Annotated in this window: 216 protein-coding genes, 1 other RNA gene and 1 pseudogene (1 of these 218 cut by a window edge); 151 read left to right on the top strand and 67 right to left on the bottom strand. The window is 52.5% G+C overall.

The window, feature by feature from the left end:
- From GQE98_RS16980 to GQE98_RS16935, 10 genes are all read left to right on the top strand, one after another.
- On the top strand, positions 1–1,561 hold the 3' end of the coding sequence (locus GQE98_RS16980) for an error-prone DNA polymerase (protein WP_161316973.1). The gene continues 1,646 nt to the left of window position 1, outside the view; only the last 1,561 of its 3,207 coding nucleotides appear in the window; the start codon falls outside the window, past its left edge; its stop codon occupies positions 1,559–1,561.
- Positions 1,562–1,995: 434 nt separating this feature from the next.
- The gene (locus GQE98_RS16975) at positions 1,996–2,619 is read left to right on the top strand and encodes an isochorismatase family protein (protein WP_161316972.1); all 624 of its coding nucleotides are present in this window, start codon (positions 1,996–1,998) and stop codon (positions 2,617–2,619) included.
- Entirely contained in the window at positions 2,612–3,556 is a 945-nt protein-coding gene (locus GQE98_RS16970) for an ABC transporter permease (RefSeq protein WP_161316970.1), read from the top strand. Before GQE98_RS16975 ends, GQE98_RS16970 begins: the two co-directional genes overlap by 8 nt.
- Entirely contained in the window at positions 3,553–4,530 is a 978-nt protein-coding gene (locus GQE98_RS16965) for an ABC transporter permease (RefSeq protein ID WP_161316968.1), read from the top strand. Before GQE98_RS16970 ends, GQE98_RS16965 begins: the two co-directional genes overlap by 4 nt.
- Positions 4,531–4,563: 33 nt before the next feature.
- Positions 4,564–5,616, top strand: a complete 1,053-nt coding sequence (locus GQE98_RS16960) for a substrate-binding domain-containing protein (RefSeq protein ID WP_161316965.1) — start codon at positions 4,564–4,566, stop codon at positions 5,614–5,616.
- A gap of 30 nt (positions 5,617–5,646) precedes the next feature.
- A complete protein-coding gene (locus GQE98_RS16955; protein ID WP_161316963.1) occupies positions 5,647–7,116 on the top strand; it encodes a sugar ABC transporter ATP-binding protein in 1,470 nt (489 codons plus the stop codon).
- 32 nt (positions 7,117–7,148) lie between these two features.
- Positions 7,149–7,973, top strand: coding sequence for a carbon-nitrogen hydrolase family protein (locus tag GQE98_RS16950; protein WP_161316961.1), 825 nt, complete (start codon positions 7,149–7,151; stop codon positions 7,971–7,973).
- 286 nt (positions 7,974–8,259) lie between these two features.
- A complete protein-coding gene (locus tag GQE98_RS16945; RefSeq protein ID WP_202526362.1) occupies positions 8,260–8,949 on the top strand; it encodes an RNA polymerase sigma factor in 690 nt (229 codons plus the stop codon).
- A 28-nt stretch (positions 8,950–8,977) separates the two neighbouring features.
- Entirely contained in the window at positions 8,978–9,550 is a 573-nt protein-coding gene (locus GQE98_RS16940) for a ferritin-like domain-containing protein (RefSeq protein ID WP_202526361.1), read from the top strand.
- Between the two features lie 35 nt (positions 9,551–9,585).
- On the top strand, positions 9,586–10,062 hold the full coding sequence (locus tag GQE98_RS16935) for a c-type cytochrome (RefSeq protein WP_161316959.1): 477 nt from the start codon (positions 9,586–9,588) through the stop codon (positions 10,060–10,062).
- Positions 10,063–10,084: 22 nt separating this feature from the next.
- On the opposite strand, the gene GQE98_RS16930 is transcribed toward GQE98_RS16935, so the two are convergent.
- The 6 genes from GQE98_RS16930 to GQE98_RS16905 all read right to left on the bottom strand — a co-directional run bounded on the left by GQE98_RS16930 (position 10,085) and on the right by GQE98_RS16905 (position 16,108).
- A complete protein-coding gene (locus tag GQE98_RS16930) occupies positions 10,085–10,975 on the bottom strand; it encodes an EamA family transporter (RefSeq protein WP_161316957.1) in 891 nt (296 codons plus the stop codon).
- 253 nt (positions 10,976–11,228) lie between these two features.
- Positions 11,229–12,035 (bottom strand): LysR family transcriptional regulator, encoded by an 807-nt coding sequence (locus tag GQE98_RS16925; RefSeq protein WP_161317403.1) that lies wholly within the window; start codon positions 12,033–12,035, stop codon positions 11,229–11,231.
- 194 nt (positions 12,036–12,229) lie between these two features.
- On the bottom strand, positions 12,230–12,883 hold the full coding sequence (gene otnC, locus GQE98_RS16920) for a 3-oxo-tetronate 4-phosphate decarboxylase (RefSeq protein WP_161316954.1): 654 nt from the start codon (positions 12,881–12,883) through the stop codon (positions 12,230–12,232).
- Positions 12,883–14,148 carry a 3-oxo-tetronate kinase gene (gene otnK / locus GQE98_RS16915; RefSeq protein ID WP_161316952.1) on the bottom strand — a complete coding sequence of 422 codons (1,266 nt, stop codon included), beginning with the start codon at positions 14,146–14,148 and terminating at the stop codon, positions 12,883–12,885. Before otnK ends, otnC begins: the two co-directional genes overlap by 1 nt.
- Before the next feature lie 332 nt (positions 14,149–14,480).
- Positions 14,481–14,927, bottom strand: a complete 447-nt coding sequence (locus GQE98_RS16910) for a PAS domain-containing protein (protein WP_161316950.1) — start codon at positions 14,925–14,927, stop codon at positions 14,481–14,483.
- 185 nt (positions 14,928–15,112) lie between these two features.
- Positions 15,113–16,108, bottom strand: coding sequence for an ABC transporter substrate-binding protein (locus GQE98_RS16905; protein WP_161316948.1), 996 nt, complete (start codon positions 16,106–16,108; stop codon positions 15,113–15,115).
- A gap of 176 nt (positions 16,109–16,284) precedes the next feature.
- On the opposite strand from GQE98_RS16905, the gene GQE98_RS16900 reads away from it, so the two are divergent.
- From GQE98_RS16900 to GQE98_RS16780, 25 genes are all read left to right on the top strand, one after another.
- Positions 16,285–16,956: a TetR/AcrR family transcriptional regulator gene (locus GQE98_RS16900; protein WP_161316946.1), complete on the top strand. Its 672-nt coding sequence runs from the start codon at positions 16,285–16,287 to the stop codon at positions 16,954–16,956.
- A 278-nt stretch (positions 16,957–17,234) separates the two neighbouring features.
- Positions 17,235–17,954 (top strand): ABC transporter permease, encoded by a 720-nt coding sequence (locus tag GQE98_RS16895; RefSeq protein ID WP_343044246.1) that lies wholly within the window; start codon positions 17,235–17,237, stop codon positions 17,952–17,954.
- Between the two features lie 95 nt (positions 17,955–18,049).
- Positions 18,050–19,450 (top strand): amidase, encoded by a 1,401-nt coding sequence (locus tag GQE98_RS16890; RefSeq protein ID WP_161316944.1) that lies wholly within the window; start codon positions 18,050–18,052, stop codon positions 19,448–19,450.
- A 36-nt stretch (positions 19,451–19,486) separates the two neighbouring features.
- Positions 19,487–20,323 carry a GNAT family N-acetyltransferase gene (locus tag GQE98_RS16885; protein ID WP_161316942.1) on the top strand — a complete coding sequence of 279 codons (837 nt, stop codon included), beginning with the start codon at positions 19,487–19,489 and terminating at the stop codon, positions 20,321–20,323.
- Between the two features lie 61 nt (positions 20,324–20,384).
- On the top strand, positions 20,385–21,152 hold the full coding sequence (locus GQE98_RS16880) for an ABC transporter ATP-binding protein (protein WP_161316940.1): 768 nt from the start codon (positions 20,385–20,387) through the stop codon (positions 21,150–21,152).
- Positions 21,153–21,612: 460 nt separating this feature from the next.
- On the top strand, positions 21,613–22,311 hold the full coding sequence (locus GQE98_RS16875) for a GntR family transcriptional regulator (RefSeq protein ID WP_161316938.1): 699 nt from the start codon (positions 21,613–21,615) through the stop codon (positions 22,309–22,311).
- A gap of 13 nt (positions 22,312–22,324) precedes the next feature.
- Complete coding sequence (locus tag GQE98_RS16870) at positions 22,325–23,602, top strand: CaiB/BaiF CoA transferase family protein (protein WP_161316936.1); 1,278 nt, start codon at positions 22,325–22,327, stop codon at positions 23,600–23,602.
- The gene (locus GQE98_RS16865) at positions 23,599–25,158 is read left to right on the top strand and encodes an acyl-CoA carboxylase subunit beta (protein WP_161316934.1); all 1,560 of its coding nucleotides are present in this window, start codon (positions 23,599–23,601) and stop codon (positions 25,156–25,158) included. The genes GQE98_RS16870 and GQE98_RS16865 overlap by 4 nt, the downstream gene beginning before the upstream one ends.
- Positions 25,159–25,181: 23 nt before the next feature.
- Positions 25,182–25,403 (top strand): acyl-CoA carboxylase biotin carboxyl carrier protein subunit, encoded by a 222-nt coding sequence (locus GQE98_RS16860; protein WP_161316931.1) that lies wholly within the window; start codon positions 25,182–25,184, stop codon positions 25,401–25,403.
- Positions 25,385–26,998 carry an acyl-CoA carboxylase subunit beta gene (locus GQE98_RS16855; protein ID WP_161316929.1) on the top strand — a complete coding sequence of 538 codons (1,614 nt, stop codon included), beginning with the start codon at positions 25,385–25,387 and terminating at the stop codon, positions 26,996–26,998. The genes GQE98_RS16860 and GQE98_RS16855 overlap by 19 nt, the downstream gene beginning before the upstream one ends.
- 75 nt (positions 26,999–27,073) lie before the next feature.
- A complete protein-coding gene (locus GQE98_RS16850; protein WP_161316927.1) occupies positions 27,074–28,054 on the top strand; it encodes a TAXI family TRAP transporter solute-binding subunit in 981 nt (326 codons plus the stop codon).
- Between the two features lie 183 nt (positions 28,055–28,237).
- Entirely contained in the window at positions 28,238–30,181 is a 1,944-nt protein-coding gene (locus GQE98_RS16845) for a TRAP transporter permease (RefSeq protein ID WP_161316925.1), read from the top strand.
- A gap of 81 nt (positions 30,182–30,262) precedes the next feature.
- Complete coding sequence (locus GQE98_RS16840; protein WP_161316923.1) at positions 30,263–31,618, top strand: acetyl-CoA carboxylase biotin carboxylase subunit; 1,356 nt, start codon at positions 30,263–30,265, stop codon at positions 31,616–31,618.
- 237 nt (positions 31,619–31,855) lie between these two features.
- The gene (locus GQE98_RS16835) at positions 31,856–32,857 is read left to right on the top strand and encodes a Bug family tripartite tricarboxylate transporter substrate binding protein (protein ID WP_161316921.1); all 1,002 of its coding nucleotides are present in this window, start codon (positions 31,856–31,858) and stop codon (positions 32,855–32,857) included.
- Positions 32,858–32,913: 56 nt separating this feature from the next.
- Positions 32,914–34,482, top strand: a complete 1,569-nt coding sequence (locus GQE98_RS16830) for a tripartite tricarboxylate transporter permease (protein ID WP_202526359.1) — start codon at positions 32,914–32,916, stop codon at positions 34,480–34,482.
- On the top strand, positions 34,479–34,997 hold the full coding sequence (locus GQE98_RS16825; RefSeq protein ID WP_161316919.1) for a tripartite tricarboxylate transporter TctB family protein: 519 nt from the start codon (positions 34,479–34,481) through the stop codon (positions 34,995–34,997). The genes GQE98_RS16830 and GQE98_RS16825 overlap by 4 nt, the downstream gene beginning before the upstream one ends.
- A gap of 6 nt (positions 34,998–35,003) precedes the next feature.
- A complete protein-coding gene (locus GQE98_RS16820) occupies positions 35,004–35,834 on the top strand; it encodes a sugar phosphate isomerase/epimerase family protein (RefSeq protein ID WP_161316917.1) in 831 nt (276 codons plus the stop codon).
- Positions 35,831–37,285 (top strand): enolase-like domain-containing protein, encoded by a 1,455-nt coding sequence (locus tag GQE98_RS16815; protein ID WP_161316915.1) that lies wholly within the window; start codon positions 35,831–35,833, stop codon positions 37,283–37,285. Before GQE98_RS16820 ends, GQE98_RS16815 begins: the two co-directional genes overlap by 4 nt.
- On the top strand, positions 37,282–38,307 hold the full coding sequence (locus tag GQE98_RS16810; protein WP_161316913.1) for an NAD-dependent epimerase/dehydratase family protein: 1,026 nt from the start codon (positions 37,282–37,284) through the stop codon (positions 38,305–38,307). The genes GQE98_RS16815 and GQE98_RS16810 overlap by 4 nt, the downstream gene beginning before the upstream one ends.
- Positions 38,308–38,313: 6 nt before the next feature.
- Positions 38,314–38,988 carry a TetR/AcrR family transcriptional regulator gene (locus tag GQE98_RS16805; RefSeq protein ID WP_161316911.1) on the top strand — a complete coding sequence of 225 codons (675 nt, stop codon included), beginning with the start codon at positions 38,314–38,316 and terminating at the stop codon, positions 38,986–38,988.
- A gap of 4 nt (positions 38,989–38,992) precedes the next feature.
- Positions 38,993–40,051: a dihydrodipicolinate synthase family protein gene (locus tag GQE98_RS16800; protein WP_161316908.1), complete on the top strand. Its 1,059-nt coding sequence runs from the start codon at positions 38,993–38,995 to the stop codon at positions 40,049–40,051.
- A gap of 56 nt (positions 40,052–40,107) precedes the next feature.
- Entirely contained in the window at positions 40,108–41,259 is a 1,152-nt protein-coding gene (locus GQE98_RS16795; RefSeq protein ID WP_161316906.1) for a Gfo/Idh/MocA family protein, read from the top strand.
- A 4-nt stretch (positions 41,260–41,263) separates the two neighbouring features.
- Positions 41,264–42,424 (top strand): dihydrodipicolinate synthase family protein, encoded by a 1,161-nt coding sequence (locus GQE98_RS16790; RefSeq protein WP_161316903.1) that lies wholly within the window; start codon positions 41,264–41,266, stop codon positions 42,422–42,424.
- The gene (locus tag GQE98_RS16785; RefSeq protein ID WP_161316901.1) at positions 42,421–43,263 is read left to right on the top strand and encodes a sugar phosphate isomerase/epimerase family protein; all 843 of its coding nucleotides are present in this window, start codon (positions 42,421–42,423) and stop codon (positions 43,261–43,263) included. Before GQE98_RS16790 ends, GQE98_RS16785 begins: the two co-directional genes overlap by 4 nt.
- A 261-nt stretch (positions 43,264–43,524) precedes the next feature.
- Positions 43,525–45,282, top strand: a complete 1,758-nt coding sequence (locus tag GQE98_RS16780; RefSeq protein ID WP_161316899.1) for a phosphoenolpyruvate hydrolase family protein — start codon at positions 43,525–43,527, stop codon at positions 45,280–45,282.
- Here GQE98_RS16780 and GQE98_RS16775 read toward each other — a convergent pair.
- Complete coding sequence (locus tag GQE98_RS16775; RefSeq protein WP_161316897.1) at positions 45,274–45,960, bottom strand: hypothetical protein; 687 nt, start codon at positions 45,958–45,960, stop codon at positions 45,274–45,276. The genes GQE98_RS16780 and GQE98_RS16775 overlap by 9 nt on opposite strands.
- 78 nt (positions 45,961–46,038) lie before the next feature.
- The gene (locus GQE98_RS16770; protein ID WP_161316895.1) at positions 46,039–46,701 is read right to left on the bottom strand and encodes a FadR/GntR family transcriptional regulator; all 663 of its coding nucleotides are present in this window, start codon (positions 46,699–46,701) and stop codon (positions 46,039–46,041) included.
- A 543-nt stretch (positions 46,702–47,244) separates the two neighbouring features.
- Between GQE98_RS16770 and GQE98_RS16765 the strand changes: the two genes are divergently transcribed.
- The 12 genes from GQE98_RS16765 to GQE98_RS16710 are packed head-to-tail and all read left to right on the top strand — an operon-like array spanning position 47,245 to position 61,474.
- Positions 47,245–48,255 carry a branched-chain amino acid ABC transporter permease gene (locus tag GQE98_RS16765; protein ID WP_161316893.1) on the top strand — a complete coding sequence of 337 codons (1,011 nt, stop codon included), beginning with the start codon at positions 47,245–47,247 and terminating at the stop codon, positions 48,253–48,255.
- A gap of 3 nt (positions 48,256–48,258) precedes the next feature.
- On the top strand, positions 48,259–49,329 hold the full coding sequence (locus GQE98_RS16760; protein WP_161316891.1) for a branched-chain amino acid ABC transporter permease: 1,071 nt from the start codon (positions 48,259–48,261) through the stop codon (positions 49,327–49,329).
- A gap of 22 nt (positions 49,330–49,351) precedes the next feature.
- A complete protein-coding gene (locus tag GQE98_RS16755; RefSeq protein WP_161316889.1) occupies positions 49,352–50,599 on the top strand; it encodes an ABC transporter substrate-binding protein in 1,248 nt (415 codons plus the stop codon).
- A gap of 15 nt (positions 50,600–50,614) precedes the next feature.
- Positions 50,615–51,406, top strand: coding sequence for an ABC transporter ATP-binding protein (locus GQE98_RS16750; protein WP_161316887.1), 792 nt, complete (start codon positions 50,615–50,617; stop codon positions 51,404–51,406).
- Positions 51,399–53,651: an ABC transporter permease gene (locus GQE98_RS16745; protein ID WP_161316885.1), complete on the top strand. Its 2,253-nt coding sequence runs from the start codon at positions 51,399–51,401 to the stop codon at positions 53,649–53,651. Before GQE98_RS16750 ends, GQE98_RS16745 begins: the two co-directional genes overlap by 8 nt.
- Entirely contained in the window at positions 53,638–54,471 is an 834-nt protein-coding gene (locus GQE98_RS16740) for a phosphoenolpyruvate hydrolase family protein (RefSeq protein WP_161316883.1), read from the top strand. Before GQE98_RS16745 ends, GQE98_RS16740 begins: the two co-directional genes overlap by 14 nt.
- Positions 54,472–54,485: 14 nt before the next feature.
- Positions 54,486–56,540, top strand: a complete 2,055-nt coding sequence (locus GQE98_RS16735) for a flotillin family protein (protein ID WP_161316881.1) — start codon at positions 54,486–54,488, stop codon at positions 56,538–56,540.
- 2 nt (positions 56,541–56,542) lie between these two features.
- The gene (locus GQE98_RS16730) at positions 56,543–56,980 is read left to right on the top strand and encodes an SRPBCC family protein (protein ID WP_161316879.1); all 438 of its coding nucleotides are present in this window, start codon (positions 56,543–56,545) and stop codon (positions 56,978–56,980) included.
- A gap of 1 nt (position 56,981) precedes the next feature.
- A complete protein-coding gene (locus GQE98_RS16725) occupies positions 56,982–58,487 on the top strand; it encodes a zinc-binding dehydrogenase (protein ID WP_161316877.1) in 1,506 nt (501 codons plus the stop codon).
- The gene (locus GQE98_RS16720) at positions 58,484–59,350 is read left to right on the top strand and encodes a fumarylacetoacetate hydrolase family protein (RefSeq protein WP_161316875.1); all 867 of its coding nucleotides are present in this window, start codon (positions 58,484–58,486) and stop codon (positions 59,348–59,350) included. The genes GQE98_RS16725 and GQE98_RS16720 overlap by 4 nt, the downstream gene beginning before the upstream one ends.
- A gap of 3 nt (positions 59,351–59,353) precedes the next feature.
- Positions 59,354–60,124: an alpha/beta fold hydrolase gene (locus GQE98_RS16715; protein ID WP_161316873.1), complete on the top strand. Its 771-nt coding sequence runs from the start codon at positions 59,354–59,356 to the stop codon at positions 60,122–60,124.
- A 12-nt stretch (positions 60,125–60,136) separates the two neighbouring features.
- On the top strand, positions 60,137–61,474 hold the full coding sequence (locus GQE98_RS16710; RefSeq protein ID WP_161316871.1) for a metal-dependent hydrolase family protein: 1,338 nt from the start codon (positions 60,137–60,139) through the stop codon (positions 61,472–61,474).
- Positions 61,475–61,546: 72 nt separating this feature from the next.
- On the opposite strand, the gene GQE98_RS16705 is transcribed toward GQE98_RS16710, so the two are convergent.
- Positions 61,547–62,794, bottom strand: coding sequence for an acetyl-CoA C-acetyltransferase (locus tag GQE98_RS16705; protein WP_161316870.1), 1,248 nt, complete (start codon positions 62,792–62,794; stop codon positions 61,547–61,549).
- 27 nt (positions 62,795–62,821) lie between these two features.
- Positions 62,822–63,598, bottom strand: a complete 777-nt coding sequence (locus GQE98_RS16700; RefSeq protein WP_161316868.1) for an SDR family NAD(P)-dependent oxidoreductase — start codon at positions 63,596–63,598, stop codon at positions 62,822–62,824.
- Between the two features lie 318 nt (positions 63,599–63,916).
- Between GQE98_RS16700 and hemP the strand changes: the two genes are divergently transcribed.
- The 13 genes from hemP to GQE98_RS16635 all read left to right on the top strand — a co-directional run bounded on the left by hemP (position 63,917) and on the right by GQE98_RS16635 (position 76,284).
- Positions 63,917–64,090, top strand: coding sequence for a hemin uptake protein HemP (gene hemP, locus GQE98_RS16695; RefSeq protein WP_246157363.1), 174 nt, complete (start codon positions 63,917–63,919; stop codon positions 64,088–64,090).
- A gap of 82 nt (positions 64,091–64,172) precedes the next feature.
- Positions 64,173–66,209 (top strand): TonB-dependent hemoglobin/transferrin/lactoferrin family receptor, encoded by a 2,037-nt coding sequence (locus tag GQE98_RS16690; RefSeq protein WP_161316866.1) that lies wholly within the window; start codon positions 64,173–64,175, stop codon positions 66,207–66,209.
- Positions 66,203–67,060 (top strand): energy transducer TonB, encoded by an 858-nt coding sequence (locus GQE98_RS16685; protein WP_161316864.1) that lies wholly within the window; start codon positions 66,203–66,205, stop codon positions 67,058–67,060. Before GQE98_RS16690 ends, GQE98_RS16685 begins: the two co-directional genes overlap by 7 nt.
- A gap of 15 nt (positions 67,061–67,075) precedes the next feature.
- Complete coding sequence (locus GQE98_RS16680) at positions 67,076–68,167, top strand: hemin-degrading factor (protein ID WP_161316863.1); 1,092 nt, start codon at positions 67,076–67,078, stop codon at positions 68,165–68,167.
- Positions 68,157–68,765 (top strand): MotA/TolQ/ExbB proton channel family protein, encoded by a 609-nt coding sequence (locus GQE98_RS16675; protein WP_161316861.1) that lies wholly within the window; start codon positions 68,157–68,159, stop codon positions 68,763–68,765. Before GQE98_RS16680 ends, GQE98_RS16675 begins: the two co-directional genes overlap by 11 nt.
- Positions 68,762–69,190: an ExbD/TolR family protein gene (locus tag GQE98_RS16670; protein WP_214646505.1), complete on the top strand. Its 429-nt coding sequence runs from the start codon at positions 68,762–68,764 to the stop codon at positions 69,188–69,190. Before GQE98_RS16675 ends, GQE98_RS16670 begins: the two co-directional genes overlap by 4 nt.
- Positions 69,190–70,023, top strand: coding sequence for a heme/hemin ABC transporter substrate-binding protein (locus GQE98_RS16665; RefSeq protein ID WP_161316857.1), 834 nt, complete (start codon positions 69,190–69,192; stop codon positions 70,021–70,023). The genes GQE98_RS16670 and GQE98_RS16665 overlap by 1 nt, the downstream gene beginning before the upstream one ends.
- Positions 70,020–71,063, top strand: a complete 1,044-nt coding sequence (locus GQE98_RS16660; RefSeq protein ID WP_202526358.1) for a FecCD family ABC transporter permease — start codon at positions 70,020–70,022, stop codon at positions 71,061–71,063. Before GQE98_RS16665 ends, GQE98_RS16660 begins: the two co-directional genes overlap by 4 nt.
- The gene (locus tag GQE98_RS16655; protein WP_161316855.1) at positions 71,060–71,824 is read left to right on the top strand and encodes a heme ABC transporter ATP-binding protein; all 765 of its coding nucleotides are present in this window, start codon (positions 71,060–71,062) and stop codon (positions 71,822–71,824) included. The genes GQE98_RS16660 and GQE98_RS16655 overlap by 4 nt, the downstream gene beginning before the upstream one ends.
- 89 nt (positions 71,825–71,913) lie before the next feature.
- A complete protein-coding gene (locus GQE98_RS16650; protein WP_161316853.1) occupies positions 71,914–73,173 on the top strand; it encodes an NAD(P)/FAD-dependent oxidoreductase in 1,260 nt (419 codons plus the stop codon).
- A 9-nt stretch (positions 73,174–73,182) separates the two neighbouring features.
- Positions 73,183–74,184, top strand: coding sequence for a 4-hydroxyproline epimerase (locus GQE98_RS16645; protein ID WP_161316850.1), 1,002 nt, complete (start codon positions 73,183–73,185; stop codon positions 74,182–74,184).
- Between the two features lie 10 nt (positions 74,185–74,194).
- Complete coding sequence (locus GQE98_RS16640) at positions 74,195–75,298, top strand: cis-3-hydroxy-L-proline dehydratase (protein ID WP_161316848.1); 1,104 nt, start codon at positions 74,195–74,197, stop codon at positions 75,296–75,298.
- A 92-nt stretch (positions 75,299–75,390) separates the two neighbouring features.
- On the top strand, positions 75,391–76,284 hold the full coding sequence (locus tag GQE98_RS16635; protein ID WP_161316846.1) for an alpha/beta fold hydrolase: 894 nt from the start codon (positions 75,391–75,393) through the stop codon (positions 76,282–76,284).
- A 113-nt stretch (positions 76,285–76,397) separates the two neighbouring features.
- On the opposite strand, the gene GQE98_RS16630 is transcribed toward GQE98_RS16635, so the two are convergent.
- The 3 genes from GQE98_RS16630 to GQE98_RS16620 all read right to left on the bottom strand — a co-directional run bounded on the left by GQE98_RS16630 (position 76,398) and on the right by GQE98_RS16620 (position 80,149).
- Positions 76,398–77,477: a saccharopine dehydrogenase gene (locus tag GQE98_RS16630; protein ID WP_161316844.1), complete on the bottom strand. Its 1,080-nt coding sequence runs from the start codon at positions 77,475–77,477 to the stop codon at positions 76,398–76,400.
- Between the two features lie 15 nt (positions 77,478–77,492).
- Entirely contained in the window at positions 77,493–79,001 is a 1,509-nt protein-coding gene (gene amaB / locus GQE98_RS16625; RefSeq protein ID WP_161316842.1) for an L-piperidine-6-carboxylate dehydrogenase, read from the bottom strand.
- Positions 79,002–79,138: 137 nt separating this feature from the next.
- Positions 79,139–80,149, bottom strand: a complete 1,011-nt coding sequence (locus tag GQE98_RS16620) for a lipid A deacylase LpxR family protein (RefSeq protein ID WP_161316840.1) — start codon at positions 80,147–80,149, stop codon at positions 79,139–79,141.
- 206 nt (positions 80,150–80,355) lie between these two features.
- On the opposite strand from GQE98_RS16620, the gene GQE98_RS16615 reads away from it, so the two are divergent.
- The gene (locus GQE98_RS16615) at positions 80,356–81,180 is read left to right on the top strand and encodes an enoyl-CoA hydratase/isomerase family protein (RefSeq protein WP_161316838.1); all 825 of its coding nucleotides are present in this window, start codon (positions 80,356–80,358) and stop codon (positions 81,178–81,180) included.
- 78 nt (positions 81,181–81,258) lie between these two features.
- Entirely contained in the window at positions 81,259–82,893 is a 1,635-nt protein-coding gene (locus GQE98_RS16610; protein ID WP_161316836.1) for an acetate--CoA ligase, read from the top strand.
- Positions 82,894–82,913: 20 nt separating this feature from the next.
- Here GQE98_RS16610 and GQE98_RS16605 read toward each other — a convergent pair whose 3' ends face one another.
- The 5 genes from GQE98_RS16605 to GQE98_RS16585 are packed head-to-tail and all read right to left on the bottom strand — an operon-like array spanning position 82,914 to position 89,586.
- Positions 82,914–85,151: an arylsulfatase gene (locus tag GQE98_RS16605; protein ID WP_161316834.1), complete on the bottom strand. Its 2,238-nt coding sequence runs from the start codon at positions 85,149–85,151 to the stop codon at positions 82,914–82,916.
- A gap of 60 nt (positions 85,152–85,211) precedes the next feature.
- Positions 85,212–86,387 (bottom strand): acyl-CoA dehydrogenase family protein, encoded by a 1,176-nt coding sequence (locus GQE98_RS16600; protein WP_161316832.1) that lies wholly within the window; start codon positions 86,385–86,387, stop codon positions 85,212–85,214.
- 39 nt (positions 86,388–86,426) lie between these two features.
- Positions 86,427–87,521 (bottom strand): NAD(P)H-dependent flavin oxidoreductase, encoded by a 1,095-nt coding sequence (locus GQE98_RS16595; protein ID WP_246157361.1) that lies wholly within the window; start codon positions 87,519–87,521, stop codon positions 86,427–86,429.
- Positions 87,522–87,544: 23 nt separating this feature from the next.
- Positions 87,545–88,378 (bottom strand): IclR family transcriptional regulator, encoded by an 834-nt coding sequence (locus GQE98_RS16590; protein ID WP_161316828.1) that lies wholly within the window; start codon positions 88,376–88,378, stop codon positions 87,545–87,547.
- Positions 88,375–89,586 (bottom strand): CaiB/BaiF CoA transferase family protein, encoded by a 1,212-nt coding sequence (locus GQE98_RS16585; RefSeq protein ID WP_161316826.1) that lies wholly within the window; start codon positions 89,584–89,586, stop codon positions 88,375–88,377. The genes GQE98_RS16590 and GQE98_RS16585 overlap by 4 nt, the downstream gene beginning before the upstream one ends.
- A gap of 104 nt (positions 89,587–89,690) precedes the next feature.
- Between GQE98_RS16585 and GQE98_RS16580 the strand changes: the two genes are divergently transcribed.
- The 4 genes from GQE98_RS16580 (at position 89,691) to GQE98_RS16565 (ending at position 94,992) form a co-directional block, all read left to right on the top strand.
- Complete coding sequence (locus tag GQE98_RS16580; protein ID WP_161316825.1) at positions 89,691–90,935, top strand: acyl-CoA dehydrogenase family protein; 1,245 nt, start codon at positions 89,691–89,693, stop codon at positions 90,933–90,935.
- A gap of 18 nt (positions 90,936–90,953) precedes the next feature.
- Positions 90,954–92,855 (top strand): TRAP transporter fused permease subunit, encoded by a 1,902-nt coding sequence (locus GQE98_RS16575; RefSeq protein ID WP_161316823.1) that lies wholly within the window; start codon positions 90,954–90,956, stop codon positions 92,853–92,855.
- A gap of 38 nt (positions 92,856–92,893) precedes the next feature.
- Positions 92,894–93,928, top strand: a complete 1,035-nt coding sequence (locus GQE98_RS16570) for a TAXI family TRAP transporter solute-binding subunit (protein ID WP_161316821.1) — start codon at positions 92,894–92,896, stop codon at positions 93,926–93,928.
- 89 nt (positions 93,929–94,017) lie between these two features.
- Complete coding sequence (locus tag GQE98_RS16565) at positions 94,018–94,992, top strand: NADPH:quinone oxidoreductase family protein (RefSeq protein ID WP_161316819.1); 975 nt, start codon at positions 94,018–94,020, stop codon at positions 94,990–94,992.
- A 12-nt stretch (positions 94,993–95,004) separates the two neighbouring features.
- Here GQE98_RS16565 and GQE98_RS16560 read toward each other — a convergent pair whose 3' ends face one another.
- On the bottom strand, positions 95,005–96,672 hold the full coding sequence (locus tag GQE98_RS16560) for a flavin-containing monooxygenase (RefSeq protein ID WP_161316818.1): 1,668 nt from the start codon (positions 96,670–96,672) through the stop codon (positions 95,005–95,007).
- Positions 96,673–96,878: 206 nt separating this feature from the next.
- Here GQE98_RS16560 and GQE98_RS16555 point away from each other — a divergent pair, with 206 nt between their 5' ends.
- Positions 96,879–97,580: a transglutaminase-like domain-containing protein gene (locus GQE98_RS16555; RefSeq protein ID WP_161316816.1), complete on the top strand. Its 702-nt coding sequence runs from the start codon at positions 96,879–96,881 to the stop codon at positions 97,578–97,580.
- 25 nt (positions 97,581–97,605) lie between these two features.
- Entirely contained in the window at positions 97,606–98,415 is an 810-nt protein-coding gene (locus GQE98_RS16550; protein ID WP_161316815.1) for an enoyl-CoA hydratase/isomerase family protein, read from the top strand.
- An 11-nt stretch (positions 98,416–98,426) separates the two neighbouring features.
- Here GQE98_RS16550 and GQE98_RS16545 read toward each other — a convergent pair whose 3' ends face one another.
- Positions 98,427–99,188 (bottom strand): glucose 1-dehydrogenase, encoded by a 762-nt coding sequence (locus GQE98_RS16545; RefSeq protein ID WP_161316814.1) that lies wholly within the window; start codon positions 99,186–99,188, stop codon positions 98,427–98,429.
- 131 nt (positions 99,189–99,319) lie between these two features.
- Between GQE98_RS16545 and GQE98_RS18505 the strand changes: the two genes are divergently transcribed.
- Positions 99,320–100,672 (top strand): TetR family transcriptional regulator, encoded by a 1,353-nt coding sequence (locus tag GQE98_RS18505; protein WP_161316813.1) that lies wholly within the window; start codon positions 99,320–99,322, stop codon positions 100,670–100,672.
- Between the two features lies 1 nt (position 100,673).
- Here the strand turns inward: GQE98_RS18505 and GQE98_RS16535 are convergent, their stop codons facing one another.
- The 10 genes from GQE98_RS16535 to GQE98_RS16490 form a co-directional block, all read right to left on the bottom strand.
- Positions 100,674–101,252, bottom strand: coding sequence for a methyltransferase domain-containing protein (locus tag GQE98_RS16535; RefSeq protein ID WP_161316812.1), 579 nt, complete (start codon positions 101,250–101,252; stop codon positions 100,674–100,676).
- Positions 101,253–101,396: 144 nt separating this feature from the next.
- On the bottom strand, positions 101,397–103,085 hold the full coding sequence (locus GQE98_RS16530) for an N-acyl-D-amino-acid deacylase family protein (protein WP_161316811.1): 1,689 nt from the start codon (positions 103,083–103,085) through the stop codon (positions 101,397–101,399).
- A 73-nt stretch (positions 103,086–103,158) separates the two neighbouring features.
- On the bottom strand, positions 103,159–104,214 hold the full coding sequence (locus tag GQE98_RS16525) for an acyl-CoA dehydrogenase family protein (protein WP_161316810.1): 1,056 nt from the start codon (positions 104,212–104,214) through the stop codon (positions 103,159–103,161).
- Complete coding sequence (locus GQE98_RS16520) at positions 104,211–105,362, bottom strand: acyl-CoA dehydrogenase family protein (RefSeq protein WP_161316809.1); 1,152 nt, start codon at positions 105,360–105,362, stop codon at positions 104,211–104,213. The genes GQE98_RS16525 and GQE98_RS16520 overlap by 4 nt, the downstream gene beginning before the upstream one ends.
- A 98-nt stretch (positions 105,363–105,460) precedes the next feature.
- Positions 105,461–106,999, bottom strand: a complete 1,539-nt coding sequence (locus tag GQE98_RS16515; RefSeq protein WP_161316808.1) for a DHA2 family efflux MFS transporter permease subunit — start codon at positions 106,997–106,999, stop codon at positions 105,461–105,463.
- The gene (locus GQE98_RS16510; protein WP_161316806.1) at positions 106,996–108,207 is read right to left on the bottom strand and encodes an HlyD family secretion protein; all 1,212 of its coding nucleotides are present in this window, start codon (positions 108,205–108,207) and stop codon (positions 106,996–106,998) included. The genes GQE98_RS16515 and GQE98_RS16510 overlap by 4 nt, the downstream gene beginning before the upstream one ends.
- Positions 108,200–108,682: a MarR family winged helix-turn-helix transcriptional regulator gene (locus GQE98_RS16505; RefSeq protein WP_161316804.1), complete on the bottom strand. Its 483-nt coding sequence runs from the start codon at positions 108,680–108,682 to the stop codon at positions 108,200–108,202. The genes GQE98_RS16510 and GQE98_RS16505 overlap by 8 nt, the downstream gene beginning before the upstream one ends.
- Before the next feature lie 151 nt (positions 108,683–108,833).
- Positions 108,834–109,820 (bottom strand): 2-dehydropantoate 2-reductase, encoded by a 987-nt coding sequence (locus GQE98_RS16500; RefSeq protein ID WP_161316802.1) that lies wholly within the window; start codon positions 109,818–109,820, stop codon positions 108,834–108,836.
- Positions 109,817–111,340 carry an acyl--CoA ligase gene (locus GQE98_RS16495; RefSeq protein ID WP_161316800.1) on the bottom strand — a complete coding sequence of 508 codons (1,524 nt, stop codon included), beginning with the start codon at positions 111,338–111,340 and terminating at the stop codon, positions 109,817–109,819. Before GQE98_RS16495 ends, GQE98_RS16500 begins: the two co-directional genes overlap by 4 nt.
- A 36-nt stretch (positions 111,341–111,376) precedes the next feature.
- A complete protein-coding gene (locus tag GQE98_RS16490; protein WP_161316799.1) occupies positions 111,377–112,966 on the bottom strand; it encodes an AMP-binding protein in 1,590 nt (529 codons plus the stop codon).
- 159 nt (positions 112,967–113,125) lie between these two features.
- On the opposite strand from GQE98_RS16490, the gene GQE98_RS16485 reads away from it, so the two are divergent.
- Genes GQE98_RS16485 through GQE98_RS16475 form a run of 3 tightly spaced genes read left to right on the top strand, consistent with a single transcriptional unit; the run spans position 113,126 to position 115,046 of the window.
- Positions 113,126–113,857: a DUF6134 family protein gene (locus GQE98_RS16485; RefSeq protein ID WP_161316798.1), complete on the top strand. Its 732-nt coding sequence runs from the start codon at positions 113,126–113,128 to the stop codon at positions 113,855–113,857.
- Positions 113,854–114,603 carry an SDR family NAD(P)-dependent oxidoreductase gene (locus GQE98_RS16480; RefSeq protein ID WP_161316797.1) on the top strand — a complete coding sequence of 250 codons (750 nt, stop codon included), beginning with the start codon at positions 113,854–113,856 and terminating at the stop codon, positions 114,601–114,603. The genes GQE98_RS16485 and GQE98_RS16480 overlap by 4 nt, the downstream gene beginning before the upstream one ends.
- Positions 114,600–115,046, top strand: a complete 447-nt coding sequence (locus GQE98_RS16475) for a nuclear transport factor 2 family protein (RefSeq protein WP_161316796.1) — start codon at positions 114,600–114,602, stop codon at positions 115,044–115,046. The genes GQE98_RS16480 and GQE98_RS16475 overlap by 4 nt, the downstream gene beginning before the upstream one ends.
- Here GQE98_RS16475 and GQE98_RS16470 read toward each other — a convergent pair.
- Genes GQE98_RS16470 through GQE98_RS16450 form a run of 5 tightly spaced genes read right to left on the bottom strand, consistent with a single transcriptional unit; the run spans position 115,021 to position 120,261 of the window.
- Positions 115,021–115,557 carry a DUF3833 domain-containing protein gene (locus GQE98_RS16470; RefSeq protein ID WP_161316795.1) on the bottom strand — a complete coding sequence of 179 codons (537 nt, stop codon included), beginning with the start codon at positions 115,555–115,557 and terminating at the stop codon, positions 115,021–115,023. The two genes, GQE98_RS16475 and GQE98_RS16470, sit on opposite strands and share 26 nt — an antisense overlap.
- Before the next feature lie 27 nt (positions 115,558–115,584).
- Positions 115,585–116,907: an MFS transporter gene (locus tag GQE98_RS16465; RefSeq protein WP_161316794.1), complete on the bottom strand. Its 1,323-nt coding sequence runs from the start codon at positions 116,905–116,907 to the stop codon at positions 115,585–115,587.
- Positions 116,882–118,126 (bottom strand): SAM-dependent methyltransferase, encoded by a 1,245-nt coding sequence (locus GQE98_RS16460; protein WP_161316793.1) that lies wholly within the window; start codon positions 118,124–118,126, stop codon positions 116,882–116,884. Before GQE98_RS16460 ends, GQE98_RS16465 begins: the two co-directional genes overlap by 26 nt.
- Positions 118,127–118,915, bottom strand: a complete 789-nt coding sequence (locus GQE98_RS16455; RefSeq protein ID WP_161316792.1) for a DUF1365 domain-containing protein — start codon at positions 118,913–118,915, stop codon at positions 118,127–118,129.
- Positions 118,916–118,932: 17 nt separating this feature from the next.
- Entirely contained in the window at positions 118,933–120,261 is a 1,329-nt protein-coding gene (locus GQE98_RS16450) for an NAD(P)/FAD-dependent oxidoreductase (RefSeq protein WP_202526357.1), read from the bottom strand.
- Between the two features lie 162 nt (positions 120,262–120,423).
- Here GQE98_RS16450 and GQE98_RS16445 point away from each other — a divergent pair, with 162 nt between their 5' ends.
- The 20 genes from GQE98_RS16445 to GQE98_RS16350 all read left to right on the top strand — a co-directional run bounded on the left by GQE98_RS16445 (position 120,424) and on the right by GQE98_RS16350 (position 137,157).
- Positions 120,424–121,014 (top strand): sigma-70 family RNA polymerase sigma factor, encoded by a 591-nt coding sequence (locus GQE98_RS16445; RefSeq protein ID WP_161316790.1) that lies wholly within the window; start codon positions 120,424–120,426, stop codon positions 121,012–121,014.
- Positions 121,014–121,688 (top strand): ChrR family anti-sigma-E factor, encoded by a 675-nt coding sequence (locus GQE98_RS16440; RefSeq protein ID WP_161316789.1) that lies wholly within the window; start codon positions 121,014–121,016, stop codon positions 121,686–121,688. Before GQE98_RS16445 ends, GQE98_RS16440 begins: the two co-directional genes overlap by 1 nt.
- Before the next feature lie 391 nt (positions 121,689–122,079).
- Positions 122,080–122,487, top strand: a complete 408-nt coding sequence (locus tag GQE98_RS16435) for a hypothetical protein (protein WP_161316788.1) — start codon at positions 122,080–122,082, stop codon at positions 122,485–122,487.
- Positions 122,488–122,496: 9 nt separating this feature from the next.
- Positions 122,497–123,231: a beta-ketoacyl synthase chain length factor gene (locus tag GQE98_RS16430; RefSeq protein ID WP_161316787.1), complete on the top strand. Its 735-nt coding sequence runs from the start codon at positions 122,497–122,499 to the stop codon at positions 123,229–123,231.
- Positions 123,203–123,997 (top strand): 1-acyl-sn-glycerol-3-phosphate acyltransferase, encoded by a 795-nt coding sequence (locus GQE98_RS16425; RefSeq protein ID WP_161316786.1) that lies wholly within the window; start codon positions 123,203–123,205, stop codon positions 123,995–123,997. The genes GQE98_RS16430 and GQE98_RS16425 overlap by 29 nt, the downstream gene beginning before the upstream one ends.
- Positions 123,990–124,259, top strand: coding sequence for a phosphopantetheine-binding protein (locus GQE98_RS16420; RefSeq protein ID WP_161316785.1), 270 nt, complete (start codon positions 123,990–123,992; stop codon positions 124,257–124,259). Before GQE98_RS16425 ends, GQE98_RS16420 begins: the two co-directional genes overlap by 8 nt.
- Positions 124,256–124,501 (top strand): acyl carrier protein, encoded by a 246-nt coding sequence (locus tag GQE98_RS16415; RefSeq protein ID WP_161316784.1) that lies wholly within the window; start codon positions 124,256–124,258, stop codon positions 124,499–124,501. The genes GQE98_RS16420 and GQE98_RS16415 overlap by 4 nt, the downstream gene beginning before the upstream one ends.
- The gene (locus GQE98_RS16410; RefSeq protein WP_161316783.1) at positions 124,482–125,060 is read left to right on the top strand and encodes a COG4648 family protein; all 579 of its coding nucleotides are present in this window, start codon (positions 124,482–124,484) and stop codon (positions 125,058–125,060) included. The genes GQE98_RS16415 and GQE98_RS16410 overlap by 20 nt, the downstream gene beginning before the upstream one ends.
- Before the next feature lie 3 nt (positions 125,061–125,063).
- Positions 125,064–126,428, top strand: a complete 1,365-nt coding sequence (locus GQE98_RS16405) for an AMP-binding protein (RefSeq protein WP_161316782.1) — start codon at positions 125,064–125,066, stop codon at positions 126,426–126,428.
- A 12-nt stretch (positions 126,429–126,440) separates the two neighbouring features.
- Complete coding sequence (locus tag GQE98_RS16400; protein ID WP_246157391.1) at positions 126,441–126,821, top strand: ApeI family dehydratase; 381 nt, start codon at positions 126,441–126,443, stop codon at positions 126,819–126,821.
- Positions 126,818–128,518 carry a glycosyltransferase family 2 protein gene (locus GQE98_RS16395; RefSeq protein WP_161316780.1) on the top strand — a complete coding sequence of 567 codons (1,701 nt, stop codon included), beginning with the start codon at positions 126,818–126,820 and terminating at the stop codon, positions 128,516–128,518. Before GQE98_RS16400 ends, GQE98_RS16395 begins: the two co-directional genes overlap by 4 nt.
- Positions 128,515–128,925 (top strand): acyl-CoA thioesterase, encoded by a 411-nt coding sequence (locus GQE98_RS16390; protein ID WP_161316779.1) that lies wholly within the window; start codon positions 128,515–128,517, stop codon positions 128,923–128,925. Before GQE98_RS16395 ends, GQE98_RS16390 begins: the two co-directional genes overlap by 4 nt.
- 35 nt (positions 128,926–128,960) lie before the next feature.
- Positions 128,961–129,527: a LolA family protein gene (locus GQE98_RS16385; RefSeq protein ID WP_161316778.1), complete on the top strand. Its 567-nt coding sequence runs from the start codon at positions 128,961–128,963 to the stop codon at positions 129,525–129,527.
- Positions 129,524–131,848, top strand: coding sequence for an MMPL family transporter (locus tag GQE98_RS16380; RefSeq protein WP_161316777.1), 2,325 nt, complete (start codon positions 129,524–129,526; stop codon positions 131,846–131,848). The genes GQE98_RS16385 and GQE98_RS16380 overlap by 4 nt, the downstream gene beginning before the upstream one ends.
- 7 nt (positions 131,849–131,855) lie before the next feature.
- The gene (locus GQE98_RS16375; RefSeq protein WP_161317392.1) at positions 131,856–133,082 is read left to right on the top strand and encodes a tryptophan 7-halogenase; all 1,227 of its coding nucleotides are present in this window, start codon (positions 131,856–131,858) and stop codon (positions 133,080–133,082) included.
- Complete coding sequence (locus GQE98_RS16370) at positions 133,073–133,576, top strand: DUF3261 domain-containing protein (RefSeq protein ID WP_161316776.1); 504 nt, start codon at positions 133,073–133,075, stop codon at positions 133,574–133,576. The genes GQE98_RS16375 and GQE98_RS16370 overlap by 10 nt, the downstream gene beginning before the upstream one ends.
- Positions 133,573–134,754, top strand: coding sequence for a beta-ketoacyl-[acyl-carrier-protein] synthase family protein (locus tag GQE98_RS16365; protein ID WP_161316775.1), 1,182 nt, complete (start codon positions 133,573–133,575; stop codon positions 134,752–134,754). Before GQE98_RS16370 ends, GQE98_RS16365 begins: the two co-directional genes overlap by 4 nt.
- Positions 134,754–135,173 carry a hotdog family protein gene (locus GQE98_RS16360; RefSeq protein WP_161316774.1) on the top strand — a complete coding sequence of 140 codons (420 nt, stop codon included), beginning with the start codon at positions 134,754–134,756 and terminating at the stop codon, positions 135,171–135,173. Before GQE98_RS16365 ends, GQE98_RS16360 begins: the two co-directional genes overlap by 1 nt.
- A 20-nt stretch (positions 135,174–135,193) precedes the next feature.
- On the top strand, positions 135,194–135,919 hold the full coding sequence (locus GQE98_RS16355) for a 3-ketoacyl-ACP reductase FabG2 (protein WP_161316773.1): 726 nt from the start codon (positions 135,194–135,196) through the stop codon (positions 135,917–135,919).
- Positions 135,919–137,157 (top strand): beta-ketoacyl-ACP synthase, encoded by a 1,239-nt coding sequence (locus GQE98_RS16350; RefSeq protein ID WP_343044235.1) that lies wholly within the window; start codon positions 135,919–135,921, stop codon positions 137,155–137,157. Before GQE98_RS16355 ends, GQE98_RS16350 begins: the two co-directional genes overlap by 1 nt.
- On the opposite strand, the gene GQE98_RS16345 is transcribed toward GQE98_RS16350, so the two are convergent.
- Positions 137,154–137,531: a PilZ domain-containing protein gene (locus GQE98_RS16345; protein ID WP_161316772.1), complete on the bottom strand. Its 378-nt coding sequence runs from the start codon at positions 137,529–137,531 to the stop codon at positions 137,154–137,156. The genes GQE98_RS16350 and GQE98_RS16345 overlap by 4 nt on opposite strands.
- A gap of 107 nt (positions 137,532–137,638) precedes the next feature.
- Positions 137,639–138,268, bottom strand: a complete 630-nt coding sequence (locus GQE98_RS16340) for a DUF6134 family protein (RefSeq protein ID WP_161316771.1) — start codon at positions 138,266–138,268, stop codon at positions 137,639–137,641.
- 278 nt (positions 138,269–138,546) lie between these two features.
- Here GQE98_RS16340 and GQE98_RS16335 point away from each other — a divergent pair, with 278 nt between their 5' ends.
- The 4 genes from GQE98_RS16335 (at position 138,547) to GQE98_RS16320 (ending at position 146,312) form a co-directional block, all read left to right on the top strand.
- Positions 138,547–140,367: an autotransporter assembly complex protein TamA gene (locus GQE98_RS16335; RefSeq protein ID WP_161316770.1), complete on the top strand. Its 1,821-nt coding sequence runs from the start codon at positions 138,547–138,549 to the stop codon at positions 140,365–140,367.
- The gene (locus tag GQE98_RS16330; RefSeq protein WP_161316769.1) at positions 140,367–144,722 is read left to right on the top strand and encodes a translocation/assembly module TamB domain-containing protein; all 4,356 of its coding nucleotides are present in this window, start codon (positions 140,367–140,369) and stop codon (positions 144,720–144,722) included. Before GQE98_RS16335 ends, GQE98_RS16330 begins: the two co-directional genes overlap by 1 nt.
- 112 nt (positions 144,723–144,834) lie before the next feature.
- Complete coding sequence (locus GQE98_RS16325) at positions 144,835–145,428, top strand: RT0821/Lpp0805 family surface protein (protein ID WP_161316768.1); 594 nt, start codon at positions 144,835–144,837, stop codon at positions 145,426–145,428.
- 92 nt (positions 145,429–145,520) lie between these two features.
- On the top strand, positions 145,521–146,312 hold the full coding sequence (locus GQE98_RS16320) for an enoyl-CoA hydratase-related protein (protein WP_161316767.1): 792 nt from the start codon (positions 145,521–145,523) through the stop codon (positions 146,310–146,312).
- Between the two features lie 15 nt (positions 146,313–146,327).
- Here GQE98_RS16320 and GQE98_RS16315 read toward each other — a convergent pair whose 3' ends face one another.
- Positions 146,328–146,738, bottom strand: coding sequence for a lipocalin-like domain-containing protein (locus GQE98_RS16315; RefSeq protein WP_161316766.1), 411 nt, complete (start codon positions 146,736–146,738; stop codon positions 146,328–146,330).
- A gap of 96 nt (positions 146,739–146,834) precedes the next feature.
- Here GQE98_RS16315 and GQE98_RS16310 point away from each other — a divergent pair, with 96 nt between their 5' ends.
- The 3 genes and pseudogenes from GQE98_RS16310 (at position 146,835) to GQE98_RS16305 (ending at position 148,704) form a co-directional block, all read left to right on the top strand.
- Positions 146,835–147,245 carry a VOC family protein gene (locus tag GQE98_RS16310; RefSeq protein ID WP_161316765.1) on the top strand — a complete coding sequence of 137 codons (411 nt, stop codon included), beginning with the start codon at positions 146,835–146,837 and terminating at the stop codon, positions 147,243–147,245.
- A 19-nt stretch (positions 147,246–147,264) separates the two neighbouring features.
- Positions 147,265–147,339, top strand: a pseudogene (locus GQE98_RS18585) (DUF2238 domain-containing protein); the annotation flags it as partial.
- Between the two features lie 150 nt (positions 147,340–147,489).
- Positions 147,490–148,704 carry a hypothetical protein gene (locus tag GQE98_RS16305; RefSeq protein ID WP_161316764.1) on the top strand — a complete coding sequence of 405 codons (1,215 nt, stop codon included), beginning with the start codon at positions 147,490–147,492 and terminating at the stop codon, positions 148,702–148,704.
- 71 nt (positions 148,705–148,775) lie between these two features.
- Here GQE98_RS16305 and GQE98_RS16300 read toward each other — a convergent pair whose 3' ends face one another.
- Positions 148,776–149,270, bottom strand: coding sequence for a GNAT family N-acetyltransferase (locus GQE98_RS16300; protein WP_161316763.1), 495 nt, complete (start codon positions 149,268–149,270; stop codon positions 148,776–148,778).
- Positions 149,271–149,279: 9 nt separating this feature from the next.
- Positions 149,280–150,140: an alpha/beta hydrolase gene (locus GQE98_RS16295; protein ID WP_161316762.1), complete on the bottom strand. Its 861-nt coding sequence runs from the start codon at positions 150,138–150,140 to the stop codon at positions 149,280–149,282.
- Positions 150,141–150,285: 145 nt separating this feature from the next.
- Here GQE98_RS16295 and GQE98_RS16290 point away from each other — a divergent pair, with 145 nt between their 5' ends.
- On the top strand, positions 150,286–151,305 hold the full coding sequence (locus GQE98_RS16290) for a TAXI family TRAP transporter solute-binding subunit (protein ID WP_161316761.1): 1,020 nt from the start codon (positions 150,286–150,288) through the stop codon (positions 151,303–151,305).
- A gap of 87 nt (positions 151,306–151,392) precedes the next feature.
- Positions 151,393–153,132, top strand: coding sequence for an ATP-binding protein (locus tag GQE98_RS16285; protein WP_161316760.1), 1,740 nt, complete (start codon positions 151,393–151,395; stop codon positions 153,130–153,132).
- Here GQE98_RS16285 and GQE98_RS16280 read toward each other — a convergent pair.
- Positions 153,129–153,761, bottom strand: coding sequence for a LysE family translocator (locus GQE98_RS16280; RefSeq protein ID WP_161316759.1), 633 nt, complete (start codon positions 153,759–153,761; stop codon positions 153,129–153,131). The two genes, GQE98_RS16285 and GQE98_RS16280, sit on opposite strands and share 4 nt — an antisense overlap.
- A 118-nt stretch (positions 153,762–153,879) precedes the next feature.
- On the opposite strand from GQE98_RS16280, the gene GQE98_RS16275 reads away from it, so the two are divergent.
- Positions 153,880–155,265, top strand: coding sequence for an aminotransferase class I/II-fold pyridoxal phosphate-dependent enzyme (locus GQE98_RS16275; protein ID WP_161316758.1), 1,386 nt, complete (start codon positions 153,880–153,882; stop codon positions 155,263–155,265).
- Between the two features lie 9 nt (positions 155,266–155,274).
- Here GQE98_RS16275 and GQE98_RS16270 read toward each other — a convergent pair whose 3' ends face one another.
- On the bottom strand, positions 155,275–155,667 hold the full coding sequence (locus GQE98_RS16270) for a YbaN family protein (protein WP_161316757.1): 393 nt from the start codon (positions 155,665–155,667) through the stop codon (positions 155,275–155,277).
- Between the two features lie 466 nt (positions 155,668–156,133).
- On the opposite strand from GQE98_RS16270, the gene GQE98_RS16265 reads away from it, so the two are divergent.
- The 8 genes from GQE98_RS16265 (at position 156,134) to ettA (ending at position 167,534) form a co-directional block, all read left to right on the top strand.
- On the top strand, positions 156,134–157,384 hold the full coding sequence (locus tag GQE98_RS16265) for a branched-chain amino acid ABC transporter substrate-binding protein (protein ID WP_161316756.1): 1,251 nt from the start codon (positions 156,134–156,136) through the stop codon (positions 157,382–157,384).
- 111 nt (positions 157,385–157,495) lie between these two features.
- Positions 157,496–158,446 (top strand): branched-chain amino acid ABC transporter permease, encoded by a 951-nt coding sequence (locus GQE98_RS16260; RefSeq protein WP_161316755.1) that lies wholly within the window; start codon positions 157,496–157,498, stop codon positions 158,444–158,446.
- On the top strand, positions 158,443–159,741 hold the full coding sequence (locus GQE98_RS16255; protein ID WP_161316754.1) for a branched-chain amino acid ABC transporter permease: 1,299 nt from the start codon (positions 158,443–158,445) through the stop codon (positions 159,739–159,741). Before GQE98_RS16260 ends, GQE98_RS16255 begins: the two co-directional genes overlap by 4 nt.
- On the top strand, positions 159,738–160,490 hold the full coding sequence (locus GQE98_RS16250; RefSeq protein ID WP_161316753.1) for an ABC transporter ATP-binding protein: 753 nt from the start codon (positions 159,738–159,740) through the stop codon (positions 160,488–160,490). The genes GQE98_RS16255 and GQE98_RS16250 overlap by 4 nt, the downstream gene beginning before the upstream one ends.
- Positions 160,490–161,185: an ABC transporter ATP-binding protein gene (locus GQE98_RS16245; protein ID WP_161316752.1), complete on the top strand. Its 696-nt coding sequence runs from the start codon at positions 160,490–160,492 to the stop codon at positions 161,183–161,185. The genes GQE98_RS16250 and GQE98_RS16245 overlap by 1 nt, the downstream gene beginning before the upstream one ends.
- A 48-nt stretch (positions 161,186–161,233) precedes the next feature.
- A complete protein-coding gene (locus GQE98_RS16240; RefSeq protein WP_161316751.1) occupies positions 161,234–164,722 on the top strand; it encodes an indolepyruvate ferredoxin oxidoreductase family protein in 3,489 nt (1,162 codons plus the stop codon).
- Between the two features lie 73 nt (positions 164,723–164,795).
- On the top strand, positions 164,796–165,761 hold the full coding sequence (locus GQE98_RS16235; RefSeq protein ID WP_161316750.1) for an AEC family transporter: 966 nt from the start codon (positions 164,796–164,798) through the stop codon (positions 165,759–165,761).
- 93 nt (positions 165,762–165,854) lie between these two features.
- On the top strand, positions 165,855–167,534 hold the full coding sequence (ettA, locus tag GQE98_RS16230) for an energy-dependent translational throttle protein EttA (RefSeq protein ID WP_161316749.1): 1,680 nt from the start codon (positions 165,855–165,857) through the stop codon (positions 167,532–167,534).
- 3 nt (positions 167,535–167,537) lie between these two features.
- On the opposite strand, the gene GQE98_RS16225 is transcribed toward ettA, so the two are convergent.
- Complete coding sequence (locus GQE98_RS16225) at positions 167,538–168,167, bottom strand: glutathione S-transferase family protein (protein ID WP_161316748.1); 630 nt, start codon at positions 168,165–168,167, stop codon at positions 167,538–167,540.
- Between the two features lie 530 nt (positions 168,168–168,697).
- Between GQE98_RS16225 and rfbC the strand changes: the two genes are divergently transcribed.
- Genes rfbC through GQE98_RS16205 form a run of 4 tightly spaced genes read left to right on the top strand, consistent with a single transcriptional unit; the run spans position 168,698 to position 171,623 of the window.
- Complete coding sequence (rfbC, locus tag GQE98_RS16220) at positions 168,698–169,267, top strand: dTDP-4-dehydrorhamnose 3,5-epimerase (protein WP_161316747.1); 570 nt, start codon at positions 168,698–168,700, stop codon at positions 169,265–169,267.
- Positions 169,264–170,319 carry a dTDP-glucose 4,6-dehydratase gene (gene rfbB / locus GQE98_RS16215; RefSeq protein ID WP_161316746.1) on the top strand — a complete coding sequence of 352 codons (1,056 nt, stop codon included), beginning with the start codon at positions 169,264–169,266 and terminating at the stop codon, positions 170,317–170,319. Before rfbC ends, rfbB begins: the two co-directional genes overlap by 4 nt.
- The gene (gene rfbD / locus GQE98_RS16210; protein WP_161316745.1) at positions 170,316–171,167 is read left to right on the top strand and encodes a dTDP-4-dehydrorhamnose reductase; all 852 of its coding nucleotides are present in this window, start codon (positions 170,316–170,318) and stop codon (positions 171,165–171,167) included. Before rfbB ends, rfbD begins: the two co-directional genes overlap by 4 nt.
- A gap of 21 nt (positions 171,168–171,188) precedes the next feature.
- Positions 171,189–171,623 carry an acyl-CoA thioesterase gene (locus tag GQE98_RS16205; RefSeq protein ID WP_161316744.1) on the top strand — a complete coding sequence of 145 codons (435 nt, stop codon included), beginning with the start codon at positions 171,189–171,191 and terminating at the stop codon, positions 171,621–171,623.
- Positions 171,624–171,652: 29 nt separating this feature from the next.
- Here the strand turns inward: GQE98_RS16205 and GQE98_RS18025 are convergent, their stop codons facing one another.
- From GQE98_RS18025 to GQE98_RS16185, 4 genes are all read right to left on the bottom strand, one after another.
- A complete protein-coding gene (locus tag GQE98_RS18025; protein ID WP_202526355.1) occupies positions 171,653–172,792 on the bottom strand; it encodes a hypothetical protein in 1,140 nt (379 codons plus the stop codon).
- 265 nt (positions 172,793–173,057) lie between these two features.
- A complete protein-coding gene (locus GQE98_RS16195) occupies positions 173,058–173,657 on the bottom strand; it encodes a cadmium resistance transporter (RefSeq protein WP_161316743.1) in 600 nt (199 codons plus the stop codon).
- 41 nt (positions 173,658–173,698) lie between these two features.
- The gene (locus GQE98_RS16190; RefSeq protein ID WP_161316742.1) at positions 173,699–174,685 is read right to left on the bottom strand and encodes a succinylglutamate desuccinylase/aspartoacylase family protein; all 987 of its coding nucleotides are present in this window, start codon (positions 174,683–174,685) and stop codon (positions 173,699–173,701) included.
- 145 nt (positions 174,686–174,830) lie between these two features.
- Positions 174,831–175,289, bottom strand: a complete 459-nt coding sequence (locus GQE98_RS16185; protein WP_161316741.1) for an Hsp20 family protein — start codon at positions 175,287–175,289, stop codon at positions 174,831–174,833.
- Positions 175,290–175,505: 216 nt separating this feature from the next.
- On the opposite strand from GQE98_RS16185, the gene GQE98_RS16180 reads away from it, so the two are divergent.
- The gene (locus GQE98_RS16180; protein WP_161316740.1) at positions 175,506–175,934 is read left to right on the top strand and encodes a DUF1465 family protein; all 429 of its coding nucleotides are present in this window, start codon (positions 175,506–175,508) and stop codon (positions 175,932–175,934) included.
- A 105-nt stretch (positions 175,935–176,039) separates the two neighbouring features.
- On the opposite strand, the gene rpmE is transcribed toward GQE98_RS16180, so the two are convergent.
- Complete coding sequence (gene rpmE / locus GQE98_RS16175; RefSeq protein ID WP_161316739.1) at positions 176,040–176,267, bottom strand: 50S ribosomal protein L31; 228 nt, start codon at positions 176,265–176,267, stop codon at positions 176,040–176,042.
- A 171-nt stretch (positions 176,268–176,438) separates the two neighbouring features.
- Here rpmE and GQE98_RS16170 point away from each other — a divergent pair, with 171 nt between their 5' ends.
- A complete protein-coding gene (locus GQE98_RS16170) occupies positions 176,439–178,247 on the top strand; it encodes an ABC transporter transmembrane domain-containing protein (RefSeq protein ID WP_202526354.1) in 1,809 nt (602 codons plus the stop codon).
- On the opposite strand, the gene GQE98_RS16165 is transcribed toward GQE98_RS16170, so the two are convergent.
- From GQE98_RS16165 to GQE98_RS16145, 5 genes are read right to left on the bottom strand one after another with little or no spacing between them, the layout of a single operon-like run.
- A complete protein-coding gene (locus GQE98_RS16165) occupies positions 178,236–179,297 on the bottom strand; it encodes a glycosyltransferase (RefSeq protein ID WP_161316738.1) in 1,062 nt (353 codons plus the stop codon). The two genes, GQE98_RS16170 and GQE98_RS16165, sit on opposite strands and share 12 nt — an antisense overlap.
- Positions 179,294–180,229, bottom strand: coding sequence for a glycosyltransferase family 9 protein (locus GQE98_RS16160; protein ID WP_161316737.1), 936 nt, complete (start codon positions 180,227–180,229; stop codon positions 179,294–179,296). The genes GQE98_RS16165 and GQE98_RS16160 overlap by 4 nt, the downstream gene beginning before the upstream one ends.
- Entirely contained in the window at positions 180,230–181,591 is a 1,362-nt protein-coding gene (locus GQE98_RS16155; RefSeq protein ID WP_161316736.1) for a peptidoglycan -binding protein, read from the bottom strand. It abuts the gene before it with no gap.
- A 32-nt stretch (positions 181,592–181,623) separates the two neighbouring features.
- Positions 181,624–182,823 (bottom strand): flagellar motor protein MotA, encoded by a 1,200-nt coding sequence (locus GQE98_RS16150; protein WP_161316735.1) that lies wholly within the window; start codon positions 182,821–182,823, stop codon positions 181,624–181,626.
- A gap of 2 nt (positions 182,824–182,825) precedes the next feature.
- Positions 182,826–183,824 carry an OmpA family protein gene (locus GQE98_RS16145; RefSeq protein WP_161316734.1) on the bottom strand — a complete coding sequence of 333 codons (999 nt, stop codon included), beginning with the start codon at positions 183,822–183,824 and terminating at the stop codon, positions 182,826–182,828.
- 292 nt (positions 183,825–184,116) lie between these two features.
- On the opposite strand from GQE98_RS16145, the gene GQE98_RS16140 reads away from it, so the two are divergent.
- The gene (locus tag GQE98_RS16140) at positions 184,117–184,329 is read left to right on the top strand and encodes a hypothetical protein (RefSeq protein WP_161316733.1); all 213 of its coding nucleotides are present in this window, start codon (positions 184,117–184,119) and stop codon (positions 184,327–184,329) included.
- An 8-nt stretch (positions 184,330–184,337) separates the two neighbouring features.
- Positions 184,338–184,661, top strand: coding sequence for a YbjQ family protein (locus GQE98_RS16135; protein WP_202526353.1), 324 nt, complete (start codon positions 184,338–184,340; stop codon positions 184,659–184,661).
- A 31-nt stretch (positions 184,662–184,692) separates the two neighbouring features.
- On the opposite strand, the gene GQE98_RS16130 is transcribed toward GQE98_RS16135, so the two are convergent.
- From GQE98_RS16130 to tkt, 8 genes are all read right to left on the bottom strand, one after another.
- On the bottom strand, positions 184,693–185,709 hold the full coding sequence (locus GQE98_RS16130; protein WP_161316731.1) for an NADPH:quinone oxidoreductase family protein: 1,017 nt from the start codon (positions 185,707–185,709) through the stop codon (positions 184,693–184,695).
- Positions 185,710–185,807: 98 nt separating this feature from the next.
- Positions 185,808–186,611: an inositol monophosphatase family protein gene (locus GQE98_RS16125; RefSeq protein WP_161316730.1), complete on the bottom strand. Its 804-nt coding sequence runs from the start codon at positions 186,609–186,611 to the stop codon at positions 185,808–185,810.
- A gap of 47 nt (positions 186,612–186,658) precedes the next feature.
- Positions 186,659–187,222: an elongation factor P gene (gene efp, locus GQE98_RS16120; RefSeq protein WP_161316729.1), complete on the bottom strand. Its 564-nt coding sequence runs from the start codon at positions 187,220–187,222 to the stop codon at positions 186,659–186,661.
- A 42-nt stretch (positions 187,223–187,264) separates the two neighbouring features.
- The gene (gene thiE / locus GQE98_RS16115) at positions 187,265–187,924 is read right to left on the bottom strand and encodes a thiamine phosphate synthase (protein ID WP_161316728.1); all 660 of its coding nucleotides are present in this window, start codon (positions 187,922–187,924) and stop codon (positions 187,265–187,267) included.
- 6 nt (positions 187,925–187,930) lie between these two features.
- Positions 187,931–188,941, bottom strand: a complete 1,011-nt coding sequence (locus GQE98_RS16110) for a class I fructose-bisphosphate aldolase (protein WP_161316727.1) — start codon at positions 188,939–188,941, stop codon at positions 187,931–187,933.
- A gap of 29 nt (positions 188,942–188,970) precedes the next feature.
- Positions 188,971–190,164: a phosphoglycerate kinase gene (locus GQE98_RS16105; protein WP_161317385.1), complete on the bottom strand. Its 1,194-nt coding sequence runs from the start codon at positions 190,162–190,164 to the stop codon at positions 188,971–188,973.
- Positions 190,165–190,190: 26 nt separating this feature from the next.
- On the bottom strand, positions 190,191–191,198 hold the full coding sequence (gene gap, locus GQE98_RS16100; protein WP_161316726.1) for a type I glyceraldehyde-3-phosphate dehydrogenase: 1,008 nt from the start codon (positions 191,196–191,198) through the stop codon (positions 190,191–190,193).
- Positions 191,199–191,254: 56 nt separating this feature from the next.
- Entirely contained in the window at positions 191,255–193,258 is a 2,004-nt protein-coding gene (gene tkt, locus GQE98_RS16095) for a transketolase (protein WP_161316725.1), read from the bottom strand.
- A gap of 402 nt (positions 193,259–193,660) precedes the next feature.
- On the opposite strand from tkt, the gene GQE98_RS16090 reads away from it, so the two are divergent.
- The 21 genes from GQE98_RS16090 (at position 193,661) to thiD (ending at position 211,361) form a co-directional block, all read left to right on the top strand.
- The gene (locus GQE98_RS16090) at positions 193,661–193,921 is read left to right on the top strand and encodes a hypothetical protein (RefSeq protein ID WP_161316724.1); all 261 of its coding nucleotides are present in this window, start codon (positions 193,661–193,663) and stop codon (positions 193,919–193,921) included.
- A gap of 1 nt (position 193,922) precedes the next feature.
- Positions 193,923–194,234, top strand: a complete 312-nt coding sequence (locus GQE98_RS16085; protein ID WP_161316723.1) for a cell division protein ZapA — start codon at positions 193,923–193,925, stop codon at positions 194,232–194,234.
- A gap of 9 nt (positions 194,235–194,243) precedes the next feature.
- Positions 194,244–194,402, top strand: a non-coding RNA gene (gene ssrS / locus GQE98_RS16080) — 6S RNA.
- 34 nt (positions 194,403–194,436) lie between these two features.
- Entirely contained in the window at positions 194,437–195,009 is a 573-nt protein-coding gene (locus GQE98_RS16075) for a 5-formyltetrahydrofolate cyclo-ligase (RefSeq protein ID WP_161316722.1), read from the top strand.
- Positions 195,006–195,824, top strand: a complete 819-nt coding sequence (locus tag GQE98_RS16070; RefSeq protein WP_161316721.1) for a TIGR00282 family metallophosphoesterase — start codon at positions 195,006–195,008, stop codon at positions 195,822–195,824. The genes GQE98_RS16075 and GQE98_RS16070 overlap by 4 nt, the downstream gene beginning before the upstream one ends.
- Before the next feature lie 98 nt (positions 195,825–195,922).
- Positions 195,923–196,675: a YebC/PmpR family DNA-binding transcriptional regulator gene (locus GQE98_RS16065; protein WP_161316720.1), complete on the top strand. Its 753-nt coding sequence runs from the start codon at positions 195,923–195,925 to the stop codon at positions 196,673–196,675.
- A gap of 26 nt (positions 196,676–196,701) precedes the next feature.
- Complete coding sequence (ruvC, locus tag GQE98_RS16060; protein WP_161316719.1) at positions 196,702–197,217, top strand: crossover junction endodeoxyribonuclease RuvC; 516 nt, start codon at positions 196,702–196,704, stop codon at positions 197,215–197,217.
- Entirely contained in the window at positions 197,214–197,831 is a 618-nt protein-coding gene (ruvA, locus tag GQE98_RS16055; RefSeq protein WP_161316718.1) for a Holliday junction branch migration protein RuvA, read from the top strand. The genes ruvC and ruvA overlap by 4 nt, the downstream gene beginning before the upstream one ends.
- Positions 197,828–198,874, top strand: a complete 1,047-nt coding sequence (gene ruvB / locus GQE98_RS16050; protein ID WP_161316717.1) for a Holliday junction branch migration DNA helicase RuvB — start codon at positions 197,828–197,830, stop codon at positions 198,872–198,874. The genes ruvA and ruvB overlap by 4 nt, the downstream gene beginning before the upstream one ends.
- Positions 198,867–199,355, top strand: coding sequence for a tol-pal system-associated acyl-CoA thioesterase (gene ybgC / locus GQE98_RS16045; RefSeq protein WP_202526351.1), 489 nt, complete (start codon positions 198,867–198,869; stop codon positions 199,353–199,355). Before ruvB ends, ybgC begins: the two co-directional genes overlap by 8 nt.
- Positions 199,356–200,075, top strand: a complete 720-nt coding sequence (tolQ, locus tag GQE98_RS16040) for a protein TolQ (RefSeq protein ID WP_246157360.1) — start codon at positions 199,356–199,358, stop codon at positions 200,073–200,075.
- Between the two features lie 2 nt (positions 200,076–200,077).
- On the top strand, positions 200,078–200,545 hold the full coding sequence (gene tolR, locus GQE98_RS16035) for a protein TolR (RefSeq protein ID WP_161316716.1): 468 nt from the start codon (positions 200,078–200,080) through the stop codon (positions 200,543–200,545).
- An 18-nt stretch (positions 200,546–200,563) separates the two neighbouring features.
- Positions 200,564–201,493, top strand: coding sequence for an energy transducer TonB (locus tag GQE98_RS16030; protein ID WP_161316715.1), 930 nt, complete (start codon positions 200,564–200,566; stop codon positions 201,491–201,493).
- A gap of 12 nt (positions 201,494–201,505) precedes the next feature.
- Positions 201,506–202,855, top strand: a complete 1,350-nt coding sequence (gene tolB / locus GQE98_RS16025) for a Tol-Pal system beta propeller repeat protein TolB (protein ID WP_161316714.1) — start codon at positions 201,506–201,508, stop codon at positions 202,853–202,855.
- A gap of 138 nt (positions 202,856–202,993) precedes the next feature.
- Positions 202,994–203,530: a peptidoglycan-associated lipoprotein Pal gene (pal, locus tag GQE98_RS16020; protein ID WP_161316713.1), complete on the top strand. Its 537-nt coding sequence runs from the start codon at positions 202,994–202,996 to the stop codon at positions 203,528–203,530.
- A gap of 243 nt (positions 203,531–203,773) precedes the next feature.
- Positions 203,774–204,832, top strand: coding sequence for a tol-pal system protein YbgF (gene ybgF / locus GQE98_RS16015; protein ID WP_161316712.1), 1,059 nt, complete (start codon positions 203,774–203,776; stop codon positions 204,830–204,832).
- Between the two features lie 9 nt (positions 204,833–204,841).
- Positions 204,842–206,182, top strand: a complete 1,341-nt coding sequence (tilS, locus tag GQE98_RS16010) for a tRNA lysidine(34) synthetase TilS (RefSeq protein ID WP_161316711.1) — start codon at positions 204,842–204,844, stop codon at positions 206,180–206,182.
- Between the two features lie 134 nt (positions 206,183–206,316).
- Complete coding sequence (gene ftsH, locus GQE98_RS16005) at positions 206,317–208,242, top strand: ATP-dependent zinc metalloprotease FtsH (protein WP_161316710.1); 1,926 nt, start codon at positions 206,317–206,319, stop codon at positions 208,240–208,242.
- Positions 208,243–208,251: 9 nt separating this feature from the next.
- A complete protein-coding gene (folP, locus tag GQE98_RS16000; RefSeq protein ID WP_161316709.1) occupies positions 208,252–209,127 on the top strand; it encodes a dihydropteroate synthase in 876 nt (291 codons plus the stop codon).
- 59 nt (positions 209,128–209,186) lie between these two features.
- Positions 209,187–210,536 carry a phosphoglucosamine mutase gene (gene glmM, locus GQE98_RS15995; RefSeq protein WP_161316708.1) on the top strand — a complete coding sequence of 450 codons (1,350 nt, stop codon included), beginning with the start codon at positions 209,187–209,189 and terminating at the stop codon, positions 210,534–210,536.
- Positions 210,537–210,557: 21 nt separating this feature from the next.
- Positions 210,558–211,361, top strand: coding sequence for a bifunctional hydroxymethylpyrimidine kinase/phosphomethylpyrimidine kinase (thiD, locus tag GQE98_RS15990; RefSeq protein WP_161316707.1), 804 nt, complete (start codon positions 210,558–210,560; stop codon positions 211,359–211,361).
- A gap of 5 nt (positions 211,362–211,366) precedes the next feature.
- Here the strand turns inward: thiD and GQE98_RS15985 are convergent, their stop codons facing one another.
- The 3 genes from GQE98_RS15985 to GQE98_RS15975 are packed head-to-tail and all read right to left on the bottom strand — an operon-like array spanning position 211,367 to position 214,678.
- Positions 211,367–212,581 carry an aminotransferase class V-fold PLP-dependent enzyme gene (locus tag GQE98_RS15985; RefSeq protein ID WP_202526350.1) on the bottom strand — a complete coding sequence of 405 codons (1,215 nt, stop codon included), beginning with the start codon at positions 212,579–212,581 and terminating at the stop codon, positions 211,367–211,369.
- Positions 212,550–213,533: an aldo/keto reductase gene (locus tag GQE98_RS15980; RefSeq protein ID WP_161316706.1), complete on the bottom strand. Its 984-nt coding sequence runs from the start codon at positions 213,531–213,533 to the stop codon at positions 212,550–212,552. The genes GQE98_RS15985 and GQE98_RS15980 overlap by 32 nt, the downstream gene beginning before the upstream one ends.
- Positions 213,534–213,544: 11 nt before the next feature.
- Complete coding sequence (locus GQE98_RS15975) at positions 213,545–214,678, bottom strand: aminotransferase class V-fold PLP-dependent enzyme (protein WP_161316705.1); 1,134 nt, start codon at positions 214,676–214,678, stop codon at positions 213,545–213,547.
- Between the two features lie 276 nt (positions 214,679–214,954).
- Between GQE98_RS15975 and GQE98_RS15970 the strand changes: the two genes are divergently transcribed.
- The 9 genes from GQE98_RS15970 (at position 214,955) to GQE98_RS15930 (ending at position 225,489) form a co-directional block, all read left to right on the top strand.
- The gene (locus GQE98_RS15970; protein ID WP_161316704.1) at positions 214,955–215,440 is read left to right on the top strand and encodes a hypothetical protein; all 486 of its coding nucleotides are present in this window, start codon (positions 214,955–214,957) and stop codon (positions 215,438–215,440) included.
- A gap of 363 nt (positions 215,441–215,803) precedes the next feature.
- Entirely contained in the window at positions 215,804–216,973 is a 1,170-nt protein-coding gene (locus GQE98_RS15965; RefSeq protein ID WP_161316703.1) for a phosphoserine transaminase, read from the top strand.
- 22 nt (positions 216,974–216,995) lie between these two features.
- Entirely contained in the window at positions 216,996–218,573 is a 1,578-nt protein-coding gene (serA, locus tag GQE98_RS15960) for a phosphoglycerate dehydrogenase (protein ID WP_161316702.1), read from the top strand.
- A gap of 120 nt (positions 218,574–218,693) precedes the next feature.
- On the top strand, positions 218,694–219,833 hold the full coding sequence (locus GQE98_RS15955) for an ATP phosphoribosyltransferase regulatory subunit (protein WP_161316701.1): 1,140 nt from the start codon (positions 218,694–218,696) through the stop codon (positions 219,831–219,833).
- 30 nt (positions 219,834–219,863) lie between these two features.
- Positions 219,864–221,156 (top strand): adenylosuccinate synthase, encoded by a 1,293-nt coding sequence (locus GQE98_RS15950; protein WP_161316700.1) that lies wholly within the window; start codon positions 219,864–219,866, stop codon positions 221,154–221,156.
- 58 nt (positions 221,157–221,214) lie between these two features.
- Positions 221,215–222,399 carry a YbfB/YjiJ family MFS transporter gene (locus GQE98_RS15945; RefSeq protein WP_202526349.1) on the top strand — a complete coding sequence of 395 codons (1,185 nt, stop codon included), beginning with the start codon at positions 221,215–221,217 and terminating at the stop codon, positions 222,397–222,399.
- 74 nt (positions 222,400–222,473) lie between these two features.
- Complete coding sequence (locus GQE98_RS15940; protein WP_161316699.1) at positions 222,474–224,519, top strand: protein kinase domain-containing protein; 2,046 nt, start codon at positions 222,474–222,476, stop codon at positions 224,517–224,519.
- A 4-nt stretch (positions 224,520–224,523) separates the two neighbouring features.
- Positions 224,524–225,021 carry a hypothetical protein gene (locus tag GQE98_RS15935; RefSeq protein ID WP_161316698.1) on the top strand — a complete coding sequence of 166 codons (498 nt, stop codon included), beginning with the start codon at positions 224,524–224,526 and terminating at the stop codon, positions 225,019–225,021.
- Positions 225,022–225,129: 108 nt separating this feature from the next.
- Positions 225,130–225,489, top strand: a complete 360-nt coding sequence (locus GQE98_RS15930) for a putative quinol monooxygenase (RefSeq protein WP_161316697.1) — start codon at positions 225,130–225,132, stop codon at positions 225,487–225,489.
- 59 nt (positions 225,490–225,548) lie between these two features.
- Here the strand turns inward: GQE98_RS15930 and rpoH are convergent, their stop codons facing one another.
- Positions 225,549–226,427, bottom strand: a complete 879-nt coding sequence (gene rpoH, locus GQE98_RS15925; protein ID WP_161316696.1) for an RNA polymerase sigma factor RpoH — start codon at positions 226,425–226,427, stop codon at positions 225,549–225,551.
- A gap of 101 nt (positions 226,428–226,528) precedes the next feature.
- Positions 226,529–227,515 (bottom strand): RluA family pseudouridine synthase, encoded by a 987-nt coding sequence (locus GQE98_RS15920; protein WP_161316695.1) that lies wholly within the window; start codon positions 227,513–227,515, stop codon positions 226,529–226,531.
- A 4-nt stretch (positions 227,516–227,519) separates the two neighbouring features.
- On the opposite strand from GQE98_RS15920, the gene GQE98_RS15915 reads away from it, so the two are divergent.
- From GQE98_RS15915 to GQE98_RS18495, 3 genes are all read left to right on the top strand, one after another.
- Complete coding sequence (locus tag GQE98_RS15915) at positions 227,520–227,939, top strand: hypothetical protein (protein ID WP_161316694.1); 420 nt, start codon at positions 227,520–227,522, stop codon at positions 227,937–227,939.
- Between the two features lie 57 nt (positions 227,940–227,996).
- Entirely contained in the window at positions 227,997–229,040 is a 1,044-nt protein-coding gene (locus GQE98_RS15910) for a threonine aldolase family protein (RefSeq protein WP_161316693.1), read from the top strand.
- Positions 229,041–229,147: 107 nt separating this feature from the next.
- The gene (locus GQE98_RS18495) at positions 229,148–230,329 is read left to right on the top strand and encodes a mechanosensitive ion channel domain-containing protein (protein ID WP_161316692.1); all 1,182 of its coding nucleotides are present in this window, start codon (positions 229,148–229,150) and stop codon (positions 230,327–230,329) included.
- 6 nt (positions 230,330–230,335) lie between these two features.
- Here the strand turns inward: GQE98_RS18495 and GQE98_RS15900 are convergent, their stop codons facing one another.
- Complete coding sequence (locus GQE98_RS15900) at positions 230,336–230,575, bottom strand: sulfurtransferase TusA family protein (protein ID WP_161316691.1); 240 nt, start codon at positions 230,573–230,575, stop codon at positions 230,336–230,338.
- Between the last annotated feature and the right edge of the window lie 111 nt (positions 230,576–230,686).

The raw sequence follows: 230,686 nt of genomic DNA, 5'->3' as shown, positions 1-230,686 counted from the left end.
AAGCCATTATGGCGTTGCCCATACGCTGGCCTCTCTGCCCGAGGGAGATACAGCGGTTTATGATATGCTGTGCAAGGCCGATAGCGTTGGGGTCTTTCAGGTGGAAAGCCGGGCCCAGATGTCCTTCCTGCCCCGCATGAAACCGCGCAATTTTTATGATCTGGTGATTGAGGTTGCCATTGTGCGTCCCGGTCCTATTCAGGGTGACATGGTTCATCCTTATATTCGCCGTCGAAATGGAGAGGAAAAGGCGGTTTACCCGTCGAAAGAACTTGAAGGTGTTTTGGGCAAGACTCTCGGCGTTCCCCTGTTTCAGGAACAAGCCATGCGTATTGCCATTGTCGGTGCCGGGTTCAGCCCCGGTGAGGCCGATCAGTTGCGTCGTGCCATGGCGACTTTCCGCAAGATGGGCACGATTAATTCATTCCGGGACAAGTTTATCCGGGGGATGGAAAGGAATGGCTATGATGCTGAGTTTGCAGAACGATGCTTCAAGCAGATTGAAGGCTTCGGTGAGTATGGTTTCCCCGAAAGCCATGCGGCGTCCTTCGCGTTACTTGTGTATGCCTCGGCCTGGCTGAAATGCCATCATCCGGATGTCTTTGCCTGCGCCTTGCTTAATTCCCAGCCGATGGGGTTTTATGCGCCCGCACAGATTATCCGTGATGCCCGAGAGCATGGCGTGACGGTGAAGCCAGCAGATGTCAATTATTCTGCGTGGGATAGCATTCTGGAGCCCGGAGAGAGCGGGTTGGTGCTGCGTCTGGGGCTGCGGCAGATCAAGGGAATGAAAAAGGACGATGCGGACTGGATCGTTGTGGCCAGGCAGAACGGTTACGTTACTGTGCGTGATCTATGGGTCAGGGCGGGCATAAAGCCGGGGTCTCTCAAGCGGCTGGCAAACGCAGATGCGTTTTCTTCTCTTCATTTGGGCCGACGAGAGGCGCTGTGGCAGGCCAGCGGGATCAAGGGCGAGAAACCGTTGCCATTGTTTTCATATGCGAGAGAAGATGAGCAGGGGATGGAACCAGATGTAATTTTGCCAGAAATGCATGTTGGTGAGAATGTGTTGCAGGACTATCGTTCTCTTCGACTGAGCCTGCGGGATCACCCGATCAAGCTCCTTCGTCCACAGTTTCCGGGCACCATGCACTCTAAATCCCTGTTGACAGTCCCCCATAAACAGCGACTGAGTGTTGCGGGACTCGTCCTCGCCCGCCAGCGTCCGGGCACATCCAAGGGGGTGGTCTTCATGACACTCGAAGATGAGGAAGGCAGCATTAATGTTGTCGTCTGGCGCAAGGTATTTGAACGCTATCGGCGGACGGTTATGACCGGGCGGCTGGTTAAAATATCAGGTGTGCTTGAACGAAAAGGTATCGTTACCCATCTGATTGCAGATCATATTATGGATTATTCATCCTGGCTGGAAAAAATGGGCGATGAGAATTTTCTCAAAAAAGCATCCAAGGCTGAGCCAGTGAAGAACCGTCCGGTGAACCTGCATAAGCATCCACGTGATATGATAAAGGCTCTGTTCCCCTCACGGGATTTTCATTGATGAATAACACGGGTTCTACGGTTCATATTCTCTGGGGCCATGTCAATTAACGGCGGCAATATTCCAACTTTCGCCCTATCTGAAAGAACAACTATTGATATAAATGGAATCAGAAAGTTATGGGGTGGAATCCAGCCAAGCGGACATTCATGACAAGGCCCCAACTTTCAAGGAGCCGCGTCACTTGACCCATTATCAACCAAACAGTTGGGTGATATTGACTTGATGCAAATTTCTAATTAATCTCGTAAATCAGGCGTAAAGGCTTTCTGAAAAACCAGAGTATTGATACGTTAGTGAGGAGGGTATTAATGCGAACCACGATAATATGTGCTGTCAGATCGGGTGAATCGCCAATCCTAAAATAAATACGAAACTGAAGATTACATCTTCAGAGTGAATAACAAAAAATAATTGCGGCAAGGAGGGAAAGGGTGGCACCATTGCTAGACATAGGCAATCCGGCTCTGTTGATCGTGGATATGCAAAATGATTTTGTGCGCTCCGGCGCCCCTTTGGAAGTGCCGGATGCCCGCGCGACTATCAAGCAGCATCAATCACTCATTTCTGCTTTTCGCACTGCCAGACGTCCTATTTTTTACACCAAGTTCCTCTCGACACCCTACAGGTCACTGCTCTGGAATTGGTCACCAGAATGCGAGGAGGATACGAAATGCTGCTGGAAAGGGCATTATCGGCGCTTTGAGGATCGAAATGAGCCGCTCGAATGCACGGATATCATCAGCGAAATCTATCCCGAAAGCGATGATTATATCATCGAAAAATTTGGCTATGGCGCCTTTCATGGAACAGCGTTGGCCGACATGCTTCATGCACTGGATGTAGAATCCGTAGTCGTTACGGGCACGGTCACACAGATATGCGTTGAGGAAACAGCACGAGAAGCTTTTCATCATGGTTTCAAAGCAACCATGATCTCTGATGCCGTTTCATCTTTTGCCCCCCATCTACATGCTGCCACATTGGAGAATTTTGCCATGAAATTTGGCTGGGTAGCTACCACTGAAGAAGTACTGGTGCAGATGAAAGATGCGTGACCCTATAACCTCCGCACTGAGCAGCAAATACGGAATTATCGTCCTTTTGGGTATGACAGTATTGTTCGCTTTCATTTTCGTACCGGAATTTGGAACGGTCAATAACCTTACTAATATTGCCATTCAGTCTGCTCCGCTGGCGATACTGGCAATAGGTCAAACGGTCGTTATCATTGCCGGTCTTATCGACCTCTCCGTTGGTATGCTGCTTGGGCTGATTGTCGTTATCATTGCCGATCTTATGCAGGGGCAGTCAAGCATGACGGCGTTTGCCATTCTTGTCGCACTTGGGCTAGGTGGCGGTGTCGGGATGATTAATGGCCTGCTTAATAATCTGCTGCGTATTCACCCCCTCATCCTGACCTTCGGGATGTTGAGTATCCTGCAAGGTTTGATTTTTGTTTATACGGATAGAAGTGTAGGACAGGTTTCGCCGGAATTTTCCTGGATGGCAAATGGGACGATTTTCGGTGTTCCTTTTTCCATTATTTTACTGATTTTCGTCGCAACATTCGTTTCATTCCTATTATACAGAACACGTCTTGGCGCCCATATCTTTGCCGTTGGAGGCGGGGAGGAACAGGCGCGTCGAGCAGGCATTCTGACCGGTCGTGTCAAGGTCTGGGCTTTCATTTTCTCCGGCCTGTCCGCTGGGGTGGCGGGCATGCTCGTTGCGGGTCGTCTTGGTACCGGATATCCAAACGCTGGTGTTGGATACGAGCTTGACGCCATTGTTGCCGTTGTCTTGGGAGGGACGTCACTCGCTGGTGGGCGAGGCAGTATTCTCGGAACTATAGCGGCTGTCTTTGTTCTTGGTGTTGCCAGCAACATATTGAATCTTATGGAAATATCGTCATTTGTTCAAATCCTTGTTAAGGGCCTGATCGTCGTCATTGCCATTCTTCTTAATCAGCCAAAAAGGATAGTCGCGTCATGAGTGACAGAACGGGGACAGTTGCTGATAACCTCCAAACGAGAATTTGGCGTTGGGCTAGTTCAAATGCAATCTGGATCGTCCTCGCCCTCCTGTTTTCAGTTGCTGCCCTGCTTTCCGATGCGTTTCTCCGCCCTGTCTATATTTTCAATATAGTCCGTCAGGCGGCACCTGTCGGGGTTGCCGCGATTGGGGTGACTTTGGTGATGATCCTGGGGGGTGTTGATCTGTCCGTGGGCGCGATCATTTCCTTGACGGCTGTTTTGACGGCGGTCTTGATGGATGGTCAGGTGGCGAATATCCCTCTTGCGGTGACGTTTGCGCTGGCTGTCGGAGCATTTATTGGCGGGATCAATGGGGTTCTGATTGCCTATAACCGCATTTCCCCCTTTATCCTGACACTTGGAATGGCAGTTGTGATTACTGGGATTACCCAGATCTATTCCGGCGGGACGGCGCGAGGGATAGTTTCTCCTGGTTTTCGCGAGTTCTTTAATTTCAGGATTGGCGGTGTTGTTCCCGTTCTTGCGCTCTTTTTCCTCGGGCTCGCACTTGTCGGAGTAAGGTTACAGCAAACAACGAAATTCTGCCGTAACCTCTACTTAATCGGTAGCAATCCTCAGGCTGCCGAGCTTTCGGGGCTTCACGTCAAAAGAATAACGATTATCGCCTATGCTTTATCTGGCCTGATGGGGGCTATGGCGGGAATTGCGTTGCTGGCCCGTTCCGGTGTTTCCAGTACATTTGCCGGCCGGGGTCTGGAGTTTGACGTGCTGGCGGCTGTTATCCTCGGCGGAACCACCTTTCAGGGAGGCCGCGGCGGGATAGGCGGTACAATTGCCGCTGTGTTCGTTTTGTTAATCGCATTCAATTTAGTCAACATCGTTGGGCTTGATTATAACGCCCAGCTTATCGTTAAGGGCGCCATAATCATTATTGCGTCTTCAGCATACATTTATTTCAAGAAAGTGCGCTAGGTATGCAGCGCACATAACAACAAGGGGAAGGCAATGAGAAAACTTATCGAATTTGTCGGAAGCACCGTAGTCGCGATCGGACTATTGACCGGTCTGGCATCGGCTGCTGATGAAGCTCGGGTTATGCAGGAAAAACAGGCGGCGGAAATTGTCGATACATCTGCCTATAAAAAAGAGGGGCCTTATAAAATCGGCGTTGCCGCGGGTTATATGGGAAACTCATGGGTGGTATTCACGCTTCAGCACATCAAGTATGAAGCCTCTCTTCATGATGATATTACCGAAGTGCTTGTCACCGATGCCGCCTTCAATCCAACCAAGCAGGTTGCAGATATTGAAGACCTGATCAGCAAAGGTGTGGACTTAATTCTATACTGGCCCGTTGACGACAAGGCGATTGAAGGCGCGTTGAAAAAAGCCACGGATAAAGGAATTCCGACCATTAACACCGGCGGAGGTTTCGTAAACAGCCCGTCCGTTACGGCCAGCGTTTTTATCGATCAGTGGAACCTCGGTGAGATGGTCGCACGCAGGTTATTCCAGGATATGGGCGGCAAAGGAAAGATTTTCGCCATGCTTCCGATCGCCGGTACAACAGCCGCTGTTGATCAGCTTGCAGCCCTTAAGGCTGTCATGGAGGAATATCCGGATATCGAATTGCTGAGCGCGGAATACGGTGACTGGAACCGCGCAAAAGCAAAGCAGATTACAGAAAACCTATTGCAGAAATATCCAGAAATTGATGGTGTATTCTCACCCGCAGGACAAATGTCAATTGGCGTTGCAGAAGCGTTTGACGAAGCCGGTCGGCTGAGTGAGGTTATTATGTCGCCGGGTGATGAATATAACGGTTGGCTGAAATGGGTGCGCACGAACAATCAGGGCGGTGCCGTCACCTTCCCGACACGGGTTGGACAGGAAGCACTCCGTCTTGGTATGCGCATCTTGCGCGGAGAAAATGTGCGTCGTGGCCAGAAAGTGCCATCAGAGTATATTTCTCCAGGGGCCGCAGGTGTCTATGCGGAAACGGATCGTCCGGACGACTGGTGGGCAAGTGAGCTGCCTGAAGCCTGGAAGCCTCAATAATTTTACCAAAAACCACACGAAGGGATAGAAATGCTGCTTGAAATCAAAGGATTGACGAAGCGATTTCCTGGAGTGTTGGCACTGGAGGGCGTGGATTTTACTGCGGAGGCAGGGGAAGTCCACGCTCTTGTCGGTGCGAATGGTGCTGGAAAAAGCACCCTGATGAACCTTTTGTCGGGTGTCTTTCGCCCGACCGAAGGTGAGATTCTAATCGATAATAGACCTGTACAGCTATCCTCGCCGGGTGTTGCCGTTAGTTGTGGTGTTAGTACGGTCTATCAGGAATTCAGCTCTATCCCACAGCTGACAGTCGCACAGAATATCTTTCTGGGGCGGGAACCGTGTGGGAAATCCGGCATACTCAGTCACAAGAAAATGCGTAGCGATGCCCGTGCAATTCTGGATAAGTATAATCTTGACCTGGATGAGACGAGTTTGGTCGAGACTTTATCCGTTGCCAATTTGCAATTAGTGGAGATTGCGCGCGCGCTCTCAGTTGACTCCCGCATTCTTATTCTTGATGAGCCAACGGCTGTTTTATCCTTGCCGGAGCAGGAGAACCTCTTCAGGATTATTGAGAGTTTGAAGCAGCAGGGAATGCTGATCCTGTATGTATCGCATCGCATGGAGGAAATTTTTTCGATTTCCGACCGGGTGACTGTGCTGCGTGATGGTAGGAAAATCGATACGGTTCAAACAGCGGATATTTCACCGCAAGATATAATTCGCATGATGATCGGTCACGATATAGACCAATCCAAAGGGCTGAAAGCCAACAGTGCGGGCGATACAATCCTGGAAGTTAGTTTCAAGGATCGCCGACGGGGTTTCAAGGTTTTAGAAGGTGAAATTCTGGGCGTCGCCGGCCTTGTCGGGGCGGGGCGGACCCGCCTGGCCCGCAAGCTTATCGGACTAGAAGCCGATGAGGATATGGACGTCATATTGCATGGGGATAAAATTGATCCCAAATCTCCAGGGCATGCCATTCAGCACGGTATTGTTTATCTGACCGAGAACAGAAAATATGATGGTCTTTTCGCTAATTTATCGGTTCTAAAGAATACGACGGCATCCGCGCTGGAGAGGTTTTCTTCATATGGGTTCCTGCAGCAAAAGAATGAAAGACAGGCCGGCACCGAGATACTTGATCGACTGCATCTTGTCGCAAGCTCTGTGGATGCCCCTATAAGCGACCTTAGCGGCGGAAACCAGCAAAAGGCTATCTTTGGACGGGCACTTTTGTGCAATCCAAGAGTTCTGATTTGTGATGAACCCACCCGAGGGGTTGATGTTGGCGCGAAGGAAGAAATCTATCAACTGCTCCTTGGTCTAGCTGAGCAGGGGGTAGCCATAATTTTCATATCGTCTGAAATGAAAGAGCTGTTCGCAGCCGCGCATCGTTTGCTGGTTTTACATGAAGGCGAGATCGTTGAAGATTTGCCAACCGATCAGCTTACTGAAGAAAAGGTGCTGCAGGCCGCGACCGGGACAGCCGCGTAACGGCGCATTATATATTTTCTAGAGGTACCGAAATGACCGAGGATATCAAACTGAAATTAGCCGTCGTGCAGATGGACTGCGCCGTTGGGAACGTAACGGCAAACTTGCAGAAAATAGATCATTTTGCGCAGACAGCGAGCGAGCAGAACGTCAATTTGGTCATATTTCCCGAATGCGCGACAACCGGGTATTTCATCTCTGACAATCTAGCGGATCTTGCGGAGCCTGTTGATGGACCCACAGATCAGAAACTGGCTGAAATTGCGGCAGGGGCCGGTATTCATCTTGCGGTGGGGACAGTCGTTGCGGACAAGGGCAAATATTACAATGCCCAAGTTATTTTTTCGCCAACCGGGAAGCGGCTGGCGACATATTATAAGGCGCATTTATTCTCCACCGAACGGCTCTCTTATGAGCTTGGAAATATGCCAACAATCGTCGATACAGACCTCGGGCGTATCGGTATGACGATATGCTATGACATGATTTTCCCGGACTATTTTCGAACTCTCGTTAATCGCGGCGCTGAAATTATTATCAATAGTACAAATTGGATTTCAGATGCCTATCAACGCGAAACCTGGGGCTGGAGCGGGGTAACGACACAAGGCATGGCTGCGACAAGAGCGCTGGAGAACGGCGTGATCGTCGCCATGGCTAACCGTACGGGAACAGAGATGGGCTTCGAGAGCCTTGGTCATTCCTGTATTATTGCGCCTTCTGGCCAGATTCTGGCATCAATACCAAATGGCGAGGATATTGCGATCGCGGATATCCATTTTAAGGGAGAGGACCTGGAGAAATGGCGTTCCGTTGCAACCTATCGTCAAGATCGGCGACCGGAGCTGTATGACTAAGGGGTATCGGTAAAGCCTTTGTTCTAAAAATGCCGACTATAATAAATATGTATTTAGCAAAATCACTATCTGATTACGGCTGACCTTTTACGTTATAGTCCTAAAAGGAAGTATCGATGCAGCCCGCATCGCGAGAACCGTCGTAAATACAGCAAACGCCTACCGTTTTCGACCAATGTCCCTTCCTGTCTCAATTTATAATTCAGCCCAAAAGGAAGAGAAAACGAAATAATATTTAAGACCGGGAACCTTTCTGTCGATCTGGCGTCTAATAGGGCAAAAAGGAATGACGAATATGCCCCAGAACCTTGCTGCTGTTGAAAAGATGGATGATGTCGAACTTGCCCGGCGTGCGGCTAATCGTGATCCGCTCGCGGTCAGAACGATAACCACCCGCAATAACCAGCGTTTGTTTCGGACGGCATGGAGCGTGTTGCGCAATCACGCGGACGCCGAAGAGGTTGTACAGGAGGCTTATTTGAAAGCGTTCAATTCTCTTGAAACATTCGATGGAAATTCCAGCTTGTCGACCTGGCTTACGCGTATTGTCTACAATGCGGCGATCGACCGGCGTCGCGCTATACAGCGTCGTCATACTGATTACCTCAAGCAGGACATCGCCATATTTGAGGAATACCAATCCCGGTATGAGACGCAATCAGATCTGCGATCTCCGGAATCGGAACTATTGCGCAAGCAATTCTCTGAACTGCTGAAAACGGCAATTGCGCGCCTACCCAATGAATATCGCTCCGTGTTTGTCCTGCGCGATATAGAGGGTATGTCTGTTTCCGAAACTGCTGAAGCGTTACAAATCAAGGAAGCGACAGTTAAATCGCGACTTTTCCGGGCCCGCCGCGAGTTGCGTAAACATCTGGAGCTAAATTTTGAAACAATCTTTGCCGATGCGATAGCCTTCGCCGGTGCGGACTGCGACGCCATGACCAACCGTGTTTTGTGCGCCCTTAATATTTAAGTTCAACCCCCTACCAAGGAGTACTTCGATGTCAAATAACAGCATGATTCTGTCTTCACGCCGCGCATTTCTCGGCGCAACCGGCAAAACATTGTCGGCGACGGCCCTCGCCATGGTTGTTGGAAGTAATATAAAAACGGCCGATGCCGCGGATGCATCACAGGATATTCAAATCCTGAATGCCGCCATAGCGCTTGAACATGAAGGCATTGCGGCGTATCAGATCGCGGCCACCAGCGGCTTACTGGATCCAGCTGTTGTCGATATCGGCGTGACGTTCCAGGGGCATCACAAAGGGCATCGGGATATCCTTGTGAAAGCCGTGGAAACGCTTGGCGGAAAGCCGGCTGAAGAAAAATCCCTAGGGGCATATGCCAAGGATCTGAAGGCCTCTACCCTTAAAAATCAGGCGGATGTGCTGCGTCTTGCTTTGGACTTGGAACGTGGCGCGGCAAATGCGTACCTTGGGCTTATTCCTTCTCTAGGTCCGGACTACCATCAGGTGGCCGCTCAAATGGCCGGAGATGAGGCTTTTCATGCGGCTATATTGGCGAATGCACTCGGCCAGCCGATCCCCAAAGCTGCGTTAATGTTCGGCTAAGTCAGCATTTCATTTCTTTTCGGTAAGACGTTTAAATGAAAAAACTATCATATGTCATCCTGTGTTTCTCAGCGGTCCTGTTATCCAGTAGCGTGTTTGCGAAAGATGCAGTCAACGCCTCCGACCCAGAGATAACCCAGGTGACATCACAAGGAGACAGCGTTCCCCCTTACGCTGTCTCCGAACAACTCGTTGTCGAAGGGGAAAAGCTTTACAAGCGTCGTTGTGGAGGGTGCCACTCCCTCGATAATAACCGGATCGGCCCTCGGCACCGCGGCGTATATGGGCGCAAGGCCGGCGCGGTTGTGGATTTTAGGTACAGTAAGGCCCTTAGAAATCTTGATGTAATCTGGACGGATCAAACACTGAATGAGTGGCTGGTAAATCCAACGGCCTTCGCAAGGGGCACTTCCATGGGATTCCGCCTGAAAAAGGCCGAGGAAAGAAACGCTATTATTGAATATCTGAAATCCCTGTCATCTGCGCCGGATTCTTCCGCTAACGCACAGTAGGCGAGAGTGTCTACAAGGGGTATCAGCTCCTTTTGGCCCGACCTTCCCGGATGGTTATATAGGTCGTCGCCGCGATAATCATGCCCCCGCCAATCCACAGGAAAACCCCCGGAACTTCACCGAAGGCAAAAAAGGCAATCAAGGAGATCCAGATCAATCGGGAAAACTCGACAGGAAGGACAACTTGCGCCTCTCCGTATTTGAGTGCGTTTGCCATTGCGAGCTGCCCGGCACCGCCCATGAGGCCAATCGCCAACAACCATGCGAAATCATAAAGAGAAGGCGTGGTCCAGAAAAATAGGGCCGGTATCAAGACTATCGGCGCCATCACCAGGGACATATAGGCCGTGATTGTTTCCGCGGATTCTGTGCGTCCCAAGTCCTTGATAATCATCATGCAGACGGCCCAGCCGAACGCGGCGCCAAGGGTTACGATACTCTCGATTCCGATTTCGGCGAATCCGGGACGGAGGATTACTATCGTCCCTAAAAAGCCAATAAAAATGGCTGTCCAGCGGTTCAGGCCTACCTTTTCCTTAAAAATAAAGACAGCCAAAATAATTCCAAAGAGGGTCGCCGAAAACCCGAGCGCTGTAACCTGTGCCAAGGGGCCAATCGAGAGAGCGTAAAAGAAGCCCAGCATACAGCCCGCATTGACCACACCGCGGAGGCATAGCATCGGTAATCGCTTTGTTTTCAGGACAGTAAAGCCGTGACGATAGAAAAAAGGAGTCAGCGCAATAAGACCAAAGACCAGGCGAAAAAAAGCGGTCTCGAATGGATGGACATTCTCCGAAACATGGCGGACACCGGCATGCATTCCTGACATCGCGATAGTGTAGATAAGCATCCACATTATACCGGTCAGGTTATTTTTATGTTTCTCTGCGGCGCTGAGGTTGGATGCTGTCACTGGACTCCCCGTTTACGGGTTAGAGTTCTTGCTTTTATTCTCGCCTTCCGAATGAAAGCGATCTTAAATGATGAATGAGAAAGTTATTAGTGTGGTTCGCTGTTTGGAAGACGAAGGTCTGAATACGGAACTGATAGTGTAGTTATCTTGTGCTAATTGCAATCCTGCATTTCAACCAGACAAGTAAAATACTCTTATTTGCTGAGAAGTATCGCACTGAAAATTGGTTAAACTCATGGATCGGGTTTGCTTCTCACCATACTTCCTGTGTTGAATATATGTTTTTTAGATGCTCAATAAATTTCCGAACTTTTGCAGGTATGAATCGACTTTGTGGGTAAACTGCCATGATATCGTAGTCTGGAAGTTCGTATTGTTCGAGGACAGCAACGAGTTCGCCACTTAATATATATTTCTCCACCTCCCAATAGGATCGCCATTGTAGCCCCATATGCTTCAAGGTCCATTGGTGCAATACATCTCCGTCATTACAGGATAGGTGGCCTTTTACTTTTACATTGACAGCTTTCCCTTTTTCCATGAATTGCCAGTGCCGTTGCTGAGAGCCGCGCAGATTAAAGGTAAGACAATTATGATCCACAAGGTCGTTTATCGATGTAGGTATTCCGTATTTTTCCAAGTACGGTTTCGTGCCACAAACTACCCGACGGTTTCGGGCTAATTTTACAGCCACGTAACTTGGGTCCACAACGTCGCCAAATCGAATTGCTAGATCGTATCCTTCCTTTGCAAAATCAATCATTTCGTCAGACAGATTGAATGACATTTCGACGTTCGGATGTTTCTGCATGAAAGACATCGCATGGGCTGCAACATGCAGGCGACCAAAAGAGGCCGGCGCTGAAACCAGTAAATGTCCGGACACGTTATACTTGCGTTCCGATATGGAGCTTTCCAAATGATCAAGGTCATCAATCAGGAAGCGACAGATCTTTGCGTAAGCGGAGCCTTCTTCTGTAACTGCCAATCGACGGGTGGACCGATGCAGCAATTTTATTCCCAGTCGCTGTTCCAATGCCTCAACGCGGCGTCCAATCATGGCCGGTGCAACTGTGCGTGCGGATCTCGCGGGTAAGGGTCTGCTTGTTGAAATCGCAGGGATTGCAGCTCGCGACTAAAAACCAGATTTACTAAATTTGTGGAAGAGCGTTCGATTGAAGTAGTGATACTTCCTTTCGAACGTTCTCTTTCTTTTTAATGAGAATGGCGGGAAATCGGGTTAAAACGAGTATCCTAATCGTCCCATTCAACATTAAACTTGGTCACCAGTTCCTGGATTTGCGCCGGGGCAAGTAAGGTCGGGTTTAAGCCGCGTGTGAGCAGGGTTAGCTTGGCTGTTTCCTCAAGCTCTTCCATCGCATAAACAGCCGCCTCCAAGTCTTTTCCTGCAACGACAGGGCCATGGTGAGCTAACAATACAGCACTGCGTTTTCCGGCCAATCCACGCACAGCATCTCCCATCGCAGGGTCTCCGGGCATGAAATAGGGGAGTAATTTCACCTTACCCAGTTTCATGATCCCATAGGCGGTAATGGGTGGCAGGACATTATCCGGATCCGTATCCGGTAAGACTGAAAGTGCAACAGAATGACTGGAGTGCAAATGCACGACTGCTCCCGTTGATGCGCTACGTGTTTCGTAGAACGCAGAATGTAAAGCCTCTTCCTTCGTTGGCGGATCGCCTGAAATAAAATTGAAGTTGGTATCCAGTAAGGTTAGCCGCGCAGGATCCAATCGACCGAAACTACTGCCCGTAGGGGTTACCAATATTCTTCCATCAGATAGCCGTGCTGAAATATTTCCTGATGCGCTTCCTGTTAGCCCCCGGTCATATATGGATTTTGCGAATAGGCAAATCTGTTCTCGTAGTTGAGTAATTTCCGACATCAGATTTCCAATTTAGTGAGGGCGTCCGAAAAAAAGCTTTCCGCACCAAAATTACCTGATTTTAAGGTGAGGGCGATATCTTCACCGCTCGACCGGGTAAATGTCCAAGGCACACCCGGAGCAATTTCATCGCCAATTGTAAGTTCAGTTACATTAAGCGCCTTCACAACCGCGCCCGATGTTTCACCCCCGGCAACAACAAACCGGCGCCGTCCATGATTTCGTGCGTCAATGGCTAATTGTGCCAGTGCGCTTTCGACAATTTCGCCGGCCTTTTCAACACCAAGCTTTTCCTGTGCCTGTCGTACGGCATCCGGTTCCGCGGTCGCATAAATCATTGGAATAGCGTCAGGCGATCGGGAAGCCAACCAGTTACGAGCCTGTTGCAGGCCATCGGCAGCAAGTGCCAACGGTGAGAGTTGGTAGCAATCCGCCGTTTCAGAAAAGGCAGCGACCTGTTTCCGTGTCATAGAGGAACAACTGCCGGAAAGCACTATCGCTCCTTTTCCAAGCGTAGGAGTGGATTTCGTTTCTGTGGTTGCGGATATCAATCCATCAATCGCGTAAAGGTCTGGAAGAGGCATGGCTACCGCGCTGCCCCCTGTCATAAGGGGCATGTTCCGGCAAGCCTTGGCAATTGTATAAAGATCATCATTTGTAACCGCATCGATGACTACATGCGCGATGCCTTCGCCCTTCAAATCGTTTAATCGTGATTGCAGTGCTTCATAACCCTGTGCAACGCAATGACGGTTTGCCAATCCGACCGGCAGCTTTGTTTGCGGTGCCAAAAGCCTCATGAGATTGCTGTCCCGCATGGGAGTCAATGGATGATCCTTCATTGGGCTCTCTGCCAATGGTAATTCACCGACAAACAGATTTCCCATAAAAATGGATCGCCCATTCTCGGGAAAAGCGGGGCAGTAAATGGTTTGATCCGTATTAAGGTCGGCCATCAATGCTTCTGCAACGGGGCCAATATTCCCATGTTCAGTGCTGTCAAATGTTGAACAGTATTTCCAGAAAAAACGAGATGCACCAGCTTCCCTTAGCCACGAAAGGGCCGCGCGGGTTTCGGCAACGGCCTGTTCAGCCGGTGCCGTTCGACATTTGAGGGCTATAACCTCGAATGCGGCAGTATCGGTTGGAGGTGAGTTGGGTGTTCCAATGCGGAGATTTACTTTGAAGCCTGATCGCCCCAGCAATCCGGCGAGATCTGAAGCGCCCGTGAAGTCATCGGCGATACACCCTAAAACAGTTGTCATTTTCCTCCCTTTCTACATATTAATTTCGCGCGTTATATTAGGGTTCGTATAACGATTTTCTATCGCTTTAGTCTCGCTCAAGGGAAATGAGGAATTATCGTCCTCGGGTCTTTGTACCAGCAAGAAATCTTTAAATACTACCTGGAAATACCGCGGTTAAGTCTTTGATCAGTATATTAGAATTTGCCGTCAAAGGGAAGGGAATGCTTGAGAAAATATAGATCTTATACAACTATGTGTGTTCATAACCAATAGGAGGCGAGCCTATAACCTGGTCATCGTCAAATATTCAAAAAATTCCGATGACATGATCGCTGGAAAGCGGATTTTGTTTATTTTTCGAGCTGCTCATTTAGGGCTTTTCTACATTCAGCGAGTGATTTTTTTAGTTCTTTTCGTTCTTCAAAATCATCAGTAACGTCTCGCATGACTGCCGCAACGCCTGTCAGTTTTCCGAAGCTATCAGATAGACCCAGAATTGAAAATTGGGTAGATATACGCTGTCCATCTTTTCGGACTGCCGGAACTGACAGAAGGTCGCCAGCCCCATATTTTGTTTTGCCGGATTTCATCGTTTCCGAATAGCCCGTCCAGTGCCTTTTGCGAAGGTTTGCCGGAATAATAATATCAAGAGATTCCCCAACAGCCTCTTCTGACGAGAAGCCAAATATCCGTTCTGCCCCTGAATTCCAGAATTGAATGATACCGCTTTCATCGGAAACGACGATTGCGTCTGAAGCTTCATTAACGAATGTTTCCGGGAACCTATTGAGATCCATTCTGTCTCCTTAGAAGTTCACTATGCTGACTTCTAAAAGGATAGATGTTCTCTGGTTGATTGAAAAGAAGCAACCTGTAATTTCAAGTTTCAATATGCTTCTCATTTTCCAATAAGCCGAAAAAATTTAAGGCCAGCCAATCATAAGGAAAGGCTGGCCTCATATCTTTTAGTATTTAGAAAAGCCTACTGAGCCGTCATTTTGATGTTCTTATCAAGATACTCATTTGTGTAGGAACTAGCTGGATCAAATGGCTTCTCAACGCCGAAATAGGTTTCAATCAGATCGTAGGTTTTCTGAATACGGTCGCCACTGAAAACGCCTAGACCCTCAGTGGTTGTTGTCTCGTCCGCCATAAGTTCTTTTACCCGCTTCCATTGATCGTCCATGGCAACTTTATCGAGGCCACTGGCCACATCCATAAGCGACTTGACGCAAGGGTCCGGATTTTCCACGCAGGCGTGAAAGGCACGTTGCGTGACGGCGACAAATTTTCCGACGATTTCGGGGTTTTCCTTCATAAAGGCCGTGTTGACGATGAAAGAGTTGCCATAGGGGTTAATGCCGAAATCGCTCCAGCGGAGAAAACCCAGATCATCCCCAAAGGCGTTTATTTTTGCATCATGACCATTGTAGAAATCACTAATAATATCAACGCGGTCTGCAGCGAGAGAAGGATTCTTTGCAGGTGGTGCCAGATTAACAAAGCTGACAGCTCCGTCTTCAAGGCCGACAGCTTTTGCAAAGGCTGGCCAAAGGACACGCGCTGCGTCACCGGGAGGGTTACCCAGCGTACGTCCTGCAAAATCCTTAGGGTCGTTAATGCCCGAAGACTTTTTCCAATAAAGAGTGAGAGGGGAGTTGGCGTATAGCACCATAATCGCCGTTAGATCAGCTCCCTTGGATTTAGCAACAAATGCTGTCCCTAATTCCGCTATCCCGAGTTCCGAGGAACCAATTCCAACTGTCTGTGCAGCGAGCCCGGAACCTTTGCCACTATTTACTTGCAGGTCGATTCCTTCGTCAGCATACCAGCCCTGATCAAGTGCATAATAAATGGGCGCATGGTCAGCGCCAGGTGTCCAGTTCAAAATAAGATTTACTTCTTCGGCAAAACTGGTTGCGGCGGAAAGGCCCAGCATCGCCACACCTGCAAGCATGGCTCCTACAAGCTTCTTCATAACACCCTCCTCTAAATAGAAATATATAACGGTTTTTACTAATAAACCTTTAGCGGCTAGTTGAGATCAATTATAATATTAGTGATCGATAACAGTTGTCAGATCGTCCAATAATGTTATCTATGATAAAATGTAAGTCAATATATATCCAACTGGTTGGTTGATTTTGAGGGAAGATGGCTAAAGTTTCGACTAAGCAAAATGAAAGACAGTTAGCAGATAAGGCGCCGCCCAAAAAACGTGTGCCGGGGGCAACTCGGAAGAAGCTGCTGGCCTCTGGTCGGAAAGAGTTTGCTAATCGCGGACTCGAAGGTGCGCGTGTTGATGAAATTGCGAAACGAGCAGGGGTAAACAAACAGCTTGTCTATCATCACTTTGGCAACAAGGACGAGCTATACCGTCATGTCCTGGAAAGTATCTATCAGGAAATCCGTGAACGCGAGCAAGCTCTGAAACTGGATACTCTCCCGCCACTGGAAGCGTTGCAGAAGCTGGTTGAATTTTCTTTTGATTATACGGCAAAGAATAGAGATTTTGCGCCCATTCTTATTGACGAAAATGTTCATAAAGGCCGGCATATGAAGGATATCCAGGATCTGGAATCCTTACATTCTCCGCTGATCTCTGCGATTGAGAAAATACTGGAGAGAGGGCGGAAGGACGGAACGTTTCGCAGTGGCCTGGAGCCGGAGCAACTTTATATCTCCATTGCCGCTCTTGGTTTTTTCTACTTCAGCAACATTTATACTCTCTCCGCTATTTTTGGGCATAAGCTTGACACTCGGGACACTATTGCAAAGAGAAAAGCGCATGTCGTTAAGTTGATAACGGATGCGGTCGTCAAGTAGGCAGTTGTGCAATAAACCTGCTGAAAATCGCGGATAACTGTAAATTTTCGATATTGACAGTGGCCATTTTTACATTCAATAATCAACCAACTGTTTGGATGATTTTATGGTTTGTATGGAACTAATTTATGAGTGGACAAATGGAGAGTGACGGCGCGAGACCAAGTCTGGAAGAGGGTGAATTTGATCGCCGCCCGCCTGTTTCCTGGGTCGGAAAACAATGGACATTATTCCTTTCAAGCCTGCCAAGGTATTCCGTTATTGCACTTGTCCATATCATGGTTGTCGTGGTTTGGTTCGCGGTTACTGCGACAGGTTTAGTCCATAAACTGATTTTGCCGTCACCGGGAGACACGCTTGCAACGCTTTCTCAGCCACAGTACCAATGGATGGAGAATACACTCGTCACAGCATGGGAAATTCTTGCCGGATACTGTCTGGCGGTAGTCGTCGGTGTCATGCTTGCCTTGATGTTTTCCTGGTTCAAGAGTTTGCAGACGACATTGTTTCCACTGTTCGTAACCTTTAGCATGATCCCGAAAATTGCTTTGGGGCCACTCCTGATCGTCTGGTTTGGCTACGGCATTGGGACGAACATATTTTTTGCATTCATCCTATCCTTTTTTCCGATCCTGATAACCTCTGGACGCGGCTTGAGAGAGGTCGAGCCTGACCTTTTGGACTTGGTCCGTGCGCTCAAGGGTACTCGTTGGCAGATCTTTCGAAAAATTCAGTTGCCTGGTGCGATGCCGTATATTTTCTCCTCCATGAAAGTTGGGGCAATTCTTGCCCTGGCAGGGGCAATCGTCGGTGAGTTTGTCGCCTCCAGTCAGGGTCTTGGTTATTTGATGATACAGGTTCAGTCCACGCTGGACACAGCCGCGATGTTCATGGCGGTCATTTTACTGAGCATATTGGGGATAGGTCTATTTGGTATGGTTTCACTGCTTGAGCATATTTTTGTACCGAATGATGCAAGGCTTGAAAGCGACTCCTGAGGGTAAGTCTGATCGTGACTTGGCCGCTGGAGAAAAGGGATGTTGGGCTAGCGCAAAATGGCGCGCAAGAAAAACGCCGGATTAAGGGTTTATAAATGACGGAAGAACTCGCCTTCAAGTCTGCACAAAGTCTCTCGAAGTCCTTTCGCTCCGGAGACCTTTCGCCAATAGACGTTGTCGAGAATCTGTTTTCCCGTATAGAGCAGCTGGAGCCCGTTCTCAACGCGTTTTGTGTTCTGGATCGGGAGGCAGCGATGGCAGCGGCCCAGGCATCTGAAAAAAGATGGCGGGCGGGCGGGCCTCTAAGCGCGCTGGATGGCGTTCCGGTTTCCATAAAGGATATTATCCTGACAAAGGGCTGGCCGACTTTGCGGGGGTCTCTGACAATTAACCGTGATCAGACCTGGGATGTTGATGGTCCCGCGGTGGCCCGTCTTCGTGAGGCGGGCGCAGTGATTTTTGGCAAAACAACAACGCCGGAGTTTGCCTCCAAGCCGGTTACGAATAGCGCCTTGACCGGCATCACCCGAAATCCCTGGAATCCGGCTCTTACACCGGGAGGGTCGAGTGGCGGCGCGGCCGCGGCTGTTGCCTCCGGCCTGGGGCCACTGGCGCTAGGCACGGATGCCGGGGGATCAATCAGGATACCGGCCAGTCTCTGCGGCGTATTCGGGCATAAACCAAGTGGAGGGCGGGTTCCCATGTATCCGCCAACGCCTTATGCAAGCCTTGCTGGATTTGGCCCCATTACCCGAAATGTTACCGATGCTGCGATGATGTTGAGCGTGATTTCCCGCCCGGATCCTCGCGATTTTAGCGCATCTCCTTATGACCCGGTTGCCTATGAAGACCTTCTTGAGAACGGCAGCCTATCGGCTTTGCGAATTGCCTATAGCCCGACTTTAGGGTACGCCGATGTTGATGCGGGAGTTGAGGGTGTCGTCAGGGCGGCTGTTGATAAACTGGTAGCGGCCGGGGCACGGATTGAGCAAGTTGACAAGGTGATGGACAGCCCCATCGATATGCTGGAGCGTCTAAAGCGTGGCTTTGCTGACTACGCGTTTCGCCATCTAAATTCAGAGGATATGGCCAAAGTTGATCCTCTGATTGCTGCCGAAATAGAGGCCGCGCGTGGCGCCAGCCTTGTCGATCATTTCGATGCGGAAATGGAGCGAGCTGAGCTACATAGGTTAATGGCCGAATTTCATGGAACCTACGATCTGTTGCTCACGCCTGTAATCTCCGCGCAAGCCTTTCCTGCAGAACAAGAGGCGCCAGAGGGGTGCGGCCGGTATGACTGGATACCATTTGCGTCGCCTTTCAACCTTACGCGCCAGCCTGCGGCCAGTATTCCATGTGGTTTTTCTTCCAGTGGAATGCCGATCGGGATGCAGGTGGTTGGTCCTCAGTTTGCAGATTTGGCCGTTTTGCGCGCGGCGCGACTAATCGAGAAAATTTTACCTTGGGAAGAATTCAGGCCGAGCTATGGAATTTAGTTTATGGGAAGGCGCAAGTTGCCATCTGGTGTTGATATGACGGATGTAGAAACATTGACGTTTGATACTCTGACATCTGATGATATTGAAGCCGTTCTCGCGCTCTCAGAAGAGGCTGGATGGACGCAAGTAGCAGATGATTGGGCCTTGATGATGACGCGCGGATATTGCATTGGTTTCCGGGATCCCTCCGGTATGCCTATCGCTTCCGGCGTTGCCTTGCCCATGGATGAGAGTATTGGCTGGGTCAGTATGGTCCTCGTCACCAAGGCTTGGCAGCGAAAGGGTTTGGCCACAAAAATTGTCGAGAAATGCTGCGGCTGGCTTGAATCTAAAGGAATTACTCCGTTACTGGATGCCACCCCCGACGGCAGGGCAGTTTATTCCCAAATGGGATTCTTTGATCAACTGGGTATTACTCGATGGCGTCGAACAGAGGGTAGCATCAATACGAACGCAAGTGCACAGCCGGCTCGCGCCGATGATCTTACTTGGATTGCGAAATATGACGCAGCGGTTTTTGGGGCGCATCGTCCGGCTATCCTCGGTAGCCTGATGGCGCGTGGGCCAGCATTCGTCGCGGAAAATCAGGCTGGAACGCTCCTCGGGCGTGAAGGACGAGGGGTGACACAGATTGGCCCGGTTTCTGCGGAAAATGTCGGGGTTGCGCTTGACCTTCTGGATGCGGGGCTTGCGACCCTGTCCGGTACAGTCACCATCGATGCATATGATGCTCAGGAAGAGTTTGCGCGGGAAATTTCTGTCCGTGGATTTGAGGCTCAGCGCGGTTTTACCAGAATGATACGTGGGCCTGCCAGGGTTATTGGGGATACGTCCCGTGCATTCGCAGCCGCCGGGCCGGAGCTAGGGTAATCAATGAATTTAAGCGTTCTTCATTTTGGGTTTATTTGTTTGTGAATTGAAGGTAGAAAATATGTCTGCGGATACGATAATAGATCTTTCCGGTATCAAGAAAATTTACCGCACCAAAGAAAAGGAAACGATTGCTGTTTCCAATGTCAGTATGCAAATCAATGCAGGTGATTTCATTTCTCTGGTAGGGCCATCCGGCTGTGGAAAATCAACGATCCTGAAGATCATTGCTGACCTGATCCCGGTCGATGGGGGATCGATAGAAATCGGCAATGCGGCGCGCCCGATAGATCGTAGTCGCGATATTGGCATGGTTTTTCAGCAGGCATTGCTTCTGAAGTGGCGGAAAATCATTGATAATGTTCTCTTGCCAGCGGAAATCCTGGGGCTACCGATGAAAGAGTCAAGAGAGCGGGCGAAGGATCTTCTTGAGATGGTCGGTTTGAGAGGGTTTGAGAATGTATTTCCCTATGAATTGTCAGGCGGCATGCAGCAGCGGGCGGCCATCGCGCGGTCCCTTGTCCATGACCCGGAAATCGTCTTGATGGATGAGCCGTTTGGCGCACTCGATGCGCTAACGCGTGAAAAAATGAATACAGAACTTCACCAAATTTGGCGAAAATCAGGGAAAACGGTGCTGTTTGTTACTCATAGTATCCAAGAGGCAGTGTTTCTGGGAACCCATTGTGCCGTTTTAACGTCCGGGCCGGCGCGGATGGCGTCCTATTTCCCGATTGAGCTTGAGGTGCCTCGCCAACTTTCGATAAAAACCGAACCGAAGTTCGGCGAATATACCCGCACAATATATGACTTGCTCGGTGTTGAATAAAGCCTTCCGGCGGCCATAAGCCACAAGATGAGGTAAAGCAAGGTCTCAAGTCGTTCGGGTGGCCATCCCATGGCCCCGACGAATGATTGGCCATGAGTGCTTGTCAGACGTAATAAGTGCCATAGTATAAACCTGTTCAAGTTAGTCAGGAGGCTATTCTGGCCTGCATTGAATACACTTTTAAGGAGTGTATGCGGTTTTCCTCACCCAATAATTCTGTGGTAGAAATTTATTGTTATTATAATAAATTATTGTTTAAAAACAATAAATAATATCAAACCTATAGCAATATTTCAAACTGTCGCCCCATTTCAATTTAACAATCTAAAGATGTAATTGTTTAGATATTTAGAAGCAAAATATCTGGCGACAAAATTGCAAAAAATATTGTTGACAATATTATCAGCAATGCATACCGTTTGATCAACAGGGAACATAATCAGCGAAAATTCAAATATTCATGACAAAAAGAAATGTCACCAAACTGACACCAGTTTCTTCTAATCCTAGGTCTTCCGGCTCCAATACGGACAAGCTGGTTGATGAGTTGCGTCGGCGTATTGTGACCAACCAAATGCCTCCCGGATCGCGCATTCGAGAAAATGAACTGGCTGAAGAATTTGGTGTGTCGCGATCCCGGGTTCGGGATGCCTTCGGGATATTGGAAGAGCGGGGGCTAATTGAACGTATTCCGAACAAGGGCGCGGTGGTCATGCGTCTTGAGGCGGACAGCTTCCTTGAATTATTTGACGTTCGTGAGGTGCTTGAAGGGCTGATGGTTCGGCTGGCAACTCAGAATACCGAGCCGGAATATTGGGACGACCTAATTGAACTGTTCGGGGATGATCTGGAAAAAGCCGTCGCAGAAAATGATTTCAACGCCTATATGGCGGCGATCGCAGTATTCCGCCAAACCTGCATAGAGGCGGCAGGCAGCGACACCTTGCGCGGGCTTCTGGATGATATTTACGACCGGGTTTTGAGCATGACGCGTCGTTTGATGCTTGTGCCTGGACGTGCCAGTGAAGGGTTCCGGCAACATCAGGGAATCCTGCAGGCCATGAAGGCGGGAGATGCGGAGCAGGCGGAGGTTCTGAAGCGCGATAATATTCGCAGCGCCCGCCAGTGGTTTCTTAAATACAATGATTTTCTCCTCTGATTATGGGCCGAAAATGACAACTAAGAACAAAAGTAGAGGTGATAGGGCCGGGCCTTTAACAGGGTTGCGTGTCATTGAACTCGGATCGACGGTTGCGGGGCCATTTTGCGCCCGTCTGATGGCGGATTTCGGGGCGGATGTCATTAAAGTCGAGCAGCCGGAAGGTGATGCAGTCCGGTCCATGGGAACGCGGCGCAATGGTCATTCACTTTATGGCGCGTCGATATTTCGGAACAAGCGGCTTGTCTCTATTAATATGCGTGAAGAAGAGGGGCGCCAACTTGTGCATCAGCTCTGTCTCGGCGCGGATATTGTTATTGAGAATTTCAGGCCCGGCACGCTGGAGCGTTGGGGCTTGGGATATGAAGAATTATCAAGGGAGAATCCAGGCCTGATCCTCGTTCGCATCAGTGGTTTTGGGCAAAGCGGCCCCTATAGCAGTCGGAGTGGATACGGGGTTGTCGGGGAGGCGGTGAGTGGCCTGCGGGAAATAACTGGTGATCCGGATCGGCCGCCACCCAGAGTTGCCACTTCTCTAACGGATTATATTACCGGTCTTTATGGCGCGTTCGGTGCGATGATGGCCGTCGTGGAGCGCAGCCGAACTGGCGTTGGGCAGGTTATTGATTCCGCACTTTATGAATCCGCTTTTAGTTTTATGGAGCCTCATGTTCCGGCCTTTCAACAGCTCGGCCTTGTCGCACAGCGCGCGGGTTCTCGCTTGCCCGGAAATACACCAAATTCGATTTATCCAACGGCTGACAAACGCTTCGTAGTTATTGCCGCGGCATCGGACCCGGTTTTTAGGCGGCTGGCTGGCGTTATCGGAAAGCCGGAATTGGGAGAGAATCCGCGTTTTGCGACGGCGGTGGCCCGCGCAGAAAATGAGGATGACTGCGATGCCCTCATCACCGATTGGACGCGATCGAGATCGGTAGAGGAAATCGAACGTGACTTGCTTTCGGCCAATGTTCCCGCCGCGCGGATCTACACAATGGAAGACATCTTTAATGATCCACATTTTGAGGATCGCGACATGCTGGTGAAGGTTGAGGATCCAGCCCTTGGAGATGTCACGCTGGCCGGTATTGTACCAAAGCTTTCCGGATCACCGGGCGAGATATGGCGGACCGGTGCGCAGTGCGGGGAGGATACCTTCGAGGTGCTTAGTGAGGACCTCGGCCTTAGCGGAGATGAAATCAGCCGGCTTGCAGGCAATTCAATTATCAAGGGACCGGAACAGGCCCCGACCGAAACTAAAAACAAAAAACCTGTCGGAGCAGCAAAATGAGTGACGTAAAAGTACCTGAAACCCTTGATGAACGGCTGGTTCAACTTCGTGAACTTGAAGAGAATGCCCGGCAAATGGGGGGTAAGGACAAGATCGCCCGCCGAACAGCCGCAGGTATTATGAATGCGCGCAGCCGTATCGATGGGTTGCTTGATCCAGGCACCTTTTCGGAAAATGGGTTGCTTGGTGTATCCACTGTCTTTGACGAAGACCGGGAAAGAACACCGGCGGATGGGAAGGTGACGGGTTTCGGTCTTGTGAATGACCGAATGGTTGGCGTGGTGTCAAACGACTTCACCGTTAAAGGCGCGTCGTCCAGTACGACCAATATGAAGAAGATTGGTCATGTGAAGCGGACGGCCACGGATCGCGGATTTCCACTGATATTCCTCGGCGAGTCATCAGGTGCGCGGATGCCGGACAATATGGGATCGGAAGGCATGGGCACCATGCTTGGCAATGATCCGCATCAATATGTGCGCGGACGGGAAACGCCATGGGTTTCCGCGGTTCTGGGGCAGTGTTTTGGCTCTTCCGCGTGGTATTCCTGCCTGGCTGATTTCACGGTGATGCGCAAAGGCGCTGTTCTGGCAGTGGCGAGCCCGGCGCTGGCCTCTCTTGCGATTGGTCAGAAAGTTGAACCGGAGAATCTTGGGGGCTGGAAGCTGCATAGTGAAGAAACAGGTCTGGTTGATCGCGTGGTCGACACAGATGAGGAGGCGCTTGCCGAAATACGCAAGTTCCTTTCCTATATGCCGTCCCATAATGGCGAAACGCCACCGGTTGCCGAGGTGCCTGCTGGCAGCGATGACGCCGCTGCGAATATTCCGCAAATCATGCCGGACAGCCGCAAGCGTGGCTATGACGTCCGTAAAATCATCAATTGCATTGTCGATCAGGAGAGCTTTTTTGAGTTCAAGCCACGGTTCGGCCGAACAGCCGTAACAGGGCTTGCCCGGCTTGATGGTGGCGTTGTGGGCGTGATTGCGAATAACCCGATGGCCAAGGCCGGTGCGCTGGATGTTGCCGGATGTGAGAAGGTGACCCGTTTCCTCGTGATGTGCGACAGTTTCAATATCCCGATTGTCATGCTGGTCGATACACCTGGCTTTGTCATTGGCATTGAAGGAGAAAAGAAGAAAGCGCCCGGTAAGATCATGAACTTCATGACGGCATTGCAGATGTGCACAGTGCCGAAACTTTCCGTCATCATGCGCAAAAGTTATGGTCAGGCGTACCTGAATATGGGGGGAGGCCGGAACTCGGATTCCGTTGCTGTCTGGCCGACCGCGGAAGTCAGCTTTATGGACCCACAATACGCAACGGATGTCGTTACTTGGGGGAAGGGCGCCAGCGATACGGAAAAGCAGGCTATCCGCGAGGATATGGAACGCAACAGCACTTATCTGGGGCTCGCACAGATTTTTGCGGCGCAGAGTGTCATCGCACCGCAGGATACCCGCAAATATCTCATCGAGGAGCTTAAAATTCAGCATTTGCGACGCAGTGGTGGCATCAGCCAGCACAAACTGGCCAATTGGCCGACAACTTTTTAAACGCCGTATTTGGAGACGCGTAAATGACAATAACAAATGTTACGTCCGAAGTAATTGGTTCAGTCTGGAAAGTGGAAATGAATGTGGGGGATGCCGTCAAGGCTGGCGATACTATCATGATCCTGGAATCCATGAAGATGGAAATCCCGGTTGAAGCGCCGGTTGATGGCAAATTGGCCGAATTCATGGTGCAGCCCGAGGATTCAATTGATGAGGATCAGGTGTTATGCACGATCGAGAGCTAAAATCGGAAAGTGACGAAGATAGTAAAAAGTCTGCAGAGACGCCGATTAATGAAGAGTTGTACTTCCGTCGGGTTTCTGCCCTGGAAATGGGCGGAAAGGAAGCCGTTGAACGTCAGCATTCGAATGGTCGATTGACGGTTCGAGAGCGCTTCAAGGAGTTAACGGACAGCGAGAGTTTTCGCGAAGTCGGTACGCTTGGCGGTTCCGGCGAGTATGATGAAAACAATAAACTGGTTAAGGTCACACCCGCACCCTATGTTGCGGGAATGGCCCGGATAAATGGGCGCACTGTTGCTATCGGCGGTGAGGATTTCACTGTTCGCGGTGGCACGACTTTTGGGGCCGCACGCCGCAAAGGCGGGCAGGGCGGGTTTATTGAAGACCTGGCCCATTATTATAAAATTCCTCTGGTCAACCTCATTGACGGGGCCGGAGGAACGGTAACTTCAGCCAAGCGACGCGGTTATGTCGCGTTTCCGGGTGTGCATGGATTTGAACGCTCGGTTCAGCTGTTGGGTGAAGTGCCTGTCGTCTCCGCTGTGTTGGGAACTGCTGCCGGGGGGCCAGCGGGACGCGCAATTCTGTCGCACTTTTCGGTTATGGTTCGGGGCACGAGCCAGATTTTTGCAGCCGGGCCACCGGTTGTGAAAAGATCGCTGGGGCGCGACATAGATAAGGAAGAACTTGGCGGGGCTGCGACTGCGGTCGACAAGGCAGGAACGATCCATAATGCGGCAGATACTGAGGAAGAGGCGCTCGATCAGATCCGTCGATTCCTTAGTTATATGCCGCAGAATGTTTGGGAATTGCCGCCGGTCATCCCCTGCGATGATCCGGTGGATCGATGCGAGACGGCGCTCCGCGATATCGTGCCAGAAAAGCGCACACAGCCCTACAGCATGCATGATCTGATCGAATTGGTTGTGGATAAAGACTCGAGCTTCGAGATTCAGCCGACAAACGGCAAGTCGGTCATAACCACTCTTGCGCGGCTTGACGGTCGCGTGGTTGGTATCGTTGCGAACAACCCGAAATTCTATTCGGGGGCCATGGATGCCTCTTCTGCCCATAAGCAGATCCGCTTTATGGAACTTTGCGACACTTTTCATATTCCGCTGGTGTTCCTTGTCGATGTGCCGGGGTTCATGGTCGGGTTGAAGGCGGAGCAAGAGGCGACATTGCGCGAAGGAATGCGCGCCGTCTATGTGGCGGGCCAGCTCACTGTTCCGACCCTCACGCTGGTTATCCGTAAATGCTATGGGATGGCTGGAATGGCGACCTGCAATAAGAATGATATCGATTTGAAACTAAGTTGGCCTAGTGGGGAGTGGGGTTCCCTGCCGGTGGAAGGCGGGGTTGCTGCCGCATTCCGTCGGGATATAGCGAATTCCGACGATCCGAAGGCGCGTGAAAAAGAACTTGAAGCGGAACTCAGGGCCTATGCCTCACCGTTCCGAACAGCAGAAGCGTTTGCGGTTGAAGAGATAATCGATCCAAGCGAAACCCGTCCAATCCTTTGTGAGTATATCGCACTCGCAGAAAGTCGGCTCAGAGCCAATCTTGGCCCAAAAAGGAAGGCGGGCGTTTCACCCTAGAGGGTGCCATATCGTTGCCGTTACTTGGAGGTGTTCGGCAGCGATTCTTGACGATTTTTGAGGGAGGTAACTAAAATGATAATTCGTAACAGTATCGCGGCCGCTTGCGCCGTATTCATGCTTGCAGGCGGGGCAAATGCCGCCGACCGGATAGCGTTTGGGACAACAGCGCTTAAATCAGTGCATTACACATATGCGGCTTCAGCTGCAAAAGCCATAAATGAAAAATCAGGTGATACAGTAGATATTACCGTCATTTCGACAGGTGGGGCCGTTGATAATCTGAAGCGTATCGGTCAGGGCCAAATCAATATGGGACTTGGCACCTACGCCACAATCTACCAGGCCTATAAAGGCATTGGTAAATTCGAAGGCAATGCCATGCCCACTCTGCGCGGCCTTTGGGTGCATGCCCCGGCTTTGCAGGCCTGGGTGGTTCGGGAGGATTCCGGAATAACGTCAATCTCCGAGCTGGCAGGTAAGGAATTCACCCCCGGCCAGCGTGGTTCCGCGACCGAACAACTCGCCATCCAGATGCTGGAAGCGGTCGATGTAAAGCCGGAACTGTATCGCGCCAGTCTGGCGGATGCCGTCGCGGCAGTGAAGGACAACCGCTCCAACGGCTATGTGAAGGCGGGCGGTACGGCTGTTCTGGACGGAACAACGCTTGAATTGATGGCGTTTACACCGATTAAGTTGCTTGGCTTTACCGATGATGAAGTGGGAAAGGTAAAAGAGAAATTCCCGTTCATCAACTTCCAGAAGTATAAAGACAATGAAGTTGAAGGCTTTCCCGCCTTTACTTCGCCTGTTCAGGTAATTGGCCAGTTCGCACTCGCCGATAGCTTAACGGATGAGCAGGTGATCGCCATTCTGGAAGGGGTAGTCGATAATCCGGGTCCTCAAGTGGCGGCATTCCCGTCGTTTGGCAAGCTAGATGTTATGCAGGATTCCTTGAACCTGATTACAATCCCACTTCATAGCGGTGCGGTAAAGTTCTATCGCTCCCGTGGTCTCGAAGTGCCAGAACGCCTTATCCCACCGGAAATGAAATAAGCGTTTAGGTATTGTTGCTATGTGTCCGGCGCATGAATAGCGCGTCGGACACCTCCGCATAACGGTACAAATATTGTCTTATGTAGCAAACTTTAAAAAGCCGAAGCTGACTTAGATTCTAAAATGTCAGTAATAAAAAATATCCAATTATCAGCTCAAAATTAACGGCAGGGATCCAGGTAAATGAGCTCGGGAGAAATATTGAAAACAGAAGGCGAGGATAGTGGCTTCGATACCATGCCCCGGCTTTATCAGCCCCTGATGTGGGTATTGTGTATGGCACTCGTCTTCTTCCAGATCTACACCGCTGGATTTGGACAATTTCCGCCTTTGTCCCAACGTGCCGTTCATGTCGGGTTGGGCCTTGCCATTGTATTTCTGGGATTCGTCAGATTTTACAGCCATGCCGACGGGCATCAAAAGCTTGCGCGTATTAGCGATGTCGTGTTCGCCGCTCTTGCCATCGCCGCGACCGTTTACATCCTGACCCAGGAAATAAGAATAACAGAATCTTTTAATCTCGCAGTGCAGCCACTGGATATGGCATTGGGAACTATTCTGACCATAATACTGCTTGTCGCTGCTTGGCGAACAACAGGGCCAGCACTTCCTGTTCTTGCCATTGTCATGCTGCTCTATACGCTGTTTGGTCAGTATATCCCCGGCACATGGGGGCATCCGGGTTTTGATTTTCAATATGTAATCGAACATCTGTATCTCGGTACAGAAGGTATCTGGGGGACTGTTACGGGCCTTTCCGCAAATCTTATCGCTATTTTTATCATTTTCGGCGCGTTTCTGATGGCTACGGGAGCTGCCCAGACCTTTATGGATATGGCCCTTATTGCCGCCGGTCGGTTTCCGGGCGGCGCGGCAAAGGTTGCAACGGTTTCCAGTGCCCTTTTTGGAATGTTGAACGGCGCGGCCGTTGCCAACGTCGCAAGCACTGGTGCCTTCACAATTCCGGCAATGAAACGCCTTGGCTATAAATCAAGTTTTGCCGGGGCTGTTGAGGCAACAGCTTCCTCCGGGGGCCAGATTACACCGCCCATTATGGGAGCGGGCGCTTTCGTCATGGCTGAACTTCTCTCAGTTCCTTATCTGGACATTGTGTATGCGGCCATTATACCGGCGTTCTTATTCTATGCCTGTGTCTGGATGTCAATCGACGTGGAAGCGCGCCGCGAAGATATGCGATCTTTCGATGAAACGGAACTTCCTACGCGAAAGGAAGTCCTCGCTCTTGGTCGTATCGGGCCGCTAGTGGTTACGCTTGCTGTTTTGCTGTTCAGCATGTTTTCGGGGAACACCCCCACACTTGCTGCCTTTTATGCAATTTGTACAAATGTCGGGCTTTACCTGCTGATTGGCATTTTCCATGGAAAAGACATAAAGCAGAGAATTCTAAACCTGCAAAAAGCGGTTATAGCTGCCGCGTTTGGCATTACCGGAATTCTTGCCTTGCTGGTAACAGCACAAGTAGCGTTGTCACTAATTGGGTTGACGGGTTCTGGTATCAAGCTTTCGGAAATGATCGTCAGTATTGGTGATGGACAATTATTCATCGGTGTTCTGCTGTCAATGGCCGTGGCGTTAATTCTGGGGATGGGAATGCCAACTACCGCGGCCTATCTTCTTGCAGCTGCGGTCGCTGCGCCGGCGCTGATCAGTCTTGATGTTGATCCTTTGGTTGCCCATTTCGTTGTGTTCTACTCGGCTTTGCTGTCGGCCTTAACACCGCCCGTTTGTACTGCTGTCTTCACGGCGGCGGTGATTGCCAAAACAGACTGGTGGTCTGTTTCACTTGTATCAATCCGCCTCGCTTTGATGAAGTATCTGATGCCATTGTTTTTCGTGTTTCGTCCGGCGGTATTGCTGGAAGCGAGTGCGATTGAAATTGTATGGTCGCTTGTTATGGGGCTTGTCGCATCGATGTTGCTCGCGATTGGTGGGGGGCGGTTCTACCGCCAGCGAATATCACTCCCGATTGCCCTGTTCCTTGGCGTTATCGGGGCCTTGGTTGCTGCAAATCAATGGTGGATGGACGTTATCGCCATCTTGGTGCTTACGTTGGTCGTAGTGACACAGCGCAGAGCTGTATGGCTTGGTAAAAAAGCGAAAATCTAATAGTCTATAAATGACGTTACTTTGCGTTGAACTGGAACATGAGCTTTCGATAATAAAAATAGAAATAAGTGAAAGAAAACAATGACACCCGTTGAGAAATTGCTGATTGCCAATCGAGGCGAAATTGCCTGCCGTATTATTCGTACCTGTAAAATTATGGGGATACCTACCGTTGCTGTGCATTCAGAGGCAGACCGCGATTCCCTCCATGTTAAAATGGCGGACGAGGCTTTTGAAATCGGTCCGCCTCCGGTAAATGAAAGTTACCTAGATATAAAGGCAATCCTCAATGTGATGAAGGAAAGCGGGGCAAATGCGGTTCATCCGGGTTATGGGTTGCTTGCTGAAAATGCGGGATTTGCACGCGAGGTCCAGCAGGCGGGTTACATCTGGATAGGGCCCGCTCCCGCAACGATTGATACCATGGGCGACAAGGAAAGGGCGCGCGAGCTCGCCATCAGCCTGGATGTGCCAGTGCTTCCCGGAAGTGGCCGTTTCCAGCCTGAAGATGGGAGCGACCCCTCAGGGATTGCGGAGAAAATTGGTTATCCATTGCTGGTGAAAGCAGCCGCCGGGGGCGGGGGGATCGGTATGCGCGCTGTTCCGTCAGCCGAGAAGCTGGCGGGCCAGATTGAGACGACGCAGAAGTTGGCCGCGCGAATTTTTGGGGATTCCTCCGTATTTCTTGAGCGATATGTTCCTAACGCCCGCCATGTAGAAGTACAGGTTTTTGGCTTTGGCAATGGGGAGGGCATTCATCTCTTCGACAGGGACTGCACGATTCAGCGCCGCTTTCAGAAGATTATTGAAGAAGCCCCGGCGCCGGCACTTTCGGGGGAACTTCGCGCACGTATGCAGAAAGCAGCGTTGACGCTTGTCCAGCATCAATCCTATCTCGGGGCAGGAACCGTCGAGTTTATCTATGATTGTGACCGGGACGATTTCTACTTCCTTGAAATGAATACGCGTATTCAGGTGGAACATGCGGTTACCGAAATGGTTTCCGGGATTGATTTGGTCCGTTGCCAGATTGAAGCAGCGAGTGGAAAATTTTCATCGGCCAAGCAGGAAGAAATAGTGATAAGCGGGCATGCTATTGAGTGCCGCATATATGCAGAGCGGCCTGAGAAAAAATTCATGCCGTCTCCGGGAACACTTACGACACTTGAATTTCCCGAACAAACTGAAGACTTGCGTATTGATACAGGGGTCGTACAGGGCGATAAAATTACACCATACTATGACCCCATGATTGCAAAAATTATTACTTCCGGCAGAGATAGGTCCGCCGCAATTGCCAGAATGCAAAAAGCACTCTCGGAAACAAGAATTGAGGGCCTCGGCAATAATCTCGCTTTCCTGCTTGAGGTATTGGCAGACCCTGACTTCGGGAATGTGAATATCACAACCAACTATATTGACAGGTTGCAGAAGTAGCGAAGCCTCACAAGTGAGCGATCGGTGGATAGCGGGCAATTGCAGCGGCTGTGATTCGGGGTATGCCGCCATTTTCCACGTATTTCTAGTGGGGGTCACGGGCTTTTCTGCGGTCTGCATCCTTTGTATTTCATCATGATAATGCCCTTAAAAATAGGAACTTGACAAATTTATCGAATTTTCAATATCTTCCCATAAGTATCCAGCAGGTTACTTATTCCTACAGGGAGATGAAAAATGAAAAAAATCATATCAATGGTTGCTGCCCTGGCTATGTTTGCCATGCCCGCAACAGCAGAAGAGTATTCTTGGAAGCCGGATAAGCCGGTTACAATCATTGTTCCATGGTCCGCTGGTGGATCGACGGACAGTGTTACACGTGTTCTCGCAGGTGAACTCGAAGAAGCCCTTGGCCAGACGGTTGTTATTGTCAATCAGCCGGGCGCTGCGGGCTCCGTTGGAACGTCGAACGCCTGGCAGGCAGATCATGATGGCCTGACCTGGGCTGCGGGCGCTGCAATTGACGTCGGTGCGTATCAGGTGCTTGGAATGCTGGATGTTCCAGCAACTGACTGGCAGATGTACTTGCACATTGCCAACGTCGCCGTGGTTGGTGCAAATCCTGATTCAGGATACAAGGATTTTGGCGATGTACTCGCGGCAATGAAATCAGACCCAAGTAGTGTTTCCGTTGCGACAGCCGGTGTGACTTCCGGTGGCCATAATGCCATGGAGTCGATCGCTCAGACCGCTGGCGGCGAATACAAGCATGTCAGCTATGATGGTGGTAAACCAGCCGTCCTGGCTGCGGTATCCGGTGAAACAAAGCTCACGACCCAGCTTGCATCAGAGCAGGCGGAAATGATTCGTGCCGGCCGGCTGGTACCGCTTGCCGTGCTTGCTGATAAACCGCTGGTTATCGAAGGCTATGGAGAAATTCCGTCCATCAAGCAATGGGTGCCGGATATCAAGACCGCGAATAACTATTTTGGTATTTGGACACCAGCAGATGTTCCTGCCAATGTAATCGAAACCATGGATAAGATTTGGGCAAATGCCATTGCCAATTCCAAGGCGATGGCGGAATACGCTGCTAACCGCGGTGCAATTCTTGATCCGTCTTCCGGCGAAGCAGCACAGGCGGCGATTAAGCCGGCTCTGACACAGAACGTCTTCCTGCTATTTGATGGCGGCAAGACAAAGAATGATCCGACGAAGTACGGTTTCACACGCGAGTAGCGTTTGACAATTTAGTAGCTCCCTTGACGTAAATTGCGTCAAGGGAGTGCTTAAACTTGTCTGTTAGCCTTGCCAGACGCAGGGCCCTGGATCAGGAAAGTGATTTCATGGACGGCCTCATTTCCTTTGCAAACTCTGTTGGCGCCATTCTTACGAGCTGGTCGGCCCTTGATGTTGTATGGGCAACCTTGCTCGGCATCATCGTTGGCATGTTACCTGGCCTGACTGCCACACTCGGGGTTGCCCTTCTAACGACTTTAACATTCAAGATGGAGGCGGATCAGGCGATCCTTATCTTGATCTGCATGTATGTCGGCGCGATCTATGGTGGAAGCCGGAGCGCGATCCTGCTGAACATTCCCGGCACGCCTGCAAATGCCGCAACCGCCCTAGATGGCTTTCCGCTGGCCAGAGCAGGCAAAGCGGGGTCGGCGATGGCTGTTGCGACAACCGGTTCCGTATTCGGCGGCATGATCGGAATGGTGGCACTTGCCGTTATCGCGCCGGTCCTCGCAGAATTTGCGCTTTCTTTTGGCGCTTTCGAATTTTTCTGGCTGGCCGTATTTGGCGTCCTTATTTCAGGTCAGCTCACGTCACTGGATGATCCGATCAAAGGCTGGATTGCAGGATTCCTTGGCCTCTTTGTTGCGACCATCGGACAGGAAGGCATATATGCTGTGCCACGTTTCTCTTATGGTTCCACCGACCTGGCTGGGGGGATAGGATTGCTCCCGGCTATGGTGGGGGCGTTTGGTCTTGCAGAAATTCTGACGGTTATGCGTCAGGAAGCGTTTGAGGCAGTCCGGTCAAAAGCAGATAGCGTCTGGGCTGGAATTCGAGAAGCCTATAAATATAAATTCACGGCAATACGCTCAGGTCTCATCGGTACCCTGATGGGACTGATCCCTGGCGTTGGCGAAGATATGGGATCATGGGCGTCTTACGCAGCGGCAAGGCAGTCGTCCAAAAACAAAGATGAATTCGGTAAAGGCTCTGTCGAAGGGTTGCTCGCCGCAGAGTCTGGTAATAACGCGGCTGTTCCAGGCGCACTCATTCCGGTTTTGACCTTGGCTGTTCCGGGATCGGCGCCGGCGGCTGTATTGCTGGCCGCAATGGTTATTCATGGTATTCGCCCCGGTCCGCTGATCATGATTGAATCGCCGGGGTTTGTGTATTCTGTTGTGGCGATGGTCTTTCTGGCAACTATTGCCATGGGCGTTCTGGGCTTGCTCCTGACACGGCCACTTGTTCTCGTGCTTAAGGTAACAAGGGAACGGCTGATGCCTATCATCTTTGTCCTTTGTACTGTGGGTGCCTTTGCGATTGCCAGCCGGACTTTCGATGTCTGGGTAATGCTGTTCTTTGGAATTTTTGGTTTTATACTCAGAGAGCTGAAATATCCGATGGCGCCGCTTATTTTGGGCATTGTGCTCGGCGACATACTTGATAAGAGCCTGAGGCGTGGCCTGGTCTTGTCTGATGGCGATCTTGTCCAATTCTTTAATCGCCCCATAAGCATGGTGCTCTGGATTTCTGCATTGTTGTTTATTCTGCTGACGATGCCATCTGTACGCCGGCTGCTAAACCGCATTTTCAAGCGATCAACAAAGGGAGAGGCCAAATGAGCCAATCTTCCATGAATAAGGCGGATTTTATATCCTCGATTGTTCTAACAGTCTTTGGCATCGGGGTGGTTGTGGAAAGTTTGCGCCTTCCAAGGCTCGAAAACCTTAATGTTAATTCATATACAGTACCAGGGATAGTGCCCGGCTTTCTTGGTCTGTTCCTGGCTCTGGCTGGCCTGGCTATTTTGATCCGCTCCATTAAACGTGGCGGTTGGAGAATAAGGCCGAGTATAGAAGGTTCACTTCGTTGGCTCGGTACCAGTATGGTCATGCGAACTGCCGTAACTATCGTCATCACGATGGTTTATGCGATCCTGTTGTTTCCAAATGTACCGTTCTGGATCGCGACGCCGATTTTCATATTTGCTTTTGTTGTTGCAACGGAATCAATGAAATACGGCGGGCTGCCGGACCGAAAAAAGCTACTAACCGCGCTGGTACTTGCCATTATCTCTGGCATCCTCATCAATTACGTTTTTCAGGACTTGTTTTTTGTCCGTCTGCCAGGAGGCTGATCCGATATGCTATTGAGTTTATGTAATGAAGTGCTGCGAGATTATCCATTTCCGGACCAATGCAGGATAGCTGCCGCGCTGGGTTATCAGGGACTGGAGGTCGCTCCCTTTACGCTGGGGGACGATCCTATGGCGTTGACGGATGCCGATGCCGCAGAGTGCAAACGCATTGCCGAGGACCATGGCCTAAAAATAACAGGACTTCATTGGTTATTGGTTGCGCCCGAGGGATTGTCAATCACGACAGATGATAAAGACCTGCAGGCTAAGACGTTGTCACTGATAGAGCATTTGATTTCGCTCTGTACCGTCATGGACGGATCGGTACTTGTCCATGGTTCGCCGGCACAGCGCCTGTTGTCACACGCTTCATCCCCCGAGGCGGCGCGTGAAAATGCGATGGATTGCTTTGGCAGGGTGGCAAGCTGGGCACAGGCAGCGGGAGTAACCTACTGCATTGAGCCGCTTAGCCCGAACCAGACGGATTTTATCAACACTGTTGAAGAGGGTGCAGAGATCGTCACCGCGGTTAATTCTCCTGCCTTCAAGACAATGATTGATACAGCCTCGGCTGGACTTGCGGAGAAGGAGACAGTTGACGCCCTCATTCGCAAATGGTGGCCGAGTGGGAAGATTGGCCATATTCAGGTCAATGATACGAACCAGCGGGCGCCAGGCCAGGGCGATAACGAATTCACCCCCATATTTCAGGCATTGAAAGACGTTGGGCACGATGGAATCGTTGCCGTTGAGCCATTTGTCTATGAACCAGATGGCGCCACGACTGCAGCCTTTGCGGCAGGTTATATCCGCGGCGTAATGGAGACATTAGTATGACTATTCCAAAACTCCGTCTTGTTGAAAGTCGTGTTGTTGTAAGGAATGCCTTCACCCGGCTTCCCTTCCGATTTGGTGTGGTGACCATGGAAGCGGCACCTGTCGGAATATTGCAGGTTGAAGTAGAGTTCGAAGGCGGTGCGCGTGCCTTGGGCGTCGCCAGTGATTTTCTTGCATATAAATGGTTTGATAAGTCACCGGAAAAGACACCCGCGGATAACGTCGCAGATTTGTTGCAAGCAATCCGTGATGCCCGCGCTGTATACTCGGAGGCAGGATTTGGAACCCCTTATGGGTTATGGCTTTCAACCCGTGCAGAAATAGAAGCCAAATCACTTGCACGTGGTTTCAATCGGCTGGGGGCATCCTTCGCAAGCTCAATGATGGAGCGGGCCATTATCGATGCTGTCGGTCGCCATAGCGGGCAGACTTTTGATCAGATGGTGCGTAACAATAGTTTGTCTATTGAGCCGGGAGCGCTGCTTGAAGAAGTGGGGTACGAGGATATCCTGGGCGCGTTGCCAAATCGCCCGCTTGATCATGTTGCGCTTCGGCATACCGTTGGTTTGGTTGATCCTATCTCTGCCGCAGATAAGGAAGATGATGCGCCAAATGACGGATTCCCTGTCACGTTGGAGGAATATCTCGCGATCGATAAGATCGGGTATCTGAAAGTCAAGGTTGGCGGCCAGATCGAGGAGGATATCGATCGCCTGACGCAAATTGCGGAAGTCGTGAAGGCCGCGAGCCAGCCAATCCAGATGACCTTCGATGGGAATGAGCAGTATAAAAACCTTGAGGATTTTGTCGCGCTTGTGGAACGGATCAAATCGACACCGGAGCTGAATTCCTTGTGGAAATCCGTCCTGTTCATAGAGCAGCCCTTGCATCGGGATGTCGCCATGGCCGCTCCGTTACCCTCAGCCGCAGTTTCGGCAATTGGCAAACCCTTGTTGATTGATGAGGCGGATGGGTGGGCGGAAGCTTTCTATGATGCCATCGAGCTTGGATATGAAGGTGTCAGCCATAAGAACTGTAAAGGTGTCTATCGTTCTTTGATTAATACCGGACTTGCGACTGTTCGTAACCGTACAACCGCTGACAAGCATTATTTCCTTTCGGCTGAAGACCTGACTAATCTGGCTGCTGTACCTTTACAGGCCGATCTTGCCGTTATTGCTACACTTGGCATTCCGCATGTTGAGCGCAACGGGCACCATTATTTCTGCGGCCTTGATCACCTGCCGGAAGCTGAATGGACCGCAGCCCTTTCCCATCATGCAGGGCTTTATGAACCACATGGAAAATCTGGTGCATTGCGTATCGACAAGGGAATGCTTGATTTGCGTTCGTTACAGGTGCCGGGTCTTGGCGTTGCGGACCACCCCGATCTGAACGATGGCGTGGCAGAGGAAGACTGGAAATTTGAGATGTTGGAGAAAAAGAAATGAGCGATCTGCCAGACCAATTTGAAGATGTAGCCGAGTTGGAAGAATTCATGACGCGGCCGCAAGAGGGGCTTGCTGAAGACTTGGCGAAAGCACCGGGGGCGATCACCATTCTTGGTATCGGCGGAAAAATGGGACCGACCCTTGCGCGCATGGCGAAACGCGTGGATCCCGACCGCAGAATTATCGGCGTTGCCAGGTTCTCGGACCCGGCCGTTCGCAAGGAACTGGAGGATTCTGGCATTGAGACGGTTGCCTGTGATCTTCTTGATGAGACGGCTGTGCGGAAACTTGAAGTCACCGAGAATGTGATTTTCATGGCCGGCATGAAATTTGGGGCATCCGGAAATGAGCCTCTCACCTGGGCCATGAATAGCCACGTGCCCGCAATCGTCGCTAGCCATTTTACGACAAGCCGGATCGTCGTGTTTTCTACGGCCTGTGTGTACCCTTTTGTTGATATACGTCATCAGGGGGCGACCGAAGATGTTTTGCCAACGCCGCAGGGGGAATATGCGAATTCCTGCGTCGGGCGGGAAAGAATTTTCCAGTATTTTTCGGGGAGACATAACACGCCGGGGCGTCTGTTCCGCCTGTCCTATGCAATCGATATGCGGTATGGCGTTTTACATGATGTTGCGCAGGCCGTGATGCGCGGTGAACCGGTTTCACTCGCGATGGGGCATGTGAACGTCATTTGGCAGGGAGATGCAAACGCCTATGCACTCCGTTGTCTTGCCCATGCTGATACGCCGATGACGCCAATCAACATCTCGGGTCCTGAGGTAACAAGTATTCGCTCAGTCGCACAGCTTTTCGCAAAGAGATTCAACAAGCCTGCTCTTTTTGAAGGTGAAGAAGGTGAGACAGCCTGGCTTGTCAATACCGATCAACAACAGCATTTATTCGGCTATCCGACGGTGCCATTAGCCAAGCTTATTGACTGGACGGCGGACTGGGTCGCACGCGGCCAGGAGAGTCTTGGTAAACCGACGCATTTCGAAGTAAATGACGGGAATTACTAATTAGCCATGGAAGCTTCCCAGCCACGCACCCGTAACCCTGAGCGTACCCGCAAGAGAATTCTTGATGCGGCGACGGTTGAGTTTACGAATAAGGGGATCGAAGGTGCAAGGACCGACGAGATCGCGCGGGCGGCGGGGGTTAGCAAACGCATGCTGTTTCACTATTTCAACAGTAAGGATGGTCTTTTCCAGGCTGTACTGGAAAAGATCTATCTCGATATCCGAAGTGCGGAGGAAAACCTGGACTTAACCGGGCGTGACCCGATTGCGGCCATGACAGAGTTATGCACGTTCAGTTTTGAATGGTTCGCCAAGCATCCAGAATTTATGGCCATCCTGAACGAAGAAAATCTTCATGGCGCCGTTCATGCGAAGACCAGTGACTCTGTTCTGACCCTTAATATGCCTTTGGTCGACATAATCTCGAAAGTGTTGAAAAAGGGAGAGCAGGAGGGATATTTTCGGCCGGATGTGGACCCCGTCGAGTTATATATCTCGATCGCAGGCGTTTCCTATCTCTACTTTTCGAACATGCATACCCTGTCAGAAATATTTGGTCGCGACCTGTCGTCACGTGAAGAGCTGGACAAGCGACGCAACCATGTTGTGGAGGTCATTCTCGGATATCTTTGCCATCCGGAAACACAACCGTCCGTACCCAACGTCAAATCAAGGAAATAAAGTGATGCGAATTGATGATATTCCGGAAAAAACCTTGGCTGCCTTCCGCCGCGGCGGTGTTATCCCGGCACAACCGCTTGCGCTAAATAGTAAAAGGGAACTTGACGTCCGGCGGCAGCGCGCCCTCAGCCGCTATTATCTGGATGCTGGGTCCGTTGGTATTGCAGTGGGAGTACATACAACACAGTTCTCCATCCGCGATGTTGGGCTTTATGAACCGGTCCTGCGTCTCGCTGCGGAAGAGGCGGAAAACTGGGTGGAGAGAACGCCCTTTATGGTTGCCGGGGTCGTTGGCAAGACGGAGCAAGCGGTTTCGGAAGCGAAAATAGCGAAATCGCTCGGCTATCAGGCCATTCTCTTGGGCTTGGCCGCACTCAATAACGCAAGTGTTGATGAATTGGTGGCGCATTGCCGAAAAGTGGCCGATGTCATGCCGGTCATCGGGTTCTATTTGCAGCCAGCTGTGGGCGGTCGCAATCTTCCATATGAATTCTGGAAAAGATTTGCTGAAATAGAGAATGTCGTTGGAATTAAGCTTGCCCCGTTCAACCGTTACAAAACTCTTGATGTCGTCCGTGGTGTTGCGGATGCCGGGGCAAAAGACCGCATCACCCTTTATACCGGCAATGACGATCATATCGTCGGTGATCTCATAACGCCGTTTCCCGTGCAGATTAACGGTAAGCCGGAAACCATTAACATCGTTGGTGGATTGCTCGGTCACTGGTCAGTCTGGACCCGAAAAGCCGTAGAGTTGATTGAGGAAATTTCCGCTGTGCGGGGCAATGAGAAACTAGCCGCAACATGGTGGACTCGCGACGCGGCAGTAACCGATAGCAACGGTGCCTTCTTTGATGCGGCGAACGACTATGTTGGGGTTATTGCAGGACTGCATGAAGTATTACGGCGACAAGGCCTACTGGAAGGAATTTGGTGTCTCGACCCGGAAGAGGATCTTGGGCCGGGACAGCTTGCAGAAATTGATCGTGTTTATAGATCATACCCTGAATTGAATGACGATGACTTTGTCCGGGAAAATCTCGAAAGATGGCTCGCGGACTAATGAATAAAACCGTATCGAAATCACGAAACCCAATTGAATAGACTGAAAGGAAAGTTTTGATGGAACGCAGAATTGGTATCATCATGCATGGTGTAACAGGCAGAATGGGGATGAACCAACATCTGATCCGTTCCATCCTGGAAATTCGCGCGGAAAAGGGCATGCCTCTGCCCAATGGTGACAGGCTAATGCCCGATCCCATTCTGGTCGGACGTAACGCAGCAAAGGTTGAACATCTGGCAAAAGAGCATGGTATTGAACGCTGGACAGATAACCTTGATGAAGCGCTTGCTAATCCTGATGACACGATCTTTTTTGACGCGGGCTCCACGCAAATGCGGGCAGAGCTTCTAAAAAAGGCGATTGCCGCCGGCAAGCATGTCTATTGCGAGAAACCGATTGCAGAAGATCTTGACATTGCCCTTGATCTTGCCCGCACGGCTGAGGCTGCTGGTGTGAAAAACGGAGCGGTCCAGGACAAGCTCTGGCTACCGGGCCTGCTGAAACTCAAGCAGGCGATTGATAATGGTGCCCTTGGCCGTATCCTGGATGTCCGTATTGATTTTGGTTACTGGGTCTTTGAAGGTGATTGGACGCCGGCACAGCGGCCATCCTGGAACTACCGCAAAGAAGACGGTGGCGGGGTAATCCTCGATATGATGTGCCATTGGCGCTACGTCATTGACAATCTTTTTGGCGATGTCAGCTCGGTTGTGTGCCGTGGGGCTATTCATATTCCAGAACGCTGGGATGAGAATGGCGAACGCTATGATGCCACGGCCGACGATGCGGCCTATGCGATTGTTGAGCTTAAAAATGGCGCGATAGTCCAGATTGCCAGCAGCTGGTGCACCCGTGTCCGCCGCGATGATCTGGTAACTTTCCATGTCAATGGGACGCTTGGTTCTGCCGTTGCAGGCCTGACCGACTGCCGTATTCAGACACGCGAAGCTACGCCAAAACCTATCTGGAACCCAGATGAGAAGCAGGCCATGGATTTCTTCGATGACTGGCAGATGATCCCGGATCGGGAAGCGTTCAACAACGCGTTCAAGGCGCAATGGGAGTTATTCCTGAAGCATGTCGTTCTCGATACACCCTTCCGCTGGACATTGCTTGAGGCTTGTAAAGGTGTGCAGTTCGCGGAACTTGCCCTAAAGAGCTGGGACGAGAAGCGGTTTGTTGACGTTCCAGCATTGGAGAAATAGGTCGATGCAAAGTTTGATCCTACCGACAAGTGATGGAAAGACCGAGCGCTACAGTTTAACTGGAGTTCCCGTGCGTCCAACGGGAAAATCCAGTGAACGAAGCCGTATTGCTTACGCAGCTGCACATGTTGTTGCAGATCCGTTCGTGGATAATGACCCTTGGCTAACACCTGCGATCGACTGGGATCGGACGATCGCCTATCGGCGTCACCTTTGGGATCTTGGGTTTGGTGTTGCCGAGGCAATGGATACGGCCCAACGCGGCGGTGGATTGCATTGGGCAGAAAGCCTCGACCTGATCCGCCATGCGATGGAGGCAGCCGGACCAGAAGACAAAATTGCCTGTGGTTGCGGAACTGACCACCTCGATCCTGCGGATGCGCGCACTCTTGATGATGTTATCGCCGCATATGAACAACAGATCGAGGCAATAGAAAAGCTCGGTGGCAAGCTGATCCTGATGGCAAGCCGGGCGTTGACGAAGGTTGCAAAAGGACCGGAGGACTACGCAAAAGTTTACGACCGGTTGCTCTCTCAGGTCCGAGAGCCTGTGATGATCCATTGGCTGGGGGATATGTTCGATCCGGCGCTCAAGGGCTATTGGGGGACTGAAGATCTCGACGCCGCGATGGAAACATGTCTTGGTATTCTTGAAAATAATGCTGCAAAGGTGGAAGGGATTAAAATCTCCCTCCTTGACGACCAGAAAGAGGTAAAGATGCGGCGGGTGCTGCCCGAAGGGGTTAGCATGTACACGGGGGATGATTTCAATTACCCATCGCTGATCAAGGGCGATGAGCAGGGGTTTAGTCATGCACTCCTTGGTATATTTGATGTCATCGCGCCTGTTGCGGCGGCGGCACTTGGTCATCTGGCGGCAGATGAGATTGCGGAATATGACCGCTTGTTTGCGCCGACAGTCCCGCTTTCCCGCCATATCTTCAAAGCGCCGACAAATTTTTACAAAACCGGCGTTGTCTTCATGGCCTATCTTAATGGACACCAGGATCATTTCACGATGATCGGCGGTCAGGAAAGTGCGCGTTCAACACAGCATTTGGCCGAACTTTTCCGGTTGGCCGACACGGCTGGATTGTTTGCCGATCCTGATATGGCTGCGGCGCGTTGTGCGGCCGTGATGAACGTTAGAGGGATTGCGCAATGAGTTATCCGCGGCCCATAACTGATCACTCACGCCTGTCGATTAATACGGCAACGACACGTGTGCAATGGAATCTATCACAGGCAATCGATGGTTATGCGCGGGCGGGCGTCGGCGGGATTTCCCCTTGGCGGGACCAAATCGCGGAAATGGGCCTCGCCAAGGCAGCAAAAGCGATTAAAGAGGCGGACCTGACCGTTAGCGGTGTCTGCCGCGGCGGCATGTTTCCTTGGTCAGATGCGCAAGGTCGGGTTGCTATGCTCGACGATAACCGCCAGGCAATAGAGGAAGCAGCAACGCTGAATGCGCAATGTCTTGTGTTAGTCGTGGGCGGGCTGCCCGCCGGATCGAAAGATCTGGCCGGCGCCCATGCAATGGTTGAGGAAGCCATATCGGTACTACTGCCCGAAGCGCGCGCGGCGGGGGTACCTCTCGCGATAGAGCCGTTGCATCCGATGTATGCGGCGGATCGCGCCTGTGTAAATACCATGCGGCATGCCCTCGATATTTGTGAGCGTGCAGGCGAGGGGATTGGGGTCGCGGTTGATGTTTATCATGTCTGGTGGGATACGGAACTACAAAGCCAGATAAAACGGGCGGGAAAGGAACGATTACTCGCCTTTCATATCTGCGACTGGCTTGTCCCAACCCGGGATCTGCTGACGGATCGCGGCATGATGGGCGATGGTGTGATTGATATCCCGCTATTGCGCGGATGGGTCGAGGAAGCAGGCTTCGATGGGTTGAACGAAGTCGAGATTTTTTCCGAGCTCGATTGGTGGAAGCGCGACCCGGAAGAGGTAGTGAAAATCTGTAAGGAACGTTCACTGACAGTCGTTTAAGAGAAACCGTAAAGCCGTATAAATTCTTGAATTTCTTGGATCCCTATATCGTATTAAGACCCAGCCCGTTTTATAACCTGCCAATAGGCCTATACCGGTGAGGTTATGGGAAGAATTTGTTGGTATGCGGGAGATAAATGGCGCGACAAATTCTGTTATGCGTGCATGATCATGTGTTCACGCATCCTTTTTTAGCTGTTTGGTTGCGACATAAAAAAACCATATGGTGTGGATTGAGTCGTCAATCTAGGAACATATTTTTTGCTGACAAGAGAACTGAATTCCGGATTTTTGATAGGTGCGGCCATCGGCTCAGGCAGCAATGCGCTCGCGGTTGAGCGTGGCGGCGCGGATTTCCTGCTTGCAATAAACGCCGGCCGTTTGCGGAATATGGGCGTACCATCGATTGCGAGCATGTTACCGGTTCTGGATGCCAATGCGCTGACGGAAGATTTCGCCCGGGAGGAGTTACTTGCATTATGTCGCAAGCCTGTTCTTATCGGCGTGAATGTCTGGGGACGTGAGTTTGAACCCGCGGCCCAGGCGGTGGCAATAGCTGAAGCTGGTTTCGCGGGTGCCGTCAACTTCCCGAGTTGTATGCATTATTCACGGCCAATGCAGCAGATTTTATCACGGGCCGGTCGGGGTATTGAACAGGAAGTTGCGTTGCTCAAAGCAGTTCAGGATGCGGGCATGATGTCGATGTTTTATTGTTCATCACGGACGCAGGCACGGCTGGCAGCGGATGCAGGGCTGGATCTTGTTTGCCTCAATATTGGCTGGAACGTTGGTGGCGCGGTGGGTCACCGCAGCCGCTCGACAATTGAAGAAGTTGCGATGGAGGCACGGGAGATTGGCCGCTTGATAAAGCGCATCAATCCAAATACACGTTTTCTGCTAGAAGGCGGCCCGATAGCAGCGCCCGAGGATTTATCCCGTGTGCTGAGCCTCGCACCTCTTGATGGGTATGTTGGTGGTTCCACAATTGATAGATTGCCCCTGGAATCCTCCGTTGCCAGTATGATCGATGGGTTTCGCCAGGCGAGCATGCGCCCGACAAGATTGGATAGAGAAAGCCACGATCTGGTTAATTGGTCCAAGCAGTATGGCTTTGTTGGTCAGTCCGAGAGCCACGTCGCCATGCTGCGAAGGCTGAGGGCGTTGTCGACAGCGCGCGATCCGATTTTGATTGTAGCAGAACCCGGCCAGGATTCATTGCCGGCCGTTCGCGCGTTAGGTGCTATCAAGGCCAGAAGCCGATCCCTCAACATGATTCAGATTGATGTTGCCGAGCAGGGCCTGCCGGCACGTGCGCGTAATGTATTGTTCGGGCATCGGGATTCTAGCGCCACACGGCCACCGGTTCTTGCAGATCCGGCTGTTGAGATCGTCGTCATTCATGCGCCGGAGCGGTTGACTCAGGCGCTTCAGCGGCGTCTCGCTCGCGCTTTGAAGGATGGAATATTTCGAATGGCGGGGTCTCGGCGTTCATTGAAAATCGAGCCTCGAATTGTGTTGTTATGTAATTTTTATGTTGGGGAAGAGACGTCGGGTGAAGACTTGCTTGGCGCGGGTTTGGACCCGGAACTCTCATCCTATATGGCAGGGTGGACGTTGCACTTACCACCTCTCAGAGACCGGGTTTCTGATCTAGCACTTCTGATAGAGGGAAAAAAGGCGAAGAATGAACCATTAATTCAGAACCAACTTGAGTTCTCGACGGCCGCATTGCAAAAGCTACAGGCCCATGACTGGCCGGGCAACGAAGCTGAGCTTTACACAATATTGGGACGTCTTGCCGGGCGTCCTTCGAGTCTACCGGTACAGCCTGATGAATTGGTGCCGTTATTACAATCAGCGACAACCGTTGGACAGCAGCAAAATGGGCGTTCGGAGAAGGATTTAATTATTGACGCGCTATGGCGGAACGGCTTTAGCAGGTCAAAAGCAGCTGGCGCTCTCGGGATATCGCGTAAAACACTTTATAATAAAATAAAAAAGTTTGGCCTGTCAGGCTGAGGCAAGCGATACCAGTTCCGGGCGGCATATAAGGCCATCCAAGGTATCCGGCCATTGGCGCTCGTGGCATAGTTCACTGGTTTCCCCCAAACCTAACAAAACTCCGGACCAGCCAGCGTCCCGTAAAGCGAGGGATACTTCCTGCGTCACTGTTCCGCGCTGGTGCAAGGACGGAAACCCGGCGGCAAAGTCAGCAACGCGTGGTATGACGATGACCACTTCTGGTTTGATTTCAGACATCTGGACTGCACCCGCTACATCTGAAACGACAGCAGCGATCCGGAATTCTTGTGACCGCAACCGCGCGAGTACATCCCGTTCCCGGCGAATGTCCAACCCGACATCCGACAATTGCTGTGAGAAATCGACGTCCTGCTGTTCTGTGCTGGGTAAATTTGTAATCCATTTAACCCCCGCTGCTGATAGGCGCTTTTCCTCGCGTGCGAGGTTTAGTAAAGGATCAGCAAGAAACAGCCCAAGCATAGACCCATTGCATATCTGAGGTGTGCCAACGATTGCATCGATTAATTGCCTTGGCCCATTGTTTGTTGGTAATAGTAAACCGACTTCGTTTGGTAGGTTTTCATGGCGAAGTTGTGGGGCAACGGTCAGGACAGCGGCGGGAATATCCACCATTTCTGTTTTTTTCTCCGATCTTGGAACAATACGCCAAGTCATTACTTCTATCATGCTCCAACCCCACTAATTTCAGGCAGACTAATGGTTATGCCATCGGATATTGCCAGATTGACCTGTTTAAATTAGCATATCGTCCCGCACGCCCGTAAGATGTTCACGCATTAATCGCTGACTATCGACGGCATCACGACGTTCAATAGCTCTTACCAGGTTCTTATGCTGGATAGAATATCGCCGCCGCCTCTGGTCGTTAAGGGTGGCTTCTTTCAGCCGGCCCCAGACGGCGTGTTCCCTTATCGCGTTGACCGCATTGAAGAGGGCCAGCAACAAAGTATTCCGTGCGGCTTCTGCAATGGCCCGATGTAAAGCTCCGTCCCACATTTCATAATCTGCAGTATCCTGAGCCATGTCTCCTTTCTCAAGGCACTGTTTCATAAAATCAATATCGTTAACCGTTGCGCGATGCGCTGCGAGGTCGGCAATTTGCGGTTCTATGATAAGACGGACTTCCATGACTTCTGCTGGATTTGTCAAATCGGCGGGGAGGGGGAATACCTCGGTATTCTCAGGTGGGCGTTTGCCGACAAAAGTACCCCTTCCGACATGACGCCAGATTTCTCCCTCGGCTTCAAGAGTCCCAAGAGCGGCCCGAAGGGTTGAACGGGAGACTTGCAACTCAGTCGCAAGATCCCTTTCGGATGGCAATTTTGCCTGAGGAGCGAAATAGGACGTGCGGATCAAATTTCGTAATTTAGTCACAGTTAAAATTTTAGAGGACATGTTGGATGATTCTCTAGTGTTGCGATAATTAGTTCATATTAACATACCAATTTTAAAAATGGTATGCACGGGATTAAAAGTCAATTAATTGAAATATAATCAAAAATTTAAATTTCTTAAAAAAATTTGACACCAATTTTCAAAATTGGATTGGTAGCGCGAGAGAATATTGGATGGAAATGGAAGTTTTTAGAAATAGAGAGTTGTAGGTGCAGTTTAGAGGGTTATCGTTCACTTATGCGAGATAATTGAAAGACCATAATCAACGATACATCGCACTGATTCACTTTTTTATTAAAAAAATTACCCATTTTTACACAATAACTGAAAAATAGCATATTGCCCGTCCAGACAGAACTAAGGCAGTGTTTAATAAACAAAGGCGATAACGCCACTCAGCGAAATGAGCAACATACCGCTGCTATTCGCAAAAGGGAAAACAGGGAGTGCGCTTTTTTTAAAAGCGTAGCGGGATTGAAAATTGATGCACCGGATTGACAGATCCTATAGCGATCTATGGACAAATTCTGGATGGCGAGGGTTATGAGAAACTTCGTCGAACGCCATACCTTCTGGGCGATTGTCCTGTTATTGGTCGTCGCGCTATTTCTTCTGATGATCTTCGCGGTCTGGCCGGATTGGCTGGTAGAGGCAATGGGCCGAAAGAAAACTTTCGTGAATACATTGCTGAACGGTATTACGCTTGGAGGCTTATACTTTCTGGTCGCGAGCGGGTTTACTTTGATTTTCGGTCTAATGCGAAATGTCAATCTGGCCCATGGGTCAATGTATCTTCTTGGTGCCTATATTGGCTATGAAGTTGCCGACAGAACAGGTAACTGGTTCCTGGGACTTGCCGTCGCTTTTGTTGCCGTGGCTTTAAGTGGCATCCTGCTTCAGGTTCTGATTTTCCGCCGGATGGCAGATGATGATCTGCGGCAGACTTTGGTCACTATCGGCATTTCGATTATTGCGGCAGATGCCATGCTGGCAATCTGGACCGGGACGACTTATCAGTTTTCACCACCTGATTGGTTGTTCGGCGCAACAACCCTTCCAGTCGTATCAGTGGTCAAATCATCTGGCGCGGCCGTTTACATAAAATATCCTGTCTTCCGGCTGGTTGTGCTGGCCATTGCTGTTGCTGTTGGTATCGGGCTCTGGGTTTTCCTGAACCGGACACGCATTGGCATGATGATCCGCGCCGGTGTTAATGACCGGGAAATGTTGTCGGCATCGGGTGTGAATGTGCAGCTGGTTTTTGTTTTAGTGTTCGCAATCGGCGCCGGGCTTGCCGGGTTCGCTGGTGTGATCGGCGGAACCGCACTCTCTGTAGCCCCGGGGGAGGATATCCGGTATCTGCTGGCATCACTGGTCGTGGTTATTGTTGGTGGCCTTGGGTCAATATCTGGCGCGGCAATCGGCGCTTTGATTATCGGTCTCGCCGAGCAATTCGGGCTTGCATACTTTCCAACCTATGGTGTGGTTTTGACATTCCTGATTATGGTTGTGGTGCTTGCCGTGCGGCCTCAGGGCCTGATGGGAGGGCGTTGATACATGGATTCCCGAGGTCTTTTTTCTGGCTCATTTTCTATCAAGGACGTTCATCCGGCCATCCTGATCACAGCTGTCTTCCTTGTTGCCTACCCAAGTTTCGCCACGGATTTCTTTATATTCCAGATTGGCGCCTATTCGCTCATCCTTGGAACGATTGCCTTGTCACTCATGATGCTTGCGGGCTATGGCGGAATGGTTAGTCTCGCGCAGCTTACCGTTGCTGGCCTCGCGGCCTATTTGATGGCGATCCTTGGGGATAACAGCATGGGCGTAATGGGGCTTGGCTGGCCCTGGTGGTTGACAGTTATCGTTTCGGTTCTGGGTGCTGCTCTTTTTAGCACATTCATTGGCGCTGTCTCTGTGCGGACAGAGGGGATCTATACCATTATGATCACGCTCGCCGTCGCCGTCGCCTTTTTCTATTTTGTCCGACAAAACTATGTGTTGTTTAATGGCTTCACTGGATTTGCCGGTGTCGAACCGCCGACGCTATTCGGGATTTACTGGCGTGATCCAGTGCCATTTTACTATTTGACTCTCACAGTTGCGGTAGGGTTTTTCGGCGCCGTTTACTATTGCGCACGATCGACGTTTGGCCTGGCGTTGCAGGCAATACGCGATAATCCGCGGCGCATGAGGGCGCTCGGGTTCAATGTTACACTTCATCGGATTGTAGCCTATTTCTTTGCCGGCGTTATCGCTGGCTTCGCGGGAGTCTTGCTCGTCTGGTTTAATGGCCGGGTGTCGCCCGGAACCATAGGTGTCGACGTCGCGATTGATATCCTGGTTATTGCGGTCGTTGGCGGGTTGCGTCATCCGGTTGGGCCGTTTCTTGGGGCAATTGCCTTTGTACTACTTGAAAATTTTGCCATCGACCTGATCGACAGGGAGCGCTTCAATATGGTGATAGGCACCGCATTTTTGCTCGTTGTTCTGTTCTCACCGGATGGCTTACTCGGACTTTGGAACCGTTTCCGTGACAAGTTTCGGTTCAGAGGGAACGCGCTGCTGGGAGATGAGCGCGTCAGTAAGAATGATCCAACCAGTACCGGATCGCTGGAGAAAAACTGAATAACAGGAGGAAGTATCGGTTATGGGAAAACTAAAACATTTATTGGCGGCAACCGTAGCGTTGTCACTTGCCGGCCCTGCGGTTGCCGCAGCGGAAGACATCAAAATGGGTGCGCTTGCAACGCTTGAAGGAGCGTTTACGGCCCTTGGTGAGGACGGACTCCGCGGCGTTAAATTGGCGTTGGAGGAATTCGACTATATGGCTGGCGGTAAGAAGATTGAACTGATTACTGGTTCATCCGATGCCTCGCCGGATAGTGCTATTCGTGCGGTGCGAAAATTGGTGGAACAGGATAAAGTGCAGCTCGTTATCGGTCCGCTTTCCGGCTCAGAAGGTTTGGCTGTGAAGGATTATGCCAAAACGCAGCCAAATGTAACCTTCCTGAACGGCTCGTCCGCCGCGCAGGACACGACCTTACGTAGCCCGGCTGAAAACTTCTTCCGTTTCAATACGGAGGGTGCGCAGTGGATGGCTGGTCTCGGTGAGTACGCCTACAATGAGAAAGGCTACCGTAATGTTGCGGTCTTGGCGGAAGACTATTCTTTCCCTTATACGCAAGTGTTCGGCTTTCTGGAGCCATTTTGTCGTTTGGGTGGAAAGTCGGCGATTGATGCCCGTTTCTGGGTCCCTATCGGGAATAAGGATTACTCTTCAGTAATTGCCGCGTTACCGGATGATGTGGACGCGATCTTCGTTGCTCTTGGCGGTGCAGATGCGGTTAATTTCCTGACGCAGTATGAACAGTCTGGCGGTGATCTTCCCCTTATTGGCGGATCTATCACGGTTGACCAGTCTGTACTTGGCTCAAAAGGCAAGGCACGGAGTTTCGTTGTCGGCACACCTTCTGCCGGGCCGGTTTCTGACACATGGGATGACCCGCGTTGGAAGGAGTTCGTTGGCGCCTATCAGAAGGCTTTCCCGGACGGCTTTCCGTCCCCATCGCTTTTCGCCCATGCCTATTATGTGAATACGAAGGCTGCGTTGTTGGCGCTTAACGAAGTCAACGGCGATCTTTCCGATGGTGAGAAAAAATTCCGTGAGGCGCTTTCCAAACTGTCCTTTGAAACACCCACGGGTATGGTCAGTGTCGATGAACGGCGGAATGCTATCGCTGACATTTTCCTGACGGAGGTATCAGAAGGGCCGGATGGCAACCTGCTGAATAAAACCATCAAGGTTATACCACAGGTCAATCAGACCCTCGGTGTCTCATACGACAAGTTCTTGGAGTATGGGCAGGTCGGTCGTGAAAATCCAACTTGTGGCTAAGGAAAGCTAACTAGAATGCCCGGAACCGACGCACTCACCCGTCTTCAAAGCACTGGCCAATTCGCGCTGGAACTAGAAGCTGTCAGCCGCCATTTTGGTGCGCTGGTAGCCCTGGCGGATGTCAATATGTCCGTTAAAGCGGGGGAGAGGCGTGCGGTTCTGGGATCTAATGGCGCGGGTAAAACAACACTATTCAATGCAATAACCGGGGATTTTCCGACAACGACCGGCAGGGTCAGGTTATTTGGCGAGGATGTGACGGATTTGCCAAGCCATGAACGAATACGCCGTGGTCTTCGTCGCACTTATCAGATTTCACTTTTGTTCAATGGCTTAACTGTTTTGGACAATACCTATTTGGCCTGTCGCGGAGTGACACGCGGGCGGTTCTCGCTAAGACGGCCAAAACGCGACGACAGTTCACTAGAACTGGCGGAAACTTTACTCCAAGCGGTTCACCTTGATGATGTGAAGGATAAGCAGGTTGCTGAATTAAGTTATGGACAACAGCGGCAACTTGAAATCGCTCTCGCTCTTTCCGGGGCTCCGAGATTAATCCTTTTCGACGAACCTGCGGCGGGGCTCTCGCCAACGGAACGGACGTTGCTTGTGGAGATACTGCAAAGCCTGCCGGCACATATCGGGTTTATCATTATCGAACATGACATGGACGTCGCCCTTAAAGTCTCCGAGAGGGTGACGATGATGCACAACGGGCGAATCTTCAAGGAAGGAACACCCGAAGAAATCGAGAATGACAGCGAAGTCCAGGAACTTTATCTAGGGCAGGGAGGCGATCATGGTTGATCGTAATAACAGGCGCCAGACGCCTGCGGCCATCCTGCAAATAAAGGACTTGCATGTTTATTATGGGCAATCCCATGCCCTGCAGGGGGTGAACCTCACTCTTGATCATGGCGTTCATGCCGTGGTCGGGCGTAATGGTATGGGAAAAACGACATTATGTAACGCGATCATGGGGCTGCTACCCGTTCGGCGCGGATCTGTCCGCTATCAGGGGGAGGATATTACCGGCCTGCCACCTTACAAGGTAGCCTCCAAAGGAATTGGCTATACACCGCAAGGTCGGCGATTGTGGCCAGCACTCAGCGTGCATGAACATCTCAAACTGTGTGAAAGTGGTGGATCCTGGACCATTGACCGAATATACGAAGTCTTTCCGCGGCTTTTTGAGCGTCGTCGTAACGGCGCAGGCCAGCTTTCCGGCGGCGAGCAGCAGATGCTGGCCATTTCGCGGGCGTTGTTACAGGACCCGCAACTCCTGATACTTGATGAGCCAACAGAGGGGTTGGCTCCGGTTATCGTGGACCAGGTCGAGAAATTGCTCGCTGAGCTTGCCGCGGAAGCAGACGTTGCAATCCTGCTGATTGAGCAGAATATATCGGTCGCCACTTCCATATCGGAAGATGTGGCGATTATGGCGAATGGCCGTATAAGTAGGGTTATGCCGGCCCGTGAACTGGCCGCGGACCGGGCGCTGCAGGAACGGCTTCTTGGTGTGGGACGGCATTCTCATGATGATATTGAGCTTCCTCAATTGTTGGAAATAGCGGCCCCCGAAGAGCCGTCGACAGAGGAACCGCTTGTTTCGGAGGAAGATAAAGCCCAGGCCCCGGAGGAAAAAGAACCTGCCCGCAAGACGGTTGTTTACAAGTCACCGACGCGCTGGTCCCGAACCGCGTGGGAGGAGAGGGTTTCGAAACCGGACGACAGCCCGCAAGCGGCGCGGCCGTTCGATGTTGTCCCGGAGCCTCTCTTCAAGGAACCGCCACTGTCTTTTGATGCTATGTCGGGTGACGATGTTCTGGTTGTCGGGACCTTTGACACTAAGGGTGTCGAGCTCTCCTATATCCGAGACCGGGTCGCCAGCCACGGCCTGCGGGTGAGGACGGTTGATCTTTCCACAACGCAAAAGCCTTCCTCCGCAGATGTTCCGCCGCATATGGTGGCGGCCTACCATCCAGGGGGGGCAAGTGCCGTCTTTACCGGCGACCGGGGAAAATCCGTGCGCGCGATGGCGGAGGCATTCGAGAACTGGATCCGACGGCAACGAGGACTGGGCGGGATTATCTCCGCTGGCGGGTCAGGCGGCACGGCACTTGTAACGCCGGCCATGCGCCAGCTTCCTGTTGGCATACCGAAAGTCATGATTTCCACTGTGGCTTCTGGTGAAGTTGGCCAGTATGTCGGCCCAACGGATATTATGATGATGTATTCGGTGACGGATGTGCAGGGGCTGAACAAGATATCCCGCCGTGTTCTTGCCAATGGTGCCAACGCGATATCTGGCATGGTTATGGACGCGAAGAAGCACCCTGAAGCGAAGCTATCCAAAAATGACAAGCCTGGGCTGGGGCTGACGATGTTTGGCGTGACCACCCAGGCGATACAACAGCTGACCGCGGAATTGGAGGATCATTTTGAATGTATGGTCTTTCACGCCACTGGTACAGGCGGCCGCTCCATGGAAAAGCTGGTTGACAGCGGCATGCTTGAAGCGGCGATTGATCTCACGACAACCGAAATCTGCGACATGATGATGGGCGGTTTCTTTGCCGCGACGGAAGATCGGTTTGATGCCTTTATCCGTACCCGTGTCCCATATGTCGGCTCTGTTGGGGCGTTGGACATGGTCAATTTTGGCGCAAGAAACACGGTACCGGAACGTTACCGTGACAGAAAATTTGTCGAGCATAACCCGCAAATCACACTGATGCGGACAACGGCCGCAGAAAATGCCCGGATGGGAGAGTGGATTGCGGACAAGCTGAACCAGATGACGGGACCGGTACGGTTTTTAATTCCGGAAGGCGGAGTCTCCGCGCTCGATGCCCCGGGGCAGCCGTTTTATGATCCGGAAGCTAATCGCGCTCTTTTCGATGCACTCTCCTCCCGGTTCCAAGAGACAGCACAACGCCGTCTGATCCGCACCCCTTACCATATTAACGATCCGGCCTTTACCCAGGCCGTTATTACCGCACTCGAAGAAATTTACCCAACCGCAAGGAGCAAGCGTAATGCCGCGTATTGAACGAATGGAGTTGGTCAAGAAATTCCAGGATATGAAACGACGGCGTGTCCCGATTATAGGTGGTGGCGCCGGCACCGGGCTTTCCGCGAAATGCGAGGAGGCGGGCGGAATAGACCTGATCGTCATCTATAATTCTGGCCGTTACCGTATGGCGGGGCGCGGGTCTCTCTCCGGCCTGTTGGCCTATGGCAACGCGAATGAAATTGTCATGGAAATGGCACAAGAGGTTTTGCCGGTCGTCAAGCATACCCCTGTGCTGGCCGGGGTCAATGGTACAGATCCTTTCTGCCAGTTTGATAATTACCTCGACCAAGTCAAGGCGATCGGGTTTTCAGGGATACAGAACTTCCCGACAGTTGGTCTGATCGACGGAACTTTCCGCGCCAATCTGGAAGAGACGGGTATGTCCTATTCTCAGGAAGTGGAGTTAATCCGCCTCGCCCACGAGAAGGATATGTTCACAACGCCATATGTCTTCTGCGAGGAAGAGGCGGCGGCCATGGCCGCAGCAGGGGCGGATATCATCGTATGCCATATGGGGCTCACAACCGGGGGATCCATCGGCGCGGATACGGCACTTAAGTTGGAGGATTGCCCGGCATTGGTGGATCGCTGGGCCGCGGCGGCCCTCGATGTAAACCCGGAAGTTATTATTCTTGTGCATGGCGGACCGGTCTCGATGCCGGAAGATGCACAATTTGTCCTCGATAAAACAAAAATATGTCACGGCTTCTATGGCGCCTCCTCAATGGAGCGTTTGCCGACGGAAGTGGCAATGACAAAACAAACAGAAGCCTTCAAGGCTTTGAGCTTAGGTTAAGGGAGGTTGAGAAAATGACAACCAGCGTGATTGGCTCGACAATTCTGTGGCTTATCATTGCGATCATAGTCATCGCAGTGATCGCCTATCTTCTTCATTGGCTATACCATCGCAGCACCAAGGAAGTGGCGTTCGTAAGGACCGGCTTCGGCGGGGAAACCGTTGTGATCAACGGCGGCGCGTTGGTTTTGCCGATTATTCACGAAGTAACCCCGGTCAACCTCAATGTGGTGCGGATCCCCGTCACCCGCACGAAGGAAGAGGCCGTCATTACGCGAGACCGCATGCGTGTCGATATCGAGGCGGAGTTTTTCGTTCGCGTTATCCAGGAGAAAAAGGCTGTCGCCGCTGCGGCCTCTACTTTGGGGCGAAAAACCATGTCGCCTGAAGGACTTGCCGATCTTCTTTCGGGAAAGTTCGTCGGTGCGCTGCGGTCTGTCGCGGCCGAAATGTCGCTCGATGAGATGCATGAAAAGCGCGGCGAGTTCGTTGACCGTGTGAATGAACGCGCGGCAGACGTGCTGGCGCGCAACGGGTTGGAGCTCGAAACAGTAGCGATCACAGATCTCGATCAGACCGAGCTGGAATTTTTCAATCCAGCCAATCGTTTCGATGCCGAGGGCCTTACCCAATTGATTGAGACGATCGAAACCCGCCGGAAACTTCGCAATGATATAGAGCAGTCTTCTGTGGTCGCCATACGCGCCCGTAATTTGGAGGCGGAAAAGGAAACCCTGAAGCTTGAGCAGGAAAGCGAAAGTTCCCGCCTTAACCAGGAGCGTGAACTGGAAGCCCTGCGGGCCATACAGAGGGCTGAGATCACTCATACGCGGTCTGAGAAAGAAGCAGAGGGGGAAAAATCCCGCATACTGAATGAGCAAAAAACCCGTGAAATAGAAATCGCCCGGCAACGCGCCTTGCAAGCGGCGGAGATTAAGGCTCAGGAAGAAATCGAGAAAATGCGGGTGGCGCAGGATCAGGAACTTGAAGCTGTTCGTATTGATCGCGACCGGATGATCCGGGAGAAGCAGATACAGCAGCGTCATGAAATCGACTCTGCCGAAATTTCTGCGAATGAAGATGTTGAGCGGGCTCGGATTGTCTCCGAACGGTTGCTGCAGGAAGCCCGGATCATGGCCGAAGAGGAAACGGAAAATCGCGATATCGCCCGAAACCAGCAAATAGAAACGGCGAAGATTGCTGCGCAGAAAGCCATCGAGTCATCGCGGATTGCGCAAGAGCAGATTCTCGACAAGGCGCGTATCGAGCGCGATCGTGTCCTGCGGTCGCAGCAGATTTCCTTCCGCCAGCAGATTGAAGAGAATGAAATCTCGGCACAAGAAGAATTGGAACGTGCCCGCATCGCCTCTGAGCGCGGTCTCGATGAGGCCCGCATCCTGAAGGAACGGGACCTTCGGAGGCTGGAGATCGAACGGGATCAGGCCCTTGAACTTGCGGATATCGAGCGTCAGATCCTGATCCTGAAAGAGCAGGCATCCGTCGCGGATACACGTGTTGCGACCGAGGCCGCAGAGGCCAAGGCCGTTGAGGCTGCCGAGAAAGTCTCGACCATTCGCGAGACAGTTATTGCCGAGCGAATTGCCTCTGTTGACCGACTGCTGGCGGCGAAAGACGCCGATACGGCGAAAATCGCAGCAGAAACCGACAAGATCACGGCGGCAGTTCAGGCCGAGGCACAGCGTCTTCAGAATGAAGCAGAAAACATTCTCAGCGAAGATGCACGGGCCGGTCGCCTGCGGTCCAAGATGCTGGATCGCCTGGAAGGCATCGTGCGCGAAAGCGTCAAACCGATGGAGAATATCGAAGGCATCAAGATCCTCCATGTCGATGGCATGAACGGCGGCGGCAACAGCCATCGCTCACCCACTGACGAGGTCATCGAAAGTGCCTTGAGATATCGGGCGCAGGCCCCGCTGATCGACGAGATGATGCGGGAGATTGGTGTGGAAAATCCGGGCGTAACGAAAATGGGCGATATTTTCCGTTCCGCCAAGGATGCGCAGTCTCTTGCCAAAGGCGCGAAGTCGGATAAAGGCGGGGACGATTAAACATGCCCAGCGTCTATACCTCGACCGTTATTGCCGCCCAGGCAGACCGCGTCTGGTCTGTCATCCGCGACTTTAATGCATTGCCCGACTGGACTGAGTTTGTCGTTGATAGCCGAATAGAGGAAGGGCTCCCGTCGGATAAAATTGGCTGCGTGCGGGCCTTCCGGCTTGAAAATGGCGGCTTTATCCGGGAGAAGCTTCTGGCGCTCTCGGATTATGACTACAGCTTTTCCTATTCCATTCTTGAAAGCCCGATGGGCGTGGAAAACTATGTGGCGACGGTCAAGCTCTTTCCGATCACCGATGGAGGGCATACCTTTGCAGAATGGTCAGCGGAGTTTGATTGCGCACCGGATCGGGAGCAGGAACTGATTGACCATATCAGCACGAATGTCTTCTTAGGTGGGCTTACCTCACTCAAGAGCCAGATGGGGGGCTGAATTGGTATCCGTCCGCCGCAGCACTGTCATTGAGGCGCCGATTGAGGCGGTCTGGGAGATCCTTCGGGATTTTAACGGACATGATCGCTGGCATCCGGCTGTCCGGCGGAGTCATCTGGATGGAAATAAGCGAACCGACCAGATCAGTGCCATCCGGAATTTTGAACTGACGGAAGGGGAGAATCTTCGCGAGCAATTGCTGTCGATGTCGGACAAGGATCACAGCTTCCGATATGCGATCGTTGAAAGCGATATTCCGCTACAGAATTACATCGCTGAAGTTTCCCTCAAACGGGTGACAGATGGAAACTGCACATTCTGGTCGTGGACGTCAAAATTCGATACGCCAAGGGGGCGGGAACAGGAACTGGCGCAGCTGGTTGCTGAAGGGGTGTATGAAGCCGGGTTCGAGGCAGTCCGTTCGCGCTTGACCACTACGCGGACTTTATCGCGTCACAGTTTTTCATCTTCTGCGCCTTCAACTCAGTCCCAAAGCGGCACGGCCCTTTCTGGCATGGCAATCGGAATTAACCGTCACGGCGGGCCAGAGGAGATGCATGCGATTGAGGTGACAGCCGCACCACCAGGGCCGGGTGAAGTTCGTCTACGGCAGACGGCGATCGGTGTCAATTACATCGATGTCTATTGCCGATCGGGATATTTTGATCTGCTTAAACCGCCCGGTGTACCGGGTATGGAAGCGGTCGGTATCGTCGAGTCGGTAGGCGAGGGGGTGCGTCATTTATCGCCGGGTCAACGGGTTGGCTATGCCTGCCCGCCAGTCGGCGCCTATGCCTCCGTTCGCACCATGTCAGCCGCGCTGGTCGTTCCTCTTCCCGATGATATCGATGATGTGACGGCTGCGGCGGCCCTGTTGAAAGGGATGGCCGCGGAATTTCTTTTGCACAGGGTGCATCAGGTCAAGAAAGAGGATGTCGTCCTCGTCTACGCCCCGGCGGGTGGCGTTGGCCGTATTCTCTGTCAATGGGCAAACAGCCTTGGCGCGAAGGTTATTGGCGCAACCTCCAATGAGGAAAAGGCCCGCGTTGCCCGAGCCGAAGGGGCGCATCATGTGATCCTGCCGGGTAATCGCAGCCTTGAAGAACAGGTAATGGAAATCACCAAGGGCCATGGCGCAGATGTGATATTTGACGCAGTCGGAAAGGACAGCTTCGATCATTCAGTCGCGGCCCTTGCCACTTGCGGTCATCTGGTCAGCTTCGGACAGGCCTCGGGTGATATCGGAGCACGCGATATCAGTTCGCTTGCGTCGAAGTCCGTAACGATTTCCCGGCCAAACTTTGGCCATTACACCGATACGCCGGAAAAGGTCGCCGCTATCACTAAGCGACTATTCGATGCCATCCGGCGGCATGTCATTACCATTGAAGTGGGACAGCAATACCCCTTGTCCCGGGCCGCAGATGCACATCGTGCATTGGAGGCGCGGGAGACAACAGGTTCCAGCGTCCTTATTCCCGATGATTACAAGAAAGGTCAGAAATGAAATTCGCGGTTTTCAACTTGAAGGGAAGAACCCAACTCGGGCGGGTCAACGAGGCAGGGAACGCCATTGAATGCTTCGATATGCCTGAGGCTTCTATCGTGCGGGATGGTGTGGCCGCCCTGATTGATCAGCCGTTACCGAAGGTTACTGAGACCGTTCCGATATCTGAGGTTGAGTTGCTGGCGCCGGTGCCGCGGCCTTCGCGCAATATTTTCTGTGTGGGCAAGAACTATCATGAACATGCAAAGGAATTCGCCGCCTCAGGATTCGATAGCTCCGCCGCGAAGGGCACCGTACCAGAGGCGCCCATTGTGTTCTCCAAGCTGCCGGAAACAGTGGTAAAGACGGGTGCGCCAATCCTGATTGATGCCTCGGTATCCACCGCGATCGATTATGAAGCCGAGCTTGCGGTGATTATCGGCAAGACCGGGCGGAATGTCTCCAAGGAAGACGCGCTTTCCCATGTCTGGGGATACACTGTGGTCAATGATGTTACCGCGCGGGACCTGCAGGGGCATCACAGCCAATGGCTGATCGGTAAATCGCAGGATACATTCTGCCCCATGGGGCCTTGGGCGGTTACGGCGGATGACATTGATCTGTCCGACACACCAGTAAAATGCTGGATCAATGATGAATTGCGTCAGGATTCCAATACCGGGTTGTTGATTTTCGATATCCCGACCATCATCGCGGCGATTTCCAACGGAATAACACTGCAACCCGGCGATGTAATCGCGACGGGCACACCGGCGGGGGTTGGCATTGGCTTTAACCCACCGAAATATCTTCAGCCCGGTGATAAGGTCCGTGTGGAAATCGGCGGCATCGGAACGTTGGAAAATCCGGTCGAGGCTTACTGAACAATGGTAGATATTTCGGTTGGCAGCATGAAGGTGGAGGATCAAGGCGAGGGTGAAGCCGTGGTGATGATCCATGGCCTTGGCGGAACATCCAACAGTTTTCAGACCCTGATTTCTGCAGTCAATGGATATCGGATAGTCCGACCTGATTTGCCGGGGGCAGGGCGATCTCCTTTACGGCCCGGCCGTCCGGGCATCGCGGGATTAGCGTCTTCAGTTCTGGATTGCCTGAAGACTGCAGGTGTGACCAAGGCGCATTTCGTGGGGCATTCCATGGGCACCATCGTGTGTCAGTATCTGGCGGTTGATCATCCGAAAATAGTGCAAAGCCTGACCTTGTTCGGGCCTATACTGGAGCCGCCAGCGGCCGCGCGCACCGGATTAAGTGAACGGGCGGCAACGGCACAGCGGGAGGGGATGGCAGGCATTGCCGAAGCCGTTCATAAAGCAAGTGTATCCTCAGGCAAACCTGTCGCCGCTGCTTTTGTCAGGGAAAGCCTACTGCGGCAGGATGCCAAAGGATATGCAGCTCATTGTCTTGCGCTCAGCAGCGTGGAGGCAGCCACCCTCGCAAAAATAAACTGTTCCACTTTGCTGATAGCGGGGGAAACAGACCCGGTGGCACCCGTTGCGATGGCAGAACAAATGAAACAAAAACTACCCAGGTCGAAGTTAGAAATCATACCGGAGGTAGCCCATTGGATGATGATGGAGGCTCCGGAGCGTTCCGCTGAATTGCTCAGAGCCCATCTCGACAGCAACAGCATTAGTTAGGGAGACTAAATCATGGCTGAAAATACATTCACCGACTGGAGTGGTAGAAGTAACGGAAGTAATGGGAGTTCCGACATCATCTTCAGCAATGTCCGTATCATTGATGGCACCGGGGAGGCGCCCTACTCAGGAGAAGTCACGGTTTCGGGCAACCGGATCAAATCGATCAGCCGTTCCGGCATGGGCAGTAGTTGGGGGAGTACCGGCGGACAGCGTATTGACGGCCGGGGTATGACATTAATGCCGGGTCTGATCGATTCTCATCTGCATCTCAGTTGGAATAATGCGCCGGGCGTTGATCCGATCCAGATGATGCCGCTGGAAGAGCATATGCTGGTTTGCGTTGAAATGGCCAAAATCGTTCTGGACGCTGGCTTTACCGCCGGACGTGGTGCGGCGGCGGCCAAGCCACGGCTTGATGTCGTTATCCGCAACGCTATCAACGCTGGTCGATTTCCGGGCCCACGTTATACGGCGGCAAGCCCTGAGATTACAACGACAGGCGGTCTTGGCGATGCGTCCCCGCCACATATCCAGCATGAAGGCCTGAACCTCGGCATCGTGGTATCCGGTCCTGAGGAAGTCCGGAGAAAAGTCCGGGAGATGATCAAATGGGGCAATGACACAATCAAGCTTAATCTTTCCGGCGAAGAAGTCGCCGGTATGGGCGCGGAAGAAAACCAGATGTCGGATGAGGAAATTGCCATGGCGGTTTCCGAAACGCGGCGGCGTGGCCGGTCACTCGCGGCGCATGCACGCTCTGCCGAGTCGATCAAGCTTTGCGTTAAATACGGGATTGAAACGATCTATCATGCCTCCTTCACGGACGAGGAGGCGCTCGACATGCTGGAGGCCGCAAAAGACAAGCATATTGTTGCTCCGGGCCTTGCCTGGCTGATCAATACTGCGCGAAACGCGGGCGATTACGGTATTAAGCCCGGGAGCCCCTTGAGCATCGCCTACGAGCGGGAACTCGAGCATGCCGTTGAAAGTATGAAGAAAATGCACAAGCGCGGTATCCGCCTCGCGATTGGAGGGGATTACGGCTTTGCTTGGACGCCAATGGGAACAAACGCGAAGGATCTGGAGTATTTCGTTGATTTGCTGGGCTTTACGCCAATGGAAGCCCTTCTTTCGGGAACGAAAATCGGCGGCGAGATGATGAAAATGAGCAATGAGCTTGGCATGATCCGCGAAGGTTACCTGGCGGATATGCTGCTTGTGGATGGGGATCCGTCGCGGGATGTAAAGGTTCTGCAAGACAAGAAGCGCCTGGTGGCCATCATGAAGGATGGCAAGTTCCACAAAGCTCCGGAAAATTTGGGCTCAGGTCTAAGAATAAGCGCATAAAGAGTGAAAAACAAAAAAAGGGCGAAGCAGGAGTTTTCGCCGCTTCGCCCTTTTCTTTGTACCGATTTGTTTCTAGCTGTCGAGCCGTTCGATGATGATCGCGGGGGCCATGCCGCCGGCGGCACACATGGTGACGAGCCCGCGTTTCTTGTCCTGCCTTTCAAGCTCATCCAGAAGCGTCCCAATCAGGATTGATCCCGTCGCACCGATCGGATGACCAAGCGCCATTGCGCCGCCATTAACATTTACCTTGCTTCGGTCGAGTTTCAGGTCGCGGATGAATTTTTCGGCAACGATAGCGAATGCCTCGTTGATTTCCCAAAGGTCGATATCGTCTGGTGTCAATCCAGCTTTGGCGAGCACTTTCTTTGCTGCGGGTACCGGTGCGTTCAGCATCAGCGTAGGGCAGTCTCCCATATTGGCAGTCGCAACAATGCGGGCGCGCGGTTTCAGGTTATGCTTCTTCGCATAGTCACCGGACGCGAGCAAAATGGCCGCAGCGCCATCGACAACTCCTGAAGAGTTGCCTGCATGATGCACATGGTCAAATTCCTTGATCTGAGGATACTTGCGGGTAATCAGGCTGCCGTAAGTATTGCCCGCTTCGTCAACGACAACATCGCGGAACATATTGAAGACCGTCTTGAGCCCTGCCAGGCTTTCCATTGTCGTTCCGGGCCGGGGGAATTCCTCTCGATCGAGGGCGATGGAACCGTCCCTGTTTTTAACCGGAATAATTGACTTATCGAAACGGCCTTCCTGGATGGCTTTATCAGCGCGATTTTGGCTTTCTACTGCAAGTTCATCCAATGCTCTTCTGTCGATCCCTTCCAGCGTGGCGATGGCATCGGCACAGACACCCTGCTGGGACTGAGGATGACGTTCGCGAAGATCCGGATTATCGCCGTCAAGCATGGAAGGTTTGTTTGGATCGGCGATGGAGGCGGTATAGCTCATCATCTCGGTACCGCCCGCGATGACCAGATCCTCCATACCAGACATCACCTGAGCAGCAGCGAGATTCACGGTTGTGATCCCAGAGCCGCAAAAACGATCCAGCGTCATACCGGAGGCCTTGGTGTCATATCCTGCGGCAAGTGCCGCCATCCGGCCAAGGTCATAACCCTGCTTGCCGACCTGTGTCGACGTGCCCCAGATGATGTCATCCACGTCGGCTGTATCGAAATCATTTCGCTCGGCCAATGCTCCCAGAACGGTTGCACCAAGATGCTGGGGGTGGAGATGGGCGAGGGCGCCTTTGCCAACCTTGCCGACGCCGCGCGGTGTGCGGCAGGCGTCAATAATATAAGCTTCAGTCATTCTTTTGATCCTTTTTATTGTTTATTTCTATCGGGGCGCCATGCGAATTGCGCCATCCAGTCGGACGTCTTCCCCATTAAAATATCCATTGCGGCACATTTCAAGGGCCAGAGATGCATATTCTTCTGGATTACCAAGGCGGGACGGGTTCGGAACCTGGGCCGCAAGGGCGGCTTTGACCTTATCCGGAACCCCTTGCATTAGCGGCGTGTTAAACAGGCCGGGCAAGATCGTATTTACTCGAATGAGCTCCTGCGCGAGATCGCGTGCAATCGGCAGGGTCATCCCGATTACCCCGCCTTTTGAAGCGGAGTAGGAAGCTTGCCCCACCTGGCCATCCTCTGCGGCTACGGAGGCTGTATTGATAATCACGCCGCGCTCCCCCTCGATAGGGTCAAGGGACATCATCCCGGTCGCGGACTTCGCAATACAGCGGAAAGTGCCAATTAGATTGATCTGGATGATCATCTCGAATTTATCCAGCGGAAAATGTTTAATCTCTCCAGTTTCCCTGTCCCGACTTGCGGTCTTGATTGCATTGCCTGTGCCGGCGCAGTTGACCAGAATTCTTTCCTGACCGAGTTTTTCGCGAATGGTGGCAAAGCCTGCATCGACCTCTTCTTCTGAGGTGACGTTGACCTTCGCAAAGGCACCGCCAATTTCCTTTGCGGTTGCATTGCCCAATTCTTCGTTCAGGTCGAAAATGCCGACCTTAACACCCTCAGCCGCTAGCTTTCGTGCCGTTGCGGCACCGAGACCGGAAGCTCCACCGGTAATAATCGCCGTAATTCCTTTAAGGTTCATTTTGATTCATCTCTCCCTTTTTTTGTTTTTTACAGAGAATGAAGTTCCCCTGAGCCATATTTTTGTGTTGCTGTGGCATCGGGATTTAGAACTGTTATTTTCCTGAGTCAATTTAGGCAGTGTGGACCTCTAAAGATAGAGAAAAATAGTACTCTGTAACCACAATTTGGGCGAGATGAGGGGTTTTCTAAAGTTGCTCCTAGTTTCTTATTGATAATAATTCGCAAGAATGCAGTTGACTCTTATCTTCGCTATTGATAATCATTCCTAGAAACAAGCTAAAATATTGTAGTTATTTACGAAAAGAACGGTCAAAACATGCTGGATAATCAATCCGATCGCAAAAGCAATAAGCGGATGATTATGCTTGTAGAGGAAACCTTGCAGAGCGGAGACTTATTCGCGAGCAGCAAGGAACTCACGATCGCTCACAATGGTGAAAGCTACAAGTTGCGGCTTACTGGAAATGGAAAACTGATTCTAACCAAATAAGCAATTAGCCCGCCACCCAGCCACCCGATTACACGGCAGCCAGGCAGCAAGCAAAAGCGACATAAAATAGAAAGCTGTTGTTATGCGCCGAACCCTGCCGCTTGCCTGCCTGGGCACGCTCCTTACAAGTACTTGTCTTACGCCTGCCGTTGCTGCGGAAGCCAGCGATACGCCAACTGTGTCACTGGATACGGTCACGGTATACGCTACGCGGAGCCCGCAGTCTTCCTTTGAAGTTCCGGCGATGACGTCGAATATCGATACGGAAGCGCCGGGCAACGCGTTGGCGGGGGACACAGGAGATCTTCTTGAATTTACACCGGGTGTCGAAGTAGCGGACGGACCACGTCGAAACGGGCAAACTGTTTCAATCCGTGGGTTTGATGATGAGGCAATTATCACCCTTATTGACGGTCGCCGCCAGAATTTTGAGGCAGCGCATGATGGACGGTTCTTTATTGATCCGTCGCTTCTGAAGCGGGTGGAAATCGTCAAGGGGGCGTCTTCTTCGATTTATGGCGGCGGCGCAATTGGTGGCGTGCTGGCCTTCGATACGAAGGATGCAGCTGATATGCTGAATCCCGGTGAGAATTTCGGTGTCTATACCTCAATGGGATACAGAACAGCGAACGAGGAATATTCGCCGGTGGTCTCTGCCTATGGCCGGACAGGTGCGCTGGATATAATCGGTATGGCCGCTCTCCGGAATTCTGGGGATATCGAGCAGGGTAATGGCAATAAGCTGATTTCGGAAGACAACCTGATTTCGGGAACCTTTAAGGTTGGCTATAGCTTTAACGACTTCAACAGTTTGAAGTTTATATACCAGGGCCTCAATAATGACGGGCAGGAGCCGAATAATGGCGGTAGTGCTGTCTCGGCCTCTAACCCGGTGGTGGACAAAAAAGTCAATGATAACCAATTCGGGTTAAAGTACGAATTTGAAGATCCGGCTAACAGTTGGCTGAAGCCGAAACTCCATCTTTATTACAATACTACCGAAGTTCGCGAAGAAGATATTTCCGGAACGAATTTGGGGCGCGTACAAACACGGGACATGAGCACTCTCGGCTTTACGGCGGATAACCAGACGGTGCTCACAATTGATGAGTCACAAAAGCATACTTTCTCCTATGGTTTTGAAGTTTACCATGATGATCAGACTGGCACGATAACCGGCGGTGGAACGCGCCCCGGCGTGCCGAATGCTGACGCCACAAACTATGGTTTTTATCTGCAGGATGAAGTCGACCTGATGACATCTGCTGGCCGGTTCCTGATTATTCCTGCGGCGCGATTTGACTCCTATCGCAGCAGTGATGATGCCGGTAATTCCCAAAGCGAGCATAAGGTTTCACCAAAAATTGCCGTTAGCTATCTGCCAAACGACAACGTGATGTTTTTCAGTAGTCTGGCTCAGGCGTTCCGGGCACCGAACCTGACAGAGCTCTATGCTTCGGGACAGCATTTTCCTGCAGTGGCGCCCTTCTTTCCGGCTAACTTTTTTGTTCCAAACCCGGATCTTAGTCCGGAAACAGTTGTCACCTTTGAAATCGGGGCAGGTGTTAGCTTTGATGGAGTTGTTACAGAAAATGACAAGATGGCGATTAAGGGATCCTGGTTCATCAGTGAAGGTGACGACTTCATTACGCAGGAAGTGGACGTTTTTGGCGGAACGACAGAATATGTCAATATTCCGAATGCCCGCCTGTCGGGGTTCGAGGTTGATGCAAAATATCAACTCCATCCAGTGACGGCGAAACTTGGCCTTTCCTATGTCGAGGCGGAAGACAAGGATACGGGTGAGTATCTTTCCAATAACGTGCCGCTGACAATGGTCGCTGATTTTTCCTACAACGCCGAGGAAATTGATAGCACTTTCGGTCTACGCGGACGTTTTGCCGGAGCGAATGATAAAGTCTCCAGTTCGGATGTACCGACCCCCGGATACTCAGTATATGACGTCTACTATCGCTGGGCCCCCCGTGAGAAGGAGCTGGAAACCCTGACTGTTGATCTGGGCGTTTCAAACATTCTCGATAAGGCTTACACGACTGCCTATGCCGGCCTCTATGAGGAAGGACGCAGTTACAACGTGAGGGTGGCCTATAAATGGTAGGGGCGGCGTTCGCACAACCGGTGGATTGGGGCAGGAAATGGGTTGTCTTTCTTGGCCTGTCCATCTGTGCGAACGCCTTTCTCCTATCGCTTGTAAAGTTTAATTCCAACATGGAGCATGTTCTTGATGCGCCAGTAATGAAAATTCAGTTGATGGCATTGGCGCGACCAGCGGTGTCAACCCCACCTGTTCCGACAAAGGTGGAGCCTGCTTTTGCGCCGCTTTCGTCAATGCCGGTTCACGTCCGGCCTGTTGTTACAACTCCTTTTGCGCCTGAGAAAGTTGTGGTCGTACCCAAGCAACCGCAACCGAAGGCCGAACCTGTTGCGGAGGCGAAAATCCAGCCAGTACCGCTTCCGAAGGTTCGGCCTGGCGCAACCAGAGCAACATCCGTAAAAGCGAAGACACCCCCACCGGTCGAATTGACAAAGGTTGTTCCCAATGCGGCTGAAGAAGCGCCGGAAAAGATGGTTGTCGAGAAAGTAGCTATCAAACCGGAGACACAACCTACGCCTCAATCACAGGCAGTTACGTCGCCTCCGGTAACGGCTGAAAACAAGGGGGAGGATAACTCGACTGTCATTCATGAGGCGCACTATCGCCATCAAGTGCCGCCATCCTATCCCCGGCGCGCGCTAGACCTTGGACAACAAGGGACAGTTACGTTGCATGCAGAAGTAATGCCGAGCGGTACCCCACGAGAGCTTAAAATTGCCAAATCGTCTGGGCATCGCTTGCTTGATATGGCGGCTTTGGCGGCCGTCAAAAAATGGAAGTTTGAACCGACCAATGTCGACGGGAGTGCCGTAGTCAGCTGGGTCCGCGTTCCCGTGAATTTTGTCATCCACTAAAAGGCAGGAAATCTTATGAAGGATACAACACTAACCAACACTCTTCTTTCACCGAAGGAAATCAGGGCTGAATATGATCGGCTCAAAGAGCAGGACGGAATGCGTGCTCGGAATGCTGCCAGTAAGATCGGTATTTCTGAGGGGCAGTTGGTTGCCGCGCGGGTCGGGAAGGATGTTGTCCGTCTGGGCGACGACGCAGAAGTAATTTTGAAGGACGCTGTCTCTCTTGGGGAAGTAATGGCGCTGACTCGTAACGAGCATTGCGTACATGAAAGAAAAGGCATTTATGAAAATCCCAGCTTTTTTCAGCATGGACCAATGAAGACAGGATTATTCGTTAACCCGGACATTGATCTCCGCCTGTTCATGTCCCATTGGAAGCATGCCTTTGCCGTCACCGAAATGGGAAAGGCTGGCGCTCGCAGGAGCTTGCAGTTTTTTGACGGAGCGGGAGACGCCATCCATAAAATCTATCTCACTAACCATTCCAATGAGACCGCCTATGATGATCTGGTTTCAAAGCATCGTCATGCTGAACAGGAAACATCTATCAAAATTGAGGGCGCGAAGCCAAAGCCGGTGGAACGCCCGGATTCAGAAATTGATTGGGAAGGATTTCGTACCACTTGGGAAAACCTGAAAGATACCCATGACTTCTTTCCCATGCTTCGGAAGTTCAAGGTGGGCCGCGTTCAGGCTCTAAAGAAAATCGGCACTGATTTCGCGGCCGAGCTCGATAACAGCGCCGCGCGTCTGGTGCTTGACCGGGCACGGGACAGCGACTGCGAAATCATGGTCTTCGTTGGTAATAAGGGTTGCATCCAAATTCACACCGGTCCGGTAAACAAGCTAGTAGAGGCGGCGGGCTGGTATAACGTTCTCGATCCAAAATTTAACCTGCATCTGGATGAAACCGGCATCAGCCATACCTGGGTTACAAGGAAGCCGTCTGCAGATGGGATTATCACCGCCGTTGAAGTTTTCGATAAAAACGATGATCTGATCGTGACCTTTTTCGGCAAGCGTAAACCCGGGGTGCCGGAGCTTGCCGAATGGCGGGAAATTGTTGATAGCCTTTCGCTTAAGGAGGTAACAAATGTTGCCTGATTGGCTGTCGTTCTCGCGTCCGGACTGGTTTTCCCAAATGGGAATGATGGCCTGGCCGCTGGCTGTGTGCTCCGTTCTGACCGTTGCTGTCGGACTGGAGCGCCTTGTGTTTACTATAAAGGCAGTTGCAGAATCGAAGGCGCAATATGGCCGGCTTGCTGATTATGTGCGCGCCAACAAAAACCAGCCAAAAGCTGTGCGGGACGAGCTTGTCGGGGTAGCGCTGAATGACTTCAGGCGTCCGTATTACAGTGGCATCAAGACCCTGCGGCTGATTGGAATGATCAGCCCTATTATTGGCCTGCTGGGAACCATTCTCGGGATCATCGCCTCATTTAAAGTCATCTCCATCCAGACGGGGCCCGTTTCCCCTGCGCTTATTGCTGATGGCCTTTGGGAAGCGATGTTGACCACGGCGGCGGGTCTGATGATCGCTTTACCGGCATTGTTGATGGCGCATTTTTTCAGTGCATTCAGTGACCGGAAATTGGAAGGTTTCTGTCTGGAACTCAATCGTCTTTCCCTGACGTTTGAAATAGCGAAGACAGAGCAGAAGTCCCAAGTCGTTGAATTGAGCGCAGAGGCGCGCCGACTATGATTACGCTCCAATCCGAAGACTCAAATGGAGGAACGATGAGGGATCTTGCGCCGGATTTAACTCCGATGTTGGATATCCTTTTTATCTTGCTGGTCTTTTTCCTGCTAACCGTCGGAACGACACTTCGCGCGCTTGATTTACAGCTTCCGTCCGCGGTGGAAAAAGAGTTGGAGCAGTTGAACGAACCTCGCCACTTCATGCTCGAAATTCGGAAGGGATCTTATGCTCTTGACGGTGAAGAAATCGCTGATTTTGAAAACCTTAAAGCCGCGATAGCCAATGCCCTCACGGAGCGGCCGGATTATGAAGTGGTCGTCGCCGGGGATCGCCGCGTTGCCATCGAAGAGTTACTCAAAGTGCTGACATACCTGCAATCGCAGGGGATAGAGGCCGCCAATATTCTTATGCAAAAAGAAACAGATTAATGATTAGAATTCTTACCGCTTTACTTATGTTTATCTCAACGGCTGCCTACGCGGATGCGCCCAAGCGAATAGTCTCAGTGGGCGGACCCTTGACAGAGACCATCTATGCGATTGGGGCGGGGAACCTGATCGTTGGCAGTGACACGACCAGTTACTATCCAGCTGAGGCTGCATCTACGCCAAAAGTTGGCTATCAACGTGCATTGAATGCGGAAGGCATTCTATCCCTCAATCCAGATCTTGTCATTTTGTCCGAAGAGTCTGGTCCACCAATCGTGCTTGAACAGTTAAAGTCGGCTGGGATCAATATGCTTACTGTTAAAGCAGGTCGTTCGCTTAAGGATGTGAAGGATAGCATTGATATTCTCGCAAAGGCGCTGGATAAACAGACAGAGGGAAATCAGCTCATTGCCGATATAAATGGTGCCGAAGAGAAATTGAAAGCGGCCAGTGCAGCGCAAGAACCACCAAAATCGGTCATGTTCATTTTGCAGCACAGTGGCGGCGCACCGATGGTTGCGGGTCAAAAAACCGCGGCTGACAGTATTATCAATCTGGCTGGCGCGACCAATGTTGTCGCTGATTATGAAGGCTATAAACCCTTATCGCCGGAAGCGGCAGTAAGTCTGGCTCCTGAAATTTTACTGGTAACAACACAGGGGCTCGAACAAGCGGGGCGCAAAGCGGCCCTTTTGGCATCTCCGGGGGTGTCTTTGACACCGGCGGCAAAAAATGCGCGGATCATTGCGATGGACGCTTTGCTGCTGCTCGGCTTCGGCCCGCGGACGGCTGAGGCTGCTCTCGAGCTTAAACGCCAGTTGAGCCAACCATGAGCCTGCTTGAAAGAACGGTCCCGATGCCCTCTTTCCTGAAGCAGGTAAGAATTCCAGCTCTGTTACTGCTTGGGCTTTTATTGCTCGGTGTGGCGGCTGTTGCCACGTCAATTGGTGCGGTCTCGATTCCTCTAACAGGTATAATTGGTGCAGACCTGACTGACCAACAGATGGCGGTTCTCAGCTCCATTCGGCTGCCAAGGGTACTTTTGGCTATCATTGTCGGGAGTGCCCTTGCTGTGTCCGGGGCCGCTATGCAGGGTCTTTTCCGCAATCCCTTGGCTGATCCGGGCTTGATCGGGATCGCGACAAGCGCCGCCCTTGCGGTTGCGATTGTCATCGTCCTTGCAGGGCCCATCACTGGCTATTTCGGGCTTTATGCGATGAGTATCGCGGCGTTTGTCGGGGCGCTGGTTGCCTGTTTTGTGATTTTTCGATTTGCGAAACTGACGGGCACTTTCTCCGTCACTTATATGCTCCTGACCGGGATAGCCATTAATGCGATGTCGGCTGCCGGTGTGGGTTTCCTGACTTTCCTGAGTGATGATCAGCAACTGAGAACCCTGACTTTCTGGACCATGGGAAGTTTAGGGGGGGCGTTATGGGTTTCAGTGATTGTGGTGACAACGATCATAGTGCCATCCGGGTTGATCCTTATACGCAATGCGCGGGAGTTAAACGTGCTTTTGCTGGGAGAAAATGAGGCGCAATATTTGGGTGTTGATGTGGAACGGTTGAAACGGACAATCGTCATTTGCACAGCGCTATCGGTCGGCGCGGCTATTTCGGTTAGCGGGATTATTGGTTTTATCGGGTTAGTGGTTCCCCATCTTGTCCGGTTAACGCTCGGCCCCGACCACCGACTATTGATCCCGGCATCCGCATTTCTGGGCGCAATCATGCTGTTGTTGGCGGACACGGTGGCACGGACAATTGTTGTTCCTGCGGAAATGCCGGTCGGCATCCTGACCAGCATGATCGGCGGCCCTTTTTTCCTTTGGTTGCTTATCAAGCAATATTCCGGAAGGTTCGGCCTGTGATTACGGCAGAAAACATTACCTATTCAATTGGTTCACATAGAATTCTTGCGAATATCTGTGCGACTTTCAACCCTGGTAGGGTGACGGCAATCCTGGGTCCTAATGGCGCGGGAAAGTCGACTTTTCTGAAATGTTTGACGGGTGCTTTGAAACCAGATGAAGGCTCCGTCACCGTTGATGGCAGGGATTTGCATCAATATTCCCTGACAGAACTGTCCCGCCGCCGTGCGGTCCTGTCGCAGGCCAACCCGATCAGTTTCCCCTTTACTGCCCATGAAATTGTCGTCATGGGCCGAAACCCCTATTCACTTGAGAAGACTACCGCCTCAAATGCCGAAATCGCGGATGAGGCTCTGGCCCTCGTCGACGCCTGGCATCTTCGGGACAGGGCATTTCCAACGCTATCCGGCGGGGAGCAGCAGCGGGTTCAGTTTGCACGAGTCATTTCGCAAATATGGGAGCAGGAAGGGGCTTCTCTTTTTCTGGATGAACCCACTTCCGCGCTGGACTTAAAACATCAGCATCAATTGCTGGAACTGGTACAAATTCTCTCGACTGAGAAAAACCTCACGGTCGTCATTGTCATGCATGATCTTAATCTCGCTTATTACAGTACGGACCACTGCTATTTCATCAAGGATGGCGGGATACAGGGCGGAGAAGACTCCAAGGACTTAATCAAGGCGGATATCATTTCTGAGATTTTTGACCTTCCAAAAGAATATGCCGCCATGAGATTTGGCGGGCAGTTTGCCGATTAACTCACTCTGTTAATCTCCGCTTTGGGGAACGGCACCTTTAGATTAACATGCCAGACTTCCGTTATATAAAACGCGGTTGGAAGAATACGATGTCTGGAAAAGCAGCGAACAAGGCAGAGATTATTGTCATCGGCGCCGGGATCATCGGCATCACGTCGGCCATCGAGTTGCAGGCAAAAGGCGCGCAGGTAACCGTGCTGGATAAAACTGGTGTCGCGGCGGGTGCGTCTCAAGGAAATGCTGGGGCTTTCGCTTTTTCTGATGCGGCGCCGGTTGCATCCCCCGGTATTATCCGGAAGGCGCCAAAATGGTTTCTGGATCCGTTGGGTCCGCTCTCCGTTCCGCTGCCCTATGCCATCCCGATTCTTCCCTGGATGTATCGCTTCTTGCGCGCGAGCCGGCCTGAACAGGTGAAGACGGGGATAGAGGCGCTCACGACGTTGATGACCGTGTCCCGCAACCGTCTTGTTTCCTTCATGGAGGAAACCGGCACCCATAATATGCTGCGCCAGCATGGCAATCTGCAACTTTATGAAAATCGCAAATCGTTTGACGTGAATATGCCGTGCTGGCACGCTCGAGCAAAGAGAGGGGTCAAGTTCACGGCCCTGACAGACCCTGATCAGATTGCGGAATATCAACCGGGTATCGACCGGCGCTTCGTTGCCGCCGTTGCGACGAATGACTGGTATGGCATTTCCGATCCGAAGGATTACACGGTCCAGCTTGGTGAATTCTTTAAATCCAGAGGTGGCAAGGTTGTTATTGCAGGGGCTGTCGCGCTTCAGTCAGGGTCGGAAAGAGTTTCTGTCAAGCTTGAGGATGGAACAGAACTGTCGGCAGATCATATTGTTGTCTCCGCTGGAGCCTGGTCCCATCATCTAGCCAAGACGATCGGGGATAATATTCCGCTGGAGACCGAGCGAGGATATAATACAACACTCCCCGTCGGTGCTTTCGATCTCAAACGACAGCTATCCTTCGAGGAGCATGGGTTTGTTGTAACTCCGTTATCGAGTGGCATTCGCGTTGGCGGTGCGGTGGAACTTGGCGGTCTGAAACTGCCGCCAAACTATCGGCGGGCGGATGCGCTTCTACAAAAGGCAAAGAATTTTCTGCCGGAACTCAATACCGAAGGCGGTCGGCAGTGGATGGGGTTTCGCCCGAGCCTGCCGGATTCAATCCCTGTCATCGGGCATGCAACTAAGTCAAATCGTATTACCTATGCGTTCGGGCACGGCCATCTTGGTTTGACCCAGTCGGCAGGAACCGCCAAACTGGTGGCTGATCTGGTAATGGACGTCGAAAATGACATTGACCTCACACCCTATAGTCCCCGACGCTTTTAGGGCAGTCGCATGACACAATATACATTCCAGTGCATAGATGGTCATACCTGTGGCAATCCGGTGCGGGTGGTGACGTCCGGCGGGCCAGAGCTTGACGGCGAGACTATGCTCGCTCGCCGCGCGCATTTTATGCGGGATTATGACTGGATACGCACGGGGCTGATGTATGAACCGCGCGGGCACGACCAGATGTCGGGGACAATCCTGTACCCGCCGACCCGCTCGGACTGTGACGTCGCTGTCTTGTTTATTGAAACATCTGGCTGCCTGCCCATGTGCGGGCATGGAACCATTGGCACGGTAACGATTGCAATTGAAGAAGGGCTTGTTAAGCCGAAAACGCCCGGGAAGTTGTGTCTTGATACTCCCGCGGGAAAGGTGGTTGCTGAATACCGGATGGAAGGGAAGCATGTTGAAGAAGTACGGATTACCAACATCCCGTCCTTCCTTTATGCCACAGGTCTTAGCGCGACTTGCCCGCATCTCGGTGAGATAACTGTCGATGTGGCTTATGGCGGAAATTTCTATGCGATAGTGGAGCCCCAAGCGAACTTCACGGATATGGCCGATTACTCAGTCTCTGACCTGATCAGATGGAGCCCGGAACTCCGGGCCGCGCTCAATGAAAAGTATGATTTTGTTCATCCGGAACAGCCGGGCATCAAGGGTCTCACCCATATCATGTGGACAGGTCGGCCGACAGTGTCGGGTGCCACCGCGCGCAATGCTGTTTTTTACGGGGACAAGGCGATTGACCGCTCTCCCTGCGGTACGGGAACTTCGGCACGCATGGCGCAATGGTGCGCACGAGGCGACCTGGCGGTTGGCGAAGAGTTCAAACATGAAAGCATAATCGGTTCGATCTTTAATGGCTGGATTGAGGGAACAGCAAAAATCGGGGATGCCGCCGCAATCATTCCTTCCATCGCGGGATGGGCGCGTGTGACGGGATATAACAGAATTATCATCGATGATCGCGATCCCTTTGCCCATGGGTTTGTCGTGAGATAAGGAGCAATGCATGAAAATTACCGCGATAAAGGCCTGGCAGATTGACCTTCCCCTGAAAGAAGGACGTTATAGCTGGTCCAATGGCAATTTTGTTGAGGTGTTTGATAGTACGGTCGTCGCGGTAGAGACCGATGAAGGATTAACCGGTTATGCGGAATGCTGCCCTTTAGGGTCGACCTATCTTCCTTCTTACGCGAAGGGCGTGCGGGCAGGCCTCGCCGAGATAGGCCCGCATCTGATTGGGCAAAACCCGCTCGCGCTAAACGAAATCAACCGGGTGATGGACAGCAGCTTGCGAGGGCATCCCTATGCCAAGGCGCCGATTGATATCGCCTGCTGGGATATTCTTGGCAAGACGACCGGACAGCCAGTTTATATGCTTCTTGGCGGGGCGATGCAGGAGGATGTCGCGCTTTACCGTGCTATATCACAGGAAAGCCCAGAGCAGATGGCCGCGAAGATATCGGGCTACAGCGCAGAAGGATATACAAAGTTCCAGCTCAAGGTCGGGGGTGATGCGAATGAGGATATCGAACGGATCCGCGCCACCCGCGCGATCCTGAAGAAGAGCGATATTCTGGTCGCGGATGCCAATACCGGCTGGACCCGTCATGAGGCGGCGCGGGTTGTCGGCGCGATCGCTGGTCTGGATGTCTATATCGAGCAACCTTGCCTGACATATGAGGAATCGGTGTCGATCCGCCGGCGCACGGGGCTTCCCTTCGTGCTGGATGAGGTCATTGACGGCCCGGGCGTTTTGGTGCGCGGGATTGCCGAGGATGCGATGGACGTCATCAACCTCAAGATTTCGAAAGTGGGCGGCCTGACACGGGCCCGCCTGATGCGGGATCTTTGCGTTGCTTCCGGTATTCCCATGACGATCGAGGATACCTGGGGCGGGGATATCACGACAGCCGCCATTGCCCATCTTGCCCGATCAACACCGGAAGAGTTCTGTTTTTCCGCGACGGATTTCAATTCCTACGGCACCGTGACAATCGCCGAAGGTGCGCCAAAACGGATAAATGGCCGGATGACGGCCTCCGATGCGCCAGGTCTTGGGATCACGCCAGACTTTGACGTGCTGGGAGAGCCGGTTCTGACAATTGCCTGATCAGGCCACTTGCGCTTGGCCCGGTTAAGCGCGTAAAACGGATTGAAAAAAATCCTTTCGGGATCACCCCATCAACAGAAAGAAGAGAAGAAATGTCAAAAATTTCCGCAAATGGTATCGAAATCGAATATGAAACCTGGGGCGATGCCGCAAATGATCCGCTTGTCCTTGTGGGCGGGATCGGTGTGCAGCTGACCTCCTGGAACGAGACTTTTATCAAGGCGCTGGTAGAGGCTGGCTTTTATGTTGTCGCCTATGATAACCGCGATGTCGGTCTGTCTACCAAATTTGATGACTGGGGTCCGGCAGATATTCCGGCGGCTTTTGCTCAGGCGCGGGCGAAGGAGAAGGTTTCCGCGCCCTACACATTAGAAGACTTGGCGGATGATGCCGCAGAACTGATTTCCGCTCTCGATTTTGGCAAAGCGCATATTCTCGGCAGTTCGAACGGAGGGGCTATTGCGCAGACCCTTGCCTACAGGCGTCCGGAATGCGTGAAATCGCTGGTTTCAGTTATGGCGACATCTGGCCGACGTGGGTTGCCACGCCCGTCGGAAGCGGCGGCAAAATGGCTGGGGCAGCCTCGCAACCCCGCAGGAACAAGGGAAGGCGCGGTAGAGGATGCGATCGCGAGCGCCAAGACAATTGGCAGCCCAGCCTTTCCAGTGGATGAAAAGCTACTGGCGGAGCGCGCCATTGCTCTGTTTAAACGGTCCTACTATCCGGAAGGAAATGGCCGTCATCTCCTCGCAAGCCTTGCTTCCGGTGATAGTCGAGTGGCACATCTGTCCGAGATTACCGCGCCGACCCTTGTTATTCATGGACGGGAAGATCCACTAGTTCCCCTATCCTGTGGGGAAGATGTTAAGAATTCCATCCCCGGTGCGGAGATTGTCGTCATCGACGGGATGGCTCATGATATCCCGGATGAAGGCGTGCCGACAATGGTTGAAGCAATATCACGGAACGCGAAAAGAGCGGGTTAGGGAAAGCAGGAAATTTATTTTTATATTAACCGGTTAAAATCACCAATATGGAATTAAGTTTCTAGATTAAATAATTCAAATAACCCATTAATTTATGGTTGTGAATTGATGTTCTAGTGACTTAATTCTAATGATTTTTCATCGAAAATTCTGCCTGCTCTGCCCCAAACTCCCTTTTCTATTTCTGCAAGTGTGAGCAGGGAGGGGAGGAGTTGTGCAGCGTAGTCTTCACTGCTCTCTACCGGCAACATGGAGGGCAGATTATCTATTGCCATTACGTCAAGGGGCGGGGTTCCCTCACTCGCCCGGATGACCGGACTATCGAAGGAAGTGGCGTGATCATAGACCGGTATCGGGTTGTATGGGCTGCTGGGATCGCAGGATACATCGGCAATGACGGAGAGGCGGCGCGGTGCGTCAAGGGCTGATCTGGGCACGAAAACCGGCACGCCTTCCTGCGCGAGAATGCAATTCACAAACAAATCATGGTCTAGTATTTCAGGATAAGGTCCGCCATGGGCCGTCTCGGCCATATCCCATTTCGTGACCTGAAGGCCGAGGGATTGCAGACAATCGGACGCTCCGCTGCCGACCCGGCCTAGCGCCCCTATAACAATGGCGTTCGGTTTATCGGCCCCGGCCGCCAATGCGCGGGACAGGTCTTCTTTCAATTGATTGATCAGAGTATCGCGCCCTGGATAGACATCGATTTTCTTGGGTCCGGGCCCCTTGCCGAATTGCTCCGCCAGCCAGACCATTATACCAACGGCCGCCCCGGCAAAACCCGCCCAGTAACCAAAAGCGGCAACGCGGCGGCCCGTCTCATCAGTCAGATATTCAAGGTCATAGAGCCTGCCGCCGCCTTCCTTGAAACGACGGAGCAGCGCGGGGCCATCGGCTTGCCCCTTATAGGCATGGCCGAACATGATATGCCGGTGGATGAGGGGAGAGGTATCATCGGGAAGCTCCTTGAGACCGAAGATGATTGTGTCTTTCGGGGCAGTTGGCCAGCTGCCCTCCGCGGCGAATTCGCAACCTGTGTCGCGATAGGCAGCGATGGGAATGGCGCGGCTGCTGCTTTCCTCAACGGTCACCCGAAATCCCGCGGAGAGGAGGGAGCGAACCCCCTCCGGTGTGATGCCCACCCGTTGTTCATTTTCACGCTGTTCCGCGCGAACCCAAAGATGCGTCATGCTTTGCCTTAATTCTCAGATATCGAAAGAGACACCCTGTGCGAGGGGGAGTTCTTTTGAATAGTTAATTGTGTTAGTCGCGCGGCGCATATAGCCTTTCCAGGCATCCGATCCGCTTTCGCGACCGCCACCAGTTTCTTTTTCGCCGCCAAAGGCTCCGCCGATTTCCGCGCCCGATGTTGCGATATTCACGTTGGCGATACCGCAGTCAGACCCGGCTGCGCTCAGGAATAGTTCCGCCTCCTGCATGTCGAGCGTGAAGATGCAGGATGACAGGCCTGCGCCAACTTCATTGTGCCAGCGAACAGCGTCTTCCAGATTGTCGTATTTGATGACGTAAAGGATCGGTGCAAATGTTTCCTGCCGGACAATCCCCTCATGTTTCGGCATTTCCACCAGAGCGGGGCGGGCGTAATAGGCGTCGGCATGACCCTCATCAACCCGTTCACCGCCCGTCACTTTACCCCCGGCCTCCTTCGCGTTGGCGAGAGCGTCCTGCATCTGGTCAAAGGCCTGCTTGTCAATCAACGGCCCGACCAGAGCCTCTCCTGTCAACGGGTTGCCGACGGAGACGGACTGATAGGCTTTCTTTAGGCCCGGTACCAGCTTGTCATAGATTGAGCTATGCACGAACAGGCGGCGCAAGGTGGTGCAGCGCTGTCCCGCCGTTCCCATGGCGCCGAAAGCAACAGCGCGCAACGTCATATCGAGGTCCGCACTGGGAGCGACAATGCCGGCGTTGTTGCCACCGAGTTCAAGAATGACCCGACCAAACCGCTCGGCAACCTTGGGTCCGACAATTTTTCCCATCCGGGTTGAACCTGTTGCGGAAATAAGGGCAACATCGGGGCTTTCCACAAGTGCTGCGCCAATGTCTCCGGCACCGATAACAAGGTTGAGTAGGCCTTCGGGAGCATCCCCAAACTTCTCTAAGGCGCGGGCCATGATGGCCATGCAGCCAAGGGCGGTAAGGGGTGCCTTTTCGGAGGGTTTCCAGATGACCGGATCGCCGCAGACAAGCGCGAGCGCGGTATTCCAGGACCAGACCGCAACTGGAAAGTTGAAGGCGGAAATGACACCAACTGGTCCAAGCGGATGCCATTGTTCCATCATTCGGTGGCCTGGGCGTTCGGTCGCGATGGTCAGGCCATAAAGCTGGCGTGAAATACCGACAGCAAAGTCACAGATGTCGATCATCTCCTGCACTTCACCTTCTCCTTCGGAAGGTATTTTCCCCACTTCAATGGAGAGCAGTCGGCCAAGATCCTGTTTTGCCGCCCGGAGTTCTTCTCCGAACAGCCGGACAAGTTCGCCCCGGCGCGGGGCGGGAACGGAACGCCAGGTTGAGAAGGCCGTTTTTGCATTTTTTATGGCCGCGGTGGTGTCTGCCGGGCTGTCAGTGGGAACTGTGGCGATTTCTTCCCCAGTTAATGGGCTGGTTACGGCCAGATCTCCGCTGGTATAGGCTGCCTTGGCAACGCCAAGACGCGCGAGAAGTTGGGCAGTTTCTTCAGCCATATTCATCACAGTTATTCCTTCTTTAAATCAAGATGTCTCGACAGTCGGTTGAAGCGCTTCATTCCATTTCTTTTATCGTTTATTGGCGAAAGATAAAAGAGGGAGTAAACGCTCTACCCAATATGCCGCAGCTATTGACCACTTTAAAAAGGAATCGATAAGCTCACGGCACCAAATTCGTCACCATTTGTCTGGCTTTTATACTCGCGCGACCGGAAGACATGTGTAAAGGCGAGACGCGCAGATTTTATCGTTACGGCCACACCGACTTGCGCGTCGGCGACGAATGGCTTTTTGTCTACACTGCGACTGTCGGTCCAGGTGTTCCCATCTAGAAAGATATTCCTTGCGACGGCGCGTGCATCAAGGCCGGCAAAAAAATACAGGCCGATTTCATTTCGCTGTTCAAAAAATCCGGATCCGGGAAGGCCCGGCTGGATTCGCGGCGGTCCATAATCATTGGGGAGGTTCCAGCCAAAGCGCATGGTCGCGCCTGCGTTGGCGTAGGTGTAGATATTACCAAGGGCTCCGCCGATATGCGGGGTCGCATCAATTGAAAACCCGTTTATTTCAGTTGAGACAAGGGCCCGCCAACTTCGTTGATAGGTGAGAACCAGGCCGGGTTCATTCTTGAGCTGAGTATCCCAGCCCTGCGGATCCGGCGAGTTAATAATTTTATGAACATACTTCTGGCTTTGTTCGGCAAGGGAGGCGGGGCCTACCACACCAAGTTGAAACTGGAGCTGATCAAGTTGCTTTTCACCAGTCTCGACGACAATGCCGACTGCACCATAAAGCCATCCCGCATAAGGCCGCTCATCCAACGGCGGATCTTCATCCGTGATATCGTTTGGGGTGTACATGTTTTGCCCAATGGCGTAGCTCGATCGGACCTTGCCCTTTTCCGGAAAAAAGGGCAGTAGCCTTGCCGCTTTCAGGGCCCATACCGGGGCATAATCGGGCTCTGACATCCAGGCAAATTGAACGCCATTGGTATAGTCCCTGTCCAGCCCAAAGAACAAATCATTTTCAAGAACGAATGTAAATGTGCCCGTATCCGCAACCTCGGCTTCAGACGCCTCGTTGGACAGCGCCGCGGATACCGGTGCCAGCATTAGCGCAGATGCAAATATAATGGGCCGAAACATTTTCATTTGCTGGATTTATCCGTAGATAATGGTGAGAATATGTCCATATTCGTGGGATTGTTATCGGAGGTTTTTCCCTTTGTTACATGAAGAAAGTTCCTTCAGTATTTTAACCCGCCCGTTATCATATAATTTCCTATACTGGCGCAATTGGGGTCGAGCGTACACAACATAACCATAATAAATAAAGCAAGAAAACGAAAGGACAGGGAATGGCACAGCTCACGATTGACCGGCGGGACAACATAGGCATTATTCGTTTCAGTAACCCGCCATATGGTTATATGGACGGTGAGACGGAAAGTGAGCTCGATGCGGCTCTGACGGCAGTAGAAGGTGACCCCGAAATCCGGGCTGTGATCTTTACCGGAGCGGAGAAGAGCGTTTTTATACGGCATTATGATGTTAGTGCCCTTTATGAGCGCAGTAAGGCAATGGCTGATCGTGGTCTCAAATTCGATCCCGCGCGTCCGGTGCCGGAGTCAACAATTCATAAATGTTACCGGCGCATTGAGGGGATGAGTAAACCCTTTATCGCGGCAATTAACGGCACCGCAATGGGCGGTGGGTTCGAACTTGCCCTTGCCTGCGATATCCGGATCGTGAAGGACGGCCCTTATGATCTCGGGCTGCCGGAAGTAAATCTTGGTATTTTGCCGGGGGCAGGAGGCACGCAAAGACTGACACGCCTTGTCGGAAAGGCAAAGGCTTTGGAACTGATGCTTCTTGGGCGCACAGTGACCCCGCGGGAGGCGGTGGACCTCGGACTTGCCAGCGTCTGCGTGGACGGGGATGTTCTGGATAAGGCAATGGAGGTTGCCTCGCTTCTTGCGTCTCGCTCCTCCCGCGCTGTGGGCCATATCAAGGATTTGATCCAGGGAATTGACGACCGGCCTGTTGAGGAGGGTTTCGCGCGGGAGAGAACATTGTTCTGTGACCTGATGGTGGATGAGCGGGGCCTTGAGGAGATGGGTAAAATGGCGGCGAGGGAGCGTGATATCAAGGATCCTGCGCTTGCAAAATTCAAAACGAATTGAGCCTGGCTGGCCTTGGGTCTATGCTATGATTGCGGGAAAATAAACAAAACAAAGGCAACGTCAGTATGGGAGGTGACGATGGATTTGGGGCAGTTCAACCGCGATTATAGGTCTGCGGTACAAGATTATAAACTTGATATTCCAGAAGATTTTAATTTTGCCTTTGACATTATCGATGGGCGCGCAGCGGAGAAAGATAGCACTGCCGTTATCGCGGTATCGCGTGATGGCGCCACAATAAAGGAAATTACCTATTCGGATTATGCGAAAGATTCTGCCCGGCTCGCCAATGCTTTTTTGTCCCTTGGGATAACGAAGGGAGATTTCGGTTGTCTGGTGATTGGCCGGATACCGGAATGGTACACGGTTCTCTTTGCCTGCATGAAAATCGGTGCCATATCTATGCCCGGGACTAACCTTTTAACGGCGAAGGATATCGCCTATCGAGTGCAGCACTCTAAAGCTCGTTTTATCATCGTCACGCCTGAGCATTGCGAGAAGGTGGACGGCGTGCGCAATGAATGCCCGACGCTGGAGCATTTCATTGTAGTGGGCGGAACGCATCCGGGCTGGCTCTCTTTCGATGAACTGGTCGCCAATGCCTCGCCGACGCTGGATCGCAAGGACGCGCCGCCGACGGTCGCCTCCGACATGATGATGGCTTATTTCACTTCCGGTACTACCTCCATGCCGAAGATGGTGCCGCGGGATTTCGGCTATGCCCAGGCCCATGTGGCCACGGCGCTTTACTGGATGGACCTGCGGGAAGGAGATGTGCATTGGACCCTGACCGACACGGGCTGGGCGAAAGCTGCTTGGGGCTTGCTGTTTCCGCCGCTTCTCGCCGGGGCGAAAGTAGTCCTTTATGACGGCGAGGGGGCGTTCGATGTGGACTTTCATTTGAAGATGATTGAACGGCTTGGGGTGACAACCTTCTGCGCGCCACCCACCGTCTACCGTTTGTTTGCTCAACATGATCTCAGCAAAGCTAACCTATCTTCTTTGCGTCGGTCTCTCGGGGCGGGGGAGCCGCTCAATCCGGAAGTAATCCGCTATTGGCAGGAACATACCGGAAATGTCATCGCGGATGGCTACGGTCAGACGGAAACCATCAATATCGTTGGCAATTTTCCGGGTATGGAACCAAGGTTCGGGTCCATGGGCAAGCCGGTTCCTGGATTTGATATCGATATCATCGATGACGAGGGCAACCGCCAGCCGGATGGGGAGGTTGGCCATATCGCCATACGGGCGGACAAGGGCAATTGGCCGCCGGGGCTGTTCGATGGCTATTACACCGGCGGAGAACCGGACACGGGATCGTTCCGTCATGGCTGGTACTTCACCGGGGATACGGCAAGGCGCGATGCCGATGGATATATCTGGTTTGAGGGGCGGGCGGATGACCTTATCAGTTCTGGTGCCTACCGGATTAGCCCGTTCGAGGTGGAAAGCGCCTTGCTGGAGCATCCCGAAGTGGTCGAAAGTGCCGTGATTGGCATTCCGGATGAAACACGTGGGCAGCTGGTCAAGGCCTTTATCATCCTGAAGACGCCGGAAAAGGCGGGGTCAGAGCTTGTCGCCGATATTCAGGATTTCTGCAAGAAACTGACGGCACCTTATAAATACCCCCGGCAGATCGAGTTTGTGGACAGCCTGCCCAAGACAATCTCGGGCAAGATCCGCCGGGTGGAACTTCGGGAGGGAAGCTAGGTGGTTCGAGGTGGCGCAGGTTATTCCCGCGCCATCTCCGCCTTGCCGACCCCTTCACCGTCGAGGGTCTGCGTCCCCATATGGACCGTCACCTTGCGGAGGAATCCTTCAAATTCGAAGGGGGAGGCATAATCACCAACCGGATTGCCACGATCCCGCCCGATATCAAGGCCGGACCATGAAATCAGCATGAAGAAGCCGAGATGGCTTTCGACAGAGCCTGCATCCTCTCCATCGATGGTGAGGGTATAGCGGCTCCGGCCCATGCCGGTGCCCATGCGCGGCTTTTCTTCCTTTGTCAGTCGATCAACCCGGAGGCCGAGCAAGCGGCGGCCTGGCGTAACTTTCCGGTCCGATGTGACAATCACATGCTCCCCGCCGATGTTGAGGTCATGCACCAGATGGCCGTCCTTCATATAGAGGCTATAGCCAGAGGTAGTGTCGCCATGGGCGATCAGGACGCCGCTAGTATTCTCGCTATCTATATCGGCTTCCGCCTCGATCCGGTAGTCGCGGCTGCGAAGGTCTGGCGCGACATCGGAGGGGATATGGCCGACTCCCCGGTGGAAAATCGCGATATTCCGGTCCCCTTGGAGACGCTCGGCATTTTCCGCAAATCGGGGGGCAAACCGGTCATCCAGCGGCAGAACCTGATTGTTCTTCGCCTGCTCCCACCAGCTTTCGATCATTTTTTCCAGCCGCTCAGGATGTTCCGATGCCAGGTCCCGGCTTTCGGAGAAATCCTCATCGAGGTTATAGAGTTCCCACTGATCATTCTCGAACGGTGTTCCCATGGGGTGGAAGGCAGCCGCTTTCCAGCCGTCCTGCCAAATTCCACGATGACCGAACATTTCGAAATATTGCGGTTTGTCGCGGGACGGAGCGTCCGGATTAAACAGGCTCTCCTTGAAGCTCTGTCCCTCGATCGGCTGTTGTTCGATCCCGTTTACTTCCTTTGGTGGTTCGATATTTAGAAGCTCGAGTAAGGTCGGCACCACATCGGAGCAATGGGCAAACTGATGGCGCAGCTCTCCGCGGGCGGGAATGCCCTTGGGCCAACTGATAATCAGCGGGTCCCGAATGCCACCGCCATGGGTGTTCTGCTTGTAGCGTTTCAGCGGCGTATTCGCCGCCATGGCCCAACCATGCGGGAAGTTTGTATGGGTATCCGGGCCACCGATATCCTCGATCCGGGCGAGTTTTTCCGCCATCGGCTCAGGTCGCAGGTTGAACGGGCCCATGGCGTTGATCAGGCCATTTCGGCCGCCTTCCTGGCTGGCGCCATTATCGGACAGCACCAGAATAAGGGTGTTGTCCATTTGACCGCTTTCTTCGAGGAAGTCGATCAGTCGCGTGATATGCCGATCGGTATGATCCAGCATTCCGGCATAAGCGGATTGTAGACGGGTGTAGAGGCGATGTTCATCCGGCCCGAACTCATCCCAGGCCTTAACCCCGTCATTGCGGGGTGGCATCTGGGTATTTTCCGGCACGATGCCAAGTTCTTTCTGCCGGGAGAGACGGCGCTCACGCTCCTTGTCCCAGCCACCTTCGAACATTGAATCGTAGCTTTTGATTATGTCCTTCGGAGCCTGATGGGGGGCATGACAGGCCCCGAAGGCGCACCAGAGAAGCCAGGGGGTCTTCTCCGCACCCGCCTGATGTTCGGCGAGCATGCGGATGGACTGATCCACAAGATCCTCTGTCAGGTGATAGCCGCTTTCATAGGTGCCCGGTATATCAATATGGGTGTTATCCCGCACCAGTTCCGGGGCGTACTGATCTGTTTCGGCATCGAGAAATCCGTAAAAGCGATCGAAACCGCGACTAAGCGGCCAGCCATCAAATGGACCTGTCGGTCCGCTTTCATGGAGCGGATTTACATGCCATTTTCCGATCATATAGTTGCGATAGCCATTCGGGCGTAGCATTTCGGCGAGCGTACCGGCCGTCTTCGCGATCTTGCCGCGATAGCCGGGATATCCACTGTCAAAATTGGCAAGACATCCGACACCGACGGAGTGATGGTTCCGTCCGGTCAGCAACGCTGCCCGCGTTGTCGAGCACATGGCCGTTGTGTGAAAGCCCGTATATCGCACTCCTTTTTCGGCGATTTTGTCAATGGTCGGCGTTTTAATGGGGGAGCCATAACAACCAAAATCTGAGAAACCGACATCATCGAAAAGAACCACAAGAATGTTCGGAGCGCCTTCCGGTGCTTTGGGTGGCTCTGGCCAAAAAGGCTTATATTCTTCCATATTACTCTCCCTCACGCTTTGCGCGTTGTTTGTTATGATCAACTGCTCAGGCAGTTGCGATCACAGCCGTACCGTGCCCGTCTTGCCGATCCTGTCAAAGGTTTTGCGGGCGATGTTGAGCTGATGAATCTGGCTGGTCCCTTCATAGAGGCGGAACAGCCGGACATCGCGGTAGAAACGTTCGATATTGCTGTAGTCGGCTACATAGCCAGAACCGCCAAATATCTGCACCGCTCGGTCGGCAATTCGTCCGCACATCTCGGTCGCGAAATATTTGCACATGGAGGCTTCCAACGTGATGTCTTCCCCTTCATCGCGCTTGCGGGCGGTGTCCAGGATCAGAGACCGCGCAGCGGCAATATCCACATGGCTGTCGGCGATCATCGCCTGGATCAACTGAAAATCCCCGATCGGATGGCCAAACTGTTTTCTTTCCTGGGAATATTTAGCCGCATCGTCGAGCATTCGCATGGCCGGACCGGTGCTGAGGGCGGAGAGATGAATACGCTGCTTATTGAGCGCCTTCATTGCCGTTTTGAAGCCGACACCTTCTTCACCGCCGAGCAGACGATCTGGGGTTATTTCGCAATTGTCAAAATGGATTTCGGAGACTGGAGAGCCGGATTGCCCCATCATCTTGTAGGCCGGACCGACTGTAAGACCGGGGGTATCCTTATCCACCAGAAAGGCGCTGATGCCGCGATGGCTGTCGTCATCCGGGTCAGTGCGGGCGAATACCGTAAAGAGATCGGAGATCGGTGCGTTTGTAATAAAGGCCTTGGAGCCATTCATCACATAATGGTTGCCCTTCTTGATCGCCGTCGTAGTGAGGGCGGTTGCCTGTGATCCAGCCTCCTTTTCAGTGAGGGCGAAGCAGCCGACAATCTCACCGGAGGCCAGCTTGGGAAGATATTTGCGTTTTTGCTCTTCGGTGCCATCCACGATAAGGGATTCGCTGCCGATCCCGGTGTTGGAGCCAACCCGCGCGCGATAGGCGACGGAACAATATGACAGCTCAAACGACATCAGGACCAGTTCCTCCGTTGTCAGACCGAGCCCGCCATATTCCTCCGGGATAGCCCAGGCAAAATAACCCCTTGACTGCATATCATCGACAAGATCCTGCGGCACCTCGTTAAGATCGGCAACCCTATCCTCATTCGGGATGGCGACTTTTTCGACCCACTCACGCACTTCGAGGCGCTGTTTTTCCAGTTCTTCTTTATCTCGAATCATATGCTTTTCTCTTTAGAATAGGGGGTTAGGCAGGGTTGGTTAGCTGGCCAGAAGGTTTCGCATGTTGGATAGGGCTGCGTCACTCTCCGATACCAGCCGTTGCATGATTTCCTCCACGGTCATGAGCTCATTGAACCAGGCGATACTTTGGCCGGTCGCTTCATAGATCAGTGGCTCGATCTCATGCTCATTGATCCCGGCGATGATGTCCGCCGTCAGAACTTGCTGATAAGGCATTTTAAGGGGCTTGGGTGCATCCGGCTGATCCCACTCGTCCGTCCAGGCAGACTTGATCAGGCGACAGGACTTCCCGCTGTGGCTGAGCGAGATGGTGGTGTCCAGACTATCTGCTTTCAACAGCTTGTTCAGGAGCGCATCGCAAAGCGCATGCTCCTTTGAGGCTAGCCAGGCGGTGCCGAGCCAGACCCCTTGCGCGCCAAGCCCGAAGGAGGCGGCGATATGCCGACCATGGCCGACACCTCCAGCCGCCAAAACAGGAATATCACCGGCAACATCAACGACCTGCGGGACAAGAGAGAAAGTCCCGATAGGGCCTGTATGACCGCCCGCGTCGTAACCTTGGGCCACAATCACATCAACGCCCGCCGCCTTCGCTTTTTCTGCGTGACGTGGTGCCCCGACGAGGGAGAAGGTGATCTTGCCGTAATCCTTCGCCCGCTTGATCATCTCCGCGGGCATGCCAACGGCGGAGGCGAAGCTGTGTGCCTCGGATTCAAGCGTCGCGGCGAGCTGTTCCTCGAATAGCTGTTGGGAGCGGATTTGTGAGGAAAAAAAGGTCGGTTTTGTAGCCTTGGGGACGTTATATTTCTCCGTCAGCTCTTTGACGAATTGCTTGTGTTCTTCCGGCAGATTGGATTTTGTGCCGTCACGATCGGTATCATCGCCGACAGTCGAGGGCAGCATCAGGTCAATGCCGAACGGACGATCCCCCAGTTCGCTTTTCATGATGCGGGCGACTTCCGCAATTTCATCGGGCATGCTGCGGGCGGCGCCAAAAACAGGGTATCCGCCCGCTTTCCCCAATGCCACCATGACGTCAATATCATGCGCCAGACCAAAAATTGGATAGCGAATGCCCATTTTCTCGCATATCGGTGACGTTAAGCTCATCATTCTTTCCTTTTTATTTTTTTGTATCAGGTCCCGAATATGTTGAACTGACGAAGATTCTCCGCGACAGCCGCGAGACGCGGTGCCAGATCACTTTCTATTTCATCTTTTCGTGCCCGATAGGTAGGGATGCCGCATGAAAGTGTAACGACAAGTCCGTCTGACGTGCGCCCGACAGGTGCCGACATGGCATAGATAGTTTCCCGCCATTCGCCGTAGGAAGTGCAAAAACCGTGTTCCCGGCAGGTTTCGATTGCAGCATCTATTCTCTCTTGGCAGCGTTCGAGAGCACCCGGATAAGCGCTTTCCACCTCTATATATTTTTCCGCGCGTTCCTCTTTCGACAGGAGAGACAACAAGGACCGGCCCGTTGCGGAATCTGCGACCGGAACGGTCATGCCCATTTCCGGAACATGGGGGAAGTTGGTGATATCACCAACGGTCTGAATGTAGACCGCATCGGCCCCGTTGAAAACGGCGAGCGAGACGTTACCTTTTGAAATATCGGCATAATCCTGCATCAGGCTGACCGCCTGACGTCTCCATTTCATGTGGGACAACATGGGGTAAGACAGAGCGAGCAGGCCCGGGGCGAGTTTAAACCCGCCTTGCGGATCTCGCCGCAGATAACGCAATGCAATCAAAGTCTTGCAAAGTCGGGATACGGTCGCCTTGTTAACGCCAATTCGCGCAGCAATCTGTGCATTGGTGAGGGTTTCCGACCCGTCCAGAAAGCAGGCTAGGATATCCAGACCGCGAATAAGGGTGGTTGAAAGTGAACTGTCCCCATCGATCATTTCATCCACAGAGATATGGCGTCTTTCGACACGATCAATAAGGTTGGTATGCTCACTTCTCATATAATGCCTCTTTCACGGTAGTTATCGATTTCTTCTTTGCTGAGCCCGAGTAGTTTTTCAAAAACGGCGTCGTTATCGGCACCAAGATCCTTTGCGGTCCATTTAACCTTCCCCGGATTCTGAACGAACTTGGGCACAACATTCTGTAGGCGGACGGAACCGAAATCATCATCCGGAACGGATGTTATTGCCTCACGCGCTTGATACTGCGGGTCGTTAAAAATTTGCTCAACAGAGTAAATCGGTGCAATCGTTCCCTTTGCCTTGTCAAAGGCTTCTACCACTTCATCAAGGGTATGTGTGGCAATAAAATTGCCGAATATCTTGTCCAGCTCCGCTGCATTCTCTACGCGAAGGTTGTTTGTTGTAAACCGCGGATCATCCGGCAGATCCGGTCGGCCGACGGCGGTAGCATTCCCTCGGAACGTTGTGTTTGTACTGCCGGCGAGAGATACGTATTTCTTATCACTTGTCAGGTACACATCTGACGGCGCGGAGTACTGGTTCTTATTGCCGCTGCGTTCACGCACGACACCAAGCTGATCATACTCGATCGCCAGGAAATCGAGAAGGCGGAATGTTGCTTCGGTCAGGGAAAGATCGATCTCTTCACCCTTGGCGTTCTCGTCACTCCGGACCTTGTGGACCGCCGCAAGGATGGACATGGCACCGAATACCCCGCCAAAGGCATCTGAAATAGGATAACCGGTATGAACGGGCGGGCGGTCAGCGTCGCCCGTGATATGTGTCAATCCTCCCATTGCTTCAAATATGCGGGCGAAGCCGGGCTTGCCGATATACGGGCCCGTTTGGCCAAACGCCGTTGTCCGCAGAACCACTAGTTTCGGGTTTGCCTTCCACAGGGTTTCAATGTCGAGGCCCCAGCGGTCAAGGGTGCCGGGTTTGAAGTTTTCGATCAGAACATCAAATTCCGGCAGCATCTTCAGGAGAAGCTCCGCACCCTCCTTTTTCCTAAGATCGAGCGTGCCAAACTGTTTGCCACGGTTCGCCGCCTTCCACCAAAGTGATTTGCCATCCTTGAACGGGGGAAAGCCGCGCATGCCGTCGCCAATACCGGGCAATTCAAGTTTAACGACATCCGCGCCCATATCAGCAAGCAATGTACCGGCGAAAGGAGCAGCGATAATTGTCGCAATATCAAGAATACGCAATCCGGTAAGTGGGCCGGTTGAATTATTGTCTGTCATGTATGTTTCCGACTTTTGTTTTTATTTTTGGAGCTATTGACATCATTTGTTACTATATATAAAACAAAACCGTCAAACATAAAAATAAATAAAACACAGGGAACATGGATTTTAACTTAAGCCCGGAAGCCGATGAAATCAGGCTGCGTGCGGAGGGTTTTTTTTCGCAGGAAATCCTGCCGCGCCATCGAGAATGGATTCAGACTGTTTGCCATGAACGCAAGCCTGCGCCCTTTATTGAAGAATTGCAGGGCAAGGCGAAAGAGCAGGGGCTTTGGAACCTTGCCTTGCCACAACTTGCCGATGATGAGCCCGGGACGAGGCTGACGAATCTTGAGTTCGCGCCGATAGCTGAAATTCTGGGACGACTGCCCTGGGGTTCCATGATCTTCAATTGCCATGCACCGGAAGTGCCCAACATGGCGATGCTTCAAGCGCTCGCCACGCCGGAGCAGAAGGAAAAATGGCTCCGTCCGTTACTTAATTCCGAAACCCGATCCTCCTTTGCCATGACAGAGCCTGATGTCGCCTCATCAGATGCGACGAATATCGCAACCACAATTCATGAAGAAGGGGACGAACTGGTTCTGAACGGTCGCAAATGGTTTGCAACAGGCGGCGCGCATCCTGACTGTTCTTTTCTCATCGTAATGGGAATTTCAGATCCCGACGGAGGACGGACCGGGCAGCATAGTATGGTGATTGTTCCGATGGGAACGCCGGGGCTGACTTTGGTCCGTGAGTTGCGTTTCATGGGATGGGAAGATTTCGTCGCGCCTATCGGTGAGTTTGAATTGAAAAATGTCCGTGTTCCGAAATCCAACTTACTGGGTGAAAAAGGGCAGGGGTTCAAGGGGGCGCAGGTTAGATTGGGTCCTGCGCGTATTCACCACGCCATGCGATGCATCGGTATGGCGGAGATGGTGCTCGCTCAAATGGTGGCACGGGCCCATGAGCGGCGAACATTTGGACGCCCGATTGTTGAGTATGATACCGTTCAGAAATGGATTGCCGAGGCGCGCATCGATATCGATCTTAATCGCTTGTTTATCCACAAAGCGGCGTGGCTGCTCGATACCAGTCCGGACAGAAACACTTGGCGCATTGTCTCGCAGGTCAAAGTATCTGTGCCGCGCATGCTTCAAAAAGTAACAGATCGCGCTGTTCAGCTTTTTGGGGCTATGGGGGGGACAGACGACACGTTAATCCATCATGCTCATTCTTATGCCCGCTGGTTTCGCATCGGTGACGGCCCGGATGAGGTGCATCTGAGACAGATTTTCAAGACTGAGCCGGTTCCGGAATGGAAAATTGCCGACTGCCCCTACGTTGCCCCGGGCGGTTTTTAGGAAAAGAGGAGAGTATTCGTGAGCTTAAGTTTCAAATCCCTCGTTTCCTGGGCCGTCGCTTTGATTGGTGTCGTGCTCGCTTTACAGGCAATTTATGTCGCAATTTCAGGTGGATGGGACATTACATATGGTCGATCATGGATACTTTGCGGCGCTGTGCTTATTGCCTTGTTGGGCAATCCTCTAGCTGAAAGGGCGAAGCACAGCACGGGGGCGATGAGCCGACTTCCGGCCTGGCTCCTCTGGGGGATAGATCTGATCCTGATTGCCGTCTTCATTTACGGTACGATGAAATTCATTGATATACAGATCCTCATCGAAGAAACCATATTCGAGTATGAATCGATAGATATCTGGGCCGCTTTTGCGGCCGTTATTGTGCTGTTGGAGGCAACACGCCGTCTATTCGGCCTGCCAATCGTCATCATTGCGTCGCTCGGTATTCTATATTGCCTTTATGGCCAGTATCTGCCGGGATTCCTTAATCATTCCGGCTTCAGCCTTAACCGGTCCATGCAGACGATCTGGTATAGCTTCCAGGGAGTCTATGGCCTGCCGATGGGAGTTGTCCTTCAGGTGGTACTGATCTTCGTGGTCTTCGGGGTTATCCTGGAGAGCACGGGCGCGAGTGATGCGCTCATTCGCGCGTCCGTCGCTCTAACCGGAAAAACGCGGGGCGGGCCCGCCCATTCCGCTGTTTTTGCCAGTGCCATATTCGGCAGTATGTCAGGTAGTGTGACCGCGAATGTGGTCGGTACCGGATCCTTTACTATTCCCATGATCAAACGCCGCGGATTTTCGGCGCCTATGGCGGGTGGTATTGAGGCGGCAGCGTCGACCGGGGGCCAAATCGTACCCCCCGTAATGGGCGCAGCAGCGTTTTTGATGGCGGACCTCACCGGGCTTTCCTATACAACAATCTGTATTGCTGCCCTTATTCCTGCATTGTTCTATTATGGATCCCTGTTTGCCGCGATCACCATTCAGGCCGGTGCGGATGGCATTCAACCTTTGCCTGAATCCGAGCGGCCGCCATTGAACAGCAAAGACCTGCTGGCTTGTCTGATGTTTATCATACCAATTGGCATCATCGTCTTTGTCTTGGTGATGGGGCGATCTCCGGCACTTGCTGGGTTCTGGGCGATTGTTGCCGCCGTCATCTTGGGTACTTTCAACAAGAAAAACAGGGAAAACCCCTCAATTGTCTGGATCGCGTTGGTTAAAGCGGGGAGGTCCTGCGCGTGGATTATCGTGGCCGTTGGTTGTATTGGGGTCATAATTGGCGTTTTGAATCTGACCGGGCTTGGTATTTCTTTTGCTTCCGTAGTTGCGGAGTTCAGTGAATTTTCATTGATGGCGGCCTTGCTAACAACTGCGCTTGCAGCGCTGGTCCTTGGGATGGGTATGCCAACTTTACCCGCTTACCTGATTATTATCCTGGTCCTTGGGCCAGTCATGCAAAGAATGGGCGCAGAACTTCTGGCGGCGCATATGTTCGTCTTCTATTTCGGCGTTCTGTCCGCCATAACGCCGCCGGTGGCCATTGGGGCGTTTGCAGCGGCGCCCATCGCGAACGCCCATCCATTTACAACGGCCGTCTACGCAGTGCGGCTGGCACTGGTTGGTTTCATTATCCCATTTATCTTCATTTATGAGCCATCGTTACTACTGGTTGGCACATTCGATCTGATGAGCTTTGTAAGGGTTGCCGTATGCCTGGCCTTTGCGATCTGGCTCATAAATACGGCGTTGATTGGGTATGAACGACAAGAGCTTGCAATGCCGGAGCGAGTATTGCGAGGGCTTGCGGGCGCCGGATTGCTCATCCAGATACCATCAGTGCAGATAGTCTTTCTGGTGATCGGCTTGTCGTTGATCACTTTCGGAACTCTCAGGTCTCGTCGTAAATTACAAAGCTAGGAAGTGTTACCGTTTATCTAAAAAAAAGGGAGAGAATAATGAAAAGAAGAAGCTTGCTTAAATCAGTGGGGGGAGCCGCACTCGGTCTCGTGGCGACACTATCGATTTCACAAACCGCTAGCGCGGCGGAGTCGTTTAAAATGGCATCACTCGGTGCCGCAAACTCGACAACGACATTCTCCATTGCGGCAATTGAAATCCTGAAAAAGGCTCATGACTATAAAATCCAGCTTCAAACTGGTGCACCGGCGACACGTCAGGCTGTTGACGCTGCGAAGAAAGATCTTGATCTGTTCGTAACGGCTGTATCGATCAACCATTTTATGAAAACAGGCACGAGAATGTATGCCAAAATGGCAGATTCGAAAGAGCTTTTCAGCGAGCTTCGTGGCCTCCTGAACTATCCGATCGGGCCATATCATGCGGTTGTCTGGGCTGATTCCGATATTAAATCTTTCGCAGATTTAAAGGGAAAACGCGTCTTTACCGGCCCTCCTTCCGGTGCAGCACGGACTGTTTCCCAGCAGATTATTAAAGGCTCAACCGGCTATGAACCGAAAAAAGATTATGAGGCCATCAATCTAGACTTTAACTCTGCATTACAGGCTTTTCAGGATAGGCAAGTAGACGCGTATTTCGTTCCAACTTCCGTTCCAAGCCCGCAGATGGCTCAACTCTCGACCATCGCCCCTATCCGGATCCTCGGCATTCCTGACTCAGCGCTCGAATCCGATGAGATGAAAGCTGCTTCAAGCTTGCCGGGTCGTGAGTTCATCATGCTGCCGAAGGGTTTGTATGAAAACCTCGTCAATGAAACGGACGTGCGCGTCTTGAATTCATTGGTTGGTCTTGGCACAAACAAATGGATGAGCGAAGAGGATGCTTATAACATTACCAAGGCAATTCTCACCCATAATGCAGAATTGGCACAGGCCGCAGCCTGGATGAAGGTTATTACCCCTGAAAATGCCTTAAGCCAGATGAATATGCCGCTGCATATTGGAGCGTATAAGTACTACAAAGAAATCGGCATCGATGTTCCGGAAGATATCATTCCGCCGGAAGCAAAGTAAGTTTCTCCCATGAATTGTGCCGCTCCCAAGTGCAGCGGCACAATTCGTGCCTTTCCGCTAGCAGGCAGTTGAAGAAAGAAAAGAAATAAATGCGTGCCCTTATCTGCTCAAAACATGACGGACCGTCTTCACTCCGGGTTGCGGAAATGGATAGGCCGGTTGCCAGCAATGGCGAAGTATTAATTCAGGTAATTGCCGCAGGGATCAGTTTCGTCGATGTCCTGATGAGCAGAAACAAACACCAGAACAAGCATGAACCTCCCTTTTCCACAGGTATGGAAGTGGTTGGTACGGTTGCGGCTCTCGGGCCGGAAGTGACAGGTTTCAGTGTCGGGGACAGGGTTGCCGCGCTGATCTATGACGGGGGGCATGCGGAGTATGTCTGTGCAAAATCATTCGAAGTATTCTCCCTACCGGAAGGATGCGATCCTGTACAGGCGGCGGCCGTTCTGTCGGTTGCCCTCACCTCTGAGCTGGCATTGGTCGAGAAGGGTCAGATAAAGCCAGGGGAAACAGTGTTGATTTCGGGTGCAGCCGGCGGTGTGGGCCTTACCGGTGTGCAACTTGCTAAGTATCATGGCGCCAAAGTGATTGCCGCCGTGAGCGATACCGCGAAAGCCGATGCCACGCGGGCAGCGGGCGCAGATGCAGCAATTATTTATGGTCCGGATTTGCGCGATCGCGTGAAAGAGGCAAATGAGGGACGGGACGTGGATATTGTCCTTGATCCGGTCGGCGGTGATTTTGCGGAAACCGCAGCGCATTGCCTTGACTGGGACGGACGTTACCTGATTATTGGTTTCGCGGGCGGTGGAATTCCAGCTTTCGCCGCCAACCGGCTTTTGGTCAAGAACCGCTCCGTTCATGGAATGGTACTTGGTTACTATCGCTGGCACAAACCAGAGCGGCTCGCTATTGCGGCGAAAGTTGTAATGGATGCCGTTGCAAAAGGTGCCCTTAAAGTGCCGGCGCAACCGCTTGATGATCTGGCGGCGGTTCCCGGCGCGCTCGAACAGATCGAAAATCGGTCGATGATCGGAAAGGCCGTCGTAAAGCTGTCCTAGATCGAGCCTGTTTCATGCCGTCGACTGGAGCGGTTTTTCCTGCGGATCCGCTGGTTCACCTTCAAATTCGATGCCTCCATAGCCTGAAGCCGCCACGGTCCGCAGACGGGCCATATATTTAGGCGCGCCGCCGTTATAGACGAGATGGCGGATATGGCCGGCCTCATGGCCCTCTACATTAGAGTTGTAGCCGGTAAACCAGGATTTGGCTTTACGCATCAGCATAATTTTATACATTTCCACAACTTCAGCAGTCCATTCCTGCTCAGCCATTTTTGTCGGTTCAGCGCGGATATAATCATGGTCCCGCATATACGCCAGCAAATCCATCAACCAGTTAACGCCGCATTCAATTCCGCGCGGATAGTTGGTTGAGGCTGAGCCACTTTGCGGACCGTTCGGCATGAGCAGGTTTGGATATCCATGTATCATCATCCCGAGGAATGTAGCGGGCGCTTCAAACCACTTATCCTTTAGTTTATCCCCGCCAACCCCACGAATATCGATATGATCGAAGGCACCGCTCATCGCGTCAAACCCTGTGGAGTAGATGATGACATCCAGGTCATAGTCATGAGCTGCGGTGCGCAATCCGCTTTCAGTAACCCTCTGAAGAGGGTCTTCCTGAATATCAACCAGATGGACGTTTTCCTTATTATAGGCTTCGAAATAATTGGTTTCCAGGGGGACACGTTGAACACCGAAACCATGGTCCTTCGGAATTAGCTTGTCTGCCGTGTCAGGGTCTTTCACCCGCTGACGTATGCGGTCCGCGATATAATCGGAAAATTCCGCATTGGCTTTCTCGTCCATGAAAATTTCCCGGAAATTGGAAAGCCAAATTCCGAAACCAGGCTCATCATAAAGTTTGTCCCATAGCGCCAATCGTTCCTCGCGGGATACTTCATAGAAGGAACGGCGGTCTGGACGATGGACGAACCCGCCCGGGGACTGGTTGCAGGCTTCGAAAATATCATCATATCGAGTGCGGATATCTGTCATTTCGGCTTCTGATATTTCGCTGTTGTTCAAGGGTGCGCTCCAGTTGGGGCGCCGTTGGAAAACGTAAAGCTCTTCCACCTCCTCGGCGATGACCGGAATAATCTGGATGGCGGTGGCACCGGTGCCGATAATGCCGACTTTCTTGCCCGTCAGGTCTATCCCGTCATGTGGCCAGTAATAGGTGTGAAAGGATGCGCCCTTGAAATCATCCATTCCGTCCAGTTTCGGCAAGGTGGACTGGGAGAGTAGGCCAATTGCCATAATCACGAACCGGCAGGTAAGTGTACGGCCGTCGTTCACCCGAAGTTGCCAGATATTACTATTCTCCACAAAATGCGCGGCTTCAACCTTGCAATTGAACTGCATATGGTCGCGCAAACTAAACTTGTCCGCTACAAAGTTGAGATATCGTAAGTTTTCAGGCTGACTTGAAAAACGCTCCCTCCAGTGCCATTCGTCCAGCACTTCTTTTGAAAAGGAATAGCCGTAAGTATAACTCTCTGAATCAAAGCGGGCACCGGGATATCGATTATTATACCAGGTCCCGCCAAGGTCACCACTTGCTTCCAGGACGGTTGCCTTGATGCCCATATCAATGAGGCGCTTGATTTGATATATCCCGGCAACTCCTGCGCCGATTACAATGACTTCGTAATCCGTTTTAGGGCTGTGGACCATGTTTTGCTCCTGGTCTTGTTTATTATTCTTTAGCCGGATCGTAAATTAACGATAAGCAATTTCTTATATTAAAGAGTAATAAATCACTTGTCGCAATGAACTTTTTGCGTGCAAAGGAGAGGGAGCGGTTTATTGACAGTAACTTTCTGAGGAAGTAATCAACTAATGTGGAGTTTGCTAAGTTCTGCCGCCAAAAAGGATAAATAATGAAGGCACAACATAATAACTTTCCATCTGAAGCGAGAGAGTTTCTCCAGTCGGAGGCATTTGTTGATAGTGATTCACCTGAGGTTCAGGACTTCGTTACGGCAGCGCTGAAAGGGTTGAAAATTACGGCCTCAGATACAGTGAAAACTATTCGCCTGTTCGAGGCTGTACGAGATGGTTTGCGCTATGATCCTTATCAAATATCCTTGGAGCCTGATGCCTATCGGGCCAGTTCAATTGCAAAAGAGGCGTCAGGATACTGTGTGCCGAAGGCAATCTTGTTGACCGCCTGTCTGCGCGCTGCAGGTATCCCGGCCGCTCTCGGTTTTGCGGATGTGCGAAACCACCTCAACACACCCAAACTGACTGAATTAATGGGGACGGACCTTTTCATCTATCACGGCTATGTCCAGGTCTGGTTGGGGGAGAAGAGCTATAAGATTACCCCAGCGTTTAATATGGAGCTGTGCAAGCGCTTTGGTGTGAAGCCGCTTCATTTTGATGGTAAGTCAGATGCTCTTTTCCATGAATTTAATCAGGACGATCAGCGTCATATGGAATATGTGAATGATCGGGGAGTCTTTCGGGATGCCCCGATTGACCAATTTCTCCGTGACTTCCGCAAGATATACCCCAATATGGTTGCCCATATCGAAACCGGGAAAAGTCCAAATGCAAAGGATGCTTTCACTGTAAAATAACAATAATTATCAGGGAGATATCGAGATGGCTGACCGTTATGCGGCTTACGACAAACTAAAATTTGACTATCCCGCACCACGCGTGCTCAGGATTACGTTCAATCGACCCGAAACTTTTAACTCTGTCGATGCTGAAACCCATACCCAGATCACGGATGTCTGGCGGGAAGTCGATCGTGATCCGGATATCAATTCGGTCATCGTAACAGGCGCGGGGAAGGCGTTTTCTGCCGGTGGTGATTTCGAGATGATCGAGAATATGACCGGTAACATGGACGCGATCATGCGTACCTGGAAGGAAGCGAAAGATCTCGTTTATAACATCATCAACTGTAACAAGCCGATTATTTCCGCCATCAATGGTCCGGCGGCAGGGGCGGGACTTGTCGTCGGTATCCTGGCCGATATCTCTGTTGCGGGAAAATCGGCGAAAATTGTCGACGGCCATCCGCGCCTTGGCGTTGCTGCGGGGGATGTCGCCGCAATAATCTGGCCGCTTCTCTGTGGCATGGCAAAGTCGAAATATTATCTTTTGACCTGTAAAGCGGTCAGCGGGGAAGAAGCTGACCGGATTGGGCTCGTCTCTATGTGTGTGGAGGATGACGAGTTACAGGAAACAGCGCTCAATATCGCGACGGACCTTGCCAACGGCTCGCAAGCCTCCATTCGCTGGACCAAGTATACTCTCAACAACTGGTTGCGGCAGGCCGGCCCGATTTTCGATGCGTCAACAGCCTTTGAGATGCTGGGCTTTATGAGCGAGGATGTGAAAGAGGGCGTCGCTTCTCACCGTGAGAAACGTGCGCCCAACTTCCGAAAAGATTGTCCGATATAAACACCGGTGAGTTAGCCATGCATGGTCAGGCCACCTGAGACGGAGATCGTCTGACCGGTTATGAATCCTGCATCGTCCGATGCGAGGAAACAGACGATCCCCGGAAAGTCAGATGGGTCGGCGAGGCGGCGCATGGGTATCGCTCGCTTAAGCCCTTCGGCAATCTTCGCGCCTTTTTCGCCGACGGCAACAGCGTCAAAAAGCGGTGTGTCCGTCGGCCCGGGGCAGACGACATTGACTTGGATGCCGTCACGCGCGAGCTCGCGGGCAACAGTCTTGCTAAAGGAAATGATGCCCCCTTTGCAAGCGGAGTAGACGGCCTCTCCTGAGGAGCCAACCCGCCCCGCGTCAGAACTGATGTTGATAATACGCCCGCCGCCATTTTTTACCATGCCCGGAAGAACGGCGTGATGCATGTGTAGTGGACCATAAAGATTAATATCGATGACCTTTTTCCAAAAATTCACGTCTGAATCCAGAAAGGTTTCCATCCTGTCCCAGCCCGCATTATTGACTAGGATATCCACCGGCCCATTTTTCTCCACCGACGCAACAGCATTGTCAATTTGGGCACGATCAGTGATATCCACCTGATAGGATGTGCCCCTGCCACCAACCGCCTCAATCATTTGGACTGTTTCATCGGCATCGCTGCGATCCAGGTCGAAAATTGCGACGTCTGCTCCTTCCTCCGCAAATCGAAGGGCAACTTGCCGACCAATGCCGCTCGCGCCACCGGTCAAGATGACGCGTTTTCCAGAAAGTCCCCGCATTTTTTGCATCTCCTAGTTACATGATGATTTACTTATCATTCTTGGTTGCTTTTCGCTTCGCAGCGAAATAACGTTATTATACTGGTCAATAGACTGTCCAGTTATCTCGTATAATGAGGAACAATTGATCCGTGAACGTATTATGGGAAGGTGGGTGCGGACCTAAGCGTATTCGTCGGAAATCATTCGAGACGCGTAAAGCTATTCTCGACGCCGCAGCCCGGCTATTTTGTGAGAACGGGTATGTCGGTACGACGCTCAAGGAGATAGCGACCGCTGCGGGGATTGAGCCGGCAAGCCTCTATTACTATTTTGCCTCCAAGGAAGATTTGCTCGACGATGTATTCGATATCGGCTGTCGGCAGATTACTGATGCTGTATCAACTGTGTATCAGGAATGTGAGGCGAGTGGTGCCAGTTTCAAGGAAACATTCACGGGCATGGTTCGCGAGCATTTGGACCAGATCCTCGGCGGCAGTGACTTTACAGCGGCCATCATGCGAAACTTTTCCATACTGTCGCCGGAAGCGCGGGCGCGTCAACGGCGTAGCTTTAAGATTTATGGAGATCTCTGGACCAACGCATTCAAAAATGCGCAACAAAAAGGTGAAATCAGGCCGGATATTAGTGCTATCACCCTGAAACAACTGATAGTCGGGGCGTTGAACTGGACGGCGGTGTGGTTCGATCGGGATAGTTTTTCAATTTGTGAATATACTGATAGCACTGTTAGTTTGCTTCTCGATGGATTGCTCAGCCCAGATAACCTTTGGGATGGGCGTGAACCCGCGGCGATAACGATTGAGCCAATGTCCCCCAAGATTGCGGGACGCTCAAAAGCAGCCCAAACTCGACTTCATATCCTGCTTTCCACTACACGGGCACTGCAGAAGAAGGGCTATGACGGCGTGACCTTGCGCTACATTGCCGAAGTGGCAGGAATCGAGGCGGGAAGCATCTATTATCATTTTTCTTCAAAAGAGGAAATTATTGACGATGTCTTGTCGCGTGGATTGAACGAAATTGCAGAAGGTGTGATTTATATTCTTGAGAATGAAATAGATTATCCTGATTATACAAGCCGGATCGCTGCTGCTATCCGTACCCATATGCTCTATCTTTTTGTCCGCAATGATTTCATTGCCCTGAATATCCGTATCTTTGGTCAACTTCCGCTGGATATTAGGGAGAAACATCGGCCGGTACGCCAGCAATATGCCGCCGCCTGGAACCAAATCCTGAAACAGGCTCAGGCAAGTGGTGAGATTCGCAATGAATTAAATATATTTCAGATGCAGCAGCTTTTATTGGGAGCGTTGAACTGGAGTGTCAATTGGTATCACCCGGACTTGGACAAAGCAGAAGAGTCGAAGTCACTGGATGATCTGATTAAGAAGATATTGGTGGTTTTTCTGGATGGTATAGCAACAGAAAAGCAGGAAATAGTGAGCCAGGGCATTAAGACATCATTACAGCCTGATTGATTTAATGTTGTAAATCATCGTTCCTTGGATAACTGTATTTCCAGACACTCGCAGGGGGCAGGTTCCGGAAAATTATGGCGGCGCGCTCGCCCTTGACCCCGAACCGGTTCGCCAACAGTGGTGAAATTGGTGCCTTCGCCGAGTAGGTATATTGGATCAGAAGACCTTGATGGCCCAGCATGGCGAAAATCTGTTCCAAAATAGTGATTTTATCCACCGCCTTTAAATTGAGCAGTGGAAGGCTCGAAATGACAATATCGAATGTGGCATCAGCATTAGGCTGGATTGATGTGGCGATCGCACGGGCATCACCATTTACGACCCGGATATCTGGAAATTTACCCGTGAGGTAGGCCGCTAGCTTGTCGTCACGCTCCAGCAAGCACAGCTGCTCGCGCGAGGCACCTTCGGCCAGCAATGCTTCCGTGATGGCGCCGGTGCCGGGCCCTATTTCCAGTATCCTCTTTCCTGATGGGTTTGCCGCTGTCGCCATGGCCCGCGCCAGCGATTGGCCGCTTGGGAAAACAGCCCCCATTTGTCTTGGGTTGCGTAACAGGGCCAGAATAAAAGATTGATACACTGAACCGGGCCTTCCATCGATCAGGTAGATTTTAACGCACTAGCTAGACCTATATAATAGATACCGTAGATTAGACCATAAAGTCCACACTAGGGAAAGAAGTCTGTTTATACATTTTCTGACAACCTTAAATTGATATTACCTTTATGCAGCAGAGCCATTTCTGAGAAGCCTGCCGGGAAGTATATTCGCATCACCGACTTTTTCATTGTTTTCTATCAGCATTTCACCATTGACAATCACGGCGTGAATTCCGCTCGCAGGGGATACTAGACGGTCGGCACCCGTCGGCAAATCATGGACGCGCTCAAGCTGACCTGCCGCAATTGTCTTGGGATTGAATATCACCACATCCGCCTTAGCGCTCTCCGCTAGGATACCGCGGTCTTTTATGCCGAATAGTTCTGCCGGCTTTTGGGTCAGCATATGGATTGCCTGTTCTAGTTCAAGCGTGCCCTTGTCGCGGACCCAGTAGCCCAGTAAATGAGTCGAATAGCAGGCATCGCAAAGTTGACTCGCATGTGCCCCCGCATCGGAAAGGCCGAGGATGAGATTGTCATCCTGCAGAAGCTCGGCGACTTCGTCCTCATCATAGTTGACAATAGGGAAACGGAAACGGGCAACAAAATTTGTCTCTAGTGACAGGTCGAGAGCGAAATCGATAGGATCCTTGCCATGGCTTTCGGCAATCTCCCGAAGCGGACGCTCTTCCCATTCTGGGTTGCCGGGCGCCATGGAAATAACGCAGCGGTCAATCCAGCCGGCAACAGCATTGCGCGCGTTGACCGCCGTATCTTCCCGGAAGGCGGCGCGAAATGCGGGATCGCGATAGATTGCCTTGCGGCCTTCGCTGTCGGCTTCCATAATCTGTTTGAATAACGGGCGCATTTCGAAAGGGAAGGGCTCGTTAAACTCAAAATCGAAATTGATCGGACGGCAGGCGACCTGTGGATGGATTTTTACCCCCTCGGCACGGAGCTTGCGCGTCGTCTCCTGATGACGGCGATGCGAGCCGGGGCCGGACATGCCGGACAGGAGCGCCGTCCAGGTGACCGGAATATCATGCTTTTGCGAAAGTAACGCGAGCTGGTCATGAAATAGTGTCGGGCCAACTGTTGCCTGTACGATTTTTGCACCGCCGAGGCGCGCTGCCGCAACCAAGTTATCCATCTCGATCATGTCGGCAAGACGGCTCGGTACCGGTTTGCCGCCAAATCCATGATGGGTCGTTGCCTGAGATGTGGAAAAACCGATAGCGCCGGCCTCCATGGCTTCACGGACGATTTCGGCCATATTTGAAATTTCATCATCAATGGCGGTACGCTCCATCGCATCATCGCCCATTACGTATGTTCGGATAGGGGTATGGCCAGCAAGAACTGCCAGGTTGATCGCGCTCCCACGAGCCTCAATTGCGTCCATATACTCGGCAAAAGTCTCGAAGGGCCAATCGCTACCAAGACCTTCCGCGAGCGCGTCATAGGACATGCCCTCTACTTTCTCGAGAGTTCTCATGATACTGACGCGGTGCTCGGGCCGGGTAGGGGCTACGCCAAAACCGCAGTTGCCGATCACGGCTGTCGTCACACCGTGCCAGGGCGAAATGGAGAGCATCCGATCCCAGATCACCTGCGCATCATAATGGGTGTGAATGTCCACAAAACCGGGAGAAATAACAAGGCCGGTTGCATCGATTTCGCGTGACGCATCCCCCTCAACTTTCCCGACCGAGACGATCCGGCCATCTTTAATGCCGACATCACCGATATAACCGGGTGAGCCGGTGCCATCTATGATGGTACCGTTTGTAATTTTCAGATCGAGTGACATCATTTTTCTCCCTATTGCGGCAGGGCATCTTCTGTGCCCTTTACCGCTCATTCGCCGCGTATCTGTAGCTTTCTTCTTATGTCGGTCGGGTTGTCAGCCACGGCCAGAGGTCATCGGCCTCTAGTGCCAGAATGCGACCTCCAATCCAGTCCGCCCAATAGCTGTCTGACCCGAATTCATCCCGCCAAGACCATAGGCGCCGAGTACGGAAATGCAGGTCATGCTCATAGGTGAAGCCAATTGCCCCATGGATCTGGTGGGCATGGGACGTGACAATGCCCGCCGCCTCGCTGATCCGGGTCTTGGCGGCAGCTATTTCAAAGGTACTGTCGACATTGCCTTCATGTGCGAGGTCGGCTGCCTGAAACGCTCCTAGAGCCGCTGCGCCAGAAGCGGCGGCATGGCCCGCCATTTCCGCCATATTCTGCTGAATTGCCTGAAACTTTCCAAGGGGGCGACCAAATTGCACCCGATCATTGGCATACTGTACGCTTGCTTCCAGAATCCATTCAATGGCCCCCGCCATTTGTGAGGCCCGCATCATTGCTCCAAGAGCAAAGACGGAATGAGCGGTCATCCCTGAGGGAAGACTGCCGCTGGCAATGGCCGTTGCACCATTGAATTCCAGGGTATCACGCGGTTCCGAAGCGATGCTCTGGTTTTCGGTGAGTGAAAAATCTCCGGCCTTGATAAGCGCGATTCCTTCGTCCGTGACCACTGCAATATGGTCCGCCTTGCGTCCCCAGGGAACACGCGTTGCTGTTCCTGTGACGGCGCCGTCATGCAGATTTATCGTCTCACTGTCTCGGACGGGGGCAAAGACGGTAATCCCGTCGGGCGGTGTAATCCCCGCGCTTGCAAGGAGGTAATTCGAAATAATTTGTTCCACAACAGGAAGCGGTACCGCATGACGCCCGACTGCGCGGGCGATCACTTCTGCATCCGCGAACTGGCCGCTTACCCCGCCCATATTCTCTGGTACAAGGACATGCAACAGACCGTTTTCGGTAATTGCCTGCAACAAGGCATCCGGGAAGACAGCCGCTTCCGCCTGTTCTTTCAATTTCTTTGTGACCTGATCAGAGAATAACTTCTCGACCGTATCGGCCATGATTTGACGGAGTTCATTCATCGTAGGCCGAGCCCCCTTGCAATAATTCCTCGCAAAATTTCCCGAGTGCCGCCCCGAAGGGAGAAGGAAACAGCGGCTTGTGTGATGTAGGCGCGAACCTGCTCGAAATCAGTTGCGGCGGTCATGCTGGCCTCAGTTCGGGCAAAGCGATGCGCAATTTCCGGCATATCCTGTTCGTAGATGGCGCCAAGATCCTTGACGACCGACGCTTCCAGTGCCGGATTGGCGTGACTTTCAAGTTTTCCCGCAACAGAAATGGACATCCGCCGCAGCGTTGCGAGATGCGCAATCAGGCGCCCGATCTGTTCCTGTGCGCGCTTGCTCGGATCCAGTTTTGCTTCGCGGATCATCTCAATCAAGAGCTGGATGGAGGACATGTAACGTTCCGGCCCAGAGCGTTCAAACGCAAGTTCCGCCGTCACCTGTTGCCAACCATCACCTTCTGCGCCAATCCGATCACTTTCAGGGACGAAGAAGTCTTCAAAAACCACCATATTAAAATGTTTCTCGCCGGCGATATTCAGGATGGGGTCGATGGTAAGCCCTTTAGTTTGTTTAAGATTAATCAGGAATTGGCTCATCCCGGCGTGCCGATTGTCAGAGGGAGGGCTTGTCCGGACCAGTGCGATCATCCAGTCGCAATGATGTGCGCCCGTTGTCCATACCTTGGTACCATTAATGACATATCCGCCGTCGACTTTGTCCGCCTTGGTGCGGATCGAGGCAAGATCGGACCCGCTGTCTGGTTCACTCATACCAATGCAGAAGAATGATTCCCCCTTGATGATACCCGGAAGAATACGTTGGCATTGCTCTTCTGTCCCGAAGCGAAGGATGGTGGGGCCACTCTGCCGGTCGGCGATCCAGTGACTGCCAACCGGGGCACCATATGCGAGAAGTTCTTCCAGCAGGGCATAGCGTTCAAAGAAGGAGCGCTCTGCACCACCATATTTTTTCGGCCAGGTTAACCCAATCCAGCCCTTTTCTCCCATTTTTCGGGAGAAATCGGGATCGAGACCCGCCCAGGAACGAGATCTCAACACAGCCGGATAATCCGCGAGCTCTGTTTTCAGGAAATCACGCACTTCCTGCCGTAGCGCTTCCGCTTCTGGCGGCAGGCTATACGGATCGAAATTAAAATACTGCATAGGGAGTCATTTTTCCTTTTAATCGATAGCCGTTTTTATGACTATTTTCTTGTTTTTGATTTCGCCATTGTGGTTATTATCGGCGATCGTGGCAATGACTATTCTGCCATGGCCGGTTCGTTGGAGTGCTTTTTAACTGGTTTTTTTAAGAGTAGCAATAATGGCGCTGCCGCAAGCATCACCCACATCATAAGTGTGAAATCGTTAAGGAAAGCTATTGTTGCTGCCTGACGGGTTACTTCGCTATTTAATGCGGTGAGCCCAGATGTCACATGCCAGTTCCAGACGTTTGGTAGCATGGCGGTATCCATCGCATCTCGAAAAGGCGTCATGAGATCGGCCATGCCGGCGTGATTGAGCTGGGTATTGCGGCTCAGCATCGTAAAGACAATAGAGATTCCGATGCTGCTGCCGATATTGCGCATCAGACTGAACATTGCCGTTCCATCATTTCGATAATGCGGGGCGAGCGTCGAGAAGGACTGGGTACTCAATGGGATAAATATAAAGCCAAGGCCAACACCTTGGGAAATGCCTGTCCAGACAAGGGTCGCGATGGATACCTCGGTAGTGAATGAGGACATTTCCCAGAGAGAGTAGGCAGTGAGGCTGATGCCAAATAAGATCAGCAGGCGACTATCGACTTTCCCGACCAGACGGCCAACAAATATCATCGCGATCATGGTGCCGATGCCACGGGGAGCCAGCACATATCCGGTTACCAGAACCGGAAAGCCCATAAGATTTTGTAGAAAAGGCGGCAACAACGCCATTGTCGCGAGTAGAATAACACCGACCAGGAAAATCAGGAGAAGACCGACGGCAAAATTGCGATCCTTGAATAGGCCCGGTTCGATAAAGGGCATTTTGGCGGTGAACATATGGACCAGGAACATATAAAAGCAAAGCCCGGCAACGACAGCCTCGATAATTATTTCGTTTGAGGCAAACCAGTCCTGGGATTCACCGCGATCGAGCATCATTTGCAACGCGCCGATAGCCAGACTCAGCAACGCAAAGCCAAAATAGTCAAAATTGCGTGTCCGGTTCCGGACCGTTTCAGGTACGAAAGCTAAAATGCCCAGTAAGGCCAGAATCCCAAAGGGCAGATTGATATAGAAAACCCAACGCCAGTTATATGTTTCGGTAAGATATCCGCCAAGCGTCGGGCCAAGGATCGGGCCGACCATTACCCCCATGCCCCACATGGCCATGGCCGAGCCATGCTTCTCCGTCGGATAGGTATCGAGCAGCACGGCCTGTGACAACGGGACGAGCCCCGCCCCGAAAACGCCTTGCAACAACCGGAAGAGAACGATTTCGTTAAGTGAGGTCGCCGCGCCGCATAACATAGACATAAGGGTAAAGCCGATCACCATCGTGACAAACAGCCGTTTTCTGCCAAGGCGGGAGGCAAGAAAACCAGTAGGTGGCGTCATGATCGCTGCGGCAACAATGTAGGACGTCAACACCCAGGATATCTGGTCTTGTGTTGCTGACATGGCGCCTTGCATATGGGGGAGGGCAACATTGGCAATGGTCATGTCCAGCGCTTGCATTATTGTTGCCAGCATAATGGAGACAGTGATCAGGCCGCGCTCAAGAGGGGTAGTGCTCGTAGTGGCTCTGGCTGTCATTTGAGGGAGGCGGCCTCATCGGCCTTGGCAGCGGTTGTTTCTCCTAGCCATCTGAGTGCAGTCTTGATGATTTCGGGCGTTGGACGGATTTGCTCGGTGTCTATCTCAACGGTTGTACTCATGCCGGAGCGGAGCGGAGGATCGTTTTCCTTAGGCATGACCTTAATTCGAACAGGAATTCTCTGGACGACCTTTACCCAGTTACCGGTCGCATTCTGCGGTGGGATTACAGAAAATTCCGCACCGGTAGCTTGGGCGACGCTCTCTACCGTTCCCTGCCATTCCAGATCCGGGTAAGTGTCCACATGGATTATCACTTTCTGATCCGCCATGACATGGGTGAGGTCGGTTTCCTTGAAGTTGGCTTCAATCCAGATATTGCTGTCGGCGACCAGGCTCATAACCGGACTGCTGAATGCGCCATTGCCAATAACTTGTTGCCCGATTTGCGGCGTGTTGCTGGCGATCCCGTCAAACGGAGCGCGCACAATTGTCCGCTCCAGGTTAAGAGCCGCACGTTCCTGTGCCGCCAGGGCCGACTGATAAAGCGCATGCTCTTCAATAGGGATATCCGGATTACCGCCAAGCTGTGCACTAATTTGCGCCAGTTGCTGATTAATGACGAATATCTGCTGCTCCGCAATATCGAGATCATGGCGGGTTGCGTCGAGTTTACTGCGGGAGACAGCACTGGTCGCGATCAGTTTTTCCTGTCGTTCATACTCTTTCTTTGCAAAGGTGATGTTGGTGCGGGCGAGGGTAAGTTCTCCAAGTTTCTGTCGGTACGTCGCCTTGAGGCTGGCAATTTTGTCTTGGGCATTGGCAATCCCGGCTTTCGCCTCAGCCATCGCGATTCTATAGGGGTGATCATTAATTTGGAACAGTATATCGCCCTTGGTGACGCGCTGGTTCTCCTTGATTGAAACCGCGGAAATAAGTCCAGAAACCTCAGCCGCAACCATTACCTTGTCGGCCTTCACATAGGCATTATCTGTTTCAACAAACCGGCCACCTGTAAAATAGATATATCCCCCGACGAGAATCACGACGAGCGGGCCGAGGAGGAGGAGGAAGCTTCGCATCCAGCGGTGTTGACGCCTTGATTTCTTCGGTGATGTCGATGTGATGCTCAGATCGGTAGGGACCTCTGTATTTTCCTGAGCGGATTTAGCTGGATGATCGGAGGCTTCAGGCACGCTTTTAGTCATTTCCGTTTATTTCCGTTTCTTCAACATCTTCTTCGCATAGGCGGTCTTCAGCGGACAGTAAGCTCTGTTTTGCCTGCTGAAGCGCCTTAATCAAATTATCCCGCGCATCTCCTGAAAGCTCAGCCATCGCATCTTCATGGGTCTCCGCCGCTAGTTCCCACATTTGATCCAGCAATGGTTGGACATGGGGCGTGAGGTAAAGCCGGATCGCACGCCTGTCGTCCGGATCTGGGCGGCGCGTGACAAGTCCTGCTTCCTCCAACCGATCAATAAGGCGGGCGAGTGTGATTGGCTGGATTTCAAGCGACTCCGCCAATGTGACCTGTTTGACCCCTTCCTGACGTGAAAGAAAGGCCAGGGCACGCCACTGGGCCAGTGAAAGCCCCAAGCCTTGCGCCCGCCGATTGAAATTTCGCCGCATCAATCGAGAGACGTCATTTACCAGAAAGCCGAGGCTTTCCTCTGGGAGTTTCATTTGCCGGCTCCTTTTTCTGAGGCATACATATAATAAGTAATACTTAGTAAATTTCAATAGGATGTGGGTACAACAAGAAAGGCCCGCCGTGATGTCTCTCACGACGGGCTTTTCTTGATGAAAAATCAGATAGATATTTAGGTTGGGTGTGTTACCCGCTGAGGCATCCGAGCATTCGCGCTTTTTGCCGGACAAGGGCGGCGATCGTATCGATTGTTGGTGTCTCCCGACCGGTAATGGCGCCTAGCTCCTGCACCGCGGTTACAAGGGCATCGACCTCCATCGGGCGGCGACTTTCCATATCAACCAGCATGGATGTCTTGTGCGGACCAACTTTTGAGGACCCTTCGATCCTTTTGTCCACGTCAATGGGGTATTTGACGCCAAGGGCTTCTCCGATGGCCTGGCCTTCCAGCATCATTTTTCGGGCGACTGCGCGGGTGTCCGGATCCGATGTTATCTTGTCCAACGTCTCCCCGGTTAACGCCGAGATGGGGTTGAAGCTGAGATTGCCCCAGAGCTTGACCCAGATATCGGAACGGATATCGGTTCTGACCGGCGCCTTGAGACCGGCGTTGATCAAGAGCCTGGACAGGATTGCAACCCGCTCGGTTCGTTCGCCAGTCGGCTCACCAACAGGGAAACGATCGCCGGCCATTTGGGAAATGACGCCGGGTTCCGTGACTTCTGCTGCCTGATAGATAACCGCGCCAATAGCGCGTTCGGGGCCGATCCCCTCCCAGATTTTACCATCAGGATCGACAGCCTTGACCCGCTGGTTTTCCTGATCGCCCTTTAACCCATAGAAATACCACCAAGGAACGCCATTTTGTGCAGTGACGACTGCTGTTTCGGGACCAAGAAGCGGTTGCAACTTGTCCACGATCCCGCCGACGGAATGCGCCTTCAGGGCAACGATGACATAGTCCTGAGGGCCAAGTTCGGCAGGATCATCGGTTGCCTTGATATTGCTAATCGTAAAGCTCTCGTCCGGACCGTTAATCGTCAGGCCTTTTTCGCGGATAGCGGCTAGATGCGGGCCGCGCGCAATGAGAGAGACTTCCGCATCCCCCTTTCGTGCCAGCAATGCGCCCACCAGACCGCCAATTGCGCCTGCGCCATAGATACAAACTTTCATGTTACTAATCCTAGTTTTTCGGCTAAGCCGATCCGTTGTAATTTTCCTGTTGCGCCTTTTGGAATTTCATCCAGCAGCAATATGCTACGGGGTACCTTGAAGGCGGCAAGGCTTATTGCTGCAAAATCTCTCAGTTCAGCTTCTGTTGCATTGTGGCCGTCTTTGAGGACAATCGCTGCCGCCACGTCCTCGCCAAGCTTTTCATGAGGAAGAGCGAAAGTCACCACTTGATCGACCGCTGGATGGTTCATCAATACCTCATCAACTTCACGTGGGGAAATTTTCTCTCCACCCCGGTTGATGATCTCTTTCAGTCGTCCGGTGATGGTGAGATAACCTTCTGACGTCATTATGCCCTGATCGCCTGTGCGGAACCAACCTTCAGTGAAAGCTTCCGCATTGGCCTTTGGGTTGTTTTCATACCCTGCCGTGACATTCTCTCCCCGGATAACAATCTCTCCAGTCTCGTTGGATTTCAGTATCTTGCCCTCTGCAGACATAATCGCAATTTCGGGGCCCGAGGCAATGCCGACGCTTCCCGGGACGCGCTTTGACGGTGGAAGAGGGTTCGCCGCCATTTGGTGGGACGCTTCGGTCATGCCGTAGGCTTCAATTACCGGGCAATTCCACATTTCCTCTAGTGATGTCATTACCTGCGGAGGAAGAGAGGCGGAAGAGGAACGGATGAAGCGGAGATTTGCATTTTCAATGATTTCTTTATTGCGCGCGCCACGGGAGAGGACGGCCTGATGCATGGTTGGTACGGCCGAGTACCAACTCGGTTTTTCCTCGCCAATCCACCCGAATATCTTCAAGGCATTGAAACCCGGCGTGCAGGTTACATTTGCGCCTGCCCGTAGGGAAGAGAGCACCGCTGCGATCAGTCCATGGATATGAAAGAGCGGCATGATATTGAGGCATTTATCCGCTTGGGTTAGCGTAAGGGAGTGAACAATATTCTGCGCCGAGGCCGTTACATTTCGATGGCTGAGAGGGACGATCTTCGGTCGCGACGTCGTGCCGGATGTATGGAGGATCAGTGCGACATCCCCCGGTTCCGCCGGACCCGGTGACGCTGTTTCACCAATGGTCGATCCTGTTAACTCAAAATAACCGGCAGGTGCGCCCTTTGGCACGGTCAGTTCAATCACCGCTATACCGAGCTTTTGGGCTATATCAATTGCCGGGCTATGGCTTCCCGCTTCAACGAGCAAGGCTTTGGCTTGCAGGTCATTGAGGTAGAATTCAAATTCTTCCGCCTTATAGTCGGGATTGAGCGGGGCTGTAGTCGCGGCGCTGGCGACCGTAACAAAGGCGCTGGCCATTTCAGGGCCATTAGGTAGCACAATTGCTACCCTATCTCCGCGACCAATTCCCAAGTCGTTCAGCTTAACAATAACACGGGCAGCAAGCTCTCTCAGGGCTTTGTAGGGGAGTGGGGCGCGTCCCGGTGCGCCAATGGCGGCCGCATCTTCTCTACCAATTTGTAGAAGCTCGAATATCGTTCTCTCATCCGACATGGAGGTTGCCTCCCTTCTTGAATGGAGGGCGCGAAATTACGCCTCGATTGCGGGCAATCTTTCGCGTAGCTCGTTCTTGGCAATTTTTTCAAGCGTTGATCGCGGAAAATCATCCAGGATAATAACATCTCTTACAACTTTGAAATCGGCAAGGTTCTTCTTACAGACGCCTATGATTGCGTCCTTCAGGTCGTCTGGTGCAGTGACTTTCGGAATGACGAAAACAACGGGCACTTCATCCAGCATACTGTGCTTTTGCCCCACAACAGCGCATTCCTGGATCCAGCCGGTTTCCATCACCACAGTTTCGATTTCAGATGCAGCGACATTTTCAGCCCCGATTTTCAGCATATCCTTTTCACGATCCCCGAAAAAGAGATCGCCATTTTCATCCATCCGGACGTAATCGCCGGTTTCAAACCAGCCGTCTGCATCAAAGGATTTTGCATTGGCCTCAGGGTTGCGGAAATACTCCTTGAACATGCTTACACCGCGGATCCCGCGGATATAGAGAAGACCTCGCTCTCCCGGTTTGACATGGTTCCCGTCGGGATCGCGAATATCTATACTAAATCCCGGCGATACGCGTCCAATGCCGACCGCCGGGCCAGCATGATCCATGTCACTAACGATACCTTGCGTGATGGTTTCCGTCATGCCCCACCAGCCCAGGGTCTTGATGCCATATGTTTCTTCGACAAGAGGAATCCGTATTCCTGTGCCCCAGAACCGGAAGCTGTGATCCGGCGGCGGGTCCTGCGAGAGCAGGGCACTCACGCAGAAACGTATGGTTGACGCCCAAGTGCATTTATTTCGCCGTGCCACATCCCAGAAGCGGGAAGCGGAGAACTTTGGTTGTATAACAATCGTGCCGCCGATCCACAGGGTGCTCAGCATGGAGTAGGACTGCGCATTTGTGTGGAAGAGGGGGAGAAAGGCGATACAGACATCCTCATGACGAAGTCGCATATGCGCAACATTCATCTGCGCGCCCCAGATTGCATTTGCGTGAGTCCAGAGCACAGCTTTGGGCCTTGATGTGGTGCCGGAGGTAAACTGCACGCCAAGATCCGCAAAGGGCTCTGCGTTGCGCGCCGGGCAGGGAGCCGTCTCTGCCAGCAGGTTGGCGAAAGGAATATGGGGTACTTCATCAGGAATATTGGCCGGCGCCCCCGCGTCATTATCGGTAACAGCGAGAAATTTTATACGAGGCGCCGAGCTCGACACGAGCTTGGCGTATGAGGGTTGAGTGATAGCGGCGACAATATTTGCATGTTCGGCGAAATAGACCACGTCCCGGGCGACAGAGCGGGTGTTGGTGGAGACGGCAACGGCGCCGATATGGGCGCAGGCAAACCAGGAAATCAGGAATTCTGGGCTGTTATCCAGATGAATCAAGACTTTGTCACCGAAGGCGACACCATTTTTAACTAGGCCCGCGGCGACCTGTTCCACCAGCGCGCTAAACCCGGCATAGGTGAACGTCTGGCTTTTACCATCAAACGGCTCCCAGATAATGAAAGGCTTTTCGGGACAACGCTCAACCCACTGGCGGAGAAGCCACGGGATGTCCCGGCCTTCGATCATGGATTTATGGGATTGTTCAATTGCCTCTATGATACTCATTTCTCACCTGCCTTTTTATTATTTTTCCAGATCATAAAAAGGAAACCGGTTGAATGCCAGCCTCACGTTACTGTTGCTAATATTTTCCGCAATAAAAATGATCCAAACAAGCGGTCAGCGCGTAATTAATTGTGTATCTATAATAACCGGAGCTGGCGCATGACCGATAAAATTTCCAGTAGAGTATGTACGCATATCTTTGAAGGAACGGCCGCAATGCTCTTCCTTATGGTCGCGATCTGGCCGACAGTTTCCTCGGCGTCAACAGAAAGCATGGCAGATCCCTTGGCAATTTATGGCGAACGACATGAATTTTCTGTCCTTCGTGACGGTATCCCTGTCGGAAAGCATTTGATCTCCTTTCAGCAAACTGGGGAGGCTGTTCATGTGGACAGTTTCTTCAACGTGGAAGTTAAATTTCTGGGCATTTCCCTATACCGTTTCGACTATCAGAGCGAGGCTATCTGGAAAGAGGGTAAGTTACAGACCATTGACGTCAAAATTGATGACGATGGAACAAGTATGGAAATAAAAGGGAAGCGTCAGCCTGATAAATTTATCATAAATGGTGAGGCCCGTGAGATCGCTCACGGTGCCGATATATATCCGACCAATCACTGGAACAGTGGTATTGTTGGTCAATCGCAAATTCTTAACACGCTGACCGGAAAAGTAAATAATGTCGCTATTACCAAAACCGGTGAGGAGACGGTTGCAGTACGCGGGGGAACTGTGCGCGCAAGTCGTTATGTATATGATGGCGAACTAAAGATTATTTCCTGGTATGACCGTAGGGGACGTTGGGTCAAAATGGAATTCAAGGCAAAGGATAACTCCGATATGGTTTACTTTTGCGAAACCTGTCCAGTGGAGATTGGATCGAGGGAATGAAAGACCAAGCCGTATGGATTGTCGGTGGCAGTAGCGGGATCGGCCGGGAGGTCGCCCGGCAATATGCAGAAAAAGGGACAGAGGTTGTGGTCAGTGCGCGGGGCGAAGAAAAGCTCGCTGAAACTGTTGCGCTTAAACCCGACCTGATAAAATCCCTGCCACTCGATATTACGGATGAGACCTCCGTCAGGTTGGCGACATATAAGCTCTACGCTAACGGGAACGGACCCAGGACCGTTATTCTGAATGCCGGAACATATGAACCGATGTCTTTTGATCATTTCTCCGGTGATAAAGCAATGCAGGTGATGAACGTGAACTACTTTGGCGTTGTCCGGGTGATTGAGCGTATCCTGCCGTATTTTATCGAAGATCAGGTTGGTAAAATTGTCATCGTCGCATCGGTTGCTGGATATCAGGGGTTGCCACTCGCGCTTGCTTACGGGCCGTCGAAAGCAGCGCTGATCAACCTCAGCGAGGCTTTGAGGGTGGAGCTTACGGGAAGCGGCGTCACCGTTCAGCTTGTAAATCCGGGATTTGTTAAAACACCATTGACCGCCGGGAATAAGTTCCCCATGCCATTCCTGATGGAGGTGGAGGCCGCGGCGGAACGCATGATCCGCGGGATAGACAGTAATGCGTTTGAAGTCACCTTTCCGCGGCGTTTTGCGTATATTCTAAAATTCGTGCGAATGTTGCCCTATTGGATTTCGCTCCCCTTAATCCGCAAAGGAACGCGTGGATGACGGTCTTAAAGACGCATCAGCCTCGGCTTAGCGCTTATATTAAGTATTTCGAGACATTGACTCCCGAGACAGTCGATGATCTTGATATGTTGGTGCGTGAAGATTTTATCTTTGAAGATCCGTTTAATCGCCTCACTAGCCGAAGCGACGCCAAACGACTGTTTCGGCAGATGTTTTTGGAAATGGATAGCCCTGCCTTCAAGATCAGCGCGAGCTATTGGAATGAGAGCGGGCAGTCCGCCATTCTGAAATGGCGATTTGCAGCTGAGGTGCACAAGATTGGCAAGCTTGATTTCGAAGGTTTGTCGGAAGTTTGTTTCGATGACGCCGGCTTGATTCTCAGCCATGTCGATCACTGGGATGCGGCGTCACACTTTTATGAGAAACTTCCCGTTCTCGGTGTAATTTTGCGAATGATCAGGGGGAAACTCCGTCTTTCTTGAAGAAGAGTGTGATTGTTCCAATCGTAAAGCCCCAGCGGCTGACCGTTGCCCGATTGATTATCACATCTCCCGGCTGGCGGTATAACCAGTCGTTAAAAGTAACACGCCATACATCCTCGCCGACTTTCAGGTCCATGTCATAGCGCCAATTGAGTGCGTTGCCATAAAGTACGCCTTTTGCCGAGCCAATAACATCGCCCGCCGTACCCGTGTAGTTATGCTCATCCTCGCGCTGTATAGTCCAGACCCGCCGGTCTGTTTCGCCATCGCGGTAGAGGAAATACTCATCCAGAGTCAGGGTATCCCCGTCGACTTTGCCATCAATCGTAACTTCAAACTGGCGGCGGAGATTGCCGAAGCGATCCTCGAAAATACCCCAGGCTAATGTCCGGCCTTCAAAATAGTCAAAGAGTTCTAGAGCAGGGGTGGTCTCCGCAAATTGTTCCGCCTTCATCCCGCTACACCCCGCTATAAATGCCAGGATCAATCCTACCAACGCGCCTCTGATCATGCTGTCCTCGCTCGGTTAAGATGGCGATCAGTTGCGCTGTTTGAGCCGTTTATTGATCGCTTGCTGCTGCCGGGCGGTAAGGGGGTATCCCCACATTAGCGCCACAGCCATTATCTTTAATACGGCGGGAAGCCAGCCATAGATCACTGCAAGTTGGAATGGGTCTATTTTTGTATCCGTGGACGATTGGCCCATTTCGCTTTGCCCGAGGATCATAAAGGCAGCGGCAACGCCAAGACCGAGGGAAAGTTTAGTTGCCATGCTCCATAGAGCGAACAGGACTGAGGACCTGTCACGGTTATTAAGATAATTATCCCAGTCAGCAACGTCGGACTGCATCGCAGGCGGTAGCGCGAGATCAGCGCCGAGTGCAAAGCCAGTGACCAGGCAAATAAGGCCAAAGAAAAGGATATCTCCTGCGCCGATCAACGGCACTGTTAAAAACGCAAGGCAGGCGAATGACATGGCAATGCCCCAGCTTCGATGCTTGCCGAAACGCGTACTCAGCCACATCCAGAGCGGAATGCCGAGAATTCCCGACAGAAAATAGATAAACAGGAGGTAAGAGTTATATGCCTCTGGCAATTCAAGGACATGGGAAATAAACAGCGGGAAACAAGCGGTGGCGATGCCGATGGAAAGACCGCTCAGAAACCAGGCTGTCAACAACCGGAAAAAGAGCTTGTTTTTCTTGAGGCCGGAGAGAATTTTCTGGAACTTAAGCGGCGGTAGGGAGAGTCGGCTGGCCGGTAGACTGAGAAGCGCGGGAAAGGCGATGATCCCGCAGCCAATGACAAAAATAGCGGCATAGGCAAGCTGATCCGGGGCGCTATCGCCAGCAGTGGCGACGAGGAAAAGGCTCAGGGCCAGAATGCCAACAAGTCCGGAAACTTCCCGTGCGGCGCTGAGATTGACGCGAGTGTGGTAATTACCGGATAGCTCCACCGTCCAGGCGAGGTAGGGTATCTGTACAATGGTCCAGCCGAGCAATAATAATCCATAGTAAACGAAGAGATAAATGTCTCCCGCAGCTTCAGGCGGTGTAAAAAGGTTATAAAGGGCAATGCCGGAAATCACCGCCCCGAAACCAATCTGGATTTTCCTTCCCAGCCGCCATCTACGGATGTAATCGGAAAGCCAGCCGACAATTGGATCGCTGATCACATCGGTAATCCGCACCAGGAGCAGGATAAAGCCGGTTTGGGCAAGGCCAAGCCCCACTGTTTCTGCATAGAAAGCGGGCAGAAGAACAAAGGCCGGGATCAGCGGCATTGCCATCACTGCACCGGGCAGGGCGTAGAACAGCAATGCCCGGCGAGGGAACTCAGCGGAGTTCAAAGATGACAACATCTATGGATTTCTGGCGAAAGCCCGCCTCACAATATTGAAGATAAAATTCCCACATGCGCTTGAAGCGCAGATCAAAGCCGAGTGGTTCTATCCGCGGCCATTCCGCAAGGAATTTTTCTTTCCAGAGCTTGAGCGTTGTCGCATAGTCACCGCCGAATTCTTCCCGGACACAGGCCGTTAGCCCATTCCTTGCCGCGGCTTCAATAAAGGCGGACTTGGAGGGAAGCTGTCCGCCCGGAAAGATGTAGCGCTGAATGAAATCGGCGGAGTTTCGATATTGACGGTACCGCTTCTCATCAATTGTAATAACTTGAACCGCAGCCTTCCCTCCGGCTTTCAGATTACGTTTGATTGTCGAGAAATAGCTGTCCCAGTTTTCTTCCCCGACAGCCTCAAACATCTCGATGGAAACGATCGCATCAAAGCGACCCTTCTGATCGCGATAGTCCCTGAAATGGAATTTTGCCTGATTCTGCAGGCCTAACCGATCTGACTGGGTCTTTGAAAAGGCCAGCTGTTCCTCGGAAAGCGTTATTCCTTCAACCTTGGCACCATATTCCTGTGCGGCAAGGGTAGCAAATCCCCCCCAGCCACAGCCAATTTCAAGAACGGTCATATTCTCCGCGATGCCTGCGAGGTTAGCAATACGGCGATATTTCTGGCGTTGCGCTTCGGCGAGTGATTGACCTTCCTCGGTGAACAGGGCCGCCGAATAGGTCATGGTTTCATCCAGCCAACGACAATAGAAACTATTTCCGAGGTCGTAGTGATACGCGATGTTTCGCCGGCTCCCCGCTCGACTGTTACGGGCACGCAGATGTCGCAGAAAATTGACAAAGCCCGAAAGCCACTTACCAATCATCGCCGATTTGAGATCCTTTTCATTGAGCAGCGCCAGCTCAATCAAAGTGGTTACATCCGGGCTCGTCCAGTCTCCATCCATATAGCTTTCGCCAAGGCCGATATCCCCGGATTTCAGGATGCGTTTGGCTGCTCTGCTGCGATGTAAAATCACCGTGGCAGCTGGTGCCCCGACGTTTGCAGGGCCGAATTTGAGCTTTTCGCCATTCGGCAAAATTAGCGTCAGCTGCCCGACCGTCATCTGGGAAAGCCCAATCGTAAGTGCCTTGATCCAGGCATCGGTCAAATGCGGTAAAGTCGCGACCAAATCCTGCGTTCTACTGGCGATTATGTCAGTTTGCGGGGTGGTATCGGTCATTTATTTCTCCTGACGTTTTCCGATTAGGGATGGTTTGGCCAGAACTGGCTTGCGCGCCTTCTTTTCCGGACGGTCCACGAGCTTCAAGCCTTTTAACCAAAGTTTCAGTGCTTCCCAGTGGATACCGGCAATGACCTTGAGACTATTGAAAGGAAATCTCGCGATTGCCCAGCCAAGGTTGTGGCTGTTGAGCGGGCTGCGCTGGCCAACGAAGGATGCGTTCATAATAGGTTTGCCGTCATGAAACTGCCGTATGGAAAGCGCAACCGTTTCACGCGGCGGCAGGACAGAGAATTGATAACGGCAATTCATAGGCATGAAGGGGGATACATAAAACTCCTTGCTGCAAGCCTGCGTCATTACGCCTTTTGAATTAGCCAGACCGGCAGGGAGGACATAGCTATGTTTTTCGCCAAATGTATTGCTGACATCATAGACGAGAGCGACAAGATTATCCTCTGAATCGTAACAATAAAACGTGCTGAGTGGGTTGAAGGCAAACCCGAAAATACGCGGGATGCAAAGCAGGCGTACGGACTTGACAGGGGTGCTTAGTCCACTTTGCATTACCTTTTCAAGAATACTGGCTTTCAAGTCATTTGGGGCGCCATCGCCAAAGTCTTTCGTGAAAAAAGAGACGAGGTTGCGTTTGTTGACTGAGAGAAAGGGAATGCGGCGTGCGAGTTGGCTCAACTCATCAAGATCAAGGAGCAGATAGAAAACCCTGTAGTCAAAATGGTGGCCGACGGGTTGAAGGCGCCGGTGGGTTACCATTCCATTATAAAGCATGCTTTTTTGCATCGGCTTTAAGCAACTTTCGCAAATGATGCGCCGGTTGCATCTTTCGGCAAGTAAATGCGTGAACGTGACGCGTCTACCTGCCAGGGACGCAGATCACCGCCCAATGCCTCCGCAACTGCAAGGCCGGACTGAATGCCGTCTTCATGAAAACCGTATCCGAAATAGCTACCACAAAACCAGAGGTTTTTTTGCCCCTGCAGGTTCCATAACATCTTCTGTGCGGCGATCGCCGCGTTATCAAACAAAGGGTGATCGTAAGGGAAGCTTCGCAAGACGGAGCCGTCTTTTGGTTCAATTGCGGGGTTCAGGGTGACGAAATAATCCTTGTCTGACTTAAGGTTTTGTAACCGGTTCATCCAATAGGTAACGGAAAGATCCTCTTTCCCGGCATCCTTGTTGGTGGCGCCCAAATAGTTCCAACTTGCCCAAGCCTTGCGCCGTTTGGGCATAAGCGACGCATCACAATGCAGGATTGCAAGGTTTTTCTCATAGGCAAAGGATCCAAGAAGTTTTTTATGCGCTGGCGTTGGATCCGCGATAAGGGCGAGAGCTTGATCCGCGTGGGTTGCAAAAAGCGCATCGTCAAATTGCTGAATATGGCCATTTCTGCATTCCACAAGCACGCCGGACTTGTCAGTATGGACCGCGGCAACCGAGCTGTTTAGGCGGACAGCCCCGGCAAGAATATCGCCAATACGGTCAACATACTGTCGGCTGCCGCCTGTAACAGTTCGCCACTCTGGCCGATCCGAAATTTGCAATAGTCCATGATTTTGACAAAAACGGATAAAGGCGGCGGCGGGATAATCAAGCATATCCTCTGTCGGGGTTGACCAGATCGCGGCCCCCATTGGCAGTAAATGATTATGGATAAAAGCGCGCCCATAACCGCCAGACCTGAGAAGTTCTCTCAACGTCCAATGTTCTGTCGCGGCATGTTCCAGAACAGACGGTGCGTTGCGGTAGAATTTCAGAATATCCCTTATCATACCCCAGTATGCGGGTTTGAGCAGGTTTGCTTTCTGGGCAAACAGGCCCGCCAACGACGTTCCCGCATACTCAAGCCGGCCACCATCAAGAGATGCGCTGAACGACATTTCTGTCGGCTGGGTGGAGATGTCAAGATGCTCGAAAAACGCGACAAGATTTGGATAGTTCAGTTGGTTATAAACAATAAAACCGGTATCAATGAACTGGCCGTCAACCTCAACTGTGTTGCTGTGGCCGCCCAGGCGATCATCTTTCTCGAAAAGGGTAACGTCGTGGTTCTGCGACAACAGCCACGCCGCGGACAATCCAGAAATACCACTCCCGATTACTGCAATTTTTTTCATTAATCCATCCGCCATTATCTATTGGATACATTGAGATACGCAGTAAAATCCTGGATGGATCACAAAAAATCTTACGCCAAATGATCCGATTATCAATTTTAAACGTAATAAGGTACACTGACGTGGAACATACTGTGGTTGTAACGACTCATAAAGGCAAGCATGACCTCACCGGACGGTAGCAGGCAGGGCAGGGCAGGAACACGTGCACTCCCGGAAGATCTCGACAGGGATCTGATGGCAGTTGGTCTTGAACAGGACCCGACGGCTTTTCGGCGTTTGTTTGCCGATCTTGCACCGAGACTGAAGTTTTTTTTGATTAAAGGCGGCATGATTGAAAGTGCTGCCGAGGATGTCCTTCAGGAAACAATGATGAAGGTCTGGCGAAAGGCAGGTCTTTTCGACAGCTCCAAGGCATCCGCCTCAACTTGGGTTTATACGATTGCGCGAAATGTCAGGATTGATCGGCTGCGAAAGGAAAATCGCCCAGAGCCTGACCCGGAAGATCCTTGTTATGTTTCAGAGGCTCCGGAAACCGGTGAACAGGCGGTCAGCCGAAAACAGGATAGAGAACGCATTCAAAAGGCGATGGCTTTGCTGCCGCCGGAACAGATGACAATTATTAAAATGTCTTTTTTTGATGAAAAATCGCACGGAGAAATTGCCGAGACGCTGGATATTCCCCTCGGTACCGTAAAGTCGAGAATACGTCTGGCTTTCGGAAAAATTCGTGCGGAATTGGAGGTCTTGTAATGAGTATACGGCATCATATCGGCGATGATACGCTGATGGCATATGTCAATGGAACACTGGCGGAGTCGCTATCTGTGGTTGTGGCCACTCATCTGGCGATATGTCCCAAGTGCCGGAAAAGCGCAGAATTAATGGAGGATATGGCCGGGTTATTACTGATGGAAACGGAAACGGCATCTCTTTCGGCGGCGGAAGAGGCGATGGCGGAGACGATTCCCGTTGGCGTATTACAGGAAGATCGTATCCTGGATCGTCCCAAGAAGACGCAAGGGTATTCAAATACGGGCGTACCAATGCCGTTGGCCGATCGCATGCCAGCCGCGCTCGATGATATTCCTTGGCGAACATTGATCCCCGGTATTAGCCATTATCCCCTGCCCAGAACCGGATCAAGCAAGGAGAAGGGTACGTTACGACTGCTTAAAATTGCCCCGGGAAAAACCATGCCGGAACACAGCCATACGGGTCAGGAACTTACGCTTATTCTTCGCGGCTCCTATATTGATGACCTCGGTCGCTTTCAGGCGGGAGATTTGGCCGACCTCGACAGTGATACCCTTCATCAGCCGGTAGCAGACACGGCGGAGGATTGCATCTGCCTGATAGCAACCAACGCCCCGCTGAAGTTTTCCGGCTTTTTCAGTCGGCTTTTGCAGCCTGTATTCGGGATATAGGCGTCATAAACGGTAATCGGTTCAGATATATATGTCATGCTTGGCCTTGCAAAAGATAGCATGCTGACTTTGTTTTATCAGGGTCAGTATATCTGCTGACGATTAAACTAGGCTCCAATTTTTTGTTGCGTAAGTAAATTGTGGGCTAACACCGCCGCACAGTCTGTGACCTGACCACAACCGGGTTTTTATTTTTCCTGCTGCGGTTGCGTGCTTTCCAGCAGTTCTAAAGGAATCCTGCGAGGGGATACTTAGGGTCTACCTGACATTGATTCTAAAATATCAGTTTCGCCCTAGCAATCCATCTTCAAGAGTTGTAAATCTTTTGCAGCCCGAAGGCCCGACCGGGGAATTGGGCATCGATTTTACAGCCTTTGGAAGGACGAAAGTGATGAAAAAGTTTTTTTATGTGGCGATGGTGGCCGCGCTCGCCATTTTAGTCAGCGGGTGTATGGGACGTATAGAACCGGTCTATAATGCCGAAGCAAATCCGATTCCGGTCAAGCTTCAAGAAGGGTCGATGGAAAATATCGGTACAATTATCCAGACATCCGCCATCAATCGTGGCTGGATTGTCAATGATGTCGAGCCAGGCAAGATGAAAGCGACATTACACAATCGTACTCATGTGGCTGTCATTGAAATCACCTATACCAAGACAGATTACTCAATCAACTATGTTTCCAGCGATGATCTGCTGTATGATGGGTCGAAAATCCACAGGAACTATAATAAATGGATCCGTACCTTGCAGAATGACATAAATAAGAACCTGAACGTCGCCGCTCTCCAGGTATAAGGACGATAGGTGAAGAGCGGAATTCCCTTTACAGTTCGGCGATGGTCTGCCTGGGCACCATCACTCGACGGGCCCGAGGCATGGCAGCAGTGGGCCCGCGGTGAAGCTGATATTCCGGTGGGGGAGGTTACGCCAGATGTCCGTGATCTCCCGGCCGGACTGCGTCGGCGTCTATCACGATTGGGTAAAATTGCACTTCGCGTTGCGATGGATGTCGAGCCAGAAGAGAATTCTCGTGTCGTTTTCAGTTCCCGCAATGGCAATGTCAACGAGATGCTATCGTTGCTGCAAAGTCTTGCGGTGGAGGAGCCCATTTCCCCCACAGGATTTGGCATGTCGGTTCATAATTCCCTTGCGGGAATGCTTTCCATCGTTCGTAAAAATCGCGCGGCGCAAACGGCAATTGCTGCGGGTGGGGAAAGTTTGTGTCTGGGGCTGATAGAAGCGTTGGCCTGCCTTAATGAGGATCCATCATCACCGGTTCTCTTGCTGCATGCGGATGAAACACTCCCTGATTTCTATGCACCCTTTCAGGATCGGGAAGTCCCCGTTTGTGCATTGGCTCTGGTCATCGATGCGGCGGCGCAAGGCGAGGGGGCTTACTCCTTCGGATTTTCCGGAACACAGACGCGGGACATGCCGGGCGACCCGATGACAAGCTTTATCCGCTTCCTGTTGCGGGGGGAGACCAACTGGAACTGGTCCGGCGCGGAGGGTGACTGGTGGTGCAGACGTCATGCTTGAACGGTTGAATTATGTCTGGCGCTTGATCGGGACGGGGCTTGCCTTTGCCTTCTTCGGTCTCGGCGGTATTTTTATGACAGTCTTTGTTTTTACATCCATTGCATTCTTCACCAGGGATGAAGCATTGCGCATTCGGCGGGTGAGAAAATCCATTTATTACGCCTTCCGTGTTTTCGTATATTTGCTTCGGGTTGGCGGCATTATCGATTCCCGTTTTCACGATACGGATAGACTGAAGGATGTACGCGGCGCTCTTATTGTTGCCAATCATCCTTCCTTGCTGGATACGGTCTTTTTGATGTCGCGGATGCCCGATGTACAATGCATTGTCAAACATGAGCTTTGGGATAATATCTACCTTGGCGGAGTGATGCGCGCGGCGGGCTACATCCGCAATGATGGCGATGCAGAAAAGATGCTGGCGCAATGCGAAAAAGCATTGAAAAATGGGCAGAATATTCTGGTTTTTCCTGAAGGGACGCGGTCGGTGCCCGGGCAGGCGCTTAAATTCCAGCGGGGCTTCGCCAATATTGCGACGCATTTCAGCGCCCCGATCCAACTCGTCACCATAATATGCAAACCGTCAACCTTAACGAAAGGAAGTCCGTGGTATGCTATCCCGCCGCATCAGGCTTGCTTTGATATAACCTTTAACGAACAACTGGACATGACGGACTATCTAAGGCATGAACCGAGATCATTAAAAGTACGCAAGCTAACGCGCGAACTGGAGCAGTACTATATTGGAAAACTCTGTAATGAATGATTTTGAACTGGAAATTAAGAAACTGGTGATTAAGACCCTCAACCTAGAGGATATTACACCCGAGGAGATCGACAGCGAGGAGCGCCTGTTCGTTGATGGATTGGGTCTTGATTCAATTGATGCGTTGGAATTAGGAGTCGCCATTCAGAAATCCTATGGCATTAAAATTAACGCCAAGAATGATGATTTGAAAGAGCATTTCGCTTCCGTGCGAAGTCTCGCCCGCTTCATTACATCCGAAAGGAAGGAGCTGGGCGCATGACCCGCGACGAGATTTACGAAAAGCTCCATGAATATCTGGAAGATATGTTTGAAGTTCCTCCGGAGTTAATCACCGAAGAGGCACAGCTTTATGACGACCTGGATCTGGACAGCATCGATGCGGTGGATCTGGTGGTCAAGTTGCAGGATCTGACAGGAAAGAAAATACCGCCTGACGAATTCCGGACAGTACGCTCAGTAGGTGACGTGGTGGACCGGGTCCATGCTCTCTTGGCGGCATAAATTTCGGCTGCTGGACCTTCTGCTTGTCCTTATTGGACTGGCCTATCCATTCGTCGTTTATTTCGGACTTATGAAATTTTCCCCACTGGCCGTGGGCAGCGCATTGATAGCCTTTCTGATCTTGCGATTATTACTTCGCCGCAAGCAATCAGGACGAAAGCCTGAATTCTGGATTTATCCGGTTATCCTTGGTGTTATTACGGTTCTTTTGATCGTAAATGACATGTTGGCGATCAAGGTATATCCGGTGTTAATTAGCCTTTCGTTCGCGGGGGTTTTCGGTTTTTCCCTGATTTACCCACCTACGATAATCGAACGTTTTGCCAGAAGAATGGAAGGCGAGCTTGACGCGCGGGCCATTGTCTATACGCGTCATGTAACAGTGGCCTGGATCGTTTTTTTTCTTCTTAATGCGGCCGTCTCGCTCTGGACCGCGCTGTATGCCCATCTGGCGATATGGACGCTTTATAACGGGTTTATTTCCTATCTATTGATCGGTCTTATGTTTGGCGGTGAATTTGTCCTTCGCCAGTTCGTAAAACGAAAAAAAGTGAGTTGAGAGTTGTTTATTCCCATATCGAAGCTGCTGATTTCTGATCGTGCTGGGGATACACCCGTTGCCCGGATTTCCGGTGAGGATCGCAGCTTTGCTGACTTGACAGCCGAAATCGCACATTTGTGCCTGCACATCAGGAGCCGGGGTGTAAATCAGGTCGTTCTTGCAACAAAGAGCAGCTACGCCTTTGTGTGCGGCATGCTGGCAGCCTTTCAAACCGATTGCCGAATTATCGTGCCGCCAAATGCACTTCCCGGAATGCTCACGCATTTTGTTAAAATGGAATGTCCGCTTATGTCCGATATTTGCGATATCGGGGATGACAACCAGATAGTAATTGATGGCAAATCAGGTGTTGAACCAACTTTCAAGGAACTCGATCCTGACCAATGCTATCTTGATTTTTACACGTCTGGATCCACGGGCCAACCCAAACGCGTTCCGAAAAGCCTTGCTCAGATCGAGAATGAGTTGATCGTTCTTGATCAGATATTCGGCGCAAAGCTTAACGGTGCTGCGACACTAGGCACTGTCAGCCACCAGCATATTTTTGGGCTTTACTTTAAATGTCTGTTACCGCTTTGCGAAGGACGGGTGTTTTTCCCCGAAATATTTGAGATTTGGGAAGAATTGCTTGCCGCTGCGCCGCCCCGGTCCTGTTTCGTCTCCAGCCCGGCGCATCTGACCCGTATTCCGCCGTTTGATCCGTTGCCTCATGAAGAAAGGACGCCTGTGATATTTACGGCTGGCGGTCCTTTGCCCTTTGAAGCCGCGCAAGATGCCTCTGTAAAATTCGGAACCCTGCCAACGGAAATTTTTGGAAGTACGGAAACCGGGGGTGTCGCCCACCGTCAACAGAAAGACCCGCGCACACCTTTTACGCCATTACCTGGCGTGCAAACCCGGATCGATACGCAGCAGTTGCTTAGTGTGAAATCGATTTATACCGACGGTGCAGACTGGGATGTCACGAATGATATTGTTGAGTTGCTGGAGGATGGAAGCTTTATACTGGCAGGGCGTGCCAATCAGTTCGTCAAGATTGAGGGGAAACGCATTTCCCTGATCGAAGTTGAAAAATACCTGATCCAGTCTGACTATGTAAGGGATGCCGCTGTGTTTATCCTCAAGGAAGATCGGGCAACCCTTGTCGCAGTAGTAGAGTTATCCGCGCCCGGTTGGCAGCGACATCAGGAAATCGGGGGCTTTCGCCTGAACCGAATTTTGCGACGGGAACTGTCACCCTATCTGGAGAATGCTGCGCTGCCACGGCGCTGGCGTTTTGTGGGGCGGTTGCCGATCAATGCACAGGGAAAACGACAGCAGGCCTCTCTCGATGAATTATTTGCGAGCGAAGAAGGGGCAGACTAAACTGTGCCGGTTATGACAGAATTCTCCAATATAAAATGGTCTGATAGCCGCACTCTTCCGGACATCCGCGCGGAACAGCTTGATGGTGATATCGTCGAATTGGAACTTTTCGCAAATGCCGACCTATTCCAGTTCCAGGGACATTTTCCGGAGGAGCCGGTGCTTCCCGGTGTCGCGCAAATTGACTGGGCGGCAGTTTTTGCGCGAAAATATTTTGATATTACGGGCAATTTTACGCGTCTTGGCCAACTCAAATTTTCAAGGCTTATCGTTGCGGGAGCGCTACTTCGGCTCCGACTAGAATGGCACCGGGAGAAAGGGCGGCTCCACTTTGCCTATCACGAGGGCAGTGAAAAATGTTCGTCGGGCTTTTTTGAACTGACGGATCTATGAGTTTTTCCCTTGCGGCGATAGTCCCGAGCTATAATCACTACCGCCATATCGCGACGGTGGTCGATGCCTTGCAGGCGCATGGCCTTCGGATATTCATAATTGATGACGGCAGTCAGGAGCCGGCGAAGTCTGCTTTGGCGCAATTTGATGATCCGGCGCAGGGCATAACCCTTCATCGTCAGCCGGAGAATGGCGGCAAGGGGGCGGCAGTGATGGCGGGGTTTCGCCTGGCCGCTGATGAAGGTTATACGCATGTCTTGCAAATTGACGCAGATGGGCAGCATGATCTTGAGGCCCTGCCAGCGCTGATCCAGCTAGCGGAGATTCACCCCGAAGCGCTCATCAGTGGCCAGCCGATCTATGATGAGACAGTTCCGGTCTTGCGGAAGTTTGCACGATGGATCACTCATGTGTGGGTCTGGATCGAGACGCTCTCGACCGTCATTACCGATAGCATGTGCGGTTATCGGATATATCCATTGCGGGCTGCAGTCGACATCATAGATCGCGAAACAGTCGGTTATTACATGGATTTTGACACGGAGATCATGGTGCGGATGTACTGGCGGGGCACGCCGGTCCGGATGCTGCCGATCCATGTGACCTATCCGGAGGATAATATCTCCAACTTTCGGCTCGGTGCAGATAACTGGCTAATTACCAAAATGCATACTCGGCTAGTGTTTGGCATGTTGCGCCGATTGCCGAAGTTTCCATTTAATCGCAAAGAAGATAGCCGTAGCCTAAGTCATTGGGGGCGTATTAATGAGCGCGGTGCCACTCTTGGTCTGAAAATCCTTTTCTCGATATACCGAATTGCCGGGCGCCGGATTTGCTGGTATGCGATGCAACCGGTTCTGCTTTATTTTTTTGCAACCGGACGGGAGCAACGGGAAGCTTCTCGCATCTATTGGCGCCGCCTTTACCTTGCGCGAGGAGAGGATCGGGAACCAAGCCTGTTGGATATTTGGCGACATTACCGTTCCTTTGCTGCGATGGCCCTTGATAAATTGGCCGCCTGGCTTGGCACTATCCAAATCAACGATATTTTTAGTGAAGATCTGGCCTCGCTCGATGCATTGGCAAATCGTAAACCTGGCATCATGGTTGTGACTTCACACTTGGGAAATGTCGATATCCTGCGTGCCGTCGGGGCGGCACGTGGCATTAAAAACATTACTGTTTTCGCTCACACGCGCAATGCCGTGCGGTTTACCAACATATTGAGTAAGGCTAATCCGGCTGCAACCGTAGATATTATGGAAGTACAGGACATCGGCCCTGCGACGCTGATTGAACTTCAAGAGAAACTAGCAGCGGGTAACTGGGTCGTTATTGCGGGAGACAGAATCCCTCTTGAGGGAAGTAAGCGGATCCGGATGCTTGACTTTTTAGGAGCACCTGCCCCCTTTTCTGAAGGGGGCTGGTTAATCGCGGCATTGCTCGGGAGCCCGGTCTATGCGCTTCATTGCTTGCGCGACGGTGAAAAATTCCGCATCCTTTTTGACAAAATCACTGATCGCGTCAATCGACCAAGGCCGCCCAAAGACGGCCTTGAAGCGCCAATGACAGAATATGTAAGGATCTTGCAGGAAAATTGTCAAAAATATCCGGATCAGTGGTACAATTTCTATGATTTCTGGGCCGTTCCAGAACAAATAAACATGCCAGATAAAAAGCATGAGGAAACAACATGATATCGGCGGATATTACGGTAAAGAGTCAATTCTATGATCTCGATCCGATGGGGATTGTGTGGCATGGAAACTATGCCCGGTTTTTTGAGCAGGCCCGCTGCGCCCTCCTTGACAAATTGGATTTCAATTATGAGCAGATGAACGATAGCGGTTTTGCCTGGCCGATTGTTGATATGCGCATCAAGTATATCCGCCCGATCCGCTTTGCTCAGGAAGTCAAGGTGACCGCCACTCTCGTTGAATATGAAAATCGACTTAAAATTCAATATCAGATCACGGATGCGACTACAGAGGAGAGGTTGACTCGGGGATTTACAATTCAGGTAGCGATTGATAAGAATTCGGAGGAAATGTTATTCCAGTCTCCATCAATTCTATACCGAAAAGTTGAAGCCCTGTTGTGCTAAAATCGCTCCTTTTTATGATATCTGTTGTGATAGTGGTGGCTACAGGTTCAGCCCGGGCAGTGCCAATTACACTCTCAGATGGAGAAGCGTTGATGGGACGCTTCGAGCAAGCTCGATATCTGCGGGGATTTGACAAGCCAATCGTGTCCGAAGGCGAGTTTTTCCTGCTGCCGGGATCGGCGTTAATCTGGCAAACCGAAAAGCCGTTTTTCAGCAGGATGGTCATTGATGATGAAGGGCTGCGGCAGGGCCTGAAGGGAGCAGAGGTGACACGTCTCAGCTTCAAGCAATTTCCGGGCTTTAAAATACTACGCGATACATTTGAGAACAGCTTGAGCGGTAACTGGGAGCCACTCGAAGAAATGGCGGGAGCAAAGCTTACCCCTGCCGATGGAAAATATTCGTTGCGTTTCTCACCGAAGGCCAGTGGCCTGACATTACCCTTCGCGTATCTGAATTTCGAGATTAGTGATTTTTTGGACGTCGTGGAGATAGTAAAGAGCAATGGTGATCGCGATGTCATTACCTTTTCAGAGCAAAGAAAAGCGCCGATGGCGGAGATCAATACGGCAGCCGAAAGCAGTAAGGAAAAGCAGCCGTGAACCGCGCGGGTCTCTGGGTCTATATAGCTTTGCTTTGTAGTGCGGTCGCAATTATTTCCTGGCGCCTGCAGGATGGCCTTCCGCTCGATACCAATATTGTGGCGATGCTTCCTCATTCAGAGGAGGCGGAATGGGTCTCCCGATCAGAAGCAGCGGAGAGAACTCAAGGAACGGATCAGTTGATCGTTCTCGTCGGACATCCGGAATTTGAAACCGCGCGATCCGCAGCTCTGGATCTTGGCAAAACACTGGCAGAAAACAATATTGTCAATTTAGCGCAGGAGTCGGCACAACTTTCAAATCTTCAAAACCTGACAGAATCCCTTTTTCCTTATCGGACCGGACTACTGGGAGTAGGGGACCGCCGCTTGCTTTCCGCGGGACAGGAGCAGGTTCTCGTCAATCGGGCCTTGGTGCAGATACTGTCGCCGCTTTCCTTGGCAGATGCGGAATTGATCCGGCGGGATCCATTTCTACTCCTACCCAACTATCTGACCGCGAGTACAGAAAACAGCTCGAAACTGTTGAGCCGTGCCAATGTCCTCGCGGTTGAAGAAAACGGAAAATGGTTTGTTTTGGTCAGGGGAAGGCTCGTTGAAAATCCATTCGACAAGGGGTTTCAATCGCGCGCCCGCCACATCTTTGATGAGGCGGAGAGTAGACTTCAGAAACGTTATGGCGATATTCAGATACTGAAGACCGGTGCCATTTTTTATGGAGAGCATGCCTATCGGCAGGCTGAGGATGAAGCAGGCTTTATCGGCATGATTTCGCTGATTGGCATTGTCATTCTGAATTTCCTGGTATTTCGGAGTTTTCAGCCTCTTGCGCTCAGCCTTTTGGCGATCGTGTCGGGAATTGCGGGCGGTCTGGCTGTCACGCTTCTTTTCTTTGGCACGTTGCAGCTGCTGGCGCTCGTTTTCGGTGCAGGACTGATTGGTATTTCCGTAGATTATGCATTTCATTATTTTTGTGAACGGTTCAATCAGACGACAACTGTTCCTGGCGCGCGGGCCAGAGCCATTCGTTCCGGTCTGACGCTAGGTCTGGTGAGCTCGGTCCTCGGTTTCGTTACGCTTGCCCTCACGCCGTTTCCCGGACTTCAGCAAATAGCCGTATTCTCGGCCTCCGGTCTGACTCTGGCCTATTTAACGGTGTTGTATGTTTTTCCTTATCTGGATCGCACCAAGCCCTTTCAACATGGAGAACGTTATTTAAAATTGTCGATGACGCTCCATAATTTCTGGTGGCAGGACAGCACCCGGAAGTGGCGTTTGCTATTTGTGGTGCTGCTTGTAATAGCGGGATTGTTCGGCGCAACACAAATTACGGTGGATGATGACGTCCGCCGGTTACAGTCTCTCCCCAAGGGCCTTCAGGCGGAAGAACAGGCGATCCGTCATCTTGCCGGGATTGAGAACCAGACTCATCGGTTTTTTGTGCGCGGATCAAATTCGGAAGAGGTTTTACAGGCTGAGGAAACTCTTGCGCTGGATCTGGAAGCACTTCGAGCGAGTGGGGTCATTGGCAGCTATCGGATGATATCGCAATTTGTTCCGTCAAAATCGCGCCAACTTGAAAACCAGGCACTTGTTGAGAAGCTGTTGATGCCAAAACTCGCCGATCATATGGCCACAATTGGTCTTTCCGGAGGTTTGCCCTACCAGAAAATTGAGGGTGTTTTGACCATTGACCAGTTTTCTAAAGCTGATATGCCGGGGCTGATTTCCCACTTAAAAATTTATACGACTCCTGGCATTGTGGTTCATGCGGTGTCGCTTTCCGAAGTGAAGGATACGGCGCCGCTCGTAAAACTTGCCGAGAAATCGGCAACTGTCGCGCTGATCAGTCAGGCAGACAGTCTGAGCAAGACTTTTGGCGCATACCGGCTAAGGGCTTTAGTTATGCTCGGGATCGCCTATTGCGTCGTCTGGGTGTTTTTATCCTTACGCTACGGTATTCTTGGCGCCCTGAAGGTGATGATGCCTTCTGTTGGGGCGGTGGCTCTCGCGCCCTGCCTTCTTGCCTTGATAGGGGAACCCTTTACATTTTTCAACGCCATGTCACTCATGTTGATATTCGCCATCGGCCTTGACTACGCGATCTTTAACCGTGAAGCAGCAGGGGAACGACGGCGCCGCGCGATGCTGGCTAATGGACTTTCAACTATTTCTACGCTTTTGGCGTTCGGTCTGCTGGCATTGAGCGAGACATTCGCCATCCATGCTTTTGGGATTACCATTCTGGTCGGAATTACGCTGGCTTATATATTGGCACCGCGTGCCGCAGACCTTGAGCACCCCATGAAGGAGCCCTTGTAATATGTCGGTGAAATCTGATCATTTCGATGTAATTATTATCGGTGCTGGACCTGCGGGGGCACTTGCGGCGACACGCCTTGTACAGCAGGGACTGAAGGTTGCCGTTTTGGAAAAAAGCAGCTTTCCGCGTTTTGTTATTGGCGAAAGCCTGTTACCGCAATCAATGGAATTTCTGGAAAAGGCAGGTCTGCTGCCACGAATTGATGCGGCGGGGTTCCAGCACAAGAATGGCGCCAACTTCTCCGATGACAGGCGCTTCAGCTCGATAGACTTCTCAAGGAAATTCACGGCAGGCCCTGGAACAACTTACCAGGTGGAGCGGGAAAAATTTGACACCTTGCTCGCCGAAGCAGCTGCGGATGCAGGAGCGGATGTCCGCTTTCAACAGGATGTAACGGCCGTCAGATTTGACAGCTCCGGTGCTGAGGTGTCGGGGGAGGGGCCGGAAGGTGCTTTTCAACATACGGCGCGGTTCCTGGTTGATGCAAGCGGGTATGGTCGCGTCTTGCCGCGCCTGATGAAGTTGGATGCACCGGCGGATTTTCCCGTGCGTCATGCGCTCTTCACTCATGTTGACGATGAATTGGAGGGGCGGGATTTTGATCGTAACAAGATCCTCATCGCAGTACATCCGAAATATCGGGATATTTGGTATTGGCTGATCCCGTTTTCAGGCAGGAAATCTTCTGTTGGCGTTATTGTGCCGCCAGAAAAGCTCGCGCAGTATGATGGAAGTAAATCGGATAAATACTGGTCGATTATACGAGAATCAGAGAGTATGCGCACGCTTCTGGAGGGCGCGCGGGAACGTCGTCCGGTCTCTGAAATATCGGGCTATTCGACCAAGGTTTCCCGTATGGCCGGACCCCAATTTGCACTTCTCGGCAATGCCGGGGAATTTCTCGATCCGGTTTTTTCATCTGGCGTGACGGTAGCGTTCAAATCGGCAGATCTTTTGATCGAACCCTTGATGCGCCAGTTGTCTGGGGAGAAAGTTGACTGGGAGCAGGATTTCGCTCAGCCGCTTAAGGTCGGCGTGGATTGCTTTCGTGCATTCGTTGAAGCCTGGTATCGCGGAGATCTACAGGATATCATTTTTAATCCGCCCAGTGATAATAACCCGATCAAGCAGATGGTCGTTTCGATCCTGGCGGGCTATGCTTGGGATGAGAAGAATCCCTTCGTGATCGAAGGCCGACGATATCTGGATATGGTGGCACAGCAATGCGCATAAAATCTCTCTTTCTGTTATTTCTGTTCGGGGTTACGGCCTGTGCGACAGAGACAGTGCGTGAAGCTGATTTCCTGCCTTGGGACCTTCCCGATGGTCAAACGCGAGAGGTTGTCCAACTCTTGGATGGTCGATATGGCGATAAACCATTTTCTTTGCAAATCCGCTTGAGCATGAGAGAAGACAAGATGCTCATTGCTGGCGTGGACCCGCTGGGGCGACGGGCGTTTGATATTCTCTGGGATGACGCTGGTGTGCGTGCGGCAAAGGCAGACTGGATCTCTGAAGAGCTCAACGCCGTCGATATCCTGAAAGTCATTGTTGCGACCTACTGGCCGGAGAATGATCCGATGCAGGAAAAAGTCAGGGACCGTGCAGGAAATCTTGAGATTAACTACCAGAGCCGACGGGACAATGCCTGGAATGAAACAGTGCAGATCAGTGATTCCGAGGTTGGCTATGTAATGACCATTGTTTCATACGAGTTACCGGAATGACGGAGGGGTTTTATCTTAACGCCCTCGGCTTGATCAACGCCCTTGGTGCCGGTAAAGCGGCAGTCAGCGACCAGCTGTTTCTTGGTGATACTGCCGGAATGCAGATGCAGGACGGATTCCTGCTCAATCAGAAAGTCATGACTGGCACTGTTCGCCAGCCGTTGCCGACAATAGCAGCGGAGCAAGCCTTCTACGACAGTCGCAATAACCGGATGTTACTCGCGGCGATGCAGGAGATTGAAGCGGATATCCGCACAGCCATTGAGAAGTATGGGCCGGATCGGGTCGCTGTTATTCTTGGCACCAGCACATCCGGCATTAGTGATAATGAACAAGGGATCGCCGAGAAAGTCCAAACAGGAGCGTTCCCTGAGGGGTTCGATTACCAACGGCAGGATAATGCTTCCCTTGCCTTATTCGCCCGATCCTACTTTGGCCTGTCAGGGCTTGCCATGACGATCTCCACGGCCTGTACATCCAGCGCCAAGACACTTGCTTCGGCCCGGCGGATGATGGCGGCGGGTCTGTGCGATGCGGCGATCGTGGGTGGGGCGGACACGCTTTGCCGCTTGACGATGAATGGTTTTGCTTCTCTCGACCTGATCTCATCCACCCGCTGCAATCCGTTCAGTCTTAATCGAAATGGTATTAATATTGGCGAAGGTGCTGCCGTATTCCTGATGAGCCGGGAGCCGGCGCCCGTCCGCCTTGCCGGAGTTGGGGAAACGTCGGATGCCTATCATATGAGTACCCCGGACCCCGAAGGAACTGGGGCTTACAATGCGATGCGGTGCGCACTTGATGAAAGTGGTCTTGCGCCGACGGACATCGCCTATCTTAATCTCCATGGAACGGCCACGGAATTGAATGATAGTGTAGAGGCTAAGGCTGTATACGAGTTGCTGGGCGACGTCCCCTGCAGTTCAACCAAGCCGCTGACTGGCCATACGCTTGGCGCAGCGGGCAGTACGGAGCTTGGGTTCCTGTGGTTGGCGTTACAGTCAGATGGTGGGTTGTTGCCACCCCATATCTGGGATGGCGAGGTTGACCCCGCCCTGCCGCCGATGAACCTCGTGGAAAAGGGGACGCAGATGTCCAATGCCCGCGCGATGATGACAAATTCCTTTGCTTTCGGGGGCAATAATATTAGCGTCATTTTAAGTAAAGAGACTAATTGATGCAGCCCTGCCCCTATAACATTACGGAAATTCTCTACCATGCACCACCTATGATCCTGATCGATCGGGTAGAGGCATATGACGCGGCTACAGTAGCCTCTGTGGTGGATATTTGGGCAGATAGCCCCTTTCTTGAGTGCGGCGTGGTCCCGGCTTATGTCGGTGTTGAATATATGGCGCAATCGATTGCCGCCTATAGTGGAATCAAGGCGCGCAACGCAGGCGAAGGGGTTAAAATCGGCTATCTCGTCAGCACGCGGAGCATGATACTTTCGTGCCCTGCTTTCGCGATTGGAGATAGACTTGATGTCACAGTTAAACTGGTTTACGACGAAAAGCCCATGGCTGTTTTTGACGGTACTATTCATAGGGCTGAAAAACTTGTCGCCGAAGCCCGGCTTAATGTATACCAACCCTGAAATTTATCGCGTGAGAGTGGATGCAAAACAGAATTCTAGTTACAGGCGCAAGCGGTGGTATCGGACGGGCAATTGCACTCAGGCTTGCTAAAGACGGATATGAGATTGTCGCCCATTGCGGTCAGAATCGTGATGCGGGATTAGGGACCGTTGAATTGATTGAGGCCGCCGGTGGACAGGCTCGCCTGGTGCAGTTTGATATTGCGGACCGCGATCAATGCCGTGATGTCCTGGAGGCTGAAGTGGAGGACTTCGGTGCCTTTTATGGCGCGGTGCTCAATGCGGGTATTACCCGTGATACAGCTTTTCCCGCAATGACCGATGACGATTGGGATGCTGTTCTCCATACCAATCTGGATGGTTTTTATAATGTATTGAAACCGATCACCATGCCGATGGTCTCGGCTCGCAAAGGGGGAAGAATTGTTGTGATCTCCTCGGTTTCAGGTGAGATGGGTAATCGTGGGCAAGTAAATTACAGCGCGTCCAAAGCGGGCCTGATCGGGGCAGCGAAGGCGCTCGCACTGGAACTTGCAAAACGGAAAATCACTGTCAATTGCGTGGCGCCGGGCCTGATTGAGTCGGCGATGACGGATGATCTGCCGCTGGACGAGATTATGAAGATGATCCCGCTCCGTCGGCTGGGCGATGTTGACGAAGTGGCGGCCACGGTCTCTTTTCTTTGCTCCGATGGCGCCGCCTATATCACGCGTCAGGTTATTTCGGTAAATGGGGGAATGGCATAGTGCAGCGCGTTGTTGTGACAGGTATGGGCGGGGTCACCTCCCTTGGGGAAGATTGGGAGACGATTTCAGCAAAGATGCGCAACGGTGAAACCGGCATAAGGCGCATGGAAAGCTGGGATTTTTATCACGGTCTCAATACCCGCCTAGCCGGTCCAGTTGAGGAATTCAATGTCGATAAGCGATATTCCAGAAAAGCGCTTCGAAGCATGGGGCCTGTTTCGAAGATGGCAGTCTACGCGACCGAGCGTGCACTGGAGATGGCGGGACTTTTAAACGATCCAGTGCTGAATTCAGGAAAAATGGGCGTCGCTTACGGATCGTCCTTCGGGAGCACAAAGCCGGTTGTCGCCTTTACCGACCTGATGCGCGACGGTCATTCCCGTGAACTTACGGCTACCAGTTACGTCAAGATGATGAGCCATACAACGGCGGTTAATATAGGAGTCTTCTTTGGTCTTGCGGGGCGCGTTATTCCGACGTCGAGTGCCTGCACATCCGGAAGTCAGGGTATCGGTTACGCCTATGAAGCCATCAAATACGGAATGCAGGACCTGATGGTGGCAGGTGGGGCCGAGGAGCTTTGCCCGACCATGGCCGCAGTGTTCGATACTCTCTATGCGACCAGCATCAAGAACGATACGCCACATCTTTCCCCGCGCCCCTTTGATAAGGACCGCGATGGCCTTGTGATTGGGGAAGGGGCGGCGACATTGGTGCTGGAATCCTTTGACCATGCCGTTGCGCGCGGCGCACCGATCCTGGCCGAGATCGTCGGTTTCTCCACCAATTCCGATGGGCGCCATATCACCAATCCGACACAGGCAACGATGGAAGTCGCCATACAGGGTGCACTCGATAATGCAGGGCTGTCCGCCTCGGACATTGATTTTATAAGTGGCCATGGTACGGCGACAGAGCAGGGGGATATCGCAGAATCCCAGGCGACAAGGAAAGTGATGGGTCAGGATATTCCTTTTCATTCGCTTAAAGGCTATTTCGGGCATAGTCTGGGCGCCTGCGGCGCGATCGAGGCGTGGCTTGGCATAGAGATGATGCGGGAGGGCTGGTTCGCGCCGACGGTGAACCTAGATACGGTCGATGATGCCTGCGCCGAGATTGACTATGTGATGGGAGAGGGGCGAAAAATTTCCGTTCGTCACCTGATGAGCAACAATTTCGCGTTTGGCGGGATTAACAGCTCTCTGATTTTCCGGAATGCGGCGGAACTTGCAGCCTAGTGAACCGGATTGGGGTCGAGTGAAATACCGGGTAAGGCTGAATTTATCGTATTGTAGATAAATTCTGGCGGATCGACGAAACTCAAACCAACAATATGACCGTTTTGCCAGACGAGTTGGCAGTTGAAGGCGCCAAAACGGGGGACTTCGAGGATAACATCACTGGTCGGGCGAAAATCTTGTTTAGTTTGAAATCTGGCGCCAGTCACCGACATATCGCGAACGACACCCGGCACTGTCTGCTCATTCCCCATCAGGCGGGCACCCCATAGGAGTGACAGCTTTCCATTCCACATGACGGTCTTGCGTTTATATTTCCGTTTGTCCGCTCCGGAAGGCCCGGTGTCATTTAAATCCGAAATTGTTCCACCCAATCAACTATTCCCTGTGAACATACTATAAACGAGAAGCCAGTAAATCGAAAAGAGATTAATATCGATTGAAAAATTCGGGTCAATTTAATTCAAAATTGCTGCATTTCTCAATCCAGAATAACCGTCACTTGACGGCCAGAGACGTCATATTCGCCCTTAACGAACTCCTTGTTCGCATCGAACCAGAGTTTGGCTTCCCAGTCTCCGGTAAAGGTGAATTTCTCGGCATTAATGTCTTTATCGCCAACTTTTATGGTATCAGCCGCTTTTTCGATCTTTACGTTTAGAAGCTTAAAATCGACGATATTGAACAGTAGCGTATTTTCGGTGATCGAGTAATGCCAGGGGGATGTTGGAAAGGCAGTGAGTGGCAGGGTCGATTCTTTGCCATTATAGGTCGCCAGATAGTTTTCCGTATCGCGACTGAGGGAAATATGATGGGCGGTGCCGTTATCATCGGTTTTCCCTTCCATTTTCTGGAGTTCCCGGTTGGACCAGGTTTCTTTCAGGTTCTGGGTAAAGCCATAGACTTCCATTCCGAGAAAGGAGACAGAAGCATTAGCGTGCATTTCCTCAATTTCACCTTTCTCGTTCCGTATTGTTGTCAGATGGACCTGGCCGATTTTGTCTCCTTTCAGATAGACCGAGGCAAACTGGTTTTTCTTAACCGGATCGGCCAATACCGCGCTGGTTGACAGGGTGATAAAAACGAGCAGAGCCAAAATAGTGCGAAACATTATCCTTCTCCTTAATTGCGACCTGTATTATACAGTCCGGCAACGGTTTCTCTCAGGAATTGGTAAATGTTAAAGTCATATGTCATAAGCCAACTTTCCTAATAAACCTAAAGTTGAAAACATTGCTGTTCTCCTTCTCTTCCGCGCTTTTTATTGGGGCGCGACCTAGACTCTGGACAGAGGGAACATTAGGTTAAAGATAACAGATTATGTCGCAAAGAACGAGCTTTGACCAATGTCCGGGGCGCATTTCCGGGCTATTTCCGAGAATTTGACACTTGCCGCTCAACCACCTTAAAAATATTTGCCTGTTGATCATCCTGATGATCGCACTGCCCATGGCGGCTGCAAATCCTTTGAGGGCTGCGGAAGCCGCGGAAGCTTCCCCTGCGGAATTAGATCTCGACTATGACGTAAATATAAAGGGTGCGCCAACAGATGCATTGCTGGACCTGTTGGAACAATCCTCTCGTCTTACGCAACTTTCAGACAAGCTTCCGCCCAGTTTCGCCGCATTGCGCCGGCGGGCGGAAACCGATGTTGAAGGCTTTGAAAAGGTTCTCCGGTCGGAAGGGTACTATGGCAATGAAGTAAAGCTGCGCATTGATAACAAGCAGCAGCCGATCGAAATCAATTTTGATATCACGCCGGGGCCGCTTTTCAGGATCACAAAATTCGAGATTCTTTATACGCAAGAGGAAGATACTCCTTCCGTTCCGGAGTTATCCAGTCTCAACATAGAAATCGGAATGCCCGCAAGGGCAGAACCTGTCATCAATGCGCAAACCCAGATAATTGTCGATCTCGCCAACCGCGGCTTTCCCGATGCGACGGTTGCGAAGCAGGATGCAATTGTCGATTTTGCGACTGATGCGATGGAAGTGACACTCACTATCGATGCGGGCCCCCGTCTTTATATGGGGGAACTCGGGTTAGAGGGGCTTGAAACGGTCGAAACAGATTACATTCGGCGGCTCGCCCAATGGCAGCCAGGCAAACTTTACGATAACCGTGTCCTTGATAATCTTCGGCGACGTTACCTCCGGACGGGCCTTTTTGACAGTGTCCGGCTGAAGTCCCGCGATAAGAAACAGCCCGGTAGTACGGTTCCCATCACCCTTGTTTTCGTGGAACGGGATCGGCGGTCTATCGGGCTGGGTGCAAGTTTCTCGACCAGTGAAGGTTTTGGCACACAATATTATTGGGAAAATCGTAATTTTTTCGGAGAAGGGGAGACGCTTCGAGCTGATCTTACGGTCGCAGAAATCCGGCGTGAGTTAAAGGTAACCTTTGTCAAACCGAATTTCATGAAAATTGACCAGAATTTCAATGCAAATGTCGACATTCGCAACGAAACCACGGATGCCTATGACGAAGATGCGATTTCTGTCTTTGTCGGGCTGGACAGGCGGTGGAGAAAAAAATGGGTTGTTGGTGCAGGCGTAACCGCTGAGTATTCCGAGATTGATGAAAGTGGTGTCACCGAAAATTTTGCGCTTGGCGGGTTACCCTTGACGGCACGTTATGATTCCACCGATGACCTTCTAGACCCAACAAAAGGTCGGCGTTTCGCCGCATCTCTGGTGCCTTATATCGGGCTTAATGATAATACCCCTGATTTCATTAGGTTTGAGATGGACGGCTCCACCTATTATTCCGTGCTTGACGAAGATCGCCTGGTATTGGCGGCACGCGGTAAACTTGGGCTGATGGCAGGAGACAGCGCCGGCGCGATCCCGGCAAGTAAACGGTTTTACGCGGGCGGCGGCGGGTCGGTTCGTGGGTACGAGTACCAGACAGTAGGGCCACTTGATGCGAGCAATGACCCCGTTGGCGGAAGATCTCTCCTGGAAGTCGGGTTTGAGGCGCGAACACGGATTACCGACAGCATCGGTCTTGTTCCCTTTATTGAAGGCGGCAATGTTTTTGAAAGTATGGCGCCAGACTTTTCTGGAGAGTTTCTTTGGGGGGCGGGACTCGGGTTTCGATACTACACCGCAATCGGTCCGATCCGCTTTGACGTCGCGGTACCCTTGAACCCGCGCAAGAATGTAGATGATTCCTATCAGTTCTATATCAGTATTGGTCAGGCATTTTGATGACACGTAAAAAGCTTATTGCGGCAATCATTCTTGCGCCTTTCCTGATCCTTTTTCTTGCGATTGCGGGCGTTTATGTCTTTTTGCAAACGGATAGCGGGCGAGCCTTGCTGGTGGACCAGGTCAATACTGTAGCCTCCTCCCCGGGAGAGTTTGAATTAGAGCTTGGACCGCTGGACGGAAATATTTTTAGCGATTTCACGTTCCAGAATATGCGGCTTCGGGATGCAAAAGGTGAATGGTTGAGCGCGGAGAACATCGCTGTTTCCTGGGCGCCTATTGATCTTTTCTCCGGGACGCTCACTGTCAACGCGGTAACCGCGAAAACCCTCTCTGTAAATCGTCAGCCGGAGCTACCGGCTTCTGAGGCAAGCGAAGAACCTGCCGGAATGCCTTCCCTCCCTATAGATATCCGGCTGTCGCGCCTTGAGATAAATGAGATAAAAATCGCGGAACCAGTTGTCGGTCAACCGGCGGACCTTGCTCTGCTGATGAATTTCAATGCCAAGATCAACGACATAATTCACAGCGAGATCAAACTGACGGAATTAAGCGGGCCTGGTATCCTTCTTGACGGCAGCGTGGATTTTGATCCGGCGCGTGAAACCCTTGCCTTGGACGTTAAGCTGGATGAGCCCGAAGGAGGCGTTATTTCGCGGCTTTTGGCATTGCCCGGCTACCCGGCGATTAAGGTCGATTTAGTTGGTAATGGTATCCTTAATGCCTGGCGGGGACAGTTTAGCGCGAGTGCAGGCAAGCTTTTTGACGCCGATTTTGCTGTCGCGACGCAAGGTGCGGAGAAAATCACTATTGACCTGAATGGGGGCGGCGCGCTGGACCAATCCCTCACGGCAGATATCCCGCTTTTAGATACGTCGAGGATCTCTGTCTCTGCGGCCCTGATCTTTGATACGACAAACACAGAGGTAACGCTCACTTCCGCCAATATTGAAAATGGGGTCTTTCGCTTGCAGGCGAGCGGCAATATTGATCCGTCAAATGATGCAATCAAGCTGGCGACTAAAACCACGCTGCGCAATACTGCGCCGGTAAACGACCTGATTGCGCCCGCGACAATTTCGGACGGAACGCTCGACCTTGATATCCTGGGGACTTTTGAGAAGCTAACGGCCAACGCAATTTTAACCGCAGTCGATCTGGATATTGATAATAGTCTTGCCGCGAAGTCGCTAACTGGCACCTTCACATCCGAGCTGGACCTTGCCGCGCTGACGACCGTGCCGCTAACGGGTTCTGCGGCCCTTGTTAGCCTGTCCAAGCTTCCTGATGAGGCACAAAGCCTTGTCGGGGAAAACCTCGATGTTGATTTTGAATTGGCTTATGGGGTCGAGAGTGAGCAGCTTACTATTAGTTCCCTGCGCTTGCTGGGCCAGCATGTGAGAGCGGAAGGGCGTGGTAATCTGAATACATCGGATATGAGCGCAACGGCTGATTTATCGGTTAGCCTTGACGATCTTTCACTTGTGGCCCCCATGGGCGGGGAGCTCATCGCAGATCTTTCTCTCTCAAGTTCCGACATTAGTCAGAAGCTACTGGGTGAGCTCAAGGCGCGTATGGCCAACCTTGATATGGGCGAAGAAAAGCTGACGGTCCTTATCGGGAAAGAACCAGCGTTATCCCTGTCTCTTGACCTTGACCTAGTGAATGAGTCCCTTTCTGTCCTGGACATCAATCTTGCAACCGGTGCCGGAGGAGTCGCCGGGAAAGCAAACCTGCCACTTGCCTTTGACACTATCGATGCTGATTTGGTCGCAACCCTGCCAAGCCTAGCAAAGCTCAGTGATCTGTCCGGGGTATCTCTTGCGGGGAAGGCAGCATTAAACGCACGGCTGACGGGCGCGCTTACTGACCCTTCCATCGAAGGGAGTCTCAAGGCTGCAAATCTGGCCGTCGACGGAACGTCTTTGGGGATAGCTGAGGTAACTTATAACGCATCAGCACTGGCAAGTTCGCCGATTGGGGAGTTTGCAGCAAAGCTTCGCCATGAACTCCTGACTGCAAACGCAAAGGCCAGCTTTGCCATCCCCGATTACAGCCGTTTGGAACTATCTGATATCGCCTTGTCTGAGCAGAAAAACAAAGTCACGGGCAATCTCACGATTCCTTTTGACGGCATGCCGCTGTTCGGTGCTCTTAAAGCAAATATCCCGGATCTGGCGACTGTTGCTGCGCTCCTGGATGAGAAAGCGGCAGGGTCCGTCGATCTGGATGCGACATTCGCAAATGATGATGGAAAGCAGTCCGTAAAAGCCACACTCGGGGCGAATGCGCTCAGTTTGGCCTCTGCGGACCTCAGCGTGGAAAAAGTCACTGGCGATATTGTCGTGACAGACGCTTTCAACACACCGACCTTAGACGTCCGGGCAAATGCGGATAATATCGCGGCGGCCGGGCAAAAGCTAAAAGAACTGAACGTAAGCGCGACCGGTGATTTGTCCGACCTTAATTATCGTTTTGACTTAACACGTGGTCTCGATCCTGAGCTTGAGCTTGCCGGCAGCGGGTCCGTGGCGTTCACAGATCGGTATACAAAACTGCGTCTCGCGGCGCTTGACGGCGCTATTGCAGATCAAAAAATTGAGTTGACCACTCCTCTTTCCCTCAATCTGGAAGGAAAGAAAATTGATCTTGATATGTTTGCCTTGTCCTTCGGAACGGGGAGCGTGCAAGGATCTGGGCAATACTCACCTGATAATGCTCGCGCTAATATTAACATAAATGATCTTCCGCTCGAATTAGTCTCCCTTGTCAATTCGGCATATGCCTTCACCGGGGGGCTTGATGGAGATATTGCGCTGCAGGTAAGGAGAGGGGCTCCAGCGGTGGGCACGGCCACTATCAATGTGACAGATATCAAGCTGCTGGGGGATGAGTATGCAGAGTTGCCGTCTTTTGCGAACACAATAAATGCAGACTTGAAAGATGGAGAGCTTGCGTTCAATGGGGATGTCAAGGGACTGGAGGCCACCAGCATTGATCTGTCTGGCCGGATGCCTTTTGACGTTTCTCTGGATCAATCCAGAATACTAATTGATGAAAATAAACCGGTTAAATTAAAAATAGACATCGATAGTGATATCAATAAGATATGGCCTCTTCTTGCGCTGGATACACAGATAGCGAGAGGGCAGCTTGTTGCAAGTGCAGCGGTTAGCGGGACGATTTCTGTGCCAAAAATTACTGGTCAGGCGCGCCTTGGTAATGGCTATTTTGAGGATGTCGAACAGGGCACAATCCTGAAAAATATTGTATTGAACGCCGATATATCCGATGCGGATAAGCTAAAAATTGAGGTCAATGCAATCGATAATCAGGGCGGCACCCTCGCAACCTCAGGAACGGTGGATTTTGCAAAACTGACGAATCCGGATGTTGATCTGAATATCGTCCTTTCCAATCTTCTCGCGGTTAATCGCGACGAATTTACAGTCATTACCGATGGAAATATCGACATTAAGGGGAATCCCGGCAAACTCAACGTGGGCGGGATGGCGATGACCCGAGATGTACAGCTCAATATCGGCGGTTCCGTTGCGCCAAATATCGTTGAGGTAAAGTATGAGGAGGTCAACAAACCCGGCGCAATAGCCAAAAAGGAACTTGAAGAGACGGAGCCTTCTAAGATTTTCCTGAAGATCGATCTTGATATGCCAAGCCGGGTTTTCATTCGTGGCCGCGGGCTTGAATCCGAATGGAAAGGGAATTTTAAAATCCGCGGCACGGCAGCAAAACCGGTTATCGAGGGGTACATCAGCCCGGTGCGGGGACAGTTCGCCTTTGCCGGTAAAAGTTTTAAACTGGTGGACGGCGAAATTTCCCTCCTGGGCGGGGAAACCATCAATCCTGAGCTGTCGTTAACAGCAGAGTATGCTGGCTCCAATATAACGGCCATTGTGACAATTTCTGGCACCGCCTCAAACCCTACAATTAGTTTTTCATCAACAGACGGCCGACCTGAGGATGAAGTGCTGGCGCAGGTATTATTTGGCAAATCCTCTGGGAAACTCTCGGCGGTGGAGGCGGTCCAACTTGCTGAAACTGTTGCGGCGCTCTCTGGTAAAATGGGAAGCGGCGGCGGGATTACGGGCTTTGTCCGTGATACCCTTGGTGTGGATGTGGTCAGCGCCAGCACCAACCAGGAAACGGGCGAAGCCGAGGTAAGTGTCGGGAAATATGTCACCGACAATATCTATGTTGGTGTTGATCAGGGAACCCAGTCCGGCGGTACGCGGGCCAAGGTGGAAATAGAACTGACACCCAATATCTCAGTGGAGAGCGAGATGGGGCAGTCGACAGACAGCAGTGTTGGTATTTTCTGGAAGTGGGATTACTAAGGGCACGTGAACGAGACTAGCTGCCCGTATTAAGACATATTTCAACCGTACTCTTTCTCATCAATGTACTTGTCAATATTTACGAGGTTCTATTGTGAGGATTACCAATACGATGAAAGCACAAGGGCGACCAATTAAAACGGCACTTGTTTGTGTGCTTGCACTCGGATTTGCGGTTGTCGACATCGTACCCGTTCAAGCCGACCCGCCCCCTTGGGCGCCGGCACATGGCTACCGCAACAAGCATAAGGTCAAGGGAAAAAGCAAGAAAGTTGTTGTGGCTCCGGTTCCTTTTGGAATTGATGTTGGCCAATGCAATCGCGAACGTCTTGGCAGCATACTCGGGGCGGCCGCAGGAGGAGCGGCAGGATCGCAGGTTGGTAAGGGGGACGGTAAACTTGTTGCCATAGCAGGCGGCACTATCATTGGCTATCTTCTGGGAGGCGCAATCGGCCGGAGCATGGATGAAGTGGATCAGAATTGCATCGGCCAGATTATGGAGCATGCCGAGGATGGACAGGATATCATCTGGAACAATCCTCAGAGTGGCGCTGTCTATGAGGTGAGTCCTGAGCGTACCTACCAACAGAAAAGCGGTGAATACTGTCGTGAATACACCGCCCAGGCTGACATCAATGGAAAAAAGCAAACGACCTATGGCATCGCCTGTCGCCAGGTTGATGGAAGCTGGAAAATCAAAAGCTAGCAGATAACCCCTTTTTCACTAGGTATCTCTTCCCACCTTGTTATGATGACGACAGAACAAGAACATGTACACATGTCAGGGAAGAGAGACTCATGAGCTACGAATTCATTTCCGTCACGGCGGAGAACCATATCACGCGGATAACCTTCGAGAGGCCGGAGGTGATGAACGCAATCCACAAGCCGATGCATGATGAAATGCAGCGGGCGCTGGATGAGTTCGCGGCCGATAGTGACCAGTATATCTGTGTCCTGAGGGGGCGCGGGGATCGGGCCTTTTGCGCGGGCAGTGATTTAAAGGCGATTGCCGCGAGCAAGGACCCGAAAGCACGGGAATATCCCAAGAACGGCTATGCAGGCCTGATTGAACGCTTTGATCTGAGCAAGCCCATCATCGCGGCGGTCGATGGCGTTGCGCTCGGCGGTGGGTTCGAGATTGCGCTCGCCTGCGACATCATCATCGCCACGGAAAACTCCCGCTTTGGCCTTCCCGAACCGCTGGTCGGGGCGGTGGCGCTCGGCGGCGGCCTTCACCGGCTCGCCCGGCAGATTGGCCTGAAAAAGGCGATGGGGATGATCTTGAGTTCCGACAGCGTGGATGCCATGAAGGGGGAGGAACTCGGCTTTGTGAATGAAGTGGTGGCTCCTTACGCGATGGAGGAGGCGATTGACCGCTGGTGTGGCCTGATCCTGCGCGGCAGCCCGCATGCCATTCGCGCCTCCAAGGAGACCGTGATGAAGAGCCTGGATGAACCCTCCCTGGAAGCGGCGATCCAGAACCAGAAGGACTATCCCGCCTTCAAGGAGTGGTATCAGTCCGATGACCGGGTGGAGGGGCCACGCGCGTTTGCCGAGAAGCGCCCCCCCAACTGGAAAGGTCGATAGAAAACGGTGGTTTAATCAAGCGCTGACCCGCTCCCACAGCAGGTGATGCTCATAGGTGTTGCCCGAGGAGGTCGTTTCCGGCTTGGTCTTGAGGAGGACATTTTCCCCTTGCAGAACCACTTTACGGATCAGCGGCCCGCCAATCCAGTAGGGCACCGTCGCGACATCGACATCGTGAATGACTTCATCTCCCTCAACGCGATAGTTACCGCCATAAGCGAGGCAGATATCCGGGCTTGCTGCCTTGTCACGCGGCTGGTCCGCGAAATCGGTGCGCATCAGGAAGCCGCTCATCCGTCCTTCGGTGGTGTAGATAATCTGGCCCTTTGCATCCTCGCCCATCGGGTAGCCGACTGGCTCCCCATTCTTGAGGCTGGTCCAGCTTTTCAGGTGCCAGCAGCCAATCAGGTCATCACGGGTAATCATTGGAAATTTCCTTTTCTTGTTCTTATGTAACTAACGTAGCAGCTTGGCGGGCGCGGCAAAAGCTGTAAAATCAGATCTATCAAACGGGAGTGCGACATGTTCAAGATCAAGCATATCGACCATCTGGTTCTCCGGGTCAGGGATATCGAGGAGATGATGGATTTCTATATCAAGGCACTCGGCTGCACATTGGAGAAAACACAGGAAGAAATCGGGCTTTACCAGCTTCGTGCAGGAGCTTCGCTCATCGATCTGGTACCGATTGACGGCACGCTGGGCCGGATGGGCGGTGCGGCACCGGGTGCAGAGGGACGCAATCTTGATCATTTCTGCCTCTCCATCGAGAATTTCGACGCAAATGCTATCCGCGCTCATTTGAATGCCCATGGCATCGACCCCGGTGATCTCAAGAGCCGCTATGGCGCGGATGGGCAGGGGCCATCCTACTATCTGAACGATCCCGAAGGGAATGTGGTGGAGCTGAAAGGGCCCGCGGAGGTGGCGTAAATATGGGGCCCTCTTCTTTAAGATGCAGGGCGATATCTGGGACACCCAGAGCGATATGGCTTTCGTCCTTCCCGGAGCCATCCTCGCCCTATAGCTGCTCTCACGGCTGTATGGCCGACAGTTGGAGAGAGTAGGGTAAGGGGATTTTTGCTAACCTGAGTTGAAATATCGCGCTATTATACTATATGGAGGAAATATTTAAATTTGAGAAATTTTTCTTAAAACGCGGCGAAGGGGCGTGAAGTTGGGAACTGAAGTAGAGTTAATTCCAAAAGAAAATGCCGAAATTGTTAGGGCTGCCGGAGCAGGTGGATTACTCGATAGAGTGCGACCTGCATGGCAATCAAAACAACTGATTGAGCGGGTCAAGAGAATACTTCCTATCGATCCGAGCAGCGCTTGCCAAAGAATTTTCAATGCTGCAATTCATGATTTAAGGGAAAAAATTGTTGTAGCTGGGATTGATATTGCTACGGAAGCTGCGGAACAGAATAAGCTTCCCCCGATTTCCAAAGCAGAAGATATTGAAAGCTATTCTACGTCAAAAGTGATTGATCTGGCTTATCGAATGGGTCTTTTGTCCCGACCGGAGTGGAGGAAACTTCTACGAGCTTATGATATTCGAAAGGACCTAGAGCATGAGGACGACGAATATGAAGCTGATGTCGAAGATTGCCTTTATATGTTTAAAACTTGTATTGAAATAGTTTTAGAGAAAGACCCAGTACAGCTTATTAAGTTGGTCGATATTAAGGACATAGTTAGTATCGGAGAGTCGGCTACTCTGACAGATGTCATCGTAGAGGAATTCTCCCATGCTCCAAGTCCGCGCCAATTAGAAATCTACAAGTTTCTGATTAGCTATTCACTTGACGATGGTCATCCTGACGTTGTGCGTGAAAATTGTTATCAAGCGCTGAGTAAATTGAGACCGTATGCTCAAACAAATGTTTTGATTGAGTGTGCTCTCCACATGATTGAGCGTGTAGGTAAAAAGAGACCATTACTAGTTGAATTTAGGGTGGCCTATATTTCTGGTTTACTGCCTTACCTAAAAAAAGCTCAAATCAGAGAATTTTACAGTCACGTACTTACTGGAATAAAAGACTGCGGGTATCGTTGGGAGAGATACGATAGGCACGGGGATTTATTGCGAAATATTCAGGAAGTCGGAGGCCTCAATCATTGTCCAGATGAATTATTAAAAGATTTCGTTGAGTGGCTGGTGTTATGTTATATCGGCACGCCAGGAGGATTAACAAGATATGGTAATGTTCGGCAGGTCTTCTATAGTAATGTGGGCGCGCCCTTGGCTTTGGAATTATTGGCTAACACTACTAAACAGGTAAGTAAAATGGTTGCCGATATGGAAAACGATAGTAAAGAGGTCCGAACTGCACTCAGAGACGAGCATGTTGCTAGGCGATTTCACTCAATTCTCGATAAATTAGATAACTAGGTACTGAGAAAATTCTCGTCTTTCAAATTGAAGGTCGGAAATGCAGTCAGCACTGACGTTATCTTGGCAATCTACCCCAGTCCTCCAAATGCATCCGCATAAACAACTGGGGCAATTTCCACATTATCGGCGGCGAGTTCCAGCGCCATAAAATACTCGCCTGCGTAAATACAGTCATAGGGCGCGGCGGTCTCGCGGGAGAAGCCGAAGCGGGAATAGTAGGCGGGTTCACCGAGGACGAAGATCAGCGATTCACCAGCGCGGCGGGACTCCTCAATCGCGCGCCTTATCAGCGTACTGCCGATGTCCTGTCCTTGCAGATCAGGTGCGACGGAGACAGGCGCGAGCGCAAGGGCATTTTTCGGGGACTTCAACCGCGAGAGCGCGATATGGCCAACGATCTCGCCATCTGCCTCGGCCACCAGCGAGAGCCAGAGATCGCCATCCCTCCGGAGCGCATCGACGAGTGTCGCCTCGTCCTCTTGCCCAAAGGCGGCGGCAACAAGCGCATGGATGGCAGGCGTATCCGCTGTGCTTTCCTGTCGAATGGATATCCCGCCGCGCACAGTGGCCTCCTATAATCCCATTAATTTGAGCTGTGCGCGGGTGAGGGGGTCCTCCGGCTTGTGCAGGCGGTCGGTGATATCGAAATGATTGTCAGTGTTGAGCTCAAGATACTCACAAGGAAGACCTGCCGCGCGGCATTTCTCGGCAAATTCCCGGGATTGCCGATGGAAAGAGCCACTCTCCCCGCCGCCGACCGCGCAAAGCACCGGACAAGTCGCCGTTAGGGGCAGAAATTGTGGACTGTTGGCCGCCGCTTCTTCTGCCGTCAGGCGGATGTCGCCCTGCAATTCTGTATGACGGTGCGGCTCGATATCGAAAAGGCCGCTCAAGGGGCTCGCGCCTTTCAGGAGATCTTTGGGCAGGCCCATGGCAGGCCAGTCCGTTGCCATCATCATGCCGGTAAGATGTCCGCCCGCTGAATGGCCGGAAAGATAGTGTTTTTCCGGGTTGCCATTAAATTGCGTGATGTTCGCATAAATCCAGGCGAGAGCCTCTCTCATCTGCTGGACAATATCCGTGATTGTGACTGCGGGGCATAAATCGTAATTGGGAAGGACAACAGTCGCCCCGGCGTTGACAAATGGCTCGGCAATCTCGCTATAGGTGCTTTTGTCCTGCGCCCGCCAGTATCCACCGTGGATAAAGACGAAGACCGGTGCGCCGGGGTTGGTTGCCGGGAAAATATCGACGCTTTGCAAGGCTGTATCGCCGTATGCCAGGTCATAATGGCCGGACAGTCGCTCTCTCGCCGCGGCGCTCCGTCGGGCGGCTTCATCGAAGTAGCGCTGCATATCCGGGACCGTATGGCGCGGCAGATACTCAATGTTCAATTCGTTAATCTCGCGTGTTGTCAAGCCTTCCAATATCATGCCCTTTGCCTGCTCTTATCTATTTTTGATTTTGTTTACCGCTCATTAATTAGCAAATGCTACCCTCGGTTAAGGAATAAAATATATGAAGTTGAAGACTTGTGAAAATAAAGCACAAATTTCACTGTAGTTAAAGGACAGGGTGATGCGGTTCAAAGTTATGGGTGTTGTCATCACGTGCATGGCATTGTTCGGGACCAGTACTCCAGCAATGGCGGATGATATGAGCCTGTTCCGGATCGGGACTGGTGGCGAGGGAGGAACATACTATCCTGTCGGCAACGCGATTGCCCGGACAATTTCCAATCCAATGAACAAAACCGACTGTACACCGGATCCCTGTGGCGTGCCTTATTTGCTGGCGGTGGCCCAGACGGCGAACGGATCGGTGTCAAATATTGAGGATGTCCAGACTGGAAAAATAGAAAGCGGTTTATCGCAGTCGGATGTCGCTTACTGGGCAAATTCGGGCACCGGGATTTTCAAGAACCTTGGGCCAGCCCAGAATATCATGGCGATTGCCAGCCTTTACCGGGAAGATATTCATCTTGTTGCCCGTAAAGGGTCCGGGATTCAGAGCGTTAGAGACCTGAGAGGCCGCCGTGTATCCCTCGACGATCCAGGGTCTGGCACGCTTGTTGACGCTAGATTAATACTGGAAGCCTTTGGTGTCCAGGAACGGGATATTGATGCACAGTACATCAAGGCCGTGGATGCCATCAAGAAGATGCGGGCAGGCGAACTTGATGCTTTCTTTCTTGTCGCGGGCAGTCCATCGAAAGCAATTTCAGAACTGAGTGCCGAAAATCTCATAAAGCTGATCCCGATAGACGGACCCGTCGCCACAATGCTGACCCGCGAAAATGCTTTCTTTTCAACAACGACAATACCTTCCGGCAGCTATCATGGCACGGAAGCTGTACGCACTCTTGGCGTTGCCGCACTCTGGATTGTAAATAAAAAGCAGAGTGATGAGGAAGTTTACAAAATTACGAAAACATTTTGGCAAAACCTTCCGGCAATCCAGAAGATGGCGCTTCACCCAAAACTTTCAGAAATTTCCCAGAAAACGGCGTTCGTTTCAATGAGTGTGCCGTTACACCCTGGTGCGCTGAAATTTTATAAGGAAATTCGGGAGTCGGTTGCAAGTGCGACTACGAACTGAGTGTATTTGAATATGTATGTCCTCCCGAAATTTCGTCTTGCCGACAAGTTTAAGTTCAAAAGCTTGCTTAGACGCCAGAATAGCTATGTGATTGCAATACTTGCGCTTACATTATTTGTCGTCGGCACTATTCGCTATGTGCAGGAAACGCTTTCGAATATTGAAGAATCGATACCGCTCAAGGTTATCGAAGACTCGCAGTCGATGGCGTCGATCCTTTTTGAAATTGAGGATATTATCCAGAATGTCGCTGTCGCCAAACTTGCAACTGGGACCGAACGGTCCAAGGAGATTGCGACAGTTAAAGCCAAGCTTCAGGAAGTTAGTATTGTTCTAGAGCAGAAGCGTGTGAAGTACGGGTTTGATAATCTGATTGGTACGGCGGCGATTTACGGTGTCCTGCGGCCTGCGCTTTTTGATCTGAAGGGATGGCTGCATAACGGAATAGGCGGATTGCCACCAACGTCGGATATTGTTCTTACAGCATCGTTGGACAGAGTCCGCACAGCGCTTTCCAAGGCTGATAACCTGCATGCGCAATCTAATAACGCAGCGGTAGAGCTTTTACGAATCCAGGCTGACAAGATCAGTGTTTTCCGGGACGCTGTACTGCTGGTCCTAATTGGGTTGGCCGGTCTTGCGGCGGTTCTCATCTACTATATTTATAGTCGACGGACATCTGCCGTTGCACTGGAGCAGAGTGAACTCAAGCACCGCAGGATATTTGAAAACGCCACAGAAGGGATTTTTCAAGCCTATGCCGATGGAAGGCTCATTGATGCCAATCCGGCGTTGGCTTTTTTCCTTGGCTACAGCTCGGCTGAGGAGATGAAACAAGATGTTTCAGCACTTCAGGACGATATTTACATCAACCCCGATATTGCCCGTAAACATTATATGCTGATCTGCAAGAGACAGTACTTAATTGACGAAATATATCAATGGCGGCGGAAAGATGGCTCGTATACCTGGGGGGCGATAAATGCCCATGGGGTGTTTGATGATAACGGCAAGCTTCTCTATTTGGAGGGCACGCTGACGGATATGAATGATCGCGTGCGCGCCGAAGTAAACTTGCGTAAAGCCAAGGAAATTGCAGAACTTGCGAACCGTGCAAAGTCTGAATTTCTTGCCAATATGAGTCATGAGCTGCGTACGCCGCTTAACGCCATCATCGGTTTTTCCGAACTCCTGACATCGGAAGCGTTCGGGCCGCATGGACATCCTAACTACAAGGAATACGCAACGGATATCCATGGAGCAGGGCGACATCTTCTTGGGCTGATTAATGATGTACTGGATGTTGCCAAGATTGAGGCTGGCCAGCTACAGCTTTCAGAACGGAAGATTGACCTCTCATCGGTAATTCAGTCCTGCTTTAGAATGTTGTCCGTCCGGGCGACTGAAGCGGGGGTCAGCCTGTTGACGGAACTTCCCAAGGACATGCCGGTTTTCATAGGGGATGAAATCCGGATCAAGCAAATCCTGGCAAATTTGGTGTCTAATGCGGTGAAATTCACTAATCAGGACGGTAAAGTTACTGTCGCTGTTGAAGTCCGCAAGGACAACGGAATCAATTTGCTCATTAAGGATACCGGCATTGGAATTGAAGAGAAGGATCTTCCCCGGGTGCTCGACCGGTTTGGTCAGGTGCAGACTAACTATGCTCGCAATAATGATGGAACGGGCCTCGGTCTGACCCTCGTCCAGATGCTATGCGAAATTCACGGTGGTCAATTTATTCTGGAAAGTGAAGTCGGCGTCGGTACAACCTGTACAGTGGTATTTCCGCCTGAGCGGACCGTGCGCCTTGCGGAAGCAGGTTAAGCGGGCAGGGACGCAAGCAAGGGTCCTATAACATCCGCCTGAACCAGAGCGAGCCCGACAGCGATAAGCATTAGCAGAGCCAGCATGACGTTGATTGTCCGCATGATATGATGCGATGTGACGAGCCGCCGCAGTATGTTTCCGCCGTAACACCACAGAGAGTTAAACGGCAGGCTGACAACCAGAAAAATCATTATAATGATGACGACTTGCATCGTGTAGTTTTCCCCTGGGCTAATGAATTGCGAATAGGCCGCGACAATGGTTACCCATGCTTTCGGGTTCAATGGATGTACGATCAAGCCGGCAAGATAACCGGGCCGGTCCGTGCTTTCAGCAAGGGTCGGGGTTGCCATCGCTACCCGATAGGCAAGATAGAGAATGTAAAGAAGCGACGCGCCGAGGAAGACAAGTTGTAGGACGGGGGAGGTCGTAAACAACGTGCCAAGCCCCAGCGCCGTCGCTATGCAGACAAGCAAAAAACCCGAAATGCTCCCGATAAGGAAGGGAAACGACCGACGAAATCCAAAATTGGCGCCGGACGCCATCAGAAGCATATTAACAGGACCCGGAGAACCCACCATCGAAATGGCGAACAGTGCAACCAAAGCCATTTTTCCGTATTCCATGGGTTAATCCTGCGAGTCATATAAGTAAGAATGATACAATTTACATTGTCTCAATATTGTTATAAAAATGTCTCCGTCAAATGCTATATTGTCTTAGTGACAATTTAAGGGAGGACGGGTGAAAAAATTCGAGGAAATCGCGGCGCTCATTGTCCGGAAAATAGAGGACGGTGAATACCAGCCCGGCGATCGTTTGCCGACCCATCGTGATCTTGCCTATGAGTATGGCTGTTCCGTTGGTACGGCCAGCCGGGCTTATGCCGAGTTGGAACGACGCGGTGCATGTTATGGCCGGATTGGACAGGGGACCTTTGTGTATGGAACGCTTAAAGATGAGGCCGCTATCGGCAAAGGAGCCATATTTCCGAAGGAAAGCTGGAACGAGGGTGCATATGGTCTCACGGATTTATCCAAAAACAGCTATTTTCACGTCGATACAGAAAGCCGTCTTCGGGATGCGGCGCAACGTCTTCTGAGGCGCAATGAACCGGGAGCCTATTTTTCCTATCACGACAGCCGAGGCCGTCCGCGTGATAGAGAGGTGGCAGAGCGCTGGCTTTCTACGTTGGTTAAGCCAGTTGAGCGCGAAAACATTATCATTACTCAGGGGGCGCAGTCGGGTCTTTACTTGGCGATGGCGACACTGGCCCACGCAGGGGAAACAGTCGCGACGGAGGCTCTTGGATATCCGGGGATCCGTGCCGCAGCCTATGAGCTGGACCTTAAACTGGCGCCCGTGGCGATGGATCAGGAGGGGCTTATCCCGGAGGCGTTTGAGGATGTCTGTCGGCGTGGTAATGTAAAAATACTGGTGACGGTACCAAGCAACCACAATCCGACGGGCGCCACCCAATCGCTGTTCCGGCGGGAGCGGATAATTGAAATTGCGCGCCGGTATAGTGTAACTATCGCAGAGGACGGGGTATATGTTCCATTGCAAAACCTGGGCATTCCATCCTATCGTGATCTAGCGCCAGATATTTCCATTTTCTTGACTACAATGTCGAAGGTAATGAGCCCGGCGCTACGGCTCGGGTATATGATTGCTCCCGATAATCTGGTGCCCCGTCTGGCGACAAAAATGACGACGATGAACTGGATGACATCTCCCTTGATCCTGGACATGGCTAACTTCCTTTTTCAGTCTGGTCAGGTCGAAGAACAGGGGCGACTTTTAGTTGAAATCTGCCATCGGCGGGAAAAGCTGGCGCATGATATAATTGGGCACTGGCTCGACAGGCCACTTTCGCCTGCCCATTCACCGCTTTCACATTTATGGATCAGACTTCCGGAGGGGCAATCCATGTCTGGCTTTGTTTCTTCAGCGCGCCGGGAGAATATTATTGTCGTTGCCGGGGATACATTTGCAATGAATAGGACTGTCGACGTAAATCATATCCGAATATGCCTGATGGCTGAACCACGGGACCAGATATTGTCCAAAGCATTGGAGCGCCTGGCGATCTTGTTATCGCAGCAAAATTCACCGGTAATGCTAATATAAACGAAAGGGTTACGTTCCGTCCTTTTGCTTTCGTCGGCTCGGTCGTGAGAGAATAAATCCTGCACCGATCAGCATCAGGATAACCATAGCAGCGAGTCCATACCAGGGAGTGCTTGAAAAGCTAATCACGAGTGTTGCGCTCACGGCCATTGTCGCAAGGGCAACTATCTTTGCACGAAGCGGTATCACGCCATATTCTGACCATTCCTGAAGGGGTGGTCCGAGGACACGGTGATGGTAAAGCCAGTCATGAAAGCGCTCTGAACTTTGCGAAAAGGCCCAGAGTGAGATCAGCAGGAACGGCGTCGTTGGCAGAACGGGCAGGAAAATCCCGATACCGCCGATAATCACAAAGAACCAGCCTATCAGCAGCAGGACTATTTTCTTCGTATGTGCCGTCATTCAATGGGCTTTCTTTCCAGAATCGGTTTTCGGTACAGTGGTCATACACATTATTTCAAAGAATATAGCCAAAAAAATGAAAGACGGATCAAAATATCACTTTTTCGCTTTCTCGTTGAATGCGAAATAAATTCCACGGACAATATTTCATAAGTAAATTCTTAAAAAGCAAATCGTGATCTTAGTTTTGGTTTGATGTCCTATATACTTGGTATAACGACTATTTTTCTCGTAACTTGAATGCCGTACAAGTACGGGTTGAGAGATCTGTGCGCATTATCTCGATTGGGTGATAATTCCAAATTTTTCGTTGATCTTGAAGGCAATCTGGGCTTTCATAAGTTACGGAGGAAAGCATTCGCTCGACTTTCGGCGTTGCCGTGAGCCATAAAAAAAGAAAGACAATCAAGAAAAGGGAAGCCGCGTCGACATTACATATAGCTCAATTTAGTTCTGGGAGGATAAATTGAAACTTAGATCGACGATACTTATTAGTGCGGCGGTTGCCGCGCTGACCGCGTTCACTGCGCAAGCCGCAGATACCATCAAAATTGCCTTTATAGATCCATTGTCCGGTCCATTTGCCGCGACAGGTACCAGCGGTTACAAACAGGCGCAGTTTGCGGCTGATATGCTGATTAACAAGAAGGGCGGCGTCATCGATGGCCAGATGTTCGAAATTGTCGGCTTCGACAATAAGATCAGCCCGAAAGAAAGCCTGGTCCAATTAAAACGGGCCATTGGCGAGGGTATTCACTACATTATGCAGGGCAATAGCTCGGGTGTGGCAAACGCCTTGACCGATGCCGTGAAGAAGCATAACGACCGGAATCCGGAAGATCTTGTCCTGTTCATGAACTATTCGGCAGTCGATCCGGCGTTGACCAACGAAAAATGCAACTTCTGGCATTTCCGCTTTGACGCCAACGCGAATATCAAGATGAACGCGTTGACGGACGTGATTGCCGCAGATGACTCGATCAAGAAGGTTTATATCATCGGGCAGGACTATTCCTTCGGGAAGGCTGTTGCGGCTGGTGCCGTGAAATACCTTGGCGAGAAGCGTCCGGATATTGAAATTGTCGGCAACGAACTCCACCCGATAGGCAAGGTGAAGGATTTCACCCCCTATGCCACGAAAATCCGGGCATCGGAGGCAGATGCTATCATTACCGGTAACTGGGGCGCGGACATGGTCGGCCTTGCCAAGGCAATTGGCGATGCGGGCATAGACGCACCTGTTTACACCTACTACGCGGCAAATGATGGTATTACAAAAACCATCGGCGCATCGGGTAAGGACAAGATCCGGCTGGTTCATGAAGGCCGTGTAAACCCCCCGCCTACGGATGAATATAAGGCCTACCATTTGGCCTTTAAGGAGAAATATCCCGAAGCTGATATTTCCCAGTTCCGTATCGCGAATGCGCTGGTCATGCTGGCCAATGCGATGAATGAGACCAAAAGCACGGATCCGGCAAAAGTTGCCATGGCTCTCGAAGGAATGGAATATACGACCATTCAGGGTGACAAGGTTGTCATGCGGGCGGAGGATCATCAGTTGATGCAGCCGATCAGCATCTCCGTTCATACGGACGAGAACATCGTTCTGGACTCTGATAATTCTGGTTATGGCCTGGTCACCGAAAAGACCATTTCGGCCGCGGATGCGGATATTCCGCCCAGTGGTTGCAATATGGAGCGCCCTGCAAGTTAGGCGACATTTTGAACGAAATACTGGCCGGGCATTTGTCCGGCCAGATAGTTTCGAGCCGGGCAAAACCGGTCAACAACTCATAATTCAATATGTAAAAAAGAGATTCAGCCGATGCTTGAATTGATCTTCTTTTCCCTGTTGAACGGCATTGTGACTGGTTTGCTGCTGTTCATGCTGGCGAGTGGACTCACGCTTATTTTTTCTATGATGGGTGTTTTGAATTTTGCCCATGCCAGCTTTTATATGCTCGGCGCCTATTTTGCCTACACCATCAGTATCTATCTCGGATTCTGGGTCGGCTTGATTGTCGCGCCTATCCTGGTTGGCCTGATGGGGGCGGTGGTGGAGCGATATGGCCTTCGCTACGTTCATCGTTGGGGCCATGTGGCGGAACTTATCTTCACCTTCGGCCTGGCCTTCCTGATTGAGGAAGTGGTGCAATTTATCTGGGGGAAAGACACCAAGGCCTATCACGAACCTGAAATTCTGCAATTCCCACTCTTTACCTTTTTCGGACAGAATTTCCCTGCCTACAAGGCCTTCATGCTGCTGATCTCAATCGGTATCTTCATAATGTTACTTTTGATCCTGACCCGGTCACGTGTCGGATTGATTATTCAGGCGGCCATTCACAAGCCGAATATGACAGCCATGCTTGGCCATAACGTGCCGTTGGTCTTTATGGGCGTATTCGGTGTTGGCTGTGCACTGGCCGGGTTGGCCGGGGTCATTGCCGGGCCGGCACTCGGGACTTTCCCGGGCATGGCATTTGTCCTCGGCAGTATTGTCTTTGTGATCGTCGTTGTCGGCGGATTAGGGTCCCTGACGGGAGCCTTTGTCGCGTCCCTTCTTATCGGGTTATTGCAGACGTTTGCGATCGCCCTTGATTATTCGGTCAATGACTTGCTTCAGATTTTTAACATCTCGTTCGATGCGGATAGTGCGTTCCGCGATCTCTGGACGCTGTCGCTTCCGCAGATTGCGCCGATTTTGCCTTATCTGTTGTTGATCCTGATCCTTATTTTCCGCCCGACGGGCCTGTTCGGGAATCGTGAAACATGAGTGAAATTACCAAAACAGCATCGCCGGTAATGGCCCGGCCACTGATGAAAACCCTTTTGCCCTGGATAGGCTTCTTTATCCTGCTTCTGGCCTTGCCGAATATCTTCTCGTCAAACGTCGGGCTTTATACGATGAACCTGATGGGGATATTCATTATCTTCGCACTGTCCTACAACATGCTGTTAGGGCAGGGAGGTATGCTGTCCTTTGGCCATGCTGTCTATTTTGGCTTGGGCGGTTTCATGTCCGTTCATTTCATGAATTATATCGAGGATGGAGATTTCACCTTCCCGATGTATCTGATCCCGATATTCGGCGGACTGATCGGACTGGTATTCGGGATCATCATCGGCAGCTTCTCGACCCGGCGGGCCGGAACAGTGTTCGCGATGATCTCCCTCGGTGTCGGGGAACTGATGGCGGCCAGCTCCCTTATCTTCGTTGCCTTTTTCGGCGGCGAGGAAGGGGTGAGCGGGGACCGCACCACCGGACCTGAGCTGGCGGGAATCAATTTCGGGCAGGATATCCATATCTATTACCTGATTGCCGGATGGGTCTTCGTGACAGTTGCCTTAATGTATTTGTTCTCGCGTACGCCAGCCGGACGGATGGCGAATGCGGTCCGTGACAATGCGGAGCGGGCGGAGTTTGTTGGCTACAGCCAGCGCAAGGTACGCTTCGTCTCCTTCTGCGCCTCGGGCTTTTTTGCGGGGATTGCCGGCGGATTGTTCGCTCTGAATTTTGAGATCGTGACGGAAGAGAATCTGAATGCGCTGACTTCCGGCACGGTCCTTCTGATGGCCTATATTGGCGGGGTCGGGTTTTTCATCGGTCCGATTGTTGGCGCGGTTGTTTTTACACTCTTGCAAAGCATCCTTAGTAATTACACGGATATCTGGCAGTTGTATGTCGGCATTCTGTTTGTGCTGACGGTCATGTATGTGCCGCAGGGGCTGACAGGTATCATCATGATGCATACAGCAGCGTGGCGCATGAGGCAGGTCGGGGCACTTGTAATGCCGTACCTGCGTATCGGAATTCCGGCACTTGCCATGTTGACGGGCATTGCTGCCTTTCTGGAAACCATTCATCATATGCGCAGCTCTGTTGAGGGTGATACGGCGATGAGCCTGATGGGGATCGAGTTTAACAGCCACAGTATTGTCGCCTGGATCGTCATTCTGGCCCTGATCGTCGTCGGAGGTTATCTCACGCGCAGTCAGTTGCCGCAACTGAGGGACGCCTGGGAGACAGCGAACAAGCCTCCGGCCCAGAGGGAAGGAGGGGGATCATGACCGCTGCTATTGAACTTCAAGGCCTGCGCAAGAGCTTCGGCCCTACTGAAATTATTCGTGGTGTTGACCTCTCTGTCGCAGAAGGTGAAAGGCATGCGATCATCGGCCCGAACGGCGCCGGAAAATCCACGCTGTTTCACCTGATCAGTGGGCGATATAACGTTAGTGGAGGTTCGGTCAGTCTGCATGGCGAGAACATCAGTAACCTGCCACCCTATGAAATATACCGCAAAGGCCTGTCGCGCAGTTTTCAGGTCACCAATATTTTCCCGAACATGAGCGTGTTCGAGAATGTCCGCTGTGGCCTGATGTGGGTCCATGACTATAAATATTCCTTCTGGCACCTCATTGACCGGCAAAAAGAGCTTAACGAGAGAACGGCCGAGGTCATTGAGGAAATTGGCCTGACATCCCGGCAGCATATTCCAGCCGGCGTCCTGACCTATGCGGAGCAGCGGGCGCTTGAAATAGGCATTGCCGCGGCAGGCGGCGCCGACGTCATTATGCTTGATGAACCGACTGCGGGGATGAGCCATAGCGAGACTGATCAGGCTATCGCGCTGATCCGCAAAATCACGGAAGGGAGAACCCTTGTCATGGTGGAACATGATATGGGCGTTGTCTTTGATCTCGCTGACCGGATTTCCGTCCTTGTTTACGGAGAAATTATTGCCAGTGATACACCGGAAAACATCAGAAACTCCAAGGCGGTTCAGGAAGCCTATCTTGGTGCGGAGGCAGATGAGTAATGCTTGAAGTAACAGATTTACATGCCTTCTATGGGAAAAGCCATATCCTGCAAGGCGTAAACTTTAATGTGGGGGAGGGAGAAATTGTCTCGCTTCTTGGCCGCAATGGTGTGGGCCGTTCAACCACTATCAAGGCGATTATGGGCGAAGTGCCGCCGCATGGGTCCATCAAGTTCCGCGGGGAGGAGATATCCGGATTGAAGGAGCATGAGATCGCCCATCGGGGCCTTGGCTATGTCCCGGAAAACAGGGATGTCTTTCCGGGAATGACGGTCCGCCAGAACCTGATCATGGGCATCAAGGACATGAAGAAGCAGGGCCGTTGGGCGATGGAGGATATGTTCAAGATGTTCCCGAATCTCCGGGAGCGCGCGGATGTTGATGCGGGCGTTCTTTCGGGGGGAGAACAGCAAATGCTGACTATGTGCCGGACATTGATGGGGGACCCGGACCTGGTCATGATTGACGAACCTACGGAGGGGTTGGCGCCGAAAATTGTGGCGCAGGTTGGCGATTTGCTTAGTGAAATTGCCAAACGCGGCGTCTCCATCCTCCTTGTTGAACAAAAACTCGCCATTGCATTGCGAATATCTCACCGCTTGTATGTCATGGGCCATGGGCATATGGTATACGAAGGAACCCCGGATGAGTTGAAGGCCAACGAACAGATCCGCAAGGAGTGGCTGGAAGTCTAGGCGGCTCCATTTGACAAAATTATCCCGGGGCGCGGGAGAATAAGAAAAATGAGTGAAGCGGCTAACATCAGTCTTGATGACAAATATGAGCTTGAGAGTGGTCAGGTGTTCATCACCGGGACACAGGCGCTTGTGCGCATTCCAATTATGCAGCGACAGCGTGATGCGGCGGCGGGCCTGAAAACCGGCGGATTTATCTCCGGTTATCGCGGCTCCCCTCTTGGTCTTTATGACCAGAGTCTCTGGAAAGCAAAACCCTTTCTTAAAAATAATGACATCCATTTCCAGCCGGGCGTGAATGAAGATCTGGCCGCGACCAGTATCTGGGGCACGCAGCAGCTTCCCATGTTTGGCAAGACGGATTTCGATGGCGTATTCGGTATCTGGTACGGCAAGGGGCCGGGCGTTGACCGTTCCGGTGACGTCTTCAAGCATGGCAATATGGCCGGCACATCGGAACATGGTGGTGTCCTCGTCCTGATGGGCGATGACCATATGGCCAAATCCTCGACCGTGGCGCATCAGAGCGAGCAAGCCTTGGCAGCAGCGATGATACCGGTACTCAACCCTGCGACAGTTCAGGAATATCTCGATTACGGGCTATATGGCATTGCGATGTCCCGCTACAGCGGTGCCTGGGTCGGCATGAAATGCCTGACCGATACGGTCGAAAGTTCGGCAACGGCTTATGTCGGTCCTGATCGGGTGAATATTGTTATTCCGGATGAAATTGATCCGCCCGCTGGCGGTGTGCATATCCGCTGGCCAGATAGCTCCCTCGAGCAGGAAAGCCGCCTGATGCGGCACAAAATCCCGATGGTCAGAGCTTTCGTTCGCGCGAACAAGCTCGACCGGATAACCCATGATTCTACCGACCGCCGCATCGGCATCGTGACCACCGGTAAATCCTGGCTGGATGTGGAGCAGGCGCTGGGTGATCTCGGGATCCATGAGAAAGAGATCGAGGAAATCGGCCTGTCCGTTTATAAGGTGGCCTGTACTTGGCCGCTGGAACCGGAAGGGCTCATCGAATTTGCTGTGGGACTGGATGAAATTCTTGTCGTTGAAGAAAAACGCAGCCTGATTGAGGATCAGATAGCCAAAATCCTGTACGGCATGGAAGTGCACCCCATGCTCGTTGGTAAGGAAGACGAGGAAGGGGAGATGTTACTTCCCTCTGACGGCGAACTGACGCCGGCGCTGGTCGCCCGGGCAATCGCCTCCCGTCTTAAACTTCGCGATCTGTCTGAAAGTGTGATGGAAGGGATCAGTGTCGCCGAGGCGCGCGAAAGCGGCAATGCCATGCCCGCCGCGCCGGTGACCCGCTCGCCCTGGTTCTGCTCGGGCTGTCCGCATAATTCTTCTACCAATGTGCCGGAAGGAAGCCGCGCGATGGCCGGGATTGGCTGTCATACCATGGCGGTTTATATGCCTAACCGACGGACTGAAACCTATACTCATATGGGTGCGGAGGGGGCCAACTGGATCGGCCAGTCGCCCTTTACCAACGAGAAGCATATCTTCCAGAATCTGGGCGATGGGACTTATTATCATTCCGGTCTGTTGGCCATTCGGGCGGCTTCCGCGGCGAATGTGAATATCACTTACAAGATCCTGTTTAATGATGCCGTCGCCATGACGGGCGGCCAGCCGTTTGATGGGCCACTCTCGCCCTGGCTGATCAGTCAGCAGGTGCATGCGGAAGGTGTGAAGAAGATCGTCGTCGTGACGGACGAACCCGATAAATACGCTAGCGATACGAAATGGGCGCCGGGCGTAAAGATTTTCCACCGCGACGATCTCGACAAGGTGCAACGGGACCTGCGGGAAGTTGAGGGCGTGTCGGCCCTGATCTACGACCAGACATGTGCTGCAGAGAAACGCCGCCGGCGCAAGCGGGGCGCGTTCCCCGATCCGGCGAAGCGCGCTTTCATCAATGATCTGGTTTGCGAAGGTTGCGGTGATTGCGGCGTTGTCTCAAACTGCGTTTCCGTGAAACCGCTTGAGACCGAGTTTGGCCGCAAGCGCGTGATTGACCAGTCCAGCTGCAACAAGGATTTTTCCTGCGTAAAGGGTTTCTGCCCGAGCTTTGTCACCGTCGAAGGCGGCGGACTTAAAAAGCCGGAGAAACGAGAGGTCTCCTCCAGCGATATCGATATAATGAACCCGGCGGCAGGGCTGCCGGAACCCGCAGCTCCCGCTATCAATGGCACCTATAATATTCTGGTGACAGGCATCGGCGGTACCGGGGTGATCACCGTTGGGGCGCTGCTTGGTATGGCGGCGCATGTGGAAGGGAAGGGAGCTTCGATCCTCGACCAGACAGGCCTTGCGCAAAAGAATGGCGCCGTGATGAGCCATGTGCGCATCGCCAGTTCCGCGTCTGAGCTTGCCGGTACCCGTATCCCGAGCCGTCAGACCGACGTGGTTGTTGGCTGCGATCTTGTGGTCGCCGCCAGTCAGGATGCGCTGCAGACATACGATCTCGGCAGGACCAAGGCGATTATTAATGATTATGTCGTCCCTGTTGCGGCCTTCACCCTTACACCGGACCTCGCTATGGACCGGGACACCCTGACCGATCTGCTAAGCCAGAGCCTCGGGCGGGAGCAGGCTGACTTTATCGACAGCACGACACTCGCGACCGCTTTAATGGGGGATTCCATCGCGGCGAACCTGTTTCTGTTGGGGTACGCCTTTCAGCAGGGCGCCATTCCGCTGTCGCTCAAATCCATTGAAACGGCGATAGAGCTTAACGGCATCGCGGTTGACGCCAACAAGCGAAGCTTCGCCTGGGGCCGAAAGGCCGCCGCCAGCCGAAAAGAGGTCGAGAAAATCGCCTTGCCGGAATCCTCGGCAGACGTTATCGAGATTGAGACGCTGGACAGCATGATTGAAAAGCGCAGTGATTTCCTGAAAGGCTACCAGAATAGCCGCTATGCCAAACGTTATCTGAAGCTGATCGAGACGGTCGGCAAGGCGGAGGCGGCAGTTCAGCCCGGCTCCACGATGTTGACTGAGGCTGTTGCGCGGTATTACTTCAAGCTGATGGCCTATAAGGATGAGTATGAGGTTGCGCGGCTCTATACGGATGGCAGCTTTACGAAAAAGCTGAATGACCAGTTTGAGGGGGACTTCAAGCTGAAATTCCATCTGGCCCCGCCGATTTTCGCGAAGAAAAACCCGGAGAACGGCCATCTCATCAAGCAGGAGTTTGGCCCATGGATGATGAAGGCTTTCGGCCTGCTGGCCAAATTCAAGGGTTTGCGCGGTACCCCGCTTGATCCTTTCGGCAAGACCGAGGAACGTAAAATGGAGCGGGCGCTGATCAGCGAATATGCCGATACGATGACGGATATCGCCGCGAAGCTCACCAAGGACAATCTTGCGCTTGCCGTCGAGATTGCGTCTGTGCCGGAGCATATTCGCGGCTTTGGCCATGTGAAGGAGCAGCATCTGAAAACCGCGAAAGCCGAGCGGGAAAGCCTGCTCGATCGCTTTGAAAAAGGGGACGTGGAAACCCTCGCCGCGGAATAAAGGTTTAGGAATTAGTCCTGCCTGCTGTAAAAGTCGGGCAGGACTATTAGTACAACAACAGGGTAGGCGTTAAATGGCCGAAATTGCCGGGCTTGTATTTCCCCTTTTCGGGCTGATCCTGCTCGGATATCTCACGGCGCGGATCACAAAGCAGCCAGCCGAAGCCATGGGCTGGCTCAACACCTTTATCATCTATGTCGCGCTGCCCTGCCTGTTCTTCAAGCTGCTCTCGAAAACGCCAATCGAAAAGCTTACAAGCTGGGAGTTTATCACCACCAACGTCTCCACCACCTTTGTGATCTTCCTGATGGTCTATGCCATCGCCCGGCTGTTGGTGAAGGCAACCACACCGGAGGCAACCATTCAGGGCCTCGCCGGGGCCTATGGCAATATCGGCTATATGGGGCCGGGGATTGCGCTGCTGACCTTCGGGGAGGCGGCCGCCGTCCCCCTCGCGCTGATCTTCTGTTTCGAGAATGTCCTGCATTTTATCGTCGCCCCGACGATGATGGCGCTTTCGGGCGGGAAGGAGCGGCATGTCGCGGCGCTGCTCGGGCAGATCGCGAAGAAGGTCTTCCTGCATCCCTTTATCATCGCCACCATTGTCGGTGTGGCGGCGGCGATCATTGAGTTTACGCCGCCGACGCCGATTGAGCGATTGATTGACTATCTCGCCCAGGCCGCCGCGCCCTGCGCCCTCTTCGCGATGGGGGTCACGCTGGCCCTCCGGCCGCTCAAGCGTGTACCGGTGGAACTCACCTTTATCATCCCCTTCAACCTCGTGGTGCATCCGGTGCTGATGTACTTAAGTTTAAGCTGGTTCGGGGATTTTGACCCCGTCTGGGTCTATACCGCCGTCCTGCTGGCGGCGCTGCCCACCGCGACGAATGTCTTTGTCATTGCCCAGCAATATGGCGTCTGGGTCGAGCGCGCCTCCGCCGCCGTTCTGCTCACCACCATGCTCTCTGTCCTGACCGTCACACTGTTACTGTATGCGATGACCACTGGCCTGATGCCAGCAGATTTATTTGTGAATTAGGCGGTCTTCTTCCATCACAGCAATTGCTTAAATCGTGCGTCTTCGCTAAAAGGGGCGCAGCGAATTAATTGTGGATCAGGAGCGGAAATCCCCATGGCGTCTTACCAGTATATTTATGTGATGAGCGGTCTGTCGAAGACCTACCCGGGTGGCAAGCAGGTTCTTAAAGACATCCGGCTTTCCTTCTTTCCGGGCGCGAAGATCGGTGTGCTGGGTCTGAACGGCTCGGGTAAGTCGACGCTCTTGAAAATCATGGCCGGGATCGAGACGGAATTCACCGGGGAGGCCTGGGCCGCCGATGGCGTAAAGGTCGGCTATCTCGCGCAGGAGCCGGAGCTGGACCCGGCAAAGGACGTGCTCGGCAATGTCATGGATGGGGTGGCCGAGAAGAAGGCGCTCCTCGATAAATTTAACGAGATTTCCGCCCGTTTCGCGGAGGACCTCACCGATGATGAGATGAATGACCTGATCGCGGAGCAGGGCGAGCTGCAGGAGCAGATCGACGCGCAGAACCTCTGGGATCTCGACCGGGAGGTGGAGATTGCCATGGACGCGCTGCGTTGTCCGCGAGGCGACGCCGATGTTACCAAGCTCTCGGGCGGGGAGCGCCGCCGTGTTGCGCTGTGCCGTTTGCTGTTGTCGCAGCCGGATATGCTGCTGCTCGACGAGCCGACCAACCATCTCGATGCCGAGAGTGTCGCCTGGCTGGAGCGCTTCCTGCATGACTATTCCGGTACTGTTGTTGCCGTGACCCATGATCGTTACTTCCTCGACAACGTGGCGGGCTGGATATTAGAGCTTGACCGTGGCCACGGTATCCCGTGGGAAGGCAACTATTCAAGCTGGCTGGAGCAGAAAGAAAAACGCCTCGCGCAGGAAGGCAAGGCCGAGGATGCGCGGCGGAAAACGCTGGATCGGGAGCTGGAATGGATCCGGCAGGGGCCGAAAGGCCGCCAGACCAAATCCAAGGCCCGTATCAGTGCCTATGAGGATTTGCTGGCCGAGCAGAATTCCAAGCAGGCCGATGCGATGCAGATTTATATCCCGGCGGGTCAGCGTCTTGGCGACCTGGTGGTAGAGGCGGAGAATGTCTCCAAGGCGTTCGGTGAGAAACTGCTGATCGACGGCCTGGACTTTAAGCTCCCGGCCGGGGCGATTGTCGGTGTAATCGGGCCCAACGGCGCCGGTAAAACGACCCTTTTCAAACTACTGACAGGCCAGGAAAAGCCGGATACCGGCAGTTTCAAGGTCGGCCCGACGGTACAGCTCGGCTATGTCGATCAGGACCGTGACACGCTAGACCCGACCAAGAATGTGTGGGAGGAAATCTCCGAGGGGAACGAGATAATTTACCTCGGTAAGAAGGAAATTAACAGCCGCGCCTATGTGTCAGGCTTCAACTTCAAGGGCTCGGACCAGCAGAAGAAGGTCGGCCAGCTTTCAGGCGGGGAGCGCAACCGCGTCAACCTCGCGAAGATGCTGAAATCCGGCTCGAACTTCCTGTTGCTCGACGAGCCGACCAACGACCTAGATGTGGATACGCTCCGCGCGCTGGAGGAGGCGCTCCTCCAGTTTGCCGGTTGCGCCGTGGTCATCAGCCATGATCGCTGGTTCCTCGACCGGATCGCCACCCATATCCTTGCCTATGAGGGCGACAGCCATGTGGAATGGTTCGAGGGCAACTTCGAAGCCTATGAGGAAGACAAGCGCAAACGCCTCGGCAAGGAAGCGACCGAACCACACCGCATTAAATACAAGCCTATAAGCCGCTAGAGGTTATTTAGCGGCATGTTCGGCCACGACCCGCGCAACGGCGGGGCGGGCCAGCATGGCCTTGCGATGGGCCAGAAGTTTAGGGAAGTCCGCAGGGTCAACGCCGTCGCCTTCCATCCATTGGGTAATGGTGAATAGGTAGGGGTCTGCGATGCTGTAATCCGGACCCATCACCCAGGGCCCTTCGAACATCTCATCCTCGATCATTTGAAAGCATTCTTCCATATTGCTTTTGACCTTGATCTCCATTGCCTTGATCGCGGCTGTGTTCTGCTCATCCACCCAGCGCCGTCCACGCTTGCGGTGGGCATGATTGACATGCAGGGTGGAGCAGAGATAGTTATTGAAGGACTGGAGCTGCGCTAGATCGTAAGGGTCTTCTGGCGGCGGAAAGGCGGAGGCGCCATAAACTTGCGCGATATAGAGCAGGATTGCCGGAGTTTCCGTCAGGATGCCACGATCCGTCACCAATGAGGGTACGCGACCTTTGGGGTTGATCGCCAGATATTCAGGCTTGGTGTGCTCCATTATCGCAGGATTTAACTTTTTAGCCTCGTAGTCTGCCCCGCTTTCCTCAAGTGCAATGTGAGATGCGAGCGCGATGGTTCCGGGATTATAGTATAGTTTCAGCATTTCCTGTCCTTGTGTTTTATTTTCGATCACAATAGCCGTAAATTCCGCGGAAGGGGATTATTTAATTTGTGATGTTGACGATGGTATTTAATGGATGAAGAAACGGAAGGGATATATGGACTGATTGTCGTTCCTCTCTTACCAGAGGCAGAATGAAAGCATGTTTCGCGTGACGCCCGGCAAGTATGATCCGCCAGATTTGGGCGACCTTTCGCTCAAAAAGAAGATAGGCTCATGTTGACGTTTTACATGGCCAAAGAACAAAAAAATACCATAAAGAATAGTAAATATAGGATTCAGAAATTCAAGGGGTGCACCCTTGCGAAGAGTTGTGCAAACATGGCGTCATTTGTGGCAATAACAGTGGGGACGATCTTTAGATAGCGGATCAATTACATGTTTAATGAAAGAAGTTGTGGAACGCGTCGTTTTTTACGGTTAGCTATCTTAATTGTTTACTTTATAACAAGAAGCAGGGAAGACAGTATGCCGGGTTTTCCGGAAGGTATTGTTTGAGGACTTGACGAAGCATGCAGATTGAAGAGACGGATATTGCAGATGTAAAAATTCTTTATCCGAAGAAATTCGGGGATGATAGAGGATTTTTTTCCGAAGTCTGGAACGCACAAACCATGAAGGACGCGGGGTTAGACCTGAACTTCGTGCAGGATAATCACGCCTATAACGCTGAGGCTGGAGTTGTGCGGGGGTTGCATTATCAACTGGACCCGAAGGCACAAGGCAAGCTGGTGCGGGTTCTGCGCGGCGCTGTTATCGATGTTGCGGTAGATATACGGGTGGGCTCCCCAACCTTTGGGCAGCATGTGGCGGTGGAGTTGTCTGCTGACAACTGGCGTCAGCTCTGGGTGCCGGCCGGCTTTGCCCACGGCTATTGCACGTTGAAACCTGATACGGAAATTGTCTACAAGGTGACAGATTACTACAGCCCGGAGCATGACTGCGGCATTTTCTGGAATGATCCAGATTTGAATATTAATTGGTCCGTATCGGCGGAAAAGGCGATTCTTTCAGAAAAAGATAAGATTTTGCCTCTATTAAAAGATCAGACAAGATTATTTGAATTCAAGGAAACCAGATGACTGTTTTTGTCACAGGAGGAGCGGGCTTTATCGGATCCGCCCTTGCCCGCGACCTGATTGATCAAGGCAAAGAAGATGTTCTGATTATCGATAAGCTGACCTATGCCGGATCGCTTGAAAGCCTGAAACCCGTCAGCAACAGCCCGCACTATCACTTTTCGCAAACTGACATCTGCGACCGTGATGGAATCGGTGCACTGTTCACCAAATACAAGCCCAGCGCAGTCTATCATCTGGCGGCGGAATCCCATGTCGACCGGTCGATCGATGGTCCGGCGGATTTCGTCCAGACAAACCTCGTCGGTACCTTCACCATGCTGGACGCTGCCTACCACTATTGGCGCGCCCTGGAAGGAGCAGCAAAGGACAGTTTTCGTTTCCTGCATGTTTCGACGGATGAAGTCTATGGCGAACTCGGCCCGGAAGGCTTGTTTTCGGAAACCAGTTCCTATGATCCCAACTCACCTTATTCAGCGAGCAAGGCCGGGTCCGATCATCTGGCGCGGGCCTGGCACCGCACCTATGGCCTGCCAGTTCTGGTAACCAATTGCTCCAACAACTACGGACCGTATCAGTTCCCCGAAAAACTCCTGCCGGTGATTATCCTGAACTGCCTGAAAAGCAAGGAACTGCCGGTTTACGGCAAGGGGGAGAACATCCGTGACTGGCTCTATGTGGAGGATCATGCCGCCGCCCTGCAGCAGGTGGTGGCCTCCGGTGAAATCGGAGAGACCTACATGATTGGCGGCCGGGCCGAACGGACAAATATCGATATGGTCCTCAGCATCTGCAGGATCATGGACAAGAAATTCCCGGAAAAAGCGCCACATGAGGAATTGATCCGCTATGTCACAGATCGGCCGGGGCATGACGCACGCTATGCGGTGGACTGTTCGAAGATAGAGGCGGAGCTTGGCTGGTCCCAGTCATTGGATCTGGAAACCGGCCTTGAAAAAACCGTGGACTGGTATCTCGAAAATCTCGATTGGGTGAAGGCTGTTGCCGCAGATTATACACAGGAACGCCTTGGCCTCGGAACAACAGGCCAATGAAGGTACTGGTCACCGGGGCTGGCGGCCAGGTAGGGCAGGCGCTGCAGAAACTTGCGCCGACTCATAAGGTCGACGTCATTGCGCTCGACCGTGAGGCCCTCGACATTACGGACCTGTCCGCCGTTCAGGCACGAGTTGGTGAAATCTCTCCGGATATAGTGATCAACGCTGCCGCCTATACGGCTGTAGACAAGGCAGAAGAGGAGGTTGAGGCGGCCTTCGCCATCAACGCCCAGGGTACGGAAAATCTGGCCCTTGCCTGTGCGAAAAAGGATATCCCGTTCCTGCATATCTCTACGGATTTCGTATTCGATGGCAGGAAGGACGGCGCCTATCTGGAGGAAGATGCTATCGCGCCGCTCAGTGTCTATGGGAAAAGCAAGGCGGAGGGGGAAGCCCGCACCGCCGCGGTATCACAAAAATACATAATTCTGCGGACAGCGTGGGTGTTTGGCGGCGCACAGAGTTTTGTGAACACCATGCTCCGTTTGGCGGAAAGCCATGACGAACTCAACATTGTTGATGATCAGACCGGCGGACCGACGGCGGCGGATGACATTGCAGATAGCCTGCTCCGTATAGCCAAAACTGTCACGCAGCCTGGATTTGAGGACTGGGGCATTTTCCATTATTGCGGCGCACCCGCCTTGACCTGGCACGGCTTCGCAAAGGCGATATTTGCCCATAGTGAGAAGGTCCCGACATTGAACCCCATTCCGACGGAGGGCTATCCGGTTCCCGCGGAACGACCCAAAAACTCTGTCCTCGATTGCACGAAGATCAAGCAGATTTTCGGCATTGACCAGCCGGACTGGCAAAAGGCATTATCGGCGTTATTGGGAAAATAATTCAGAACAAGGACACCCCCCATGGCCCGGCAGGACTATCGCTTCTTTCACCCTTTTCGTGTGCGCTACTCCGAGATAGACGCGCAGAGCGTTGTTTTCAATGCTCATTACCTGACCTATTTTGATACGGCAATTACGGAATTTTTCCGCCATCTGGGTTATGATCATCAGGGCTATGTGAAACGGACCGGGAAGGATTTCCACCTCGTGAAATCGCTGGTCCTGTATGAAAAGCCGATCCTGTTCGACGCTGAGATTGAGGTCGGTGTCCGGATTGAGAAAATAGGCCGATCCTCCATCACTTTCGCTCTGGCCATTTTTGCAAAAGGCGAGGAAACCCGTTATTGCACAGGGGAGATCGTCTGGGTCAACACCGACCAGACCACCCATAAACCCGAACCCGTCGATAACGAATTCCTTGAATTGTTCGAAACGTTCGAGACTGTAAAGAAATAGCGCGTTTGCGCAGCCTTATCATTCTTCTGTCAATTTGTTTTCTGCATCCGCATACTGATAACACCGTGGCACTGGCCATAGTGCCCGCCGCCGCTGGGTGACTCCGCCCGGAAAAACTTGTCCGGGCCGTCGAGAACGAAACGCTCGGTCCATCGCCACAGAGTCCCGCCAGCCGGCACGTTTATTTGTAAATCTACATGTCCGGGATTGTTTTCACCATTCAGATGGAGAGCGGTTCGTCCGCTATAGACCGCTTTTGAGATAATTCCCCGATGGAAATCCAGAGGAAAACTCCAATTGACATTTTGAATGCAGGACGCCGACGCCCCGCTGGATGATTTATAATTGGCAAAAACCTGCCAGGTACCTGTTGGATCAAATCCATTGTAGTTTTCACTAACTTGGCCGGAGGCACCTGATATGTCGCCGACTGTATCAGCTTTCTTCATATGGAGTTTCATTATTCCCGGGCAAGCTCCATTTGCACTTGCTTCAAACCATTCCTCGTCGCTGTTTATTTTAAATCTATCCTTCCATTCAAATTCACCTGAATTAAGTGGACCGTTCAGTTTTAAATCGACAAGATCATCATAATTTTCACCGGTTAGATAGAGCGGAAGGTTGCCATCCCAATAAGTATTTGAGAATTTTCCTCGTCTGAAATCGAGGATGAAACTCCACCGGGCGCTTTTCGGGCAGGCACTAATATTATCAGGCCCTCTTTGATATCGAACTATAACCTGCCAGTTACCTGTCGGATCAAAAGTCTTTACCCCGCTTACGCGTCGCTGCGCCAAAAGGTCAAGTCGATCCTGTGCAGGCCCTATAAAGGGGCCGTCGCTGTAGGTGTCCATAAACTCCTGTATTGGCAGAGGGTCATTGCTGTTTTGCACGCGTTTCCAAGCTTCCAACATTGTTTTATCGTCAGACGACAATTTTTCGTTCTTTGTGGTGTTTGCAAGAGTTAATAGCTTCACATTGATTGCCGCTTCAAGATCACGGATCCATTGATTGTAGTTGCGATGGATCCCGTATCCGTTAGCCAGTAAATTGACACTTGAAGCATAGGTGATGGAGTAGCTGATCAATGAATAATCAATTCGAACATCGGCCTGATGATTTCGAATTCTAAGCACGCCTTCGATCTTGCCGGGGCTGGTGTCGGTCATTTTCCAATTCTTGCTGGCACCGGCCTGTTTGATTGCCTTGCCAACCTCTTCAAGTGACGTAAAGGCAAGGCCTTGTGGAATTGGGACATTTTCAGGGTTGTAGACCGGCTGTATCCGTTCCTGGCAGCCGCTGGCGAGGAAGACAACAAAGACGAGAGTTAGAACGCGGAAGCATAGTTTCAATAGACTTATCCCGAAACAACTGAAGGTTAGTCCGTCAAAGTAGCGAATTCCCGTAAAGTGATAAAGTCTTAAGCGTCGATATTTACGTAATATCGGTTGGGGTGTTGGTCAGGATATAGAGGCCAACGCCGATCAGCAGGAAAGGCAGGACTTTTGGAGCGTAGAGTTCCAGCAGTCCGCGGAACCGGGGGTGGCCTGTCGCTTTCTGTGCACCTAGGGTAAGGACCGTTGCCGCCAGAAGGACACTTGTCACCATCCACCCAAGCAAACCGGGACGGGTATCAGAGAGAAGCGGGGCCAGCACCGCGATTGAGTCCCAACTATGAGTGAACATAATGAGCGCGACGGTAAGAAAACTGCCGCTATAATTGGAGGCGATATCAGGTTTTTTTTCCGCCTTGGAGATACCGCGCTTTATCAGTTGCCAAAGCTCATGCAACCCGAGACCCAGTGGAACAAGACCGATATAGGGAATATACTGGGAGGGGAGCTGCTGAACGCCTTGCGCGAATATCAGGCAAACTCCTATCATCACGACAATAGCCAGCAGATATCCCAGCCTTACCTTGGCGGCACCATATTTCGAATGCAGTGACAGGGTGACAAGCAGGAAGAGATTGTCGAGACTGGTCGAGAGAAAGGCCATAAAGCTAACAGTTATGGCAAGGAGAATGTCATCCATTGTCAGCTTTCCGAATTAGCCCTAATTCCGGTTGCTCAGCTTTACTCTTCGCCTTGCCCGATATGGAAAAGGCAATCCCCACGCACGACCCGCGCGGGCTGCCGCTTGGCGAGGATGACTCCGTCCGCCTCGAAAAACAACTCAACTGGTTCCCGACCCGGTGTCTCTGTGCGATGGATGAGCGCCGCCGGCTGTCCTTTCCTGACGTCCTCGCCGGGATCGGCCAGCGGTTCATAGACGCCGGGCTCTGTTGCAAAAATACTGCCTTCCTCGTTGAAGATACGGCCCTTCTTGGGAGGGGATTCCGGCGCCGTGGTTATGACGCCAATTCGATGGAGGGAGCGCAAAAGACCGTCTCCGGCAAGTTTCGGAAGGCCCTTGGAAACTGTTCCGCCGCCCGCCAGTTCCGTCAGAATGCTGCAAACGCCTTTGCGAAACGCTGCCGCAGAGGAAAAACTGCCGGCATCGCTTCGCTGAAAATACAGGGTAAGTGGCAGGCTGAAGGCGTCCGCAATTTCCCGCTTCAGTGATAAGTGAGGATCGTCCTCCGACACGGAAAACAGCAGAGTCGGTGTGTAAAATAGGGAACTGCCGCCGGAATGGAGGTCAAACAGGTAATCCGCGCGCTCGAGCAGGGTATGCTCGATATAATGGGCGATCTGTTGGGTCGGCGTCCCGGTATCGCTGCCGGGAAAGGAGCGGTTAAGGTTCCCTTGGTCGAGCGGGGAGGTGCGCAGGCCCGCTTCGGCAGCCGGGAAATTTGCCATCGGCAGGATAATCAACTGACCACGTATCTGGTCGAGGGGCAGGGTCCTTATAAGGTTGGAGAGGATCACTTGCCCCTCATACTCATCGCCATGGTTTCCCGCCATCAGCAATACTGTTGGCCCGTCACCATTCTTCAGGCTGGCAATCGGGATCGGGATATAACCATAGGCAGATCGGTGAACGGAATGAAGAAGTTGCAGATATCCGTGTTGGATTCCGTCTTTGTCAAAATCTATTTTTGTGGAAATAAGCGAGGACATGAATTGGATACCTACAGTAAAAGAGAACTTTTCCTCATACTATACCCACCCTGTATGGCAGGCGCTATGGATGAATTATCAAACTGTGACAAAGAACAAATAGCCCGCCGATGTGGCGGGCTATTCTAGTTCTCAATATTGGTGATCAGGCAGCTTTATTTTCGATAAGCTTATCCTTGTTCTTGCCCTTGTTGATCTCGATAGCGCGAGGTTTGAGTTCCTCAGGGATTTCCCGAACGAGATCTATATGCAGCAGGCCATTTTCCATCGTCGCGCCAACGACCTTGATCGTTTCGGCAAGCTCGAAATTCTGGACAAAGGAACGGGCTGCAAGGCCGCGATGCAGGTAGTCAACATTTTCTGGCTCATCCGCTGATTTGCCACTGATTTTCAAGGTATTCTGGTTGGTGACCACGTCTAGTTGATCTTCCGTGAAACCAGCCACCGCCATCGTAATGCGGAAATGGTCTGCATCCGTTTTCACGATGTTATAGGGCGGAAAGTTATTGTCGGCAGATGCGCGTTCGAGGCCGCGAAAAAGCTGTTCTATCCGGTCGAAACCTACGGTTGAACGCATCAGGGGTGAAAAATCATAAGTACGCATTGTTATATCCTCCTATGAAGCAATATAGATGCGGATTTCCCCATATTGGGGCAAACCCTTGTTATCAAGCCCTAAATTGGCACCCGACGAACTGTATATGTGGCATTTTTTTATGGATTCAAGAGCCGAAAATATGGAAAATTAACTTCTGGGGACTAGGTTTTCTGGCTCAATCGAATTGAATTTCTTTTAACAGAAGGCAGAAAAGGGCGGCTGATGGGGTTCGGCGACGATGAGGGAACTAAGGTGAGGTCGGAAACCATCTTTTTCACCCGGACATATGATGAGACGCTTGATCTGGTGAAGGAGGCACGCTCCTACCTTGACGGACCGGGGCAGGCGGTCGCGCGGACTATGTCAGCTGAGGCGAGTTTCGGTTATGCAGCAGAAACTTTGCGGCTTACGACGAGACTGACCGAAAGCATGTCCTGGCTATTGTTCCAGCGGGCCTTGCAGGAAGGGGAAATCACGCTGGAGGAATCGCAGGAGGATGAATGCCATCTCCAGCACATGGATGTGTGCCTGGCGGATGAACCGTCTTGCGATTTGAACCTGTTGCCGGAAGAATTGCGGTCTCTATTGGATCGGAGTGAGCGCCTCTATCAAAGGCTTGTCCGGCTGGATGAGCAGGGGAAGCTTGCCTAACAGCGCTCGAATCTCACCGGATGATTCCATTTCCTGACACGGGCAACAAAAAAGGCGCTCAATTTGAGCGCCTGATCCGGGAACCTAAGCAGGCTCGAATTTTTGTTAGCTGGCTTTGATACCGAAGTTCGCAAACCGCTTGTTGAACTTTGCAACCTGACCATCATCACGCAGATGCTGCTGACCGCCAGTCCAGGCCGGATGCGTTTTTACGTCAATGTCCAGCTTCAGAACATCGCCTTCCTTGCCGTAAGTCGAGCGGGTTTCAAAGGTCGATCCATCGGTCATTTCGACGGTGATCATGTGGTAATCGGGATGTATTTCTTTTTTCATGTCGGTTCACCCTTTGGGGGACGCTAAAGTTCGTTCAGCGGGCCTTATATTAAAGCTTAGGCACTATGGCAAGCAAAGATATGTTTTTTAGCATTTTTTCTTGCATTCCTGGCTATGACCGTTACACCCAAGAACTGGAATTTATAATGGATTAATGGCAGGATTTGCTGCGTGACTGAAGTAAATGGAATCGCCCGCGACGAGGACAACAACGAGAAATCCAAACGGGTGGTCACCCGCCTTTCGCAGCTCTGGCGATTCGTTCGGCCCTATCGATTGCAGGTTTTCGGTGCGTTAATCGCCCTGACCGTCGCGGCAGGGACGACACTTTGGATCGGCCAGGCGATCCGCGACCTTCTGGATAAGGGATTTACCGCCGGACCGGAAAGCCTTGATCGTGTGTTTATTGGGCTGATGGGGGTCGTTACCCTTCTTGCTATCGCAACTTTTAGCCGATATTTCCTGGTCTCCTGGATTGGAGAGCGGGTTATTTCCGATATTCGGAAGGCCGTCTTTAACCATGTCCTGACCCTGAACCCGGCCTTTTTCGAGATTACCCGTACCGGGGAAGTCTTGTCGCGACTGACAACCGATACCACCCTGATCCAGACGGTGATTGGGTCCTCCATTTCTGTCGCGCTTCGGAATTTTCTATTGTTTATCGGTGGCCTTGCATTTCTTGTCTACACGAGCCCTGCGCTGTCGAGCATGGTTTTACTCGTGGTTCCGGCTGTCCTTGTCCCAATTATTGTATTTGGCCGGATGGTACGCAAGCTCAGCCGCGCCAACCAGGACAGCATTGCCGCCGTCAGTTCCCGCGCGGATGAGACGTTGCGCGCCATTCAGACATCGCAAGCCTATACCCATGAAGATCATGATCGTGCGCAATTCGGCAAGGATGTTGAGACCAGTTTTCAGATCGCCGTCAAGCGCATTACGGCGCGGGCATGGCTGACGGCGCTTGTCATTCTGCTGATTTTCGGGGCCATTGACTTCGTACTCTGGAGTGGGGCGACGGCTGTGGTTGACGGCACCATGACGGCCGGAACATTAGGCGCCTTCGTGTTTTATGCGGTTGTTGTTGCGGGTTCCATGGGATCGTTAAGTGAAGTCTGGGGCGAATTGCAGCGGGCCGCCGGCGCGTCAGAACGATTACTTGAGCTTCTCGCAGAAGAGCCAACTGTTGAGATTGCAGCAAATCCAGTCCCGATTGCGTCCCGGATTGAGCGTAATATCCATTTCGATAAGGTCACTTTTCATTATCCGTCGCGGCCAAACCAGGCGGCGCTTAATGATTTTTCCTTTGATATCAGTAAGGGCGAGACCGTGGCCCTTGTCGGGCCGAGTGGCGCGGGCAAGACGACTGTTTTTCAACTTCTTCTTCGCTTCTATGATCCGCAATCTGGAAAGATTACCCTTGATGGAACCAACATCGCGGATGTTGACCCGGTTCGCCTGCGCGCGCTGATGGGATTGGTGCCGCAGGATGCGGTGATTTTCGCCGATACCGCAATGGAGAATATCCGTTATGGCCGACCCGACGCGAGCGATGCGGAGGTGCGCGCCGCTGCGGAAGCCGCTGTTGCAACAGAGTTTATCGAAACCATGCCTGACGGGTTCAATACGGAGTTTGGGGAACGGGGAATCAAGCTTTCAGGTGGCCAGAAACAGCGCATAGCCATTGCCCGTGCTATTCTACGGGATCCGGAAGTCCTGTTGCTGGATGAGGCAACTTCGGCGCTGGATGCGGAGAGCGAGAGGCAAGTGCAGGTCGCCCTTGAACATCTGATGGAGAACCGCACGACGCTCGTAATCGCGCACAGGCTTGCTACGGTTCTCAATGCGGACAGGATAATCGTACTGGAAAATGGTCGGATCGTTAATCAGGGAACGCATGAAGAATTGATGGCCGAGGGCGGTCTCTATGCGAAGTTGGCCAAGCTGCAGTTCGACGTGGGTCGGAATGCGTTATCCGCCTAGAATCTCCTCGAGGACGCTTGCAAGCTGGCCATGAATGGTTTGCTGGCTGAAATGTTGCTCATAATAGGCCCGTGCGGCGGCGCCACATGCCACAAGCTCATTCTGGGCTAGTGCATGTCGTTGGACATGATCCGCGAGCGCCCTGGGGTCTCCTGCAGGAATTTCTATTAGCCCTTTGCTTTTCGGTGTGGGATAGGCCGTCGATTCGCGCGTTATCACTGTCCGGCCGCAGGCAAGCGCCTGATAGACTTTGTTGGGGATTACCCGTGCCGCTTTATCACTAGTCCCGAAAACGCCAAGCAGGATTCCTGCCTCTTGTATGCGGGCCGGCAATTTCTCATACGGCAGATAATCCTCAAAAGTGATCGTGGGATAACCGGCCGCTGCCGTCTCGCATGCGGCCTTAAGCGGGCCATCCCCAAGCAAGGTCCAGCGGAGGGGGATGTCACATAGCTTTGCCGCCTCGACAATTATCTCCGGTGCCTGCAGGCCGATGAAACTGCCATAGAAGAGCACTTCCAACGGTTCGTGCGGTGGTTTCTCAGCCGGGGGGGCAGATGTAAACAGGCTTTCTTCCGCGCCGACCGCGATGACGTGGATTTTATCAGGGTCAAGGACGAAGGTATCCGCAAAGAACACCGCATGACCCGCAGTATCGGCGATGATCCTGTCGGCCTTTAAAAAGATGCCACGTTCTTTTTTACGGAGATCTATCGCTTTGCGGCTTTTCTCCGCAAATTTCCGCCGTTCGAACACCTGCTTGTCATAGGCGGAGATCATGGGATCGAAAATGACCGGTAACTCTCGGCGGCGGGCCCACTTCGCTGCGGCGGCCATATCGCGCTGCCTGAAGGCTGGCAGCCAGAGAATATCCGGCTTCTGCACGCCTTTAAGGGTTGCTTCCAGATCGCCGAGGGGGCTGATGCCGGGGCGGAAATCGATAACTCTCCAACCGAGCGCGCTAAAAGCCTGGCGCAGAATGCGGTTGCGGGAATAGTCAGGATCGAAACGGCCCCACCAGAGTACGGTTTTATCCGCGTCGCTGCTCATGCCTCCAGATCCAGCTCGCCGATCACATGACCGAGCGACAGATCGGCAAGATCATCCTCACGCAGGACCCGCACATCGCGGCCACGTGGGCGGGACATATTCGGATCTGACGCGCGGGAAAAGAGGACAACCGTCTTGCAGCCGACGGCAGAGATCAGATGCAGCGGTCCCGTGTCATTGCCGACCGCCAGAACCGCACCCGCGCCAAGTGAGGCAATATCGCCAAAATCTGTCTTGGTGGAAAGATCGATCGCACCGGGGCAGAATTCCATGATTTTGGCGATGGCGTCTGCTTCGGCCTTGCCGCCAATCAGGACAGGCGTGATTCCCTTTTCATCAAGATATTCAGCTAACTCTGCAAAGCGTAACGCAGGCCAGCGTTTTTCCGGTCGATGCGCCGAACCGCCGGGTACCAGAAGGGCGTATTTCACAGGCAGGCCAAATCTTGAAATATCCGTCATGGCCCAGGAAAAATCGACAGGAGGAACTGTATCAATCCCGGCGACTTTCAACTGATCTATATGCCGCTCGATCGTGTGGATCTTGGTGCGAAGTGGACTGTCATGCGGATGGGAACAGCCTTTCGCAATGCCACACCATTCCGGCTTTCGCCGTTTTGGGAAGAAGTTGAAATAGCTATTCGTCCGGGTAGAGGTTTGCAGATCATAGACCCGATCGAACCGTCCGCCACGCAACTTGCGGATCAATGGAATGAGTTTGGACAACTGCCAGATCTTGGGCCGTTCATCGATCCAGATTTCATCGAACAAGCCTGACTTTTCAAGAAAGGCAGCAAAGGGGCGTGTTGTCAGCAAGACGATACGCGCATCCCCGTGATGGGCGCGGATCGCCTGGAATGGCCCCTGCGCGAGGATCACGTCACCAAGCGCACCATGCTTGATGACCAGAATATTCCGGCCCTTGCCTGCCACTTATCGCTCCGTCAGCTTAAGCTCGATCCGGCGGTTGCGAAGATAGCCAATCTCATCGTCGCGGGTGTCGATCGGTTGAAACTCGCCAAAGCCGGTTGGGGCGAGCCGTTTAGGCGGGACGCCCTGACTAATCAGGAATTTCGTCACCGAAAGGGCGCGGGCGACCGATAATTCCCAGTTGGACGGGAAGCGCGCCGTGCTGATGGGCTGGCTGTCCGTATGGCCGTCAACACGCAGGATCCAGTCAATTTCCTTCGGAATATCCTTGGCGATTTCCAGCAGGGTGGCCGCAAATTTCGCCATATCCTGTTTGCCTTCCGGCCCGAGTTCTGCCTGACCTGCATCAAAGAGGACTTCCGACTGGAAGACAAAACGGTCGCCGACAATGCTGATGCCCGGCCGGTTTTTCAGCACCTCCCGCAGTCTCCCGAAAAACTCGGACCGGTATTGCTGCAGTTCCTGTACCTTGGCGGCGAGCGCCTGATTAAGCCGTTTGCCAAGATCGGCGATTTGCGCATTTTGTTCCACATCCTTCGCCTCACTCGCTTCAAGTGCCTGATTAAGTTTGGCGAGTTCATTCCGAAGGGCATTGATCTGGGCATTCAGGGCCGCGACCTGTGAGCGCGCGGCGGCGGAAAGGGCCTCTTCCTCGGTCAGCTTGTCCTGTGTCTGGAGATAGAGGGTCTGTAACTCGGCAAGGCGGATTTCACGTTCCTCGATATCCTTCTGGGCCAGGACAGTGCGTTCCTGTTCATCGGCGATGCTGGCTTCCAGCTCCTTGCTGCGATCACGCAGATTGCCAATTACAGTATCTTTTTCCTCAATCGTTGCGGCGAGTTTGCCGACTTCCTCTTCAAGGCTTTTGCGAGTTTCCTCCAGCGCGACAATATCCCGCTTCAGGCTTTCCAGCTCTGCGAGGCTGGCTTTGAGGCTGTCCTCGCTGACGTTGAGCTTATCCTCCACCGCAGCGGATTTCTCCTTTTCCTCCCGCAGGAGGACCGTTAATCGATCGCGGTCCTCTTCGGCGGAGAGAGCACGGCTGGTCAGGGTATCGAGCTGGATAATAACGTTATCGCGCTCTTCTTCCAGCTTTGTCATATCGATGGTGAGCTGGCTGATCTGGTTTTCCAGATTGGCACTTTCCTGCCGTTCTATCGCTAGAAGATCGGCGAGTTCATTAACCTGCTGGTTTAGTTTTTCAAGGGCAGCATCCCGGCCAGATAGGGCTTGCGAGAGAAAAAACTGCGCCAGTACGAAAACCACCAGCAGGAAGATTATCACCAGCAGGAGCGTCGTCAACGCATCGACAAACCCCGGCCAGATCTCATATGGGGCGCGCAGTCCGCGGCGTCTACGAGCCATAATTTACTCCATCTCGCACGGCGGGCATGATCTCAACCACGGCGGCTTTCTTCTGCGATTGCCGCAATTGTGCGGGTTAGAAGTTTAATATCGCCACGGATTTCCTGAACAACCTGTTCCCGCCCGTCGGCACTTTCTTCCAACATTCGGACCATATGAACATCCAGATTACGAAGATGATTGCGGCTCGCCTGATCAATTCCGGCACTTTCGGCGGACTTGGCCAGCCGTTCCAAAAGGGGTTTCAACTCCGTCTGCCCTTCCGCCAATTTGACAAGCAAATCCTGCTCCGTCCGCATTTGATCGGTAAGGGCAGCCAGACGTTCACTTAGGTTAATGAGGGCGTTTTCCGCCGACCCGCGCTTATCCTCGTTACGGGTGAGGGTACGTTGAAGATTATTCAGGCTTTCCGCCGTTTGTTCGAGCAGGGCCTGAACATAGGCGGGAACACTCTGATCCCCATCTGAGATGACCGAGGAACCAGAGCTGGTAAATCGGGTAATGGACGTCAGCCATTCTTCCAGATCGCCGTAAAAGCGGTTTTGTGCCTGACCAGCCTGCATGTCAAGGAAGCCTAGCACCAACGATCCCGACAGCCCGAAAAGAGAGGAGGAAAAAGCAATGGACATACCTGAAAGAGGCTTTTCCAAGCCGAGCTTTAACTCATCGAAAATCGCAACGAAATCACCGCCACCGCCAACATTGAGCGTGGAAATGGCATTTCCAACAGAAGCCACGGTTTCCAACAAGCCCCAGAACGTGCCGAGCAGCCCGAGGAACACCAGCACGTTAATCAGATAGCGTGAAATATCGCGGCCTTCCTCAAGGCGGGCACTTACACTGTCGAGCAAGGTGTTCATCGTCACGGCGCTTAACCTGATGGGACCGTTGCTATCGCTGAAAATCGTGTAAAGCGGCGCCAGCAGGCGCGGCGGACGTACAGTGGGTTGCGTTGATTCAAGGCGGCGCAGGCTTTGCGTCCAGTTGATTTCACTGGTTAGCATGAACACCTGGCGGAAGATGAACAGGATGCCGAACAACAGGACAAATAAGATCAGGCCATTCAGCAACGGGTTGGCGAGAAAAGCAGTCTTGAGCTGCGGATAGAGAAAGGCGGAGATCGCGACGGCAATTCCGATAAAGATGGTCATCCGGATCAGGTACCGCCGCGGTTTCTTAATGTTAGGCGTACCAGCCAGGCTGGGAGTTTCGACATTGGAAAATGTTGACATGGTCACCTTGTAATCAAGAGGAGATCAACGCGGTCTGACGGCCCGCCGCCTTCTGGCGCGCCAAGCGCCCTTACTTCAATTTGTTTGTTATTTACACCAAGTTCCATCAGCTTCGATCGGACGGCGAGTGCGCGTCCCAGAGAAATTCGGCGTGCTGCACTGACATTGTTTCCCTGGCCATAGGCAAGGAGCTGTACATTTAAACGCGACCCGTCCTTTATTTGGTCAGCGATGGCCTGCAGGGTTGTCTGCGCCTCAGATGGCAAATCGGCCGCGCCCTCGGCAAACAGGATGCGGGTCAGATGATCATTGGTGTCTGTGACAGATTTTGAAGCCGGAAGTCCAGCATCCGGCGCGACGGCGGCAACCTTGATTTCTTTTTCTGCCACGATTTTTTCGTCATTCATCACGGTTTCCGGTGCCATCTCAACCTCGGGAGAGGCAGGCGCCGCTTGCGACGGTTCGGATACAACGGACTTAAGGGGCAGATCCGTTTTTTCCGTTACTTTTTCCGCCGCTTTTTCCGCGACATCTTCCGTCAGGTCCCGGCTGACTTCAGGTGTTGGAATAGGGGCCGTGTCCATTTTGACAACGGGGATCGCAACATCCTCGAACTTTGTTTCCTCGGTAACTTCAGGCCGCTTTGCCGGATTAACAGTCGGCAGGGGGACAGGCGCTACCGCCACGGCAATCGGTTCGGAAAGCGTGAGGGCCGGTTTTACAAGCGGCTTAACCACTTTTTGTGGCAATGTGACAGCAGCTTTTTTCCGCAAGGAAGGCGGGGTCAGGATAATGACAGAGTTGCCATCCACGATCCGGGTTGGTGCATTCAATAGAGGATTTGAGTACTTAAGCGCCTCAAGATTAACTTCAACCGCCGGGCGCGTTGACTTGTCCGTCTGGGCCCAGACATTGCCTGCAACTAAACTACTGGCGGGTACAGAAATCAAAAGAGAGGCGAGTAGGGATACGGAGTATGTTGCCGCCGTTAATCTGGTCATTGGCTTCCTTCCTTTCCCCTTAGCAGTCGGCTGTCATCAAATTCACGCGAATTTTGTGCCCAGCATTTCTATGTGCCAATTGAAATTGTCAACTTTGCGGCAGGCCGCTGAACCGTTTTGCACCATAACTTAGCCAGCGCGCGCCCACAATCCCCTAAGTTACCTCCAAAGCTGCCACCCCCAATAATTTGCGGTTGTTTAGTTTTGTGAAAGGATTGTTTGCTATTTTAGATTTACCTGATTGAGAATCGATTCAATTAAACAGAGATTTCTGAAAGAGGAGCCTGATTTCATGAAACTCGATACAATTGCGCTGATACTGGCCGTCTTCGGCGGCGCGGTTTACTTGCTCTTTTTGATCCTGGCTGGCGTCTTCTCTTCATTTCCATTCGGGGGTATCCTTTTTATCGTGGTGGCGATTTTCATTTACCTGCTGACCCGCGTTATATCCCAACGAAGGAAAAACCCCGAAGATGACTACTATGAAAAAAACATCGATAAATGAGAGTTAGTATGATCGTAACGACCACAGAAAAGATCGACGGCCAGGAAGTTGGCGAAGTGCTCGGTCTGGTGCGGGGTAACGTAATCCGTGCCAAGCATATCGGAACGGATATTATCGCTGCATTGCGAAATCTGGTTGGCGGGGAAGTCACGGAATATACCAAGATGATGGGGGAGGCCCGTGAACAGGCAACGGATCGCATGATCGCCGAGGCTCGGTTAAAAGGGGCGGATGCGGTTGTCGGAATGCGCTTTACGACGTCAATGGTGATGGCGGGTTCTGCTGAAATTCTCGCCTATGGAACGGCGGTGCGGCTGGTTCCAAAGACCTGATCCGCTGCCGCCGTCATCTGGAATGACCGAATTAGTAGTCTTCCTCGTTCATTTCAATAACGCATTTACCGTCAACTTTGCGGTTGATCACGGCATCAAGCGCGTCGACAAACTGCGAGAGCGGGAAGCGGGCGCCAATCTCGGGCTTGATCTGGTTCTTTGCATATAAATCAAGGACACCGGCTGTCATGCCATCAAGTGCTTCGATATGCTGTTTCCGGTTTTCACCCGGGGACCAGCCGAAGAAATGACCGAGGTTGAAGCCCATCGCGGACGCATTTTTCAACAGCAGGGTATTGGCGGCAATTTTAGGAATCTCGCCACAGGCATAACCGATTGTCAACAGTCGCCCTTCATAGGCGAGGGAGCGGATGGACTGGATTGTTACGTCACCGCCGATGCTGTCATAGACAAGGTCAACCCCGCGTCCATTAGTGATGTCCATAACGACATTGCGGAAATTTTCATTCCGGTGGTCGATGACATGATCCGCCCCGTGATGGCGCGCGGTTTCACAATGTTTCTCCCCGCCGGCAACGGCAATCACGGTCGCACCCAGGGCCTTGCCAATCTCAACGGCAGCGGTTCCAACGGCCCCTGCTGCGCCATGGACGAGCAATATCTCTCCGCTTTGCAGGTTTGCCCGGCGCGTGAGGGCCCCATATGAGGTGTTGTAGGACGTGATAAGCGCAGAACCGACGGCGAAATCCATTTCCTTCGGTATCTTAAAGCAGGCGACATCCTCAATCTTGCAAAATCCGGCCGCTCCGCCATGATCGACACTGCACATGACATGATCGCCAACGACGACGCGGGTCACATTTTCCCCGACAGCATGTACGATCCCTGCCGCCTCGGTTGAGGGGATGTAGGGAAGGGGGGCCTTTCGTTGATATTTACCCGCAATATTGAGGGAGGCAGCAAAGCTTACCCCGGCCGCCTTGTTGCGGACAACGACTTCACCGGGGCCGGGATTTGGAATGGGAAGGGTTTCGAGCTTGGCAACTTCTTTGTAGTTACCGAATTCATTGATGACGATAGCACGCATGTCACGTTGATCCTGACTTATTATTATCTTTATTATCTGAAAAACCGGATCTTACTATAGCCGAGCTTTAATTCAGGACAAGTTGCTAATGGCCGTTTTTATCTTCCGAGACGGACTTTCCGGAGCATTTCCATCACAGCGCTGTTGATGCCGCTGTTGGTGGCAAGAATATCGCCTTTTTCCAGCATTTTTTCCCCGCCATCCAGCTGCGAAACCAGGGCACCTGCTTCACGGGCGATGATGATGCCCGCTGCAATGTCCCATTCGGCAAGATTCCGTTCCCAGTAACCGTCATAGCGACCCGCCGCGACATAGGCCAGATCGAGCGAGGCTGCTCCAAAACGACGCACGCCTGCGGACATCGCCATCACCTCTTCAAGTTCCTTCAGGAATTTCCCGTGATCCGGCTTGCCTGCAAAGGGAATGCCGGTCGCCAAAATACAGTCCGTCATCTTGGTGCGGCTGGATACCCGAAGGCGGCGATCATTCATATAGGAGCCGCCACCTTTTTCCGCCCAGAACAATTCGTCTTTCACCGGATCAAGAATGATCCCGGCAATAATCTCTTTTCCGGCTTTTACGCCGATGGAGATCGCGAAATGAGGCAAGCCATGAAGGAAATTTGTTGTCCCGTCGAGGGGATCGACAACCCAATAGTGGGTACCGTCTTTTGCCTCGACAACGCCGCCTTCTTCCAGAATGAATCCGAAATCCGGGCGCAGACGGCCAAGTTCCTCACGCAATGTTGCCTCGCAGGTCAGGTCTGCCTGGGAGACAAAATCCGCCGGGCCCTTGCGGGAAACCTGCAAATGTTCAACTTCGTTGAAGTCACGGAGAAGTTTTCGGGCCGCTTTTCGCGCCGAAAGCTCCATTGCGTTAATAATTGCGGATTTTCTCGCCATCGGCTTTTGCCTTACTTTAAGTCAGAATGCGGGGATTTATACGGCGCTTAGTCCGCCCGCTTGAGATACTCGGATGTTTCCGTGTTGACAACGATTTTCTCGCCGGTGCCGCAAAATGGTGGCACCATCACCCGCATCCCGTTCTCCAGGATCGCCGGTTTATAGGAGGACGCTGCCGTTTGTCCTTTCACGGTTGGTTCGGTCTCGGTGATTTCCAGAGTGACCTGCTCGGGCAGGATAACGGTCAACGGACTTTCTTCATGAAACTCGATCTCGACATCCATGCCGTCCTGCAGGAATGCGGCGCGCTCGCCAACCATATCCTTGGAAATGGATACTTGCTCATAGTTGCTTGTATCCATGAAGGTCAACAGTTCACCGTCTTCATATAGAAACTGGTGCGGTTTCTGTTCCAGACGGACCCGTTCCACCGACTCGGAGGCGCGAAAACGCTCGTTCAACTTCGTACCATCGCGGAGGTTCTTGAGTTCAACCTGCAGATAGGCGCCACCCTTGCCCGGTTGCGTATGCTGAATTTTCACTGCGACCCACAGGCCACCCTTATGTTCGATCACATTGCCCGGACGAACAGCATTTCCGTTAATTTTCATGATTTTTCATCGCTCTTGTCAAAAAATTCTGCGCGGAACCTATCAGGTTGCCATCACCTTATCAATCATCCGATTAAAAGCAGTAACCGCTTCTTTCGGCCCGTCCTTATAATCCCAAACGCCGCCGGCCACAGCGAGGAAATCCGCTCCGCTTTCCAACAGGATTTCTGCATTCGCAACCGTAATGCCGCCAATGGCGACAGACGGGATCAGGGTTGTTGCCGACCACCATTCAAGTATTTCAGGCTCGGCCTTTACCGTGTTGGATTTGGTGGAAGACGTGAAGAAGGCGCCAAAAGCCACGTAGTCTGCTCCCGCTTCACCCGCGATCATGGCCAGATGCCGGGAGTTCTTGCATGTCACGCCGATAATAGCTTCTGGCCCCAGAATATCGCGCGCCTTTTTATAGGGCATATCATCCTGCCCGACATGCACGCCGTCAACGTCAAGTTCCTTGGCAAGTTCTGCATCGTCATTGAGGAGAAAGGCAACGCCGGCGTCTTGTGCAATTGGCAGAAGGCGCTTCGTCGCGGTGATAATCTCCTCGGCCGGACGATCTTTCAGGCGGAGCTGGAAACACGCAATGTCGCCACCGGCAATTGCGTTTCGAAAGGCCATCTCGAAAGTATCAAGGTCAATGACCGCCGGTGAAATCAGGTAGAGACGGGGACGCTCCCGTCCGTCTTCAGGTGCTGTCCCCATAAAGCCCTATTCCATATCTGCGCTGTATTCGCCGTCGCGGGCAGCGCTGGTCAGTTTCGCGCGGTGCAGGAAGGCGGCCTGCGCAGCCTCCACATTCTCGGGCTTGCCCTGCCAAGCGGCAAGGGCGGAGGCCTGAAGTGCTCGGCCGAAGGAATAGCTGATCTCCCAAGGGAACTTACCCATCTTGTTCATGGCATTCAGATGCTCGGTCGCTTGCTGTTCGGTTTGTCCGCCGGAAAGGAAGACAATACCCGGGACAGCTGCTGGCACGGTTTGCTCGAAACAGTAGAGTGTCTTGGTCGCGACTTCTTCGACACCGGCCTGCTCCGGGCAGTCCTTACCGGAAATCACCATATTAGGTTTCAGCAGCATCTGCTCCAGTACAACGCGCTGCTTATAGAGCTCATCGAAGACAGTTTTCAGCGTCGTTTCAGTCACTGCATAGCATTCGTCAATATTATGATCACCGTCCATCAGCACTTCCGGCTCAACGATCGGGACGAGACCAGCTTCCTGACATAGCGCCGCATAGCGGGCGAGGGCATGGGCATTGGTATCGATGCAATATTGGCTGGGGGCGCCATCGCCTATGGAGATCACGGCCCGCCATTTTGCGAAACGTGCGCCGATTTTATGATAGTCGTTCAGCCGGTCCCTAAGGCCATCCAGGCCTTCTGTCACCAGTTCTCCTTCGGAAAAGGCGAGAGATTTGGCGCCCATGTCAACCTTGATGCCGGGAATGATGCCCTGACTCTTGATAAGCTCCGTGAGCGGACGCCCATCTTTTGCGGTCTGGCGAATGGTTTCATCATAGAGGATCACGCCGCTGATATAATCGCCTGCGCCCTTGGAGGAGAGCAGGAGTTCGCGGTAATCGCGGCGGGTTTCTTCCGTGCTGGGTGTGTTGATTGTATCAAGGCGTTTCTTGATGGTCCCAGTGCTTTCATCAGCGGCCAGGATACCCTTGCTGGGGGCGACAAGTGCTTTCGCAATATCTTCTAATTCCATGTCATCCATTTTCTTCACCTCTCGTAAATTTGACCTGATCAACGGCTGAGCGCAGCAACACCTGGCAGAGTTTTGCCTTCCATCCATTCAAGGAACGCACCGCCAGCGGTTGAGATATAGGTCAATCCATCGGTAACGTCTGCCTTCGCGAGTGCCGAGACTGTATCCCCGCCACCGGCAACGGAAATCAGGGTGCCGGCTTTGGTCAGTCTTTCAACTTCCAGGGCAACAGCGTTCGTGCCATCGCCGAAGGGGTCAATCTCGAAGGCGCCAAACGGGCCGTTCCAGATCAGTGTTTTTACCGAAGCGATCCGGGCATTCAGTTCAGCAACGGATTTGGGGCCAATGTCCAGGATCATCTCGTCGGACTGTACCTCGTCAACCGATGCCGCACGATTGGCTGCTCCGGCCTTGAATTCTTTAGCGAGCACCACCTCGGACGGCAATAAAACCTCGCATCCAACCTTATCCGCTTTTACCAGAATTTCAGATGCGGTTTCAGCGAGATCATGCTCGCATAAGGAGGCGCCCACATCAACACCTTTGGCATTCAGGAAGGTGTTCGCCATGCCGCCGCCGATCACCAGAATGTCCACCTTCTCAATCAGGTTGAAAAGAAGGTCGAGCTTGCTGGAGATTTTTGCCCCGCCGACAACCGCCATGACCGGACGGGCAGGCTTTTCAAGCGCTTTTGAGAGTGCTGTCAGCTCTGCTTCCATATTCCGTCCGGCATAGGCCGGAAGAAGATGGGCAAGCGCCTCGGTAGAGGCATGGGCGCGGTGGGAGCAGGAAAAGGCGTCATTCACATAGACATCGCCCGCGGCGGCGAGTTCCTTTGCGAAATCTGCGTCGTTCTTTTCCTCGCCCGCGTGAAAGCGAACATTCTCGGCCAGCAGGATATCTCCTGCCTTGGCCGAGGCGATGGCCGCCACTACAGGCGCTCCAACGCAATCGTCAATAAAGGTAACCGGCCGCTTTATATGGTCGGCCAATCCGTTGGCAATGGGACGGAGGGACATGTCCGGGACGACCTTGCCTTTGGGTCGTCCGAAATGGCTGAGCAGAAGGACTTTCGCACCTTTGTCCGCCAGTTCGTTCAAGGTGGGCAGGATCCGATCGATGCGGGTGAAGTCGGCAATGCTGCCATCCTCCACCGGCACGTTCAGATCAACACGAACCAGAACCGTTTTTCCGCTGGCATCAAGATCGTCGAGAGTCTTGAAATCAACCATACTGTCACTCCGTCCCTGATCGCGTATTACTTGGCGTTTGCCATGGCGAGTGCCGTGTCGCTCATCCGGTTGGAGAAGCCCCATTCGTTATCGTACCAGCTCAGGACACGCACGAATGTACCATCAATCACCTGTGTCTGGGTCAGGTCAAAGGTGGAAGAGGCGGGGTTATGGTTGAAGTCAATGGAAACAACCGGATCGTTGTTTGCATCAAGGACACCTTTCAGACGGCCGTTTGCTGCCTCTGTGATGGCCGCGTTGATTTCTTCCTTGGAGGTAGAACGGCCAGCGACAAACGTCAGGTCAATCATGGACACATTCGGTGTCGGAACCCGAACCGAGGTACCGTCGAGCTTGCCGGCAAGTTCCGGCAGAACCAGACCAACAGCTTTGGCGGCGCCGGTTGATGTCGGGATCATTGACATGGCGGCAGCGCGGGCGCGACGCAGGTCAGAGTGAAGCGTATCCAGAACCGGCTGGTCGCCTGTATAGGCATGAACCGTTGTCATGAAGCCATGAACAAGGCCGACAGTTTCATTGAGGACCTGCGCGACCGGCGCGAGGCAGTTTGTCGTGCAAGAGGCGTTGGACACAACCGTGTGGTCCTTGGTCAGCTTGTCATGATTGACACCGTAAACAACGGTCAGGTCAACGTCGGTACCCGGAGCGGAAATAAGAACTTTCTTTGCACCCGCTTCCAGATGCTTCGCGGCGGCGTCACGCTTGGTGAAGATGCCTGTACATTCAAACGCGATATCGACACCGAGGTCGCCCCACGGAAGTTCAGCAGGATTACGGACGGATGTCACCTTGATCGGGCCACGGCCGAGATCAATGGTATCGCCATTCACTGTGACAGTGCCGGGATAGCGGCCATGTACGCTGTCATATTTCAAAAGATGGGCATTGGCCTCGACAGAACCGAGATCATTGATGCCGACAACTTCGATATCGGTGCGCCCAGATTCATAGATTGCCCGAAGGATATTCCGTCCAATCCGTCCAAAACCGTTAATTGCTACACGAACAGTCATTTTCTTCTACTCCTGATTGCCGGGCTTTCTCATTCGCCGGCCGTTTGCTCTTATGGTTAAAGCCTGTCTTTTGCCGCTGCGACAATTGCTTCGGCAGTAATACCAAAATGTTTATAAAGATCGCCTGCCGGGGCGGAGGCGCCAAAACTGTTGATACCGATAAAGCCACCGTCTGTGCCAGTGTATTTTTCCCAGCCCATGGAGCAGCCTGCCTCAACAGCAATCCTTACAGTATCCTCGCGAAGTGTTTCTTTTTTGTAAGCATCGTCCTGTTTTTCGAACAATTCCCAGCTTGGCATTGAAACAACACGCGTGCCGATGCCCTCGCTTTCAAGCATCTTCTGTGCTTTCAGTGCGATTGTCACTTCTGATCCGGTGGCGAGGAGGGAAACCTTTACGTCAAGGTTGGCCGCGGCCAGCTCATAGCCACCCTTGGCACACAGGTTTTCTGCTGTATGGGTTTTCCGCGCCAGTTCCAGCCCCTGACGACTGAGTGACAGGATGGAGGGGGAAGATTTCGATTGCAGGGCAACCTGCCAGCATTCCGCCGTTTCAACGGCGTCCGCGGGACGGAAGACCTGGACATTCGGCATTGCCCTCAGCGCGGCAAGATGTTCCACCGGTTGATGGGTCGGACCATCTTCGCCAAGACCAATGGAATCATGGGTCATCACATAAATAACCCGTTGTTCCATCAGGGCTGAAAGCCGGATGGCCGGACGGGCATAGTCTGTAAAGACCATAAACGTGCCGCCATACGGGATGAAGCCCTTGTGCAACGCCATTCCGTTCATGATTGCCGCCATGCCAAACTCACGTACGCCATAATAAATATAGCGTCCGGAGAAGTCATCGGCAGTAACCGGCTGCAACTGGGGCGTCAGCGTAAGATTGGAGCCTGTCAGGTCGGCGGAGCCGCCGACTGTTATGCTGACTTTTTCATTAATGACCTTGAGTGCTTCCTGACTGGACTTTCGTGTGGCCCAGGCCGGGGCATCTTCGCTGAGCTGCCGTTTATATTCCAGCAGCGTATCTTCCAGATCTGTTGGCAGATTACCGCTCAGGCTGTTTTTGAAGTCTGACTGTACGTCAGCGGGCAAAGCCTTAAGGGTTTCTTCCCAAGCGGCGGAGTGACGGGCACCCATAGTGCCAACACAACGCCATTTATCGAGAATGTCGTTCGGAATGTCGAACGGCTCGTGGGGCCATCCCAGTTCCTTCCGCGCGAGGGCGATTTCCTCATCGCCAAGCGGGGCGCCATGAACGCCGGAGGTGCCTTGTTTGTTGGGGGCACCGAAACCGATAGTCGTGCGACAGGCGATCATAGACGGCTTGTCCGTCTTCTGCGCCGCGGCAATTGCTTTTTCGATCTGTGCAGCATCATGACCGTCTACGGACAGAACGTCCCAGCCATGGGCCTCAAAGCGTTTCGCCTGATCGTCGGAAACCGCGAGATCTGTGGAGCCATCGATGCTGATGGAATTATCGTCCCACAACACGATCAGCTTGTTTAGCTTGAGGTGGCCGGCGAAAGAAATAGCTTCATGGCTGATTCCTTCCATAAGGCAGCCGTCACCCGCGATCACATAAGTATAATGATCGACAATTTCCTTGAAGCGGGCGGCCTGCATCTTTTCGGCGAGTGCCATGCCGACGGCCATGGCGAGACCCTGGCCGAGCGGTCCAGTCGTCGTTTCCACGCCATCGGCATGCCCGAATTCGGGATGTCCGGCAGTTTTCGAATCCAGTTGGCGGAAATTCTTGATTTCCTCCAGGGTCATGTCCTTGTACCCGGTCAGATGCAACAGCGAGTAAAGCAACATGGACCCATGACCGGCCGACAGGACGAAACGATCGCGATCGGGCCAGTCCGGTTTTGCCGGGTCGAATTTCAGGAATTTGGAAAACAGGACAGTCGCGACATCGGCCATTCCCATTGGCATGCCGGGATGGCCGGAATTTGCGGCCTGCACGGCGTCCATGGACAATGCCCGGATGGCATTTGCCATATTATCATGTTTGCTTGAGTTCGGTGACGACTTAAGCCCGATCTTGTTCATACTTGGCTCATCTCCATCCACCAGGCAATCTTGATATTACTCTCTTAATAGCATTGCGCGCACGATAAGAAATCAATTGCCCGCATTTTGCTTTCAGATTGCTGGTGCCCGTCTTCGGGTTGGTTTCAAAATGTATCCGTTCGTCAGATCATTCCAGTCAATAATTGCCTTCGCGCGGTGGCGCGTCGGCATACGGAATGCAAAGCCAAAAGGGTTTCCTTTCGGAATCGGGGGGAAGATGCCGCCCAAACTCGGGTACGTCAACCGCTTAGTTCATGGAAATACCGTGAATCCCCTTAAAATGCGTCTCAACCAATAAGGTTGACGAGTGTTACAGCAAGATCGTATTGTCAAAGATGAGAGATTTCCGGTAACTGACCATAAACAGTGTGGAATAGTCTGATGGCGAACGAGCAGGACAGCGAATCGAGGATGGGGGCCGCAATTGCCCGGCTTGAAAAGGCCGCCACCACCTTAACGCGGGAAAAGCAGCAGGGAAGGTTTGGCGCGGTAGGTTCCGACCTTGCGGCCGAGAACGAGGCGCTAAAAAGTGAGCTTGAGAGTTTGCGGAACAAGTATGAGTTATTGAAAAAGAAGACGCAGACAGTGTCTGGACGCCTTGACAAGTCTATCGACCAGCTCAGCATGATATTGGAGCAGTAGCATGGGATCATTGACAGTCAATGTTAACGGACGGAGTTATCCGATCGTTTGCGGCGATGGCGAGGAGCCACATCTTGAATACCTCGCCGAATTTGTCGATAAGAAGGTTCAGGATCTTACCGAGTCGATCGGCAGTGCGAGCGAGGGACAGCTTTTGCTGATGGCCTGCCTGTTGATCGCGGATGACTTGTCGCAGGCCTATGAATCGATCGAGAAACTTCGCGAAGAAATAGATGAGGCGCAAGGCTCCGATTCCCAGGATGTCTGGGCCGAAAAAATTGAGGCTATTGCACAAAAGCTCGAAAGTGCTTAAATGAGCAGTGTTGCACTGACTCGTGCGTTAGACGAATGATATCCTGGGGCCAATAACGAAATCCCGGGAGCTGATCCCTGACTGGACCGTGGTCCTACTATATCGGCGCCCACCTGACTTGTCAGGCCACAGCGATTTCCACGCGTCGACGGCTATGTTGGTGCAGCACTACCTAAATCTCGATCCTGCCGAAAAATAGCCTGTGACACTGACCATCAGAGACCAAAAACAGCAACAGCGCGATTCTGCATTTGCCCGTCGGGCATCAATTGTCGCGGGCAATGCGGGGGTGCAGGCCGCTCGCCACTTCATTAAAGCCTTTCCATCACTGGACTCTTTAACTGTTTCCCTTTACTGGCCCCTTGGAAGTGAATTGGATTCAAGGCCGCTCTTGCGGGTTCTTCATGAAATGGGTGCAGATTGCGCCTTGCCCGTGGTCGAGAAAAAGGACCATCCGCTGTTGTTTCGCCGCTGGACGCCGGAAACAGTGATGGAACCCGGCGCCTTTAATGTGATGGTTCCGGCAAAAACCGACGACTATGTCATTCCCGGCCTTGTGATCACGCCGATGCTTGCCTTTGATGCGGTGGGTAATAGACTGGGCTATGGTGGTGGCTTTTACGATCGGACGCTTGAAAAGCTTCGAAATGAGGCAGGAAGCCGTGCGATCGGCCTGGCTTACGCTGCGCAAGAGGTAGAACGGGTCGTGACTGATTGTTTTGACCAGCGGCTTGCCGGCATATTAACAGAAAAAGATTTTAGGATAATAGAATGAAAATCCTCTATTTCGGAGATGTCGTGGGCCGAGCAGGGCGGGATGTGCTGGTCCAGCAGCTGCCAAAAATCCGAGAACGTCTGTCGGCTGATTTTGTCGTCGTAAATGGTGAGAATGCCGCGGGAGGCTTTGGTATCACTGAAAAAATTGCCGAGGAATTCTTTTCTGCGGGAACAGACTGTGTTGTTCTTGGTAATCACAGCTTCGATCAAAAGGAGATCATGCCGGTTCTCGAAAAGGATGCCCGTATCCTGCGGCCGGTCAATTACCCGAAAGATACGCCCGGGCGCGGTTTCAGTGCCTTCAAGACACGGCGCGGCAAGACAATCCTGGTGGTGCAGGTAATGGCGCGGCTGTTTATGGATCCGCTAGATGATCCTTTCGCGGCGGTGGAAAAGCTGCTCACCGGAAATCCGTTGGGTAAGAAATATGATGCCATCCTGGTTGATATTCACGGGGAAATCACATCGGAGAAAATGACCATGGGGCACTTTTGCGATGGTCGGGTTTCCATGGTGGTTGGCAGTCATACACATGTGCCCACGGCGGACGCGCAGATTTTCCCGGGCGGTACGGCCTATCAGACGGATGCCGGCATGTGTGGTGACTATAATTCCGTGATTGGCATGGACAAGGAGGAGCCGCTTCGTCGTTTTACCCGGAAAATTCCGGGTGGGCGGTTTTCCCCTGCGCTGGGTGAAGGGACGGCTTGCGGAGTTTTCGTTGAGACGGACGATAAAACTGGCCTTGCGAGATATATTTCCCCTTTACGTGTCGGCGGTCGCCTGATTGAGATATGGCCAGAGAGTTCCTGAAGCCCGCACAGGATGCAAAAAGGACGTGCCTCTTGAGTGCGGATCGGGTACAAACGGCGAAACAGTAAGCAAACAGTAGTGGGACCAAGAGACGGAATATGGCCGGACATTCACAATTCAAGAACATCATGCACCGCAAGGGCGCGCAGGATAAGAAACGGGCGAAGATTTTTGCCAAACATATCCGGGAGCTGACGGTCGCGGCGAAAACCGGCTTGCCGGATCCCGCCATGAACCCGCGGCTTCGAAGCGCCATCTCCGCCGCCCGCGGCGACAACATGCCAAATGATAATATCGACCGTGCGATCAAGCGCGCCTCGGGCGAGGCAGGTGCGGATAACTATGAGGAAATGCGCTATGAGGGTTATGGCCCGGGTGGCGTTGCCATTATTGTCGAGACTTTGACTGATAACCGCAATCGCACCGCCGCTGATGTGCGCGCCGCATTTGCCAAGGCAGGCGGAACAATGGGGGAGACAGGGTCTGTCGCCTTCATGTTCGACCGGATTGGGCAGGTTATCTATGCCGCTGATGCGATAGACGCCGATGAAATGTTTGAAGCGGCGCTGGAAGCAGGTGCGGAGAATGTCGAAAGCGATACCCAGATCCATGACATAACCTGCGCGATGGAGGATTTTAACGACGTGCGCGATGCGCTAGAAGAGAAATTCGGCACGCCGCAGGAAGCGGGCATCGTCTGGAAGCCACAGAATTCGATCCCGGTGGAAACGGAGGATCTGGCCAACTCCCTCTTCAAGCTGGTGGATGTGCTCGAAGATAACGACGACGTGCAGAAGGTGTCGGCCAATTTCGATATTCCCGAAGAAATCATGGAGAAACTGGGCGAGTAACTTTTTAGAAGGACAGTAATTTTATCATGCGTTTATTGGGGCTGGATCCGGGACTTCGCCATACCGGCTGGGGGATCATAGAGGCAGAGGGCAATACCCTCCGGCATCTCGCCAATGGCGCAATTTCTTCTGATGGTAATCTCAGCCTTTCTGAACGCCTTGTTCAGCTCTATGACGGAATTTCCAAGGTTATTCTTGACTGGCAGCCTGCCGAGGCAGCGGTTGAGGAAACCTTTGTGAACAAGAATCCCGTCTCGACCCTGAAGCTTGGTCAGGCGCGCGGGATTTCATTGCTGGTTCCGTCGCTCAATGGTCTTCCGGTTGAGGAATATGCCCCCAACAAGATCAAGAAATCCGTTGTAGGTGCGGGCCATGCCGGAAAAGACCAGATCCACGCGATGGTGGGAATGCTTCTACCGGGGTGCACCATTGCGAACGAACATGCGGCCGACGCGCTCGCTGTTGCTATTTGCCATGCTCATTATGCGGGAAGTAACCGCAACCTTAAGAAAGCCACCATGATGGCGGGACGGGCGCCATGATTGCGAAATTGACTGGTAAACTGGACGAAATCGGTGAAGACTGGGTCATTGTTGATGTCGGCGGCGTCGGTTATCTCGTCTTCTGTTCAGGACGGATGCTCCGGAACCTGCCGGAAAAAGGCGGCATTGTCTCACTTCATATCGAGACCCATGTGCGTGAGGATCATATCCATCTTTATGGCTTTGAAAGCGTGGCGGCACGGTCCTGGTTCAATCTGCTGCAGACCGTGCAGGGCGTGGGGGCGAAGGTTGCGCTGGGCATTCTGTCTCTTTATGGCGGGGAAGAACTCACGCAGGTTGTTGCGGCAGGGGACAAGACGGCGCTCACCCGTGTTTCCGGTGTTGGGCCAAAAGTTGCAGGCCGGATCACGGCGGAGCTGAAAGACAAGGTCGCAAAGATGGACCTGGGGCCTGTTGCCTTTAATGCGGAAGTCTCAGCAGCGGCACCGAAACCGGCACAAGCTGCGGCTGGCGATGCGGTGTCCGCGCTTGTCAATCTCGGTTATGGCCGGGCGGATGCCTTTGGCGCGGTTGCCGCAGCCGCACGGAACCTGGGGCCCGACGCGTCGGTTGAGGCCTTGATAACTGCCGGGTTGAAGGAGCTTGCGGCATGAGTGACGAGAGGCTTGTCAGCGCGGCGTCCAGTACCCAGGACGATATCGAGACTCAGTTTCGCCCTCAGGTGTTGGATGATTTTATCGGCCAGAAACAGGTGCGCGAGAATTTAAGCGTCTTCATCCAGGCTGCGAAATCACGCGGCGAAGCCCTTGACCATGTGATGTTTTTTGGGCCTCCTGGTCTTGGAAAGACGACGCTCTCTCAAATTGTCGCGCGTGAGCTTGGCGTTAATTTCCGTGCAACTGCCGGACCGGTGATCACCAAGGCAGGGGATCTTGCGGCGCTGCTTACCAACCTCGAAAAGAACGATGTGCTCTTTATTGATGAAATTCATCGCCTGAGCCCCGCGGTCGAGGAAATTCTCTATCCGGCGATGGAGGATTTCCATCTTGACCTGATCATCGGGGAAGGGCCCGCGGCTCGTTCCGTACGCATTGATCTGCCACCGTTTACGCTGGTCGGCGCAACGACCCGCTCTGGCCTGATCACGACCCCGCTCCGGGAGCGTTTTGGTATTCCGCTGCGGATGAATTTCTATGAGCCGGATGAACTTAAGCTTATTGTGGCGCGCGGCGCCCGGGTTCTGGGCCTCAATCTCAGTGAAGACGGCGCGATTGAGATTGCCAGACGCAGTCGCGGCACACCGCGTGTTGCCGGGCGTCTTCTACGCCGGGTGCGGGATTTTGCCGCTGTTGCCGGGGCAGATCTTGTTGATGCGGTCAAGGCCGATGCGGCCCTCAACCGGCTTGAAGTGGATAAACGCGGGCTCGACAGCATGGACCGGCGTTACCTAGGCCGCATTGCCGAGGATTTCGGCGGTGGTCCGGTTGGTGTGGAGACTCTTTCCGCCGCCTTGTCGGAACCGCGCGATGCGATCGAGGATATTATCGAACCTTACCTGATCCAGCAGGGATTTCTGCAGCGCACCCCGCGCGGACGGATGCTGACCAAGGCGGCATTTGATCATCTGGGATTGTCCTTTCCGAAGACGATGAGCGAGCAACTCTCACTCATCGATGAAGAGCGCCGGAATGAGTAAAAGTAATATGCTCGGCCGGTTTGAGACAGGAGTTCAAGGGACGCAGCATATCTTTCCGGTTCCTGTTTACTGGGAGGATACGGATGCGGGCGGGATCGTTTATTACGCCAACTATCTTAAGTTTACAGAACGGGCCCGAACAGACATGCTTCGGGGGCTCGGTATTAATCAGCAGGCGATGATGGAAGAGGAGGGCGCGAATTTTGTCGTCCGCGCCTGTGAAATAGAATATCTTAAACCCGCTAAGATGGAAGATGAACTCGAAATCGTGACCTCGGTGACCGATCTGCGCGGCGCGTCCCTCAGGATGGCGCAGAATATATACCGTGATGGGGGCTTGCTCGTGGAGACAAAAGTACGCATCGCCTGCCTTGATAGAGAAGGTAGGCCACAGCGTCTTTCTTCTGCCATAAATGAGAAGTTTAATGCGATTTTGGGCGATTCGGCTTTATATGCGAAGACTTTAGCCAGGGAAGAGTAAATGGAAAATGATGCTATTGTCGTCACCCAGATGGGCGGCGGTGCTCACGATTTATCAATGATCGGCCTGTTTGTTCAGGCCGATATTGTTGTGCAGATAGTGATGATCGTACTGGTACTGGCCTCCTTCTGGAGTTGGGCGATCATTATCGACAAGATCCTTCGGTTTCGCCGGATAACGGCCGATGCGGATGAATTCGAGAATGAATTCTGGTCCGGCGGTAATCTGGAGGATTTGCAACGTCGGGTCGGGTCCAGCCCTGATAATCCGCTTGCCATGCTGTTTGCCGCCGCGATGAAAGAATGGTCCCGCTCAACCGAGAAAGGGATTGGCAAGCATTCGCATACGGGTCTGCAGGCACGTATCCATCAGGTGATGCGGGTGACCATTGACCGTGAGGTCGAGCGGCTGGAGAAATATCTGGGCTTTCTCGCAACTGTCGGTTCGACGGCTACTTTCCTTGGTTTGTTCGGTACCGTCTGGGGGATCATGAACAGCTTCCAGTCGATTGCCGCCACCAAGGATACCAGTCTCGCTGTTGTTGCCCCGGGTATTGCAGAGGCTTTGTTCGCGACGGCGCTCGGTCTTGTTGCGGCCATCCCGGCTGTTGTTGCCTATAATAAGTTCTCTAACGATCTGCAGCGGATTATTACCCGTCTGGAAGGATTTGCCGGCGAGTTTTCCGCCATCCTGTCCCGCCAGCTTGATTTGGGCGACTGATCATGGATGCCAATCATTATAAAGCCTTTACCGGCAAGGGCAGGCGGCGACGCCATACCCAGATGTCGGAAATCAACGTCACGCCATTTGTCGATGTGATGCTTGTTCTGCTTATCGTTTTCATGGTGACGGCGCCGCTTTTGACCGTCGGCGTACCGCTGGAACTTCCGAGCAGTAAGGCCGCAACGGTTCAGGGTAATGACGAACCGCTGGTGATCAGTGTCGATGGGGAAGGGCGGCTATACCTTGAGGATGTGGAGATCGAACTTGTAAACCTGGTGCCCAAACTCCGGGCGGTGACCGGCGCGAAGCAGGATCAGCGCATTTTTGTACGCGGTGATACCAATGTGAGCTACGGTCGGGTTCTTTCGGTCATGGGCGAAATTCATAACGCCGGTTTCAAGCGCGTTGCGATGATCTCTGCCGGTCCCGGCAAAGCGGCCAGCGGCGCGCAACAAGACAACAATTAGTATGGGGTCCTCCAACTGATGAGAGTGTCCGCCCTAGCTTCGGCCGTATTGCATATGCTGATCCTTGTGATCATGTATACCGGCCTGCCGTTGTTTACGGACCCGAAGCTGTTTGAGCCACCGGTTGTCATCGATGTCGAGATTGTGGATGTGGCTGATATTACCAATCTGCCAAAACCTGCGCCGGAGCCGGAGAAGATCGAAAAGCCGGAACCGGAACCCAAGCCGGAACCTAAACCGGAACCACAACCAGCCCCAAAGCCGGAGCCCAAGCCAACGCCTGCGCCCGAACCGAAGCCTGAGCCGGAACCTGCCCCTGAACCGGAACCGGAACCAGAGCCTGAACCTGCTCCTGAGCCGGAGCCGGAGCCCGAACCTGCGCCGAAGGCAGAAAAGAAGCCGATCCCCAAGCCACCGGTCAAGCCAAAGCCTAAACCGAAACCAGAGCCGAAGCCTGAGCCGAAGCCCGAGCCGAAGAAGCCCGAGCCGAAAAAGCCGGCGTTTGATTTGAATCAGATGAAGGCGCTGCTTGATAAGAAAAAGCGGGAGCAGGCGACGAAGTCTCAGGATACAGCAGACATAAAAAAGCCCAATTCTGCTGAAAAGGTGCCGAACTCCTCAAGCAAGGCTATGGACAGTTCCCTGCCGCTGACGCTGAGCGAAAAAGATGCGCTACGGCAGCAAGTCCAGAGATGCTGGAACGTGCCGACAGGAGCGGTGGATGCGGAAGAGCTGGTTGTGTCAATTCGAATTCAGTTAAATCAGGACGGATCATTGAACGGACCTCCGGAAATTGTTAATGGTGGATTGGATGACCCTTATGTTTTGGCGGCTTCGGATAGTGCACGGCGAGCAGTCTTGCAATGCCAGCCCTATAATCTGCCGGCTGAAAAGTATGAGAGCTGGCGCGAGGTCACGATGAATTTCAATCCGAAGGACATGTTCTAGGTGATAGGAAGAATGATGATTGGTAGAGTACAAAAAATCTCCGGTTTCTTGATGGGCCTGCTCTTGGTGCTGTCCGTTTCGAACAGTGCACGGGCCGAGCTTGTTATAGATATCACGCAGGGCAATATCGAGCCGATGCCGATCGCGATAACGGATTTTTATGCGGATAACGAGGCGACTGCAAAAATCGGCAAGCAGATGGCCGATGTCATCCGCGCCGATCTGGAACGCTCCGGCCTGTTTGCGCCGATTGATCCGCGCGCTTATTTGCAGCAGCCGAAGGATTTACAGGCCGTGCCGGTTTTCGCCAACTGGCGCAAGATTGCCGCACAGGCTCTCTCCACAGGACTTGTTCAGGCACTTGGGGATGGACAGATCAATGTTCAATTCCGCCTTTGGGATGTCTTCGCGGAACAACATCTGACAGGTATTCAATACACGACGCCGCCGTCCAACTGGCGCTGGACCGCGCATCTGATTGCGGATGAAATATACAAGCGCTTGACCGGGGAAGATGGTTATTTCTCAACCCGCATTGTCTATGTTTCGGAAAGCGGGCCGGCGGATCGGCGGGTTAAGCGCCTTGCGATCATGGATCAGGATGGCGAGAACCACCAGTTCCTGACCAGTGGAAATGAGTTGGTATTGACGCCCCGATATTCACCAACACAGCAGGTACTGACCTACCTGTCCTATTTCAACAATAAGCCGCGGGTGTATCTCTACAATCTGGATACCGGGCAGCAGGAAATCCTTGGGGAGTTTCCGGGCATGACATTTGCGCCTCGGTTCTCACCATCGGGAAATCAGGTTGTGATGAGCATGGCGCAGGACGGCAATTCTGAAATATATTTGATGGATTTACGGACACGGGAGCTCAAGCGCCTCACCAATTATGCCGGCATTGATACGGCACCGTCCTTTTCGCCCGATGGAACTCAAATCACCTTTGAGTCGGACCGCGGTGGGCGCCAGCAGATTTATGTCATGGACGCGGATGGATCAAATGTGAAGCGGATCAGCTTCGGTAGTGGCAATTATGGTACACCGGTTTGGTCCCCGCGCGGCGATCTGATTGCCTTTACCAAGCTTACCGGGGGACAGTTTTCCATCGGTGTCATGCGCACTGATGGCTCGCAGGAACGGATTTTGACCGAAGGCTTTCACAACGAAGGCCCCACCTGGGCGCCAAACGGACGCGTATTGATGTTCTTCCGCCAGATTCAGGGTAAAAATGATGGCACTAGTGATAAAGTTCGCTTGTGGTCAGTAGACCTTACAGGATATAACGAGCGAGAGGTTATCACGCCAGGTGACGGGTCTGATCCGGCGTGGTCTCCACCGTATAACTTGAATAGGTGAGATCAAATCACTATAGTTTGCGATGTTATAATATTTCGGGGGACCATCTTTACAAGTTTCTCATAGATACATTCCGTATCCTTGTTTAACGCGAGATACCCAAAGTTCAGAGATTTCCAGAGGATGGGAGTTAATTACATGCGGCTCAATCTAGGCCTTAAAACCTTAAGTATTTTCACAGCACTGCTGCTGGTTGCAGCTTGTGAAACGGCACCAACAGAAACCGGTGACAGCTCAGGTGGGGGCGCGACTACCCAGACGAGCGGATCTGGTTCATCAACAACAGTTGTTACTGAAACCACAACAACTACCGTTAAGCCTGGCAGCCAGGAAGACCTGGTTCTTAATGTCGGCGATCGTGTGTTCTTCGGATTTGACAAGTACGACGTGGATAGTGAAGCACAGGCAACCCTGCAGCGTCAGGCAGCCTGGTTGAAAGCGAATCCCACGGTTACGCTTGTGATTGAAGGAAATGCTGACGAACGCGGAACACGCGAATACAACCTCGCGCTTGGCGATCGCCGGGCAACGGCTGTGAAGAACTACCTGGTAACCCTGGGTATTTCTGCAGATCGCCTCTCGACCATTTCCTATGGTAAGGAGCGTCCGGTCGCTCTCGGTCATAATGAGGCCGCGTGGGCACAGAACAGACGGGCGGTTTCGGTTGTAAACTAATCGCGACCATCTATTCCGGCGCCCGCTGTCGCACTAACTTGTTTAGTGACGCCAGCGGGCGTTTTTTTTGAGACGGGCGGGCCGGGTTATAACGGAGCGCCAAATATTGATCATAAAATTGCCAATATTTCGAACAAGTTTGGTATCTTGTGAAAAATACCCTACGGATCGAGGAAAGGGTGCGCCGCGATGATTTGGACTGTTTCAAGGACCGTAACCGGGAAGGCTCGTCCTTCCGGGAAAATGAGTCTCCTGATCCCCTGCCTTATGCTGGCAATGGGAACATTCATGCTGCCGACACTCGCGCTGGCACAAAGCAATAGCGAGGTCCGGGCACTGGTTGACCGGATCAACCGGCTGGAACAGGACGTTACGGACATGCAGCGTTCCGTATATAGTGGCGCCGCCCCGGCGCCGCGCCCCGCCGCACCAAGCAGTTCCACATTGCCTGCAACATCTGGTGGCAAAGTCAGTCAGGATGGTCTCGCGCTTTTGCTGCAGCGTATCAGTACCCTTGAAGAAGAGCAGCGCCGTCTGACGGGCGCGCAGGAAGAAACAAGCTTCAAGATAAATCAGATGACCACCCGCCTCGACAAGCTGGTAAAGGATGTTGATTTCCGCCTGACGGATATTGAGCGCCGCCTCGGGGCTCCTGGGGTAACAACTGGTGCCACAACGGACGCAACGGGTGCACCAACGCCACTCGCCGGAACAGGGGCAACTGCTTCCGGAACCAGCGGAAGCGGGTCGTCAACGGGACCTGTCGTGATTGGCGGGGACAGCTTGCCAGAAGGCAGCAAGGTTCTGGGTACGTTGCCGGCGAACAACAGCGGCACGGCGGCCACCACTTCTGCTCCGGCGACAACGGGAACTGCAGTCGCTTCAACCGCATCCACGGGAGGTGGTTTGCCGGCAGGTTCCGCCTCAGATCAGTATAATTATGCCATTTCCCTCGTGCGACAGGATCGCTATGACGATGCCGAGGCGGCCTTTACCGAGTTCCTGAAAACTCACAAAGATAATGATCTGGCCGGCAATGCCCAATATTGGCTGGGTGAGACATTCTATGTCCGGGGCGATTATCCGAATGCCGCATCGGCTTTTTTTGAAGGGTATCAGAACTATCCGGATAGTTCCAAGGCTGCGGACAATCTTTTGAAGCTCGCCATGACTCTTGGCCGCATGGATCAAACGGAGGAAGCCTGCGCCACCTTTGGTCAGATGGATAAGCAGTTCAATCAAATACCTGCCAGACTGCGACAGACCGCAGATCGGGAAAAACAAAAATTCAATTGCAAATGATGCGCCGCCGTGGCTGACCCTTTGGCCGTTTCCGGACTGCCCCATATTTTCACGGAGACAATGCGGGGTCTTTTACCGCATGGGTTTCCGCGACGGTTGGCTGTGGCGGTATCCGGCGGATCGGACAGTATGGCCTTGGCCTTGCTGGCGAAAGACTGGGCGGATCGGGAAGGGGTTATTCTTACCGCCTTCACCGTAAATCATGGATTGCGTACAGAGGCTGCCGGGGAAGCAAGGCAAGTCAAACGCTGGCTTGAAGCCAGAGGGATTACCACGCGCGTTCTTACCTGGAAGGGTCCCTATCCGAAATCCGGTATTCAGGAAGCAGCGCGCAATGCCCGTTATCAATTGATGGCTAAAGCCTGCACAGATGAGGCCATAGGCGCATTGCTGCTCGGTCATCAACTGGAAGACCAGCTTGAGACATTGTTAATGCGGCTTTCCAAGGGGAGCGGATTGGAAGGCCTTGCCGCCATTCAAGGGGTAAGCGAATGGGGACGCCTTCGTCTGCTTCGCCCGCTTTTGACTGTTCGGCGCACAGTGCTACGCGAGTACCTAAACGCTTATAGTCAGGGTTGGATTGATGATCCGAGCAATGAAAACCCGGTTTACACACGCACGCGTGTCGGGGCGGTCTTATCGGAGATGCAACAACTACCGGGCAGTAATATGGAGACCATTGCGTTGTCTCTTGCGCGGCTGCAAAGAGCATCAAACAGTCTTGAGATGCTCGCTGGGCAAAAGATTCAGGCGGAATGTGAGATCAGTCCGCTTGGTTTTATCCAGATGCCGGATCGTATGCTTGATGACTGCCCGGAGGAGCTTTCACTCCGTATTCTCTCCATGCTCCTGCGGTGTGTCGGCGGCGGGCAGCGGATCAAGCTCTCGACGCTTGAACAACTCTATCATCGGCTATTTAAGGAGGGGGCGGGTAAAAGCGCCACAATTGCCGGGGCCCAAATGCAGAAATCCGGAAATGGCTGGTTGTTTTGCCGGGAACCCGGTCGGGCAGGTTTGCCGAACATTAAGGTGATGGCGGAGCAGGAGGATTGGATCTGGGATAACCGGTTCATGATCACGGATAGCTTGCCTGGGGAAGAATTGCCCGAAGGACTTTATATTGACGCTCTCGGTGCTGAGGGGTGGCGCCAGATAAAGGAATTCTCGGATATGAGCCGGCTACCGTTTGTTCCCGCAAAGGTTCGAAATAGTCTGCCTGCCCTCTGGATTGAAGATAAAATGGTTGCGGCGCCCCTGTTGTTGACAGATAAAACTGATAATTTTGTTTTTAATCAGCGTTTCAAGATGCAATTTAGGGCATTTTACTGGATGACTGACCCAATTTCGTGATAATTATCGTCGATTGACAAAATGCCCTATTGGAACTTGATGTTAACGGATTATATCTAGAACTAATCCAGAATACAGGATGCATCATACGACGGACAGATCGGACATAGTCCGACGTGGAAGGAAAAAATTTCGTGAATCTTTTTGGCAAGAACATAGTGCTCTGGGTAATCATCGCATTACTCGTTGTAGCGCTTTTCAACATTTTCAATGATCCTTCTCCGCGTAATGCCGGACTGTCGATGCCCTATTCGACGTTTCTGGATGAAGTTGAAAACGGCCGGGTTAAAAATGTCACCATTCAGGGCCCGAATATTAAGGGTGTTACTGATGACGGCCGCTCCTTTACCACCTACTCCCCGGAAGACAGCACGCTGGTCAGCAAACTGAGCGATCATGGTGTTGTTATCAATGCCGCGCCGCAGGAAGAAGGCAGCATGTTGATGGCAACCCTTCTGTCCTGGTTCCCGATGCTGCTTTTGATCGGTGTCTGGATCTTCTTCATGCGCCAGATGCAAGGCGGCGGCGGTAAGGCCATGGGCTTCGGCAAGTCAAAGGCCAAGCTCCTGACCGAGAAGCATGGCCGTGTCACCTTTGAGGATGTCGCCGGTATTGAGGAAGCGAAGGAAGAACTGGAAGAAGTTGTCGACTTCCTGAAAAGCCCGCAGAAATATCAGCGTCTCGGTGGCAAGATCCCGAAAGGTGTCCTGCTGATCGGTCCTCCCGGTACTGGTAAGACGCTGCTGGCCCGTTCTGTGGCAGGTGAGGCAAATGTCCCCTTCTTCACGATTTCGGGTTCTGACTTCGTTGAAATGTTTGTTGGTGTGGGCGCCAGTCGTGTCCGCGACATGTTCGAACAGGGCAAGAAGAACGCGCCCTGCATCATCTTCATTGACGAAATCGATGCTGTCGGCCGTCATCGCGGCGCCGGTTTAGGCGGCGGTAATGACGAGCGTGAGCAGACCCTCAACCAGATGCTGGTGGAGATGGATGGATTTGAGACAAACGAAGGCGTAATCCTGCTGGCGGCGACTAACCGCCCGGATGTGCTGGACCCGGCGCTTCTGCGGCCAGGCCGGTTTGACCGTCAGGTTGTTGTGCCGAACCCGGATATCATTGGCCGTGAGAAGATTCTTAAAGTCCATATGCGTAAAGTCCCGCTTGCACAGGATGTGGATGCGCGCACAATCGCTCGCGGCACACCCGGCTTTTCCGGTGCGGACCTTGCCAACCTTGTGAACGAAGCGGCACTTCTGGCGGCACGCAAATCCCGCCGGCTGGTAACACAGCAGGAATTTGAGGAAGCGAAAGACAAGGTCATGATGGGCGCTGAACGTCGTTCCATGGTGATGTCCGAGGAAGAAAAGAAACTCACTGCATACCACGAAGGTGGTCATGCACTGGTCGGGATGCATATGAAGGCGTCCGATCCGGTCCACAAGGCGACCATCATTCCGCGTGGGCGTGCCCTCGGTATGGTTATGCGGTTGCCGGAAAAAGACAGCTATTCCCTGCGCCGTGATCAGTGCCTTGCGCATCTGGCGGTGGCCATGGGCGGCCGCGTTGCCGAGGAAATGATTTTCGGTCATGATGCCGTTACGACAGGCGCCTCCGGTGATATCAAGATGGCAACCGATATGGCGCGCCGGATGGTTACTGAATGGGGTCTGTCCGATAAACTTGGTCCGCTTCTCTATGGTGCCAATCAGGAAGAGGTCTTCTTGGGCCATTCCGTTTCGCAGCAGAAGAACGTGTCTGACTCGACAGCACAGCTGATTGATCAGGAAGTTCGCCGTTTTGTCGAGGAAGGCGAGGCGACCGCACGTAAAATCCTGAACGACCATGTGGACCAGCTTCACCGGGTCGCCAAGGGACTTCTGGAATATGAAACCTTGAGTGGGGATGAAATCAAGATTTTGATGGATGGTGGTGATATTAACCGTCCGGAAGATGTTGATACCCCCGTTGACAAGGGTCCAAGTTCGACCGTGCCCGAAGCCGATGGCCATAAAAAACCAGATGGTCCGGGACTTGAAGCAGAACCACAACCTGGTAACTAGGGCGGGTCTATGAAACAGAGTGAAAAAGGCTCCGCGATACAGCGGGGCCTTTCTTCTATGGCGAAAGTAGAGACGGCGGACTGTGTGCGCCCCAGGATTATGGGGATTGTCAATGTCACGCCGGATAGTTTTTCCGATGGCGGCCAGCATTCTAATACTACGGCGGCCATTACCCATGCCCGAAAGCTTGTGGCAAAAGGGGCGGATATCCTTGACATTGGCGGGGAGAGTACCCGACCAGGCGCGGACGCGATCAGCATTGATGAGGAATGTGCGCGCGTTGTACCCGTTATTGAAGGGTGCCGTGATCTTGCGGTGACGATATCCATTGATACCCGGAAGATGGCTGTGATGGCCGCGGCGGTCGAGGCGGGCGCGACGATCATTAATGATGTCAGTGCTCTTGAGTATGACCCTGAAAGCCTTGATTTCGCGGCGAAAAGCGGCCTGCCGGTTTGCCTGATGCATAGTCTGGCGGATCCGAAGATCATGCAGGACAATCCGACTTATGATGATGTGGTGGCCGAGGTTTTGGCCTATTTGCGGGAACGCATTGCGGTCTGCGAGGCGGCGGGCATATCACGCGATAATATCATTACCGATCCGGGTATTGGTTTTGGCAAGACGATTGATCATAACCTCTCCCTGCTCAAGGCGCTGCCAGAATTTCACGCCCTCGGTTGTGAGGTCTTGTTAGGGGCATCCCGGAAAAAATTTATCGGTCAACTTACAGATGAGCCGGTAGCAAAGCAGCGGGTTATCGGATCGGTGGCAGTGGCGCTTTACGGGGCTACTGCCGGGGTTCATATCCTCCGTGTCCATGACGTTAAAGAGACCCGCCAAGCCCTTGAAATATGGCAGGCAATTCAATCGGCCTCTTTTTAGACATCTTTTAAGGGTTTTCTGTTAGGGTGTTGCCAAAATTTTCTCAAATGAGTTGAACTATGACACGAAAATACTTTGGGACCGATGGCATTCGCGGTACCGCCAACCAAGAGCCGATGACCGCCGAAATTGCCTTGAAAGTAGGGAAATCTGCGGGCAAGAAATTCGCTGGACGTGGCAATTTTCGCCATCGCGTCGTCATTGGCAAGGATACGCGCCTCTCGGGCTATATGGTGGAGCCTGCACTGACCGCCGGTTTTACCTCTGTCGGAATGGATGTCATCCTGGTTGGGCCGATGCCGACACCGGCGATTGCCATGCTAACCCGGTCGCTCCGCGCGGATCTCGGGGTGATGATTTCTGCCTCCCATAACTCATTTGAGGATAATGGCATCAAGCTTTTCGGCCCGGACGGATATAAGCTGTCCGATGAGGTAGAGAAAAGTATCGAGGCCGACCTGATCGATGACAGTAACATCGTGCTGGCGGAACCGGTCAATCTCGGTCGGGCGCAGCGGCTGGACGATGCGCGTGGTCGCTATATCGAATTTGCGAAAAGCAGTTTTCCGCGCAATCAGCTTTTAAAAGGCCTGAAAATTGTTGTCGATTGCGCCAACGGTGCGGCCTACAAGGTGGCGCCAACGGTGCTTTGGGAACTGGAGGCCGATGTCATCTCCATCGGTGTGTCGCCCAATGGCTTAAATATCAACGATGGCTGCGGATCAACATCGACGGGCGCCATGTGCAAGCGTGTTGTGGAGGAAGGTGCCGATCTAGGTATCGCGCTCGACGGGGATGCCGATCGTTTGCTGATTTGCGATGAGAAAGGCCGGATGATCGATGGCGATCAGTTGATGGCGCTTATCGCCCGGACATGGCAGAGCCGTGAGAATCTACGTGGCGGTGGTATTGTCTCGACAGTCATGTCCAACATGGGGCTTGAAAAATTCCTGGAGGGGCTTGGCCTGACACTTGCGCGCACTAATGTTGGCGATCGCTATGTGGTTGAACATATGCGCGAGCATGGCTTCAACGTCGGCGGGGAACAATCAGGGCATATTGTGCTTTCCGATTACAGTACGACGGGGGATGGCCTGATTGCCGCCTTGCAGATCTTGTCGGTGATCGTCGAAAAGGGACAACCGGTAAGTGAGGTTTGCCATAATTTCGATCCCTGGCCGCAGATCCTAAAAAATGTACGCTATGGCGCGGGTGATCCGCTCTCTGGTGCGGCCGTGCAAAAGGCCATCCGCGACGGTGAAAGCCGCCTTGGCAATGAAGGTCGCCTTTTAATCCGTAAATCCGGTACTGAGCCGTTGATCCGCGTGATGGGAGAGGGAACAAACGACAGTCTGGTGAATGAGATTGTCGATAACATCGTCAATGAGGTTACGGCCTCGGTTGGCTGAATAAAAGTTTAAGGGGTAGTTATGCAGGGGCGCGTATTGGTTATCGCCGGATCGGATTCCGGCGGTGGTGCAGGTATTCAGGCGGACATCAAGACAGTAACGGCGCTTGGCGGCTATGCGGCCACCGCGATAACGGCACTCACGGCGCAGAACACGCTCGGTGTCGAGGCGATTGAGGAAGTCTCCGCACCTTTCGTGGCACAGCAGATTGATGTTGTCCTGAAAGATATTGGCGCCGATGCCATCAAGATCGGAATGCTCCATCGCAAGGAAGTGATCGAAACCGTTGCCGAGCTGTTCGAACAGCTCGATAGATTGCCGCCGGTCGTTCTCGATCCGGTAATGATTGCCAAAGGCGGCGCGAGCCTGATCGCGGCGGAAGCGAGTGAGGCTATCAAGTCTCTATTAATCGCCCCTCATACACATGTGCTGACCCCGAATATCCCGGAGGCGGAACAGTTGACCGGCATGAAAATCAATAGTCTTGCCGATATGGAGAAAGCAGGTCGCTTCCTGCTGGATATGGGGCCTAAGGCCGTGTTGATGAAGGGCGGGCATAGCGAAGGCGCGGAAATCATCGACCTTCTTGTCTCTGCGGAAGGCATACATACCTATTCGCACCCGCGAATTGATACCCCCCATACCCATGGTACAGGCTGTACGCTCTCCTCGGCAATCGCGACTGGCCTTGCGCAGGGACTAACCATCCCGGACGCGGTCGCGCGGGCCATTCGCTACGTGGAAAATGCGATCTTTGAGGCGCCCGGCCTCGGTGCGGGACATGGCCCCCTTAATCATGGGCATACGGTGGGACCGTTTGTCTGAGCGTGTTATAGTTCGTTCAACATCTCGATAAGCCGGTCGATTTCCTCTTCCGTATTATAGTAATGGAATGAGGCTCTTACCATGGCCTCTATGCCCCGTTTCTCAAGATCGAAGCGAGTGCTGGAAAGACCGGTGACGGAGACATTAATTTTATGCTCCGCGAGATGGGCCTTGATTTCGTCGGCTGATTTCGTGACGTGATCAAAGGTGACAATCCCACCTTTTCTTGTGCCGATATCCCGGACTGTGATCTCGGGGAGTTGTGAGAGTTTCTTCCGCGCAGTCGCGGCGAGGGCGCAAAGCCGGGCCGAGGTTTCCTCAATGCCGAGATCGAGCAGGTAATCAACAGCGACACCAAGACCGATGAAGCCGGAAACATTAAATTCCCAATTCTCGAACCGTCGGGCGTCGGGGCGCATCTCATATCCGTCCGTCGACGTCCATTCCGCACCATGCATATCGAGAAACGGCGGCTCCAGCTTGTCCATGAAGCTATTGCGGACATAGAGAAAGCCGGTGCCGCGGGGCCCGCGCAGGTATTTCCGTCCCGTCACCGAGAGCATGTCGCAGCCGATTTCCGCCACATCCACCGGGATTTGCCCGACGGACTGGCAGGCGTCCAGCAAATAAGGAATGTCATGTTTCCGAGCGATCCTGCCAATTTCCACGGCCGGATTGATAAGGCCCCCATTTGTCGGGACATGGGTGATGGAGATGAGTTTTACCGTATCATCGATCATGTTTTCGAGCGCGGCCACATCCATCTGGCCGCTTTCATCGCTCGGCACGAAGTCGATCTTGACTCCGGTTCGTTTCGCGACCTGTAAGTAGGCGATGACATTGGCGGCATATTCCGCCTCTGCCGTCAGGATGCGATCGCCGGGCAAAAATTTCATGCCGTAAAATGCCATCTGCCAGGCAACTGTCGCGTTTTCCGTAAGCGCGATTTCACTGCGGCTACAGTTGATCAGCTCGGCGATGGCGTCATAGGTCCGCTCAAACGCGGCCCGCCCGCGGGCATGTGCCTCATACCCACCGATTGCCAGCTCCAGATCGAGATGATCTTTCACTGCCTCATACACGGGGCGCGGCATCAGGGCCGCGCCCGCGTTATTGAGATGCAGGCGGTTTCGGGTGCCCGGCGTCTCAGCCCTGAGTTTGTCGATATCAAGTGTCATGACGTTCGTATCAGCGGTGCCCGGCAATTGCATGGGGGACATAGGCTTCGTCCAGCCGCGCGAGTTCCTCTACTTCCAGCGAGATATCAAGTGCAGCAACGGCTTCCTCCAATTGGTACATCTTGCTGGCCCCGATAATCGGTGCGGTGACAGAGGGGCTGTGATGCACCCAGGCGAGGGCGACCTGCGCTGGGGTGACCCCGCGCCCCTTGGCAATATCCTGCACAATGGAAAGGACGTCGTAATCCGCATCCTGTCCGATTCGCATTCGCTTGGACATTTCATCGGAACGTGAACGGATGGTTTCTCCCTCGGCTCCCTTTTTCTTGTTGCCGGCGAGAAAGCCGCGCGCCAGCGGAGACCATGGAATGACGGCAATACCCTGATCCTCACAGAGGGGGAGCATTTCGCGCTCCTCCTCCCGATAGACGAGGTTATAGACATTCTGCATGGAGACGAAGCGCGCCCAGCCGTTCTTCTCCGAGATCGAGAGCGCCTTCATGAACTGCCAGGCAAACATGGAAGACGCGCCGATATAGCGGGCCTTGCCGGCGCGCACCACATCGTTGAGCGCTTCCAGTGTTTCCTCGATCGGAGTGTCATAGTCCCAGCGGTGAATCTGATAGAGATCGACGTAATCAGTGCCGAGCCGTTTCAGGGAATCATCAATGGAATGCATGATATGCTTGCGCGAGAGACCGCCGGTGAGCGGGCTTTTCCCCATGCGGTTGAAGACCTTCGTCGCGATCACGATTTCCTCGCGCTTGGCATAGTCCTTCAAGGCCCGGCCGACAATTTCCTCCGATACGCCAACGGAATACATATCGGCGGTATCAAAGAAATTAATGCCGAGCTCCAATGCGCGCTTGATAAAGGGGCGACTCTCGTCTTCGGGTAGCACCCAGTCCCGCCATTTCGGGTCGCCATAGGTCATGGTACCAAGGCAGAGTTCGCTCACATGAAGGCCCGTGTTGCCCAGTCGCTTGAGGTTCATTTTTATCTCCGTTACAGGATGTTTTTCAGCGCCGCGAGCAGTTTATCGCTATCCGCCTCATTATTGAAGAGGTGAGGGGTAATCCGCATGCTGGACCCACGCACAGAAACATGGATATCCTCAGTCCGCAGCCGTTCGAGTATGTCTTTTGGCAGGCCGCCATCGCGGCGGAGGCCGAGGAAATGCCCCGCGCGTATGTCATCGGGCAGGGAGGTCAGGCCCAGATCGGCGCATCGCGCGGCGATGTTGCGGGTTTTCTGAGTCAGTGTTTCCTGAATATTGGCGATACCCCAGTCCAGTAACTGTTCAAGCGCCGCCACCGCGATAGGCATCAGGGCAAAATTCGCCCGTTCCCCCATGTCAAATCGGCGCGCGCCCTGCTGATACGTATCGACATACTCTACAAGCCCGGCGAAATCCTCCGAACCCTTGCGGTTGAGCCAGTTATATTCCAGCGGGTCGCCGCCCTGATGCTCCGGCGCGACATACATGAAGCCGAGGCTGTAGGGACCGAGTAGCCATTTATAGGCCGCGGCAATCATGAAATCGGGTTTTATCTTTTCAAGATCAAGCGGCATCGCGCCGAGCGATTGAGTCACGTCAAGAACCAGCTTCGCGCCCTGCGCCCGCAGCCTCGCACCAATCGCCTCAAGATCAAGGAGTGCGCCATCGGTCCAATGGTTATGGGGGAGGGCGGCAATGGCGACTTTATCATCAATGGCTTTGAGGACAGCGGACGTCCAGTCATGGTCGGCAGGAGCCGGAACGGTCATGATCTCGGCGCCATTTTCCCTCACGCGCTCTGTCCAGCAATAGACATTGGAGGGAAACTGATCTTCAAGAAGCAGGATTTTCTCGCCCGCTTTGAGCGGGAGATTCCTTGCGGCAACGGCTGTGCCATAGGAGGCGCTCGGGATAATCGCGATATCATCTGCTGCCGCGCCGATCAGCCGAGCAAAGAGCGAACGTGCCTGTTCCGATTCGGTGAAGAAGTCTTCCGGCGAGACGCTCCAGGGCAGGGCTTTGCGGTCCACTCCCATATGACCAGCCGCCCGTGCGGCTTTCAGGAGCGGTCCCATATACGCACAGTTGAAATAGGCGATGTTATCCGGAATTTCGAATAGATGGCGTTGGCTGGGAATCATGGGAAACAACCTCAAGTGTATGATTATCCCGTATTCTCTCTATCCCCAATGCCTTTGACCAGCCCTTAATTGTCACCGGGACAATTAAGCGATTGTTTAGACGTTTGTTCTATTATGGGTAACAATCACCTAGATTGAATTACAATTATGAGTTGAGGATGGTCGTCTGTAAGGAAGGTGAGAAATATAGTACGGCTATCGTTTAAATTCATCGATGCATAGTCGCGCTATTAACGCTTCTATTACCCGAAGCTTTAAATATTTTAGAGGTATATCATGCTCGGCCCCGATAACGCATTTTGGGATAGTGATGAGTGGGTTAGCTGGGATGAAATAGACCGGCAAATCCAGCACAAGGAATGGAGGGCGAGGTATCCCAAGGCTAACTTCGCCCTAATACCGATTTTTGAACAGCTTTTAACCACTGCGGAAAATTATTACCGAGAAACCGGCCTGCACTTGCAGGTCTACGGGGATATTGGTGAATTGTACGGTGCAATAACATACGGTATCAAACTTCATAAAAATTATGCTCAAGGATCCGATGGGCGACTGGGGAATGACTTCATCGAAGTTAAGACAATTACGCCCTTTAAGGCTCGTGACGAAGTGCTAGTCGATCTGAAGGGGCACTTCAACGAGCTGCTAGTTGTGAATATCAATGAAGATTTTAAAATCTGCCATCGACTAGTTGATCGAAAACTGCTTCCAAAAACCAATGGGAAACGACTGCGGATCAAATGGAGTGATCTGGAATCTTAAGTCGTCTTTGCCTGCGAAGCCGCTAGTAGAGCTTACAAAAATTGGAGATAGTCGGCGTTCGGTTTAATGACGGGTAGTTTTACGTCACCGGCTTAATGCAGAACTGATAGCCGCTATTGGTGGCTAAGCGGTCAGGGATATACCCGAATGCCGTGATGGAATATCAGATTGATTCTGTCTTTCACAGAAAAATCACTGTCGCTATCGGAATATTTATGCAGGTAGCGGACATTCTCAGCGCAAATATCCGGCAAAATGTCGCAGTGCAAAAAATCCCGTTGACATAGCCCGCGAAATTTTGTCTATGAACGGCGGGCCACATCCCCCCACCGGGATGCTCTAGACTGGAAGGTTTAGTTTATTATGACAGTACAAATGCGTCCGGAGAGACGCCCTAACTCTCCCCTGTTTTCATCCGGCCCTTGCGCGAAGCGCCCCGGATGGTCCCTCCAAAATCTTGAAGATACGTGTCTTGGTCGCTCCCACCGTTCGGGTGAGGGTAAAGCCAAGCTGAAAGCCGTGATCGACAAACATCGCGCGCTGCTTGGCATTCCCGATGACTACAAGATCGGTATTGTGCCGGGCTCCGACACCGGCGCCGTCGAAATGGCGCTCTGGTCGATGCTGGGTGCGCGTCCCGTGACTATGCTGGCGTGGGAAAGCTTCGGCGCTGGTTGGGCTACCGATGTGGTCAAGCAGCTAAAACTGAACGATGCCGAAGTGATCAACGCCGAATATGGCGAAATCCCGGACCTTGCCGCGACCGACTGGTCCCGCGACACGGTCTTTACCTGGAACGGTACAACCTCTGGCGTCCGGGTACCGAATGGCGACTGGATTTCGGACGACCGCGAAGGTCTTGCCATTTGCGATGCGACCTCCGCCGTGTTTGCCATGGAACTGCCATGGGAAAAACTCGATGTTGTAACCTGGTCCTGGCAGAAGGTGCTGGGCGGGGAGGCGGCGCATGGCATGCTGGTCCTGAGCCCGCGCGCTGTTGAGCGGCTGGAAAGCTACACCCCCGCATGGCCCCTCCCGAAGGTCTTCCGCATGACCAAGGGCGGCAAGCTCATTGAAGGTATCTTCAAGGGCGAAACGATCAACACCCCCTCCATGCTGGCGGTTGAGGATGCGCTGGATGCGCTTGACTGGGCCGAAACTGTTGGTGGTGGCAAAGGTATGGTTACCCGTACGGACGCCAACGCCAAGGTGATCTCCGACTGGGTCGCGAAAACCGACTGGGTGGATTATCTTGCAGGTGATCCGGCCATCCGCTCCACCACCTCGGTCTGCCTCAAGATCACTGATGACTGGTTCACGGCGCTTCCCGCTGAAGATCAGCCAAAGGCAGCGAAAGAGCTCGTCAACCTTCTCGCGGCGGAAGGCGCGGCGCTCGATATCGGACATTATCGTGATGCGCCAGCGGGTCTTCGGATCTGGGCGGGTGCGACGGTGGAAACCGCTGATCTTGAAGCCCTGATGCCCTGGCTCGACTGGGGCTACGCGACACTTAAAAACACATTCCAGAAATAATCCTGAACGAAGGATCGATAAAATGGTCAAAGTCCTTATCTCTGACAAGATGAGCCCGCGCGCTGCTGAAATTTTTCGCGATCGCGGAGTAGAAGTAGATGAACTAACCGGCATGACGCCGGAAGAGCTGAAAGCCTGCATCGGCGAATATGACGGCCTCGCTGTCCGTTCCGCCACCAAGGCAACCGCCGAGATTATTGCGGCGGCAACCAACCTGAAAGTTATCGGCCGCGCCGGTATCGGTGTCGATAATGTTGATATCCCGGCGGCAACGGCGGCCGGTATCTGCGTGATGAATACGCCCTTCGGTAATGCCATCACCACGGCCGAGCACGCCATCGCGATGATGTTCTCTCTCTCCCGTCATATCCCGGCGGCGAATGCCTCCACCCAGGATGGCAAATGGGAAAAATCAAAATTCATGGGTGTCGAGCTTTATGGCAAGACCTTGGGCGTCATCGGTTGCGGTAATATCGGTTCCATTGTCGCGGACCGCGCCGTGGGCCTTAAAATGAAAGTGGTTGCCTATGATCCGTTCCTGTCGCCGGAACGGGCGCAGGAACTGGGTGTCGAGAAGCTGGAGCTGGACGATCTTTTCGCCCGGGCCGATTATATCTCGCTTCATACGCCGATCACCGACAGCACCCGCAATATCATCAACGCGAAGAATATCGCCAAGATGAAGCCGGGCGTGCGTCTGATCAACTGCGCACGTGGTGGCCTCGTTGTTGAGGAAGATTTGAAGGTAGCACTTGAATCCGGGCAGGTTGCCGGGGCAGCGCTTGACGTTTATGCGGTAGAGCCGGCGAAGGAAAATATCCTCTTCGGTCTCGACAATGTGGTGACAACGCCGCATCTGGGTGCGTCCACGGATGAGGCTCAGGTCAATGTTGCCATTCAGGTGGCCGAGCAGATGTCCGATTACCTGCTGGTTGGCTCTGTCACAAATGCACTCAACATGCCATCCGTTACGGCGGAAGAGGCACCGAAGCTGAAACCCTATATGGACCTTGCCGCCCAACTTGGTGGATTTGCCGGTCAGGTCACGGAAAGCGGCATCAAGTCTGTCCGCATCGATTATGAAGGCGCCGCAGCTGGCCTGAATACAAAGCCGCTTACCTCGATCATCATCCAGAGCCTGCTTGCCCCGTTGATGGACAGCATCAATATGGTCAATGCAGCACTGGTTGCGAAAGAGCGGGGGATCGACGTCACCGAGAGCTATAATGACCGTGAAGAGGATTACCAGACCCTGATCCGCCTCTCGATTACGACCGAGCACCAGACCCGCGATATTTCGGGAACGCTGTTCGGGGATGACCGTCCGCGTATCGTGAATATCAAGGGTATCAATATGGAGGCGGAAATTGGCCCCCATATGCTCTATGTCACGAATAAGGACAAGCCGGGCTTCATTGGCGCGCTTGGCTCGGTTCTCGGTGATGCGGGCGTGAATATTGCAACATTCCATCTCGGTCGTCACAAGGGCGCGGGCGAGGCGATCGCCCTGATCGAGATAGATTCGGAATTGTCGGCCGAAACACTGGATACGGTGCGGAAATTGCCCCATGTGGATCAGGTCAAGCCGTTGAATTTCTAGGTTCTATGTGATAGAAAGTTGCGCCTTCGGGTGCTTGCGTAAAAGCGGCGGTTAAAAACTGCCGCTTTTTTGCTGTTCCTGTTGGCGTTCGCAGGGAAATATGCTTTATAGGCCCACGTAATGAATGACTATTCCGAAAAAGGCCTGCTGCCCGCCGGTTTGGCAGATATGCTCCCGCCCGCTGCTGCACGCGAAGCGCGCATTAACCGTACCCTGATGGATGTTTTCGCAGGGAATGGCTACCTGCAGGTTAAGCCACCCCTGATCGAGTTTGAAGAGCATCTTCTGGAAGGCTCCGGTGCGGCGCTTGCCTCCAAGATGTTTCGCGTGATGGATCCGGTCTCGCACCGGATGATGGGCATCCGAACGGATATCACTTTGCAGATAGCGCGTGTTGCGACAACCCGGATGAAACAGGATCCACGTCCCTTGCGGCTTTCCTATTCCGGGCAGGTCCTGCGGGTCTATGGGTCCCAGCTCCGGCCGGAGCGACAATTTGCCCAAACCGGGGTCGAACTGATCGGTCCATCTGAAGCTTCTGCTGATGCGGAGCTGATCTTGCTCGCGGCCGAAGCCTTGGGCGCGCTTGAAGTTGAGAATTTTTCCATTGACCTGACGCTGCCGACCCTGGTTCCGACCCTTTGCAAGGAGCTCGGTATTGATCCAGAAATTGCGGTTTCTGCGCGGGAGGCTCTGGATCACAAGGACGCGGTAGCACTTGAGAGCTATAAGGCACCGCTTAATGAAATCCTGATTAAACTTTTGAAGGCGGCGGGTCCGGCGGATAGCGCGATTGAGGCGCTTGAGGACATATCGCTTCCCGAAGCGGCGACCGCACAGATCGAGGCCCTGAAAAATGTGGTTGCGCAACTACAGCAATCGGCACCGGATTTGACGCTGACGATTGATCCGGGTGAATTCCGGGGCTTTGAATATCAGTCCGGTCTCAGCTTTACGGTTTTTGCGCGCGGTGTGCGCGGGGAACTTGGCCGTGGCGGACGGTACTGTCTTATGGACGGGGAATCTGCGTCCGGCTTTACACTCTTTCTTGATAGCCTGATGCGTGCAGTGCCCCGTCGGCCTGCTGATGACCGGCTTTACCTTCCGTTTGGAACCAGCCTCGATCAAGGATATGCCTTGCGTCAGGAAGGCTGGAAAACGGTTGCGGGGCTTGCGCCTGAAGTTGACATAGAAGCGGAGGCGCGACGCCTCAATTGCGGCCAGTTTCTCGGGCCGGATGGAATTACAAAACTCTCCTGATCAAAATTTTACATTCAAGGACTGAGGATTATGGCGAACGTAGCGGTGGTTGGCTCCCAATGGGGTGACGAGGGCAAAGGCAAGATTGTTGACTGGCTGTCCGAGCGCGCAGATGTCGTTGTGCGTTTTCAGGGCGGGCATAATGCCGGCCATACGCTCGTTGTGGATGGCAAGGTCTATAAGCTCAGCCTGCTTCCCTCCGGCATTGTCCGCGGCGGCAAGATATCGGTCATCGGTAACGGCGTTGTTGTCGATCCCTGGGCATTAATGAAAGAGATCGACACCGTGCGGGCGCAGGGCGTTAGCGTTGACCACAACAGCCTCAAAATCGCGGAAAACGCGACGCTGATCCTGCCTCTTCACGGGGAACTTGATGCCCTGCGGGAGGATGCGAGTTCGGCTGTAAAAATCGGGACGACGCGGCGCGGTATTGGTCCGGCTTACGAAGACAAGACGGCCCGTCGTGCGATTCGGGTTTGCGACCTGACGGATACGGACCTACTGAAGCGAAAAATCGCGACCTTGCTCGATCATCACAATGCGCTTCGTAAAGGTCTGGGTGCACCGCTGGTGGATGGTGATAAATTGCTCGCACAACTTATTGAAATTGCACCAAAGGTTCTTGAATTTTCTGATATCGTCTGGCGCCGGTTGGATGAAGCAAAGAAATCTCGCAAACGTGTCCTGTTCGAGGGTGCGCAAGGGGCTATGCTGGATAACGATCACGGCACCTATCCCTTCGTGACATCTTCCAACACACTCGGCGGACAGGCGGCCGTAGGTAGCGGCGTCGGGCCGGGGTCCGTCAACTATATTCTTGGCATTACCAAGGCCTACACGACTCGTGTTGGGGAAGGGCCATTCCCGACCGAGCTTTTTGATGACGTGGGTAAAGGGCTTGGCGAACGCGGGCATGAGTTTGGTGTTGTGACAGGGCGTAAGCGCCGCTGCGGTTGGTTCGATGCCGTAATGGTGCGTCAGGCCGTGAAAACCGGCGGTATTACGGGCATCGCGTTGACAAAGGTGGATGTGCTGGACGGTATGGACGAACTCAAAATCTGCGTTGGCTATGAATTGAACGGCAAGCAGATCGATTATTTTCCCGCCAACATGGCAGATCAGGCGGCGGTAAAGCCTGTCTATGAGACAATGGAAGGCTGGAGCGAGAGTACTTATGGTGCGCGCAGTTGGGCAGACCTTCCGGCCGCCGCAGTGAAATATATCCGCCATGTGGAGGAACTGATTGAGGCACCTGTTGCACTTCTCTCGACAAGCCCGGAGCGCGAAGATACAATCCTCGTCCGCAATCCGTTCGAAGATTAACCTAAAAGTGAACAGAAACAGGCTGCCCGCCGTTTCCTCCTCATGCTAAAGTTCCGGAATGATGAATTCTTCCGGACACATGGGGCGGCTCGCTGTCGGAGGGCTGCTAGCCCTTGCCGTCGGCATAGGTATTAGCCGCTTCGTCTATACCCCGATACTGCCCTTTATGGAAGCCGGCCTTGGTGTGAGCAAGTCTGACGCGGGGCTGATCGCGTCGGCAAATTATCTCGGATATCTGCTGGGCGCGCTTCTGGGTATCCGCCAAAGCCTGCCCGGCAGCACGCGTGGCTGGTTCCTGTTCTCCCTGATTATTTGCGCGCTGACCACGATTGCCATGGGCTTCACGGAGAATTTCGAGTTATTCCTGTTTATCCGGCTGATTAGCGGGATCGCCTCCGCCTTTGTCATGGTATTCGGATCCGCTCTCATCTTGAGCCGACTTGCGGCCGAGGGCCGGCCGCGCCTGTCCGCCCTTTATTTTGCAGGCGTCGGCACAGGTATCTCGCTTTCCTCCCTTTTGATTATATTCCTTGAGAATATGGCGGTCGGGGTAGATATCATGTGGATCGCGTCGGGCCTGCTTTCTCTCGTTTTTATCGTGCCGGTCTTCTTCTTTGTGCCCGCCGCACCTGAGATCATAGTTGGGGGTGAGGCTGGCAGGTCGCTTCGCTACAGCCGACCGCTGAAAGCCTTGATCCTGTCCTATTTCCTTTTTGGATTTGGTTATATCATCACGGCCACATTCATCTCCACCCTTGTCCGTCAGATACCGGAAGTACAATGGATGCAATCCATTATCTGGCTCGTCGTCGGGGTTGCGGCCATTCCCTCAGTGGCGTTGTGGGGCTGGCTCGGCGGGATTTATGGAAATGGCCGGATTTATTCCGTTGCCTGTCTGATTCTCGCCTTTGGTGTCGCCGCCAGTGTGATATGGGAACATCCCTTCATTCTCCTTCTCTCGGCAGTTATCCTCGGCAATACGCTCGTCGGGATCACAGCACTTGGCCTGGTGGAGGCGCGCGCTATGGCACCGTACCACGGACGGCAGATTCTGGCGGTGATGACTCTTTCCTTTGGTGTCGGACAAACAATTGGGCCGGGATTTGCCGGATATGTGTATGACTATTTCGGTGATTTTTTCATCGCTTCCCTGATCGCCGCCGGGGTATTGGTGATTTCCTCGCTGCTCGTGTGGCGGGTCGATGAGAGGAAGCAGCTCTGCCCGTCTCCGTCTTCGGACTGAATTTAACGTCGTATTAACGTAGAATTGCGACAATCGCCGCTGAATTTTATCAGATGGATTAAAGTCGCGCGCGAATGACTGTTGCCGAAAAAATAGATAAGCCGATCGAACAAGAGGCGGCGAGCACGGACGCGGTCCTCGAAGGGCGATATAGCGTTGATTTTTCACGGCGTCTTGCCGACCTGGAAAGTAGTGCCAATACGGCCGTTCTGGCAAACGATCTTCAGGATTCATCGTCTGAATGTTTCGCCGTTATTTCAAGCCCTTACAGTACATATCGCCAATCTTTGGCTCAGCTAATGAGTGAAAGCTGCATCCCCGGTATGGTCGAACTTTTGGCGCATGGATCTATCCGTACTTCCGACACTGACGCTTGCTATGTTTCGATCTTTGAAATGCCGCGCGGTGGTCTTTTGTATCGCGATGGCAGTGAACCGCTTACAGAGAATATGGTATTCGATAGAGTGCTACCAGCAGTGGTGGATTGCCTGCAGATACTACATAAGAACAAGCTGGCCCATCGCGGCATCCGCGCGAATAATATTTTCTTCGCGGACTTAAACCGGGAACATCTTCTCCTGGGGGAGCCGGTCACCAGTGCGCCAGGTTCAGCTCAACCGGTCGTTTACGAACCGATTACGAGTGCGATGGCACATCCTATGGGGAGAGGTGAGGGAACACCAGCGGATGATATCTACGCGGTCGGGGTTCTGATCCTACATCTCTTGTGCGGTAAGCTTCCGGCCGCGGAATTGAGCGCAAGTGAGATTTATAAGCAAAAACTTGAATTTGGCAGTTTCGCAGCTCTAACAGAAGGTATTTCTCTTTCTTCGCGCGTAAAGGATGTGCTTGCCGGACTCTTGCATGATGATCCGAAACGGCGCTGGGACGTCGCTACGCTGGCCCGTTGGCGAGATGCAATTGCAGATCCGCCTCGGCGTGGACGCGGGGATAGTCCGGCTTTTGGCAAGATACTGTTTGAATCTGAGGAATATAATTCGCCGCGGCTTCTCGCCTATGCCATGGCGCAAAACCAGAAAGCCGCGCTGGAACTGATAGAGAGCGGCAGGCTCACGAAATGGATCAATGGATCGCTTCGGGATGAGACGATTGCGAAGAAAATGGTCCTTATTTACGAGGGCGGTACGTTGGTGCGTAGTGAAAAACACTATGCGCACACTGCTGTTGCGCGAGCTATCCATCTGCTGGATCCTGACGGAGCATGTTGGTATCGCGATATTGTCTTTGGGCGCGGCGCGCTTGGTTCCCTGATGTTATCGGCATTTCAGGACGATAATGCCGAACTGAAGAAGACGATCGCGGAACTTCTGGAGACCAATCTGATGCATACGATTGCGGTCAATGAAGTACGCACAGACAAGGAAAGAAACGCAGAGTGGATGCCGGCAAGCTCTATTTCCAACTGCAATGATTACATGAAGCAGAAACAAAATATAGGGTTCGGACTTGAGCGGTGCCTTTATGCCCTTAATCCCGGCTCTCCGTGCCTGAGCCCGCTTGTACTGGGCGGGGATGTCAGGAATATCCCACAATTGATTGATGTTGCAGAGAAAAAGCTTTCTTCGTCGAATGGACAGGGGAATCCTTTTGACAGGCATATCGCGGCATTTGTCGCGGTGAAATCAAAGGGTCTGGATAAACATCTGAAAATACTCGCCCATAAAGCACCCGGCAGTGCGGAGCAGATGCTGGTGCAGCTGAGGATCCTTGCTAAGTTACAGGCGGCCGCACATCCGTTGCCGCTGCCAGGGTTTTGCCGCTGGACTGAGGAAATGCTAAAGCCCGTATTTACGAAAATCCGCTCTCGTCTGCGCCGGGAGATCGTGAGTCAGAAATTTCACGAGGCGAAGAAAAGCGGCAGTATGGTGGCAATCCTGAACGCAACAGATATCGAGAGACAACTTGCGGCTGATGCCCGCGAATATGACGAGGCGCTTGCTGTCGCCGACGAGGGGGACCGTATCGCAGTCTATCTTGAGAAATCGGTTGAGCAGCGCAGAACCGCTGCAATGCGTTACGGGGCCTGGATCACCTCGGTGCTGGCGATTACCTCGCTCATGAGCAGTATGATCCTTTCAGCCCTCTATTTCCTGGAATAACGCCATGGCCAACAAGTCAAAGAAAGCAGAACAAGCGACAGAAAGCAAAATGGGCCAGAATTTCATAATCGTCTGGATTCTGGTTCTGTCAGGTCTTGGTATTGTCTTTGTGCCGCCGACCATGCTTGTTCTTATTGCCGGAATGATACCGAGTTTTGTCGCGTTGCTTTTGCCCAACGACCGGCCGGGCGGTCCCGCGGCAATGATGGCCTTTAATCTTGCCGGTGTCATTCCTGTGATCGGGATACTTTGGGAGCGTGGCCAGACGTTTCATGAGGCCTTCAAGATTCTCTCCGATGTTTATATGTGGCTTGCTATGCTGAGCGGGGCAGGGCTTGCCGTATTTTTAGCCTGGGGCGTACCGATAGTCGTCTTCGCTGTCTATGAGATGCAGGCCAAGGCGACATTGGGGAGGCTCCAGAAACAACGGGCCAAACTGATCGAGGAATGGGGCGGCCAATTCGTGACAGATGTTAAAGACCTGGAGCAGGAGCAGCCGTAAACAGATCTCCTCAAATCACGGCTTAATTACTGGAAATAAAACGGTGTCTTGGGCATAGTGCCGACGTCAAAGAAACAAAAGCAGAATCAGAAACAAGGAAGCACAAGAATGTCAGGCCATGTCTACTGGATATTTGAGTTGGAGATAAAAGACGGCAAACATGAAGATTTCGAAAAATTGATGCATGAGATGGTTGCGGCAACGAAGGCCGATGAACCGGGTGCGCTTAACTATGAGTGGTCGGTAAGTGAGGACAATAAAACCTGTCACATCTTGGAGCGGTTCGAAAGTTCGGACGCGACCTTGATACATATGGGTAATTTCGGCAGTAAATTTGCCGCCCGCTTTATGAGCGTGCTGACGCCGCAAAAGGTAACGGTTTACGGTGATCCGTCCGAGAAAGTGCTTAAGGGCCTGTCGCAGCTGGGGGCTGTCAGAATGCCGTCAATCGGAGGTTTCTCCCGCTAACAAAAAAAGGCGCTGCCTATGGCAAGCGCCTTTTTCATTTTACGTTTCACAACGGCGTATTAGTTCAGCCGTTCTTCCATAACCTTGGATTTCATCGCCCGCTGCAGCTTTTCAAAAGCCCGGACTTCAATCTGGCGAACCCGCTCACGGCTGATGTTATATTGCTGGCTCAACTCTTCAAGTGTGAGTGGTTCATCCCGCAGGCGACGTTCAGTCAGGATATGGCGTTCGCGCTCATTGAGAACATCCATCGACTGTTCCAGCATCGCCCGCCGGCTTTTGAGCTCCTCGCTCTCGGCATAGACGGTTTCCTGGTTTGGTGTTTCATCCTCCAGCCAGTCCATCCACTCACCTTCGCTTTCGGCGCGCATCGGGGCATTGAGGCTGTGATCCGGTGCCGTCAGGCGGCGGTTCATGCTGATCACCTCATCCTCGGTCACGCCGAGCTTCTTGGAGATGGTCTTAACCTGATCCGACGTCATGTCACCTTCGTCAATGGCCTCGATCTGGCCCTTGATTTTGCGCAGGTTGAAGAACAGCTTTTTCTGTGCGGCAGTCGTTCCCATTTTCACGAGGGACCAGGTCCGCAGGATATATTCTTGAATGGCTGCGCGGATCCACCACATGGCGTAGGTAGAAAGACGGAAGCCTTTTTCAGGCTCGAATCTTTTCACCGCCTGCATCATTCCGACATTGCCTTCCGAGATCAGTTCGGCGATCGGCAGGCCGTAACCACGATAACCCATTGCGATTTTCGCAACCAGTCGGAGATGACTCGTCACCATTTGGTGGGCCGCCTCGGTATCGCCGTGATCCTTCCAGGCTTTTGCCAGCATATATTCCTGATCTGGCTCCAGCATCGGGAATTTGCGGATTTCCTGCAAATACCGGGACAGGCCGCCTTCCGGCGTCAATACAGGTAAAGTAGATGTGCTCATTTCAGGACCCTCTCTATTCATGGCACCCGGTTTTCGTCGTATTATACGCCCAAAAAACGGGCCCGGATTACATTCCTGTCTACTCAGGAACCATGGCATTTCTATGATGCTGGGTGTTTTCCCCTAAATGCCTTGATTAGTTCCATTAAGTCAGATGGGAAATCTACCTCAAATTTCAAGCGCTTGTCTGTGACAGGATGCACAAAACCGAGGGTTTCGGCATGAAGCGCCTGACGATTGAAAGAAAGAATGATTTTCTGTCTTTCGTCGGAGAGAGAGCTCACGCGGCTGCGCCTTGGGCGGGTATAAAGTGGATCACCGATCAACGGGTGTCCAATATGGCCCATATGGACCCTGATTTGATGGGTTCGGCCGGTTTCAAGCTCGCAAGTTACAAGCCCGGCGATATCCTGGAAGTTGTCGTCGAGCCTATAATGTGTAACAGCGCTTTTGCCGCCCTTGGTCACCATGGCCATGCGTTTGCGATTATGCGGATCGCGACCAATATTTCCCTCGATTTTACCGGCGGCGGGATAAAGCCTGCCCCAGACAATTGCTTTATAGCGCCGCTCTATATCATGCGCAGCGAAGAGATTGGCAAGACCCTGATGCGCAGCGTCACTTTTTGCGGCCACCATGACACCGCTGGTGTCCTTATCGATCCGATGCACAATGCCGGGGCGTTTCACCCCGCCGATGCCAGACAGGCTGTCGCGGCAATGATAGAGTAGCGCATTGACAAGTGTCCCGGACCAGTTGCCGGCCGCCGGATGCACCACCATACCGGCTGGCTTGTTGATGACGATCAGATGCTCATCTTCAAACAGAATATTAAGAGGGATATTTTCGGGCTCCGGTTCGCTTTCGACTGCAGGGGGAACCACCACCTCATAAACCTCGCCCGCGCGGACCCGGCGGGACGGATCTGTGACGGGAAGGTCTGTGAGGGAGACCTGGCCGTCCTTGATCAGCGGCTTGATCCGGTTGCGTGACAAGTCGTCAAGCGATGACGCCAGCAACCGGTCGAGCCGGGTGCCGTCGTCTGCAGCTGAAACTTCAACTTGAAGTGTACCCTCAATGGATGGCATACAAATGTACCAGAAACGTTTGTTAAAAGAGGGCGATCATATGTCGGAAAAGCCATCCGAAAATTCCGGACCCAATCTCACCTTGCTGAAATGGATTGTCGGTGTCCTCGGTGCGCTCATCATCCTGTTCGCCACTGTCATAGCGGTTACCATATATAAGCGCATGACGGCAATGGAAACCGAACCCGCGTCCGAGATGCAGGAAAAGACAATTTCGGTGTCCGGCGAGATGCAGCTTGGCAATTTCGGGGACATCCACCTGCCAATTCCCGACGATATGGAGTTGATTAGCCTCACCCCGTCACAGGAACGCCTGTTTGTCACCGTCGGCACAGAGGGGGCTGCGCGCCTGATCCTGGTGGTAAGCCTGAATGATGGCAGCATTCTAGGCAGCTTCAACCTTGATAAAGAGGGCCTGCAATAAAGGAAGCTTTCCCACCCCCCTCCCGGATCGGGCGGAGGAGAAAAGGACGGAGTATAGATGGTGAAGAACGGCACACTCGTCAATTTTGCAAGTGATAATGCGGCGCCAGTCGCCCCGGAAATCCTTGCGGCTATCCAAAAAGCCAATGCGGGCCCAATGCTCAGCTATGGCGACGATCCTCTCACCAGTGGGGTGGAGGCGAAACTAAAACAAATTTTCGAATGCGACCTCAGGGCATTTCCTGTCGCGACGGGGACGGCGGCCAATGTGCTTGGTCTCAGCGTGATGACGCCGCCTTACGGGGCCATCTACTGTCACCGGCTTGCCCATATCGAACAGGATGAGTGTGGGGCTCCCGAGTTTTACACCCATGGTGCGAAGCTTGTTAAGCTCGATGGTGAAGGCGGGAAACTGCAGGCGGCAGAACTCGACGATGTTCTAAAAGAAGCAGGCGCTGGCAATGTTCATCATGTGCAGCCAGCTGTTATTGACATTACGCAGGCAACAGAAAGTGGCACTGTCTACAAGCCGGAGGAGATCGCAGAAATCGGCATTGTGGCGCAGCGGCATGGTCTGGGGCTGCATATGGATGGCGCGCGATTTGCCAATGCCCTGACATTCCTGGACTGCGCCCCCGCCGATATCACCTGGCGTGCCGGGGTAGACGTCCTGTCCTTCGGCGCGACTAAAAATGGCGCAATGGGAACCGAGGCGGTGATCTTCTTCAATCTGGAGAAAGCGCGAGAGTTTGAGTTCCGGCGCAAGCGGGGGGCACATCTCTTCTCGAAAATGCGCTATTTGTCGGCGCAACTCGATGCCTACCTCACCGATGGTCTTTGGCTAGATCTTGCAGGACATGCCAACCGGATGGCACGGGAGGTTGCCGACAGGATATCCGCGATACCCGGCGCAGAGGTCCTTTACCCTGTTGAGGCTAACTTGATTTTTGCGCGGCTGCCGGAAGCCTCGCTTGAGTCCCTGGCCGTTTCAGACGTGCTTTATTATCGCAATGGAAAGGATTCTGCGGGAGAGGTCCGTCTCGTCACGTCGTGGAATACGAGTGCGCAGGACGTTGATCACCTGCTTAAGGTTATTACCTGAACTTCACAGGCGAGACGATTTTTCATCCACATGGTTTGATTTCATGCTCCTCACCCGCTATTCAGGGCAATGAAACAGTGTAACGCGACGAACGGGATAGGCAGAACGTGCAGAATTTCGGGAATTTTTGGGAAATCGTCAAAGAAGTCTGGCGTGAGGGATACGCAGGCATCGATTTCAGCTCACTGATAATCGCCCTCGGTATCCTGCTGGCAGCCTTGTTGATCCGCGGTGTATTCACCAAATTCGTGATCAATCGCCTGATCCGGTTCGCTGAGAGGTCGGAGAGCAAGATCGACGATCAACTGGTTTCTGCGATGAAAGGCCCGATTCGCTTCATACCGGTCGTGATTGGCGTTTATTTTGCGCTCGAAGTCCCGGATTTCGGGAATGAGGAGAGTTTTTCAGCCTTGGCCGGAAAAATTGTCCGGTCAATGATTGTGTTTAATATCTTCTGGGCAATCTACTGCGCCATCAGCCCGTTGACCTTCCTGCTTGGTAAGCTGGAAGAATTGTTCTCGGCGGAGATGGTCGAGTTTCTCGTCAAGATCATGAAAGGGCTGATTATTGGCCTTGGCGGGGCAACTGTGCTGCAACTCTGGGGGATACAGGTGGGGCCGGTTATTGCCGGTTTCGGTATTGTCGGCGTCGCTGTCGCCCTCGGCGCACAGGATCTGTTCAAAAACCTGATCAGCGGCTTTCTCATCTTGGCTGAAAAGCGCTTCAAGGCAGGGGACTGGGTGCTTGTTGATAGTGTGGTCGAGGGGACGGTCGAGAAAATCGGCTTTCGCTCCACGGTTATTCGGCGGTTTGACAAGGCGATCACCATCGTACCAAACGCGGTTTTTGCGGACAAAGCCGTGACCAACTTCTCGGAAATGACTTATCGTCGCATCTACTGGAAAATCGGTCTGGAATATTCAACGACCGTGGAGCAACTTCAGGAAATCACTGAGAAAATTCAGGATTATCTGGTCGGGAACGAGGATTTTGCACAGTCTGGCGAAGCGCTGACCTTCGTCGTGACGGACAGTTTCAATGCCAGCAGCATCGATGTCATGATCTATTGCTTCACCAGGACAACGGTTTGGGGTGAATGGCTCGATATCAAGCAGAATTTCGCTTACGCGATCAAGGGGATAGTAGAGCAGGCGGGCACCAGCTTTGCCTTCCCGTCCGTGTCAGTCTACCGGGGCATTGGCGCAGCGGAGCCTGATCCGTTTGTGCCGCCTTCCGGATACAAGGACGGGCATGGAAAGGGGATCAGCATTGGCAGGCCAAAGCAATGAGGACCGCTAAGACGTTGTTGTCTTGACGATGATATATTCGAACAGGCCGTCCGTTTCGCGCATGGTTTCAAGAAGATAGCCGCTAACCGCGCAATAATGACGAAAATCGATGGCCGAGGCCGGGTCGGTTGCGTGCACTTTAAGCCGCTCGCCTTCCTTTAACGTTTTCATCGCTTTTTTTGCCTTCAGGACGGGCAGGGGGCAGTTGAGCCCCGAAGTATCGAGAAAATGCGGTAAGTCTGCCATTATTTCCTACTTTTCTGCGATGTCTTTCCGTATATGTGCTGCAAAATAGCGCTCCGTCAGTCCTACTGCAACAGGTGAATTCCTGCACCGGGCCTGATTTTCCTCTAATCA

Origin of the sequence: Sneathiella litorea, assembly GCF_009882915.1 — a bacterium.
GTDB classification, from domain to species: Bacteria; Pseudomonadota; Alphaproteobacteria; order Sneathiellales; family Sneathiellaceae; genus Sneathiella; species Sneathiella litorea.
This window is presented reverse-complemented; position numbering and strand designations above follow the sequence as displayed.

What these genes read in the sequence shown, in the direction of transcription:
- GQE98_RS16970 (WP_161316970.1), top strand. Translation starts at nt 2,612, where the DNA reads ATGCGTGACCCTATAACCTCCGCACTGAGCAGCAAATACGGAATTATC.
- GQE98_RS16965 (WP_161316968.1), top strand. Translation starts at nt 3,553, where the DNA reads ATGAGTGACAGAACGGGGACAGTTGCTGATAACCTCCAAACGAGAATT.
- GQE98_RS16960 (WP_161316965.1), top strand. Translation starts at nt 4,564, where the DNA reads ATGAGAAAACTTATCGAATTTGTCGGAAGCACCGTAGTCGCGATCGGA.
- GQE98_RS16955 (WP_161316963.1), top strand. Translation starts at nt 5,647, where the DNA reads ATGCTGCTTGAAATCAAAGGATTGACGAAGCGATTTCCTGGAGTGTTG.
- GQE98_RS16950 (WP_161316961.1), top strand. Translation starts at nt 7,149, where the DNA reads ATGACCGAGGATATCAAACTGAAATTAGCCGTCGTGCAGATGGACTGC.
- GQE98_RS16945 (WP_202526362.1), top strand. Translation starts at nt 8,260, where the DNA reads ATGACGAATATGCCCCAGAACCTTGCTGCTGTTGAAAAGATGGATGAT.
- GQE98_RS16940 (WP_202526361.1), top strand. Translation starts at nt 8,978, where the DNA reads ATGTCAAATAACAGCATGATTCTGTCTTCACGCCGCGCATTTCTCGGC.
- GQE98_RS16935 (WP_161316959.1), top strand. Translation starts at nt 9,586, where the DNA reads ATGAAAAAACTATCATATGTCATCCTGTGTTTCTCAGCGGTCCTGTTA.
- GQE98_RS16925 (WP_161317403.1), bottom strand. Translation starts at nt 12,035, where the DNA reads ATGATTGGACGCCGCGTTGAGGCATTGGAACAGCGACTGGGAATAAAA.
- otnC (WP_161316954.1), bottom strand. Translation starts at nt 12,883, where the DNA reads ATGTCGGAAATTACTCAACTACGAGAACAGATTTGCCTATTCGCAAAA.
- otnK (WP_161316952.1), bottom strand. Translation starts at nt 14,148, where the DNA reads ATGACAACTGTTTTAGGGTGTATCGCCGATGACTTCACGGGCGCTTCA.
- GQE98_RS16910 (WP_161316950.1), bottom strand. Translation starts at nt 14,927, where the DNA reads ATGGATCTCAATAGGTTCCCGGAAACATTCGTTAATGAAGCTTCAGAC.
- GQE98_RS16905 (WP_161316948.1), bottom strand. Translation starts at nt 16,108, where the DNA reads ATGAAGAAGCTTGTAGGAGCCATGCTTGCAGGTGTGGCGATGCTGGGC.
- GQE98_RS16900 (WP_161316946.1), top strand. Translation starts at nt 16,285, where the DNA reads ATGGCTAAAGTTTCGACTAAGCAAAATGAAAGACAGTTAGCAGATAAG.
- GQE98_RS16895 (WP_343044246.1), top strand. Translation starts at nt 17,235, where the DNA reads ATGGTTGTCGTGGTTTGGTTCGCGGTTACTGCGACAGGTTTAGTCCAT.
- GQE98_RS16890 (WP_161316944.1), top strand. Translation starts at nt 18,050, where the DNA reads ATGACGGAAGAACTCGCCTTCAAGTCTGCACAAAGTCTCTCGAAGTCC.
- GQE98_RS16885 (WP_161316942.1), top strand. Translation starts at nt 19,487, where the DNA reads ATGACGGATGTAGAAACATTGACGTTTGATACTCTGACATCTGATGAT.
- GQE98_RS16880 (WP_161316940.1), top strand. Translation starts at nt 20,385, where the DNA reads ATGTCTGCGGATACGATAATAGATCTTTCCGGTATCAAGAAAATTTAC.
- GQE98_RS16875 (WP_161316938.1), top strand. Translation starts at nt 21,613, where the DNA reads ATGACAAAAAGAAATGTCACCAAACTGACACCAGTTTCTTCTAATCCT.
- GQE98_RS16870 (WP_161316936.1), top strand. Translation starts at nt 22,325, where the DNA reads ATGACAACTAAGAACAAAAGTAGAGGTGATAGGGCCGGGCCTTTAACA.
- GQE98_RS16865 (WP_161316934.1), top strand. Translation starts at nt 23,599, where the DNA reads ATGAGTGACGTAAAAGTACCTGAAACCCTTGATGAACGGCTGGTTCAA.
- GQE98_RS16860 (WP_161316931.1), top strand. Translation starts at nt 25,182, where the DNA reads ATGACAATAACAAATGTTACGTCCGAAGTAATTGGTTCAGTCTGGAAA.
- GQE98_RS16855 (WP_161316929.1), top strand. Translation starts at nt 25,385, where the DNA reads ATGCACGATCGAGAGCTAAAATCGGAAAGTGACGAAGATAGTAAAAAG.
- GQE98_RS16850 (WP_161316927.1), top strand. Translation starts at nt 27,074, where the DNA reads ATGATAATTCGTAACAGTATCGCGGCCGCTTGCGCCGTATTCATGCTT.
- GQE98_RS16845 (WP_161316925.1), top strand. Translation starts at nt 28,238, where the DNA reads ATGAGCTCGGGAGAAATATTGAAAACAGAAGGCGAGGATAGTGGCTTC.
- GQE98_RS16840 (WP_161316923.1), top strand. Translation starts at nt 30,263, where the DNA reads ATGACACCCGTTGAGAAATTGCTGATTGCCAATCGAGGCGAAATTGCC.
- GQE98_RS16835 (WP_161316921.1), top strand. Translation starts at nt 31,856, where the DNA reads ATGAAAAAAATCATATCAATGGTTGCTGCCCTGGCTATGTTTGCCATG.
- GQE98_RS16825 (WP_161316919.1), top strand. Translation starts at nt 34,479, where the DNA reads ATGAGCCAATCTTCCATGAATAAGGCGGATTTTATATCCTCGATTGTT.
- GQE98_RS16820 (WP_161316917.1), top strand. Translation starts at nt 35,004, where the DNA reads ATGCTATTGAGTTTATGTAATGAAGTGCTGCGAGATTATCCATTTCCG.
- GQE98_RS16815 (WP_161316915.1), top strand. Translation starts at nt 35,831, where the DNA reads ATGACTATTCCAAAACTCCGTCTTGTTGAAAGTCGTGTTGTTGTAAGG.
- GQE98_RS16810 (WP_161316913.1), top strand. Translation starts at nt 37,282, where the DNA reads ATGAGCGATCTGCCAGACCAATTTGAAGATGTAGCCGAGTTGGAAGAA.
- GQE98_RS16805 (WP_161316911.1), top strand. Translation starts at nt 38,314, where the DNA reads ATGGAAGCTTCCCAGCCACGCACCCGTAACCCTGAGCGTACCCGCAAG.
- GQE98_RS16800 (WP_161316908.1), top strand. Translation starts at nt 38,993, where the DNA reads ATGCGAATTGATGATATTCCGGAAAAAACCTTGGCTGCCTTCCGCCGC.
- GQE98_RS16790 (WP_161316903.1), top strand. Translation starts at nt 41,264, where the DNA reads ATGCAAAGTTTGATCCTACCGACAAGTGATGGAAAGACCGAGCGCTAC.
- GQE98_RS16785 (WP_161316901.1), top strand. Translation starts at nt 42,421, where the DNA reads ATGAGTTATCCGCGGCCCATAACTGATCACTCACGCCTGTCGATTAAT.
- GQE98_RS16775 (WP_161316897.1), bottom strand. Translation starts at nt 45,960, where the DNA reads ATGACTTGGCGTATTGTTCCAAGATCGGAGAAAAAAACAGAAATGGTG.
- GQE98_RS16770 (WP_161316895.1), bottom strand. Translation starts at nt 46,701, where the DNA reads ATGTCCTCTAAAATTTTAACTGTGACTAAATTACGAAATTTGATCCGC.
- GQE98_RS16765 (WP_161316893.1), top strand. Translation starts at nt 47,245, where the DNA reads ATGAGAAACTTCGTCGAACGCCATACCTTCTGGGCGATTGTCCTGTTA.
- GQE98_RS16760 (WP_161316891.1), top strand. Translation starts at nt 48,259, where the DNA reads ATGGATTCCCGAGGTCTTTTTTCTGGCTCATTTTCTATCAAGGACGTT.
- GQE98_RS16755 (WP_161316889.1), top strand. Translation starts at nt 49,352, where the DNA reads ATGGGAAAACTAAAACATTTATTGGCGGCAACCGTAGCGTTGTCACTT.
- GQE98_RS16750 (WP_161316887.1), top strand. Translation starts at nt 50,615, where the DNA reads ATGCCCGGAACCGACGCACTCACCCGTCTTCAAAGCACTGGCCAATTC.
- GQE98_RS16745 (WP_161316885.1), top strand. Translation starts at nt 51,399, where the DNA reads ATGGTTGATCGTAATAACAGGCGCCAGACGCCTGCGGCCATCCTGCAA.
- GQE98_RS16740 (WP_161316883.1), top strand. Translation starts at nt 53,638, where the DNA reads ATGCCGCGTATTGAACGAATGGAGTTGGTCAAGAAATTCCAGGATATG.
- GQE98_RS16735 (WP_161316881.1), top strand. Translation starts at nt 54,486, where the DNA reads ATGACAACCAGCGTGATTGGCTCGACAATTCTGTGGCTTATCATTGCG.
- GQE98_RS16730 (WP_161316879.1), top strand. Translation starts at nt 56,543, where the DNA reads ATGCCCAGCGTCTATACCTCGACCGTTATTGCCGCCCAGGCAGACCGC.
- GQE98_RS16720 (WP_161316875.1), top strand. Translation starts at nt 58,484, where the DNA reads ATGAAATTCGCGGTTTTCAACTTGAAGGGAAGAACCCAACTCGGGCGG.
- GQE98_RS16715 (WP_161316873.1), top strand. Translation starts at nt 59,354, where the DNA reads ATGGTAGATATTTCGGTTGGCAGCATGAAGGTGGAGGATCAAGGCGAG.
- GQE98_RS16710 (WP_161316871.1), top strand. Translation starts at nt 60,137, where the DNA reads ATGGCTGAAAATACATTCACCGACTGGAGTGGTAGAAGTAACGGAAGT.
- GQE98_RS16705 (WP_161316870.1), bottom strand. Translation starts at nt 62,794, where the DNA reads ATGACTGAAGCTTATATTATTGACGCCTGCCGCACACCGCGCGGCGTC.
- GQE98_RS16700 (WP_161316868.1), bottom strand. Translation starts at nt 63,598, where the DNA reads ATGAACCTTAAAGGAATTACGGCGATTATTACCGGTGGAGCTTCCGGT.
- hemP (WP_246157363.1), top strand. Translation starts at nt 63,917, where the DNA reads ATGCTGGATAATCAATCCGATCGCAAAAGCAATAAGCGGATGATTATG.
- GQE98_RS16690 (WP_161316866.1), top strand. Translation starts at nt 64,173, where the DNA reads ATGCGCCGAACCCTGCCGCTTGCCTGCCTGGGCACGCTCCTTACAAGT.
- GQE98_RS16685 (WP_161316864.1), top strand. Translation starts at nt 66,203, where the DNA reads ATGGTAGGGGCGGCGTTCGCACAACCGGTGGATTGGGGCAGGAAATGG.
- GQE98_RS16680 (WP_161316863.1), top strand. Translation starts at nt 67,076, where the DNA reads ATGAAGGATACAACACTAACCAACACTCTTCTTTCACCGAAGGAAATC.
- GQE98_RS16675 (WP_161316861.1), top strand. Translation starts at nt 68,157, where the DNA reads ATGTTGCCTGATTGGCTGTCGTTCTCGCGTCCGGACTGGTTTTCCCAA.
- GQE98_RS16670 (WP_214646505.1), top strand. Translation starts at nt 68,762, where the DNA reads ATGATTACGCTCCAATCCGAAGACTCAAATGGAGGAACGATGAGGGAT.
- GQE98_RS16665 (WP_161316857.1), top strand. Translation starts at nt 69,190, where the DNA reads ATGATTAGAATTCTTACCGCTTTACTTATGTTTATCTCAACGGCTGCC.
- GQE98_RS16660 (WP_202526358.1), top strand. Translation starts at nt 70,020, where the DNA reads ATGAGCCTGCTTGAAAGAACGGTCCCGATGCCCTCTTTCCTGAAGCAG.
- GQE98_RS16650 (WP_161316853.1), top strand. Translation starts at nt 71,914, where the DNA reads ATGTCTGGAAAAGCAGCGAACAAGGCAGAGATTATTGTCATCGGCGCC.
- GQE98_RS16645 (WP_161316850.1), top strand. Translation starts at nt 73,183, where the DNA reads ATGACACAATATACATTCCAGTGCATAGATGGTCATACCTGTGGCAAT.
- GQE98_RS16640 (WP_161316848.1), top strand. Translation starts at nt 74,195, where the DNA reads ATGAAAATTACCGCGATAAAGGCCTGGCAGATTGACCTTCCCCTGAAA.
- GQE98_RS16635 (WP_161316846.1), top strand. Translation starts at nt 75,391, where the DNA reads ATGTCAAAAATTTCCGCAAATGGTATCGAAATCGAATATGAAACCTGG.
- GQE98_RS16630 (WP_161316844.1), bottom strand. Translation starts at nt 77,477, where the DNA reads ATGACGCATCTTTGGGTTCGCGCGGAACAGCGTGAAAATGAACAACGG.
- amaB (WP_161316842.1), bottom strand. Translation starts at nt 79,001, where the DNA reads ATGAATATGGCTGAAGAAACTGCCCAACTTCTCGCGCGTCTTGGCGTT.
- GQE98_RS16620 (WP_161316840.1), bottom strand. Translation starts at nt 80,149, where the DNA reads ATGAAAATGTTTCGGCCCATTATATTTGCATCTGCGCTAATGCTGGCA.
- GQE98_RS16615 (WP_161316838.1), top strand. Translation starts at nt 80,356, where the DNA reads ATGGCACAGCTCACGATTGACCGGCGGGACAACATAGGCATTATTCGT.
- GQE98_RS16610 (WP_161316836.1), top strand. Translation starts at nt 81,259, where the DNA reads ATGGATTTGGGGCAGTTCAACCGCGATTATAGGTCTGCGGTACAAGAT.
- GQE98_RS16605 (WP_161316834.1), bottom strand. Translation starts at nt 85,151, where the DNA reads ATGGAAGAATATAAGCCTTTTTGGCCAGAGCCACCCAAAGCACCGGAA.
- GQE98_RS16600 (WP_161316832.1), bottom strand. Translation starts at nt 86,387, where the DNA reads ATGATTCGAGATAAAGAAGAACTGGAAAAACAGCGCCTCGAAGTGCGT.
- GQE98_RS16595 (WP_246157361.1), bottom strand. Translation starts at nt 87,521, where the DNA reads ATGATGAGCTTAACGTCACCGATATGCGAGAAAATGGGCATTCGCTAT.
- GQE98_RS16590 (WP_161316828.1), bottom strand. Translation starts at nt 88,378, where the DNA reads ATGAGAAGTGAGCATACCAACCTTATTGATCGTGTCGAAAGACGCCAT.
- GQE98_RS16585 (WP_161316826.1), bottom strand. Translation starts at nt 89,586, where the DNA reads ATGACAGACAATAATTCAACCGGCCCACTTACCGGATTGCGTATTCTT.
- GQE98_RS16580 (WP_161316825.1), top strand. Translation starts at nt 89,691, where the DNA reads ATGGATTTTAACTTAAGCCCGGAAGCCGATGAAATCAGGCTGCGTGCG.
- GQE98_RS16570 (WP_161316821.1), top strand. Translation starts at nt 92,894, where the DNA reads ATGAAAAGAAGAAGCTTGCTTAAATCAGTGGGGGGAGCCGCACTCGGT.
- GQE98_RS16565 (WP_161316819.1), top strand. Translation starts at nt 94,018, where the DNA reads ATGCGTGCCCTTATCTGCTCAAAACATGACGGACCGTCTTCACTCCGG.
- GQE98_RS16560 (WP_161316818.1), bottom strand. Translation starts at nt 96,672, where the DNA reads ATGGTCCACAGCCCTAAAACGGATTACGAAGTCATTGTAATCGGCGCA.
- GQE98_RS16555 (WP_161316816.1), top strand. Translation starts at nt 96,879, where the DNA reads ATGAAGGCACAACATAATAACTTTCCATCTGAAGCGAGAGAGTTTCTC.
- GQE98_RS16550 (WP_161316815.1), top strand. Translation starts at nt 97,606, where the DNA reads ATGGCTGACCGTTATGCGGCTTACGACAAACTAAAATTTGACTATCCC.
- GQE98_RS16545 (WP_161316814.1), bottom strand. Translation starts at nt 99,188, where the DNA reads ATGCGGGGACTTTCTGGAAAACGCGTCATCTTGACCGGTGGCGCGAGC.
- GQE98_RS16530 (WP_161316811.1), bottom strand. Translation starts at nt 103,085, where the DNA reads ATGATGTCACTCGATCTGAAAATTACAAACGGTACCATCATAGATGGC.
- GQE98_RS16525 (WP_161316810.1), bottom strand. Translation starts at nt 104,214, where the DNA reads ATGAATGAACTCCGTCAAATCATGGCCGATACGGTCGAGAAGTTATTC.
- GQE98_RS16520 (WP_161316809.1), bottom strand. Translation starts at nt 105,362, where the DNA reads ATGCAGTATTTTAATTTCGATCCGTATAGCCTGCCGCCAGAAGCGGAA.
- GQE98_RS16515 (WP_161316808.1), bottom strand. Translation starts at nt 106,999, where the DNA reads ATGACAGCCAGAGCCACTACGAGCACTACCCCTCTTGAGCGCGGCCTG.
- GQE98_RS16510 (WP_161316806.1), bottom strand. Translation starts at nt 108,207, where the DNA reads ATGACTAAAAGCGTGCCTGAAGCCTCCGATCATCCAGCTAAATCCGCT.
- GQE98_RS16505 (WP_161316804.1), bottom strand. Translation starts at nt 108,682, where the DNA reads ATGAAACTCCCAGAGGAAAGCCTCGGCTTTCTGGTAAATGACGTCTCT.
- GQE98_RS16500 (WP_161316802.1), bottom strand. Translation starts at nt 109,820, where the DNA reads ATGAAAGTTTGTATCTATGGCGCAGGCGCAATTGGCGGTCTGGTGGGC.
- GQE98_RS16495 (WP_161316800.1), bottom strand. Translation starts at nt 111,340, where the DNA reads ATGTCGGATGAGAGAACGATATTCGAGCTTCTACAAATTGGTAGAGAA.
- GQE98_RS16490 (WP_161316799.1), bottom strand. Translation starts at nt 112,966, where the DNA reads ATGAGTATCATAGAGGCAATTGAACAATCCCATAAATCCATGATCGAA.
- GQE98_RS16485 (WP_161316798.1), top strand. Translation starts at nt 113,126, where the DNA reads ATGACCGATAAAATTTCCAGTAGAGTATGTACGCATATCTTTGAAGGA.
- GQE98_RS16480 (WP_161316797.1), top strand. Translation starts at nt 113,854, where the DNA reads ATGAAAGACCAAGCCGTATGGATTGTCGGTGGCAGTAGCGGGATCGGC.
- GQE98_RS16475 (WP_161316796.1), top strand. Translation starts at nt 114,600, where the DNA reads ATGACGGTCTTAAAGACGCATCAGCCTCGGCTTAGCGCTTATATTAAG.
- GQE98_RS16470 (WP_161316795.1), bottom strand. Translation starts at nt 115,557, where the DNA reads ATGATCAGAGGCGCGTTGGTAGGATTGATCCTGGCATTTATAGCGGGG.
- GQE98_RS16465 (WP_161316794.1), bottom strand. Translation starts at nt 116,907, where the DNA reads ATGTTGTCATCTTTGAACTCCGCTGAGTTCCCTCGCCGGGCATTGCTG.
- GQE98_RS16460 (WP_161316793.1), bottom strand. Translation starts at nt 118,126, where the DNA reads ATGACCGATACCACCCCGCAAACTGACATAATCGCCAGTAGAACGCAG.
- GQE98_RS16455 (WP_161316792.1), bottom strand. Translation starts at nt 118,915, where the DNA reads ATGCTTTATAATGGAATGGTAACCCACCGGCGCCTTCAACCCGTCGGC.
- GQE98_RS16450 (WP_202526357.1), bottom strand. Translation starts at nt 120,261, where the DNA reads ATGAAAAAAATTGCAGTAATCGGGAGTGGTATTTCTGGATTGTCCGCG.
- GQE98_RS16445 (WP_161316790.1), top strand. Translation starts at nt 120,424, where the DNA reads ATGACCTCACCGGACGGTAGCAGGCAGGGCAGGGCAGGAACACGTGCA.
- GQE98_RS16440 (WP_161316789.1), top strand. Translation starts at nt 121,014, where the DNA reads ATGAGTATACGGCATCATATCGGCGATGATACGCTGATGGCATATGTC.
- GQE98_RS16435 (WP_161316788.1), top strand. Translation starts at nt 122,080, where the DNA reads ATGAAAAAGTTTTTTTATGTGGCGATGGTGGCCGCGCTCGCCATTTTA.
- GQE98_RS16420 (WP_161316785.1), top strand. Translation starts at nt 123,990, where the DNA reads ATGAATGATTTTGAACTGGAAATTAAGAAACTGGTGATTAAGACCCTC.
- GQE98_RS16415 (WP_161316784.1), top strand. Translation starts at nt 124,256, where the DNA reads ATGACCCGCGACGAGATTTACGAAAAGCTCCATGAATATCTGGAAGAT.
- GQE98_RS16410 (WP_161316783.1), top strand. Translation starts at nt 124,482, where the DNA reads ATGCTCTCTTGGCGGCATAAATTTCGGCTGCTGGACCTTCTGCTTGTC.
- GQE98_RS16400 (WP_246157391.1), top strand. Translation starts at nt 126,441, where the DNA reads ATGACAGAATTCTCCAATATAAAATGGTCTGATAGCCGCACTCTTCCG.
- GQE98_RS16395 (WP_161316780.1), top strand. Translation starts at nt 126,818, where the DNA reads ATGAGTTTTTCCCTTGCGGCGATAGTCCCGAGCTATAATCACTACCGC.
- GQE98_RS16390 (WP_161316779.1), top strand. Translation starts at nt 128,515, where the DNA reads ATGATATCGGCGGATATTACGGTAAAGAGTCAATTCTATGATCTCGAT.
- GQE98_RS16370 (WP_161316776.1), top strand. Translation starts at nt 133,073, where the DNA reads ATGCGCATAAAATCTCTCTTTCTGTTATTTCTGTTCGGGGTTACGGCC.
- GQE98_RS16365 (WP_161316775.1), top strand. Translation starts at nt 133,573, where the DNA reads ATGACGGAGGGGTTTTATCTTAACGCCCTCGGCTTGATCAACGCCCTT.
- GQE98_RS16360 (WP_161316774.1), top strand. Translation starts at nt 134,754, where the DNA reads ATGCAGCCCTGCCCCTATAACATTACGGAAATTCTCTACCATGCACCA.
- GQE98_RS16355 (WP_161316773.1), top strand. Translation starts at nt 135,194, where the DNA reads ATGCAAAACAGAATTCTAGTTACAGGCGCAAGCGGTGGTATCGGACGG.
- GQE98_RS16340 (WP_161316771.1), bottom strand. Translation starts at nt 138,268, where the DNA reads ATGTTTCGCACTATTTTGGCTCTGCTCGTTTTTATCACCCTGTCAACC.
- GQE98_RS16330 (WP_161316769.1), top strand. Translation starts at nt 140,367, where the DNA reads ATGACACGTAAAAAGCTTATTGCGGCAATCATTCTTGCGCCTTTCCTG.
- GQE98_RS16325 (WP_161316768.1), top strand. Translation starts at nt 144,835, where the DNA reads ATGAAAGCACAAGGGCGACCAATTAAAACGGCACTTGTTTGTGTGCTT.
- GQE98_RS16320 (WP_161316767.1), top strand. Translation starts at nt 145,521, where the DNA reads ATGAGCTACGAATTCATTTCCGTCACGGCGGAGAACCATATCACGCGG.
- GQE98_RS16315 (WP_161316766.1), bottom strand. Translation starts at nt 146,738, where the DNA reads ATGATTACCCGTGATGACCTGATTGGCTGCTGGCACCTGAAAAGCTGG.
- GQE98_RS16310 (WP_161316765.1), top strand. Translation starts at nt 146,835, where the DNA reads ATGTTCAAGATCAAGCATATCGACCATCTGGTTCTCCGGGTCAGGGAT.
- GQE98_RS16295 (WP_161316762.1), bottom strand. Translation starts at nt 150,140, where the DNA reads ATGATATTGGAAGGCTTGACAACACGCGAGATTAACGAATTGAACATT.
- GQE98_RS16290 (WP_161316761.1), top strand. Translation starts at nt 150,286, where the DNA reads ATGCGGTTCAAAGTTATGGGTGTTGTCATCACGTGCATGGCATTGTTC.
- GQE98_RS16280 (WP_161316759.1), bottom strand. Translation starts at nt 153,761, where the DNA reads ATGGAATACGGAAAAATGGCTTTGGTTGCACTGTTCGCCATTTCGATG.
- GQE98_RS16270 (WP_161316757.1), bottom strand. Translation starts at nt 155,667, where the DNA reads ATGACGGCACATACGAAGAAAATAGTCCTGCTGCTGATAGGCTGGTTC.
- GQE98_RS16260 (WP_161316755.1), top strand. Translation starts at nt 157,496, where the DNA reads ATGCTTGAATTGATCTTCTTTTCCCTGTTGAACGGCATTGTGACTGGT.
- GQE98_RS16255 (WP_161316754.1), top strand. Translation starts at nt 158,443, where the DNA reads ATGAGTGAAATTACCAAAACAGCATCGCCGGTAATGGCCCGGCCACTG.
- GQE98_RS16250 (WP_161316753.1), top strand. Translation starts at nt 159,738, where the DNA reads ATGACCGCTGCTATTGAACTTCAAGGCCTGCGCAAGAGCTTCGGCCCT.
- GQE98_RS16245 (WP_161316752.1), top strand. Translation starts at nt 160,490, where the DNA reads ATGCTTGAAGTAACAGATTTACATGCCTTCTATGGGAAAAGCCATATC.
- GQE98_RS16240 (WP_161316751.1), top strand. Translation starts at nt 161,234, where the DNA reads ATGAGTGAAGCGGCTAACATCAGTCTTGATGACAAATATGAGCTTGAG.
- GQE98_RS16235 (WP_161316750.1), top strand. Translation starts at nt 164,796, where the DNA reads ATGGCCGAAATTGCCGGGCTTGTATTTCCCCTTTTCGGGCTGATCCTG.
- ettA (WP_161316749.1), top strand. Translation starts at nt 165,855, where the DNA reads ATGGCGTCTTACCAGTATATTTATGTGATGAGCGGTCTGTCGAAGACC.
- GQE98_RS16225 (WP_161316748.1), bottom strand. Translation starts at nt 168,167, where the DNA reads ATGCTGAAACTATACTATAATCCCGGAACCATCGCGCTCGCATCTCAC.
- rfbC (WP_161316747.1), top strand. Translation starts at nt 168,698, where the DNA reads ATGCAGATTGAAGAGACGGATATTGCAGATGTAAAAATTCTTTATCCG.
- rfbB (WP_161316746.1), top strand. Translation starts at nt 169,264, where the DNA reads ATGACTGTTTTTGTCACAGGAGGAGCGGGCTTTATCGGATCCGCCCTT.
- rfbD (WP_161316745.1), top strand. Translation starts at nt 170,316, where the DNA reads ATGAAGGTACTGGTCACCGGGGCTGGCGGCCAGGTAGGGCAGGCGCTG.
- GQE98_RS16205 (WP_161316744.1), top strand. Translation starts at nt 171,189, where the DNA reads ATGGCCCGGCAGGACTATCGCTTCTTTCACCCTTTTCGTGTGCGCTAC.
- GQE98_RS18025 (WP_202526355.1), bottom strand. Translation starts at nt 172,792, where the DNA reads ATGACCGACACCAGCCCCGGCAAGATCGAAGGCGTGCTTAGAATTCGA.
- GQE98_RS16195 (WP_161316743.1), bottom strand. Translation starts at nt 173,657, where the DNA reads ATGGATGACATTCTCCTTGCCATAACTGTTAGCTTTATGGCCTTTCTC.
- GQE98_RS16190 (WP_161316742.1), bottom strand. Translation starts at nt 174,685, where the DNA reads ATGTCCTCGCTTATTTCCACAAAAATAGATTTTGACAAAGACGGAATC.
- GQE98_RS16185 (WP_161316741.1), bottom strand. Translation starts at nt 175,289, where the DNA reads ATGCGTACTTATGATTTTTCACCCCTGATGCGTTCAACCGTAGGTTTC.
- GQE98_RS16180 (WP_161316740.1), top strand. Translation starts at nt 175,506, where the DNA reads ATGGGGTTCGGCGACGATGAGGGAACTAAGGTGAGGTCGGAAACCATC.
- rpmE (WP_161316739.1), bottom strand. Translation starts at nt 176,267, where the DNA reads ATGAAAAAAGAAATACATCCCGATTACCACATGATCACCGTCGAAATG.
- GQE98_RS16165 (WP_161316738.1), bottom strand. Translation starts at nt 179,297, where the DNA reads ATGAGCAGCGACGCGGATAAAACCGTACTCTGGTGGGGCCGTTTCGAT.
- GQE98_RS16155 (WP_161316736.1), bottom strand. Translation starts at nt 181,591, where the DNA reads ATGGCTCGTAGACGCCGCGGACTGCGCGCCCCATATGAGATCTGGCCG.
- GQE98_RS16150 (WP_161316735.1), bottom strand. Translation starts at nt 182,823, where the DNA reads ATGTCAACATTTTCCAATGTCGAAACTCCCAGCCTGGCTGGTACGCCT.
- GQE98_RS16145 (WP_161316734.1), bottom strand. Translation starts at nt 183,824, where the DNA reads ATGACCAGATTAACGGCGGCAACATACTCCGTATCCCTACTCGCCTCT.
- GQE98_RS16140 (WP_161316733.1), top strand. Translation starts at nt 184,117, where the DNA reads ATGAAACTCGATACAATTGCGCTGATACTGGCCGTCTTCGGCGGCGCG.
- GQE98_RS16135 (WP_202526353.1), top strand. Translation starts at nt 184,338, where the DNA reads ATGATCGTAACGACCACAGAAAAGATCGACGGCCAGGAAGTTGGCGAA.
- GQE98_RS16130 (WP_161316731.1), bottom strand. Translation starts at nt 185,709, where the DNA reads ATGCGTGCTATCGTCATCAATGAATTCGGTAACTACAAAGAAGTTGCC.
- GQE98_RS16125 (WP_161316730.1), bottom strand. Translation starts at nt 186,611, where the DNA reads ATGGCGAGAAAATCCGCAATTATTAACGCAATGGAGCTTTCGGCGCGA.
- efp (WP_161316729.1), bottom strand. Translation starts at nt 187,222, where the DNA reads ATGAAAATTAACGGAAATGCTGTTCGTCCGGGCAATGTGATCGAACAT.
- thiE (WP_161316728.1), bottom strand. Translation starts at nt 187,924, where the DNA reads ATGGGGACAGCACCTGAAGACGGACGGGAGCGTCCCCGTCTCTACCTG.
- GQE98_RS16110 (WP_161316727.1), bottom strand. Translation starts at nt 188,941, where the DNA reads ATGGATGACATGGAATTAGAAGATATTGCGAAAGCACTTGTCGCCCCC.
- GQE98_RS16105 (WP_161317385.1), bottom strand. Translation starts at nt 190,164, where the DNA reads ATGGTTGATTTCAAGACTCTCGACGATCTTGATGCCAGCGGAAAAACG.
- gap (WP_161316726.1), bottom strand. Translation starts at nt 191,198, where the DNA reads ATGACTGTTCGTGTAGCAATTAACGGTTTTGGACGGATTGGACGGAAT.
- tkt (WP_161316725.1), bottom strand. Translation starts at nt 193,258, where the DNA reads ATGAACAAGATCGGGCTTAAGTCGTCACCGAACTCAAGCAAACATGAT.
- GQE98_RS16090 (WP_161316724.1), top strand. Translation starts at nt 193,661, where the DNA reads ATGGCGAACGAGCAGGACAGCGAATCGAGGATGGGGGCCGCAATTGCC.
- GQE98_RS16085 (WP_161316723.1), top strand. Translation starts at nt 193,923, where the DNA reads ATGGGATCATTGACAGTCAATGTTAACGGACGGAGTTATCCGATCGTT.
- GQE98_RS16070 (WP_161316721.1), top strand. Translation starts at nt 195,006, where the DNA reads ATGAAAATCCTCTATTTCGGAGATGTCGTGGGCCGAGCAGGGCGGGAT.
- GQE98_RS16065 (WP_161316720.1), top strand. Translation starts at nt 195,923, where the DNA reads ATGGCCGGACATTCACAATTCAAGAACATCATGCACCGCAAGGGCGCG.
- ruvC (WP_161316719.1), top strand. Translation starts at nt 196,702, where the DNA reads ATGCGTTTATTGGGGCTGGATCCGGGACTTCGCCATACCGGCTGGGGG.
- ruvA (WP_161316718.1), top strand. Translation starts at nt 197,214, where the DNA reads ATGATTGCGAAATTGACTGGTAAACTGGACGAAATCGGTGAAGACTGG.
- ruvB (WP_161316717.1), top strand. Translation starts at nt 197,828, where the DNA reads ATGAGTGACGAGAGGCTTGTCAGCGCGGCGTCCAGTACCCAGGACGAT.
- ybgC (WP_202526351.1), top strand. Translation starts at nt 198,867, where the DNA reads ATGAGTAAAAGTAATATGCTCGGCCGGTTTGAGACAGGAGTTCAAGGG.
- tolQ (WP_246157360.1), top strand. Translation starts at nt 199,356, where the DNA reads ATGGAAAATGATGCTATTGTCGTCACCCAGATGGGCGGCGGTGCTCAC.
- tolR (WP_161316716.1), top strand. Translation starts at nt 200,078, where the DNA reads ATGGATGCCAATCATTATAAAGCCTTTACCGGCAAGGGCAGGCGGCGA.
- GQE98_RS16030 (WP_161316715.1), top strand. Translation starts at nt 200,564, where the DNA reads ATGAGAGTGTCCGCCCTAGCTTCGGCCGTATTGCATATGCTGATCCTT.
- tolB (WP_161316714.1), top strand. Translation starts at nt 201,506, where the DNA reads ATGATGATTGGTAGAGTACAAAAAATCTCCGGTTTCTTGATGGGCCTG.
- pal (WP_161316713.1), top strand. Translation starts at nt 202,994, where the DNA reads ATGCGGCTCAATCTAGGCCTTAAAACCTTAAGTATTTTCACAGCACTG.
- ybgF (WP_161316712.1), top strand. Translation starts at nt 203,774, where the DNA reads ATGAGTCTCCTGATCCCCTGCCTTATGCTGGCAATGGGAACATTCATG.
- folP (WP_161316709.1), top strand. Translation starts at nt 208,252, where the DNA reads ATGAAACAGAGTGAAAAAGGCTCCGCGATACAGCGGGGCCTTTCTTCT.
- glmM (WP_161316708.1), top strand. Translation starts at nt 209,187, where the DNA reads ATGACACGAAAATACTTTGGGACCGATGGCATTCGCGGTACCGCCAAC.
- thiD (WP_161316707.1), top strand. Translation starts at nt 210,558, where the DNA reads ATGCAGGGGCGCGTATTGGTTATCGCCGGATCGGATTCCGGCGGTGGT.
- GQE98_RS15985 (WP_202526350.1), bottom strand. Translation starts at nt 212,581, where the DNA reads ATGTCCCCCATGCAATTGCCGGGCACCGCTGATACGAACGTCATGACA.
- GQE98_RS15980 (WP_161316706.1), bottom strand. Translation starts at nt 213,533, where the DNA reads ATGAACCTCAAGCGACTGGGCAACACGGGCCTTCATGTGAGCGAACTC.
- GQE98_RS15975 (WP_161316705.1), bottom strand. Translation starts at nt 214,678, where the DNA reads ATGATTCCCAGCCAACGCCATCTATTCGAAATTCCGGATAACATCGCC.
- GQE98_RS15970 (WP_161316704.1), top strand. Translation starts at nt 214,955, where the DNA reads ATGCTCGGCCCCGATAACGCATTTTGGGATAGTGATGAGTGGGTTAGC.
- GQE98_RS15965 (WP_161316703.1), top strand. Translation starts at nt 215,804, where the DNA reads ATGACAGTACAAATGCGTCCGGAGAGACGCCCTAACTCTCCCCTGTTT.
- serA (WP_161316702.1), top strand. Translation starts at nt 216,996, where the DNA reads ATGGTCAAAGTCCTTATCTCTGACAAGATGAGCCCGCGCGCTGCTGAA.
- GQE98_RS15955 (WP_161316701.1), top strand. Translation starts at nt 218,694, where the DNA reads ATGAATGACTATTCCGAAAAAGGCCTGCTGCCCGCCGGTTTGGCAGAT.
- GQE98_RS15950 (WP_161316700.1), top strand. Translation starts at nt 219,864, where the DNA reads ATGGCGAACGTAGCGGTGGTTGGCTCCCAATGGGGTGACGAGGGCAAA.
- GQE98_RS15945 (WP_202526349.1), top strand. Translation starts at nt 221,215, where the DNA reads ATGATGAATTCTTCCGGACACATGGGGCGGCTCGCTGTCGGAGGGCTG.
- GQE98_RS15940 (WP_161316699.1), top strand. Translation starts at nt 222,474, where the DNA reads ATGACTGTTGCCGAAAAAATAGATAAGCCGATCGAACAAGAGGCGGCG.
- GQE98_RS15935 (WP_161316698.1), top strand. Translation starts at nt 224,524, where the DNA reads ATGGCCAACAAGTCAAAGAAAGCAGAACAAGCGACAGAAAGCAAAATG.
- GQE98_RS15930 (WP_161316697.1), top strand. Translation starts at nt 225,130, where the DNA reads ATGTCAGGCCATGTCTACTGGATATTTGAGTTGGAGATAAAAGACGGC.
- rpoH (WP_161316696.1), bottom strand. Translation starts at nt 226,427, where the DNA reads ATGAGCACATCTACTTTACCTGTATTGACGCCGGAAGGCGGCCTGTCC.
- GQE98_RS15920 (WP_161316695.1), bottom strand. Translation starts at nt 227,515, where the DNA reads ATGCCATCCATTGAGGGTACACTTCAAGTTGAAGTTTCAGCTGCAGAC.
- GQE98_RS15915 (WP_161316694.1), top strand. Translation starts at nt 227,520, where the DNA reads ATGTACCAGAAACGTTTGTTAAAAGAGGGCGATCATATGTCGGAAAAG.
- GQE98_RS15910 (WP_161316693.1), top strand. Translation starts at nt 227,997, where the DNA reads ATGGTGAAGAACGGCACACTCGTCAATTTTGCAAGTGATAATGCGGCG.
- GQE98_RS15900 (WP_161316691.1), bottom strand. Translation starts at nt 230,575, where the DNA reads ATGGCAGACTTACCGCATTTTCTCGATACTTCGGGGCTCAACTGCCCC.